The 230686-nt window shown below is 60.8% G+C and carries 192 protein-coding genes and 15 pseudogenes (2 of these 207 only partly in view); 92 read left to right on the forward strand and 115 right to left on the reverse strand.

Features of this window, described 5'->3' with window-relative positions:
- Positions 1-749, forward strand: partial view of a lyase family protein gene (locus P3T43_RS06670; protein WP_429280266.1) — the 3' portion only. 655 nt of this gene lie to the left of the window's left edge; only the last 749 of its 1404 coding nucleotides appear in the window; its start codon lies off the left edge, out of view; its stop codon occupies positions 747-749.
- Between the two features lie 112 nt (positions 750-861).
- On the opposite strand, the gene P3T43_RS06675 is transcribed toward P3T43_RS06670, so the two are convergent.
- Both P3T43_RS06675 and P3T43_RS06680 read right to left on the reverse strand, forming a co-directional pair.
- Positions 862-1110, reverse strand: a complete 249-nt coding sequence (locus tag P3T43_RS06675; protein ID WP_429280267.1) for a hypothetical protein — start codon at positions 1108-1110, stop codon at positions 862-864.
- A 69-nt stretch (positions 1111-1179) separates the two neighbouring features.
- Positions 1180-1710, reverse strand: coding sequence for a lecithin retinol acyltransferase family protein (locus P3T43_RS06680; protein WP_429280268.1), 531 nt, complete (start codon positions 1708-1710; stop codon positions 1180-1182).
- A 469-nt stretch (positions 1711-2179) separates the two neighbouring features.
- Here P3T43_RS06680 and P3T43_RS06685 point away from each other — a divergent pair, with 469 nt between their 5' ends.
- Positions 2180-2470 carry a hypothetical protein gene (locus P3T43_RS06685; RefSeq protein ID WP_429280269.1) on the forward strand — a complete coding sequence of 97 codons (291 nt, stop codon included), beginning with the start codon at positions 2180-2182 and terminating at the stop codon, positions 2468-2470.
- A gap of 5 nt (positions 2471-2475) precedes the next feature.
- Positions 2476-3246, forward strand: coding sequence for a PP2C family protein-serine/threonine phosphatase (locus P3T43_RS06690; protein WP_429280270.1), 771 nt, complete (start codon positions 2476-2478; stop codon positions 3244-3246).
- 15 nt (positions 3247-3261) lie between these two features.
- On the opposite strand, the gene P3T43_RS06695 is transcribed toward P3T43_RS06690, so the two are convergent.
- The 9 genes from P3T43_RS06695 to P3T43_RS06735 form a co-directional block, all read right to left on the reverse strand.
- Positions 3262-4554 carry a sigma-54 interaction domain-containing protein gene (locus P3T43_RS06695; RefSeq protein ID WP_429280271.1) on the reverse strand — a complete coding sequence of 431 codons (1293 nt, stop codon included), beginning with the start codon at positions 4552-4554 and terminating at the stop codon, positions 3262-3264.
- Positions 4551-7610: a peptidase domain-containing ABC transporter gene (locus P3T43_RS06700; protein WP_429280272.1), complete on the reverse strand. Its 3060-nt coding sequence runs from the start codon at positions 7608-7610 to the stop codon at positions 4551-4553. The genes P3T43_RS06695 and P3T43_RS06700 overlap by 4 nt, the downstream gene beginning before the upstream one ends.
- Positions 7611-7686: 76 nt before the next feature.
- Positions 7687-8439 carry a peptidylprolyl isomerase gene (locus P3T43_RS06705; protein ID WP_429280273.1) on the reverse strand — a complete coding sequence of 251 codons (753 nt, stop codon included), beginning with the start codon at positions 8437-8439 and terminating at the stop codon, positions 7687-7689.
- 80 nt (positions 8440-8519) lie between these two features.
- A complete protein-coding gene (locus P3T43_RS06710) occupies positions 8520-9893 on the reverse strand; it encodes an HlyD family efflux transporter periplasmic adaptor subunit (RefSeq protein ID WP_429280274.1) in 1374 nt (457 codons plus the stop codon).
- On the reverse strand, positions 9871-12375 hold the full coding sequence (locus P3T43_RS06715) for an FHA domain-containing protein (protein ID WP_429280275.1): 2505 nt from the start codon (positions 12373-12375) through the stop codon (positions 9871-9873). Before P3T43_RS06715 ends, P3T43_RS06710 begins: the two co-directional genes overlap by 23 nt.
- Positions 12376-12598: 223 nt before the next feature.
- Positions 12599-13978 (reverse strand): efflux transporter outer membrane subunit, encoded by a 1380-nt coding sequence (locus P3T43_RS06720; protein WP_429280504.1) that lies wholly within the window; start codon positions 13976-13978, stop codon positions 12599-12601.
- A 211-nt stretch (positions 13979-14189) separates the two neighbouring features.
- Positions 14190-14477 carry a hypothetical protein gene (locus tag P3T43_RS06725; protein WP_429280276.1) on the reverse strand — a complete coding sequence of 96 codons (288 nt, stop codon included), beginning with the start codon at positions 14475-14477 and terminating at the stop codon, positions 14190-14192.
- Between the two features lie 275 nt (positions 14478-14752).
- The gene (locus P3T43_RS06730) at positions 14753-15181 is read right to left on the reverse strand and encodes a DUF4399 domain-containing protein (protein WP_429280277.1); all 429 of its coding nucleotides are present in this window, start codon (positions 15179-15181) and stop codon (positions 14753-14755) included.
- 45 nt (positions 15182-15226) lie between these two features.
- Positions 15227-15652 (reverse strand): DUF4399 domain-containing protein, encoded by a 426-nt coding sequence (locus P3T43_RS06735; RefSeq protein WP_429280278.1) that lies wholly within the window; start codon positions 15650-15652, stop codon positions 15227-15229.
- Between the two features lie 353 nt (positions 15653-16005).
- Between P3T43_RS06735 and P3T43_RS06740 the strand changes: the two genes are divergently transcribed.
- Positions 16006-17952, forward strand: coding sequence for an SUMF1/EgtB/PvdO family nonheme iron enzyme (locus P3T43_RS06740; RefSeq protein WP_429280279.1), 1947 nt, complete (start codon positions 16006-16008; stop codon positions 17950-17952).
- 53 nt (positions 17953-18005) lie between these two features.
- Here P3T43_RS06740 and P3T43_RS06745 read toward each other — a convergent pair whose 3' ends face one another.
- The gene (locus tag P3T43_RS06745; RefSeq protein ID WP_429280280.1) at positions 18006-19985 is read right to left on the reverse strand and encodes a protein kinase domain-containing protein; all 1980 of its coding nucleotides are present in this window, start codon (positions 19983-19985) and stop codon (positions 18006-18008) included.
- 361 nt (positions 19986-20346) lie between these two features.
- Between P3T43_RS06745 and P3T43_RS06750 the strand changes: the two genes are divergently transcribed.
- Positions 20347-20565 carry a hypothetical protein gene (locus tag P3T43_RS06750; RefSeq protein ID WP_429280281.1) on the forward strand — a complete coding sequence of 73 codons (219 nt, stop codon included), beginning with the start codon at positions 20347-20349 and terminating at the stop codon, positions 20563-20565.
- Between the two features lie 11 nt (positions 20566-20576).
- Here P3T43_RS06750 and P3T43_RS06755 read toward each other — a convergent pair whose 3' ends face one another.
- The 7 genes from P3T43_RS06755 to P3T43_RS06785 all read right to left on the reverse strand — a co-directional run bounded on the left by P3T43_RS06755 (position 20577) and on the right by P3T43_RS06785 (position 26024).
- Positions 20577-21035, reverse strand: a complete 459-nt coding sequence (locus tag P3T43_RS06755; protein WP_429280282.1) for a (2Fe-2S)-binding protein — start codon at positions 21033-21035, stop codon at positions 20577-20579.
- Positions 21036-21050: 15 nt separating this feature from the next.
- Positions 21051-23339: a molybdopterin cofactor-binding domain-containing protein gene (locus P3T43_RS06760; RefSeq protein ID WP_429280283.1), complete on the reverse strand. Its 2289-nt coding sequence runs from the start codon at positions 23337-23339 to the stop codon at positions 21051-21053.
- A gap of 573 nt (positions 23340-23912) precedes the next feature.
- Entirely contained in the window at positions 23913-24173 is a 261-nt protein-coding gene (locus P3T43_RS06765; protein WP_429280284.1) for a hypothetical protein, read from the reverse strand.
- 59 nt (positions 24174-24232) lie between these two features.
- Positions 24233-24493, reverse strand: a complete 261-nt coding sequence (locus tag P3T43_RS06770) for a hypothetical protein (protein ID WP_429280285.1) — start codon at positions 24491-24493, stop codon at positions 24233-24235.
- Between the two features lie 63 nt (positions 24494-24556).
- Positions 24557-24814 (reverse strand): hypothetical protein, encoded by a 258-nt coding sequence (locus tag P3T43_RS06775; protein WP_429280286.1) that lies wholly within the window; start codon positions 24812-24814, stop codon positions 24557-24559.
- 61 nt (positions 24815-24875) lie between these two features.
- Positions 24876-25133, reverse strand: a complete 258-nt coding sequence (locus P3T43_RS06780) for a hypothetical protein (RefSeq protein WP_429280287.1) — start codon at positions 25131-25133, stop codon at positions 24876-24878.
- Positions 25134-25571: 438 nt separating this feature from the next.
- Positions 25572-26024: an Ohr family peroxiredoxin gene (locus tag P3T43_RS06785; protein ID WP_429280288.1), complete on the reverse strand. Its 453-nt coding sequence runs from the start codon at positions 26022-26024 to the stop codon at positions 25572-25574.
- A gap of 838 nt (positions 26025-26862) precedes the next feature.
- Here P3T43_RS06785 and P3T43_RS06790 point away from each other — a divergent pair.
- The 5 genes from P3T43_RS06790 (at position 26863) to P3T43_RS06810 (ending at position 31826) form a co-directional block, all read left to right on the forward strand.
- Positions 26863-27375 carry a DUF3331 domain-containing protein gene (locus P3T43_RS06790; RefSeq protein WP_429280289.1) on the forward strand — a complete coding sequence of 171 codons (513 nt, stop codon included), beginning with the start codon at positions 26863-26865 and terminating at the stop codon, positions 27373-27375.
- Positions 27376-27960: 585 nt separating this feature from the next.
- Entirely contained in the window at positions 27961-28434 is a 474-nt protein-coding gene (locus P3T43_RS06795; RefSeq protein ID WP_429280290.1) for a MarR family winged helix-turn-helix transcriptional regulator, read from the forward strand.
- A 336-nt stretch (positions 28435-28770) separates the two neighbouring features.
- Complete coding sequence (locus P3T43_RS06800) at positions 28771-29592, forward strand: IclR family transcriptional regulator (RefSeq protein ID WP_429280291.1); 822 nt, start codon at positions 28771-28773, stop codon at positions 29590-29592.
- A gap of 171 nt (positions 29593-29763) precedes the next feature.
- Entirely contained in the window at positions 29764-31128 is a 1365-nt protein-coding gene (locus tag P3T43_RS06805) for an MFS transporter (RefSeq protein ID WP_429280292.1), read from the forward strand.
- Between the two features lie 32 nt (positions 31129-31160).
- Entirely contained in the window at positions 31161-31826 is a 666-nt protein-coding gene (locus tag P3T43_RS06810; protein ID WP_429280293.1) for a hypothetical protein, read from the forward strand.
- A gap of 43 nt (positions 31827-31869) precedes the next feature.
- On the opposite strand, the gene P3T43_RS06815 is transcribed toward P3T43_RS06810, so the two are convergent.
- Complete coding sequence (locus tag P3T43_RS06815; protein WP_429280294.1) at positions 31870-32652, reverse strand: IclR family transcriptional regulator; 783 nt, start codon at positions 32650-32652, stop codon at positions 31870-31872.
- A gap of 225 nt (positions 32653-32877) precedes the next feature.
- Between P3T43_RS06815 and P3T43_RS06820 the strand changes: the two genes are divergently transcribed.
- The 3 genes from P3T43_RS06820 to P3T43_RS06830 all read left to right on the forward strand — a co-directional run bounded on the left by P3T43_RS06820 (position 32878) and on the right by P3T43_RS06830 (position 36101).
- Entirely contained in the window at positions 32878-34245 is a 1368-nt protein-coding gene (locus tag P3T43_RS06820) for an MFS transporter (protein WP_429280295.1), read from the forward strand.
- 22 nt (positions 34246-34267) lie between these two features.
- On the forward strand, positions 34268-34717 hold the full coding sequence (locus P3T43_RS06825; RefSeq protein WP_429280296.1) for a type II 3-dehydroquinate dehydratase: 450 nt from the start codon (positions 34268-34270) through the stop codon (positions 34715-34717).
- 178 nt (positions 34718-34895) lie between these two features.
- Positions 34896-36101: a porin gene (locus P3T43_RS06830; protein WP_429280297.1), complete on the forward strand. Its 1206-nt coding sequence runs from the start codon at positions 34896-34898 to the stop codon at positions 36099-36101.
- 89 nt (positions 36102-36190) lie between these two features.
- On the opposite strand, the gene P3T43_RS06835 is transcribed toward P3T43_RS06830, so the two are convergent.
- The 4 genes from P3T43_RS06835 to P3T43_RS06850 form a co-directional block, all read right to left on the reverse strand.
- On the reverse strand, positions 36191-36313 hold the full coding sequence (locus P3T43_RS06835) for a hypothetical protein (RefSeq protein ID WP_429280298.1): 123 nt from the start codon (positions 36311-36313) through the stop codon (positions 36191-36193).
- Between the two features lie 391 nt (positions 36314-36704).
- Positions 36705-37073 (reverse strand): hypothetical protein, encoded by a 369-nt coding sequence (locus tag P3T43_RS06840; RefSeq protein ID WP_429280299.1) that lies wholly within the window; start codon positions 37071-37073, stop codon positions 36705-36707.
- Positions 37074-37499: 426 nt separating this feature from the next.
- Entirely contained in the window at positions 37500-38699 is a 1200-nt protein-coding gene (locus P3T43_RS06845; RefSeq protein ID WP_429280300.1) for a porin, read from the reverse strand.
- A gap of 334 nt (positions 38700-39033) precedes the next feature.
- Positions 39034-44991 (reverse strand): AAA family ATPase, encoded by a 5958-nt coding sequence (locus P3T43_RS06850; RefSeq protein WP_429280301.1) that lies wholly within the window; start codon positions 44989-44991, stop codon positions 39034-39036.
- A 321-nt stretch (positions 44992-45312) separates the two neighbouring features.
- Here P3T43_RS06850 and P3T43_RS06855 point away from each other — a divergent pair, with 321 nt between their 5' ends.
- The 3 genes from P3T43_RS06855 to P3T43_RS06865 are packed head-to-tail and all read left to right on the forward strand — an operon-like array spanning position 45313 to position 47697.
- Positions 45313-45684, forward strand: a complete 372-nt coding sequence (locus P3T43_RS06855; protein ID WP_429280302.1) for a response regulator transcription factor — start codon at positions 45313-45315, stop codon at positions 45682-45684.
- Between the two features lie 17 nt (positions 45685-45701).
- Entirely contained in the window at positions 45702-47285 is a 1584-nt protein-coding gene (locus tag P3T43_RS06860) for a flavin monoamine oxidase family protein (RefSeq protein WP_429280303.1), read from the forward strand.
- The gene (locus P3T43_RS06865; RefSeq protein ID WP_429280304.1) at positions 47278-47697 is read left to right on the forward strand and encodes a c-type cytochrome; all 420 of its coding nucleotides are present in this window, start codon (positions 47278-47280) and stop codon (positions 47695-47697) included. The genes P3T43_RS06860 and P3T43_RS06865 overlap by 8 nt, the downstream gene beginning before the upstream one ends.
- Before the next feature lie 64 nt (positions 47698-47761).
- Here the strand turns inward: P3T43_RS06865 and P3T43_RS06870 are convergent, their stop codons facing one another.
- Complete coding sequence (locus P3T43_RS06870) at positions 47762-49183, reverse strand: aldehyde dehydrogenase family protein (protein ID WP_429280305.1); 1422 nt, start codon at positions 49181-49183, stop codon at positions 47762-47764.
- Between the two features lie 100 nt (positions 49184-49283).
- Between P3T43_RS06870 and P3T43_RS06875 the strand changes: the two genes are divergently transcribed.
- Complete coding sequence (locus P3T43_RS06875) at positions 49284-50240, forward strand: LysR family transcriptional regulator (RefSeq protein WP_429280306.1); 957 nt, start codon at positions 49284-49286, stop codon at positions 50238-50240.
- A gap of 72 nt (positions 50241-50312) precedes the next feature.
- On the opposite strand, the gene P3T43_RS06880 is transcribed toward P3T43_RS06875, so the two are convergent.
- Positions 50313-50696: a MarR family winged helix-turn-helix transcriptional regulator gene (locus tag P3T43_RS06880; RefSeq protein WP_429280307.1), complete on the reverse strand. Its 384-nt coding sequence runs from the start codon at positions 50694-50696 to the stop codon at positions 50313-50315.
- Between the two features lie 332 nt (positions 50697-51028).
- On the opposite strand from P3T43_RS06880, the gene P3T43_RS06885 reads away from it, so the two are divergent.
- The 4 genes from P3T43_RS06885 to P3T43_RS06900 are packed head-to-tail and all read left to right on the forward strand — an operon-like array spanning position 51029 to position 54873.
- Positions 51029-52732 carry an FAD-dependent oxidoreductase gene (locus P3T43_RS06885; RefSeq protein WP_429280308.1) on the forward strand — a complete coding sequence of 568 codons (1704 nt, stop codon included), beginning with the start codon at positions 51029-51031 and terminating at the stop codon, positions 52730-52732.
- Between the two features lie 14 nt (positions 52733-52746).
- Positions 52747-53805, forward strand: coding sequence for a maleylacetate reductase (locus tag P3T43_RS06890; RefSeq protein WP_429280309.1), 1059 nt, complete (start codon positions 52747-52749; stop codon positions 53803-53805).
- A 39-nt stretch (positions 53806-53844) separates the two neighbouring features.
- Positions 53845-54684 carry a dioxygenase gene (locus P3T43_RS06895; protein WP_429280310.1) on the forward strand — a complete coding sequence of 280 codons (840 nt, stop codon included), beginning with the start codon at positions 53845-53847 and terminating at the stop codon, positions 54682-54684.
- Between the two features lie 33 nt (positions 54685-54717).
- Positions 54718-54873 (forward strand): hypothetical protein, encoded by a 156-nt coding sequence (locus tag P3T43_RS06900; protein WP_429280311.1) that lies wholly within the window; start codon positions 54718-54720, stop codon positions 54871-54873.
- 66 nt (positions 54874-54939) lie between these two features.
- Here the strand turns inward: P3T43_RS06900 and P3T43_RS06905 are convergent, their stop codons facing one another.
- On the reverse strand, positions 54940-55842 hold the full coding sequence (locus P3T43_RS06905; protein WP_429280312.1) for a LysR family transcriptional regulator: 903 nt from the start codon (positions 55840-55842) through the stop codon (positions 54940-54942).
- Between the two features lie 189 nt (positions 55843-56031).
- On the opposite strand from P3T43_RS06905, the gene P3T43_RS06910 reads away from it, so the two are divergent.
- Positions 56032-56166, forward strand: coding sequence for a DUF3563 family protein (locus P3T43_RS06910; RefSeq protein ID WP_429280313.1), 135 nt, complete (start codon positions 56032-56034; stop codon positions 56164-56166).
- Between the two features lie 45 nt (positions 56167-56211).
- Here P3T43_RS06910 and P3T43_RS06915 read toward each other — a convergent pair whose 3' ends face one another.
- Positions 56212-57156: a LysR family transcriptional regulator gene (locus P3T43_RS06915; protein WP_429280314.1), complete on the reverse strand. Its 945-nt coding sequence runs from the start codon at positions 57154-57156 to the stop codon at positions 56212-56214.
- A gap of 249 nt (positions 57157-57405) precedes the next feature.
- Between P3T43_RS06915 and P3T43_RS06920 the strand changes: the two genes are divergently transcribed.
- The 3 genes from P3T43_RS06920 to P3T43_RS06930 are packed head-to-tail and all read left to right on the forward strand — an operon-like array spanning position 57406 to position 60174.
- On the forward strand, positions 57406-58842 hold the full coding sequence (locus P3T43_RS06920; protein ID WP_429280315.1) for an NAD-dependent succinate-semialdehyde dehydrogenase: 1437 nt from the start codon (positions 57406-57408) through the stop codon (positions 58840-58842).
- A 13-nt stretch (positions 58843-58855) separates the two neighbouring features.
- Positions 58856-59194, forward strand: a complete 339-nt coding sequence (locus P3T43_RS06925; protein ID WP_429280316.1) for a carboxymuconolactone decarboxylase family protein — start codon at positions 58856-58858, stop codon at positions 59192-59194.
- Positions 59191-60174 (forward strand): NAD(P)H-quinone oxidoreductase, encoded by a 984-nt coding sequence (locus tag P3T43_RS06930; protein WP_429280317.1) that lies wholly within the window; start codon positions 59191-59193, stop codon positions 60172-60174. Before P3T43_RS06925 ends, P3T43_RS06930 begins: the two co-directional genes overlap by 4 nt.
- 112 nt (positions 60175-60286) lie before the next feature.
- On the opposite strand, the gene P3T43_RS06935 is transcribed toward P3T43_RS06930, so the two are convergent.
- Positions 60287-61312 carry an AraC family transcriptional regulator gene (locus P3T43_RS06935; RefSeq protein ID WP_429280318.1) on the reverse strand — a complete coding sequence of 342 codons (1026 nt, stop codon included), beginning with the start codon at positions 61310-61312 and terminating at the stop codon, positions 60287-60289.
- A gap of 251 nt (positions 61313-61563) precedes the next feature.
- Between P3T43_RS06935 and P3T43_RS06940 the strand changes: the two genes are divergently transcribed.
- From P3T43_RS06940 to P3T43_RS06955, 4 genes are all read left to right on the forward strand, one after another.
- Positions 61564-62502 (forward strand): 3-keto-5-aminohexanoate cleavage protein, encoded by a 939-nt coding sequence (locus P3T43_RS06940; protein WP_429280319.1) that lies wholly within the window; start codon positions 61564-61566, stop codon positions 62500-62502.
- Between the two features lie 134 nt (positions 62503-62636).
- A complete protein-coding gene (locus tag P3T43_RS06945; protein WP_429280320.1) occupies positions 62637-63974 on the forward strand; it encodes an MFS transporter in 1338 nt (445 codons plus the stop codon).
- Positions 63975-64039: 65 nt separating this feature from the next.
- A complete protein-coding gene (locus P3T43_RS06950; protein ID WP_429280321.1) occupies positions 64040-64780 on the forward strand; it encodes a beta-ketoacyl-ACP reductase in 741 nt (246 codons plus the stop codon).
- Positions 64781-64864: 84 nt separating this feature from the next.
- A complete protein-coding gene (locus tag P3T43_RS06955; protein ID WP_429280322.1) occupies positions 64865-65656 on the forward strand; it encodes an SDR family oxidoreductase in 792 nt (263 codons plus the stop codon).
- A gap of 81 nt (positions 65657-65737) precedes the next feature.
- On the opposite strand, the gene pdeM is transcribed toward P3T43_RS06955, so the two are convergent.
- The gene (gene pdeM / locus P3T43_RS06960) at positions 65738-66406 is read right to left on the reverse strand and encodes a ligase-associated DNA damage response endonuclease PdeM (RefSeq protein WP_429280323.1); all 669 of its coding nucleotides are present in this window, start codon (positions 66404-66406) and stop codon (positions 65738-65740) included.
- Positions 66406-69009, reverse strand: a complete 2604-nt coding sequence (locus tag P3T43_RS06965; RefSeq protein WP_429280324.1) for a ligase-associated DNA damage response DEXH box helicase — start codon at positions 69007-69009, stop codon at positions 66406-66408. Before P3T43_RS06965 ends, pdeM begins: the two co-directional genes overlap by 1 nt.
- A gap of 433 nt (positions 69010-69442) precedes the next feature.
- On the opposite strand from P3T43_RS06965, the gene P3T43_RS06970 reads away from it, so the two are divergent.
- Positions 69443-70087 (forward strand): DUF4397 domain-containing protein, encoded by a 645-nt coding sequence (locus P3T43_RS06970; RefSeq protein WP_429280325.1) that lies wholly within the window; start codon positions 69443-69445, stop codon positions 70085-70087.
- A gap of 102 nt (positions 70088-70189) precedes the next feature.
- Here P3T43_RS06970 and P3T43_RS06975 read toward each other — a convergent pair whose 3' ends face one another.
- The 5 genes from P3T43_RS06975 to P3T43_RS06995 form a co-directional block, all read right to left on the reverse strand.
- A complete protein-coding gene (locus P3T43_RS06975; protein ID WP_429280326.1) occupies positions 70190-70771 on the reverse strand; it encodes a lipocalin family protein in 582 nt (193 codons plus the stop codon).
- Positions 70772-70779: 8 nt separating this feature from the next.
- Positions 70780-71760: a MerR family transcriptional regulator gene (locus P3T43_RS06980; RefSeq protein ID WP_429280327.1), complete on the reverse strand. Its 981-nt coding sequence runs from the start codon at positions 71758-71760 to the stop codon at positions 70780-70782.
- Positions 71761-71975: 215 nt separating this feature from the next.
- On the reverse strand, positions 71976-72620 hold the full coding sequence (locus P3T43_RS06985) for a hypothetical protein (protein ID WP_429280328.1): 645 nt from the start codon (positions 72618-72620) through the stop codon (positions 71976-71978).
- A gap of 283 nt (positions 72621-72903) precedes the next feature.
- Entirely contained in the window at positions 72904-73809 is a 906-nt protein-coding gene (locus P3T43_RS06990; protein ID WP_429280329.1) for a hypothetical protein, read from the reverse strand.
- Between the two features lie 41 nt (positions 73810-73850).
- On the reverse strand, positions 73851-74225 hold the full coding sequence (locus P3T43_RS06995) for a hypothetical protein (RefSeq protein ID WP_429280330.1): 375 nt from the start codon (positions 74223-74225) through the stop codon (positions 73851-73853).
- Positions 74226-74401: 176 nt separating this feature from the next.
- Here P3T43_RS06995 and P3T43_RS07000 point away from each other — a divergent pair, with 176 nt between their 5' ends.
- Complete coding sequence (locus P3T43_RS07000) at positions 74402-74893, forward strand: response regulator transcription factor (protein WP_429280331.1); 492 nt, start codon at positions 74402-74404, stop codon at positions 74891-74893.
- Between the two features lie 109 nt (positions 74894-75002).
- Entirely contained in the window at positions 75003-75218 is a 216-nt protein-coding gene (locus P3T43_RS07005) for an ATP-binding protein (RefSeq protein ID WP_429280519.1), read from the forward strand.
- 114 nt (positions 75219-75332) lie between these two features.
- Here the strand turns inward: P3T43_RS07005 and P3T43_RS07010 are convergent, their stop codons facing one another.
- The 4 genes from P3T43_RS07010 to P3T43_RS07025 form a co-directional block, all read right to left on the reverse strand.
- Complete coding sequence (locus tag P3T43_RS07010) at positions 75333-77537, reverse strand: OsmC domain/YcaO domain-containing protein (protein ID WP_429280332.1); 2205 nt, start codon at positions 77535-77537, stop codon at positions 75333-75335.
- A gap of 332 nt (positions 77538-77869) precedes the next feature.
- On the reverse strand, positions 77870-78190 hold the full coding sequence (locus P3T43_RS07015) for an EthD family reductase (RefSeq protein ID WP_429280333.1): 321 nt from the start codon (positions 78188-78190) through the stop codon (positions 77870-77872).
- Positions 78191-78428: 238 nt separating this feature from the next.
- Entirely contained in the window at positions 78429-83906 is a 5478-nt protein-coding gene (locus P3T43_RS07020) for a trifunctional serine/threonine-protein kinase/ATP-binding protein/sensor histidine kinase (RefSeq protein WP_429280334.1), read from the reverse strand.
- Between the two features lie 197 nt (positions 83907-84103).
- Positions 84104-85396 (reverse strand): MFS transporter, encoded by a 1293-nt coding sequence (locus P3T43_RS07025; RefSeq protein WP_429280335.1) that lies wholly within the window; start codon positions 85394-85396, stop codon positions 84104-84106.
- 234 nt (positions 85397-85630) lie between these two features.
- Between P3T43_RS07025 and P3T43_RS07030 the strand changes: the two genes are divergently transcribed.
- The gene (locus P3T43_RS07030) at positions 85631-86536 is read left to right on the forward strand and encodes a LysR family transcriptional regulator (protein ID WP_429280336.1); all 906 of its coding nucleotides are present in this window, start codon (positions 85631-85633) and stop codon (positions 86534-86536) included.
- A 3-nt stretch (positions 86537-86539) separates the two neighbouring features.
- Here the strand turns inward: P3T43_RS07030 and P3T43_RS07035 are convergent, their stop codons facing one another.
- The gene (locus P3T43_RS07035; protein ID WP_429280337.1) at positions 86540-87211 is read right to left on the reverse strand and encodes a peroxiredoxin-like family protein; all 672 of its coding nucleotides are present in this window, start codon (positions 87209-87211) and stop codon (positions 86540-86542) included.
- 292 nt (positions 87212-87503) lie between these two features.
- On the opposite strand from P3T43_RS07035, the gene P3T43_RS07040 reads away from it, so the two are divergent.
- Entirely contained in the window at positions 87504-88631 is a 1128-nt protein-coding gene (locus P3T43_RS07040; RefSeq protein ID WP_429280338.1) for an aminotransferase class V-fold PLP-dependent enzyme, read from the forward strand.
- 57 nt (positions 88632-88688) lie between these two features.
- On the opposite strand, the gene P3T43_RS07045 is transcribed toward P3T43_RS07040, so the two are convergent.
- The 3 genes from P3T43_RS07045 to P3T43_RS07055 form a co-directional block, all read right to left on the reverse strand.
- Positions 88689-88940, reverse strand: a complete 252-nt coding sequence (locus P3T43_RS07045; protein WP_429280339.1) for a hypothetical protein — start codon at positions 88938-88940, stop codon at positions 88689-88691.
- A gap of 270 nt (positions 88941-89210) precedes the next feature.
- Positions 89211-90128 (reverse strand): LysR substrate-binding domain-containing protein, encoded by a 918-nt coding sequence (locus P3T43_RS07050; protein ID WP_429280340.1) that lies wholly within the window; start codon positions 90126-90128, stop codon positions 89211-89213.
- Positions 90129-90284: 156 nt separating this feature from the next.
- Positions 90285-91229, reverse strand: coding sequence for a LysR family transcriptional regulator (locus tag P3T43_RS07055; RefSeq protein ID WP_429280341.1), 945 nt, complete (start codon positions 91227-91229; stop codon positions 90285-90287).
- A 183-nt stretch (positions 91230-91412) separates the two neighbouring features.
- On the opposite strand from P3T43_RS07055, the gene P3T43_RS07060 reads away from it, so the two are divergent.
- The gene (locus P3T43_RS07060; RefSeq protein ID WP_429280342.1) at positions 91413-92630 is read left to right on the forward strand and encodes an FAD-dependent monooxygenase; all 1218 of its coding nucleotides are present in this window, start codon (positions 91413-91415) and stop codon (positions 92628-92630) included.
- Positions 92631-92718: 88 nt separating this feature from the next.
- On the opposite strand, the gene P3T43_RS07065 is transcribed toward P3T43_RS07060, so the two are convergent.
- From P3T43_RS07065 to P3T43_RS07080, 4 genes are all read right to left on the reverse strand, one after another.
- Positions 92719-93450: a haloacid dehalogenase type II gene (locus P3T43_RS07065; protein ID WP_429280343.1), complete on the reverse strand. Its 732-nt coding sequence runs from the start codon at positions 93448-93450 to the stop codon at positions 92719-92721.
- 260 nt (positions 93451-93710) lie between these two features.
- The gene (locus tag P3T43_RS07070; protein ID WP_429280344.1) at positions 93711-94904 is read right to left on the reverse strand and encodes an MFS transporter; all 1194 of its coding nucleotides are present in this window, start codon (positions 94902-94904) and stop codon (positions 93711-93713) included.
- A 113-nt stretch (positions 94905-95017) separates the two neighbouring features.
- Positions 95018-95287 (reverse strand): F0F1 ATP synthase subunit C, encoded by a 270-nt coding sequence (atpE, locus tag P3T43_RS07075; protein ID WP_429280345.1) that lies wholly within the window; start codon positions 95285-95287, stop codon positions 95018-95020.
- A gap of 141 nt (positions 95288-95428) precedes the next feature.
- The gene (locus tag P3T43_RS07080; protein ID WP_429280346.1) at positions 95429-96160 is read right to left on the reverse strand and encodes an SDR family oxidoreductase; all 732 of its coding nucleotides are present in this window, start codon (positions 96158-96160) and stop codon (positions 95429-95431) included.
- A gap of 111 nt (positions 96161-96271) precedes the next feature.
- On the opposite strand from P3T43_RS07080, the gene P3T43_RS07085 reads away from it, so the two are divergent.
- Complete coding sequence (locus P3T43_RS07085) at positions 96272-97183, forward strand: LysR family transcriptional regulator (protein WP_429280347.1); 912 nt, start codon at positions 96272-96274, stop codon at positions 97181-97183.
- Between the two features lie 149 nt (positions 97184-97332).
- Here P3T43_RS07085 and P3T43_RS07090 read toward each other — a convergent pair whose 3' ends face one another.
- From P3T43_RS07090 to P3T43_RS07135, 10 genes and pseudogenes are all read right to left on the reverse strand, one after another.
- Positions 97333-98190 (reverse strand): oxidoreductase, encoded by an 858-nt coding sequence (locus P3T43_RS07090; protein ID WP_429280348.1) that lies wholly within the window; start codon positions 98188-98190, stop codon positions 97333-97335.
- Between the two features lie 176 nt (positions 98191-98366).
- Positions 98367-98552 carry a hypothetical protein gene (locus tag P3T43_RS07095; RefSeq protein ID WP_429280349.1) on the reverse strand — a complete coding sequence of 62 codons (186 nt, stop codon included), beginning with the start codon at positions 98550-98552 and terminating at the stop codon, positions 98367-98369.
- A 75-nt stretch (positions 98553-98627) separates the two neighbouring features.
- Positions 98628-99278 (reverse strand): EF-hand domain-containing protein, encoded by a 651-nt coding sequence (locus P3T43_RS07100; protein ID WP_429280350.1) that lies wholly within the window; start codon positions 99276-99278, stop codon positions 98628-98630.
- 342 nt (positions 99279-99620) lie between these two features.
- Positions 99621-100619 (reverse strand): CDF family Co(II)/Ni(II) efflux transporter DmeF, encoded by a 999-nt coding sequence (gene dmeF / locus P3T43_RS07105; protein ID WP_429280351.1) that lies wholly within the window; start codon positions 100617-100619, stop codon positions 99621-99623.
- A gap of 8 nt (positions 100620-100627) precedes the next feature.
- Positions 100628-100903, reverse strand: a complete 276-nt coding sequence (locus P3T43_RS07110; protein WP_429280352.1) for a metal/formaldehyde-sensitive transcriptional repressor — start codon at positions 100901-100903, stop codon at positions 100628-100630.
- A gap of 94 nt (positions 100904-100997) precedes the next feature.
- Entirely contained in the window at positions 100998-102527 is a 1530-nt protein-coding gene (locus tag P3T43_RS07115) for an FAD-dependent oxidoreductase (protein ID WP_429280353.1), read from the reverse strand.
- A 140-nt stretch (positions 102528-102667) separates the two neighbouring features.
- Positions 102668-103231 (reverse strand): VOC family protein, encoded by a 564-nt coding sequence (locus P3T43_RS07120; RefSeq protein ID WP_429280354.1) that lies wholly within the window; start codon positions 103229-103231, stop codon positions 102668-102670.
- Between the two features lie 230 nt (positions 103232-103461).
- Positions 103462-104720: pseudogene (locus P3T43_RS07125) on the reverse strand (DUF3734 domain-containing protein).
- Positions 104721-104730: 10 nt separating this feature from the next.
- Complete coding sequence (locus P3T43_RS07130) at positions 104731-105279, reverse strand: SDR family oxidoreductase (RefSeq protein WP_429280355.1); 549 nt, start codon at positions 105277-105279, stop codon at positions 104731-104733.
- A gap of 15 nt (positions 105280-105294) precedes the next feature.
- Positions 105295-106089, reverse strand: coding sequence for an acetoacetate decarboxylase (locus P3T43_RS07135; protein ID WP_429280356.1), 795 nt, complete (start codon positions 106087-106089; stop codon positions 105295-105297).
- A 597-nt stretch (positions 106090-106686) separates the two neighbouring features.
- Between P3T43_RS07135 and P3T43_RS07140 the strand changes: the two genes are divergently transcribed.
- The 6 genes from P3T43_RS07140 (at position 106687) to P3T43_RS07165 (ending at position 111934) form a co-directional block, all read left to right on the forward strand.
- Positions 106687-107403 (forward strand): c-type cytochrome, encoded by a 717-nt coding sequence (locus P3T43_RS07140; protein ID WP_429280357.1) that lies wholly within the window; start codon positions 106687-106689, stop codon positions 107401-107403.
- 87 nt (positions 107404-107490) lie between these two features.
- Positions 107491-108735, forward strand: a complete 1245-nt coding sequence (locus tag P3T43_RS07145; RefSeq protein WP_429280505.1) for a c-type cytochrome — start codon at positions 107491-107493, stop codon at positions 108733-108735.
- Positions 108736-108745: 10 nt separating this feature from the next.
- Positions 108746-108943: a hypothetical protein gene (locus P3T43_RS07150; protein WP_429280506.1), complete on the forward strand. Its 198-nt coding sequence runs from the start codon at positions 108746-108748 to the stop codon at positions 108941-108943.
- 18 nt (positions 108944-108961) lie between these two features.
- Complete coding sequence (locus P3T43_RS07155; RefSeq protein ID WP_429280358.1) at positions 108962-109531, forward strand: cytochrome C oxidase subunit II; 570 nt, start codon at positions 108962-108964, stop codon at positions 109529-109531.
- Positions 109521-111143, forward strand: coding sequence for a b(o/a)3-type cytochrome-c oxidase subunit 1 (locus P3T43_RS07160; RefSeq protein ID WP_429280359.1), 1623 nt, complete (start codon positions 109521-109523; stop codon positions 111141-111143). The genes P3T43_RS07155 and P3T43_RS07160 overlap by 11 nt, the downstream gene beginning before the upstream one ends.
- Positions 111140-111934: a c-type cytochrome gene (locus P3T43_RS07165; protein WP_429280360.1), complete on the forward strand. Its 795-nt coding sequence runs from the start codon at positions 111140-111142 to the stop codon at positions 111932-111934. Before P3T43_RS07160 ends, P3T43_RS07165 begins: the two co-directional genes overlap by 4 nt.
- A gap of 19 nt (positions 111935-111953) precedes the next feature.
- Here the strand turns inward: P3T43_RS07165 and P3T43_RS07170 are convergent, their stop codons facing one another.
- The gene (locus P3T43_RS07170; protein ID WP_429280361.1) at positions 111954-117455 is read right to left on the reverse strand and encodes a trifunctional serine/threonine-protein kinase/ATP-binding protein/sensor histidine kinase; all 5502 of its coding nucleotides are present in this window, start codon (positions 117453-117455) and stop codon (positions 111954-111956) included.
- A gap of 365 nt (positions 117456-117820) precedes the next feature.
- Complete coding sequence (locus tag P3T43_RS07175; protein ID WP_429280362.1) at positions 117821-118783, reverse strand: catalase family peroxidase; 963 nt, start codon at positions 118781-118783, stop codon at positions 117821-117823.
- Between the two features lie 442 nt (positions 118784-119225).
- On the opposite strand from P3T43_RS07175, the gene P3T43_RS07180 reads away from it, so the two are divergent.
- The 7 genes and pseudogenes from P3T43_RS07180 to P3T43_RS07210 all read left to right on the forward strand — a co-directional run bounded on the left by P3T43_RS07180 (position 119226) and on the right by P3T43_RS07210 (position 123617).
- Positions 119226-120071, forward strand: coding sequence for an enoyl-CoA hydratase/isomerase family protein (locus P3T43_RS07180; RefSeq protein ID WP_429280507.1), 846 nt, complete (start codon positions 119226-119228; stop codon positions 120069-120071).
- 135 nt (positions 120072-120206) lie between these two features.
- Complete coding sequence (locus tag P3T43_RS07185; RefSeq protein ID WP_429280363.1) at positions 120207-120395, forward strand: aldehyde dehydrogenase family protein; 189 nt, start codon at positions 120207-120209, stop codon at positions 120393-120395.
- Positions 120380-120990: pseudogene (locus P3T43_RS07190) on the forward strand (aldehyde dehydrogenase family protein); the annotation flags it as partial. The gene P3T43_RS07185 and the pseudogene P3T43_RS07190, both read left to right, overlap by 16 nt.
- Positions 120991-121048: 58 nt before the next feature.
- Positions 121049-121345: pseudogene (locus tag P3T43_RS07195) on the forward strand (hypothetical protein); the annotation flags it as partial.
- A 55-nt stretch (positions 121346-121400) separates the two neighbouring features.
- Positions 121401-121574, forward strand: a complete 174-nt coding sequence (locus P3T43_RS07200; protein ID WP_429280364.1) for an enolase C-terminal domain-like protein — start codon at positions 121401-121403, stop codon at positions 121572-121574.
- Between the two features lie 180 nt (positions 121575-121754).
- A complete protein-coding gene (locus P3T43_RS07205) occupies positions 121755-123206 on the forward strand; it encodes a DEAD/DEAH box helicase (RefSeq protein ID WP_429280365.1) in 1452 nt (483 codons plus the stop codon).
- 165 nt (positions 123207-123371) lie between these two features.
- Positions 123372-123617 carry a hypothetical protein gene (locus P3T43_RS07210; protein ID WP_429280366.1) on the forward strand — a complete coding sequence of 82 codons (246 nt, stop codon included), beginning with the start codon at positions 123372-123374 and terminating at the stop codon, positions 123615-123617.
- A 31-nt stretch (positions 123618-123648) separates the two neighbouring features.
- Here the strand turns inward: P3T43_RS07210 and P3T43_RS07215 are convergent.
- A pseudogene (locus P3T43_RS07215) lies at positions 123649-124230 on the reverse strand (branched-chain amino acid ABC transporter substrate-binding protein); the annotation flags it as partial.
- Here P3T43_RS07215 and P3T43_RS07220 point away from each other — a divergent pair.
- The 4 genes and pseudogenes from P3T43_RS07220 to P3T43_RS07235 form a co-directional block, all read left to right on the forward strand.
- A pseudogene (locus P3T43_RS07220) lies at positions 124227-124763 on the forward strand (FAD-dependent oxidoreductase); the annotation flags it as partial. The pseudogenes P3T43_RS07215 and P3T43_RS07220 overlap by 4 nt on opposite strands.
- A 16-nt stretch (positions 124764-124779) precedes the next feature.
- Positions 124780-125717 (forward strand): annotated as a pseudogene (locus tag P3T43_RS07225) (aldehyde dehydrogenase family protein); the annotation flags it as partial.
- Positions 125718-125774: 57 nt separating this feature from the next.
- Positions 125775-125984, forward strand: a complete 210-nt coding sequence (locus P3T43_RS07230) for a helix-turn-helix domain-containing protein (RefSeq protein ID WP_429280508.1) — start codon at positions 125775-125777, stop codon at positions 125982-125984.
- A 334-nt stretch (positions 125985-126318) separates the two neighbouring features.
- Positions 126319-127971, forward strand: coding sequence for an FAD-dependent oxidoreductase (locus P3T43_RS07235; protein WP_429280367.1), 1653 nt, complete (start codon positions 126319-126321; stop codon positions 127969-127971).
- A 22-nt stretch (positions 127972-127993) separates the two neighbouring features.
- Here P3T43_RS07235 and P3T43_RS07240 read toward each other — a convergent pair whose 3' ends face one another.
- The gene (locus P3T43_RS07240) at positions 127994-128548 is read right to left on the reverse strand and encodes a carboxymuconolactone decarboxylase family protein (protein WP_429280368.1); all 555 of its coding nucleotides are present in this window, start codon (positions 128546-128548) and stop codon (positions 127994-127996) included.
- 117 nt (positions 128549-128665) lie between these two features.
- Here P3T43_RS07240 and P3T43_RS07245 point away from each other — a divergent pair, with 117 nt between their 5' ends.
- Positions 128666-129565: a LysR family transcriptional regulator gene (locus P3T43_RS07245; protein WP_429280369.1), complete on the forward strand. Its 900-nt coding sequence runs from the start codon at positions 128666-128668 to the stop codon at positions 129563-129565.
- A 36-nt stretch (positions 129566-129601) separates the two neighbouring features.
- On the opposite strand, the gene P3T43_RS07250 is transcribed toward P3T43_RS07245, so the two are convergent.
- The 4 genes from P3T43_RS07250 to P3T43_RS07265 all read right to left on the reverse strand — a co-directional run bounded on the left by P3T43_RS07250 (position 129602) and on the right by P3T43_RS07265 (position 136723).
- Positions 129602-131026: an efflux transporter outer membrane subunit gene (locus P3T43_RS07250; protein ID WP_429280370.1), complete on the reverse strand. Its 1425-nt coding sequence runs from the start codon at positions 131024-131026 to the stop codon at positions 129602-129604.
- Positions 131019-132197, reverse strand: coding sequence for an efflux RND transporter periplasmic adaptor subunit (locus P3T43_RS07255; RefSeq protein ID WP_429280371.1), 1179 nt, complete (start codon positions 132195-132197; stop codon positions 131019-131021). The genes P3T43_RS07250 and P3T43_RS07255 overlap by 8 nt, the downstream gene beginning before the upstream one ends.
- The gene (locus tag P3T43_RS07260; protein ID WP_429280372.1) at positions 132187-135378 is read right to left on the reverse strand and encodes an efflux RND transporter permease subunit; all 3192 of its coding nucleotides are present in this window, start codon (positions 135376-135378) and stop codon (positions 132187-132189) included. The genes P3T43_RS07255 and P3T43_RS07260 overlap by 11 nt, the downstream gene beginning before the upstream one ends.
- Before the next feature lie 76 nt (positions 135379-135454).
- Positions 135455-136723 carry an MFS transporter gene (locus P3T43_RS07265; protein WP_429280373.1) on the reverse strand — a complete coding sequence of 423 codons (1269 nt, stop codon included), beginning with the start codon at positions 136721-136723 and terminating at the stop codon, positions 135455-135457.
- A gap of 143 nt (positions 136724-136866) precedes the next feature.
- Between P3T43_RS07265 and P3T43_RS07270 the strand changes: the two genes are divergently transcribed.
- A complete protein-coding gene (locus tag P3T43_RS07270) occupies positions 136867-137778 on the forward strand; it encodes a LysR family transcriptional regulator (protein WP_429280374.1) in 912 nt (303 codons plus the stop codon).
- Here the strand turns inward: P3T43_RS07270 and P3T43_RS07275 are convergent.
- The 4 genes from P3T43_RS07275 to P3T43_RS07290 form a co-directional block, all read right to left on the reverse strand.
- Positions 137765-138391 carry a LysE/ArgO family amino acid transporter gene (locus P3T43_RS07275; protein ID WP_429280375.1) on the reverse strand — a complete coding sequence of 209 codons (627 nt, stop codon included), beginning with the start codon at positions 138389-138391 and terminating at the stop codon, positions 137765-137767. The genes P3T43_RS07270 and P3T43_RS07275 overlap by 14 nt on opposite strands.
- Positions 138392-138415: 24 nt before the next feature.
- Entirely contained in the window at positions 138416-139261 is an 846-nt protein-coding gene (locus P3T43_RS07280) for a helix-turn-helix domain-containing protein (protein ID WP_429280376.1), read from the reverse strand.
- A 36-nt stretch (positions 139262-139297) separates the two neighbouring features.
- Complete coding sequence (locus tag P3T43_RS07285) at positions 139298-139855, reverse strand: carboxymuconolactone decarboxylase family protein (RefSeq protein ID WP_429280377.1); 558 nt, start codon at positions 139853-139855, stop codon at positions 139298-139300.
- A 142-nt stretch (positions 139856-139997) separates the two neighbouring features.
- Positions 139998-140969: a LysR family transcriptional regulator gene (locus tag P3T43_RS07290; RefSeq protein ID WP_429280378.1), complete on the reverse strand. Its 972-nt coding sequence runs from the start codon at positions 140967-140969 to the stop codon at positions 139998-140000.
- A 119-nt stretch (positions 140970-141088) separates the two neighbouring features.
- Here P3T43_RS07290 and P3T43_RS07295 point away from each other — a divergent pair, with 119 nt between their 5' ends.
- Positions 141089-141946, forward strand: coding sequence for an oxidoreductase (locus tag P3T43_RS07295; protein ID WP_429280379.1), 858 nt, complete (start codon positions 141089-141091; stop codon positions 141944-141946).
- 65 nt (positions 141947-142011) lie between these two features.
- On the opposite strand, the gene P3T43_RS07300 is transcribed toward P3T43_RS07295, so the two are convergent.
- Both P3T43_RS07300 and P3T43_RS07305 read right to left on the reverse strand, forming a co-directional pair.
- Complete coding sequence (locus tag P3T43_RS07300; protein WP_429280380.1) at positions 142012-143160, reverse strand: peptidyl-alpha-hydroxyglycine alpha-amidating lyase family protein; 1149 nt, start codon at positions 143158-143160, stop codon at positions 142012-142014.
- Between the two features lie 172 nt (positions 143161-143332).
- Entirely contained in the window at positions 143333-144049 is a 717-nt protein-coding gene (locus tag P3T43_RS07305) for a transposase (protein ID WP_429280381.1), read from the reverse strand.
- A gap of 233 nt (positions 144050-144282) precedes the next feature.
- Between P3T43_RS07305 and P3T43_RS07310 the strand changes: the two genes are divergently transcribed.
- Together P3T43_RS07310 and P3T43_RS07315 are read left to right on the forward strand one after the other, a co-directional pair.
- The gene (locus P3T43_RS07310; protein WP_429280382.1) at positions 144283-144945 is read left to right on the forward strand and encodes a sulfite exporter TauE/SafE family protein; all 663 of its coding nucleotides are present in this window, start codon (positions 144283-144285) and stop codon (positions 144943-144945) included.
- A 348-nt stretch (positions 144946-145293) separates the two neighbouring features.
- Positions 145294-145845 (forward strand): annotated as a pseudogene (locus tag P3T43_RS07315) (DMT family transporter); the annotation flags it as partial.
- A gap of 7 nt (positions 145846-145852) precedes the next feature.
- Here the strand turns inward: P3T43_RS07315 and P3T43_RS07320 are convergent.
- Positions 145853-147532: an ABC-F family ATP-binding cassette domain-containing protein gene (locus tag P3T43_RS07320; protein WP_429280383.1), complete on the reverse strand. Its 1680-nt coding sequence runs from the start codon at positions 147530-147532 to the stop codon at positions 145853-145855.
- Between the two features lie 461 nt (positions 147533-147993).
- Between P3T43_RS07320 and P3T43_RS07325 the strand changes: the two genes are divergently transcribed.
- Positions 147994-148683, forward strand: a complete 690-nt coding sequence (locus P3T43_RS07325) for an SDR family oxidoreductase (protein WP_429280509.1) — start codon at positions 147994-147996, stop codon at positions 148681-148683.
- A 210-nt stretch (positions 148684-148893) separates the two neighbouring features.
- Positions 148894-150207: an MFS transporter gene (locus P3T43_RS07330; RefSeq protein ID WP_429280384.1), complete on the forward strand. Its 1314-nt coding sequence runs from the start codon at positions 148894-148896 to the stop codon at positions 150205-150207.
- Between the two features lie 885 nt (positions 150208-151092).
- Here the strand turns inward: P3T43_RS07330 and P3T43_RS07335 are convergent.
- On the reverse strand, positions 151093-151263 hold the full coding sequence (locus P3T43_RS07335; RefSeq protein WP_429280385.1) for a hypothetical protein: 171 nt from the start codon (positions 151261-151263) through the stop codon (positions 151093-151095).
- A gap of 381 nt (positions 151264-151644) precedes the next feature.
- Positions 151645-152343 carry a FadR/GntR family transcriptional regulator gene (locus P3T43_RS07340; protein ID WP_429280386.1) on the reverse strand — a complete coding sequence of 233 codons (699 nt, stop codon included), beginning with the start codon at positions 152341-152343 and terminating at the stop codon, positions 151645-151647.
- 559 nt (positions 152344-152902) lie between these two features.
- Here P3T43_RS07340 and P3T43_RS07345 point away from each other — a divergent pair.
- The 6 genes from P3T43_RS07345 to P3T43_RS07370 all read left to right on the forward strand — a co-directional run bounded on the left by P3T43_RS07345 (position 152903) and on the right by P3T43_RS07370 (position 160538).
- Positions 152903-154414 carry a sugar ABC transporter ATP-binding protein gene (locus P3T43_RS07345; protein ID WP_429280510.1) on the forward strand — a complete coding sequence of 504 codons (1512 nt, stop codon included), beginning with the start codon at positions 152903-152905 and terminating at the stop codon, positions 154412-154414.
- The gene (locus P3T43_RS07350) at positions 154411-155427 is read left to right on the forward strand and encodes an ABC transporter permease (RefSeq protein ID WP_429280387.1); all 1017 of its coding nucleotides are present in this window, start codon (positions 154411-154413) and stop codon (positions 155425-155427) included. Before P3T43_RS07345 ends, P3T43_RS07350 begins: the two co-directional genes overlap by 4 nt.
- Positions 155428-155509: 82 nt before the next feature.
- Positions 155510-156454 (forward strand): ABC transporter substrate-binding protein, encoded by a 945-nt coding sequence (locus P3T43_RS07355; protein WP_429280388.1) that lies wholly within the window; start codon positions 155510-155512, stop codon positions 156452-156454.
- Positions 156455-156569: 115 nt separating this feature from the next.
- Positions 156570-157580, forward strand: a complete 1011-nt coding sequence (locus P3T43_RS07360; RefSeq protein WP_429280389.1) for a zinc-binding alcohol dehydrogenase family protein — start codon at positions 156570-156572, stop codon at positions 157578-157580.
- A gap of 44 nt (positions 157581-157624) precedes the next feature.
- The gene (locus P3T43_RS07365; protein ID WP_429280511.1) at positions 157625-158773 is read left to right on the forward strand and encodes a mannitol dehydrogenase family protein; all 1149 of its coding nucleotides are present in this window, start codon (positions 157625-157627) and stop codon (positions 158771-158773) included.
- A gap of 274 nt (positions 158774-159047) precedes the next feature.
- Positions 159048-160538: a CoA-acylating methylmalonate-semialdehyde dehydrogenase gene (locus P3T43_RS07370; protein WP_429280390.1), complete on the forward strand. Its 1491-nt coding sequence runs from the start codon at positions 159048-159050 to the stop codon at positions 160536-160538.
- A gap of 59 nt (positions 160539-160597) precedes the next feature.
- Here the strand turns inward: P3T43_RS07370 and P3T43_RS07375 are convergent, their stop codons facing one another.
- On the reverse strand, positions 160598-161272 hold the full coding sequence (locus P3T43_RS07375; RefSeq protein ID WP_429280391.1) for a LysR family transcriptional regulator: 675 nt from the start codon (positions 161270-161272) through the stop codon (positions 160598-160600).
- 144 nt (positions 161273-161416) lie between these two features.
- Here P3T43_RS07375 and P3T43_RS07380 point away from each other — a divergent pair.
- Both P3T43_RS07380 and P3T43_RS07385 read left to right on the forward strand, forming a co-directional pair.
- A pseudogene (locus P3T43_RS07380) lies at positions 161417-161572 on the forward strand (aldo/keto reductase); the annotation flags it as partial.
- A gap of 231 nt (positions 161573-161803) precedes the next feature.
- Entirely contained in the window at positions 161804-162373 is a 570-nt protein-coding gene (locus P3T43_RS07385; protein ID WP_429280392.1) for a thioredoxin family protein, read from the forward strand.
- Positions 162374-162388: 15 nt separating this feature from the next.
- Here P3T43_RS07385 and P3T43_RS07390 read toward each other — a convergent pair.
- The 6 genes and pseudogenes from P3T43_RS07390 to phaP form a co-directional block, all read right to left on the reverse strand.
- Positions 162389-162759 (reverse strand): annotated as a pseudogene (locus tag P3T43_RS07390) (MFS transporter); the annotation flags it as partial.
- A gap of 145 nt (positions 162760-162904) precedes the next feature.
- Positions 162905-163828: an NAD(P)H-binding protein gene (locus P3T43_RS07395; RefSeq protein WP_429280393.1), complete on the reverse strand. Its 924-nt coding sequence runs from the start codon at positions 163826-163828 to the stop codon at positions 162905-162907.
- A gap of 151 nt (positions 163829-163979) precedes the next feature.
- Positions 163980-164972: a carbon-nitrogen hydrolase family protein gene (locus tag P3T43_RS07400; RefSeq protein ID WP_429280394.1), complete on the reverse strand. Its 993-nt coding sequence runs from the start codon at positions 164970-164972 to the stop codon at positions 163980-163982.
- Positions 164973-165234: 262 nt separating this feature from the next.
- Entirely contained in the window at positions 165235-165759 is a 525-nt protein-coding gene (locus P3T43_RS07405; RefSeq protein WP_429280395.1) for a tautomerase family protein, read from the reverse strand.
- A gap of 309 nt (positions 165760-166068) precedes the next feature.
- Positions 166069-167091 carry a phosphate ABC transporter substrate-binding protein PstS gene (pstS, locus tag P3T43_RS07410; protein WP_429280396.1) on the reverse strand — a complete coding sequence of 341 codons (1023 nt, stop codon included), beginning with the start codon at positions 167089-167091 and terminating at the stop codon, positions 166069-166071.
- Positions 167092-167205: 114 nt separating this feature from the next.
- Entirely contained in the window at positions 167206-167778 is a 573-nt protein-coding gene (phaP, locus tag P3T43_RS07415) for a TIGR01841 family phasin (protein WP_429280397.1), read from the reverse strand.
- Positions 167779-167967: 189 nt separating this feature from the next.
- Between phaP and P3T43_RS07420 the strand changes: the two genes are divergently transcribed.
- Positions 167968-168531 (forward strand): hypothetical protein, encoded by a 564-nt coding sequence (locus tag P3T43_RS07420; protein ID WP_429280398.1) that lies wholly within the window; start codon positions 167968-167970, stop codon positions 168529-168531.
- 71 nt (positions 168532-168602) lie between these two features.
- Here the strand turns inward: P3T43_RS07420 and P3T43_RS07425 are convergent, their stop codons facing one another.
- A complete protein-coding gene (locus P3T43_RS07425) occupies positions 168603-171689 on the reverse strand; it encodes a sensor domain-containing protein (RefSeq protein WP_429280399.1) in 3087 nt (1028 codons plus the stop codon).
- A gap of 116 nt (positions 171690-171805) precedes the next feature.
- Positions 171806-173353, reverse strand: coding sequence for a methyl-accepting chemotaxis protein (locus tag P3T43_RS07430; protein WP_429280400.1), 1548 nt, complete (start codon positions 173351-173353; stop codon positions 171806-171808).
- A 326-nt stretch (positions 173354-173679) separates the two neighbouring features.
- On the opposite strand from P3T43_RS07430, the gene P3T43_RS07435 reads away from it, so the two are divergent.
- The 4 genes and pseudogenes from P3T43_RS07435 to P3T43_RS07450 all read left to right on the forward strand — a co-directional run.
- Positions 173680-174606, forward strand: coding sequence for a LysR family transcriptional regulator (locus P3T43_RS07435; RefSeq protein WP_429280401.1), 927 nt, complete (start codon positions 173680-173682; stop codon positions 174604-174606).
- 131 nt (positions 174607-174737) lie between these two features.
- Positions 174738-175448, forward strand: coding sequence for an SDR family NAD(P)-dependent oxidoreductase (locus P3T43_RS07440; protein WP_429280402.1), 711 nt, complete (start codon positions 174738-174740; stop codon positions 175446-175448).
- Between the two features lie 146 nt (positions 175449-175594).
- On the forward strand, positions 175595-176254 hold the full coding sequence (locus tag P3T43_RS07445; protein WP_429280403.1) for an MFS transporter: 660 nt from the start codon (positions 175595-175597) through the stop codon (positions 176252-176254).
- Positions 176235-177240 (forward strand): annotated as a pseudogene (locus tag P3T43_RS07450) (glutathione-independent formaldehyde dehydrogenase); the annotation flags it as partial. The gene P3T43_RS07445 and the pseudogene P3T43_RS07450, both read left to right, overlap by 20 nt.
- A gap of 486 nt (positions 177241-177726) precedes the next feature.
- Here P3T43_RS07450 and P3T43_RS07455 read toward each other — a convergent pair.
- Positions 177727-179523: pseudogene (locus tag P3T43_RS07455) on the reverse strand (thiamine pyrophosphate-requiring protein).
- A gap of 391 nt (positions 179524-179914) precedes the next feature.
- A complete protein-coding gene (locus tag P3T43_RS07460) occupies positions 179915-180046 on the reverse strand; it encodes a hypothetical protein (protein WP_429280404.1) in 132 nt (43 codons plus the stop codon).
- Positions 180047-180397: 351 nt separating this feature from the next.
- Between P3T43_RS07460 and P3T43_RS07465 the strand changes: the two genes are divergently transcribed.
- Positions 180398-181744 carry a PQQ-dependent sugar dehydrogenase gene (locus P3T43_RS07465; RefSeq protein ID WP_429280405.1) on the forward strand — a complete coding sequence of 449 codons (1347 nt, stop codon included), beginning with the start codon at positions 180398-180400 and terminating at the stop codon, positions 181742-181744.
- Positions 181745-182170: 426 nt separating this feature from the next.
- Here P3T43_RS07465 and P3T43_RS07470 read toward each other — a convergent pair whose 3' ends face one another.
- From P3T43_RS07470 to P3T43_RS07485, 4 genes are all read right to left on the reverse strand, one after another.
- Positions 182171-183391: a YeeE/YedE family protein gene (locus P3T43_RS07470; protein WP_429280406.1), complete on the reverse strand. Its 1221-nt coding sequence runs from the start codon at positions 183389-183391 to the stop codon at positions 182171-182173.
- Positions 183392-183784: 393 nt separating this feature from the next.
- Entirely contained in the window at positions 183785-185281 is a 1497-nt protein-coding gene (locus P3T43_RS07475; RefSeq protein WP_429280407.1) for an aldehyde dehydrogenase family protein, read from the reverse strand.
- Positions 185282-185294: 13 nt separating this feature from the next.
- Positions 185295-186245, reverse strand: a complete 951-nt coding sequence (speB, locus tag P3T43_RS07480; protein ID WP_429280408.1) for an agmatinase — start codon at positions 186243-186245, stop codon at positions 185295-185297.
- Positions 186246-186380: 135 nt separating this feature from the next.
- Entirely contained in the window at positions 186381-187280 is a 900-nt protein-coding gene (locus tag P3T43_RS07485; RefSeq protein WP_429280409.1) for a helix-turn-helix transcriptional regulator, read from the reverse strand.
- Positions 187281-187494: 214 nt separating this feature from the next.
- Here P3T43_RS07485 and P3T43_RS07490 point away from each other — a divergent pair, with 214 nt between their 5' ends.
- The 7 genes and pseudogenes from P3T43_RS07490 (at position 187495) to P3T43_RS07520 (ending at position 195068) form a co-directional block, all read left to right on the forward strand.
- Entirely contained in the window at positions 187495-187839 is a 345-nt protein-coding gene (locus P3T43_RS07490; protein ID WP_429280410.1) for a cupin domain-containing protein, read from the forward strand.
- A 252-nt stretch (positions 187840-188091) separates the two neighbouring features.
- Entirely contained in the window at positions 188092-189546 is a 1455-nt protein-coding gene (locus P3T43_RS07495; protein ID WP_429280411.1) for an NAD(P)/FAD-dependent oxidoreductase, read from the forward strand.
- 63 nt (positions 189547-189609) lie between these two features.
- Positions 189610-190506, forward strand: a pseudogene (locus tag P3T43_RS07500) (LysR family transcriptional regulator); the annotation flags it as partial.
- Positions 190507-190874: 368 nt separating this feature from the next.
- Positions 190875-191996, forward strand: a complete 1122-nt coding sequence (locus tag P3T43_RS07505; protein WP_429280412.1) for a polyamine ABC transporter substrate-binding protein — start codon at positions 190875-190877, stop codon at positions 191994-191996.
- Positions 191997-192026: 30 nt separating this feature from the next.
- Positions 192027-193175 (forward strand): ABC transporter ATP-binding protein, encoded by a 1149-nt coding sequence (locus P3T43_RS07510; protein ID WP_429280413.1) that lies wholly within the window; start codon positions 192027-192029, stop codon positions 193173-193175.
- 13 nt (positions 193176-193188) lie between these two features.
- On the forward strand, positions 193189-194157 hold the full coding sequence (locus P3T43_RS07515; RefSeq protein WP_429280414.1) for an ABC transporter permease subunit: 969 nt from the start codon (positions 193189-193191) through the stop codon (positions 194155-194157).
- Positions 194154-195068, forward strand: a complete 915-nt coding sequence (locus P3T43_RS07520; RefSeq protein WP_429280415.1) for an ABC transporter permease subunit — start codon at positions 194154-194156, stop codon at positions 195066-195068. Before P3T43_RS07515 ends, P3T43_RS07520 begins: the two co-directional genes overlap by 4 nt.
- Positions 195069-195135: 67 nt before the next feature.
- On the opposite strand, the gene P3T43_RS07525 is transcribed toward P3T43_RS07520, so the two are convergent.
- On the reverse strand, positions 195136-196095 hold the full coding sequence (locus tag P3T43_RS07525; RefSeq protein WP_429280416.1) for a LysR family transcriptional regulator: 960 nt from the start codon (positions 196093-196095) through the stop codon (positions 195136-195138).
- 190 nt (positions 196096-196285) lie between these two features.
- On the opposite strand from P3T43_RS07525, the gene P3T43_RS07530 reads away from it, so the two are divergent.
- Positions 196286-197581: an NAD(P)/FAD-dependent oxidoreductase gene (locus tag P3T43_RS07530; protein WP_429280417.1), complete on the forward strand. Its 1296-nt coding sequence runs from the start codon at positions 196286-196288 to the stop codon at positions 197579-197581.
- Positions 197581-197754 (forward strand): DUF6434 domain-containing protein, encoded by a 174-nt coding sequence (locus P3T43_RS07535; protein WP_429280418.1) that lies wholly within the window; start codon positions 197581-197583, stop codon positions 197752-197754. Before P3T43_RS07530 ends, P3T43_RS07535 begins: the two co-directional genes overlap by 1 nt.
- Before the next feature lie 450 nt (positions 197755-198204).
- Here the strand turns inward: P3T43_RS07535 and P3T43_RS07540 are convergent, their stop codons facing one another.
- Both P3T43_RS07540 and P3T43_RS07545 read right to left on the reverse strand, forming a co-directional pair.
- Positions 198205-198390, reverse strand: a complete 186-nt coding sequence (locus P3T43_RS07540; RefSeq protein ID WP_429280419.1) for a hypothetical protein — start codon at positions 198388-198390, stop codon at positions 198205-198207.
- Between the two features lie 158 nt (positions 198391-198548).
- Positions 198549-199055 (reverse strand): annotated as a pseudogene (locus P3T43_RS07545) (hypothetical protein); the annotation flags it as partial.
- A 238-nt stretch (positions 199056-199293) separates the two neighbouring features.
- On the opposite strand from P3T43_RS07545, the gene P3T43_RS07550 reads away from it, so the two are divergent.
- Positions 199294-200301 (forward strand): hypothetical protein, encoded by a 1008-nt coding sequence (locus P3T43_RS07550; protein ID WP_429280420.1) that lies wholly within the window; start codon positions 199294-199296, stop codon positions 200299-200301.
- Positions 200302-200423: 122 nt separating this feature from the next.
- On the opposite strand, the gene dctA is transcribed toward P3T43_RS07550, so the two are convergent.
- Positions 200424-201779: a C4-dicarboxylate transporter DctA gene (gene dctA, locus P3T43_RS07555; RefSeq protein ID WP_429280421.1), complete on the reverse strand. Its 1356-nt coding sequence runs from the start codon at positions 201777-201779 to the stop codon at positions 200424-200426.
- Positions 201780-201953: 174 nt separating this feature from the next.
- Entirely contained in the window at positions 201954-203120 is a 1167-nt protein-coding gene (locus tag P3T43_RS07560; RefSeq protein ID WP_429280422.1) for a mandelate racemase/muconate lactonizing enzyme family protein, read from the reverse strand.
- Positions 203121-203250: 130 nt separating this feature from the next.
- Here P3T43_RS07560 and P3T43_RS07565 point away from each other — a divergent pair, with 130 nt between their 5' ends.
- From P3T43_RS07565 to P3T43_RS07580, 4 genes are all read left to right on the forward strand, one after another.
- Positions 203251-204210 carry a LysR family transcriptional regulator gene (locus P3T43_RS07565; protein ID WP_429280423.1) on the forward strand — a complete coding sequence of 320 codons (960 nt, stop codon included), beginning with the start codon at positions 203251-203253 and terminating at the stop codon, positions 204208-204210.
- A gap of 317 nt (positions 204211-204527) precedes the next feature.
- Positions 204528-205295, forward strand: coding sequence for an SDR family NAD(P)-dependent oxidoreductase (locus P3T43_RS07570; protein WP_429280424.1), 768 nt, complete (start codon positions 204528-204530; stop codon positions 205293-205295).
- A gap of 132 nt (positions 205296-205427) precedes the next feature.
- A complete protein-coding gene (locus P3T43_RS07575; protein WP_429280425.1) occupies positions 205428-205736 on the forward strand; it encodes an ArsR/SmtB family transcription factor in 309 nt (102 codons plus the stop codon).
- Positions 205737-205899: 163 nt separating this feature from the next.
- The gene (locus P3T43_RS07580; RefSeq protein ID WP_429280426.1) at positions 205900-206478 is read left to right on the forward strand and encodes a dihydrofolate reductase family protein; all 579 of its coding nucleotides are present in this window, start codon (positions 205900-205902) and stop codon (positions 206476-206478) included.
- 67 nt (positions 206479-206545) lie between these two features.
- Here the strand turns inward: P3T43_RS07580 and P3T43_RS07585 are convergent, their stop codons facing one another.
- Both P3T43_RS07585 and P3T43_RS07590 read right to left on the reverse strand, forming a co-directional pair.
- The gene (locus P3T43_RS07585; RefSeq protein WP_429280512.1) at positions 206546-206911 is read right to left on the reverse strand and encodes a RidA family protein; all 366 of its coding nucleotides are present in this window, start codon (positions 206909-206911) and stop codon (positions 206546-206548) included.
- A gap of 290 nt (positions 206912-207201) precedes the next feature.
- Positions 207202-207663: a GNAT family N-acetyltransferase gene (locus P3T43_RS07590; RefSeq protein ID WP_429280427.1), complete on the reverse strand. Its 462-nt coding sequence runs from the start codon at positions 207661-207663 to the stop codon at positions 207202-207204.
- Between the two features lie 310 nt (positions 207664-207973).
- Here P3T43_RS07590 and P3T43_RS07595 point away from each other — a divergent pair, with 310 nt between their 5' ends.
- A complete protein-coding gene (locus tag P3T43_RS07595; protein WP_429280428.1) occupies positions 207974-209026 on the forward strand; it encodes a sensor domain-containing diguanylate cyclase in 1053 nt (350 codons plus the stop codon).
- A 125-nt stretch (positions 209027-209151) separates the two neighbouring features.
- On the opposite strand, the gene P3T43_RS07600 is transcribed toward P3T43_RS07595, so the two are convergent.
- From P3T43_RS07600 to P3T43_RS07645, 10 genes are all read right to left on the reverse strand, one after another.
- The gene (locus P3T43_RS07600; RefSeq protein ID WP_429280429.1) at positions 209152-209889 is read right to left on the reverse strand and encodes a GntR family transcriptional regulator; all 738 of its coding nucleotides are present in this window, start codon (positions 209887-209889) and stop codon (positions 209152-209154) included.
- Positions 209890-209916: 27 nt separating this feature from the next.
- Positions 209917-210333, reverse strand: coding sequence for an oxalurate catabolism protein HpxZ (gene hpxZ / locus P3T43_RS07605; protein WP_429280430.1), 417 nt, complete (start codon positions 210331-210333; stop codon positions 209917-209919).
- 2 nt (positions 210334-210335) lie between these two features.
- A complete protein-coding gene (locus tag P3T43_RS07610; protein ID WP_429280431.1) occupies positions 210336-210998 on the reverse strand; it encodes a cysteine hydrolase family protein in 663 nt (220 codons plus the stop codon).
- Positions 210999-211038: 40 nt separating this feature from the next.
- The gene (locus P3T43_RS07615; RefSeq protein ID WP_429280432.1) at positions 211039-212670 is read right to left on the reverse strand and encodes an ABC transporter ATP-binding protein; all 1632 of its coding nucleotides are present in this window, start codon (positions 212668-212670) and stop codon (positions 211039-211041) included.
- A 6-nt stretch (positions 212671-212676) separates the two neighbouring features.
- Positions 212677-213369: a biuret amidohydrolase gene (biuH, locus tag P3T43_RS07620; RefSeq protein WP_429280513.1), complete on the reverse strand. Its 693-nt coding sequence runs from the start codon at positions 213367-213369 to the stop codon at positions 212677-212679.
- 40 nt (positions 213370-213409) lie between these two features.
- Entirely contained in the window at positions 213410-214336 is a 927-nt protein-coding gene (locus P3T43_RS07625; RefSeq protein WP_429280433.1) for an ABC transporter permease, read from the reverse strand.
- The gene (locus P3T43_RS07630) at positions 214329-215444 is read right to left on the reverse strand and encodes an ABC transporter permease (protein ID WP_429280434.1); all 1116 of its coding nucleotides are present in this window, start codon (positions 215442-215444) and stop codon (positions 214329-214331) included. The genes P3T43_RS07625 and P3T43_RS07630 overlap by 8 nt, the downstream gene beginning before the upstream one ends.
- Positions 215445-215480: 36 nt before the next feature.
- Positions 215481-216578, reverse strand: a complete 1098-nt coding sequence (locus P3T43_RS07635; protein ID WP_429280435.1) for a BMP family ABC transporter substrate-binding protein — start codon at positions 216576-216578, stop codon at positions 215481-215483.
- 28 nt (positions 216579-216606) lie between these two features.
- Positions 216607-218475 (reverse strand): allophanate hydrolase, encoded by a 1869-nt coding sequence (gene atzF / locus P3T43_RS07640; protein WP_429280436.1) that lies wholly within the window; start codon positions 218473-218475, stop codon positions 216607-216609.
- 719 nt (positions 218476-219194) lie between these two features.
- Positions 219195-219791 carry a DJ-1/PfpI family protein gene (locus P3T43_RS07645; RefSeq protein WP_429280437.1) on the reverse strand — a complete coding sequence of 199 codons (597 nt, stop codon included), beginning with the start codon at positions 219789-219791 and terminating at the stop codon, positions 219195-219197.
- Positions 219792-219879: 88 nt separating this feature from the next.
- On the opposite strand from P3T43_RS07645, the gene P3T43_RS07650 reads away from it, so the two are divergent.
- Complete coding sequence (locus P3T43_RS07650; protein WP_429280438.1) at positions 219880-221211, forward strand: PLP-dependent aminotransferase family protein; 1332 nt, start codon at positions 219880-219882, stop codon at positions 221209-221211.
- A gap of 35 nt (positions 221212-221246) precedes the next feature.
- On the opposite strand, the pseudogene P3T43_RS07655 reads toward P3T43_RS07650, so the two are convergent.
- The 5 genes and pseudogenes from P3T43_RS07655 to P3T43_RS07675 all read right to left on the reverse strand — a co-directional run bounded on the left by P3T43_RS07655 (position 221247) and on the right by P3T43_RS07675 (position 226890).
- Positions 221247-222302, reverse strand: a pseudogene (locus P3T43_RS07655) (alpha/beta fold hydrolase).
- 19 nt (positions 222303-222321) lie between these two features.
- Positions 222322-223673: pseudogene (locus P3T43_RS07660) on the reverse strand (epoxide hydrolase family protein).
- Between the two features lie 154 nt (positions 223674-223827).
- Complete coding sequence (locus P3T43_RS07665) at positions 223828-224877, reverse strand: alpha/beta fold hydrolase (RefSeq protein ID WP_429280439.1); 1050 nt, start codon at positions 224875-224877, stop codon at positions 223828-223830.
- Between the two features lie 149 nt (positions 224878-225026).
- On the reverse strand, positions 225027-225485 hold the full coding sequence (locus tag P3T43_RS07670) for a MarR family winged helix-turn-helix transcriptional regulator (RefSeq protein WP_429280440.1): 459 nt from the start codon (positions 225483-225485) through the stop codon (positions 225027-225029).
- Positions 225486-225879: 394 nt separating this feature from the next.
- Positions 225880-226890: a GlxA family transcriptional regulator gene (locus P3T43_RS07675; RefSeq protein WP_429280441.1), complete on the reverse strand. Its 1011-nt coding sequence runs from the start codon at positions 226888-226890 to the stop codon at positions 225880-225882.
- Positions 226891-227014: 124 nt separating this feature from the next.
- Between P3T43_RS07675 and P3T43_RS07680 the strand changes: the two genes are divergently transcribed.
- On the forward strand, positions 227015-227452 hold the full coding sequence (locus P3T43_RS07680; protein ID WP_429280442.1) for a hypothetical protein: 438 nt from the start codon (positions 227015-227017) through the stop codon (positions 227450-227452).
- A gap of 89 nt (positions 227453-227541) precedes the next feature.
- Positions 227542-228015 (forward strand): DUF6130 family protein, encoded by a 474-nt coding sequence (locus tag P3T43_RS07685; protein ID WP_429280443.1) that lies wholly within the window; start codon positions 227542-227544, stop codon positions 228013-228015.
- Between the two features lie 312 nt (positions 228016-228327).
- Here P3T43_RS07685 and P3T43_RS07690 read toward each other — a convergent pair whose 3' ends face one another.
- The 3 genes from P3T43_RS07690 to P3T43_RS07700 form a co-directional block, all read right to left on the reverse strand.
- Complete coding sequence (locus P3T43_RS07690; RefSeq protein ID WP_429280444.1) at positions 228328-228699, reverse strand: YciI family protein; 372 nt, start codon at positions 228697-228699, stop codon at positions 228328-228330.
- Between the two features lie 159 nt (positions 228700-228858).
- A complete protein-coding gene (locus P3T43_RS07695) occupies positions 228859-230175 on the reverse strand; it encodes a CheR family methyltransferase (protein ID WP_429280445.1) in 1317 nt (438 codons plus the stop codon).
- On the reverse strand, positions 230160-230686 hold the 3' portion of the coding sequence (locus P3T43_RS07700) for a chemotaxis protein CheB (protein WP_429280514.1). Its footprint extends 124 nt past the window's final position; 527 of the gene's 651 nt are visible here — the last part of the coding sequence; the start codon falls outside the window, past its right edge; its stop codon occupies positions 230160-230162. The genes P3T43_RS07695 and P3T43_RS07700 overlap by 16 nt, the downstream gene beginning before the upstream one ends.

Raw genomic sequence — 230686 nt, forward strand, 5'->3', positions numbered from 1 at the left:
ACGTGCCCGCGTTAAGTACGACCGCGCTTGGCGCCACGGCCGTGGGCACCGGACTCGGCACCTACCGCGGCTACCGGCAGACCGTAACCAGCGCGCTAGCCGATCTGGTGGGACGGCCACTCACACCTGCCGAGGATCTCTTCGACTCGGCCCAGAACATGGACGAATTCGCCGCCCTGTCGTCCACCGTGAAAACGACCATGCTTGCGCTCGCCAAAGTGGCGAACGATCTGGTATTGCTCAGTTCGGGTCCGCAAGATGGTATCGGCGAAGTTCGGCTGGCAGCACGGCAGGCGGGTTCTTCCATGATGCCGGGTAAGGTCAATCCGGTGCACGCAATGGGCCTGACGCAGAGCGCGTACTTCGTGGCCGGCGCGGACCAGAGCGTCATGCTTGCCGCAGCCCATGGGCAACTGGAGACCAACAACTATATGCCGCTCATTGCGGTGTCCCTGTTCAAGGCGTTTGGCACGGCCCGACGAAGCATCGCGATGTTCGATGAGCATTGCGTGCGGCCGATGATTGCCGAGCGGGAAGTCAACGAGCGCAATCTGCTCACCTCCACTGCGATCGCGCCTGCGCTAAAGGAAGCACTCGGCTATGAACGGACTGCGGCGCTCGTGACGAAAGCGGTCGAATCCGGCGGGCCGCTGATCGAGATTGTCGAAACCGAAGGTGTGATGAGCCGGGAGCATCTCCTTGGATTGTTGCATCGGAGCAGCCAGCATCCTGATACGCTTCCCAGTTAGACAGACAGCCTGTGCGTGAGTGACAATCCATACGCATTGCTGACGCATAGTGCCAGTGTTTGACCCGCGCGTTAAATGGCACCATGCTACTCGGCGCACGCGCCACACATTTTCACGCAGCTTGCAGACAAGCGTTCATCGCCGGACGGCCAATCGCTGGCGGAAACACATTCCACGAACCGTCGTCGTGACGGAAGAAGACGATTGAGAGCACGCCTTCGGGACGCGACGTCTCGACGCACACTCCGCGCACACGACGCGAACCTGCCCGGCGCATGCGGGTGACACGGGCAGGCGTCGCCAGGCTGGGTGCAAGCCACTTGTCGACGATCCAGTGCAAAGACTTGTCCGCGGTATACATGTCACTCTCCTTCAACGCTTCAGACTTTCGGGCTCGATCGTTCGTAGCCCTACTTTCCACGACCGGCGCTCAGGCGTTGCGAACGCCCACATACGCGCCTTTCAGTTCCGCTGCCACAACAGCCATGAACAGACTCGCCAAGACATGCAGTGCTGCACGCGGATGCGCGAGGCAAGTCTCGACCTGCTGGCTGCGACTCTCGCCGGAGAGGCACCACGCGCAGAAATGCTCGCAATTGTTCGTCAACAGGCGATAGTGGTTTTCGCCGAGGCGTGAACGCGCGCGCCGTACGGCTTCAGCGCCGATGTACTGCGCGCAGGGATGAACGCGGATTGCCACTGCGTTTCCCGCCGCAAAGCAGTCCAGGCTAACTTCAACGACAGGACCGCGGCAGTGCCCTGCGGCGAATCCCGCGTAGTTCACGACCTTGCCTGCTCCGGCATAGATGCCGTGGTGTTCGTAGCCGCCGCGGCTCGTCACGAGATGCGCGCCGAGCGGTATGTCGTGTTCGCCCGTGACCGGAATATCGTGGCGGGCGCCAGCTGCATCACGCATTGCGCGTTGCCGTTCGCTACCGACTTCCTGTTGTTTGCTATTCATGGCTCGCCTCTGGATTCCCGATTCACGCAAGCACCGCTTGCACTCATATCCAACACTGTTGCGAGCTGTACTGCATCAACCGGACCAGCTTATTCAAGCCATTGATTTTCCTTAAGAATTGGCTAAGCATCGGGGATAGCAGGCACAGGTATGTCAGCGCCCGGCCAACACTTTCCGCGCCGGACTGTTCGAGATCGTCCGCCACATCAGAACTCCGAAGCGCGCCATCGCTTCCGCCCAATGTGTTGGACACCGAACACACGCACCGCCCGCGGTGTTGGCCGAGGTCCCACATTTCGTCTCGCCAGGTTGTCCGCCGCGACCGGAGATCAACCAATAATTTCCAAGCAATCAGAGGCTTATGGGCAAGCAGGCAAAGCGCCGAAAAGCTAGCACGTTACTTGCAAGGTATCGATCACCTACCCCGCGACCCGCGGTTGCGACTCAGCCCCCGCACCGGAGACTCGACATGGCTTCCATTACTTTTCACGACCTTCCACATAGCTGCGCGCTTGACCACCAGGCAATGGCACTGATCCGCGGCGGCGACGGCGCCCCATGGATATACGGCTGGATCCAGCCGTTTACGCCCAGCACGCCGAGCGTCGGTCCGGTAGTCGCCAACCTGTACCAGATCACCAACAACTTCTATGCTGGACAGATGATCAACCAGTTCCAGTCGATCAATGTCAACAACACCGGAACGAACGCGAACATCACCGCTTCTCCCGACGAACGCAGTACGAACCATGCGGCGTAAATACCGTGACCTGTTCCAGACAATTCAGTTGGGTATCGTCGGCCCGCTCGGATGCGGGCCGGGTGCGCGACCACAATGAAGACGCCTGCCTCCAGCAGCCCGAGCGGGGCTGCTGGGCCATCGCCGATGGCATGGGCGGCCATGCCGTCGGCGATCTTGCGAGCGGCCTGATTGTCGACGCGCTCAGCCGCCTCGCTGCGCCCGAGGACCTCGCCGGTCGCCTCGCGGATGCCAGCGAATGTCTGCTGGGTGTCAACCAGCAGCTAAGGGAAGAGGCGGCAAGGCGGCAGGTCACCGTCATCGGCAGCACGATCGTTGCATTATTCGCATGCGACGATCACTGCGGCTATCTCTGGGCGGGCGACAGCCGCCTGTATCTGTACCGCCAGGGCCGCCTGCAGCAACTGACCCGGGATCACAGCCAGTTGGAGGAACTCAAGGCGCTTGGCCATCTGACCGAGGAAGAAGCGCTCAACCACCCAGCCCAGCACCTGATTACGCGTGCGGTGGGCGCCACCAGTCAGCTCGAACTCGACAGCAATACCATAACGGTGGTCGACGGCGACATGTTCCTGTTATGCAGCGACGGTTTGAGCAATGAACTCGACGCACACGAGTTGCAGGCCGCGTTGACCGTGGCCGATTGCGACGCCGCGTGCGAAACATTGGTGGAGGCGGCCCTCGCGCGTGGCGGCCGCGACAATATCACCGCTGTCGTGGTACGCGCCGAAGACACTTATGCCTCAGACAAAACCCTTCTGAATCCATCACCTTAGTGCCGCGACTCCAGGTCAATTACTTCCGGATTCCTTATCGCCTTGCTGGGTGTTGCGATGGCGGAAGTCTTTCGAATGCAGTCCGTGTTTCTTGAGCAGCATTTGCAGGTGGGAACGGTTCATGTCGACGCGCCGCGCCAGTTCGGCCACGGTGCCGCCCACCTCCTGAAGACCGCGTTCGAGGAATACCTTTTCGGCCTCGTCGCTGGCCGCGCGCTTGGCGTCGCCGAGCGACATCAGATTCGACACCACGCTCAGCGCAGGCGCGGCTGCTGACGCCGAACTGGGCCGCACATCCACCGGCAGGTGTTCGATATCCGCGGTGTCACCCGCGAGGCACGAAATCCGGTACATGACGTTGCGCAGTTCGCGGATGTTGCCGGGATACGTGTAGCACAGCATGAAATCACGCAAGCGCGGCGTCAGTCTGACCGGACGGCGCTTTAGCATGCCCGCCGCCTCGTCACTGAAGTAAGCCAGCAGCAGCGGAATCTCGTCACGCCGTTCGCGCAGAGGTGGCAAGGTGATGTGTATCACGCTGAGCCGGTAAAACAGGTCCTCGCGAAACTTTCCCTCTTCGCTCAGCCGCCGCAGGTTACGGTTAGTCGCCGCGACGATTCGCGTGTCGACGGCGATCGTCTCGTCCGAACCCACGCGTTGAATCTCATGCGCTTCCAGCACACGCAGCAGCTTGACCTGGCCCGCCAGCGGCAACTCGCCGATTTCGTCGAGAAAAATCGTGCCCGTGTGGGCACTTTCGAACTTGCCCTTGCGGTCGTTCGAGGCGCCGGTAAACGCCCCCTTCCTGTGACCGAACAGCTCGGATTCCAGCAGGTTCTCGGGAATGGCGCCGCAATTGACCGAAATAAACGGCTTGTCGGCGCGGCTACCGTTGGCGTGGATCACCTTCGCCATCAGTTCCTTGCCGGTGCCGCTTTCACCGTCGATCAGCACGGGCAAGTCGGTGGGAGCCGCTTTCTCGGCGATTTCGAGCGACTCCAGCAGTTGTGGATTGTCACCGAAGGTGCCTTCGAAAACGAAGCTGCGCGCAAGCAGTGCCTCGCGCCTCGCGCCGCGCGATTGCTCGACCCTTGCGGGCTCCGCCACCGCCTGCACGAAGCGCTCCTTGTGCGATAGTTGCATCACCTCGTCACGCAGGACGCTCGCCTGCCTGAGCACTTTCTCGATGTCTGCACGCTCGAGTTTCGACGCCCAGCGCAACATGGTGCGCAGGATCTCAATCTTCTCAATCAATCCAGCGTAAGAGATCGCAGGACCCGGTTCCTCGGTCTGATCAAGTATCTTCATCCGGCACCCAACTGTTTCTGGACAAGCTGGTAGTACATCCCCTTGCGCTGAACCAGTTCCTCGTGACGCCCCTGTTCGACGATGGCGCCTTCGTACAGCACGAGAATCTTGTCGGCGCGCATGATCGTACTCAGGCGATGCGCGATGATCACCGCGGTACGCCCTTTCAGAATGTCGTGCATATTGCCGAGAATATTGCTTTCGGACTGCGTATCGAGCGCCGAAGTGGCTTCGTCGAACACCAGCAGTTTCGGGTCGTGGTAAAGCGCGCGCGCGATACACAGGCGCTGGATCTGCCCACCCGAGAGTCCGATTCCGCGCTCGCCCACGACCTGCTCGTAGCCGAGCGGCATCTTGCTGATGAACGCGTGCGCGTCCGCCATCTTTGCCACCTCCTCGATGCGGCGTCGGTCCGGCGCATCGTCGCCGCTCGCGATGTTGTCGGCGATGGTGCCGGAAAAGAGCAGATTGGTTTGCATCACATAGCCGATCTGCGTGCGATAACACGCCTTGTCGATCACGTTGAGGTCGTAGCCGTCGACCGTCATCTTGCCCTCGTTGGGGCCATAGAAACCGACCAGCAGCTTGGCGAGGGTCGTCTTGCCCGAGCCGCTGCGACCGACGATCGCCACCAGTTCACCGGGCTTGATATCGAAGCTGATGTTCTCGAGCACATATTCGTTTTCACTGCCGCCGTAGCGGAAATACACACCGCTCAAGCTGATCTCGCCCTGCAGATCCGGCAGGATCACGCGTGCCGGAAGATCTTCCGGCTTCTGTTCGGGCTCGATGTCGAGCACATCGCCTAACCGCTCCATGGCGACGCCGGCGTCGTTGAGCATGCTCCACAGACCGACCAGCCCCATCAGCGGACCCAGCACGCTGCCCATGAACGCATTGAAGGCGATCAACTGGCCGATGGTCAATTCACGCGCGAGCACGAGATTCGCGCCCACCCACAAGATCGCGATGGTGGTGGCCGCATTCAGCAACTGACTGCCAAGGCCGACCAGAATGTTGAACGCCTGCGCCCGGTACTGTACTTCGAGCGCTTTCGCGTATTTCTTTTCCCACCTGAGGCGTACCGGACGCTCCATCCCCATGCCCTTGATCGTCTCGACTCCGGCCAGCGCTTCCATCAGGAATGCTTTGGAGTCCGTCGATGCAGCGAACACCTCGCGCGCATAACGCTTGATTTTCGGCGTGGCGAACGCGGTAACGGCAATGATCGGAATCACGAAGCCAATCAGAACCAGCGTCATCTTCACGTTGTAGACAAACATGATCGTGAAATAGATGAACACCATCAACAGATTCAGCGCCGTCGTCACCGTGGATTCGGTCAGGAACGCGCGAATGGTCTGGTTCTCCTGAAAGCGCGCGAAGATGTCGCCGGTCTTGCGACTGGCGAAGAAGGAAAACGGCAACGACATCGTATGCCTGAAGAACTGCGACATCATCGCGAAGTCCATGTTGCGGACCATGAAATTCGCCAGATAGGCCCGCACTGTCGACATCAATTGCGAAAACACATTGGCGACGATCAGGCCGACAATCAGCAGTTCGAGCAGACTGACGTTCTGGTGCACGATGACACCGTCGAGAATGTTCTGGATGATGAGCGGCGGTATCACGCCCAGCACCTGGATCACGAAGGTCGCGAGGAACAGATGCGCCAGAATCTTGCGATACGGCGTCAAATATCCAACAAAGCGGATCCATGGCGAGCGGGACGCGGCCATCTGCACCAGGTTCGGCCCCGACGCAAACAGCAGGCACGTGCCGCTCCAGCCACGTTCGAAGTCTTCCACGCTGAGCTTCCTGAAGCCGAGCGCCGGGTCGGCGATCCATACCCATTCCTTCGAGGTCCCGTACACGATGATGTAGTGGTACCCCTCCCAATGCACGATAAAGGGCAACTCGAAGCCACGCAGCGACTCATAGACGCATTGCACCCCGCGCGTCGTGAAGCCGAGCGATTCACCGGCGCGAGCCAGGCTGTCCAGCGTCGCGCCCATGGTCGTCACGTTGCACAAATCGCGCAACTTGCCTAGCGTCATCGAAATGCCGTTGTGCCGGCAGATCATCGCGAGACAGGCTGCGCCGCAATCCATCTCCTCGGCCTGCTCGACGAGTGGAAAACGCCGGATCACCTTTTCGCCGGACTCGGGCTTCGTATGCAGGTCGAGCACCACCGGCCGCTTACGTCTTTGCTCGATGCGCTTTTGCCGCTCCAGTTCACGTTCGGCAAAGCGGATCCGTTCTTCGAGCGCCTCGCGCAGTTTCGGGTTGCGCTCGAGAATGAAGTGCACCGTCTTCTCGGGGATCACGAGAAGCCGCGTCTCGGTGTTTGTAATGACCGACACCATCTGTTCCTGTCGCAGCAAACAGGCCTTCTCGCCGAAGATTTCACCTTGCCGCAAGGTCGCCAGCACGTATTCGCTGCCCTCCTCCTGCCGCACGATGCGCACCTCACCCTGACGCACCACATAGAGCCGGCGGTCGTCACGCGCGCCTTGCTTGAGGATCTCCTTCTCCGCACTCATCCGTTTCGCGCCGACGCTGCGCACGCACTCTTCGAGTTCGGCCTTGTTCAGCTTGCTGCGCAAATCGAACAGTTGGGTGACAAATCCGCCTGCCGAGCTGATTGCGACATAACTCGTCACGAACGCCAGCGCATCAGGGTTGGCGCTTATCACGGGTTCGATGGCGGTGCGCGGAATAAACAGCAACTCAGTCTTCGCCGATGCGCGCACGGACGACTCGTGCAGATAGTTGCGCAGCATCGCAATGTCGGCAAAGATCTCGCCCGTCTTGCGCACCCCCATGCTGATCTCTTTACCGCGCTCTTCGGTGAAGATGCGCACCGACCCGGACTTGATCACAAAAAGTCCGTCCGCGGGCTCGCCTGCATTGCATACGGTTTCGCCGAAGGCGAAATGCCGGGACTCGGCGAACACGGCCAGCCGTTCGAGTTCGTCCCGCGAAAACGGCGACAAAATCTCGACCGTCGACAGGAAGTCGACTGCGGGCGAAGCTGTCTGTGGTGCATCCATATACCGGCGTTCCTCGACCTGGACGTTGACAGTTGCCTTTATCTTTGCGTTTGCGTATGTCTGGACCACGAAGGGTCTAACGCACTTCGATCACATGTTCCTGCGCACGTGCCATCAGCCACTCTTCGCGCAACAGACGCTGGATCTCAGCCTCGACTTCTTCGTCGAGCCTGGCCGGATACTTCGCTGTGACCGCGAAAATCTCATAGCAGGAGCCGTCAGGCGATGCGAACGGCCCCAGCAGATCGCCTGCTTCGGCATTGAAAATTTTCGCCTCGATGTCGGGTTTGAGCGAGCCACGCAGCACCTTGCCAATCACCCCGCCCCGCTCGCGGGTCTCTGCGATCGAATGTTCGCGCGCCATCTCCGCGAAGCTGTCGGGATCGTCGCGCAGCACCGAGATCATTTCGCGCGCTTTGCCCTCGCTGTCCAGCACGACATGGCTGACCTCGATCGCGTCGAAGCGCGGTGCATTCAACGAAAAGTACTCCTCCACAGCGGCTCGGTCGCCGATGGTGGCGAGCATCTTTTCCTGGTACAGACCATCGGTAATGAAGCGCTCAAACTCGTCGAGACTCACCCCGAGCGCGTCGAGATAGTGATTCATATCAGCCGCGCGATGCAGGCCGCGCACCCGGCGAAACTGGTCGGCGCGCGCCTGTATCTCGTCCTCGGACAGATGAACGCCGTGTTTCCTGGCCGCGTGAACCGTAAGTTTTTCCCGCACGACCCCCTCGATCAGGCTCTCGAACTGTCCCGTCAGTTTCAGTAGACGTATGAATTCTGCGACGTCTACGACTTCGTCATCGATTCGCACTATCGCGGTCATCTCTTCCGCTCCTTGAATAAAGGCCTGCATCCGGCGTGCCGCCAAACCCTCAGGGCTGGCTGTACTACACCGGACATGCTTCAACCGGCCAGTTGCCTGAACGGGTCGAGGCCGAGATCGATCAGGCGTCGCTCGCGCACGACGATTTCGGCGTTGGCGGTCATGCCATAACGCAACGCGTAGCGGCTGCCCGCTACCTGGTAGTAGTTTCGTTCGAGCGCAACCCGTCCTTCGTAGACGGGCTGCTTATCCTGTGCCGAAGGTTTCGTCGCCGGCGAGATATATTCCAGCGTGCCATTGATCAACCCATAGCGCTGATATGGAAACGCATTGAACTTCAGCTTGACTGCCTGCCCTTCATGCAGAAAAGCCCGATCGCGCTCGGCAATCTCGATCTTCAGCACCGGCCTTGCATCTTTCGGCGCGATGGCGCCCAGCGGCGTGTTGGCCTGAACCTTGTCGCCCGGTTGCGTGGAGGTCACATCCGTGACGACGCCCGACACCGGCGCCACGATCAGCAGAAAGTTGTCCTTATCGATATTCTCGAAGCGAATCCGCGCGGCGGCGTCCGCCACGAGGCGGGCACTTTCCAGCTCCAGCCGCACCTTATCTTCAGCGGTGGCGATATCGCGCACGGCGGAATCGTATTGAAGCTGCAGGTTGGTGGCTTGTTCACCGCTGGTCGCGAGTTGTGCGTTGGCCTGCGCATATTCGTGACTCAGTTCGAAATCCAGTTCGGAGAGTTTGGATTGGGCCACACGGTAGGCGTTTTCCGCCTCCTGGTAGGCGTTTTTCTTCGCTTCGACCTGCAACTCCGCCACGCCCCCGCCACCCGGCTGCGCAAACAGGCGCACATATTTATCCTGTTCGTCGCGTGCCGCATCGCGTGCATGCCGCGCGTTGTCGAGATTGCTGCGCGCCTCCTCGAGCTGCGCGCGCTGTCCTTCGGCGAGTTTGGTGGTCCCCTCCGACATGCGATTCTGGTGCAGGCTCGATTCCACTTCCATCTGTTCCTTCAACGCCGCAGCCTTGCGTTCCATCAGCGCCTTTCTCTCAGGAAACTCTCGCCACTCGCGCTCAGCCTGTTCGAGCTTGAGTTGCGCCTGCAAGGCGTTGCTCGCCGCCTCGATCGCGCCGCGAGCGTTCAGGCGCGCGAGTACGTCCCCCTTCGAAACCGGCTGTCCTTCAGCGACGTACAGATCCGCGAGTTCACCGTCGATGGGCGCGTAAAAGCGCCGCACCTCCGATTCGGGCGCAAGCGCGCCTTGTGCGCTCACGATCACGTCCGCGCGGCCGAAAAACGACCATAGCAGACCCGCGATCACGAGCGCAACCATGAGGAGCACTAGCGCGCGCGCAAGCCGCACCGGCTCGGCAGTCAGGATCGCGATACCTTCGGCGCTGTGATCTTCCAGCGCTTCGGAGAGCGGTTTAAGGTGAATTTCCCGCTTCACTGCCAGCGCCTCCAATCAGCGTGAGTTTTGCCCGCAGGAGTTCCGGGTCCAGTACCATGCGCAATTCCTGCAACGAACGGCGCTGCAATTCGACCTCTGCGTTGATCGCGCTCAGGAGGCTGTCCCAGTCGCCGGAATGGTCTGCGTGTAACTGGGTATAGATGCGCATGCCTTGTTGAGCACCCGACTGCGCATCCGACAGCAGTCGCGCCTGGTTGCGAAAGGTTGGGGAGATGCCGGATTCGAGCCGCTGCGTGCCGCCGATCGCGCCGTTCTCACGATATTGACGCCACATGGCCTGCGCGCGCGTGAGCAAGTCCTGCGCGCGCCCCAGCGCCTTCTCGCGGATCGAGGACACGTCGGTCCCGATGGCCTGTACGAACCAGGCGTCATCGACGGGATCCAGCGCACCGTAGAACGTCAGCAACTGCTCGTCGTAAGTCTTCGTGCCGCGCGCCTTTTGCAAGGCCGCGAATTGATCGAGCACGGCTTGCTTGTGGGCCTTTTCCTGCGCAATCACGTCGGACCAGGGCGAACCGGGTATCGACTGCAAACCGGCGAGCGCCTGCTGCCCGTCGCCGCGCTGCCACGCAGCGGCGGCGAGATCGTGCTGCCGTATCACCGCATCGGAAGGCAGTTGCCCCGCGGCGAGCAGGCGATACTGCTGCTGGAATTGCGGGGTCGCAAAGCGAGCGGATTTCATTTGCGCCAGCAGAGGTCCGAGCTTTCTCGCATGCGCTTCGTCCGCAAGCGCCGTGTACTCCTGAAGATCGGCTCGCAGGCTGTCCAGACCCGCAAGACGGGGATATTTGTCGGCGTAGTCGCTCAACATCGCCCGCAGCGCATCGAAGTTGCCCCGCGGCACGTCGGTGGCGATCGCCGCATTCAGGCGTGTGATCGCCGGCACGTAGACGGAATTGTCGCTTTGCAGCGCGCGCAAATGGCTCATCGCCTGCGCGTAGGGTTCGGCGAACTCGGGCACGTATGACGAAATCCGGTCCAGCGCGTGTTGATGTGCCTGCGGATCCGCGTTCCAGCGCGCGAGCAGGCTGGCGATGCGACTCTCGTCCACACCCATCCGGATTGGCGCCTGCGGGCCGCCTCTGCCTACGACGAAGCTTTCCAGATCACTCACCCATGCCAGTTCTTCGACGAGCGGTCTGGCATCGGCATTGGGCTCGGCCAACGTCTGGGCACCCGCCAACGACGCCGCTGCACGATCGAAATTTCCGCGCCGCAGTGCCGCCAGCCATTCGGGTACCGTACCCTTGATCAGCGCTTCGCTCGCCAACGCCTGCATCTGACTATCCGCGGGGTGACGTTCGAGGTCCCGGTTCGCTACCGTCACTGCATTGGAATAGTTACCCTCCGCAAGCAACGCTTTGACCTCGCGTGGCGACGCGCCCTTCATATACAGCGTCACCGCGACCACCAGCACGAGCAGCACGCCTGCGATGCCCCACACTGCACCGCGCCGGATCGCCGCGCGGTCGCCGCCCGAAAACGTTCGCATCAACTCGCTAGCGAAGACGCGCCATTTCCGCTGGCCGTGCGTGGGCTGCGCGTCGCGCAGCGTCGAGTCCGCCGCGCGGGGGGAGACCGCCTCATTGACTTCGTCCTCGCGCTGCGTGACCTGATCGATGCAAAAGATCTCCAGAAAAGAATGTGCCGCGCCGACGAAGGTGGTTTTGTCGGTATCGAGCAGTTCGTATCGGGTAGGGTCGGAAACGGAAATCGCCGTCACGGTCGCCTCGAGGTCGGACGCATTGCGCAATTGCACCTTGTAGACGAAGTGGTCCCCGCCGAATGCAAGAACATCGCCTTCGTGCAGGGACACTGCCGATTCGTCGAGTCGCTTTCCAGAGACGAAAGTGCCATTCGTGCTGCCCAGATCCTCGATGCAGGGAACGCCCTCCTTCAGAAAGACGTGCGCGTGACGCCTGGAAATGTAGTTGACCTGATGCGGATAGCGCGTCTTGTAGCGCGCGAAGAGTTCGTCAGTCTTGCTGACCAGAAACGGAAAGCTGCGCACTTCGATGGGCTGAAGCTCAAGGTCGCCCCGCTCGGGGACGAGCGTCAGCGTCACAGGCTGCGAGGTACAGGCTTCGGCATGCGCACGCGGTTCAATGCCCACGCGATAGCATAAGGCGGCGCCGCCAAAACATAGTTCATCGCCGTCACGCAGGCGGTGCGCCGTTTGCCGCACGCTTGTGCCGTTGACCGAGGTGCCGTTCTTGCTGTCGAGATCGGCGATATAGGCCACCCCGTGCTCAATGAAGACTCTGGCATGCCTGCGCGACAACGCGGAGGTCAACTCGCCGGGATAGCCGGCAAAGGGAGACTCGCCGCGCCCCACGGCGAACAGGCTATCGCCGATACGGATCGCGCCCAGCTCCGGGTGTGAGACAGGCGAGAGCACCACATCGAACTGCCGTTCGTGGGTCACCCTCAACTCTGCAATTGGAGCCTCGCCGGGAGTCATTTGTCTTCTTCACGAAGCGTTGTTCCGCTGCCACGAATGGTTCAGCGAAGGGCCGGCGAAGCGCATGGCGCCGCTACTTTTGCGCGACGAACCGCCGGACGGGCGATGACACAGGAATTGTAAGACACGTATCGCGGGAGTCAATTAGCCGTTTACCTCTGTATTGCCGGTGCGTTAGCTGAGTTCTCCCTTAATTTTTCCTGAGTTTTCCTTTGGATTTCCTTTAGTTTTCCTTCACTTCGACCTGCACGTCGACCGGCGGCCAGCCGCCGCCCAACGCCTTATAGAGCAGAACGGTATCCGAGAGAATCTGCTGATGATTGGCCAGCAGCGCGAGTTGTGCTTCGAGCAGCGTGCGCTCGGTCTCGAACACCTCGAGTTGCGACACCACGCCTTCCTTCAACTGGGCTTCGATCTGATCGGCAACCAGCCGCAAGCGCGAGACTTCCTGCTGCAGTTCCACACGTTGCTTGCGATGCGAGTCGAGATTGACGAGCGCGTTCTCCACCTCTTCGAATGCGCCCATCACCGTGCGGCGATATTGCTGCTCGGCGACCTCGCCCTGTGCCTTGCTGGTCTTCACATGTGCACGCACGCTGGGATCGAAGATCGGAAAATCGATGCTGGGCATCAGGCCATACGTGAACGCTTTCAGCAGTGAGGACAACGCAAAGCTCGCGGTGCCGGCGTGTCCCGTCAGACTGATGGTGGGCAACTGGGCCAGCTTCGCCTGTCCGACCAGGTCATACGATTCGAGCACGCGGAATTCTGCCGCCACGACATCCGGCCGACGCGCCAGCAACTGCGCGGGCAGCCCCGCGGGGACCGGCGGCAACTGCACGCGTTGCTGCAAATGCCCGTCCGGCAGTTGAAATTCGCCGGCCGGCACGCCGACCAGCGTGGCAAGCGCATTGTTCGCGAGGTCGTGCGAGCGGTGCAACTCGAGCAACTCGTTCGTCAACCGGTTGATTTCCGCCTGCTGGCGGACAACCTGCGTTTGCGGGATCAGGCCATTGTGGCTTTGTCCTTCGTAGATCGCGAGAATCTGCCGGTTGGTAGCCAGCGTTTTCTCCTGCTGGGCGATCTGATCGTCGTACTGAAGAATCTGGAAATAGGTAATGGAGACGTTCGAAACAAGTTCCAGATACCCCGCCCGCCAATCCGCTTCCGTGGCGTGAAACTCGGCCTTCTGGGCCTGCACGCCCTTCTCGACCTTGCCCCAGATGTCGATGTCCCAGTTGACCTGAGTCCCCAACATGTATTGCTGCTGGAACGGCACGCCCGTGCTCTTCTGGAAGTTGCCGCCGGCGCCGGCATCCAGGGTGGGCAGCGCGCCCGCCTGCGCCTCGCCGATCTCGGCGCCCGCCACCTGAATGCGTGCAGCAAGGATCTTGATGTCGAAATTGCCTGCTGTCGCCTTCTCGATCAACGAGTTCAGGTACGGGTCCTGGAAGATTTTCCACCAGTCCGGTTCGATCGTATCGGCGGCCGATACGGTGACGTTCCCATTCGACCACGCATTCTTGGCCGGTGTGTCGGGACGCTGATAGGCGGGCATACTGACGTCGACACAACCGCATAGCGCGACTGAACACAGTGCCATGGCCCCCAGCACCCGCCGCGTGACGCTGCGCCGCCCGGCGCGCACATTGTTGGTCGCTATTTCTTTCTGCGTCGCTGCCGCAACCGGCGTGCGATGATCCCCTGCCATACAGAACAAGGCAGACACGATGTTCTCCAGTAAGCGCGAGCGTATGGACAGGACGATCAGTGCCAGACGCTTTTTGATTGCCCGAGCGGCCAGGAAGGGCCGGTCAGACGAACGTGATGCTGTTATTGGCGGACTGCTGCGGCGTGATGACCGACGCCACGCCCGTGTCGAAGGCGCTGTCCATGCCATTGAAATTTTCGATGCTCAGGCCTTGATGGATCACCTGCGAAGGGCTAATCGTTGCGCCATTGCCAAATTTGAACGGGCTTGACGAGATCAGAAGCGGCATCTCGGTAGCTGCACCTGGCGCTACGCCGCCGCGCACGGCGCGCATGGTGCTGCTGTCGAGTTCTGCGGTAATGGTGAGGTCTGAAATCTTGAGCGTGTTCATGGCGTTTCTCCTTGCTGTGCGGCGCCTGGCCGATGGTGCGAGCCTCTCGTGTCTGCTCGCACCCAGCTTATGCACAGGCCGTGCCAATCCCGTCCTCATGGGTTGAAAAAGCATCTGGACCCTTGAAATCAAGGGGTATTCAGGCATACATATCGTGCTGCAGGGAGCGTCACCGGGATACTAAAAGCAGGAGGTGATGGTCGCAATCCAACATCATGCGTTCGCAACGTTGGCATCGCGCCAACAGATCCCATTCTCGACCCTGAATGTCGTACCTACTTGACGTAGATCGTGATTTTCTTCGAGTAGACCGGCGGAACGTGCGGTACATGCATGTAGTCGCCCATCAATAACTGAAGCGTGTGCTTGCCGGGCGGTAAATCAAGCGTCGTTTCGGTTTCGCCCGCACCGAAATGCAGATGGTTACGATCGGAAGGAATCTCCTGATCGAGCGGCGGCAAAGCCGTATCGATCAGCAGGTGGTGGTGACCTGTGTTTGGGTAGTTAACGCCTTTGGGCGCCACACCCATGTTGCGCAAGCCGAACCAAACGCGAAACGGCTTGCCGGCCGGGAAGGTTTGCCCATCGTTCGGGTAACCGATATAGCAGAAGGCACTGGGCGGCGACGGCGTGCCCGCGGCAAAGGCTGGATTGATCAGCCAGACCATGGCGGCCAGTGCCGCGAGAGCCAATATCTTCTTCATGGTGGGTGCTCTCCGTCCTCGCAGACCGATACATACAAAGCGGTCCTAACGTACGTAAATGGTGATCTTCTTCGAATAGACCGGCGGAACCTGCGGCACGTGGTTCGCGTCCCCAAGCAGAAGCTGCAACGTATGGGTGCCGGGCGCAAGTTCGACGCGCGCGTCGGTTTCCCCAGCGCCGTAGTGCAGGTGGTTCCGGTCAGAAGGGATCTGCTGGTCGAGCGGCGGAAGATCGGTGTCGATCAATAGATGATGGTGTCCGGTGTTCGGCACGTTGACGCCCTTCGGGCAGATCCCCATGCCGCGCAAGCCCATCCGCACCCAGAGTTTGCCGCCGTGAATCACCGCGCCGTCGGGCGGCCAGATGATGTACTCCTCGGCGCCAGGCGCAGACGGCGACTGCTGCGTGGCAGGTGCTGCAGCAGTCAGCAATACCACGGCCAGAACACTGAGCGCTGTTCTTACTGGCATGTTGCGCCTCCTCAGGGAGAGTGGCTCTCTCGCCCCCTGCCGCCCCCACGGTCGACCACGCGGTCAACTGCAGGTTCGCCAGCGGCGTGCGCATCCGCGTACAGAGGCATCTGGCAACGCGCCCCGAACCGGACCTCGTATTTCGTCTTTTAGCTTAGGACGTAACTTCACAAAAAGATACGGACCATTCGTTAACCTTGTGACGTTGTTACTGCGTGCTATCGTTGTTTACGACTGTCGCGCTACTGCCAACACAATTCGCAAGTCAGCCGCTGTGCAGTGCGTGGTCGCGCCCGATGCCAGAGCGTTCGTCGTCGGATAGCGGATTCAGTACGGACAACCAGGATTTGAATATGTGGCGAAGATTCCTGCTCATGTGCATCGCCGGGGCCCTGCACGCATCGTGGACGGACGCCAACGCCGTCACGCAAGGTGGCCACAGCGCGATTCTTCACACGACTGCATCTCTCGACGTTGGCACAGGCGAACGGCGCATTGCGCTCGTAGTCGGCAACGGCGGCAACAATGGCAACAATGGCAACAACGGCAATCGCGGCAGTGACGCCATTCCGCCTGGCAATGCGACCAACGACGCCCGTAGCATGGGCGCGCTGCTGGCGTCGCTCGGCTTCGAAGTGAGCGTCCTGACGGATGGCACGCCCCAACAGATGCAGCGGGCGCTCGCCGCGTTTCATGCGCGTCTTGCGGGCGGCGGTGTCGGTCTCTTCTACTTTGCTGGACACGGCCTGCAGGTCGGCAACGAAACGATCCTGGTACCGGACGGCATCGACGGCCGCTCACCGGCGTCCCTCCTCGCCCATGGCATCGATCTGGATGCCGTACTCGCGGCGATGTCGGCCCCCCGTGCCGACAAGATCAATCTGGTCATACTCGACACCTGTCTGCAAAACCCATTCCGAGCCACCCGTACCGTGTTGCCCGGCGCGTCGTTGCCTGAGCAGACGTTGATTTCCTATGCCACGGCCCCTGGCGGATTTGCTGCGGACGGAAAGGATCACGGGGTTTACACGCGTGCGCTATTGCGGGCGCTCGCCGCTGCGCCGGAACGCGACATCGACGGGATCATGCGCGGTGTTGAACATACCGTACGCGCCGACACCGGCGATCAGCAGCGCCCCTGGACGGTGTCGTCACTGGCCGGCAGCTTTCGCTTCGCACGCTATCCGGGTACCCACGTGACAAGCCTTGCACTTGCCGACGCAACGGTCGTCTCCCTGCAGAGCCGCGGCATCATGCCTAAGGACAGCAGCGAACAATACGAACTGACCTTCTGGGATTCGATCAAGAACAGCAACTACGCGAGCGATTACGAGGCGTACCTGAAGGCATATCCTGACGGTCGTTTTGCGGGACTCGCGAAAGCACGGATCGCGCGCCTGCAGGCTGCCGCTTCCGCGCCGGCGCCAAGCGCCGCGCCCAATCCCGTCGCACCCGCGCCGCCCGCCGCATCCAAAGCGCAGGCGGGTGCGGTGCAACCCGCTCACCCGGTTGCTGCGAGTCCATCCGCGCCGGTCCCCACCGCTCCCAAGGCACCGGTCAAATCGGCCGCCAACGTTCCGGGCGCCGGCGAAAGCAAGGACTGCTCAGCGTGCCCAGTGATGGTTCCGTTGCCCCCCGGCTCGTTCACCATGGGCAGTAATTCGGGCGATATCTCGGAGCGGCCGCCGCATCATGTCACGATCGCCGCGCCGTTTGCGATCGGCAAGTACGACGTGACAGTCGAACAGTGGAACGCATGCGTGGCGGCCAACGCCTGCCCGAAGCTGTCGGGCGAAAACGGGGCCGCCGCGAATCTTCCCGCGCGCGATCTCAGTTGGGACGACGTTCAGCAGTACATCAAGTGGCTCGGCAAGGTGACCGGCAAACCCTACCGCCTGCCCACCGAAGCCGAATGGGAATACGCCGCACGCGGCGGCACGGCGACGCAATACTGGTGGGGCGAGCAGATGCGCAAAGGTAACGCGAACTGCAAGGGCTGCGGAGATCCCTGGCATGACGAAGGGCCCGAAAACGTGGGAACGTTCGCAGCGAACCCATATGGCCTCTACGACATGGGCGGCGGCGTCTGGCAATGGGTGAGCGACTGCTGGCACAGCACGTATAAGGACGCCCCGACGGACGGCCGTGCCTGGGACTCGTCAGGCTGTGATATGCGGGTCATTCGCGGCGGTTCGTGGCGCGAAGGCGCCGACTATATGCTCGCGTCGACGCGCTTCAAGTACAGCCAGAGTGTGCGCCAGTCGCAAAACGGCTTCCGGGTTGCCAAAGATCTGAAGTAACCGTCAGCACCGGCGACGAACGCGATACCGAAGTGAAGCGCGCAGCGCCGCCCTCAATGCTTGCGAGCCCGGCTGGTGATCTGGACCACATCCGCCAGGATGCGATCCGTCCCGTCCTTAGCCGCAATCTGTTGAAGACGTGCATCCAGCGCGCGCAGATAATCTGCGCGCGCTTCGCTAGCCGGCCGGAATGCATTGAACAGCGGGGCCGGCGTGATCAGCAGCACCACCAGTTCAGTCCCGAACGGCTTGGCAATTACCCAGTCCATCGCACTGCCAACGGTCGCCGAAAAATTCGGCGGCGCCTGGTTATCCGGTACCCGTGAACTGGGTACCATATGGACGACGCTGCCATCCAACTGATAGTAATCAATATTGACGTAGGCATCGTAGCCGGGCGTCTTCACGCCGACCACCAGCGGATCGTCCTCGACCAGTTGCGCGTCAGGTGCTTTTACCTGAAGCACGGCGGGGTGACCCGCCTGCCAGTTGCGAGTCCAGTATGGCGCGAAAAACTGGACGACATCGCATTTGTCCGCCGTAAGCGGGGTCACGTCGACGTTCATCGTGCTCACGCCTGGTAGCGTATTCAGGCGTTCCTTGAGCGTGGCGACACCATCGGGCTCGGGTACGAAGCCGTGCACCTTGACCGTGTGATCCAGCACTGAAGCAGCGAGCGCCGAACATGGCATCTGCGCAAGCAATGCATCGACCGATGCGAGCGTCAGCGCAGGAGGCGTCGCTATCGCATGCGGCGCGCTGCTGGGACTGCCCGGAGCGTGGAACCAGAGGAAGCCGAGACCGGCGACGGCTAGCCCCGCGAGCGCCGCCCCGCCGCCAATCAGCATGCGTTGCCTGGTGAAGCGCGGTTGCGCGGTGAATTCTTCGACGAACCGGGCCACCGCCGGCATACGCGTCTTGCGGTCGAAGGAAAGCGCCGCACGCAACGCGCGCCACTGACGGGTACCCAAGCCTTCGGGGCGCTGCGGCTTGAGATCGGCGCTGCGAGCCTGGGTGGCCGAGAGCCGGTTGAACGGGTGATGTCCCGTCAGCAATTCATAGACGATGCAGCCAAGCGCGTAAATGTCGTCGCGCGGATCGGGCTCGCGATGCTCGATCATTTCGGGGCTCGCGTAAGCGGGCGTCAACGCGCCGAGCGTTCCCGGATCGAACACGGTCGCATCGCTCTCTTCTTCGGGACGCTGAAAAACCCGGGCAATCCCGAAGTCGATCACCTTGACGTCGCCCTTGTCCGTCAGCAACACATTGCCCGGCTTGAAGTCGCAATGAACGAAGCCATGCTCGTGCGCATAGGCGAGCGCATTCGCCATGCCTTTGACGATCGGCAGCGCCTCGTCGTACGGCATGCCCTTGAAATTCTTGTTGCGTAACAGGTGGCTAAGCGGCTTGCCGGACAGATACTCCATCGTGAGATAAACGATGGCGCCGTCCCGGTCGAAGTCGTACACGGTGACGATATTCCGGTGCGCCAGCACCTGAGCTTTCCTGGCTTCGCGTTGCAGCGCGATCAGCGACTGCGGATTGCCGCGGAACTGCACGTTGAGGACCTTGATGGCGACGAAGGGCTTGCGGTCGGACGCCTCCATCTTGCGCAGATCGAGCGCCTTGTACACGGTGCCCATGCCGCCAATGCCGAGGCACTCCTCCAGCACGAAGCGGTTATTGAGCGTATCCCCAACGCCTTTGACCTGTTCGGCTCCAGCGAGGGACTGAGCGCCAGCAGGTGCTGCTGCGGGGAAGTCCGCAGAGGCATAGTGCGGCGTTGTCTGTACGCGGGTCTCGCCTCCGCTGGGAGTCAGGTTCGTACCACTCATCTGCTCGATCCGGCGCTGGACTTCCGCGTACACGTCCGGGGGCAGCGGCATGTGGGTGTGTGCCTCGCCCAATATCTCCAGCAGCCGCGCCGAACCAACACTGTCCTTCGTCAGCGTACTGTCGAGCTGTGCAATGAAATCATCTTGCGACAGCCCGCCACTCTGGAATTCGCTAATCGCGTGCGCAAGATTCGCCATGTGTATAAAGCCACGCAACTCCCGATTAACCGGGAAAAAACCTGTCATAAGAAGTTACATGCCCACGACCGATACTAGCCCGCACCCATGCCTTCCGCAATTCAGGATTGCCCAACAATGTGCGCGTCGTGCAACAGGTGTCGTGTCCCGCCTGACAGTGTCGCCCCATTGTGTTGGTTCCAACCCATCACCTTTCCAACCCCGCTCTGTGCGGATCCGCGCAGAACAAAACACCCGCGAACGATGCATTACCTATACTGCTTGCAAACAGTCCGTTATGGATTGCCTGGCAACCCGGCACGTGCGGGCGATCTCATCCGCTCATGCATCCCGCCATCGCGGTCACCCCTTAGGAGCTGTCATGCCCACCATCGCCATCAAGGATCTTCCGGACAGTGTCGAACTCGACAGGCAAGCCATGACCGCCATCGTAGGCGGCGCACGCAGCGGCGCACGTTACGGTTCGCTTCTGCAGCCTTCATCCGGCCCCACGCGTCTTGTCGAATATCCACAAGGTTTTCACTCCATGCCGCAACTGGCTTCCACCGCACCGGCACGGACCGGCACGCGTCGAAAATAAGCCTGGGCGCTTTAGCGGCTCTGCTTTTGGGCGGCCTCATGAATGGCCGCCCGGATGCGCGGATAAGTGCCGCAACGGCACACGACATTCGCCATCGCATCGTTGATATCCTGGTCGCTTGGCCTGGGCTTCTGCCTGAGCAGTGCATAGGCCGCCATGATCTGGGCGCTCTGGCAATAACCGCATTGCACCACGTCGATACTGCTCCAGGCTGCCTTGAGCGCGACGGCCTCGGCGCCTTCGAGCCCTTCGATGGTGGTGATCTCGTGGTTGCCAAGACTGGCGATCACCGCCTGACACGCCACCTGGGCTGCGCCATCTACATGCACCGTGCAGGCTCCGCATACGCCTATTCCGCAGCCAAACTTGGTTCCCGTCATACCCAGTTCGCAGCGCAACACCCAAAGCAGCGGCGTAGCCGGATCTGATTTCACGCGTACCTGTCTGCCGTTGATGTTCAGCGATAACATGTTTTCCCCCGCCGCTCACGCGAGTTTCAATGGCAGCGTACGCAAACGCTGGCCCGTCAGTGCAAAAACCGCATTGGCCACGGCCGCGGCAACCGGCGGCGTGGCAAGTTCTCCCACGCCTTGCGGCTCGGCCTCGCTCGGCATGATGTCGGTTTCGATGACCGGGCAGTCGTCCATGTGCACGACCGGGAAGTCGGGGTAGTACTGTTGCTGCACCTGACCGCGATCGATGTTGATCGCCTCGTACAATGCCGCCGACAAACCGAACACAATGCCGCCTTCCACCTGCTGGCGGATCAGATTCGGGTTCACCGGCGTACCGCAATCGACCACGCAGACCACCCGCTGCACGCGCACACTCTTGTCCGCACCCACCGAAACCTCCGCCACTTGCGCGACGATGCTGCCAAACGCCTCGTGAAGCGCCACGCCACGTGCGCGAGCCGCACCATCGGTGCCCCGCGCAAGCGGGCGTCCCCAGTCCGCAAGCGCCGCGACACGCCGCAATACCGCAAGATGCCGGGGATGATGCGCGAGCAGACTCGCACGGAAGGCCACGGGATCCTTATGCGCGGTCGCGGCCAGTTCATCCATGAAGCTCTCGACAAAGAACGCCTGATGCGAGTGCCCCACCGAACGCCAGAATCCGACCGGAACCGGTAGCTCGACCGTGGTCTGCGCGACCCGCAGGTTGGACCATTCGTAGGCCTGATCGAATGCGCCCTCCGCCGTGGTCTTGTCGACCAGCGGATCGGGAAAACCGTAGTTGCGCTTGAGGAAAGCGTCCACCACCGACTGGCTCGCCGAGGTATTGCGCCACGCCACCACCTCGCCTGCGCTATTCAATCCCGCCTTGAAACGCGACACACAGGCTGGCCTGTAGAAATCGTGCATCATGTCCTGCGGCCGGCTCCAGACCGTCTGTACCGGCCTGCCATCGGCTTCGAGTGCGATGACGGCAGCCTGCGCCACATAGTCCACTTCAAGGCGCCTGCCGAACGCGCCGCCAAGCAGTTGCGCCTGCACATCGACCTTGCCGGCGTCCATGCGCAACACCTTGGCCACATGATGCCGCGCGAGCGCCGGGACCTGGGTGGAGACCCAAACCGTGGCGCCGTCGTCATTGACCTGGACTGTGCAGTTGACCGGCTCGAGGGCCGCATGCGCGAGATACGGTGCGCGGTACTCCGCACTCACGACCTGTGCAGCGGTGTTCAGCGCACCATCGACATCACCGCAACTGTAGTACACATGACCTTCCGAATGGTCCAGCGCATTCGAGAGGCGACGCATCATGTCCGCATCCGAGACATCTGCCGCTGCCCCGTGATGCCAGTCAATCCCCAGGGCGGCTATCGCATCGAGCGCGTACATCGCAATGAAGACGTTCTCTGCAATCACGGCTATGCCGCCGGTGCCGCCGTTATAGGCGTCCACCTTGAACGTCTTCACCACGCCGGGTAAAGCGCGGGCCACCGAGTCGTCAAAATGACTGACGGTTCCGCCGAGCGTCGGACACATCAGCACGCTTGCGTACAACAGCTCCTCCGGCAACGCATCGATTCCGAAGCGCGCGCTCCCGTTGAGCTTCGCGGGCGCGTCGATACGCTTGAGCGGCTTGCCGATCATCCTGAACTCGGCCGGGCTCTTGAGCACGACCCGTGTACGCAGCGGTTGCTGGCCGGCGAGTTCGGCCAGTTCGCCGAAACTCGCCGAGCGTCCCGAAGGATGCAGTACGCGACCGCTTTCGGCGCGGCATTCGCTTACGGGCACGCGCCACTTATCCGCTGCCGCGCCGCACAACATGGCGCGTGCGCCTGCGCCGGCCTCGCGCATTGGCACCCACAGGTCGTTGATGCTGGTTGAACCGCCGGTGAGCATCGTGCCGAAATCGCGCGAGAACTTGCGTGTCAACCAGACCGCTAACTCTTCGAAGACGCCGTGTTCATCCGGACGAAACGGCAAATCGGCGGCGATGTTATCCAGATTGTTGTAGATGCCGTCGACGGGCGACTGCTCGACTTTCACCTGCGCCCAATCGGCATCCATCTCTTCCGCCAGCAACATGGCCGCCCCCGTATGGATGCCTTGGCCCATCTCCGCTTTGCTCATCATCACTGTCACGCTGTTGTCCGATGAAACCTTGACCCACCCGTTGAGCGGCACCTGGGTGCCGTGTACCGGCAATGGCGCGGCGCCCACCAGACGCTGACCCGGCGGCAGAACCGACCATCCGACGACCAGTGCGCCGGCAGCGCCGGCCACGCCAAGACCGCCGATCAGGAAGGTTCTGCGCGTTAGCATGAGAGATTTCAGAGCCGATAGGCCATCGTCGATCAGTCCTGTTGCGGCGTTAGCCCGTGTGTACCGGCCATCAATAGAAGAACGCACACACCTCTGTGCGATTGAAATACGGGAGTCCCAATCGTTTTTAAGGAACAACGCGCCCCGCGAATAGCGACGCCAACGGTACGACGAAGGCATCCGCCGGTACCGCGAGCGTCGGAATCCCTATATTAGTCTGGGCAATGGCACACCGAAACCGGCATTCTCACCAGGCATGACGGCTTCAACGTGCCGCATGCTCGCAGTGAAGTTTGCACGGCAATGCAGTGCAAAGGGGCCATGCCCGATCAGCTCGTAGGCGGTCTGTTCTATCGCGTCGCCCCGGCTCCCCGTATCGTGGCGACCCGGCAATGCCGAATATACCCAGATTCATCGTTCGGATTACGTGTCGAATCCGCTTGCAATACCCGTCAGAGCGGCGCTTGCAGAATACGACACGAGCGCCAATACTCTGAGCGGGATAAAGCACGTGTGGTCTCCACGCTTGCAGCTTGCGGTATCCCCCTCCCCGTAGGGCGACACCGCACGCCGTTACAGCGCGCCCAACTGATAGCCGCCGAAGTTCTGGATCGTCGGCACACTGACGTTCACGTGCTGACTGGCATCGGTGGTCGTCACGATCGGCCCGATCTGGATACCGATGGTGGGGCTGGCAAAACCGCCACCGCCGAATACGTTGCCGTAATTTCCGCCGACGCCGGCGAGTGCGCTGCCACCACGGATAGCGGACATGTCCTTGCGGTCGATGGGTGCGCTAATGGGCAGGTCTTTGATCATAAGGGTCGATTGCATGACTGGCTCCTGAAGATAAACGGGCAGTGCCCCCCGAAGAAGGGCGGCACGCGCATGAGTTACAGCAATACGCCTTGCATGCCGCCAAAGTTCTGGACCGTGGGGATGCTCAGGTTCAGATGCGAACTCGCGTCGGTCGTGTTGACGGCCGGCCCGACCTGCATGCCCATGGTCGGGCTGGCAAAGCCGCCGCCGCCCACGACATTCTGTGTATTGCCGCCCACTACAGCGATGGCGCTGCCGCCGCGCACAGCGGACATGGCTTTGCGGTCCAGTTCTTCGGTGATGGACAGATCCTTGATCATGAGATTCGAGTGCATGATTAACTCCTGAAAGAAAAGATTTGATGTGGCCACCGCGTCGTGAGGTGGCACGCACATTGTTTAGACGGCCAGTTGGGTGCCGCCGAAGTTCTGGAACGTGGGGATGCTCAGGTTCAGATGCGAGCTTGCGTCGGTCGTGTTGACGGCCGGTCCGACCTGCAGGCCGGTGGTCGGGCTGGCAAAGCCGCCGCCGCCCACTACGTTCTGTGAATTGCCGCCCACTACAGCGATGGCGCTGCCGCCGCGCACAGCGGACATGGCATTGCGGTCCAGTTCTTCGGTGATGGACAGATCCTTGATCATGAGGTTCGAGTGCATGATTGATTCCTTTGAGAGTAGTTTGATGTGGCCACCCGCCGTCGGGTGGCAGGCACATTGTTCAGATGGCGAGCTGGTTGCCGCCGAAGTTTTGGATCGTGGGGATGCTCAGGTTCAGATGCGAGCTTGCGTCGATCGTGTTGACGGCCGGCCCGACTTGCAGACCCGTGGTCGGGCTGGCGAAGCCACCACCGCCAACCACGTTCTGGGCGTTGCCGCCGACGAGGGAGATCGCGCTGCCGCCACGTACGGCGGACATCGCCTTGCGGTCGAGTTCTTCGGCGATCGGAAGGTCTTTGATCATCAGAGTCGATTTCATGATAAATACTCCTAAAGTGTTTTGCGGATTTTGCTAAGTGAGCATCGTGTCGCGCTCACACCATCTAATGCATAGGGTGTGCCAGGCGATCGTCTGGTGCGGTCCAATGGGCTCGGGAGCCTTGCGACATAAGGGGACGGCGGTATTGCGCCGGTCCCGGGACCGGCGCTTTGAGTTGAGCTGGGTGTTGTATAAGGTCAAACAGATGGCGTGACAGTAGTGCGCTGAGACCAGACACCCTCGGCGGATTGCCTGCGTCAGGCGAAAAAGACGGTCAGTGAGTCAATGCAGGGAGCGGAAGAGTCGCAGACACTCGTGACGATGATCAGCGATTCTTGCCGGGCGGCGAAGTGGCCACCGCACGGCTCTCGCTAATTCGTCACACCATCTTGTCCCGTAGCGAAGGATTGCTCGTAGAGACGCGTGTCCGTAGCTGGATCACGACGTTGTGACATTCATCGCCACGTCGATATTGCCGTGGACTGCCTTCGAATAAGGACAGACCCCATGGGCCTCGTGCGCGATAGCTTCGGCAATCTCGGCTGCGATACCCGGCATGCGGACGTCGAACCGGGCCTGAATGAAAAACGCGTCGCCGGTCATGCCCAGGTCGACTTCGATATCAACCGCCAGATCCGGCGGCAGCACAACCTTCTTCGCTTTGGCCACGAGCCCAAGCGCACCGGTATAGCAGGCCGACCATGCCCCCGCAAAAAGCTGCTCCGCAGTCGGATGCATCAGTACCGCTGACAAGGTGATCTCGCTGCCCGCGTTGCCGGGCGACGAGAGTTGAATGTCGACGCGTTCGTCGCCGCCGTGCGCGCCTTCACGACGGCTGCCCGTCGTATGAGTCCTACCTGTGAGAAGCACCTTCTGAATCCGGGTAGTCATCGTTAAATCTCCATCAGTTAGCCCAGTGATCGGGGCGCCGGCAGTCATTGCGCCGCGTACCCTCGCCAGCGCGACAGGGCATCAGTCTCGCGCCGGAATCTGCTTGCATGCGACCGGGTGTCTTGCACCCCGCACCTCTCAAAGATAGGCACCAGCCGTGGTGACTGCCAAGCTCGGAACACGGTGTCATTCAGGAGGATTCACGAACGAGAGGACGAGTGAAACCGGCCGTCCGAAATGCCCGAAGTGCGACTCGCACCAAATGGCTTCAAACACACCAGCAGATGACGAACCGCACGCGATTGGCCATACGCTATTGACATTATTTAGCTCATCCAGCATCATGCGACGCACGCGACTCCATCGCATGCGATTTATAAATGAAAAAAACACGTCCACAACTTGTTGAGGAGATCCCATTCTGAAGGCCCCATTCATCGCGGCACCGGTTGTCACAGTCTACCAGGCGCCGCGGAGCTGGTCAGAGCGGGCGTATCCTAACCTCATGTACTACAACAAGCTCGAAAAGGGCGGGCACTTCGCGGCCTGGGAGGAGCCGCAACTCTTTACGCAAGAGGTTCGAGCTGGATTCAGAACGCTACGCTCATTGACGCCAGCGCAATCCTGATGCTTGCGCGTTCGGGGCTACGGAAGCCGGTGAATTACCGCGATGCCTGAAATCCGCTAACCGGCCTGGCTGCATACCAGAAGCCCGCAGACGCAATCTGCGGGCTTCGCTATTCGAAAAGCCATTGTCTCTAGCAAGACGAGTCACCCGCTTCACGGCCCGGACGCCGTTCGCTTCGCCGCAACGATCTGTTCCAAAACGAGTCCCAAAATGACATTTCCCCATAGCCTACTTTCGGATGACAAAGAATTTCGTCGAGTACCCAAACGTCGCGAACCGCACTGTCATGCAGGCGGCGACGCCTGGACGCAGGTTGTGTCCCTGCTAGAGAAACGCTGCTCGCGTCCATCGCTTGAAGACGACTCCCTACTCCAGGCGTCGGCGCCTGCCCGCTTAGACGCAGCCGCTGGCGAGGAAAACGGCGCTGAGCCGTACATGCACGGACCGAACATAAAGACGACGCGCGCCTCGATCACCGTTATTGAACATCTTTCCCAAACAGCCGTTACGCTGCGCTGGAGTTCGGGCTTTTGTCACTACGGCGACCAGGTCTGGAGTCGCCAGATCGCGCGCCGCGCAGGCATTTGTGCTGCCACCGGCATGTCCATCAAACGTGGCGACCCTGCATTCCGTCCGAGAAATCGCGGACGTCACGCTCCCGCGAATGTCGATGTGATGATTCACCCCTCCGCAATTCGAATGATGTCGCAAGACATCTCGTGACTTTTCCGAACCTGGGGGTCACGAGAATGAACTGCCGGCCGCGCCCCGCAGCAACAAGGCTTCAACGCCGGGGGCGAGCAGGCGCTATCGGGCCTGAGGAACGCCCAAACTATCCATCGCTCGCAAACGATTGCTTCGTCAGCTATTGACATTGATTCAGCCCTCCCGCATCATTCGACGCATGCGAGTGCATCGCATGCGATATATATTCAGCCCTTATTTTAAAAGGAAACATGATGACCAGGATTGAGACTGTTCTGCTCACCGGGAACACCCATATCACATTGAAAGGCCGCGAGGCGTGCTTCGCAGCGCAGCCTTAGTTCCCAGGGCTTTTCGTCCAACTACGGCAATGCGCAACCGGCATATGGCGGCGTCTCCGGCCATGCCCCATCGGGCGCCGATGCCACACTGACGTCGGGCGACACGCTTTCCACGCATGGCTAGAGGGCCTGCCTCCGTCACTGTGACACGATCAATCAATGGGTCGCGTGCCCGATCAATGCGATTCGCCCACGACCGCAATCAATCCATGTGTTCAATCCAACGATTCGATGGAGGGCGAAGTAATTAAAGAGGATACAGATGAAATCTATCGACCAGCCACCCACTGAGGAGCCCGCACTCTCCGAATTCCTGTGCTTCAACATCTATTCGGCGAACCTGGTGTTCGGCAAGGCCTACAGGCCAATTCTCGATGAGTTGGGGCTGACCTATTCGCAATACATCGCGGTCATCGCGCTCTGGGAGGAATCCCCCCAGACCGTCGGGGGCTTGAGCGCCAGGCTGTTTCTCGAGTCCAACACGCTCACACCAATATTGAAAAGACTCGAATCGATGGGCTATCTGGCGAGACAGCGCGATCCCGAAGACGAGCGACAGGTTCTGGTCAGCATCACGGAAGACGGTCGACAGTTGCGCGAAAAAGGGCTCGGCATGAGTCTCATCGAAGCAACGGGCCTCGCGCCGAGCGAGTTCGCGATGTTACAGAAGGCAATCGCGACACTACGCGACAATCTCGCCCTCACCCGCCACCTGTCAAAGGACGCACGCGGCTAAATCCCGCGCCTTTTTTCAATTTTCATTTATATATATCGCACGCGATGTATTCGTGGGCGATATATATCCCGTTTACCTATGGCAAGGAAAACACCATGGCAAGGATTGAAGCCGTTCCAACCATTGGGATTCCCATACAACGTTGAGTGGTCGCAGTGGTCTTCTCGATCTACTTGCCCCTCACACCTACGATGTTACTCCGGCGCCTATGGGACATGCCTTCGACCTGACAGATGGAAAACATTGCAAACTGGAAAACATTTCCATAATATGCCATCACAGGCAGCGAGCTTCACTGCGCGCGTGCATCACCTTGATAGAAGGACCTCTTCCGCCATGACAGCAGTGCTACAACGCAGCTTCCGCATCCTTGAAGAGCTGTCTACAGCCCCGGAGGGCAAGACGCTGACCGAACTGGTTGGCGAGCTTGGCTTGCCGCTGAGCGCGACACATCGATTGCTCGCTGACCTGATCGAACTGGGTCTCGTGCGCAAGGACGAGCGCCGTGGTGAATTCTCGCTCACGATGAAGATGCCCTCACTCGGCCTGCGCTTCCTGAGCGCGGGGGGCGTAGTGGACATTGGTCAACCCATTCTGGAGCGACTCGCCGCGGCGTCGGGAGAACTGGTGCGGCTGGCCATCGTCGAGGACGACCAGCTCATTTATGTGGCGAAGGCTCAAGGGGCAAAACAGGGCCTCCGGTACGATCCGGAAATGGGCCGACCTGTCACGCTCTCTTGCAGCGCCGCAGGCATGATCTGGCTCGCTGGAAAGTCCGATGAAGAAGCGATGCGTCTGGTCTCCCAGCAGGGTTTCGGCACGCCCGCCGAGTTCGGGCCGCGTGCGCCCACCACATTCAAGGCACTGATCCCGTTGCTCAAGACCGCGAGACGCAACGGCTACGCCACGACCCAAGACATGTTTCTTCCGGCTATGAGTTCGATGGCCACGCCGGTTCTCGGCGAAGACGGACGCGTGCGGGCCATTTTGATCATCGCCGGCCCCATGTCCCGCCTCACGGAAGAGCGCATGCTTGCGCTGGCGCCCGCGCTCAAGGCAACCGCCGAGGAATTGTCCGAAGCTAGCGGCGTTTCGCCCATGTTCAAACGACCGCTGACGATCGGCAATTCGCCTCAGAACTCGCGCGTACCCACGTAAATGCCCCCGCGTGACGCGCCGGCATGGTGACGCGGCGCCGATCATGGTTCGCATTCTGAAAATAATATTTAGTATGCCAAATCATACATGGATGACCTGAGCGACGTTCCCCGTCGCCTATGACCGGCAGTCAGTCCGCAGCCAAACATTATTAGAGACGAGGAGACATCAATGCAACATTCACAGCCCGAGCGAACGTCGCTTGCAATGGCAAACCGCGCCGTGAGTGCGGCCACGCTAGGTACCGCACTTGAGTGGTTCGATTTCACGCTGTATGGCGCCGTAGCCGCCACGATCTTGCCCAAGCTGTTTTTCCCCGCACTTGACCCAACCTCTGCTGTATTGGCGTCCCTCGCAACATTCAGCGTAGGTTTGGCTGCGCGGCCTCTCGGCGCCATTATCTGTGGACACTTCGGCGACAAGATTGGCCGGCGCAATCTGATGCTCGGAACGGTGTCCGTGATGGGCATCGTCTCGGCACTGATGGGCCTGCTGCCGACGTACGCCCAGATCGGCGTCTACGCACCCGTGCTGCTCGTGGCACTGCGCATCATCCAGGGATTTGCCCTCGGCGGCGAGTCGACCGGAGGGCAACTCATGGCGCTGGAACACGCCCCGGCGGATCGCCGCGGCAAGTATTCCGGGTTGATCGGCATGTGCGCGCCGCTTAGCCAGATCGTCGCCAACGCTGTACTGCTGCTACTGGCCGCGACAATGAATCCGGCTGCCTTCGAGGCATATGGGTGGCGAATTCCATTTGTGGCAAGTGTGCTGCTGGTGCTGGTCGGCCTCTATATCCGCATGCGTGTCAGCGAAACGCCCGCCTTCGTCGAAATGAAGCGCTCAGCCATTGCCGGCAAAAGCCGCCCGCTACTCGACTCGTTTCGTCTGCACTACAAAACCATCCTGCGAATGATGCTGTTTTTCTGTGGCCCGACCGCGCTCTTCTATCTCGCAGTGATTTTCACGCTCAGCTATCTGACCAACACGCTCGGCGTGCCGAAGCAGACCAGTTTTATCCTGTTGATGATCGCGAACACCTGCGCGATAGCGGGCTCGATTGTCGGCGGAAGGGTGAGCGACCGCGTTGGCAGAAAGCGCACATTGATGTTCGCGTCAGCCGTGACCTTCGCGATCATGCTGTGTTATTTCCCGATGCTGGGCACCAAGAACTTTGCGGTCATGGCGCTCGCCATGGGACTGTTCATGGGATTTACCCAGGTGCAAACGGGCATCCAGCCGGTGGCCTTCGCAGAGGCATTCCCAACGAACGTGCGCTATTCGGGCTCGGCGCTCGCTTTTACCGGCGCGAGCCTGTTCGCAGGCGGTCCGATTCCGGTCGTTGCGACGTGGCTGCTCAAGCAATGCAACGGCTCGCCATGGGGTTTGGTCGCCTTGTGCGGAGCACTGAATATTTTGTCTTTCGTGATGGTGGCCATCGGCCCCGAGACTGCTGGCAACGACATGAACCGACTGGACCGTGTCGAAGATGTGAGCGGGGAGAGCGATTCACTCGCGCACGGTGCGTCGACGTAAGCGTAAAAGCTTGAGATAGGGAGAACGGCAATATGAACGAACCCGGCCCGGGACTGCTCGCGATCTGGAGCACGGTCACCCGTGATTTTGAAACCGACTATCTGCATTGGTTGACGCGCGAGCACGTATTCGAGCGCGTCGGCGTACCAGGATTCCGCTCGGGACGCGTGTTCCGACGCCCCATGGCAGGCGCCTCCGAGTACGTGATCCTGTATGAACTCGATAACGCGAACGTCATGTCAAGCGAAGGCTATCGCGCACGTCTGGACAGTCCAACGCCATGGACACAACGGATCATGCCTCGGCTCGCAGGCTTTCGACGTGGCGGAGGGACGGTACTTGCGTCAACCGGCAACGCGGACGCATCAGGCTCGCGTGTGAGCATTGCGCGGTTTCTCCACGAAATGCCTGAACACTGCACTTCAGATACGACACCTCGAAGGCTCGACGCTATCGTGTCCGTCGATCGCGCAACAGACGCCTCCGTGATGCAGGTGGCGACCGACGCGACCGGCATTGCGACTCGTGAGAAGTCTATGCGCAGAGGCGACGAGGGATCGTTTGTGGGCGCGATCCTGATCGAGTCTCTCGATGATCTCTCGGCCGCGGCGGCTATCGAGGTCGCAAGTGGCCAGCTTGCCATAGCTGTTGAAGACTTCGAGGTCTACGAACTCGTATTCACGTTTCATCGACCGTAAGCGCGCGCCTCAAGCGACTTAGCGTTGGATTCGACGATTCTGTCTAGCGACCGCGTCCAAGCAACGGAGAGGCCAGACTGGCTGCGGCAAGTTCAGTGGCAGCCGCAACCAGCGTCGAGCCGAGCGACGCCATGCGCTTTTCCGTAAGGCGAACCGCGGGGCCTGCAAGGCTGATCACACCAATAGCCGGATATCCACGCCTTTGTACGGGCGCGGCCATGGCCGTCATGCCGGGTGCAAAGACTTCGTAGATGGTGGCGTAACCGCGTGTGCGCGCTGCATGCACAAACTCAAGCAGGCCATTGACGGTCGTCGGCGCACGCGGCCCATATTGCGCCGGCTGTCCGAAGCCTTGTCGAGTCACCAGTTCGAGGGCTCGCTCGTCGCTCATGGTCATCATCCACGCGTGACCCGTTGCGCTACAGGAGAGGACGGTATCCATGCCCATGTCGGGATCGTATCGAAGGCCCTTGAGCGCGCCTTGTGATTTCGCCACCCACGTGAGACGGTCGCCGTCCACGATCGCCAGGCGTGCCAGTTCCCCTGAGGTTTCCGCGAGTCTGTCGAGGATGCTTTGCGCGACGTCGACGATGCCGGAGGTTGCCAGATACCCCAGTCCTATTCCGACCAGCTTGGTCGTCAGCAGGTAGTCACCGTGTTCACGCACCTGTCGCACATAGCCACATTGCTTGAGATCGACGAGCAGACGATGACACGCGCTGCGCGGAATTTCGAGCTGATCCGCAATCAGTGCGAGAGGTGTTGCCTCCATTTGCGTAGCGAGAAATTCAAGCACGGCCATGGTCCTTTCGGTAACGCCAGGCATATCGGTCTCCGAACGAATTTCATTTATTGCGTGCCAGTTTTGCACAATATGAAATGAAATTCCACCCTGGAATGGTGTCCCGGATGCGCTGCTAATCTGTGCGCCAATGACGCAGGCCAGAAGCGCAATCTGGTCAGCGACAGAGATCCGACGGCAAGACACGCCGCTTATTAGAAATGGGTCACGACGAGTGAAACTCACATCAGGCCTGCAACAGGAGACAACATGATCGAACAGACTCACGAGGATGGCCTTCAGGGCATGCGCACCCGCGCGGTCACCGGAGCGGCCGTCGGTACCGCGCTTGAATGGCTGGACTTCACACTCTATGGCGCATTGGCAGCCACGGTGCTGCCGAAACTGTTCTTTCCTGCAATGGATTCGACCTCCGCGTTGCTCGCCTCGCTGGCAACATTCGGTGTCGGCCTCGCCGCACGCCCGTTGGGTGCCATCATTTGCGGACACCTTGGCGACAAGCTCGGGCGCCGCAATCTGATGCTCGCTACCGTGACCGTCATGGGGCTCTCGTCCATGTTGATGGGCCTGTTGCCCACCTACGCCAACATCGGCGTCTGGGCGCCGATCCTGCTGGTAGCGCTGCGTATCCTGCAAGGCTTTGCGCTGGGTGGCGAATCCACCGGTGCGCAGCTCATGGCAATCGAGCACGCGAGCCCCGATCGACGCGGCAAGTACTCTGGCCTGCTAGGGTTATGTTCACCGCTCAGCCAGATCATGGCCAATGGCGTGCTGCTAGCGCTTTCGTCATCGATGTCGGCCACCGCATTCGAGTCGTGGGGTTGGCGCATCCCCTTTATTCTCAGCTTTGTGCTCGTCGCTGTCGGCGTTTACATCCGCTTGCGTGTAAGCGAGACGCCTGCATTCGTCGCACTTCGCAAAACGGAAGTCGTTGAAGTCGGCAGCCCCTTGCGGGATGCGCTGCGCCTGCACTGGCGCACAGTCCTCCGCTGGATGTTGTTCTTCTGCGGTCCCGCTGCAATTTTCTACCTCATCGTCGTCTTTTCGCTGAGCTACGTGACGAAGACGCTCGGCATGCCTCGCCAAACGGGCTTCATGCTGTTGATGGGCGCGAATGTTTGCGCGATCTTCGGCGCATTGGCAGGCGGCATGCTGAGCGACCGGATTGGTCGTCGAAAAGCACTGGCAATCGGTTCAATTGCCACACTTCTGATGCTTTGCGTCTACTTCCAGATTCTCGACACAAAGAGCTTCGTGCCGATGCTCGCGGCGATGGGCTTCTTCCTCGGCTTCACGCAGTTCCAGAGCGGCATTCAGCCGGTCGCTTTCGCCGAGGCCTTTCCCACCAATGTGCGTTACTCGGGCTCGGCGCTCGCCTACACCGGGGCCAATCTGATTGCAGGCGGCCCGATGCCGGTGCTTGCCGTGTGGCTGTTCGCGTTGTGCAACGGATCGCCCTGGGGCGTGGTGGCCGTCTGCCTGGTATTGAACGCAATCTCGCTCGTCATGATTCTTACCGCACCAGAGACGCTTGGCATCGACATGAATCGTGCTGACTCGTCCGCCAAGGTGCTGGGCTCGTCTGGTAATGCACCTCTGCATTCACGGTCCCATTGAAAACCTAAACCGGCAAATAAAGATGAAACCCCTTGTCTATGTCCTGAATGGATCGAATCTCAACATGCTCGGCAAGCGCGAGCCGCATCTCTATGGCACGACTACGCTGGTCCAGGTGGAGGAACGCACGCTTGCGCTTGCCGAGGAGTTGGGCTTGCAATGCGAATTCAGGCAGACCAATCACGAAGGCGTGATGGTCGACTGGCTGCAGGAAGCGTTTGAGCGGGATGCAGCCGTTGTCATCAATCCGGCGGGATTCTCTTTCGCTTCCATTCCTGTGCTCGATGCGGCAAAGCTCATCCGTCAGCCGCTTGTTGAGGTTCACATCACGAATATCCATCAGCGCGATGAGCAATACAGGCATTCGCTGATATCGCTGGTTGCCCGAGGAGTGATTTGCGGGCTGGGCGTTGAAGGCTACCAGCTTGCGTTACGCGCCGTGGCGGTCTTGCTTGGGGAACACCGGACTTAACGTCGTGCGTTGCAGACCGATCCGGAGAGTCGCTCTCTGGATATCTATTAAGTTAGTTGTACTTTTGAAAGAACCGTCTCTTCGGGAACCCATATTTGCTTGTTATGGATGCCAAAGCATACGGAAATTGCTGTCAACAATGACTCAAAAACCAATTGACATATCAGGAGATCACGCAATGAAGCAAACGAAAACAAAGTCGCTCTTGACACTCGCCGTATTGGGTTCATTCGCTGGCGTCGCTCACGCACAGAGCAGCGTTACGCTGTACGGCATCATCGACGAGGGCTTTAACATCAATACGAACGCAGGCGGCCAGCATTTGTATAACCTGTCCAGCGGGGTTCTGCAGGCGAGCCGGTGGGGACTGCGTGGCACCGAGGATTTGGGCGGCGGCCTCAGGGCGCTCTTCGTTCTCGAGAATGGTTTCGACATCAACACGGGCGCGCTGGGCCAAGGCGGATTGATGTTTGGTCGCCAGGCATTCGTCGGCCTGAAGTCGGACAGTCTCGGCACCGTGACACTGGGGCGCCAATACGATGCAGTGGTCGACAATGTCGGACCGCTCGAAGTGGGCACGCAATGGGCCGGATATATCGCCGCCCATCCTGGTGACCTCGACAACCTGAACAATACCTATCGCACGAACAATACTGTGAAGTACACGAGCGCGAACCACGCGGGCTTGACGTTCGACGGCACCTATAGCTTCGGGGGTGCCGCGGGTGATTTTTCGCACAACCAGATCTGGTCGCTGGGTGCGAATTACAGCAACGGTCCGCTCGTGGTCGGTGCCGGCTACCTGAACGCTCGCACGCCTTCGGCTTCCGGTGGCATGCTTAACAATGCCGGGACAATCGCCACACCGGCGATCAGCGCAGCCAAATATCCCGTGTACTACGGTTACCAGTCGGCGAATACGTACCAGGTGATCACCGCCGGTGGCGCTTATGTCTTCGGCGCGGCGACGCTTGGTGTGACCTATGCGAATGTGAGCTTCCGTAACCTCGGCGCGGTTGCGCAGTCGGGATTCACGAACATCTATCGCAAGGGAGAGAACGCGACCTTCAATAACGTTGAAGCGAACTTCAAGTATCAGATTACGCCGACGCTTCTGGCCGGCGTTGCATTCGACTATACGGACGGCGGCAGCGTCGATTACGCCTCGAGTGGGAGCAACCCGGGCGCAAAGTACTACCTGTATTCGTTGGGTGCGGACTATTTCCTGTCGAAGCGGACCGACGTCTACATCACGGGTGTGTACGAACACGCATCGGGTACGGATTCAACCGGAAAGGATGCTGTCGCATCCATCAATCTCCTGAGCGCGTCGAACAACAGCAATCAGTTCACTGCGCGCATCGGTATCCGTCATAAGTTCTGACGAATCGCAGGGATCTGGTTCCTGCCTATAAAAAAGGCGCCCACGGGCGCCTTGTCTGGCTGCGATGCGATGCGTTTCGCCATTCGTTCCTAGACACAGTCAAACACAATTGTCACCTTGTCGCTCGACAACCGCATCATGCCATCGGTAGAAGCATCGATCGGCCGGATCTGCTTGCCTTGCGCACTGCAATAGGCGGTTGCGCGATCCATGGCCGTCTTCTTGACGCTTGCCCATGAAACGAATTCCGAGTTCAGATTACCGCGCGCCGACACGGCCCAATGCCCACCCTGTGTCGAAGTGACATCTGAGGAGGTCGCACATCCCACAAGCGCCGCGGAACAGAGAATCGCCAGTATTAACCGCATTTTTTTAAATCGAAGTTTAAACGGTGGTTGGATCAGGTCCGCCGAAGCGGCCTTATCGATGCCGCATCCAGTTGCCCATTGAACGTCCCCGATCAGTCCCTGTGATGAAAGTGACCCGAGGTCCTCCCAGTGTATTTTTGCTGACCGTTAAAGAGAATTCCCAAACGGGAAACAGACTGTTTTACGCATAGCAAAAATCCGCAATGATGGGGAGGTTACCCTCGCCCTGCCCTTATCAAAGCCACTCATCGGCGTCGATCGGTCCGACAAGAGCGGCCCAATACCCTTGCTGCTTGAGGAAGTCGGTGCGAGCACGATCGACACGCCGTTGCTCTTCGACGGCGTCGACCAGTGAGTTGAGCGAAGCATTCCGATTCGACAGTTTCTGGACAAGCGTCCGCATTTCATCGGGCGCAAGCGATTCGACGATCTCATAGCGCCGGGCATTTCTTCGCCACTCGCGAAGTTGCCGTCTGGCGGCTCCGATTTCGATTGCGACCAACTGGGTGGTTGCCAGATCGCACAGCGCCTTGTCGAGCAGCGTCAAAACCCGATCGTCGAGCGGCGCAATCCTCGTGTCCTTCGTTGCGTCCTGTGTGTGCATGTTTTATCCCGCTGTCTCATAGTTGCCACCTGTCGTGCCGGGCAAAGCCAGACGATCGTTCGCGACACGAAATGCGCAAGCAATCCGCAAGATTCGAAGTGCAGAGGGTACTGACCGAAGACCGCCTAAGGTGGCGCGAGATTACCTGACTGACGCCTCAGCGTCCATCCGATATTCGTCACCCCTCGAATGCGCGACATCACGATGGAAGCCGTGCCTCGAAGCGGCGCAACGGAAGAAACTATAGCGGGCGGATAAACGGAGGAGCAGGCGGGCCAGTTTTCGTGGCTGGATTTTGCAACGACCGGTGCCGAAGATGCAGCCAATATTCGACGGCGATGGATGCCGTTCGCAGATGATCAGATCGACGCGGGCACATTGGTCCGGCGTCGAGGCGTGGGACGACCGCTACCCACGTATGTCCGGCTAGAAGCGGTGCTTGAGTCCCACCGCCACCACCACCTGCTGGTTGCCGGTAGCGGGAGTCAACGTATAGACACCGGCGTCGAATGCCGCAATGCCGTTGCCGCCGCCAACCCGTTGATAGACGCCTTCAAGGTAGACATCCGTGCGTTGCGAAAGCAGGTAGTCGACTTGCCCCATGACCTGGTTCCAGTGCGGATCGGCGCCGCCAGCCGACGAGTTGAACGAGGCCATCGTGTAGGTATAGGACGCACCGAGGCTCAGGTTCGATTCCAGGAAGTAACGGCCGTTGATTTCGAAATTGTCAAACTTGATGTAATTACCGGCGCCGTTCGACGGACCGGGTAGCGCGCCATTGCTCGTGCTGCCGCCAAACCATAAGCTCGTCGCGCTTTCGGTGGAGGTATGAGTCCAGAGGAGTCCAACGGACGACTTGCCGAACATATACTGCGCGCCCAATCCATACATCCGTTGCAGACCGCCGGTCGTCAACGCATCGCCGTCGCCCGTGCTAACGGCCCCACTCGCGTTGAGTGCGTTCGGGTCGCGGTTGATCTGCAAATACGACGCGGCGAGGTTGATCGGCCCGAACGTATAAGCGAGGCCTGCACTGAAGGCGTTGTTGTTGGAAACCTGACCCGCTGCGTTCGAAAACGCGTACATCGCGCCGACCTTCAGCCCGTCAAACGCGATACTGCTGAACTTCACCGAGTTGTTCAGGCGCATATCGTTGTTCAGGTTGTCATTGTCGTAGGGATGCTCGGCAATGTTGCCGCCGAAACCCGAACCCGTCGCGCTCAACGGTGCAAGGTAGCTGACCATGAAGTCATATTGGCGGCCCAATGTGAGGGTGCCGTACTGGCTCGCACTCAATCCAACCCACGCCTGGCGACCAAACAGATCGCCGCCGTTTTTGAGCGTGCCGTTGGTGGAGTTGAAGCCGTTCTCCAGCCAGAACACTGCACTGAGTCCGCCGCCGAGGTCTTCCGACCCGCGCAGACCCCAGCGTGGCGTGTAGACGCTTCCGGCAAACTCCTGCCATTGAGTACCGCCGCCCGCAGCAGGCTTCGCCGCATTGAAACGGGCGTTGCTGCTGTAGACAAGGCTCGTGTCGATCAAACCGAATAGCGTCACACTGCTTTGCGCATGCGCTGCGCCGGCGATCAGCATGGACGCTGCAAAGGCAATACGCGGGCTTTTCATGGCATCTCTCCGTGAGAGTTCCGATCACGCTTCAAGCGACGATTCGTCTGATTGAAACGCTTACAGTCGAGGGGCGAGGGAGAAAATCCAGAATACTTCAAAGCCCAAAAACGCGACTGTCTTAGGAGGGCGAAGAATCCGTCATAAAAAATTCACCGCCTGCGAGGCGTGTCCAGCGCGCCTCCGGTCGGAATAATTTTGTCTGGACCACGAAAATCGTTGCGCGCATATCAGAGAGTGTCGAGCCGTCGGCCCGGCACAACGAATCTGCTCGCGCCGAAGGCCTGGCTGCCGCGCGTTCGGTCCACGGCGGGTACTGAGCCGCAACGATTCCTTAGCGACCTGCATCCGCATGCGGCAGATAAAAGGAGAAACGCGCACCGCCGTGCGAGGATTGGTTGTCGCCTGCAATGCGGCCACCGTGAGCATCGATTATCGAATGGCAGATCGGCAGCCCCATACCCATACCGCCCTGCTTGGTCGTGAAGAAGCTATCGAAAATGCGGTTAAGGTTCTCGGGGGCGATACCGGGGCCGCTGTCCTCGACCGAGCAGCAGAGAGTCGCTGCGTCAGATAGAGCCGTCCGGATAGTAATCCTGCGCTCTGCGCTTCCCGTTTCCGCCATGGCTTGCATGGCGTTGACCGCGAGGTTCACGATCACTTGCTGTACCTGCACGCGATCCGCCACTATCTTCGGCGCTCCCGGCGCGAGATCGTGCAGTACCGTGACGCCGCGTGACTCAACCTCGTGGCGCAAAAAAACCAGCGCTTCGAGGATCAGTTCATCAATCGACACCAGGCTACGCTCGGACCCGCGGCGCAGCGCCATCCCCCGGATACGGGCAACGATCTCCGCGGCGCGCACTGCGTCCGCTATGATCCGCGTCGTCCCTTCACGCAACATCGCGAGGTTGGGCACGGGCCGTTCGAGCCAGCGCAGGCCGGCTTGACCATTCGTGGCGATAGCAGTCAGTGGCTGCGTCAACTCGTGCGCGATCGAGGCGGTCAGTTCTCCCAGCATCGAGATTCGTGCAGCATGCGCAAAGTCCGCCTGTACCTTCTGAAGCATTTCCTGCGAGTGAACGCGTTCGGTGATGTCGACCAGACCGAGAAGTGAAATCCCCATGTCGTCGGCCATGCGAGGCCGACCGATCGTACAAAGCACATCGATGACCCGCCCATCGCGGGTCCGGAATTTCGTGGTTTCTTCAAAGAACGTCTCGCCGCGATATCGGCTTTCCATTCCACGTTGCAGCGTAGCCAGCGCCTCCTCGCGCCACATCCATTCCATGGAACCCAGCATCTCCGCCCTGTCACGCGCACCGAACATGCGCACCGCCTGGTTGTTCACCTCTTCGATCGCAAGCATCTCCGCAGCACGTTGCAACAACTCAGGATGTTGATCGATGTAGGCAGACAGGTCTTCCACACCTTGCGCACGGACCTCCTTCAATAGTTCTATTAACGATTGGGTTTCGATCTGCAGCAGCGAGACGGGCATGTCACGGAACAGCGTACGGTAGCGATGCTCGCTGGTCTCCAGTTCCGCGTGGGCCTGCTTGCGCGCGGTCACATCCATCAGGGCACCCGCGAAGCGCAACTCGCCGCGCTCTTCGGTTATCGCTCTCGACACGACATGCAGATGCTTGACGGCTCCATCGGGCATCAGCAGCCGATGCTCGAACTCGAAGCCTTGCTTGTCTCGCGCCGCCCGCTCGACGACCTGCTGAACGTGCGAAAGATCATCCGGATGGACCCGGCCAAGCGAAAGCTCCAGTGTGGGTTTGGTTTGCGGATCGAAGCCGAAGATTCTAAAACTCTCTTCGGACCAGAATAGTTCTCCGCTCCCGACGTGCCAGTGAAAGCTGCCCGTGTGGCTCAGGCGTTGAGCATCGGCCAGAAAAGCCTGGGCATGTTGCAGTTCGGCGAAGAGGCTCGCGTTCTCCCACGAAATCGCAGCTTGTGACGCGAGCAATCGCAGCACGGCAAAGCGGGCCGGCGTAAAAACGTGTGGGCTCAGCCGGTTCTCAAGGTAGAGGACACCTATCAGCTTCGTCTGCTTGATCAGTGGCAGGCACAGGATCGAACGGCAACCGTTGCGGAGGATGTACGGGTCTCCCGAGAACTGGGTCTGCTCCAGAGCGTCGTCGAGCAGCACGCTCTCTCTCGTGCGGACGACATAGCGCAGAACCGATTCCGGCAGGTCGGTCGAGGCGACAGACGCTTCGCGAGAATGAACCTCGACCGCATTGCCAACGGTGGTGGCTTCCGCCTCGATGCGCAAGCCGTCGTCATGCGGAACGATCAGCAAGCCCCGGTCGCCGCCCGCGTGTTCCAGTGCAAGAACCATCAGGGTATCGATCAATTCATCCAGTGCAATCTCGGAGGAAATGACCTGTGAGACCTTGAGCACCGTCGCGAGATCCAGTTGCTCGACTGAAGTGGTAATCGTGCTGTCCTGGCGCGAGCGCTCCTGCCGCAGGTTCGGGTAGCTGTGATCGAGCTGGCGGACCTTGCCGTCTGCGCCCCACCGCACGAAGCAGGCTCGCGCGCTCTGAATATAGGTCTCGGCGAACTTGTCGAAGCCATCGTCCGCATAGAACCGGGCGGCGAGTTCGTAAGCGAGCCCCTCGTTCTGTACGAAGCCATGTTCACGCGCGGCACGGATGGCGTCCTCGTAAAGATGCATGGCCTCATGTTTGCGCCCTTCCACACGCGCGATCTCGGCGCAAACGAGCGCATGACGATTGCCGAAGTTCTCCGGGCAATGCTCGGCCCAATGCTGCAACTTCCTTAGATTTGTATCGATCGTCAGCTTGTATTCCTGCTGTTTTGCTGAGGATACCGATGGATAAAGCGCGGTCAACGTGAGCGAATAATAGAAATAGTAAGTCGCCTCGATCGGCATTGCCATGGCGGCCCCGATCAATGGCGCCGCCTGCAGCGAGTAATCCAGCGCTTCTTCATACCGCCCGTACAGGAAGGCCAGCACCTGCTTCATGATGTAATAGAACACCACGCCCGTGCCAAAGGTCGCGCTGACGACGGCGTTAAGGCTCGCCGCCTCATCGAACGTATCGTCGTCGAACACCAAAGGATTTTTCGTGCGGCCCTGCAGACTGGCCACGAATTGCTGTTCAAGCCGGATCGTGTGATAAACGGCATCGTTATGGCTTTGCAGCGTAAATGCTTCGTACTTTTTCGACTGCGTCAGTACATCCGTAAGAACATCGCCTTTCTCGACGAGCTGCCAGATCGTCTCGAAGGCGAGATAGCCCGCGTACACCAGGTCGCCCACTTCGAGGCAGGCCGTGAAGGCGCGTTCCAGGATCGGAATGCAGGTTGAGAAATGACGGCGCCAGAATTTGACGTGATCGCCGTGCAAATGGAGCAATGTCCCTCGTAAGGGAGCATTGTCGAACTTGTCGTTCAGCAGGAGCGACATTTCGGAAAACTCGAACGCGGATTCGATGTCGCCAAAGAACGAAACCAGCGTCAGCGCAAACACGCCGTATGCGAAACTCGACTGGCTGGTGTTTCCATGGCGCATGGAGAGGCTGACTGCCCTGAGCGTGACCAAAGGAAACAGCGTCGGGCGTGCAATATAAACACAGGCTCCGACGTCGACCAGCAGGTCGATGATGATGCGGTACTTGCCGGTGGCGGCAACGGGCGAGTCGACCAGGTCGCGAATCGCCCGTTGTCCAAGGCTGATCCACATCTCCCGAAACTCGACGTCCACAGTTTTTTTGATGTCTTCCTCTGACTCGGGGAATGTCACGTCGAAATAGCGGAGCGCATCGAGCGCGACGGCGACGCCGGCGTCATACTTGCCTGCGACCTGGTAGAGTTTGATGCGAAGACTATAGACTTTCGCGCGGTCAATATCCGAGCGTGAGCGTACCAGGATCTCGTCGAACAGCGCGTCGGCCTCCGCAAAGTGCCCCACCAGATATTCACACTCGGAGAACGTCAGATAGAGGTCGAAGGTATGTTCGTAGCGACGCGCCCAGCTCTCCTGCGTCAGCAACGAGACGGCCTGCGCGAGGTAATTGCGCGCCGACGCATAGGCGGTCGAACTCTTGGCGCGCTTCCCTGCAATGAGATTCACTTCCGCGACCCGCTCGAGTTCCTCGCGCCCGGTGATTAACGCCGCGCCGCGATTGAGGTGGTTCGCAATGTCGAAGATCACCTCCTCGAACTCCTCAGGCGCTGTACGCGACACGAGCAGGCGTCCAATCCGCAGGTGCGCCTCGGCGCGCTCCGATTCGGGAATCAACGCGTACGCTGCCTCCTGGACACGATCGTGAACGAAGGCATAGGCATCGTCGATACGCACGATGAGACCCGCCCGTACGGCTTGCCACAGGTTCTCGTGGATCGCATCCTCCGATCCGCCCTGCACCAGAGCGAGCGTGACGACCTGTGCAGTGTTGCCGAGACAGGCGAGCTGCCCCAGCGCATCCCGCACGGACCCAGGCAACCGGTAAAGCTTTGTGGTCATCAGATCGACCACATTCTCGGTAAATCCCTTGGCGCGAATGCGTGGCATATCGCATGTCCAGCTCAAGGTGCCATGGTCGAAGGCAAGCAGCGCCTCGTCGGTGAGCGCCGTGAGGAACTGGATCGCGAAGAACGGATTGCCCGCCGTCTTTTCATGGACGAGTTCGGCAAGCGGCGCAGCCATTTCATGGCCGCAGTGCAGCGAATCGGCCACCAGTTGCATCACGTCCGCAGGCGTGAGCGGTGCGAGGGTGATCTCCAGAATCTTGCCCCCTGCCCCCCGGATCGCGCCCAACGTCCGCATCAATGGGTGGGACAGACTGACTTCGTTGTCCCGGTAAGCGCCCACCAGCAAAAGGTGGCGCACCTCCGGATGCGTGATGAGATGTTCGATCAGATCGAGCGTGGCGGTGTCCAGCCATTGCAGATCGTCCACGAACAGCGCGAGCGGATGCTCGGGCGTGGCGAACACATTCAGGAAGCGGCGGAAAACGATCTGGAAGCGATTCTTTGCGTCCTGCGGCTGCAAACCTGGCACCGGCGGTTGATCACCGATGATCAGCGCGAGTTCCGGAATCAGATCCACCATCAGCCGGCCATTTGGACCCACGGCTTCCAGCAAGGCGCGGCGCCACTGGTTCACCTCTGCGTCGCTCTTGCTCAGCAATTCCCGCACGAGCGACTGGAATGCCTGTGCGAGCGTCGCATAAGGAATGTCGCGCTTGTACTGGTCCGCCTTGCCGGCCGCGAACAGGCCGCGCGGTGGCACCAGAACCTTGTGCAGTTCATTGACGACCGACGTTTTACCGATACCGGAATAGCCGGAGATGAGCGCGAGCTCGCTCGTGCCGTGAGCCACGACGTGATCAAAAGCTTCGTTGAGCGATCTGATCTGGGCCTCGCGTCCATATAACGTTTCTGGAATCAGCATCCGGTCGGAGGCATCGCGGGTCCCCAACGGGAACGGATCAATACGGTGAAACGCCTGCCATGCGACGAGACACGAACGGAGGTCGGCTTCGACGCCTGCGGCAGTCTGATAGCGATCTTCGGCGGTCTTCGCGAGGAGCTTCAGCACGATTCCCTCAACCGGGCTGGGAATGCCGCTGATGCGATCACTCGGCGGTGTCGGTCGGCGGGCGATGTGGCAATGGATCCACTCCATGGCATCCGTGGCCGCGAACGGGAGTGATCCCGTGAGCATCTCGTAGAGCGTGATGCCAAGCGAGTAGAGATCGCTGCGGGCATCGATCGAGCGGTTCATGCGACCGGTCTGTTCGGGTGCCATGTACGGAAACGTCCCCGCAATGATCTCCGCTGGCGCGGGCTGCTGCCGTTCGTGTAGCAGCCGGGATGCGATACCGAAGCCGGTGAGCCGCACGTTGCCGCTCCCATCGACAAGCACATTCGCTGGTTTGATGTCCTTATGGATGAGACCGTGCCGATGAAGCTGTCCAATCGCTTTCGCCAGATTGACCGCGAGACTCAGGAAGTCCATCAGTTCGAGCGGTTGACCCAGCGCACGGTCCAGCGGCTCGCCGCCGTTGTCCTCCAGCACGAGTGCCGCAGACGTTTTGTGGTCATTGAGCGCTAACGGCCGAACCGCCCATCTGGGGTCGAGCACGCTCGCCAGGGTGTATTCGTGTTCGAGGCGTGCGATGCTTCGCGAGGCCGAACGTGCTGCGACAAGCGTGAGCACGGACACTGGATTGCCCGGCTGACGCGCGCGGTATAGCGAGAAGTCTCCGTCGTCATGCAGCGGTTCCAGCTCGTAACCGGTGAGATCCATAATTTGATGTTCTCTCGTCGAATAGACTCCAGCTCGAAGCGTATTTTGCTCGTTTTTCAACGCGTCAGTCATTCTTGGCACGTCCTCGGCCGATGGCGGGGTATCGGTACGGGCATGATATTTGCGGTGAGAGCGGTAGAAGCTGGGCGCCTACAGGGTCTGAAACTGCGTTACGTATGATGAACCGGCGATCTTCACGTCATGACGGTGCGGCGTCATTTTCACGTTACCGGCAATTTTCACGTAACCTGTAAGCGATAACGCAGAAGCTGCGGCGGCAAGCGCCGCGGTCCGGTTAAAGGCAAGGTTGGGGGCTGCACCTTGGAAACTACGCCCGTTGTATCGATCGTCGACGACGATGAAGCCGTTCGCTTCTCCTTGAGCAATCTCGTGCTGTCGCTGGGCTGGGAAACGCGCGTCTACGAGTCGGCCGAAAAGTTTCTGGCTTCCGGCGAAGTCGCCAGTACGGCCTGCCTGATTTCGGACATTCGCATGCCGGGGATGTCGGGCATCGAGATGCATGAAGCCCTCGTCGCTCAGGGCGATGTCCCGCCGACAATTTTCATCAGCGCTTATCCGACGCCATCCGTTCAGGCGAAGGTCGCCGGTAGCGGCGCGTTAGCGCTGGTGGAAAAACCTTATTCAGCAGAATTGATTAAACATTGGCTCTCGGTCGCGTTCGGCGAGGCATAGGCAACACCGGTTCGAGAATGACCACCCATGCGATGAGCCGCCGCCACCTGCTGGCACTGATCGGCAAGAATCTCGGCGCGGCCGCCATGATGCAAGGCATGAGCACGCTTGGCTTCGCCGCAACCTCCAGCTACGCAGGACCGGTCAAACTCGATGGTGCGCCCAGGGGCACACGAATTCTCGTGCTCGGCGCGGGCATGGCGGGCCTCGTCGCAGCCTTTGAATTGAGGAACGCGGGCTATCACGTGCAGGTGCTCGAGTACAACAACCGCGCCGGTGGTCGGGCCTGGACCGTCAGAGGCGGCGATCGTTATACAGAACTCGGCGGTGCCACCCAGGACTGTGAATTCGCTGACGGGCTTTATCTGAACCCGGGGCCGTGGCGCATTCCGTACCATCACCAAGGCGTGCTCGACTACGCAAAACGTCTGAAGGTACCGCTCGAGCCTTTCATCCAGGTCAATTACAACGCCTATCTGCATTCGACGGCGGCTTTCGATGGTAAGCCGCAACGATTCCGCGAGGTGCAGGCCGACTATCAAGGCTATATCGCCGAACTGCTTTCGAAGGCCATCCACAAGGATGCACTCGATGATGCGTTATCAGGCGAAGACGCGCATCGGCTACTCGAATCCCTGCGCGAATGGGGGGCGCTCGGTCGTGACGGCCTCTATCAGGCGGGCCGGCGAAGCAGCGAGCGGCGCGGATTCGCAACCCCGGTTGGCGGTGGGCTGATGCCCAGGGCGGTGCCGTCGGATCTGCTGCCGCGCGACCCCTTGCTTGCATCGCGTTTATGGCAATGGCTCGCGTCGGGAGACGAGCAGGATTTCCAGAGCACCCTTTTCCAGCCGGTTGGCGGCATGGACAGGATTGCCCAGGCGCTTTATTCGCAGGTCGCGAACGACGTGGTGTTCAACGCCAGAGTCACCGCCATCTCGCAGGACCAGCAAGGCGTGACAGTGCGCTACACCGATACGACCACCCGCACCGAACGGAACGCGCGTGCCGACTGGCTGGTGTGCACCATCCCGCTCTCGATTCTGAGTCAGATCGACCTGGCGGTCGGGCCGGACATGCGCGCGGCGATCGATGCGGTGCCCTACGAAACGTCGGTGAAAATTGGTTTGCAATTCGGCCGGCGCTTCTGGGAAGAAGACGAGCAGATCTACGGCGGTATCACCCATACTGACCAGCCGATCTCGACGATCGGCTATCCGGCAACCGGTTACGGATCGAGCGGCCCTGCGGTGCTGCTCGGCGCCTACATGTGGGGGCCCGCCGCCTATGAGGTGGGCGCGCTGTCACCTGCCGAGCGGATCGCGGTGGCATTGAGCCAGGGTAGCCAGATTCATCCGCAATACGCGAGCGAGTATCAGAACGGCTTCGCCATGAGCTGGAGCCGCTCGCCGTTCACGAATGGCTGTTTCGCTGCATGGACGGATGCGTTGCGAAAAACGCATTATGCGAACCTCTGCCAGATCGATGGACGGATCGTACTTGCCGGCGAGCATGCTTCGCATATCCCCGCATGGCAGGAAGGCGCCGTGTTGTCGTCACTGGATGCGATCACCCGGTTGCACCGGAGGATCGTCAATGGATAGGCCCGCGCGGATCCTGGGCCTGATGTTGATGGCCTGGCTGGCAGGCGTGGCGACGGCGTCGGCCCAGACCGCGGCTCAGGACGCCTCGCACTCTTTCACACTTTCGCCGGGCTACCGCTTCACCGAAACAGGCGGCGAAGCACTTTACAACGCGACCTGCGCGGGCTGCCATATGCCGGATGCCAAAGGTGCACAAGGTGCCGGCCACTACCCGGCGCTCGCCGGCAACCCCGCACTCGAAGCGGCACCCTACGTCATCCTCAATGTCCTGCACGGCCGAGATGGCATGCCATCGTTTGGCGATGCCATGAATGACGATCAGGTCGCTGCGGTGGTCAATTATGTGAGGAGCCATTTCGGCAATCGATTTGGCGAAAGTGTCACGGCGGGCGAGGTCAAAAGTCTGCGCTGAGCTGACGTGGCATGACTCTTGATGCGTGGCCCCGTTTCCGCATCCAGCCCGACATGTCCTTCGATCACGCGACCCCAAGCAACGCCTTGGGCTCGAGAAACGCCTCCAGTCCAAACGTGCCGTATTCGCGGCCGATTCCCGATTGCTTGAAGCCGCCAAACGGTGCAGCCGGTTCGTGGGCGAGTGTGTTGACCAGCACGCGTCCCGCTTCGATCTGCGCTGCCACTGCGCGTGCGCGCCCGGCGTCGGAAGAACAGACATAAGCTTGCAGACCGTAGGGCGTATCGTTGGCAATCCTGATGGCGTCCTCCGTATTGTGGTACGCGATGATCGAGAGCACTGGACCGAAAATCTCCTCGCGCGCGATGGTCATATCGCTCTTCACATGACTGAAGACGGTTGGCCGCACGAACCAGCCTGTGTCGACGCCCTGTGGACGCCCCTCGCCACCGGCGATCAGGCGCGCGCCTTCATCGATGCCGATGCGGATATAGCGTTGCACGCGGTCCCATTGTTTCTGACTCACCATCGGACCGATACTCGTGCGAGGGTCGCGCGGGTCGCCGGACTGAATCTCTGCGACCCGCTCCACGATTTTTGCCTCGAACTCTTCGAGCCGTGCCTGCGGCACCAGAATTCGCGTGCCGGCAATGCACGCCTGGCCGCTGTTCATGAAGCCCGCCTGAAGCGCGAGCGGCACGGCTTCGTCGAAGTTCGCGTCGTCGAGCACGATCATGGGGGACTTCCCGCCGAGTTCCAGCGTCACACGCTTGAGTGTCTCGGCGGCGGTACGCAGAATCGCTTTACCGACTGCGGTCGATCCGGTGAACGATAGCTTGGCCACATCGGGGTGCGAACTGATTTGCGCGCCTACCGTTTCGCCACGTCCCGTGACGATGTTGAACACCCCTGGCGGGAGCCCCGCTTCATGCAGCGCCGCCGTGACGATTCGCGTCTGCATGGCGCTCATCTCGCTCGGTTTGACCACGGCGGTGCAGCCTGCGGCCAGCGCCGCCGCGAGCTTGCCGCAGATAAAGCCCGCGTCGCTGTTCCACGGCGTAATCAGTCCAGCGACGCCAAGTGGCTGCATCACCACTTCGGCGGTCCCGGCGGAACGCACGAACGCGTAGTCGTCGAGCACCTTCGCCGCTTCGAGCAGCACGTTGCTCGCGTGCTGCGCCATCCAGCGGCCGCGCGACACGGGTGCGCCATATTCCTCGACGATGGCTTCGAACAGATCGTCCTCCTTCGCGACCATCGCCGCGTGCATGCGCCTGAGCATCGCGACGCGCTCGCGCTTATCGGTGCGCGAGAACGTCGGGAAGGCCCGCTTCGCCGCTGCGATTGCCTTGCGTGCGTCTTCGGCGTCGGCGAGGCGTACTCGGCCAATCACCTGCCCGGTCGCCGGATTGAAGAGGTCGAAGTACTCGTCGCCGTGCGGCGTGACGAATGCGCCGTCGATATAAATCTGCTCGATGATCTGCATGCTGAGTCCGGAAAGATGGGGTCGGCAGCACAAGATAACGCCCCAGCATTGAACTGACTAGCCGTACAATCGAAGATGTGCTGTTGAAGGATTTGGGACAATGAGAACATCTGGACTAGGCGAACTGGAAGCCGTGCTGGCCGTCGCGCGCTATCGGAGTTTCCGCGCGGCCGCCAACGAAATGAGCGTGTCGACGTCCGCGCTGAGTCACGCCGTCGCGGCGCTCGAAGCACGCATCGGGGTGCGCCTCTTCAATCGAACGACACGCAGCGTGTCGCTCTCGGAAGCCGGCGCGCAATTCGTGAGCAACGTCGCGCCCGCCCTGTCGACCATCCGCGCCGCGCTCGAGCAGGCCGGCAGCTTCCGCGACACGCCTTCCGGCACGTTGCGCATCAATACGTCGGTAGGCGCGGCGAATCAGGTGATGCCGGTCTTCATAGCATTCCTGCAGCGGTATCCCGAGATGAAGCTCGACATCGTCACCGAAGGGCGGCTGATCGACATCGTGGTCGAAGGCTTCGACGCGGGCATCCGTCTGCGTGAAAACGTGCCGCAGGACATGATCGCGGTGCCGTTTGGCGATCGGCAGCGGTTTGCAGTCGTTGGCAGCCCTGCGTATTTTGCGCAACACAAGCCGCCCCTCGCGCCGGTGGATCTCAGTGCGCACCGGTGTATCCGTAGCCGGATGCCGAGCGGGGCGATTTACCAGTGGGAATTCGAACGGCACGGTCAGACCGTGCGCATCGACGGTGACGGCGCACTGATGCTCGACGAGCCGGGTCTCATGCTGGCGGCTGCCCGCGCGGGCCTCGGTCTCGCGTACCTGACCGAATGGAATGTCGATGCGGACCTACAGGCCGGCACGCTGCTGCGCGTGCTGGAGGACTGGACGCCGCCGCTCGACGGGCTGTGCCTGTACTATCCGGGCGCGCGCCATGTGCCTGCGAGTCTGCGCGTATTGACCGAGATGATCCGCGAATATGCTGATCCGAAGCGCGAACGCGCGGCCGGGAAGCGGAAACGTCGCTCGCCGCCGGCACATGGCGCGCGGCGCTGACACGCCAGGTTCGCGCCCTGGTCCGCTGACATGACTACCGTTCGGGACGGACGGCCGGACTATTTGCAACGCTCACACTGAACCGTGAGCGTACTTCAAGAGCCCACGCTTCAATGCCTTGTAGAGGGTCGAGCCCAGTTCGGCTTCCATTTCCCTTTCCGTGTGCTCAAGCACAGCGTGGAAATGTTCGAGCCAATTTCTGCCGCGTTCGGTGAAGAGAACGACTTTGGCCCGGCCATCGGTTGGGTCCTGTTCGCGCTTCACGATCCCGAGCTCTTCGAGCTGTGCAACGAGCTCACCCAGTGACTGCTTCGTCATCGAAGCCCGACGGGCCAGCTCGGTAGCACGCGTCCCCTCGATGTCCAGGTTGCGGGTCACGTTGATATGGCTAAGCGTGCACTCCCCGTGACCGGCCAGCGCCATTTTCTCCAGCACGCTTGTTTCGAAGCGAAGCACGGCGTCGTTCAGGAGCCGGGCAACATTCGAGCTTCGCCACGCATCGTTCGATCCTGCAGGGAGGGCATCAACGGACGTTGCGATCTTCGCTTTCGTGCCCTTTCGCGTACCCGTTGTATCGCGTGTCACTGCCATGTTCGTTGCTGTTCAGGTTAGATGACGTTCGACTGACCGCCAAACCGCGGTCGCCGGCAAGTATATCGCCCGCAAACATCGTGCGGGATAACCCTTACTTGCCCGATATGGTAAGGTAGGCTTACTATAAATAAAGACAGGTCGCCTTACCATATGCACACACTTGCTCGCGGTCAGACATTTAAATGGGTACGGATATGAAACCAATTGCGGTCGATGTGACGATTTGCGGCGGAGGGCCGTGCGGCCTGATGCTGGCCAATGAACTGGGGCGGCGTGGGGTCTCCGTGTTTCTGGCGAATGAAAAAGCGAGTACGGCATTCAACCCGCAGGCCAACGCTACCCAGGCGAGAACCATGGAGCATTACCGGCGTCTCGGGTTCGTGGACGAAATCCGGGCGCAAGGTTTGCCTGCGGACTATCCTACCGACATCGCGTATTTCACCCGCTATGCCCAACATCAACTGGCGCGCTTCAAGTTGCCGTCGGCGCAAGAGGCGAAACTCAAGGCCAGAAAGCTCGCTGGTTCGTGGAGCGCGGCCGAACTGCCGCACCGGGTTTCGCAGAAATTCGTGGAAACTGTACTCAGACGGCAAGCCGAAGCTCTACCGGGCGTAACGGTTCGATATGGACACAAGGTGGTCGACTTCACAGAGCAAGAAGACGCGGTAGAAACCACGGTCAGGGATCGCGAGGGTGACGTATCGTTCGTCGTCAGGAGTCGCTACCTGGTCGGCGCGGACGGCCCGCGGAGCTTCATCCGCGAACGGCTGGGGATTCGATACACCGGTGAGACAGGCGTGACCCGCGACTTCATGGGAGGCCGCATGTTTGCCATCTATCTGCGATGCCCGGACTTCTACCGACGTATTCCGCACTCACCTGCGTGGATGAACGTGACTTTTAACCATGAACGTCGAGCCTTCATGGCAGCGGTAGACGGCAAGAGCGAGTTCGCTTTCCACACGCAGTTGCGCGACCACGAGAACGAGGACGCAATCACTGACGCGTACGCGCGAGAACTGTTCGCGGCGGCGACAGGCATCGATCTCGACGTTGAGATCCTCTCCAAAGGCGGCTGGACCGCCGGTCATTCCCTCGTTGCCGAACGGTTTCAGCGCGGACGTGTGTTCCTTGGCGGCGACGCCGTGCATCTTTTCACGCCCACCGGCGGGCTCGGCTACAACACCGCAGTGGAAGATGCCGTCAACCTCGGCTGGAAACTCGCCGCCGTGCTGAAGGGAAAAACAAGCCCTGCCTTGCTCGATACCTACGAACTCGAACGTCGTCCGCTGGCGCTTAGAAACACGGGCTATGCCCGCGCCTTTGCCGATTCACTGGGCCTGTTCACGCCTGTCGCGGAGATCGAGGAGGACAGCCCGCGAGGCGCAGCCGCGCGGGCCAAGGCCGGCGCATATCTCGATCAGCACGGCCGTCGCGAATTCGACATACCCGGGATCACGTTTGGTGGTCGCTACGACGGATCGCCCGCGATCGTCCCGGACGGTTCAACGCCGCCCGCCGATGCCGCGAATGTCTACACGCCAACAGCCTGCCCTGGAGGACGCCCGCCTCATGCATGGCTGGAGGATGGCTCGTCGCTGTTCGACTCGTTTGGCTTCGACTGGACGTTGTTGGTGCTGGGTCCGTCCGCGCCGGATACTTCGGCGTTTACTTCTGCAATGAACCGATGCAACGTAGACCTGACAATCGTGCGAAACGCAGATCCCGAGATATTTGCTTTGTACGAGGCCTCACTGGTTCTCATTCGCCCAGACCAGATCGTTGCGTGGCGGGGACACGACGGCGCGCACGCGCCCCTGATCGTGGATAAAGTTCTGGGGCGTCATCTCGAAGGGCAAAGCGCAGTAAACCTGCGCCAGGCGACAGCAACGTTATGAGTCCGGGAATCACCATGAATATGAACTTCACGTACAACATCAACCCCAGCCGCATCGTGTTCGGGGCGGGTGCGCTAGACACACTTGCCGACCAGATCCGGGAATTGGGCACGCATCGCGCGCTGATTCTGTCCACGCCCTTTCAGCGTGCGGATGCGCAAAAGCTGGCCGAACGTCTTGGTGTGCTGGCAGCAGGCGTGTTTAGCGAGGCCGCCATGCACACGCCGATCGCCGTGACACGCAACGCGCTTGCCACCTACAAGGCACTGCAAGCGGATTGCGTGGTCGCGCTCGGCGGAGGATCGACCATCGGACTGGGCAAGGCAATCGCGTTACGCACTCACGCGCCGCAGATCGTGGTCGCCACGACCTACGCGGGGTCGGAGGTCACGCCTATCCTTGGACAGACCGAGGACGGCGTCAAGACGACTATCCGGGATCGAAAGCTTTTGCCCGCCGTGGTCATCTACGATCCGACGCTGACCCTCGGGCTTCCTGTGTCGATGAGCGTCACGAGCGGCCTGAACGCCATGGCGCATGCAGTCGAGGGCGTGTATGCAAAAGATTGCAATCCGATTTCTTCGCTGATGGCGGTTGAAGGCGTTCGCGCCCTGCGCGATGCACTGCCGGCTATCGTAAGCAATCCTGCTGACCTCGCGGCCCGAACCCGTGCGCTTTACGGATCGTGGTTGTGCGGCTCGGTGCTGGGGACGGTTGGCATGGCGCTGCATCACAAGCTTTGCCACACACTGGGCGGCAGCTTCGATCTGCCCCATGCGGAAACCCACGCCATCATGTTGCCGCACACGATGGCTTACAACGCGCAGGCAGCCGCCGAAGCATTGCAGCCGATGGCCGATCTGTTCGGCGGATCGATCGGCAGTGGCCTTTACGAATTCGCTAGAAATCTCGGCGCTCCGATGGCGCTGAAGGATCTCGGACTCAAGGAAGAGCAACTCGACGCAGCCGCGCAGCTTGCTGTGAAGAACCCTTACTGGAATCCGCGTCCTGTAGAACGCGCTGCTATCCGCGAGCTGTTGCAGCGCGCGTGGAACGGCGCCCGCCCGGAATGACGAGCAGATCACGCGAACCCTTGTGCAAGGAAAACGGCCATGTTTCCGTACTTTAAAGAATCCAGTTCGGTTGACGCAGTCAATTCACGGATTGCCCCGGACGTCGACGCACGAATCAGAGAAGTCATGACCTCTCTGGTGACTCACCTTCACGCCTTCGTGAAGGACGTGCAACTCACGCCGCAAGAGTGGGACGTTGCAATCGACTATCTGACGCGGACGGGTCAGATCTGCACGACCGAACGCCAGGAGTTCATCCTGTTGAGCGACACGCTTGGGGTGTCGATGCTCGTCGATGCGATCAACAATCGTCGTCCGCCGGGCGCGACTGAAAACACGGTGTTAGGGCCGTTTCATGTGTCCGGTGCGCCAAGCCGTGAAATGGGCGCATGCATTTCGCTCGATGGCAAAGGCGAGAGCTGCCTGTTCGAGGGTACTGTCATTGATCTGCAGGGAAATCCCGTTGCCGCGGCATGCCTTGACGTTTGGTCCGATAATGCGGAGGGCTTCTACGACGTGCAACAGCCAGACATCCAGCCAAAGTGGAATAACCGCGGCGTTTTCACCACCGGGGCGGATGGGAAGTATCGCTTCGTCGGGATCAAGCCTGTGTCCTACCCTATTCCGCACGACGGCCCGGTTGGCAAGTTGCTGGCCGCGCTCGGGCGTGGCCCTCACCGTCCGGCGCACATGCATTTCATCGTGAAAGCCGACGGTTTCCAGAATCTCATCACCCACACCTTCGTCGGCGACGATACCTACATCAAGCGTGATGCCGTGTTTGGGGTGAAGGAGACACTGGTGGCCCCTTACGAACGGAACGACGACGGCGAGACCCTCTGGCGCTCTCAATTCGATTTCGTAATGACGCGGGTCTGATATCTGGACGAAACCGACGCGCTTGCGCATTTCGTGACCAATCCGGCCGGCTCGGCGATCGTCGATACCATCGGACAGATACGACAGATCGTCTCCCCCGAAAGCAGCCAGGCGGTCAAGCGCCGTTACCTGGTTATCGCGCCCGACGGCAACGCCAGCGCAAGCGTCGTGCAGATCCAGACACCGTAGGCTGGTTGCTGCGTAGTCCGACGTAATCTTGCGCCTGCAAGCGGCGTACGAGTGTCGCCGATCTGACTAACCGAGGACCCGCGAGGCCGTGCGCACGATTTCCTCGACGAACACTTTGATCGTCGGATGATCGCGCTCGCCCAGTCGATAAGCGACGAAGACCTTGCGGCGTACCTCGGGCCTCAGCTTGACCCATGTCACGCCGGCCGGCGGCCGCACCAGTCTGAGTCCGGGGACGATCGACACCGAGCAGCCGGAGGCCACCATGGCGCCTACCATTTCGAATCCACGGCATTTGGCGTTGATCCGAGGCTCGAAGCCGGCGCGCCGGCATAAATTGATGATGATGTCGCCGAAACCGCTCCACGTCGATTCAATGGCCCAGGTCTCATTCCGCAGATCCGCCAAGCTCACTGACGGCCTTCTGCTCACGGCATGATCGGCTGCGACTGCGACGTAGAGCGCATCCTCGGCGACCGGCACCAGTTCCACGCTTTTTTGACTATCGCTCACCGCGCCCGAAAGATCGTCGATCAGGGCAATATCCGTGCGCCACGATTTCAACGCGGTGAGCCCTTCAATCGGATCGAACTCCTCAACAACGATCTCGAGGCGTGGATAGGCCTGCTGCAACGCCTTGAACGTTTCGGGCAGCACCGCCGAGGCGATCGACGGAAACGCCGCGATGCGTAGCTCACCGGCGATCTCGCTGCGCAACTCCGCCAATTCCGAGCGGGCTTCATCCAGCACGACCATGACCCGCTCCGCGTGCCGCACCAATGCTTGCCCAGCGCTCGTCAGCCTCACGCCGCGGCCAATGCGCTCGGTGAGTTCGACACCCGCCTCCTCTTCCAGTTGCGAGATCTGCTGCGACACGGCCGACGGCGTCAAGAACAGGGCTTCGGCGGCTGCCGCCATCGTGCCGCACCGGGCTAGCTCCAGCAACGCCCGCAGACGCCCGACTTCCATGATGGTTTCCCCCGAAGAGACCTGCACATTCAACAGAATAGCTAATGTATTAGATAAAAAACAATAAATATACATAAGCATATCCATTGCCTACCATTGAGTTGCAGATCGGCGCCGCAGACCACCATCGAGGCGCCGCGCCGCGGTCGAACGGCGGCGTCCCCCACCAGCCACTTCATGGAGATTGTCATGCTGGTCATTCTTTTGGATCACATTAGCCACTGGCTCGAACACATCGAACAACACCGTAACGACGAGTACCTGCAGGGTGCACGAGACCTGGGGGACCTTGAACGCCGGCTACGCTCGCTGGAGAGAGACTGACGCTTCCTCGCCAACACTGACCGACGCGGCCGCCGTGATTCCACGCTAGGCCGCATCGGTCGTTTCTATGTTGAGTTCGCGCGCCAGCGCGCCAAGCTCACCACCCACATGGTTTCTTAGCGCGTCGACAAAGCGCTTGATCTTGGCATCCACGAACTGACGGGACGAATAGAGCGCAAAGACATTGCGCGAATGGGTGTGATAGTCGGGCAGTACACGCACGAGCGTGCCGTTGCGCAGATCTTCGATGGCCGAGAACCCCGCCAGCAGACCAATCCCCGCGCCTTCGCGCAACGCGAGGTTCATGGCCTCCATATCGTTCACGCAAAAATTCGGCCCCAGCGGCCGGAACGTCACATGGGCTGCCGTGCTCGCAAGCTGCCATTCGTCGGACGGATAATCCACCGTAGCCAGCAATACGCACGCATGGTCGGCAAGATCTTCCGGAATGGCGGGCGGCGGATGCCGTTCGAGGTAGGCAGGCGAAGCGGCCAGCACACAATGGCTGCTGCCGATCTTCTGGCTAACGTAAGCCGAGTCGGGCAGCGTCCTCGCAATCACCACCGAGACGTCGAGCTGGTCTTCCAGCAGGTTCGGCATGCGCTGGGAGAGCAGCAGATCGACCGCGACCTGCGGGTATTGCCTGCGAAAGTCCAGCACGGTCCGCGTCACAAGCTGGCGCCCGAGGCCCGGCACGGAGTGGACCCGCAATGCGCCGCGCGGTTCGAGAAGGGCGTCGCGCGCTTCGGCTTCGGCCTGTTCAAGATCCGCGAGGATTGTCGCGCAGCGCTCGTAGAAGCGCCGTCCCGCATCGGTCACCAGGAGGCGGCGCGTGGAGCGCTGCAACAGGCGGGTGTCCAACGCGTCTTCGAGCGCGGACACCGCGCGGGAGACATTTCCCACCGTCGAGTCGAGATGATTGGCCACCGCCGTAAAGCTGCCCATCTCGACGACTCTCGCAAACACCGACATGTTGTAGAACTTGTCCATTCAGGCCATCCCGATCGCTTTCCGTTGGTCTTTGCGTCCCTGGCTTGCATGATGAGTCTGGCACCTTTTTGGCGCAAGCCATCCCGGCCTGGCGATTTTGCTGCTGGCAACAAGAATGTTTCCCCCGTCCCGCTCTAAATCAACGCGCGCTGCGCTCCTAGACTCTGTTCCGAACCCCGCCACTCGGCTCCACCCAGCGAATCGAGAACAGTCTTTCGGGAAATCAGGAACATCAATTGGAGGTCAGTCATGAACGCATCGTACGACTCGCTTTATCTTTTCATCGACGGCGAATGGCTCGAAGCCGACGGCCGCGCCACCGCCGCCGTCGTCAATCCCGCCACGCAGCGTGAACTCGGCCGCGTGCCGCTCGCCACCGCAGCCGATCTGGACCACGCGCTCCACGTCGCGCAGCGTGCCTTCGAAGTCTGGCGCCATACCGTACCGGCCAAGCGCGCGCGCATTCTCAAACGCGCCGCCGACCTCATGCGCGAGCGCGCTGCCCACATCGCCACGCTCATGACGCTCGAGGAAGGCAAGCCGCTCGCTGAAAGCAACGACGAAGTGCTGCGGGCCGCCGACTACTTCGAATGGTTCGCCGAAGAAGCGCGTCGCATCGACGGTCGCGTCGTGCCGTCGAACCGTCCCGGCGTGCAGCAGCTCGTGAAGCGCCAGGCGATCGGACCGGTTGCCGCCTTCACACCCTGGAACTTTCCCGCCATCACGCCGGCTCGCAAGCTCTCCGCCGCGCTGGCGGCGGGCTGCAGCGTCGTCCTCAAGCCGGGCGAGGAAAGTCCCGCTACGGCGCTCGCCCTGGCGCGCGCTCTCGATGATGCAGGTCTGCCCAAGGGCGTATTACAGGTCGTGTTCGGCGTGCCGGATGACGTTTCGAGGCACCTGATCGCCTCGCCGATCATCCGCAAGGTGACCTTCACGGGCTCGGTTCCGATTGGGCGTCTGCTCTCGGCGCGCGCATCGGAAGGCGTCAAGCCCATCACGCTCGAACTCGGCGGTCACGGTCCCGTCCTCGTGTTCGACGACGCCGACGTGCAGAAGGCCGCCGTCGAAGGCGCCGCCAACCGGTTTCGCGGCACTGGCCAGGTCTGTATCTCGTCGACGCGTTTTCTGATCCAACGCGACGCCTATAAGGCATTCGTCCAGTATTTCGTGGACGCGGCGCGCGCGCTGAAGGTGGGTGACGGCATGCAGCCGGGCACGCAGGTCGGCCCGCTCGCCAACCCGCGCCAACTCGCGAAGATGGAAGAACTGGTGGCCGACGCGGTCGCGCGTGGAGCGCGCGTGCTTACGGGCGGCAAGCGCATCGAAGGCGACGGCTTCTTCTTCGAACCCACCGTGCTAGCCGACGTCCCGATGGACGCCCGCGTCATGCACGAAGAACCCTTCGGTCCGATCGCCGTGCTGATGCCGTTCGACACGCTCGCCGACGGGCTCGCCGAAGCGAACCGGCTCCCTTATGGTCTGTCGGCCTACGCTTTCACGAGCAATGCGCGCACGGCGATCGATGTGGCGGACGGACTCGAAGCCGGCATGATCGGCATCAACCAGTACCGCATTGTCTCGACGGAGCTGCCGTTCGGCGGCATGAAGGAAAGCGGTCATGGTTCGGAAGGCGGGACCGAAGGTATCGGGTTCTATCTCACCAACAAGTTCATCAGCCAGATCTGAAACGGAGAGGATCATGTCCCACGCAAACTTCAGCAGCCCGCGCGAAGCCGCCCGCGCATTCACCCCGAAGCTCGCCGCATTCGTCGACGACACGCTGTATCCGCAGATCTGGAGCGACCCGGCGCTGGCACCACGCGAGCGCAGCCTGATCACCGTGGCCGCGCTGATCGCGGGCGGCCATCTCGACGAGTTGCCTTCGCACCTGCGCCGCGCGCTCGCCAACGGTGTCACGCGCGACGAACTCGCGGCGGCGATCACGCATCTCGCGTTCTATGCCGGCTTTCCGGCCGCCATCTCGGCTTCGGCGGTCGCTCAAGCTACGTTTAACGAAACAAAGGAAGCACAAGCATGAAAGCCATCACATTCGACGATTTCGGCGCAGCCGACGTCCTTCAGCTCACCGAATCACCCGCGCCCGAACTGCGCCCGACGGATCTTCTGGTACGCGTGTACGCAGCCGGCGTGAATCGCGCCGATCTCACGCATCGCCGCGGTGGTTATGGCCGGCCCAACTTCGGCGACTCGACCATCATGGGCCTCGAAATCGCCGGCGAAGTCATCGAAACCGGCAGTGAAACCCGCGGATTCAAGGCAGGCGACCGCGTGATGGGCGTGGTAGGCGGCGGCGCGTATGCGGAGATCGCGCGTATCGACTATCGCATGGCGATGCCCGTTCCCGCGGCACTCGATTACGTGCACGCCGCAGCGATTCCCGAAGTGTTCGTCACGGCTCACGAGGCCATGCTGCATCTGGGTCGCCTCACACACGGCAATTCGGTGCTGATTCACGCGGCGGCAGGCGGAGTGGGTTCGGCTGCCGTGCAGCTAGCCAAAGCGACCGGCGCAGCGGTTTTCGCCACCGCCGAAGCCACCAAGCTCGCACGCGTGTCGCAACTCGGCGCGGATGTGACGATCGACTATCGCACCCAGGATTTCGCCGAGATCGTAGCGAAGGAGACGAATGGGCGCGGCGTCGACGTCGTGATCGATTTCGTCGGCGCACCGTATTTCGCGCGCAATATCGCTTCGCTCGCCCACGGCGGACGGCTTGTCCAGGTCGGCATCCTCGGCGGCGGCGGCAATGTCAGCGTGGAACTGGAGCAGATCCTTTATCGCCATCTGCAGATCATGGGAACCGTGATGAAATCGCGTCCCCAGGAGGACAAGCACGCCATGGTGCGCCGTTTCCGCGAACATTGGCTCGACCGGTTTGCAAGCGGGGCCCGTCTCGAACCGGTGGTCGACACCACCTTCGAGCTGGCGCGCGCCGCCGACGCACATCGGCGCATGGAATCGTCTGCCAATGTCGGGAAGATCATTTTGACGATGTAGAGGGGAGGCTTCGCAGGAAGCGCCGGGCAGTGTCGCGGCTACGCTGCCGATACGCGATTGGCGGTCGCGAAATGTCGACGCGGGTGACGCGGGTGACGCGGGTGACGCGGCCTCAGTGACGAAAATCGCCCGGGCCCTTACCTGTCCATCGCTTCAGCGCCCGGCGGAAATTCGCGGCGTCGCTGAATCCGAGCAGCATGGCGATGTCTTCCGTGCTCATCTTCGTGGTTCGCAGATACTCGGTGGCGAGCGAACACCGCACGTCGTCGACGATCGCAACAAACGACGTACCCTCGGCCTCGAGACGGCGCCGCAGGGTACGGCTCGTCATCTTCAGGACCTCGGCTACCACCTCCATGCTCGGGAACTCGCCGGGTTTTCGCATCAGTACCTGATACACCTCGCCGGATGCGCCCGTCGACGTCTTTGCCTGACCGATGAGCCGGTCGCACATCTCCTGAATCATCGCCGCCGAATGTCGGTGCGCCAGTTGGGGTTCCTGCTCGAGGATCACGCTGTCGTAGACGAGTTCGCACTGTTCCTGATCGAAGTAGCAGGGGCAGCCGAGAAACTTCGGATAAAGGCCGGCGTAGGACGGAGCCGCATACGAAAAACAGGCCTTTACCGGCGGACAGCTATGTCCCGCGACATCCTGAAGATGCGTAACGTGCTGGGTGAATTGCTGCTCGATCAAAAATTGCCCCAGCTCGCGCGATGGACTGGAGATAAATGCATCCGGAAAGGTCCAGACGGCCCGGTCAGGATACTCGGTCCACACGATGGTGAGCGTGGGCGTCGCCAGCTGGTGATATTTCACGCCAAGCCGGAAGTAATCCCGAAGCGAGAGACACGACATCAGTGCATAGCCGTACATGCCGTAGGCCGCGAGATGCAGACGTGACCCGACCTTGAACGGCGTGGCGGGGTCACGGCTCAGTGCCATCGCGTTCTTGCACACAGTCGCGTACTGCCGTACCGAGGTCAGAACCGAGGCGCTGTATAGCTCGTCAACGTCGATGCCGCTGCCTTTCAGGCTGGCGACGGGCGGAATCCCCTCCTCCGCCAGCACCTCGACCAAGGCGGCGATTTTGTACGGAGCATGAATGCGCTCGTTGAGCAGCGGATATCTGGACAACACGGCGTCTCCTCAGATTGTCCCGGATGGACACTCAACTGTCCGAAATTGACCTTACGGCAGCGATCGTATCCGACTAGTATCGATATCACAAGAGAGGGGCTGGCACTGGCCGCCCAGCAAGACGTCGGAGACACCGTGACCCGCATTCCCTTCCGTGCTGCTTTGCATGCGCAAGCCACCAGGTGGATGACGCCGGAGGAATCGCGCCTGTCGCCGTCGCGGGTTTCGTCGAGCAATAAAGGAAGCATCCAATGAGTAGTCAGAGCCGTAAAGTCATCATCTCCTGCGCCGTCACGGGTTCCGCGCACGTGCCCTCGATGTCGGAATACCTGCCCATTACGCCGGCGGATATCCAGGCTCAAGCAATTGAAGCGGCAGAAGCCGGCGCGGCTATCCTGCATCTGCATGCGCGCAATCCGGAAGACGGTCGGCCGACGCCCAGTCCCGAGATCTTCAAACAGTTCGTTCCCGCTATCGCCGAACAAACCGACGCCGTCATCAATATCTCGACGGGCGGCAGTACCCGCATGACGCTCGACGAGCGGCTCGCCTATGCGCGTCTTGTACGGCCGGAGATGTGTTCGTTGAACATGGGCTCCATGAATTTTTCCCTTCACCCGCTCGCCGCGAAGATTCCGTCGTGGAGATATGAGTGGGAAAAAGCGTATCTCGAAGGGATGGAAGACATGGTCTTCAAGAACACCTTTAAAGACATCCGCAACATTCTTACCGAGTTCCACGACTACGGAACGCGGTTTGAATTCGAATGCTACGACGTGGGGCATCTGTATAGCCTTGCCCATTTCGTCGATCAGCATCTCGTCAAACCGCCGTTCTTTATTCAGTCCGTGTTCGGCATACTCGGCGGCCTCGGGGCGGATCCAGAAAACATGTCCGTCATGCGCTCGACCGCTGACCGCCTGTTTGGCCGCGAAAACTATCACTTTTCCGTGCTCGGCGCCGGCCGCCATCAGATGCCGCTCGTGACGATGGGCGCAATCATGGGTGGCAATGTCCGCGTCGGACTGGAAGACAGCGTCTATCTATCCAAGGGCAAGAAGGCGCAAACCAACGCGGAGCAGGTTCGAAAGATTCGCCGGATTCTCGAAGAGCTCTCGTTCGACATTGCGTCTCCCGCTGATGCTCGAGCCATGCTCGGGCTCAAGGGCGCCGACAACATCTCCCTGTGAAACGTGCACGGCACCGTCGTTCAGGCATATCCCGTTCGTTGCGGAAAAAACGGCTCATAGGCGACGCGCGCCTGCAATGGATTTGCCGGCGCGCGTTGCCATAACAGAGACATCACCTACAGGCAGGAGACACCATGGCAACCATCCCCGCTGATATCAACCTGGGAGAGACCCACCGCCTTGCGACACGCAAGGCGATATTACGGCTCATCCCGTTGATGTGCGCAATCTATTTCCTGTCGTTCATCGATCGTACCAACGTGGCACTGGCCAAGGCCCAGTTAGCGGTGGATCTCGGTATCAGCGCCGCCTCCTATGGACTCGGCGCCGGGATTTTCTTCATTGGCTATGCGTTGCTCGAAGTGCCGAGCAACCTTGCAGCCCATCGATTCGGGCCGCGTATCTGGATAGCACGCATTGCCGTGACGTGGGGGGTGCTGTCCGCCGCCATGATGTTCGTGCAAGGGCCATGGTCGTTCTATCTGCTTCGCGTGCTTCTCGGCACGGCCGAAGCGGGGCTATTCCCGGCGCTCATGTATATGGTCACGCTCTGGTTTGCGCCCAAGGACAAACCCGTCGCAGTCGGCTGGATTTATACGGCACCGGCCGTGGCGCTCATCATCGGCAATCCGCTCGGGGCTGGCCTGATGCAACTGAATGGTGCGGCAACGCTGCATGGCTGGCAGTGGATGTTTCTGCTCGAAGGCATTCCCACCATCCTCATGGGGATCGTTCTGTATTTCAAACTGCCCGAGCGTCCGCGCAACGCCAGGTGGCTGTCAGCGCAGGAAATCCAGGCACTCGAAACCCATGCCGTCATCGACACGCATGGTCAATCTGAGCTGTCTTCCGCCAACTGGGTGGCCGCGCTCAAGCGTCCGACCACCGTGCTGATCAGTCTTATCTACTTCCTGAATCAGGTTGCTTTCGTCGGTCTCTACTTTTTCACGCCTGCGATTGTCCGGCAAATGCATGTGAGCTCACCCGTGGTCGTTGGGTTTCTCTCCAGCAGCGTCGGTATTGGCTTCCTGATTGGTGTGCTGGTGCTGCCGCGCATCCATCGTCGCATCGACCGCGACTGCGCCTATCTGGGGGCGTTGACCTTGGGGCTAGTGATCTGTGCGTGCCTCTTCATCTCCACGCACGATCAGGTGTTTCAACTCATTCTGCTGGTCGTCACCGGTTTTTTCGCCGGCGGTGTGCTGCCCTCCTACTGGGCGGTCGCCATGAAGCGACTGCAGGGCGTTCAGGCGGCCGCCGGTCTCGCCTTCATCAATACGATTGGATTGCTGGGCGGGTTCGTGGGTCCGTATCTGTTCGGCTTGATGGAAAGCGTTTCAGGCCGCAGCGATTCCGGATTCAACGTCGTTGTGGGCGCGGCGATTCTGGGCCTGCTCCTCGTCCCGCTGCTGGCTAAAGCCATTCGTGCGGAAAATCGTCACATCGCCTCCAACGGCCTCGAGCCGGCGTGATCCGGAAAACAGGCATCACACGACCTGCGTCGTGATCTCATCATCTCAATGTGGAAAACAGACTCATGCGTTTGAAAGACAAGGTGGCCATCGTCACGGGGGCGGGTCAAGGTATCGGCGAGGCCACGGCATTGAAATTCGCGCGCGAAGGTGCCGTGCTGGCTGTGTGTGACCTGAACCCGGATGCTGTTGCGCGTGTCGTGGATGCATGCCGCAAGACGGGCGCGACTGCCGAGGGTTTCGTCACTGACGTCGCCAACCGCGAATCGGTCACCGAGATGGTGTTGACCGTACTCAGGAAATTCCAGCGAATCGATATCCTGGTGAACAATGCCGGTATCACGAAGGATGCCCGCCTCCAGAAAATGACGTTGAAACAGTTCGACGACGTGATCGACGTCAATCTTCGCGGCGTCTTTCACGTCGCCCAGGCAGTCGTGGACATCATGGTGGAGCAAGGCGCCGGCGTGATACTCAATGCGAGTTCGGTCGTGGGACTCTACGGCAATTATGGACAGACGAACTATGCTGCCGCGAAGTTCGGTGTGATCGGATTCACCAAGACGTGGAGTCGCGAACTGGGTCCGAAAGGTATCCGCGTGAACGCGGTCGCGCCGGGCTTCATCGAGACTCCGATCCTGTCGACCGTTCCCGAAGAGGTTTTAACGAAAATGCGCGATCAGGTGCCGCTGCGCCGGCTCGGCAAGCCCGAGGAGATAGCCAATATTTACGCCTTTCTCGCCAGCGACGAGGCCAGCTACATCAATGGTGCGGTGATCGAGGCATCCGGCGGCATGACGCTTTGAGCGGGACCCGCCTGCGGCTGGCACACTGTGTTCCAGGCCAATCGTCCTTGCAGGCGGCACTCTCTAACTTGATGGAAACCCACTGTGAACACTTTTGAACTTCTGAAACCCCGACCCGGCCTGCGCGTCCTGGTGTCCGGCGCAGCAACAGGGATTGGCGCCGCGATTGCTGAAGCGTTTCTTCAGGTCGACGCCAAGGTCTACGTCTGCGACGTCAATCCCTCCGCTGTCGAGAGCATCAAGTCCAGACACGCCCATCTTCACGCTACCGTGGCGGATGTCGCCGATCGCGACCAGGTCGACAGGGTCATTGATGACGCGCGCGCGAAACTCGGTGGACTCGACATTCTGGTCAACAACGCGGGCATCGCCGGTCCCACAGGGCCGGTGGAAGATCTCGATCCTGCCCAGTGGGAGCAAACCGTCTCCACCAACCTGAATAGTCAGTTCTACTTCCTGAGGAAGGCGATACCGGTACTCAAGGAGACGTCCGATAGTCCCAGCATCATCGCCATGTCATCCGTTGCAGGACGTCTCGGCTACGCCTTCCGTACGCCTTACGCGGCGACCAAGTGGGCTATCGTCGGGCTGGTTAAATCTTTGGCTGTCGAACTGGGACCGAGCAACATCCGTGTCAATGCCATCCTGCCCGGAACAGTCGAAGGGGAACGTATGACCCGTGTGATTGCGGCCCGTGCCGAGTCCCTCGGCGTTTCGTTTGAGACGATGAAGGATGAATACCTCAAGAAAATCTCGCTGCGCCGCATGGTGACCATGGATGACGTCGCAGCCATGGCCTTGTTTCTGGCTTCGCCCGCAGGTCAGAACATTTCTGGTCAGGCCATGAGCGTCGACGGCAATCTCGAGTATCTGTAACTTCATGGCATCCGCCCTTCCGTGGCGGATCAATCTGCTCTACGAAACAGGTAGAACACGTTAGATCCGCATTGGGCAGCGTTATTTCACACTCAGCACGCTGCCCTCGGCCACGACGAACACTGCGTCGTCGCTTGCGCCTTCATTGACAACGTGACCACCGGTAAAACTTCCGAACGCCGGCAATACCCCCGCGCAATTGCCAAACCGGAAGCATGGCAAGCGTACCGAGTCGATCCGCGTTGCGAGTCGATACACCGGGTGTTCGTGACCGGCAAGCGCATAGGCGCCCGCCACAGTCTGCGGATAGTGGCACAGTGCCCACGGACCGATCCGCCACGGCTCATAGACGACGTCGTAATCGAGCGAGACGGGTGGCAAGCCGGCGTGACGGTCGTGATTGCCTTCGACGATCGTGATCCGCATCTTGCGATGCCGCGCCCGCCACGCATGCAAGGCTTGCAGGACCTCGGGCGCGTGAGACTGCGCGCCATGCAGCACGTCCCCGAGAAACACCAGTCGCTGCGGTTCGTGAGCCGCGATCAACGCGTCGAGCCGCGCCAGGTCGTCGGACGTGGAACCGATCGGCACTGGAATGCCGTGCGAGCGAAACACGGCGTCCTTGCCGAAATGCGCGTCGGCAACCAGCAGCAGCTTCAACGCCGGATCGACCGCGGCACGATGCGCGGACAGCACGAGCGGGTGGCCGTCGAGGTCTACGGTCAAGGTCGGCCCGCTGGCGTTCGCCATCATCGCGCGGCCTTTTCGAGTTCAGCCAGCATCCGTCCGACGCGATCGGCAATCTTTTCGGTGCTCAGCTTCTCGCGCATTCTTCCGACGATCAACGGAAATGCGAAGGGTGTCGGTTTTTTCGGGTGCGTCAAGACGATGCGGCTCGCGGCCATGCGCTGCAAGGCCGCGCCAATGCGCGCGACTTCGAGTTCCTGCAGCATCACTTCAGTATCGGCTTGTGCGAGCAGCAGGTTACCGCTGTCATGCCGACGCAATACTTCGTAGAACAAACCGCTCGACGCCTGCAATTGACGTGCGCTTTTATGCTGGCCCGGGTTCCCCTCGTAAACGAGTCCGGCGATGCGTGCAATCTCGCGAAAGCGCCGCATGGCGAGTTCAGAGGCGTTCAGGCTGGCGTACAGATCCTGCTCGAGCCCATCCGGCGACAGGATGGCGCTTTCGAACAGCGCCGGCCAATCGAATGGCTGCGCGGACAGCAACTCGAAGCCGTAGTCGTTGATGGCAATCGAGAACGTCCCGGGGCGATCACGCGCCGCGCGCCAGGCGAGCAACGCGCCGAGACCGATATGGACGGTGCGTCCCGCAAACGCGTAGCAGAACAGATGATGGCCCTCGCGCGTGCGCAACATTTCGACTACCAGCGTGCCGGGCTCAGGCAAGGCCGACCACTTGCGCTGCAATTCGAGCAGCGGGCGCACCGCTTGCATTTCAGGCTCCATGTAGGTGTCGTGTCCGGCTTCGGCCAGCATCGCAAGCATCGCGTCCGCCAGTTCCGTCGACAAGGGCATGCGGCTGCCCGCCCAGCGGGGCATCGCACCACGCGTCGAGACGGCACGTTTGACGTATGCGGTCATTTCGCGCACACGCACCAGTTCGAGTGCGCGTCCGCCAAACGTGAATATGTCGCCCGGTTTCAGCCGCGAAATAAACGCCTCTTCCATCATGCCGATCCGAGAACCGTGCACGAAGGCCACCTGCATCGTCCCGTTGGCGACGATCGTGCCAATGTTGTTCCGATGACGCCGCACGAGGTCCGCACGTGGCACGCGGTACACGCCGTCGTCATCGCGCACCACGCGGTGAAAATCCGGGTAGGCGGTCAGCGACATGCCGCCACGTTCGACGAACGCAATGGCCCAGTCGAATTCCGCACGTGTCAGCTCGCGATACGCATACGCGCTGCAGACCTCCTGGAACATGTCATCTCCCGTAAAGCCGCCCCCGATCGCGATCGTCACCAGATGCTGAACCAGTACGTCCACGGGCTTGCGGGGAACCTCGCGGCTTTCGATCTGCCGCGCCTGAACCGCGCGGCGCGCGGCGGCGGCTTCGACCAGTTCGAGTGCGTGAGTCGGCACGATCGTCACGCGCGACACGCGACCCGGTGCGTGGCCGGAACGCCCCGCGCGCTGCATCAGCCGTGCGATGCCCTTCGGCGAGCCGATCTGGAACACCCGTTCGACCGGCAGGAAATCGACGCCGAGATCGAGGCTCGACGTACACACGACCACTTTCAGCGTGCCATTCTTCAGCCAGTTTTCGACCCATTCGCGCACATCGTGGTCAAGCGACCCATGATGCAACGCAATTAGCCCGGCCCATTGCGGACGCGCTTCGAGCAATGCGCGATACCAGATTTCGGACTGCGAACGCGTGTTGGTAAACACCAGCGAAGTGCCCGCAGTATCGATTTCCCCGGCGACGCGTTCCACTTGACGCGTGCCCAGATGACCGGCCCATGGAAAGCGTTCGATGGTGTCTGGAATCAACGTATCGACGACTAGCGTTTTCGGTTGTGCGCCCTGTAGCAAGGTACGCGGCGTTCTGGCGGACGCGAGCAATACCTCGGCCGCGAACGCGGTATTGCCGAGTGTTGCCGACAAACCCCATATTTGCAGATCGTTCCGCCAGTGTGCGAGCCGCGCCAGCGCGAGTTGGGTTTGTGTGCCGCGCTTGTTGCCGACCAGTTCATGCCACTCATCTACGACGACGAGACGCACATGCGCAAGTTCATCGCGCGCGTGCGTTCGCGTCAGCATTAGCGACAGGCTTTCGGGCGTGGTCACGAGCGCCGACGGCATGCGCCTGTTCTGGCGGGCGCGTTCGGTGGATCCGGTATCGCCGGTGCGAAGGCCGACCGTCCACGGTACGGCGAGATCGATAGCGGACGATTGCAACGCGCGGGCGGTATCGGCGGCCAGCGCCCGCATCGGCGTGAGCCACAGCACCGTCAACGGATCGGGCTGAGGAACATCGCTCTTCACAGGATGGTCAGCGAAGGCGTCTAGCACACCGAACCAGAGCGCCCACGTCTTGCCCGAGCCGGTCGTCGCGTGCAACAGACCGCTGTCGCCTCGCGCAATGCCCTGCCACGTGTTGCGCTGGAAATCGAAGGGTTGCCAGCCGCGGGTGTCGAACCAGTGTTGAAGGCGTGTCGCGAACGGTTCGCTCGACGTTGCCAGGTCAGAGCGCAACGGTGCCGAATGGAAAGCCTCGGCCGCACGTGCCTCGACCCGCGCCTGCTGCTCCCGGGTCTTCGGCACACGACGTGGGCGCGGCGCCCGGGCGGGCGCCGCATTCGTACGAGTTGATGAGTTCAATCGCCCTCCGGGAGCCGTTGTCCGTCTGAATGCCGCATTCTGGATGGACTCGCTAGCCGTCACTGTAGTTCAAATCCACAGCTCCGTTATAAACAATGGCGACAAACGCGTTTCACTTCGCTCTGTATCTAACGCGGCACGATGAACAACGCGGTATTTCCTTCGCCCACTTTTCCGTCATCATCGCGAAGCGGTATCTTCGACACTTAGCCCACGACATCGCACACAAAAATCCAATTCATTCGGACAGCGAAATTTAAAAACGTCTCCTATAATCCGTATTTAAACGAACCAACATATTCATGTTCTTGCAAGACATGCATCGGTTTTGAAACGGAATTACGCCTTTTCTATAAGCATAAAATCCATTGGGGGTATTGACACGTCCACATTCTGGACACAGGAGACAAACATGATCCGAACCCTGAGAGGCGTGCTCGCCTCGCTCTGCATTTTACTGATTGCTGCGTGCGGCGGCGGCGATAACGTCACGGTTCAAACTGCCCAGTTGAGAGTGCTGCATGCGTCGCCGGATGCGCCCAACGTCGATGTCTATGTCGATTCAGTGAAAGTTCTCTCGAACGTGCCCTACCCGACGCTTTCGTCCTACCTCTCCCTCTCGCCGGGAACGCATCAGATCAAGGTCAATGTTGCGGGCACCACTACGACGGTCATCAACGTATCGCCGACGCTGGCGGTCGGCGGCGCCTATACAGCGATCGCGGCTAACTTCGTCGCCAATATTGAAGCGCTTCTCGCCACCGACGCCTCCTCGGCGCCGCCCAATGGAGAAGTGGGATTGAGGGTCATTCACGCCTCACCGGACGCAGGGCCCGTCGACATTCTCGCCAATGGCCAGGTCGTGCTATCGAATGTACCGTTCGGCACCATCAGCAATTATCTGACCGTGCCCGCCGGTACCTATGCCATTCAGGTGAACGTTGCGGGTACAACCACCACCGCGATCGCGGCAACCGTCAACCTGACCGCCGGCACGAACTATACGGCGGCCGCGATTGGCGCGATCAAAACTGCGGCAACCAATCCGCTAGCGCTGAAACTGCTTACCGATGATTGAGGCAGTCACACGCGAACGTCTATTTCAACCTGAACCCGGCAGCATAAACCTCGTTGCCGGGCAGAGGTTTATTACACGCACCAAACTCACATGCGTGTCACTCTAATGCTGCGTTTTCCTTAGCATCGATATATCGTAGCCGAGCGCCGCAACGCGGTTGATCAATTGGTCTCGCAATGCAGAGGCGGGCTGCTCGACACGCGTGAGAATCCAGAGATAGCGTCCACTGGGCTCCCCTACGATCGACCAGCTATAGTCGTCCGCGTGATCTAGCACCCAGTAATTACCCAGATAAAATGGACCGAAGAACGAGACCTTGAGTTTGGCGTTTGCCGACTCGGGTACGATCTTCGCGCGCCCCTCTGAAACGCGTGGTGGCCCGTCTACACCGCCGTCGTGGCAACGGTTCGTTACGGAGATCAGTCCGTCGCTGCGTTTCGCGTACTCGGCGGTAACGCTCTCGCAGCCCTTTTCGAAGCTGTTTTCATAGCGCGCAAACTCATACCAGCGGCCTGCGTAGCGATCCAGATCAACGGGTCTCGCCGGCTGCGGCACATTCGCATTGCCGCTCTTGCCGCCAGCGAGCGATGCGCACGCCGCCAACAGACCGAGCGTGCAGATCCCCAGGACCGTTGCGGTAATCGCCAAAGTACGGCGCTGCTTCCGTGCAATCAGGTCAGCCATCGTCTCTCCTATAGAAGCCCCTCTTCTTGTGCGATACACGCAAGGGCGGACTCGAACATCGCGAGCGCGCGGTTCGCCACGTCGCCCAGGTTCCGGTGCAGCAAGGCGTCTTCCACTGAGCGTGATCCACACTCGTCGCTGTACTTCTCGAATGTGGAAAGCTTCATGATAAGTTCAGCAAGGTGCCGCGGGCACTCGCACGCGATGGTCGACGAGCGCGCGACCATTTCGTTCAGCGTCCGGTCGTCGAAGCGGCGCGCCGCACGCAACCATAGACCGTCCTGCGACGCTACGCCCCAATCCTGCGCAGTCCGAACCAGTTCTTCGAGTACGTGCCGCAACTCGATACGGCTGTCGGGCTCGCGATACAGCCGTGCGCCTGACAGTCGCAGCATCTCGATGGCCCGACCGGTGCCGAACCCATAAATCACCGCGATTGCCTTCGCCTGACACGTTTCGCCCAGACTCAGGATTTGCGAGGCCACGTCTTCGTGCAGCGACGTGGCAGTGATCAAAAGAAGATCCGCCGGCTCGATGGCGATATGCGAGGTGGCTTCGTCCAGACTTGCAAAGCGCGTTACATTGACCAGACCGGCTTTAGCGGGGTCCACGTCTTCCTCGTCGAGGCGCAGCACCAGCGGCTCACCGACAACCGCGAGCGTGAGGCCCACGGTTAGCGGCGCCGAGCCGGAGGCCAGGCGCGCAAATTCCCGATCAGACCGACCCTGCGCGAGTTGTTCGAGCTGGGCTCGATCCAGTTTTGCGATCGTGCCGATTGGCCGACCGCGTTGCACGAGACCCTTCAGCAGCGACAGCCTGCGCACGTCGTCTTCCGAATAGAGGCGCTGCCCCGATTCGGTTTTCGGCGGCGCCACTACGCCATACCGGCGCTCCCAGATACGCAGGGTGGTAACGGGCATCTTTGCCAGCCGCGCCGCCTCGCCGCTCCGGTAACGATTCTGCGTCAGATCATCTCTCACTGAAGACACGGCCGCCCCTTTTCTGGCATTTGTCTCAGAATAGTAGTCCATATTTGGGACGATAGGTATCAAAATAGCGATATTTTATGAGTCATTGAAACGCTATTTCAGATGCCAGATGATTCAAACAGGGGTCAAAGCGTGCAAGAGAGGATGCAAGGTATGGACGACGTGGTTCGCTCCGGCGCCCTGAAGCTCCCGGGTGCATGCGAACGTGCCGGCAGTCAGGGAAGTCGAGCAATCAACTGGTGATGCGCATCAACGCCTAAATTTCCTCGTTTGTCACCATGCGCAATCCCATCAGAGTGCAACACCACCAGCACGGCGTTTTCATGCGTCAGGACCGCCGGAGCGACCACATGAATGTTTGCTGCCCCTTGGGAGTCAGCTCTGAAAGAATTCCCCTTGCCTGATCCATCCAGCGGGGTAAACCGGACCGAATTTTTTTCAAAGTGATTTTCGAACAGGCTATAAAGCGCACCAGGTTTTAGTCTGCTTAAAGAAACATCGATCTTCTCGGTGCCGTTGGATTGAGGGGACAACATCACCGTGCCTGTTGCGCCGAGCCATTGGCTCAGTGTCATGTGCAGAGGTTCTCCATGCGCGTCGAACAAGTCCCGATTGTCCGATTCATCCACGAACGCATTGCGCATTCCCGCTGCATGGGTGATCCCCTGCGGTCCTATGCCAGCGGGCGCGCCATCGTCTGCAACGAACACTTGCGGATCCAGTGCGCGAGTCAGCCCGACTTCTCGTGAGTAAAACCCCGCGTGAGTTTCCAGAGGCAACGTGGTGCTCGCTTGAGCATGAGCCTGCGCCGCACAGGTCGTCAAAATGATGGAAAACAGAAGTTTCAGGCGGGTCGACAAGATAGACACTCAATAAATAGAAACGCCATTCAGCCTTTATTCATCGCCTGAATCGCAAAAGAGGGGATCGTGAGAAACAATGGATGCTTCGACAGGATCGGACGTGGAGCAGACCACAGTCTAGACAGCGAATTGTCGGCAACCAATGCTCGAACAGATCATAGATATGCTCGATCGCCTCAAGCGTGGCGCTGACTGTGAAGTGGGCAATGGTCCGTGCGAATGAGGTGCCGATAACGACTGTCGGCACCCGTTCAGCTAGCTTGTTCGCAATCGACGGATGCTATTTTTTCTGTGCAACCAGTACCTCGAAGGTACCCGGCAGCACCCGGGGGCGAGGATGGGGGTTGTCGGCCGTTGCCGCATCAGCGGGGGCGAATTGCGACGAAACCAGATACACCCGGTGTGTCTTGGCGTCGAGCGCCATCGTCTTCGCTCCTTCGGCGGTATGCACGTTTTGCACAACCGTATAGTGATCGGCATCGTCCTCATGAACGATGGTGAGCGTGCCGTCCGCGCCATTCGAGCTAAACGCCAGCTTCAAGGCAGGATCGAACGCCGCGGTATCCGGGTGACCACCAATCGGCAACACCGTCACCTGACGGCCTGAAGTCGAATCGATCACCATCATGCGCTGGTTGGCGCAAACGGTGAACAGACGCTCGTGCGCAATATCGATGCTCAGACCACTCGGCTCCTCACACGGCGCAATCGACCAATGCGCGAGTACCGTACCCGCGTTGCCGTCCATCTCGACGATCTCACCCTTGTCCTCCACATTGACGAAGACGTGCCCGTGGCTATCGGCAGCGAGCGCTTCCGGCTTGCCGCCGACCGGCATGGTCGAGACAAGCTTGCGGCTTACCACGTCGATGGCGCTCACGCTGTTATCGTGTCCATTGCTGACGAGCACCCGCTGCAACGCCGGCACATACAGAATGCCGTCCGGGTCGGGACCTGCCGCCTTGATCGTGTCGATGACCTTCAACGTGTCAAGGTCGATGACCGTGATGGTGTTCGCGCGACCGTTGGTAATGAAGCCGAGCTTGCGATCCTGCACGAATGCGAAGCCGTGCACCCCATCTGTGTTTTCGACCTCTCCAAACAGTTTTCCGGTGCGTGTATCGACCACCTGAACATGCATATCGCGGCTGATGAACAGATGATGACGGACCGCGTCGAACGCCACGTAATCCCAATGATCCGTTCCGCTCAGACCGTAGTGTTGGGTTATTTCGAACTCCGAGCGATTATTTTCCGCGGCGGCGCGGTGTCCCGGATGTAGCGCTGGCTGATCACCGATTTCGGCTCGCTGGCTGTGAGCGAACCCTGTGAGGGTGCCTGCGCGGGGGCCGACTGCGTGTTCTTCGCGGCAGGCGCGCTGTTATCGGATGACGACACGGCCGTGCTTTGCACCGAGCCGAGATCGCCCGTGGTCTGCCCATGCGAGATCTGTGTTCCGGCGGCGCAGAGCGTAGCAAGGACGAACTGTGTTAGCGGCTTCTTTCCAGGCGTTGAACGCACCCGTTGCATGGTGCATGCATCCTTGTTTTTGAATGCGACGGTGGGGCAATGAATCAAACAAGGCGCGATGGTATAGACCACGCATTAATGCCCGGTGATAAGTAACTTACGAAGTTAAAGTTCTTATTACGGATAGCCGACGCACGTTCGATTCACCCGGCGAGCGAAGACGCGAGGTGGCTTGCGAAGGTTGAAGTGCGCGCGGCCCTGGCGCTCGACCAAGGTCGCATCGAGCCGTGGGGCGCCCCGATCGCGTCATGAAACAGCCAGATGTTCATGGCACGCTACGCGGCCAGACGTTGCGGCCGACGAACCCGCGCCCGACGCCTCGCATCCTGGTCGTAGAAGACGACGGCCACACCCGGCTCGAAGTCACGGCTGCGCTCGAAGACTACGGTTTTGCCGCCGAAAGCGCAGCGCGTGGTCACTCCGGCTTACTGCGCGCGCTCGAAGGCGACTTCGACGCGGTGGTGCTGGACCGCATGCTGCCCGACGTCGACGGTTTGTCGATCCTGTCTACCTTGCGCAATGTCGGCAAACAAACCCCCGTGTTGATCCTGAGCGCGCTTTCGGCGGTGGATGAGCGAGTGTGCGGTCTGCGTGCCGGCGGCGACGACTATCTGACCAAGCCGTTCGACGGGCTCGAGCTCACCGCCCGCCTGAATGCACTGCTGCGCCGCCGCTCGTCGCCCGTCGAACCGTCCGCGCGGAGCGTAGGCGACTTCTCGATACGGGCAATCATCAAGTGAAACGTGCGGGCGAGGTCATCGAACTGAAGCCGCGCGACTATCAGTTGCTCGAATACATAATGCGTTACGCGGGCCAACCGGTCACGCGGGCGATGCTGTTCGAAGCGGTATGGAACTACCATTTCAACGCGCAAACCAACGCGAGGCGGTCTTGCGTCCGTTTTATCGCAGCCAGAGCCAGCAATCTCACGCAACGACGGGACATGGCCTTGGTTTGAGTCTGGTTGCCGCCATTGCGCGCGTGCACGACGCTGAACTGGAAATACGCGACAACCAGCCAGGCTGCCAGATGGTGCTGCGCTTCAAGGGCGCCCTACTGGCCTAATCATTGAGCCACGTCGTCGCGGCAGCATGCGAGACCTGTAGTCACTCGTCTTCCGAAAATGCACTAATGCTGTGAGATCAACAGCATCAGCGCATTCAGCCACAATTCGTCGCCCTAACTGACGGTAGCCGCCGCATTGGCCCGCGCCGTATGCAGTTTCCTGTAACTGTCGATCAAACGATGGTGCCGGTCGAGCCCCTCCAGCTTCATGCTCGTTGGCGTGAGCCCATAGAAACGCACGCTGCCGTCCACTGATCCCATCACCGCGTCCATCCGCGCGTCGCCGAACATCCGACGGAAATTGACCGCGTAGTCGTCCATTTCCAGGTCGTCATCGAGCAGCACCTCCAGTACCACATTCAAGGCCTGGTAGAACAACCCGCGCTCGACCGTATTGTCGTTGTACTGCAGGAACGCGCCCACCAGCTCCTGCGCCTCCTCGAACTGCTGCAAGGCGACATGAATCAGCAGCTTCAACTCGAGAACGGTTAGCTGCCCCCAGTCCGTATTCTCGTCAAATTCGATGCCGATCAACGTGGCAATATCGGAGTGCTCATCCAGTTCGCTGTTTTCCAGTCGGTCCAGCAGTGCTGCGAGGCTGGCATCGTCCAGGCGATGCAGGTTCAAGATATCGGCGCGGAACAACAGTGACTTGTTGGTGTTGTCCCAGATCAAATCTTCCACTGGGTAAACTTCCGAATATCCCGGCACCAGGATCCGGCAGGCGACGGCACCCAACTGCTCATACACCGCCGTGTACACTTCTTTGTCCATGGCCTTGAGAATGCCGAACAAGGTTGCGGCTTCCTCGGTATTGGAGTTTTCACCCTCGCCGGAAAAGTCCCATTCAACGAATTCGAAATCCGCCCTGGAACTGAAAAAGCGCCACGACACCACACCGCTGGAATCAATGAAGTGTTCGACAAAGTTATTAGGCTCAGTCACGGCATTACTGACAAAGGTCGGCTGAGGCAAATCGTTCAGGCCTTCAAAGCTGCGCCCCTGCAGCAATTCCGTCAGACTCCGTTCCAGCGCCACCTCGAAGCTGGGGTGCGCGCCGAACGAGGCAAACACGCCGCCGGTCCGCGGGTTCATCAATGTGACGCACATGACCGGATAGGTTCCGCCCAGCGACGCATCCTTGACCAGCACCGGAAAGCCCTGCTCTTCCAGGCCCTGAATCCCGGCCAGAATGCCGGGGTATTTCGCCAGCACTTCTTGCGGCACATCCGGCAACGCGATCTCACCTTCCAGAATTTCGCGCTTGACGGCCCGTTCAAAAATTTCGGACAGACATTGCACCTGTGCTTCGGCCAGCGTATTACCGGCACTCATGCCATTGGTGACGTACAGGTTTTCGATCAGGTTGGACGGAAAATAGACCACTTCGCCGTCCGACTGCCGCACAAAGGGCAGCGAGCAGATACCGCGCTCCACATTGCCGGAGTTGGTGTCGTACAGGTGCGAGCCGCGCAACTCGCCGTCCGGATTATAAATTTCCAGGCAGTACGCATCCAGAATGCCCGCCGGCAGCGCATCCTTGCGACCCGGCTTGAACCAGCGCTCGTTCGGGTAATGGACAAACTCCGCATTGGCAATATCCTCACCCCAGAACGCACCGCCATAGAAATGGTTGCAATTCAGACGCTCGATAAACTCGCCCAGCGCCGACGCCAACGCGCTTTCCTTGGTCGCACCTTTGCCATTGGTAAAGCACATGGGCGAATGCGCGTCGCGGATATGCAGCGACCACACATTGGGAACGATATTGCGCCACGAAGCGATTTCAATCTTCATGCCGAGGCCCGCCAAAATGGCCGACATATTGGCAATGGTTTGCTCCAGCGGCAGATCCTTGCCCGTAATATAAGTGCTCGCATCCGAAGCCGGTTTCAGCGTCAATAATGCCTGCGCATCGGCATCCAGATTTTCTACTTCTTCGATTACAAACTCGGGGCCTGCTTGCACCACCTTTTTTACCGTGCAACGGTCAATAAAACGCAAAATACCCCGACGATCTGTCTCCGAGATATCCGCCGGCAATTCGACCTGAATTTTGAAAATCTGCTGGTAGCGGTTTTCCGGATCGACAATATTATTCTGCGACAGACGGATATTCTCGGTAGGAATATTGCGATTTACGCAGTACAACTTCACGAAATAAGCCGCACACAAGGCCGACGAGGCCAGAAAATAATCGAAAGGACCCGGCGCCGAGCCGTCGCCCTTATAGCGGATAGGCTGGTCGGCCACGACCGTGAAGTCATCGAATTTGGCTTCAAGACGTAGTTTGTCGAGAAAGTTGACTTTAATTTCCATGACAGAATCCTAAAAATAATGCTCAAAATGACGTTGTCGCCATTATCCGCCGTCAGGTTCAGTGGCACTCAACTGAAACCCCGCGCGCTTCTCCAACATTCTCCCGAATGCGAGAATCACCAGGCGACAATCCAGAATATTGACCTCTATAAAAACAGGGTCTTAATAGTCGATCCACCAGCAAATAATGTTTCCCGGCGGGGATTCTACCCCCGTCGATGCTCGATCGGGGGGCGGGATTCCTTGTGGAGAGTGAGCGACGCGTTTCGTAAAGGCCGCCAAACCGTCCTCCAGCGAGCACGGTTCCGTCACGGCCTGCGCGGCCATTCGCGTCAGGCGCGCTCGACGACCACTTCGCTGATCTGAAGGGTCGGCGTCAGGTCGGTGTAGTTGGTGATGTCGCCGAGGATCTCTTTCGCGTGCGGCCCGAAAGCGGCCTGAAACGACTCGACCGAGTCACAGAAAATGTGACACATGGCAATGTATGTCGGCGGCTCGCCGGGCGCGCCGCCTGCAAGTCCTTTGTCAACGGTGTAGTACAAACACGCCGCACCCATGCGATTCTTGACCAGGGACATATGCTTGTCGCGATAGTACTCGTGGTCGAAACGGGCACCGGGGGTGTTCGTGTACATGACACTAACCTTAATCATCATCGGTCTCCAGGTGGTAGCCAGCCTGTCCCCAAAACGGCCGGCCTGACGCATGAACGATTCACAACTGTCGTACAGCATACATGGCGAAGCGCGGCGGCAAAAGATGGCAAACCCTTCCATCTCGCGGCGCGATCGCATACGCAACTGGGACTCAACTGAACGGGGTTATTCAGAGCGGGAAGTGAAACCTGCGACCGCGCGCTTCCGGGCCCAATCTGACAGTTTGACGGTTTGATCATTCACCCAGGTCCGCAGCGGCAACAGGCAGCGTGAACTGAAACAGTGCGCCACGCCCCGGGGCGCCGACGGCCCATAAACGCCCGCCGTGCGACTCGACGATTGAACGGCTGATGCGAAGTCCCATGCCCGTGCCGTGCGGTTTAGTCGTAAAGAATGGATCGAAAATCTGTTCCGCGAATTGCGATTGAATCCCTCTACCGGTGTCGCTGACTGACACGAGAATCTGTCCGTCTTGCGTCGTGCGCAACTGGATAACCATCGCCCGGATGCCGTCGATGTCTTTCATCGCCTCGATCCCGTTGATGATCAGATTCATCGCGACCTGCTGTAATTGCACACGGTCTCCGACGATCTGCGGAATATCGTCTGCCAGTTCTGTCTCGACGGATACGTTGTAACGCACTGCCTCGCTGCGCAGGAGGCCAACGGTGTCGCGAATGATCGCGCCCACATCCACAGCCTCCCGAATCAGAGCACCCTTTTCGAATTGCGCGCGCAGGCGGCCAATAATGTGGGCGGCGCGCTCGCCATCTTTCACCATTCTGGCGGCCGCCGCGCGCGCTTCCTCGAGGTTCGGCACGTCACGCGCAAGCCATCGCAAGCAGGCGTTTGCGTAGGTGATAGCGCCCGTAATGGGTTGATTGATTTCATGCGCGAGCGATGCCGTGAGTTCGCCCATGGTGGTGACCCGGTTGATGCGTGCAAGGTCGGTCAGTGCCTCGCGCAACGCCTCCTCCGCGAGCTTGCGTTCCGTGATGTCACGAACGGCGCCGACAAACTCAAGGTTGCCGATATTCACCGCCCGGCCCGTGGTGTGAACGTGTTTGATCTTCCCGTCCGGCATGAGCAGACGATGTTCACTATCGAAATCCTTTTTTTCCCGGTTCGCTTCGTCGAGCAGCCGTCGAACCGATTCGCGATCGTCGGGATGGATTCGTTGCAAGGCAAGTTCTGCGGAGGCCTTGATACCCCTGTCGTATTCGAGCATGTTGTAGCCTTCCTCCGACCAGTAATACTCGCCGCTGGCCACGCTCCAGCCGAAGGTGCCGGTATGGCTGATTCTTTGCCCCTGGGAAAGGAAGGCTTCACTGCGTTGCAAGTCGGTATAGAGGGCTGCATTCTCCAGCGAAATCGCAGCTTGCGAAGCCAATAATTGCAGGAGTGCGACGCGATTCGAGGTGAAAGCCCCCGACGTCAGGTCATTCTCCAGATAGAGCGCGCCGCCAAACTTCGCATGTTTGAGAATGGGCAGACAGAGGACGGACCGCGAACGCTTGCGCCGCACATAGTCGTCCCTTGAGTACACGATGTCGGCCGACGCATCGTCGATCAGCACATGTTCCTGGGTGCGAATGACGTACTGCAGCACGCTTTGCGGAAGATCGAAGATTCCGATGGCGGTCTGTCGCGTCGAAACCTCGATCCTGCCCGAGCTACTGATCGCCTCCGCTTCAATACGCGGCTCCCCATCCGACAGGATCAGCAGACCCCGTTCGGCGCCGGCCTGTTCGATTGCCGTGCGCATCACCATCTCGATCAGCTTTGCCAGGTGAATCTCGCCTGAAACCGCCTGCAAAACCTTGATGACGGTCGCCAGTTCGATATGCTCGATCGGCGCGGCCATCGTATTCGTGGGTCCGGGCGCCATCTCCTGGGCCCGCAGGTACGGGCACTCTTCCTCGAGTTGACGGACCTTCCGGTTGGCGCCCCAACGCAGGTAGTTATAGTGGGCGTCCTGCATATAGGTGCGCGCAATGCTCGCAAGACCGCGGGCGCCATAAAAGCGGGACGCCAGTTCGTTCGACAGGGCTTCGACATGCGCGAAGCCGCTTTGCTGCGCTGCGCGAATAGCCTGTTCGTACAGCATCTCGGCATCGACCACGCGGCCCTCGATGCGGGCCATCTCCGCACCGACGAGCGCCGTATGGCCCGCGAAGTTCTCCGGGCAAAGTTCCGCCCAGACGCGCAACTGGTTGTGGTGGGCAGTCAGTGCCTGCAGGTGCTGCGGGAGCGGGTCGGCCGGATGGGATTTGCACCAGCCCGCCCTCGCCAGCGCGGCAAAGAAGTGATATTCGGCCTCCTCAATGAACGAGTGCAAGATCCACAGAAGTCTTTCGGCCTCCCAGGCAGCGGCCATCGCCGCCTCGTGGTCTCCGGCGAGATAGCGCGCCTGGAGCTTCCGGACCCAGTAATAGCATGCGGCGAGCGACAGCGACGGTTTGGACAGCACGCGTTCGGTGTGCGCTTCGCTGAACTGTCCGTCGTCGAAACAGCCGAACACGGGCGTCATGCCACGCAGCGTGCGGATCAGCGCAATCTGCCCTTCGATAAAGTGAATGACCTGACCGAATCGCACTTTCCTGGCGTACGCAAGACCGGCTTCGGCCTCCCGTTGCACCTCCGCCAGCGGCTCGCCGATCAGAAGCAGAGTCGAGACGAGGTGGGCGCGCGCGTACGCGCCGAACTGCAGGTCGCCGGTCCGGTTCGCGAGGTCGAAAATGCGCCGCAGTTCGGCAGCGCATGCGCGGACAGGCCGTATCCAGCGCGCGACAAAATTGGCGAGGGAATGGTACGTGCGGGCTTCGTAGCGGACGAGGCCGCGCCGTTCGACGAGCTTGCAGCCGAGCTGACCGAATTGAGATCCGACGTGGTAGTCGCCGAAGCGCCGCCCGGCGACCTTCGGTAGATACGAGTAGGCCACGCATGACGCATCGCCGTTGCCATGCTCCAGGCTGAGACTAACCGCCTTGCAGATCGTCAGGCACCCAAGCTTTCCATCCATGAGCAAGGCGGGCGGGATCAGCTTCACCAGCACATCGACGGTTGCCACGGCATGTGCGTTTTCCATTGCCGGCAGATCGATGAGCGCCTTGATGCTCCGGTTGCCCAGCAGTGTCCCGATACGCTCGTATTCGCGTCGCACCTCCGCCTCGTCAGGATGCGGGGTCCACTCGATGTCCACGTGACGAAGGAAAGCGAGGCCAACCGCCACCGCGTTGTCGCTCTGGTCGAGCACCACGTAGACATCCATCTGCCAGCATGCCACCAGGGCACGCTCGCGCGTGGTCGCGGTGCACCTCGACAGCGCCGCCAGTCGCGCTTCGGCGGCCAGCGGCTGGCCCGTCAGGAATTCGCATTCGGCCCGGTTCAACTCAAGCGTAAAGATCAGATCATGCCGCCGTTGCCAGCAATCGTCGCTCAATAGCCCGGCGCCCATGATGAAATAGGCGAGCGCCGACGTATACGCAGTGGACGCCTTCGCTCGCTGGCCGGCGAGCAGATTGAACGCCGCCAGTTGCTCGCGTTCGTCGCGCTCGGTCATCAGCACGACGCCGCGATTGAGTTGCCCCACGATCTCGAAGATCGCTTCCTCACGCTTTTCTTCGGGGGTTTGGCCGACGAGCAGCCGGCCGATCCGCAGATGGGCCTCGGCGCGCGCGGCCTGCGGGATCAGCGAATAGGCAGCTTCGTGGATCCGGTCGTGCACGAACGCGTACGCGTCGTCCAGCCGCACGGCCACTTCCTGACGAACGGCCTCCCACAACACGGCGTGAACCTGCGCCTCTGGCACGTCGAGCACGGCCGACAGCGTCGCGATGTCGACGACATTTCCAAGGCAGGCAAGCTGCTGCAGCGCGCGCTGGGTGGCGGGCGGCAGGCGGATCAGCTTGCCGGCCATCAGGTCAACGACGTTGTCGGTGTAGTCGCTGGCACGGATGCGTTCCGTGTCCCAGCGCCACTGCCGTGCGTCGCGCTCGAACGTCAGAAGATTGCCTTCGGCCAACGCCCGCAGGAACTGGATCACGAAGAATGGATTGCCGCCCGTCCTGTCGCGCATGAGGTGCGCCAGAGACTCGATCGATTCGGGCGCACAGTTGAGTGCATCCGCAATCAGATTCCCGACGTGCGTACGGGTCAGCGGAGCAAGACGGATTTCCCCGACCTTCGCGCCCGCGTCGCGCACCGCCTGAAGTCTGGCAGTCAGCGGATGGGTGGCGTCCACCTCGTTGTCCCGATACGCGCCAATCAGCATCAGATAGCGCATGTCCGGGTGTGTGGTCAGATCCGCGAGCAGATCCAGGGTCGCGGCATCGAGCCATTGCAGGTCGTCGAGAAACAGCGCGAGCGGATGGTCAGCCTGGGCGAATACGCCAATGAAGCGCCGGAACACCTGCAAAAAGCGCTGTTTCGCCTGCTGCGGCTCGAGTTCCGGAACGGGCGGCAGTTCGCCGATGACGAGCTTCAGTTCCGGAATCAGGTCGCTCATGAGCGCGGCATTGGGCGAGAGCGCCTCCATCAGGGCGGCGCGCCAGCTTGCCAGCTCCGTGTCGGACTTGCCGAGCAGCATGCGCACCAGCCCCTGGAACGCCTGGATCAGCGTGGAATACGGGACGTCGCGCTTGTACTGGTCGAACTTGCCCGACGCGAACAATCCGCGTGGCGGCACGAGGATTCTATGCAGTTCATTGACGACCGAGGACTTGCCGATGCCGGAATATCCGGACACGAGCACGAGCTCCGGCGTACCGCTCTCCAGAATCCGCGCAAACGTGGCGACCAGCGTCTCGACTTCGCGCTCCCGTCCATAGAGTCGTTCGGGAATCATCAGACGGCCACGCGTGCCGTATTCGTCCAGCGCGAAATCGTCGATGCGGCCTTTGCGCTGCCAGTCCGCCAGGCAGCGCCGCAGATCCTGCTCGACACCGGCGGCGGTCTGATAGCGCTCCTCGGCGGTCTTGGCGAGCAGCTTCATGACGATGCGGCAGAACACGATAGGCACGCTGTCGACCCGCACGCCAGGTGGCAACGGCATTCTGGCGATATGGCAGTGCACCCATTCCATGGCGTCCGTCGCGTCGAACGGTAGGACGCCCGTCAGCATCTGGTAGAACGTGACGCCGAGCGCGTAGAGATCGCTACGCGAATCGACCGAGCGATTCATCCGGCCAGTCTGCTCCGGCGCCATGTAGGCGAGCGTGCCGGCGATGGTTTCCAGCGGTTTGGGTGCCTGTCTCTCGCGCGGCAAGCGCGAGGTCAGGCCAAAGCCGGTCAGTCGCGTCTGTCCGTCGGGACAGTTCACCAGCACATGGTTCGGTTTGAGATCCTTATGGACGAGACCGCGCTGATGCAGCAGGTCCAGCGCGGTTGCCATACCCACGGCAAGCGACAGGCAACGCCCGATCTCCAGAGGTGCACCGAGAAACTGATCGAGCGGTTCGCCGCCGGGATCTTCGAGCACCAGCAGAGGGCGCCCTCTCGCCTGCAACAGCTCCAGCGGCCGCGCCGCCCACTGGCTGTCGAGGTCGTTCTTCAGGCCAAATTCGTGGGAAATGCGGTCGAGGCTGGCGGGCAGCGGATGATTCGCGGCGGGCTGCGCGAACAGGACGTAGTAGTCGCCGCCCTCGCCCGAGCGCCGTACGCGAGACAGGATGCGCTCGCCATCGTTCGACAAAACCTGGACTCTGCTATTCATCGCCCCGGAAGTGCTATGGAGTGGTTCTGCCGCGAGGGTGTTGGATGGCTAGGTAGCCGTGACTACTTCAACAAGTGCGTCCGCTACCGTGATAGCAGCGGTGTACGTTACAAACATACAACATAGTATCTATGCTTTCAGCGTCTTACGCAAAGCGCAAGAGCGGCGCCTGCCGGCATGTGTCACCCACCGCGCGCTTACGCGTTTCGCGTAGTGCAAACATCGCCGGCTGGCTGGGTTGCCGTGATGGGACGACGCGTTAGCAGCAGCGTTCCAGCCACCGCCGTTAGCGCCAGAATTCCCGTGATGACGAAACCCGCCTGATAGCTATGCGTCATCGATACGACGTAGCCCGTCGCGATGGGCGCCATCAGGCCGAAGCCGTTGCCGCCCACACTGATCATGGCGATTGCGGTGCCCGAATCCTTCTTCGACGGCAGCATGTCGTTGATGAGCGAGAGGTTCGACGCGACCGCCGCAGTGCAGCCGGTCAGGGACAGCGTCAGCAGAAGTATCACGAGCCAAAGCTCATTGGCGCCGGGAACCAGCAGAATGAGTGCGGACATCAGCAGGCAGACGGCAACGACTGCCCTGCGACTTCCACCCGCGATGTCCTTACCGCGCAGATAGCGGTCGCTGCAAGTGCCGATCAGCACGCCAAGGATGGCAGCACCGGCGTACGGAACCGCCGTGAACAGCCCGCTGCGCGTGATGCTCATGCCCTTTTCCGCTTGCAGATAGTTAGGCATCCATGTCAGGAAGAGATAGGTCGCATAGACCGCGCAGCCCTGGGTGAAGGCGATGGCCCAGATGGTTCGTGAACGGACCAGTCCCGCGAGACCGAGCCGCTTCGGTTCGAGCGAATTCGAGGTTCCGACGGTGTTCCGAGCGGCCACGATGTACGTGCGCTCGGATTCGCTCAGCCAGTTGGCGTCTTCCGGCTGCTTGAACCATATCAGCCATGCGGCCAGCCAGATGAAACCCAGCGAGGCCGCCACCAGAAACCCGGCGCGCCACCCGTAGGCCGTCACGACGTAGCCGAGGCCAATCGCACCAACCGCTGGTCCCAGAAGACTCCCGGCCTGAAAGATGGAGGTGGCGATGCCCCGCTCCGCGGCGGGCGCCCATTCGCGAATCACGCGGCCGCCTGCGGGATAGGTCGTCGACTCACCGAGCCCCATCAGGAGACGGGTGATCAGCAGAGAAATGAACCCACCGGTGAACGCGGTCAACGCGGTGGCCAGCGACCAGAAGCCGATGCCCCATGCGTTGAGGCGTTTAGTGCCAAAACGGTCGACCAGCAAACCCATCGGAATCAACGCCACGGCGAACAGCCACAGGAACGAGGAAAACAGGTAACCGAGCTTGACTGGCGACAGCAGGAATTCCTTGCTGATCTGGGTGGATGCAATGGACAACGCCACGCGGTCGACGTAGTTCACGACCGTCAGCAAGAACAGGAACAGGTATACCCAGTAGCGGCGTTTCATTGCATCGTCTCCAAAGCGATAGCTTTCGAAATTCGAAGCGGATGACGCGAACCTCTCGTCCTTTACCTTGCTTGCCGGCAGCGCCTGGCGCGTTGGTGGGCGTTGGCGGGCGTTGGCGGGCCTCGGCGAAGCGAGGATACCATTCCACCGTGTCTTGAGCGCGGCTACGCCGTGATGCTTCTGGCGCGTTAGACTTCGGCCTTGATGACAACCCATTGAAGGAGCAACGCCCGCATGGACCGGATGGCAGCAATGGAAACGTATATCAGCGTCGTCGAAGCGGGCTCGTTCTCAGCAGCGGCAAAACGGCTCAAACTGGGTCAGCCCGCCGTCTCGAAGTCGATTGCGCAGCTCGAAGAGCGCCTGGGCGTCCGCTTGCTGCTGCGCTCAACACGCGGCCTGACGCCGACCGATGCGGGTCAACGCTTTTACGAACATGCGCGGCGCGCGATCGAAGAGACCGAGCTTGCCGAGCAGGTCGCACGTGATTCGTCCACCGGACTATCAGGCATCCTTCGCGTCAGCGCCGCCGTGACCTTCGCGCGCCTGCACATTCTGCCGGTGCTAAAGACGTTCATGAACCGGCACCCGAACCTGCAACTCGATATCGTGCTGGACGACCGCACCATCGACCTGCTCGAAAAAGGCATCGATGTTTCGTTACGGATGGGCTCGCTCGACGACTCCGCGATGACCGCACGCCGCATCGCGCAGAGCCGCCGACTCGTTGTCGGCACACCCGCCTACTTCGCCGAACACGGTATCCCGCACACGCCCGCCGATCTGAGCCAGCATCAGGCGGTGGTGTATTCGTTGCGTGGCGGCGGTGAAACGTGGGCGTTCAGTCAGGACGGCAAGGCGGTTGCGGTCGTGGTCTCCGGACGCGTCAGTGTCAGTGCCGCCGAGGGCATGCGCACGGCGGTACTCGCGGATATGGGCCTTGCGGTTGCGTCAGAGTGGATGTTCTCGCCCGAACTCGCCAACGGCACGGTCCAGTCGGTCCTCACCGACTGGGAGTTGCCGGTTATCGACCTGTGGGCCGTATTTCCGGCCGGCCGGATGGTGAGTGCCAAGGCGCGTGCCTTCGTCGAGTTCGTCGAAGAAGTGTTGGGTACGCCATCCGGCGACGCCAGGCCGTAGCGTTCAGGCCCTGGCTGTCGCTTTCTCCAGCACCGGGAACATCTCCGACGGGTCGGCACGGCGCGTGTAGTCCGGGTTGACTTCGGAGTACAACACGATGCCATCCTGACCCACGACGTAACGCGCGGGCATCGGCAACGTCCAGCTCGGATCGTTGTTGAAGCTCGGCAAATCGTTCTTCAGATTCTGGTACAACTCGACGAGATAGTCGGGTAATCCGAAACGCAAACCAAAATCCGCAGCCGTTTGACCGTTGACGTCGCTCAGCACCGGGAAGCCCAGTTCATTGGTGCGAACCGACTTCCGGCTATTGACCTGCGTCTGGGGCGAGAGTGCGACCACATTCGCGCCGTAGCGCTGGATCTCGGGTAGCACCTCGTTGATCGCCTGCAGTTCGATGTTGCAATACGGGCACCATACGCCGCGATAAAAAGTAATCACCAATGGCCCCTTCTTCAGCAACGCCGCCGAAGCGACCTCGTTGCCGTCCTGATCGTTCAGGGTGAATTGCGGTGCGCGGTCGCCGGCCTTGATGGCGCGGCTCGCCTGACCACTCGCGATCAGTTCCGCGGTGGCGCGCTCCATAACGGGGTGGATTTCCGGCGGTGCCTTATAGGGCGGTTTGCCTGCCTTGAAGTCGGCCCGGAATGCGTCGAGTTTGTCTTGCAGTGACATGAGTGTTCTCCTTGCTGGTTGACGATGAGCGAATGATGAAGCTCAGCGGCATGACCAGGAAGGCAGGCACCGTCGATAATACTCATTCCTGCCGGGCATAAAGCGCCGGACGTTACGTCCGCTCGCCCGGTGATCGATGCCTCGCGGGATTGTTCAATCTTTATGGCACACTCCCACCAGAGACATGAGCGTGCCGGTCGGCTAACGGGCGCGTCCCAGCCAATGGCGTTGCAGCCAGCTTTCGTTAGAATCAGTTTGCGGGTCTTTTCTTCGTCCATTACCGGAGGCGAACGTGCCAGGCTTACTTCCCGATGTCGACCGCGAGGGACTCCTCGAATATTCAGTCGTATACACCGACCGATCAATCAATCACATGTCGCAGCGCTTTCAAGGCGTCATGCGCGATATTTCCAGCTCCCTGAAAAGCGTCTACAACGCGAAGGCGGTCGTTATCGTCCCCGGCAGCGGAACGTTCGGCATGGAAGCCGTTGCGCGGCAGTTTGCGACGAGCAGGAAGTGTCTGGTCATCCGCAATGGCTGGTTCAGTTTCCGCTGGTCGCAGATTTTCGACATGGGCGGTATTCCATCTGAATCGACCGTGCTGAAAGCGCGTCCGGAAGAACAAGGGCGGCAGGCCGCTTACGCACCGGCTCCAATTGAGGAGGTGGTCGCGGCGATCAAGGCAAACAAGCCCGATCTGGTCTTTGCGCCGCATGTCGAAACCGCATCCGGGATGATGCTGCCCGATGCCTATCTGCGCGCGGTGTCCGATGCGGTTCATGACGTCGGCGGCATGTTCGTGCTGGATTGCATCGCCTCCGGTACGATCTGGGTGGACATGCAGGCCAGCGGTGTCGACATCCTGATCAGCGCACCGCAAAAAGGATGGAGCGCGTCGCCCTGCTGCGCACTCGTCATGCTCAGCCCGCTTGCCCGCGAAAGAATCGACCAAACCACCAGCACCAGTTTTGCTTGCGATCTGCGCAAATGGCTGCAGATCATGGAAGCCTACGAGAACGGCGGGTTCGCGTACCACGCCACGCTGCCCACGGACAGTCTCACCACGCTGCGTGACGTCATAAAGGAAACCGAAGCATATGGTTTCGATAAAGTGAAAGCGGAGCAGTTCGAACTCGGCAAGCGCATTCGCGCACTCCTGACCAGCAAAGGTTTCAGGAGCGTCGCGGCGGAAGGTTTTCAGGCTCCGGGCGTCGTGGTCAGCTACACGGACGATGACGGTATTCGAAGCGGCGCGAAATTCGTCGATGCCGGCTTGCAGATCGCAGCCGGCGTACCGCTTCAATGCGACGAGCCTGCTGATTTCAAGACCTTCCGCATCGGACTATTCGGCCTCGACAAACTGCATGACGTCGAAGGCGCGGTTGCCAGGTTCTCCAAAGCATTGGACAGTATTCTTTAGAAGGCGTCATGGGTCATGTCTCATGCGTTGCGCAGAACGATCCATTCCGCCTATCCATCAGAATCGCCGGCTGATTGCCCGCAAAACGGCATCACCACGCGGCGTGACGCGGGCAAAGGAGTACCCGGCTACGGCGCGTTCCACCGTCAAAAGCTTGAGGTCTAATAGCGCATTCAGATCGCCCAGGCCGGATTCGATCCGGCCGGGTGCATTCTTGACCACCATTAGCGTGGCGATTTCGTGTGGACTCAGCATTACATTCTCCAGGTTTCGCTCGAACAGGCGTCCGGACGCGAGACGCACCGGCAATTCAGGTTGTTCCGGTTAGCCTCAGGCATTGATTGAAGCGGGACGAATCACGGGCATTCATCCGGGAAAACGCATACTCATTGGTATGGGTCTCTTCGGGATCCGTGAAAACACGCTTGCCGCAGACAGATAGTCGCGCCTGCGCGACGCGCCGACAAACGATCGTTGTTCAATGAAACGTGATTCTGATTCACCTGTCGGTGGGTCGTGCCGCGCGAAAGTGCCCGCAACGCGCTTTATTGCGGGTTGATCGAGCTTCGCAGCAGCCTCCTAATCGTGTGTCTGGTCAAGCACCCACTGACGAAAGGCCGCCAGCTTGGGCTGATTGAGTTCGGTCGTCCGGCATGACAGGAAGTGAGTCTCCCGCTCGAATCTGACGAAACGGTCGCGGCCGATCTCCACCAGTTCTCCCCGAGCGAGTTCGCGCTCGGCTAAGCGGATACTCTCGAGGACCAACCCAAAGCCGTCGACTGCAGCCGCGATTGCAAGCGCCGAGCGGTCGAATGACGGCCGCGGCCGTGCGGGCATGGGTATCGAATTGGCGTCGAACCAGTCGCGCCAGGTCAGGCGGCTGAGCGAACTCTCGATCAGCGACGCTTCCTGAACGAGCTGCTCCAAGGTTGCCGCTCGTTCGAGCAGTGGCGGAGCGCACATTGGAACCACGGGCTCGCACCCCAGCGACACCGTCACGACTCCCGGACGATCCAGCGCGCTGCCGTAATAGATGGCGACGTCGATTTCCTTGGCGCGTGTCAGGTCCAGAAGCTCCGGCCCCGTTGACAGGCGCAGCGTAATGTCCGGATGGTGCCGGCCGAAGTCCGGCAGGCGAGGCGCAAGCCATTTCACCGCGAAACTGGGCGTGGAATGGACGGCGAGAACCTGTGCTTGAGGTGCGAGCGACACCTCGGTGCAAGCGGATTCGATCACGTCGAATACCCGGCTCAGGCTGTCGAGCAACCGCAGTGCCTCGGGGGTGGGCTCAATGCCCCGATGTTGTCTGATGAACAACCGTCGCCCGAAATATTCTTCGAGTTCCTTGACCTGATGGCTGATTGCCGAAGGCGTGAGGCAGAGTTCGTGCGCGGCAAGGGCAAAGCTTTGCAAGCGCGCCGCGGCTTCGAAGGCACGCAGCAAGACGAAATTGGGCAGTTTGCGCACCTGTGCCCCCGATAGGTGAATCGCGCTCATGCTTTCATGAACGTCTACCGCTTGTCAACGCGCATGCGGCTCGCACGGCGAGCGGCATGGGTCGAGTCCAGACACCGAAACCCGCCCCACTCCGGCCGCCCTACACGTATTCAGAGGCCGAAGGTTGCGCCCGCCAGGCAATGATCGAATGGCGTGTTATTTCTTTTGCTGCCCGCCTGTCTTGCGGACGTGCGCTGCGGTGTCCGCAAACAGATCGATTACCACCCCACGCAGCCAGCGGTTGTCTTCGTCCTGCTGGACTCGCGAGTGCCACAGCAGATGGATCGGCGCGGCGGGCAGCGTCATAGGCAATGCGCGCAGGCTGAGCGAGAAAGGCGTTGCCAGTTGCTGCGCCAGTCGCTCCGGCACCGTGGCGATCAGATCGGTGCGTTGCAGGATGTAGCCCACGCTCATGAAGTGCGGCACCGTCAGTCGCACCTGACGCCGCACGCCACGCCGTTTCAGCCATTCGTCCACCTGCCCGTGGCCGGTGCCGGCCGCCACCACGACGAGATGCTCCGCCTCGCGCCACGCGGCTAGCGAGAGCGGCGCGTCCTCGAGCGGATGGCCGCGCCTGAACAGACAGACATAGTGCTGATCGAACAGGCGGCGCTGATAGAAACCGCCTTTGAGCTGCGGCAGCAGGCCAATCGCCAGATCGACCCGGCCGTCGGCCATCTCGTTGCTCAGATTGACGCTCGTATCGCGGACGGTATTGAGCGCGACCCCCGGCGCGACGCGCGACAGCCGTTCGAGCAGCGCGGGCAGAAAAACGACTTCGCCGATATCGGTCATGCCGATCGTCATGGTGCGCATCGCGCGCAGCGGGTCGAAACCCGTCACCGGATTGAATGCGGCGTGCAGCGTGGCGAGGGCCTGTGAGACCGGTTCCGCCAGACGCAACGCGTAGGGGGTGGGCACCACGCCGCCCGGCCTGCGCACGAACAGCGGATCGCCAAGCCGGCGACGCAGTTTGGCGAGCGCGTTGCTGACGCCGGGCTGGCTCATGTTCATCTGCTCGGCGACGGTCGCCACGCGCCGTTCCTGCATCAACCGCTGGAAAAGCAGCAGCAGATTGAGGTCGATTTCGCTCAGTTCCATCTCAGTTCCATGTTTCACGCATCGCAGAGTCTCATTCAATCCAGTGATGAAGCAGATTCATTTCATCTTATTGAAGAATGAAGGTCTAGTGCTGAAAATACTGACATGGCACGCACATTCGGCAACGCGGTGAGAAATGTCATGGCGGCCCAAACCCATCAATCTGAAGATTGGAGACACAGCATGAAGCAGACGGACCTGAGGATTGCCATCATCGGTGCCGGCATCGGCGGCCTTACGCTTGCGCTTGCACTACGCGAGCACGGCATCGATGCGCAACTGTACGAGCAGACCGACGAGCTGCGCGAAGTGGGCGCGGCCGTTGCGCTCTCGGCCAACGCGACACGCTTCTATGAACGCATGGGTCTGCGTCCGGAGTTCGAGAAGGTGTGCGCGGAGGTGCCGGGGCTCGTCTATCGCGACGGACGCAGCGGCGCTGTCATCGGCCATCATCGCGGCACGCCCAGCTATCGCGAACAGTTTGGCGGCTCGTACTGGGGCATTCATCGCGCCGATCTGCAGGCCGTGCTGTCCAAGGCGGTCGGCCTCGAACACATCAAGCTCAGCCATAGGCTGGTCGATCTCACACAGCATCCCGATCGCGTCAGTCTGGCCTTCGATAACGGCGTGCACGTCGATGCCGATCTGGTGATCGGCGCCGATGGAGCGCGCTCGATCACCCGGCGCTGGATGCTCGGCTATGACGACGCCCTGTATTCCGGTTGCTCGGGCTTTCGCGGCGTGGTGCCGGCCGGGCGCATGGATCTGTTGCCCGACCCCGAGACCATCCAGTTCTGGATCGGGCCGAGCGGCCATCTGCTGCACTATCCGATTGGCGACAAAGGCGACCAGAATTTCCTCCTGGTCGAGCGTCATCCGTCACCGTGGCCGTCGCGCGACTGGGTGATGCCCGCCAGCGAGGGCGAGCAATTGCGCCTGTTCAAGAACTGGCATCCGGCCGTCGTGCAGATGATCACCGCGGTGCCGATCAGTCAGCGCTGGGGCCTGTTCCATCGCCCGCCGCTCGGCCGTTGGAGCAAGGGCCGCGTGACGCTGATCGGCGATGCCGCGCATGCGCTCGTGCCGCATCACGGCCAGGGCGCCAACCAGTCGATCGAAGATGCCGTCGTGCTGGCCGCGCAGTTGGCCGCGGCGGGTCCGGGCAATTGGCGCGAGGCGCAAGAAGCCTACGAGCGCCTGCGCCGCGGCCGCACACGCAAGGTGCAATACGCGTCGATCACCACCGCGGACGTGCTGCATCTGCCCGACGGTCCGGCCGCCGAGGCGCGCAACGCCCGCCTCGGCGCGCACGACAGCGTGATGCATCACCTCGGGTGGATTCACGATTTCGACGCCCTCACGGAGGAGCCGAGCGAACGGCAGGGCGGCACGTGGCTTTGAGCGGGACTCGCGGGTCTGATTGCTGTGCGTGTATGGGTGTCTCGTGCGGCAAATCGAGGGTTGTGGCCGGTGGTCCGATGGCTCCGGTTTAGCCTCGACCCAGAATAGACGCGAGATGCGGCAAATCGAACGCAGTCACGTCGATGTAGGGCTCAGACGAGATATCTACCCGGGTTGCGGGACCGTTTTCATCAGGCCGCGGGATGAACGCGGTTCGCAACCCACTGTGCTTCGCCGCCATCAGGTCCCACTTGTGAGCAGACACCATCAGAATCTCACCAGGAGCAAAGCCGAGAAAGTCCGACGCCAGTTGGTACACGCGCGGATCGGGTTTGAACGCGTGTACCAACTCCCCCGTCAAGATGGCATCGAACGGAAGCTTCTCTCGTTTGACCATTGCGACCATCGCAGCCATAGAGGCATTCGTCAGCGTCGCGAGCACGAACTCTTCACGCAATGACGTGAGTCCTGGCACCGAATCGTTCCAGGGTTGCATCTTTCCCCATGTGCCGAGCAATCGCGTTTTGTCGTCGTCGGAAAGGGCATTTCCGCCAGGGTAGCGCGAAAGCAACGGTGATAACACGTTCGCATAGACCGCGCCGTTGGGTTGCCACGCCGTTCGACCCGCACAAATCTCAACGATAGCGTCGTGCGCCGCCGCACTCCATCGACCAGCGAAGGTCGACCAATCCTCAAGATGCGACGCGACGGCCGGGATCTGGGCCAATTCGCGCATCATCGGGTCGTAGAAATCGAGGACCGTGCCCTGCATGTCGAACACGAGGGCTTTTGGCCGAGCAGGACGCTGTGCAGTCGTCATTGCCGCTCCTGACAATTGAGGTGACGTTGTCTGATCGAGTGCCATACCTGGAACGAAAGGCAGTGAAGCGAGCAACTGCACGAAACGTCGCCTGCCGGGCATGGGAATAGGAGGATGTAAATCGTTCATGGTGTATCTCTTCGGACGTTCCTGGTCGCTGCCGCACGGCGTGTCGATCGGGTCGGCGACATGGTTGAGCCTTCCGGGCCCGGATGGAATGCGCTTACAAACGCGCGATGAAACGAGGCATATACCTATGGTCAGAGCTTCCTCAGAGCATGACGGGGCGTCACGGCCGAAAGACGATCCGACCATCGATACATTGCGACGACAACCAGCCCGATGATCGACAAAGCGACACCGACGTAGACCGTCGCCAGCACGCTCTCGCCTGTCAAAGCCCGTCCGCCAAGAAAGGAGCCGCCAGCGATTCCCAGATTGAACGCAGCGACATTGAGGCCGGCAGCCGTACCGACGGCCCGGGGTGCCACTCGTTGCGCGACCCGCACAACGGTTGCCTGCAAGATGGGGGGAATGGCAAAGGCGAACGTCCCCCACACAAACAGGTTGACCATGACCAGAGCAGGTTGATGCGCGCTGACCAACAGGGCCGCCATGGACATGGCGAGGCCCGTCAATGCGATATTCATGCTGAACTTCGGACCATAACGATCGGAAAGACGCCCGCCACCGATCGTCCCGACGACCGAACCCAAACCGAAAGTCATCAGGCCCAGGGTCACACCTTCACTGCTGAGACCCGTGATACGTGTCAGTAAAGGCGACAGAAAGGTAAACACAGCAAACGTGGCGCCCAAACCCACCGCGGCCATCAGGTAAAGCGGCATTAATGCGTTGCTCTTGAGCAGCGCGAGTTGCGAGAGGATGTTGCCGGAGCCATGCTGCGATGGAAGCGAGGTCAACAGCCGCCAGAGTCCCGCCGTCGCAAGAGCGCCCATTGCGGCCACGACGAAGAAGGGAACGCGCCAACTCATCAGTTCCCCTATCCAGGTACCGCCAGGGACCCCGGTTACCATCGCAACAGTGAGACCGCTGACCATGATGGCAACCGCCCTGCCCGATTTCTCCGTCGAAACGAGCGACATCGCGACGGTTGTCCCCAAGCCAAAGAAAACACCGTGGGCCACGGCCATCACGATCCGGACTGCCAGCAACGTAGCGAACGAACCGGAGAGACCTGCGGCGAAGTTGCATAACGTGAAGAGCGTCATGAGGGAAAGCAGCAACGCCCTGCGAGGCAACCGTGCGGTCACAGCGGAAACCAGAGGCGTCCCGACGGTGATAGCCAAAGCATAGAAGCTCACCAGTAATCCGGCCGTCGGTACAGAGATTCCGAAGGTCTTTGCAATGTCGGGAAACAGGCCGACGATGACGAATTCCGTTGTTCCGATCGCGAAGGCCGCGATCGCCAGAGAAAATACTGCAGCGGGCATGATGATGTCCTCGATATAGATGAGTTGAATTCGCAGTTACGAATTCAGAAGCGGTCGAGTGACCCGGCTTTCATCCCTGAACGTCATTCGACTCGAATCAGCAACGTCGAACCTCAGCCTGTGAGTTTCGATAGCAGCGGGTTTGCAAACGCAAACAGCATGGCTACACCCACGCCAATCAGAAACGACGCGTCGATCAGACCCGCAAGCAGAAACATCTTGGTTTGCAGTGGGTTCATCAATTGCGGCTGCCGTCCGGCGGCTTCGATGTATTTGCCGCCCATCAGTCCAATACCGATACAGGCGCCGATAGCGCCGAGACCGATGATGATGCCGATACCAATGGCAGTCGAACCCTGGATGTTGGCGATTAAAGCTTGCATGACGACTCCTTGAGATAAATTGACCTGAAACCGGAATTCAAAAGCAACACCGCCCCCACACACCCCGAAGGCGCGCTTGCGTGCGCTTCGGAGTCGTTTCAGCAGTTGTGGGGCAAGGTGCTTTCCTGCACGCCGCGATCGTTAGAAATCCTGCACAGTTGGCCGGATCACGATTTCATTGACGTCGACCGAACGGGGCTGTTCGATTGCATAAGCAATGGCCTGCGCGATCGCGTCCGCCGGAATGGCCATCTTGTAGAAGTCGACGACGAAGTTTCGGCTGTCGTCGTGGCCCGAACCAAACTTGAGCTCGGTGTCGATCGCGCCCGGTGAAATCACCGTGGTGCGGATGTTGCCGCCCACTTCGTGACGCAGACCTTCGGAAATGGCCCGAACCGCGAACTTTGTGCCCGAGTACACCGTCCCGCCCGGGCTGAAGACCTTCAAACCGACGACCGACGCGATGTTGACGAAGTGGCCCGACTGCTGCGCTTCGAAGACCGGTAACGCCGCTGCGACGCCGTAAAGAAGGCCTTTGATATTGATGTCGATCATGCAGTCCCATTCGTCTGTCTTGCGCAGCGACAGGGGTGCGATAGCCATCAGGCCCGCGTTGTTGACCATCACATCGAGGCGGCCATGTTGCGAGACGACTTCGTTGATCAGACGATTGACCTGCGCCTGATCCGTGACGTCGACCTGGTGAACGGATGCCTTGCCGCCCTTGGCCTCGATTTCGGCGGCAATGCGTTGGAGGTGGTCGACCCGGCGAGCGGCCAGCGCGACAGTGGCGCCGTTCGAGGCAAGGAGTTTGGCGGTGGCTGCTCCAATGCCGCTGGAAGCACCGGTAATGACGACGACTTTGTCAGACATGATATTTCTCCGAGGAGGTTGAAGTGGGTGGAGAGAAGTGTCGTCCTCGGAGACATTTTTGATTAGACTGGAATATGTGTAATCTCTTTTCCATCCAAGCAAAGGTTGAACATGTCTGAACTGGCCGACCTGAACGACATCGCTGTGTTTGTGCGGGTGGCGCAATTCGAAAGCTTTAGCCGTGCTGCACGGGCACTGGGCATGCCCGTCTCGACCGTGAGTCGCAAGGTGACTGTGCTCGAGGAACGTCTTGGCGTGACGCTGCTCCAGCGCACGACCCGCAAGCTCAGCCTGACCGTACAGGGACGGGCCTATTTCGATCAGTGCAGTGAGCCGCTGAGCCATCTCTACGACGCGGAACGCGTGATCACGCAGACGCAAAAGCGGCCCGAAGGTCTCCTGCGTATCTCCGGTCCCGTGATGCTGGAACACGAGGCGTTTTACGCGTTCGTCTCGTCGTTTCTAAAGAATTATCCGGGTATCCAGGTGGATCTTCACTTCACCAATCTTTTCCTGGATCTGATCGCCGACAATATCGACGTCGCGATTCGCTTTGGCGACCTGCAGGACTCGAGCCTCGTTGCGCAACGCGTGGGAAGAAGTGTCCGACACCTCGTTGCTACGCCCGAATTTGTCCGCAGTCACGATCTGCCCTCGCGGCCCGAAGACATTGGTCACCTGCCCTGCGTGCTGATCAATGCGCGAAACAACGAGACGGAATGGCATCTGGTCAATGGCCGGAAGTCGGTCAAGGTTCACGTGACGGGCCCCGTAGCCGCGCGCGATTTTCACATCGTCAGCGCGTTTGCGCTCCGCGGGCACGGTATCGCATTGCTTCCGTCCAGCTATTGCGAAGCGCATATCGCCAGCGGCGAACTGGTGCGTATCTTGCCGGAATGGTCGTCACCGGAAATATTGGTGCATGCCGTCTATCCGACACGCCGCTTCATGCCGTCGAAGTTAAAAGCGTTTCTCGATGAACTCAAGGCCTGGGAAGGCCCGCTTTGGCTTGCCCTGCAATGAAGCGTTGTGCGGCACAAGAGGCACCGGTTGCCCGATGGCATTCGGCCGCACGTTTTAGTTTTCACGAGGCAATAGCCGGCACGCCCCACCGCCGGCAACGCGATGCGGCACGCGCGCGACGCCTCCGGCCGTCCGGCAGGCTGTCGCCTTTAAACCGGAAAATCCGTGGATTGCGATAGCGCGCTCCACGTTTGCGTTTCCGTCGTCACGTAAGCATTCTTTTCTGCAATCGCCTTTAGCGTGTCGGTACCGAGCGGCAGGCGCAGCGGCGGCGTTTGAGTATCGACCAGCGTAACGACCGCCGTTGCCAGCCTCTGCGGATCGCCAGGCTGGTTGTGATTGATGTCGACCGCAAGGCGGCGCAGCGTGCCCGACGTCCCTTCGTAATCGTCGATGATTTCCTTGCCGACGACGAGCGACGACGCATCCAGGAAGTCAGTGCGGAAGAAGCCGGGCTCGATGAGCGTCGCGTGAATTCCAAGCGGCTTCAACTCAGCGTGAAGCGCCTCCGTGATGCCTTCGACGGCGAACTTCGTCGAACTGTACACGCCAACCCCTGCCGCCGCCTGATAACCGACGATCGACGAAATGTTGATCACGTGACCCGAGCGCTGCTCACGCATCACGGGCAGCACGGCGCGCGTCACGTTCAGCAAACCAAAGACGTTGGTGTCGTAAATCCGGCGTACATCCGCGTCGCTCGACTCTTCGACGGCGGCGAGCAGCCCAAAGCCGGCGTTGTTGATCAGGACATCGATGCGCCCGAACCGCTCCACAGCGGCTTTGACGGCCGCTTTGGCTTGTGCCTCGTCGGTCACATCCAGTGCGATCGACAGCACGGCCGGCGACTCTCCGAGCCGCTCGGCAATCCCGGCGGCGTTGCGACCGGTGGCGACCACGGCATTGCCATCGGCGATGGCTGCTTTGGCCATCAGCACGCCCAGACCACGCGAAGCACCTGTGATGAACCAGACACGCTTGAACTCTTGCTTCGTAACGTTGCTCATGTTCCTGCTCCTACATTCGTAGTGAAAGTGAAAACGAATTGCGCGGAGAGGAGTGTCTTACTGAACGAGACCTTTGATTAGCGTGGAATGTATGGAATGTCTTTTCCATGGATGAAAAAATCTGCGCCAAGGTGGCCGGCGGACTGACGCTTTACGCGCTCGACATAGCCTGACCGTTAGCCCGAGCCGGCTTCTTCCAGCAACCACGCCTTGAACGCCTGCACCGGGGCATGCTGCTCAAATGGATTGACGAGACGCCCCTCCGCCAGATCGCGCGACGAGCGTAGTCTTGCCTGGCGCGACGCCGTGGCCGGAGATGGCCGTCTGAATCGCCATTGTCGAGTCGTTCGACTGCCGGCCACGATCCGTTTCTATCGAATCACGGTAGCCGGCGTGCAGTGGCCGCGAGCGCCATGTTGGGAGGACACCGAAGCGGCTCAGGACCCGGGTTTCTCCGCTGCGATCAGAGCGGTTTCGAGACTCGTGAATTCAACGCCGCTCACCGTGCCGTCGCCGTTGGTGTCCGCCAGTTTCATCAGCGTTTGCGACGTCGCACTATTTGGCGTGCTAGCCGTGCCCGCCATTGCGCTCAGTAACTCAGCATGCGACACCGGACTACCGTCGCCGCCGTCGAGCGCGGTGAAAAGCGGGTCGGCTTCGGCTTTGCTGCCGCCGAACTGCGTCACGACGGACTCGAGGGTCGACTGCGAAATAAAGCCGTCAGCCTTCCCATTCGCCCCCGTCGGGGGAGTGATCGGGGCAAAGCCCTTTAGCGCCTGGGTAATCTGCTGACCGTAATCGGTAGCAGACTCGCCGGACGAGAACGACGGCAGCTTCAGTCCCGCGAGGCTGCTTTCTGTCACGGTTATGCCCGCGGCGTTGAACTTGGCTATCACCTGCGCTTCGTTGCTGAGTATGACCTGCGTCGATGACACATACGGAGACGCTGGCGAGGTCGCCGACGCGCTGGATGCCCCTGCACCGGCACCGCCGTTCGATTGCGAAGCATCTGACGAGGACGATTGTGCCTGCGATTGCGATTGCGGCAGAGTTGCCGCGTAATGGTTCATGAGCGTTGGAATCGACATATTAGTTATCCATAGAGGTCCGGATGTCCTGCACCCGGGAGTCAGCGAAATTACCAAGCAGATTTACGACCGCAGGAGATAAAAATGAAGGTCACCCATACCAATGTATGAGTCGCTGGATCGACGCTTGCCGAGACTCTACGGAATTCGCTTGATGTCTTACGAGGTGTGGAGAGGCAGTCTTGTGTTCAACGCTTCAGATTCCGGAGCATGGGCCTTGCATTCACGACGGGTATCGAAGTCGAGCGACTCCGAGGCGTGCATGAAGCTCAGCGTCGTGACGAAGTGCCGAACCTATACGAACGTATATAAAACGATGCAAGGCGACTTGACTGCCATGGGTCACGCCGCCGTCTGCAGCGGCTGAACCTCGACGGTGACATGAGACAGTCCCTCGAAGCGCGCGAGCACAGCATGATAGAAGCGCGAGTCTCGCTGCGTTTCGTCTGTTGCCACCGATAACACCGCACTCATGTGGCCGGGCCCCACCCGCCACACGTGCAGATCGATAACCTTGTCGCCGCGATCCTCGATAGCGTGACGCACATTCGCCGCCATACGCTGGTCGGGGTTCACGTCGAGCAGGATCGCACCCGTGTCGCGCATCAGGCCGTAAGACCAGTTTGCAATCACCAGAGCGCCGATGACGCCGGCAAGCGGGTCCATCCACACCCAGCCAAATGCGCGTGCCAGTACAAGGCCGACGATCGCCAGGACCGATACGGCCGCATCCGCCATCACGTGGATGTAGGCCGCTCTGATGTTGTGGTCGCGCGTCGCCGCTTCATGCGCGTCGTCGTGATGTTCATGTTCGTCGAATTCGACTTCGTGGGCATGCTCGTCATGACCATGGCCATGATCGTGACTATGCCCGTGATCGCCGCCGCCCAGCAGCCACACGCTCGCCAGATTGACAAGCAAACCAACAATCGCGATGGGAATGGCTTCACCAAAATGAATGGGTACCGGTGACAGAAAGCGCGACACCGCTTCGTAGCCAATCAGCACGGCGATCATCGCGAGCACGATGGCACTCGTGAATCCTGCAAGGTCACCCAGTTTGCCGGTACCGAACACGAAGCGGGAGTCGCTGGCGTGTTTGCGCGCGTAGGTGTACGCGAGCGCGGCAATCAGCATTGCGCCGGCATGCGTCGACATATGCAGCCCATCTGCGACGAGCGCCAACGAACCGAACATGCTGCCCCCGGCGATTTCAACAAGCATCATCGCGCTGCATAGTGCAATCACGGCCCATGTCTTGCGTTCGTTCTGTTCGTGACCCACACCCAGAAAGATGTGGTCATGTCCTGCGCCGAACGCGGCGTCCTTGAAATCGCTCATCTTGATCTTTACTTGAAATAACTGTGTACAACTTCGATGAGTTGCTCCGTCGCGCTGGCGTCACTCCCTTCGCCCGTTTCCGCGTCGACAAGGTGGTTCCTGATGTGATCTTCCAGCACGACCGCAAGCAGACCGTTCATCGCTCCGCGACAACTTGTGATCCGTTGCAGCACGTCCGAGCAGCCGTGCTCTTCTTCGAGCGCCCGCTCGATGGCTTCGACCTGCCCCTTGATGCGGCGGACCCTGTTGAGGAGCTTCTGTTTTTCGTGGATCGTGTGACTCAATGTGCGCCTCCAAAATACCCCAGTGGGGTATGTAACAGACGCGAGTATAGCATAGGGGGTGGGGGTATACATCGTGGCCGCAAACTTTACCCCTCTATGGAACCAAAGCGCGCTCCATCTCGACTTCCGCCCGTAGATTATCGATATCGCGATAGATCGACGCTACCGCGAGTACACGGCCGTCCCGCTTGTATCGAAGCACGCAATCGCGTCCTTCGATACTGCCGTCAACCGAGATTTCGTCCCAACTCTCCGCATGCCCGACATAGTTGATCGGCACATCGTAGTGTTGGCTCCAGAAGAACGGCACGGCGTCGAATCGCTCACGTCCGCCAAGCAGGTTGACTGCTGCCGTTTGTCCCTGGCGTTGCGCGACCACCCAATGTTCCACGCGAATATCCGTGCCGCTAAGCGGATCAGGCCAGCGAGCGATGTCGCCGGCAGCGAAAACATCTGGCGCGCTTGTCTGCAGGTAAGCATCCACCTTCACGCCGCGGTCCATCGCAAGGCCGGCTTGCTCGGCCAGTGCCAGCCGTGGTCGCACACCGGCGCCCACCACCACCAGATCGGCCTCCACGTTGCCGCCTTCTATCAGCGACACCCGTTGCGCGTCGATCGCAGTGACGGTGCGCTCCAGATGAAAAACCACGCCGTTTTCCTCGTGCAAGCGCTGCAAGAACTCGCCCATCTCCGGCCCCAGCAAACGTTCCATCGGACGCCGCTCCGGTCCCACGACATGAACTTCCAGTCCGCGCGTACGCAATGACGCCGCCACTTCCAGTCCAATGAAGCTCGCCCCGACCACGACAACCCGCCGCGCGGTTGCGGCGCGGGCGACGATTGCGCGACAGTCGGCCAGCGTGCGAAGCGTATGCACATGAGGTAAATCCATGCCTGGAATCGGCAAACGAACAGCGTCGGCTCCAGTGGCCAGCAGTAAGCGATCGTAGGGCAACCGGTTCCCATCCGCGAGTTCTACTTCGCGCGAGGCGATGTGAAGGCGCGCAACGCGGGTTTTCACCCGCAAATCAATGTGTTGATCGGGGTAGAAATCGTTATCGCGAAGCCACAGCCACTCCTCAGGCGCAGATCCGGCCAGGAAATCTTTCGAGAGGTTTGGCCGGTCTACGGGCGCGGCCTCATCGTCGCTGAGCATCGTGAGACTGCCTGTATATCCGAGCCGCCGTAGCCGCTCAGCCGCCGCCACGCCCGCGGCCCCCGCGCCGACGATGACAATCGTCTGCGGCTCGCCGACCGGTGCACTCGTGCGATGGGCGGGTGGAGACAGTTTCTTTAGTACGACGATCCTGTCGCCCTGGATCTCCGTGGACCAGCACGCAACAGGACTCAGCGCCGGGGCGCGTAACGCCTCCCCCGTGCGTAAGCTGAAGCAGGCGTGATGCCATGGGCACCGAACCGAGTCGCCAACGATCAACCCGTCAGCGAGCGGCGCGTGATAGTGAGGACAGGCCGCGTCAATGGCAAAGAATTCATTCCCTACCCGCGCAACCAGCACCGCATCATCACCGACATGACCGGCCAGCATACCGGCCTCCCCGAGCGACTCGATGGGCACACCACGGGTCAGATCGGGACCCTTCTCAATGAGTGAACCACTGCTCATGCCAGCCTCCACGCATGCGCGTCCCACGTTGCAATGGTCAAATGACCGCCCGGCTCAATTATCTGATTCTAGATCTGGCTAGCCGTACTAGCGACTTTTCAACGAATCGAGCGGCTGACTGGCTGGGCGACCCGTCAAAGCTAGTCTGGCGTCGTGGCGTGAATTGCCTTTATCACCTCGTCGGTAAACCTGGGATCCCCCACCTGCAAATCCGCCGACAATCTTACGGTGACCTCCTGGAGCACCCAGCCGTTGCCGTCGGGATCGCTGAACGACGCATACGACGCGTAACTTTTTCGCTGTGGATTGAGACCGGCGACGACGCCCGTCCCATCAGCATGGTGGAACACACCGCCCGGGTCATGAAACGGCGCGCTGATTTCGATGCCACGCCTCAACAGCTCGTTGCGGGCCGCATCCAGGTCGGAGACCACCAGATGAAGTCCTTGAGTCGAGCCGCGCGCGGCCGCAGTCATGTTCGTCCCGAACATGATCGAGCATCCGGACCCGGGCGGCGTGAACTGGACCACGCGGTAGCCCTCGCCCTTGAAGTCGATGTCGAGACGCCAACCCAACGTCTGATAAAAGCGCTTTGCACGATCCACGTCCGAGACAGGGATGATGACTATCTCAAGCGGCATGTCGAACGTCAGAGGGCCGAAATTCTTCACCGCCTGATCATGTTGCTTCGCAAGGCTGTCCATATGTGATTTCCCAGATGTATTGTCGACCCATTTCCCGTTTCACTACTTCGTAAAGCTGGATGTAAGCTAGGCAATTTCATGGGAAAAAAACAGACCATCTGACGACACAATTTGATGCATTAATTCCTGACGAAGACCCACTTGCTCGGTATTGCCTTACGGGGACGCCATGTCGAATGCCGAATATCGAATGGCAACCCCGTTCCGTACGCAGTGAGCAAAGCATCCATTCAAACGGCAATCTTGCGTTTGGCGCCAATGGGCAATTCAGGCGCATCACGATCGGACTGCGGCGAAGCCCCAGGCCGGCGATGCACATCGTGCGTCACGAAACCCAGCTCGCGGCTCGGCACCTCGAACCATTCCCGATGCGCGAATGAATCGCGGATGTCTTCAAGTCCGCTTTCCCAATGCTCGTGCATCGTGTCGACGCTGAATTCGTAGTCCTTGTAATGCCCTTCATACGGCTTGTTCTTGTAGATCAGATGCACCACATTGACAGCGCCGCCATCGGCTGCTTCGTCAGCGAGCCGGAACAGCGGGTCGCTCTCGCGCAGATCGCAAGGCACACGTGCGAGTAATTCCTTGATCAGTCGTGCGCCTTTCTGACGATCCGCCAGCATGCTGGTGACGGCCCGCGTACGGCTCGAATACTGAATGTCCTTGGCACGCGCGGACACCTCCAGAAAATCTCCCGGCGCATGCCCCCTGCGCTCCAGAGATCGACCTGGAACACTAGCGCGTCCCTCTGATCGGCGTCGCGCAGCACTTCGGTCAGCGGCGTATTGGACACGAGACCACCGTCCCAGTAGTACTCGCCGTCGATCTCGACCGCCGGAAACCCGGGCGGCAACGCGCCCGAGGCCATGAAATGCTCCGGCCGCAGACGCATCTTCGTGTTATCGAAGTAGACGAGGTTGCCGCTCTGCACGTTCACCGCTCCCACCGACACGCGGATGTCTCCATCGTTGATGCGATCGAAATCGGCAAACTGCAGCAGCGTTTCCTTCAGCACGGCCGTGTCGTAGTAGCTGACCACGTCGGGGCTTTGCTTGCCGAATCCTGCCATCGGCAAGGGCAACGGCCTACGCGGCGAGAAGAAGCCCGGCTGACCCTCGGTCAGCGCGAGGCCCGCTGCCCACAGGCTGGCCCACTTGCGCGACGCTTCCTGCATGCCGAGTGCAGGAAGCATCCACGCACCCATTCCGCCAATCAGGTCGCGCGGACGGCAGATCGTGTTCCAGAAGCCGCGTAACGCTGCCACGCGATTTTCCGGTGCATTCCCGGCGATGATGGCGGTGTTCAATGCGCCGATCGAGACGCCCGCAATCCAGTTCGGTTGCACGCCCGCCTCGACGAGCCCTTCATAGACGCCGGCCTGATAAGAACCCAGCGCGCCGCCGCCCTGAAGCACGAGGGCAATTTCGTCGTAGCGTGGCAGCACGAACGCATCCGGCTGCCGGTTAGCTCTGCTTGTGCTGCTGCTCATACCTGCCCCCTTATTGCATGGCCCAGCCGTGGCTGACGATGATCGACTGCCCCGTGAGCGCATTCGATTCAAAGCCCGCAAGGAACGCCACCGTATTGGCGACGTCCTCGACCGTGGTGAATTCACCGTCCACGGTTTCCTTGAGCATCACGTTTTTGACGACGTCCTGTTCAGAGAGACCGAGTGCCGCGGCCTGCTCGGGAATCTGCTTGTCGACGAGCGGCGTACGCACGTATCCCGGGCAGACGACGTTCGCAAGCACGCCGCGCGGACCGCCTTCTTTCGCCACCACGCGCGCCAGCCCGAGCAAACCGTGCTTGGCGGTCACATAGGCGGACTTCAGCTTCGACGCCTCGTGCGAATGCACCGAGCCCATGTAAATGATCGAGCCACCGTTGCCGCCCGCCGCGACGATGCTGTCCGCCACCTTCTGTGCGTTCTCGAGATTCAGATCGGCGATCACCACTGCCGCGCCGAGGCTCGCAAGTTTGCGTGCGCACTGCTCGCCAATACCGCTGGCTGCGCCCGTCACGAGCGCGACTTTGTTCTGCAAAGACATGTTGTTCTCCTTGCCTCATCGATTGATCAGGCTCCTGGCATTGCCAGTTGCGGCCACTTCAGTGCTAGCGAGATAGTCGAACGCGACTTCGCCGATATCCAGCGTGAGGTTGGCAATCACATGCCGCGCGCCGACCACACGCTTCACCGGCAGATCGGCGACGGGCGCCAACGCATGCGGATGCAGTTCGAGCGCGGCAGGACCCGACCACGCGCCCAGCACACTCACGTCGCGCAAGTAGAAGCGTACGAGTTCGCACACGCGCGCCGACCCGTCGACGTGCGGAATGACCTTCAACAGATAGTTCGGTGTGTCCGCCAGCTTCTTGCGTTCGGCCTCGATATCGATCGGCACATGCTTGAATCCCATCGTGCCGGTGGCGATGCGTTGCGTGCCGTAGTCGAGCGTGCCGAGCAGCGTGTCATTGCCGTCGACGCTCAAGGTCGGTCTGGCGAGTTTCTTCGGAAAGCCCCAGAGTTCGCGGCCACCGGCGATGGGGCCTTCGTCGTCGAGATACATCGAATGCGTATAGCTACCCAGGCGGCCTTGCGGGTCGCGCACTGCAATGACCTGACCGCTTTCGGTGTACTCACCAAAGCCCGACGAGTCCGGCATACGAATGAATTCGTAGTGCACAAGATTGTTTTCTGGAAGCAGCGGCTCGGGCACGATCGCACGCAGCGCATCACAATCGGTTTCATACGAAATAATGAAGTATTCCCGATTGATGAAACGGTACGGCGGCCGCGGATAAGCGGGGTTATGAACGGGCATCGCAAAGGCATTCTTGCGGATCGAATCGAGGTTCATGTTGAGTCCTTTACAGGTGATCACGCTTGTCGCGTTGAGACAATGCTAGAGGCAATAGGCGCGCGGCAGCAGGCGTAATGTCTCAACACACTGTTAGCAAATTCCAGTTCAATCGACCCATTTATTCCCGGCGGACACAACAGTTTTTCGACCACAACCGTTTACCCCAATGGTTTGTTTGCACACAATCGCTTTAATCATCGCGGTCTTCGTGTCGCGGACGATCAATGCGTAAGCGATGCGAAATACTCGTTGCCAGCAGGAGCTTTTATGCCGAACAAAATTAATCCCCAGGCGTCCCGACGTGGACGATTCCTGAGCATGGCAGCGGCCGCCGCCGCGGTGGTCTCGTTAAGCCGGCTCGCTTTCGCCGATGCCGATGCCGCTGTTACGGACGTCGCCCGCTCGGCTGACAGTCATGCACCACACACAGGTGGTCCGGCTCGTTCATCGAGTCGTTGAAGGGTACCCATCCGACTGCACGCGTTGAAACGACGCCAGATGCTTTCGAGGTTGTAATGCCGTCGGGACCGGACGAGGCCATCCGGTGCTTTTGCATTAGCCATTAAGTGTTGGTGAAACACGAGGACGCCTCTGATGCATCGCATCGCAATGTTCACCGTCGTGCTACTGGTGCTCTCCGTGCGGGCAAGCGTTAGCGCACTCGCGGCAGCCCCCGCACTGGAACAGGCGCCCGACACGATGCAGGCCCGCGTGCAGGGCTGTGCTGCCTGCCACGGTCAACATGGCGAAGGCACGGACAATGACTACTTCCCGCGGCTTGCCGGTAAGCCCAGCGGCTATCTCTACAACCAGCTGATCGCGTTTCGTGACGGACGACGCAAATATCCGCCGATGAATTACCTGCTGGCGTATCTGCCCGATGCGTACCTGCACCAGATCGCCGACTATTTCGCCAGCCAGAATCCGCCTTATCCGCAACCGGGCGTGCCCACGGTGGACGCTGCCATGCTCGAGCACGGCAAAGCGCTGGCGACCGGCGGCGAAGCGGCGCGCGGAGTGCCCGCCTGCGCGAGTTGTCATGGCGCGTCGCTGACCGGCAGGAGCCCGGCGATACCCGGCTTGCTCGGCCTGCACGGCGACTACATCAGCGCGCAACTGGGGGCCTTCCGTTACGGCACACGACACGCGGCGAGCCCCGATTGCATGCACGAGATCGCCACGCGCCTGTCCGACCGCGACATTACCGCGATCTCCGCGTGGCTTGCCTCGCTCCCCGCGCCCACCATCCCGACGCCCGCCGCTGCGGGCTCCTCGACGCTACCGCTTGCCTGCGGCAGCGTCCCCAACTGAGCGAGGCCGTCCATGCACCTCGCGCCCTGTCTACGCATCGAGTCTCGTCGCCTGAAGGTGTTCGGCACGATGGCCGCGCTTGCCACCATGACGTTCAGTGTTCTGATGGGGTCCGGCGTGCCGCGCGTGCAGGCCCAAACCTCGGCAACGCCAGGCAACCACGCCGAGGTGATTGCGCGCGGCGAGTATCTGGCGCGCGCTGGCGACTGCGTCGCCTGCCATACGATTCCCGGCGCCAGCCTCTTCGGAGGCGGCCGCCCGATGGTCACGCCCTTCGGCACGCTCTATACGCCCAACGTTTCCTCCGACAAGGAAACGGGCATCGGCGAATGGAGCGCCGATGAGTTCTACCGGATGCTGCACGAGGGCAAGTCGCGCGACGGCTCGGTGCTCTACCCTGCGATGCCTTACGCGTCATACACGAAAGTCACCCGTGCCGATTCGGATGCGATCTACGCCTACCTGCAATCGACGCCGCCGATTCATCAACCGAATCGCCCGCACGAAATGCGCTTCCCGTATAACCAGCGCAAGCTGCTGCTGGGCTGGCGCACCCTGTTCTTCAGGCAAGGTGAATACAAGCCCGACCCCGCGCAATCCGTCGAATGGAATCGTGGCGCGTATCTGGTCGAAGGGCTGGGGCACTGCACGATGTGCCACACGGCAATCAACGCACTGGGCGGTAATTCGAAGTCCAAAGAATTTCAGGGTGGTCTGATACCGGTGCAGGACTGGTACGCGCCGTCCTTGACGTCGAACAAGGAAGCGGGTCTCGGCGACTGGAGCATTGACGACATCGTCGGTCTGTTGCACGCGGGCGTGTCCAACCGCGGCGCGGTATATGGACCGATGGCCGAGGTCGTCTACGACAGCTTTCAGTACCTCAGCGAGGACGATGTGCGCGCAGTGGCCGTCTACCTCAAGGCGCTGCCGGCTCATTCGGGTGAAGTCGTGACGTCGACGCCGGATGCGGCCGCCACCGAAGCGAAAAACAACCTCTCTCCGCTCGGCCAGAAGATCTACGACGCACAATGCGCGCTGTGCCACGCGAACAGCGGGCAAGGCAAGCCGCCGAACTTCCCGCCACTGGCGAACAATCAGTCGATCCAGATGACCTCCTCCGTCAATCCGATCCGCATGGTGCTCAACGGCGGCTACGCGCCGGGCACGATAAAGAACCCGACACCTTACGGAATGCCGCCGTTCGCACAGTTGCTCTCGGACGTCGAGATCGCCGCCGTCGTCACCTATATCCGTACCGCCTGGGGCAATCACGGCACGCCTGTCTCCGTGCAGGAAGTCAACATGCTGCGCTCGGCGCCGATCTTCTGAGGCCGCCATGATGAATTCCCCCGTCCCTGAAGACCCGAACGATTCGAACGACCCGGCGCGGCATGCGCAAGCCGAGCGCGTGGATGAAATCGTGCGGCGCGGTCCGCGCGGCGCGATCACTGTCGCCGGCATTGCGACCGCTATCGTGATCGCACTCTGGTACGCGTTCTACTTCCTTGTGTTCCTACCGCGCGGCGTCATCCAATAACCCAGGAAAACGCGTCCCATGTCGAACTCCACCGTCCCCGATCCGCATGGCTCGGAAGTCGTCGCCGCCCGCATCGAGCAGCGCTGGGCGTTGCTAGCGGTGCTGCTGATGGCGAGCACGATTGCGGTCGTGATTTACACCGGGCTGCACTGGTCGATGATGCCGCCTTCGCGCGTCGAGACGATTAGGCCCGAGACGCTCAACATTTCGGGCGAGTTCGTCGAAAGCAACCTGGGCAGCCAGCTGGAATCCGACGGCTCGGTCACGGTGCGCGTGCTCGCCCAGCAGTATTCGTTCACCCCGCAATGTCTCCTCGTGCCGGCTGGGGTGCCCATCACGTTTCGCGCAACGAGCGCCGACGTCGTGCATGGATTTCTTATTACACGGACCAACATCAACACGATGGTCGAGCCTGGCTATATCTCCACGTTCCGCACCACCTTCGCGTCGCCCGGGGATCACCTGATGCCGTGCCACGAATATTGCGGCACCGGCCACCAGGGGATGTGGGCGCACGTGAAGGTCATTGACCGGGCCGCGTTCACGCAACTGGCCGCCACCTCGCGGAGGCTCAGTTGTGTTAAATAACCGGCGACTCGTTCTCTCGCATTTCTGGCTGGCATTCGGCGTGTTCGGGCTCGCCCTGTTGCTCGGCGCCTGGCAGATGTATGTGCGAAGTCCGCTGCACCCGTGGCTGCGGGACCCCGAGATCTATTACCGTTCCGTGACCGAGCATGGCACTGTGATGGGTTACGTGTTTCCGACGCTCGTGGCGATGGGCTTCGGTTATGCCGTGGCCGAACTCTCGCTCAAGCGCGCGCTGGTGGGTGTGAACTGGGCCTGGCTCGGCTTCGCACTGGTGGCGGTGGGCGCGGTGATGGCGTCGATCACGGTGGCGCTGGGGCTCGCCTCGGTGCTCTATTCGTTCTATCCGCCGATGGTCGGCAATGTGTTCTATTACCTCGGCCTCGTGCTGGTGGTGGTGGGTTCGTGGATCTGGGTGGCGTTGATGTCCGTGAACCTCGCCGTCTGGAAGCGCGAAAATCCCGGCAAACCCGTGCCGCTGCCGATGTTCGCAAGCGTCGCAGGAGCCTACCTGTGGGGCTGGACCGCCGTCGGCGCGGCGATCGAAATCATCTTCCAGATTCTGCCCGCGGCGTTCGGCTGGCGCACCACGATCGATGCGGGGTTGGCCCGGGTGTTTTTCTCGTGGACGCTGCACGCGATCGTCTACTTCTGGCTCATGCCGGCCTACATCGCGTATTACACGATCGTGCCGCGTGCGATTGGCGGAAGGCTCTATAGCGACGTCATGGCCCGCATTTCGTTCATCCTCTTCCTCGTCGTGGCGATGCCGATCGGGATGCACCACCTGTTTGCCGATCCGCACGTGGGTTCGGGATTCAAAGTCGTGCAGTCGGTATTCACGGCGCTCGTCGCGGTACCGACACTGCTTACCGTGTTCACGATCTGCGCGTCGGTGGAAATTGCCGCGCGCCTGCGCGGCGGCAAAGGCGCATTCGGCTGGCTCGGTGCACTGCCCTGGGACAATCCGCAGATGCTGGCGCTCGTCCTCTCGTTTGTCATGCTGGGTTTCGGCGGCGCAGGCGGGCTCATCAACATGAGCTATCAGCTCGACGAGACGATTCACAACACGCAGTGGATTACCGGCCACTTCCACCTGATCTACGCCGGCGCGATCGTCATCATGTACTTCGCGATTGCCTACGATCTGTGGCCGCAGATCACGGGCCGCGTCATGAACAACTGGAAGCTGATGCGTCTGCAACTGTGGCTGTGGTTCATCGGCATGATCCTGCTGACGTTCCCATGGCATTGGGTTGGCATCCTCGGCATGCCACGGCGCATGGCCTACTACGACTACACGGACCCGGAGCTTGCGGGGATGGCGCTGCCGGTCGTGTTATCGGCGATCGGCGGTTTTATCCTCGTGGCGTCGGCGATCGTGTTCTTCGTCGTGCTGTTCCGGGCGCATTTCAGTGATGCCTGCGCGCCCGAGGAGTACCGCTTCAGCACGGCGGTGCACGAGCCGCGCACGCTGCCCGTGGCGCTGAACGGGTTCGCGCTATGGCTCACGCTGATGGTCGCGCTGACGGTGATGAATTACGGTTACCCCATCGCGCAGCTGATCGCGAGCAACAACACGGTGCCCGTGATCCCGATAGGAGTCCGGCCATGAGCGAGGAACGCCTGTTTACGTGGCGCAATCCATGGTTCCGCGCGAGCGTTGGAGGCACCGTCGTGGTGTTCGTGTTCTCCGTGGCGGTCGGGTTCATCTGGCTCCCTTCGGCGCAAGGCGACGCGCAGTTCAAGGGCCTCTGGAACGCCATCTGCAGCGCTGCCGGCGTGCCGCAACACTGGCTCGCCAATGACGCGCCTGTCGCGCCTCAGGTGCAGTTGAGCAAAGTGGCGCTTACCCCGCAACTGCTGGACGGTGCGACGTCGCTCTCGATCGGACGCGGTGCAACGCTCGCTTTGCGCTGCACGATGTGTCACGGCGAACGCGGTTTCAGCGGTGCGAACTCGCCAAACCTTGCTGGACAGCACGCGCTCGTGATCTACAAGCAATTGCAGGACTTCCAGAGCGGAGCACGCCAGAACGCGGTGATGTCGCCGATGGCGGCGAACCTGAGCGAGCAGGACATGCGCGATCTCGCCGCGTATTACGCGTCGCTGCCGGCGCGGCGGCCGCAAGGGCTCGATCTGGCCAACACGCCCGCCATCGTCGTGCACGGCGCGCCGCTACGCAACATTCCGGCGTGCGCGGTGTGCCACGGCGGAATCGACACCAAGGCGGGCAGTCCGTGGCTCGATGGCTTGCCGGCGGCGTATACGCAGGCTCAGTTGCGCGCGTTCGCCTCCGGTACGCGGCATAACGATATCTCCGGACAGATGCGCAACATCGCGCAGAACATGACCCCTACGGAAATGGCCGAAGCGGCATCCTGGTACGCCAGTCTCGCGCGTTGATGCGATGGCGGGCGCCGCATCACATCGAAACGGTCAGATGCGCGGGCACGGTGAATTGAACGACCGCGCCGCGCGGCAGGTTCGCACTCGCCCATAGCCGGCCGCCGTGCGCGTCGATGATCGAATGGCAGATCGACAGCCCCATCCCCAGACCCGTGGGCTTGGTGGTGTAGAACGGCGTGAAAACCTGCTCGACGGTCTGCGGCGCAAAGCCCGGCCCCGAATCGCGCACGCTGACGAGCACGTGACCGGAGTCGGTGGTCCCGGTACTGATGAGCAGTTCCCGTACGCCATCGCTCACGCTGCTCATCGCCTCGAGCGCGTTGATGACGAGATTGAGGAGAACCTGTTGCATTTCGACCCGGTCTCCTTCGATGAACGGCAATCCTTCCGCCAGGTGCGTCTGCACCGAGGCGCCGCTCTTCATCGCTTCGCCTTGCGTGAGCACGAGCACCTCGCGGATCGCCGCGCCCATGTCCACCGGTTCCTTCTGGCGTGGCGCCTTCCTGATGAGCTCGCGAATCCGGCCGATCACGTTGCCGGCCCGATTGCCGTCGTAGACGATCCGGTCGAGTATCTGCCGCACCTCCGTCATCTCCGGAGGTCGGGCGTTCAGCCAGCGCAACGCCGCATGCGCGTTCGCGACCGTGGCGGTGATCGGCTGGTTGATCTCATGAGCGATCGAGGCGGCGAGCTGGCCCATTGTCGAGACGCGGTTGGCGTGCGCCAGTTCCGCCTGCACTTCGCGGTAGCGCAATTCACTCTGACGGGCTTGCTTCTCGGCCCGCTTGCGCTCGCTCAGATCGAGCACGAACGCGACACCTTCCTTACGGCTGGCTTCGGCAGTCGCGAGGCCCATGATGACGGGCACGCGGCTGCCATCCTTTCTGAAGTACTCCTTTTCGTAGGCTTGAGCCTGTCCCGTCTGCAACGTCATCGCCAAAGCCTGTTCGCTGACGTGACGCCATTCCGGTGGCGTCAGATCGGTCCACCGTACACCACCTGAGACAAGATCCTTGCGCTCGTAACCCACCATGCGAAGAAAGGCGTCATTGGCCTCGAGAATGACGCCTGTGGCATTCCAGACCAGAATGCCGATGATATTGGCGTCCACCAGACGCCGCACCTTCGCTTCGCGTTCCGCAAGATCGCGGTAGAGCCGCGCATTCTCCAGCGAGATCGCCGCCTGCGACGCCACCAGCTTCAGCACGGCGATTCGGGTCGGACTGAACACGCGGGCAGTCAGACTGTTTTCGAGGTAGAGCGCGCCGGTGAGCTTTGCGTGATTCATCAGCGGCAGGCACAGGATCGAGCGGGCCCGCTGCTGACTGATGTACGGATCGGCGGCAAACGCGGAGTCGGCTGCGGCATCGTCGAGAATGACGCTCTCGCGGGTACGCATGACGTGGTAGAGAATCGACTCCGGCAGCATCGCCGCGCTCACCGGCACATCGCGCAACTGCAACCGGGTCGTGTCGGCGCCGGTTGTCGCTTCCGCTGCGATCCGCGGCTCGGCATCGTCCGACAGAATCAGCAGGCCGCGTTCAGCGCCGGCCTGTTCGATGGCGGTGAGCATGACCATATCGACCAGCTTGTCCAGCACGATCTCGCCTGAAGCGGCCTGCGACACCTTGAGCACGGTCGCGAGGTCGAGGTGTTCAACCGGTGTGGCGATCGTGGCGGTGGGCAGAGGCGCGGGCTCCTCCGTCCTCAGGTACGGATAGCGCTCCTCGAGTTGGCGCACCTTGCCGTCGGCGCGCCAACGCAGGTAGCCGTAGCGGGCATCCTTCAGATAGACACGGGCAATTTTCTCGAGGCCGCGCGCCGCGTAAAAGCGCGATGCGAGTTCGTTGGCAAGCGCCTCGTTATGCACAAAGCCGTTTTCCTGTGCCGCGCGGATCGCCTGCTCGTAAAGCAGCTCGGCATCGACGGCACGGCCTTCCATACGGGCGATCTCGGCGCCGACCAACGCGGTGCGGTCCGCGAAATTCTCCGGGCAGTTGCCTGCCCAGATCTGCAGTTGCCGGTGATGCACAGTCACGGCGGCGAGGTGCTGCGCGCGCTCGCCGGCTGGCATGGAGGCGTAGCATGCGGCCAGGGTCAATGCGCCAAAAAAATGGTATTCGGCTTCCTCGTAGAACGAAGATGAGGTCCAGAGCAGTTGACGTGCCTTCGCTGCGGCGTCCACGGCGGCGGCATAGTCGCCAGCCAGATAGCGCGCCTGCAATTTGCGGATCCAGTAGCAGCACATCGGCACCGCCAGGGCCCCATTACCAGACAAATGGGATTCGATGCGCTGCTCGCTAAATTGCCCGTCATCGAAGCAGCCGAAGATCGGCGTCAGGCCTCGCAGCATCCGGATGAAAGCGAGTTGCGTGACGATGAAGTCAATGACCAGACCGAACCCCACTTTTTCGACGTAGGCGAGGCCGTATTCGGCTTCGGCTTGTACCTCGGGCAGCGCCTCACCGGCGAACAGCAGGTCAGAGTTGAGGCTATTACGCGCATAAGCCCCGTACGGTATGTCGCCAAGCCGATTCGCTGCTGCAAACGCGCGGCGCAGCAGATCGCGGCAGGTCCGTACGTGTTTCGACCAGCGCACGACGAAGATCGAGAAGCACACCAGCGTCTTTGCCTCGAAGCGGTTGCCCCTGCGTCGTTCCACGAGATCGTAACCGAGCTGCCCGAAGCGAAATCCTGGCGGGTAGTCGCCGAAACGCGGTCCGGCGACCCGGCTGAGCAGGACGTAGGCGAAACACGATGCATCGCAGTTGCCGCGTTCGAGACTCAGATTGACCGCCTTGCAACTCATCAGCGAAACCAGGTTTCCATCCGTCTGCAGGGCTGGCGCAAAGAGCTTGCTCAGCACCTCGGCGGTTGCAAGTGACGCCTCGTCCTCCATGGGCGGCAAATTGATCAGCGTTTCGATGCTCCTGCCCGCCAGTTGCGAGCCAATCCGTTCGTATTCGCTTCGCACCGCCTCGTCGTGCGGATGGGGTGACCATTCAATCCCGACATGCCGCAGATAGTCGAGACACACCGCGACCGCGCGATCGCTGTGATCGAGGGTCGTGCAGACATCCGTGTGCAGGCACGCGACGCTGGCCTGCTCGACCGTTGTCATGGCGCACTTCGACAGGGACACGAGGCGCGCGTCGGCGACCGCGAGTCGGCCAGTCAAAAATTCGCAGGCGGCCCGATTCAGTTCCAGCGCGAAGCTCAGCTCATGCTGGCGTTCCCAGCAAGCGTCGTCCAATAGTTCGGCACCGGCGACGAGATAGGTCAACGCGGAGGCATGCGCCGACGACGCCCTGGCACGCTGACCGGCAAGTAGGTTGAACGCGGCCAGTTGCTCGCGCTCATCTCCTGACGCGATCAAGGCCGCGCCGCGGTTCAACTGACCGACGATTTCGAATATTGCCTCCTCGCGCTTTTCCGGGGGCGTCTCTTCGGCGAGCAGCCGCCCAATGCGCAGATGGGCCGCGCTGCGCGAGGCGAGCGGGATCAGCGAATAGGCGGCTTCATGAACCCGGTCGTGAGCAAACCTATAAGAGCCATCCAGACGTTCGACCAGTTCGTGGCGAACCGCCTCCCACAACACCGCGTGGGCCTGTGCCTGCGGAATGCCAAGGACCGTCGACAATGTCGTGAGTGCAGCGACGTTGCCAAGACACGCAAGCTGCTGCAACGCCTGCTGCGTCTCTTCCGGCAAGCGGCTCAGCTTGCCGATCATCAGATCCACGACGTTGTCGGTGTAACCCTTGGCGTGGATCCGATGGATATCCCAGCACCACTGTCCCGCGTCATGATCGAAGGGTATGAGTCCTTCTTCGACGAGCGCGTGCAAAAACTGGATCACGAAGAACGGATTGCCGGCGGTCTTGTCATGCACCAGTTGAGCCAACGGCTCGGTGCGTAGCGGCTCGCAGTGAAGCGCTTCCGCGATCAACTGCGCGACATGCGTCCCGGCGAGCGGCGCGAGGGTGATCTCGTTGATCGTGACGCCCGCGCTTTTAATGGCCTGGAGCTTGCCTGTCAGCGGATGCGTGGCGTCGACCTCGTTGTCGCGATAGGCGCCGACCAGCATCAGATACTGCAGGTCCGCGCGGCACAGCAGATCTTCGAGCAGGTCGAGCGTCGCAGCGTCGAGCCACTGCAGATCGTCCAGAAAGAGCGCCAGCGGATGTTCCGCGCGGGCAAATACGCCGATGAAGCGTCGGAATACCTGCAAGAACCGGCGTTGCGCCAGTTGCGGCTCGAGTTCCGGCGCCGGCGCCGGCTCGCCGATGATGAGCTTCAGTTCGGGGATGAGATCGGTCATCAGCCCTGCGTTGCTGTCGAGCGCCTCCAGCAAGGCGTCGCGCCAGCTGGCCAGTTCCGTGTCGCGCTTGCCGAGCAGTGGCCGCACGAGGCTTTGAAAGGCCTGCACCAACGTCGCATAGGGGATATCGCGCTTGTACTGGTCAAACTTGCCGGATGCGAAGAGCCCGCGCTGCGTCACCAGCAACTTCTGCACTTCATTGACGACCGAGGATTTACCGATGCCGGCGTAGCCTGCGACCAGCACCAGTTCCGGCACACCGCTTTCCACGATCCGACCGAATGTGGCGGCCAGTGTGTCGACCTCACGCTCGCGACCATACAACTTCTCGGGAATGAGGAGTCGGTCGGGCGTGTCGTGTTCGCCCAGTGGGAATGGGTCAACGCTGCGCTGGCACCACCAGTCGACGAGGCAATGCACCAGATCGTGCTCGACGCCGGCCGCCGTCTGGTAGCGCTCTTCGGCCGTCTTGGCGAGCAGCTTCATGACGATATCGGAGATCGCAGCAGGCACGCTCTCCACCCGCGTGTTCGGGGGCACCGGCTTTCTCGCGATATGGCAGTGCGCCCATTCCATCGGGACGGTGGCTGTGAACGGCAACGTGCCGGTCAGCATCTGGTAGAGCGTGACGCCGAACGCGTAGAGGTCGCTGCGCGAATCGATCGAGCGATTCATCCGGCCAGTCTGCTCGGGCGCCATGTAGGCGAGCGTGCCGGCGATGGCCTCGGGTGGCTCGGGCGCCTGATGCTCGCGCGGCAGCCGCGAAGCGAGGCCGAATCCGGTGAGCCGTGCCTGGCCGTCGGAGCAGTTCACGAGGATATGCGAGGGCTTGAGATCCTTGTGGACCAGACCGCGCTGATGCAGATGACCCAGCACCGCGGCGACGCCGACGGCGAGCCGCAAAAAATCCTCGATCTCGATGGGCGCCCCGAGCAGACACGCGAGGGGTTCGCCGCCGGGGTCCTCGAGAACCAGCGTGGTGCGGCCGCCTTCGTGGATCAGTTCGAGCGGCTGCACCGCCCACCCACCGACGAGTTCGTCCTTCAGCGCAAACTCGTGAGCGAGCCGGTCAAGACTCGCGGGCAGTGGATGCTCGGCGGCGGGCCGCACGAGCAGGACGTGGTCACCCTCCTCCGCGCGCGACCCTCGACTGAGGATGCGCTCGCCATCGTCCCACAGTATCTCGAGTCTGCTATCCATCAGCGCCGGAACCCCAGGTAGACGATCATCCGCCGTACGCTTTCATCAGGCGGGTGCGCGCCATGGGCTGGACGCGAATTTCGTCCGCACGATGCGGGCACCCTGTGCTCGTTAAAGCGCCTTACAGCACGCCAACGTTGCGCTTGCCAACGCTACAGCCGCGGGCATGGCCTAGCATACACCTCGGTCGCCGGGATGGAGTCCGGCGTCACCGTTAGCTTGGAGATGAAGAGGAAACCCGCATGAGGTCTGATGAAAAGATGAGGATTACGACCCAACGTGGCGCCTCTGCGACGTGTGGCAACTGCGGCGAGACAGCCGTCACGTTTTGTGGTCCGACCTAAGGACTGCCAGGAGGCACGCGATCATCCGGTGCGCCGCGCGAATGCTTCCCCATACACCTTGGACCTGACCACGGGAAACCTGTCATCTGAAAGCTCGATTCCATCAGGCAGATTAATTGGCAGGAACAACAAATTCTTCTGCACCTGCAAGGTGTCGGGAACGGGTGTGTCGAGCGTCAGCACGCCGAGGTCCACCAGCGGACGATCGTCGGGCCAAGGCTGGCTTGGATCGTTGGTCTGGTCGCCAGGGGCAGCCAGTTGGGCCTTCAGATGGAACTCCACTGGCGTCTTCGCGACGCGCTGCGGCAGGTCGTCTATCAGATAGTCGGGATGTTTTCCGGCGGCCTCGTCACCCGTCAGATACACGACCTCTTCCGGCGTCATGACGTAGCGCACCGCCTGCCTGTTCCCCGCCTTGTCGACGAAGATGAACGCATTGAGGCCGCGGTACACCTCGTGCGCAAAACTGTCCGGCGTACCGGCGCTGGCGAAAGCCGCAGGGACCGTCGGATGGCTGGCGGCGAACTGGTCCAGTTTGTTCGGCTTGGGTGCATCCTCTGGACTTTCGCTAATGGCAACCAGCAAATCGCGGAAGCTTTCTGGCGTCGACACCGGGAAGAACTTCACCGCCAGTATCACCATGACGGCCTCGGATCCGTCCGGCAGATGGAACTTGATGGCCATGCCTTTGGGGTTGGCGGGAGCGCCGTCCGGAATAGTCGGAATGCCGCCGTCGTTGGAAAAACGCACGGTGATGGGAATGCGGCTGCCGTCAAAGAGCGGCGCGCGGCTCAATGCCGCCGCTGCGGGCGTCGCCACGAAGCTGCCTTTCACCACCACGCCTTTGGCGTGGTTGACCCGGTAGCCCGGATGGGCACCGTAGATCTTGTAGAAGGTGTCCACGATCTCCGTGACAAGCGACGCGTCGTCATCGCCGCCGGCCGTAGCCGAGGTCGACAGGCTTTCCGCCGGTAAATCACCCATTTGAAACCTCCGATTCCATAGAGAGGGGGCTGTTGCCGATCGACAACTCGCTTCAATCTAAGGGCTTTCACGTCGAATTCGAACAGCCGCTGCGGACAAACACACTTGAGTCGAAGGAAACGATCCTGCGCGCCGTGCGCCGCTGTTTGGTTCTCAAGCGCCGCAGGCCTAAGCATTGCGCCACGCGCAAGCGTTCAAGGGGAATGCGGCCGTCGACACCTCTTTTTCAACTCCGCTTGCCTGCTGAGCATCGAGTCGCGTGTCGATCCTTTCTGCGCGGGCAAGGCTGTTTATCCCTGACCGGGGGTTGGCTCGGCTTGCCGATAATCCTACATTTCTGTTCTGGGGCCCGTTCAAAACTGCGACTGAAAATTCTTTCCGTGCAGTTGGCAATTACGAGGGCGTAATTCATTACGGGAATTTGTCATTCGGAGAACGTACGATGAAGTCAGACGAGAAGCAAGAATTCAACATCACACGCATCAATTCAGGTTACTGGCGCGTCACCATTGACCACCCGCCGTTCAACATCTTCGGCCCGCAATCGATTCCGATGCTCAACAGCGTCGTCACCGAAATAGAAAACGATCCGAACGTGAAGGTCGTCGTATTCGACAGTGCGGTACCGGGATTTTTCCAGACTCATTTCGACTTTATTCCGCCGCTCGAGACCACCACCGGCATGGCGCCCGGCGCGGCGACGGGCTTGCCGCCGCTGCCCGATATTTTCGTCCGCCTGACCCGCTCGTCCGTGGTGACGATCGCGGCGATCCGTGGGCGAGCCAGTGGGGTTGGCAGTGAACTTGCACTCGCGTGCGACATGCGCTTTGCCAGCCGCGAAAAAGCCGTGCTGTCGCAATTCGAAATTGGCGGCGGCTTTACACCGGGAGGCGGGCCGATGGTACGCCTGCCGCGTCTGATCGGCCGGGGGCGTGCCCTGGAAGTGATGCTGAGTGGCAACGACTTTCCCGGTGACATCGCCGAACGTTACGGCTATGTCAATCGCGCCCTGCCCGATGCCGAACTGGACGAGTTCGTCGACACGCTGGCGCGCCGGATTGCAAGCTTCGACAAAGAGACCCTTGGTGATATCAAGCACATGGTCAATGCGTCCACCCTGCCTGCCAACGAGGAAGTCGCCGCGGAGTGGGCTTCGTTCATCACTTCGGTTCAACGCCCCGCAGCGCAGCGCGCGGTCACGAAACTGATGGAATTGGGGCTGCAGAAGAATCCCGACGTGGAAATCAATCTGCCCAAGTACACCGGCCAGGCCAATCAGCCTGACTAGCAAAAGCAGACACGCACGCCGGCCGTCATCCGGGCGGTTGACCGGTCGGCATGTGCCCAGATGTGACAAGGGAAGATCGACGTCAATCCGCAGGTGGCTCCCTTCCGAGGGAGCCACCGCATGGAGAGGTTTTGCATGAACGGTTATCTCAATCACTATATCGACGGCTCGTGGATCAAGGGTACAAGCGGGCGCAATCACAGTGTGATCAATCCGGCCACCGAAGAGCCCGTGAGCGAGGTGGTACTCGGCACCACCAGCGAAGTCGAAGTGGCTGTGAAGGCCGCCCGCACCGCCTTTGAGAAGATCCGGGCATCGACATGATCTCCTTTACTGGATCAACGCGTGCCGGAATCCTCGTCGCCAAGAACGCAGCGGACACGGTCAAGCGGGTTCATCAGGAGCTGGGCGGCAAGTGTCCGGACATCATCCTCGAAGGCACTCCGCTCGACGCGCCGCTGCGCGCCGTCGCGAGTGCGATCTTGATCAATTCTGGCCAGAGTTGCCACGCACCGACCGCGTCGCAGGCGGGCTCGGTCTGCCGGCGGGAATGTCCAAGGGATATTTCGTACGCCCAACTGTGTTCGGCGGCGTCTCTAACGACATGGTCATCGCCCGCGAAGAAATCTTTGGCCCGGTACTGGTCGTGATCCCCTTTGAGGACGAGGCGGACGCGATCCGCATTGCCAACGATACCCCTTACGGTTTGGCCGCCTATATCGCCGGCGACCCCGCCAAGGCAAAGACGATCGCGCCATTACTGCGCGCGGGCGGCATATACATCAACGTCGCGGGACTGACAGTCGACTTCGACGCGCCTTTTGGCGGTTATAAGCAATCGGACAACGGCCGCGAGTGCGGCAGGTTCGGCATCGTCGATTTTCTCGAGTCGAAATCGGTCGTCGGCGAACTGGTCTGAGTTTGGTCTGAGTCTGGCCTGACTCTGGCTTTGCTGTCGCCACCTTCTGGAGAATTACATGCTATCCCCAACCGGAGTCCATCCGGCTTTGCATATCTCGGCAATACGCACACGTTTCGTCAAGGTTCCCAAGCGCTTTCCGCCAGGAACCAGCGCCACCACCGTGAATTCCGCACCGCTGCTGTTGGTGGATCTGGAAACCCGGGAAGGGGTTGTGGGCCACTCCTATCTGTTCTGCTATCGGGAGAGCGGCGCAAAGGCCATCGCAGACATCGTGCAGGAAGCGGCAGGGCTGATTGACGGAATGGCCGTGACGCCAATGAAACTGATGGATTTTCTGGCGAAGCAATATACATTGCTCGGCGTCGCGGGCGTCGCGCGGATGGCATTGGTCTGTTTTCAGAAATTACGTGCATCTGCTCGCGGCAACGCCAACCGCGCATTGGCTTGGATACGTCAGTTGGGCCGACAATATCCTGCAGGAACCGTTGGTCGTCTCGGATGGCTACATTGCGCCGCCAAATAGACCCGGTCTCGGGTTGGCGTGGTCCGAGGAGAATGTGCGGCGCTTTCGCGTCGATTAAGTGGGTGCGTGTGGCGGCCCTGCTCTGAGCCGCAGGGCTTCGTCGTATCGCTTGCCGGCGTGGCGTCCGGCATCACTACGCTTTTCAGCGGCGACCAGCATCGATCCGTCCGAGCATCGATCTGCGCGCTGCAATCCGGCGCTAACCGCTAGAATTGCGGTTTTAGCCCGGAACACGCCCATGTCTTTCGCCACGCTTGGCCTGATCGATCCCTTGCTGCGTAATGTGCAGGACCTCAATTACCAGACACCTACGCCGGTGCAGGCCAAGGCGATTCCCGCTGTGCTCACCGGCAAGGATGTCATGGCCGAGGCGCAGACCGGCACCGGCAAGACAGCCGGTTTTGCACTGCCGCTGTTGCAACGGCTGGTGCAACACGGCCCGGCGGTGTCGAGCAACCGGGCGCGTGTTCTGGTGCTGGTGCCCACGCGTGAGCTGGCTGAACAAGTGCTGCAAAGCTTTATCGAATACGGTAAAGGCCTCGACTTACGCTTTCTTGTCGCCTACGGCGGCGTGAGCATCAACCCGCAGATGATGAAGTTGCGCAAAGGCGTGGATGTGCTCGTTGCCACGCCCGGTCGCTTGCTAGATCTCCATCGCCAGAACGCCGTGCAGTTTGATCAGATACAGACGCTCGTGCTGGATGAAGCCGATCGCATGCTGGATCTGGGCTTTGCGCGCGAACTCAACGCCGTCTTTGCCGCGTTGCCCACTCAGCGCCAGACCCTGCTGTTCTCCGCCACGTTTACCGAAGATATCCGCGCGATGGCGGCGAGCATTCTGCGCGACCCGGTCAATATCAGCGTCAGCCCGCCCAACGCCACGGCCAGCAAGATCAAGCAGTGGGTGGTGCCGGTGGATAAGAAGAACAAGCCTGACCTCTTCATGCACCTTGTGGCTGAGAACAACTGGGAACACGCGCTGGTGTTCGTCAAGACCCGCAATGGCGTGGAATACCTGGCGGCCATGCTGCACGAAGCGGGCTATGCGGTCGACACCATCCATGGCGACAAACCGCAACCCGCGCGCCTGCGTGCGCTGGAGCGCTTCAAGACGCGGGAAGTACAGATGCTGGTCGCCACCGATGTGGCTGCGCGCGGGCTGGATATCGACGATCTGCCGCTGGTGATCAACGTCGATCTGCCGATCGTCGCACAGGACTATGTGCACCGGATTGGCCGTACCGGCCGAGCGGGCGCCAGCGGCGTGGCGGTGTCCCTTGTGTGTGCCGATGAAGCGCCGCAACTGGCCGCGATTGAAGCGCTGATCCGGCAAACACTGCGCCGTGAAGAAGAGCCGGGGTTCGAGGCGGAGCACCGCGTGCCGCAAACCAGCGCGACGGGCGAGATCATCAAGAAACCCAAAAAGCCCAAGAAACCGAAGGTGGCACAAGCTGCGCCCCGCGCCGTGCAGGTGCAGGCGCTGAGCAAAAAGCTGCGCCCGCAAAGTGGCGCAAACAAACCCAAACCGGCGGCGCAGCGCGCTGTAGACGCGGGCAAAGGAACAAATTTTTCCAGCGGTAGCCCGTTCAGCGCGCAAAAGCCGCGTGGCAAACCTGCCAGCAAGCCGGCTGCGGGTTCACCTAAGCCGGCCGGCAAACCCGCTGGTGGCCGCGGCAAACGTCAACCCTGATCCGTTGTGATGAGTTGTGCGGGCACCTGCCGGTCACTTGCCTTCCTTTCGTGAACGCACCCTGGTTGCATCGTGAAACACGCCAGGGAGATGGGACGCGCACCACGCCCGCAAGGCTGTCGCGCGACCGTAGTTCGTGTGATATCCAAGTGCAACGACGGCGCGGTGACTGAGCAGCAGGCCGCGCCCTCCCGCTCCTCTGAGCTCGCTAACGGCGTCAATCTCGCCTGTCGTTCGCACCTGCCGCAGGAGCTGCGCGGTCTGCGCGCGTTTCAGGCCGAACAGGTGGGTGACCTGATCCATCTCCATCCACAGCGTATGTTCGTCTACCCGTGCTGCGACTGCTTGTTGCTCGTTGCGCAAACATATACGATAGGTTTCATAGCGATTCGCCTGGTGATCATCCGGTAGCGCTCGCGCTCCCGAAGATTGCCGTTTCCGGTTATTCCGCGCTGATGGTCGTGACGGGCACCCACTTCGCGTCTTTTACCTGATAAAGCGTCGAGGTCGGGTGCTTCAGGTCGCCGTATGAATCGAACGTAATGCTCCCCGTGACGCCGTCGTACCGGGTCGTTCTCAGCGCAGACATAAACACTTCCGGCTTTGCCGAATTCGCCTGCTTCATCGCGTTGATAGCGACCCAGGCGCAGTCATACGCAAACGGCGCAAAGGTCAACGTGTCGGCGCCAAATCGCTTCTTGAACTTTTCCGCGAATGCTTTTCCCTGAGGAAGCGACTCGACGGGTCGTCCGTACTCCCACGCCATTGCACCTTCGGCCGCACTGCCTGCAGAGCCCGTGAAGGTACTGTCGGCAATCCCACCGCTTCCCACGAACTGCGTCTTCATGCCGAGCTGTTTCATCCGTTCGGTCAGGAGTCCAGCCTGATTATCAAGCCCGACGAAGAACAGAAGATCGGCGTTGGCCGCCTTGATATTCGTCAGTTGTGCGTTGAATTCGACGGCCTTGTCGGTCGTGTATTCAGACGCGACGATGTGGCCGCCGGCCGCCGCGACCGCCTTCTTCATTGAGCCGTGTGATGACCGCGGCCGAGGTCAAGGCGCTCGGAGGCACGAATTTGTGGGCGCTGATACCCGCGGACCCGATGGGCACCACCGTCCGGCGTCTCGCGACCGACCGTATCTGCGTTCGCAATCATTTTGCGTTCAGACCGGACCTGGAGGTTTCGCCGGGGGATCTGCGCAAGGCACGACATCTGCATCAGCGTTCCTTCGACCGGCGCTTTCCCATGCTCAAGGACGTCGAACTGGAATATACGTGGGGTGGCGCGCTGTGTCTGTCTGCCAACAGCGGCGCGCTGTTCGGCAAAAGAGACGACGGCCTGTATCAGGCGATCGGTTGCAACGGCCTGGGTCTCAGCCGGGGCTCGGCATCGGGAAAGGTCATCGCCGAATACGCATTGGGTATGACCAACGACCTGACCCAGCAGCTTCTGGGTCAACCCAAACCACGTCCGCTGCCCATACGCCCGATTGCCGATCAGGCGGTGTCCACTGCGATATGGGTCAAGGAATTCTCGGCGGGAGCCAAACTTTAATCGAGTGAGGATAAAAATGGCGACATTTGAAGAGTGGAAAAAGCGCGCGGACGCACTGTCGCTGGATGGTCGCGCCTTCATAGACGGCGTGCGCTGTACAGCGGTTTCGTCGGAGACATTCCCGACGCTGAATCCGGCCAATGGCAAAGTGCTTGCGGAGATCGCTCGTTGTGAAAGCAGAGATGTCGATCGCGCGGTGCGCGCCGCGAAGGAGTCCTTCGAATCAGGCATCTGGTCGAAAGCCACACCGGCGCACCGGAAGTCTGTGCTGCTGCGCCTTGCGCAACTGATTGAGGAAAACACCGACGAACTGGCCATGCTCGAAGCGCTCGAAGCGGGCAAGCCCGTCTCGGAGTGTCTGGGCTTGGACATTCCAGAATCGGCTGCCTGTATCCGCTGGCACGCCGAGGTGACCGACAAGCGCTACGACGCACTCTCGACGCGTAGCTCGAAAAAATTCAGGACATCCTGGCAAGCTGGAAGACAAGTCATCCTTTGGACCCGGACGTCAAACTTGGCGCCCTGATCGAGCAAAAGCACCATGCCAAGGTTCTGGGTCATATCGAACAGGCCAGCGCCGAAGGCGCGCGACTCGTGTGCGGCGGGAAAGCTACGCTCGCTGACACTGGTGGCTGGTACGTCGAGCCGGCCATCTTCGATAACGTCACGCCCGACATGAGCATAGCGAGAGATGAGGTATTCGGCCCGGTTCTCTGCGTTATCGCCTACCAGGACGTGGACGAAGCCGTACGGATTGCCAACGATACCTGTTACGGACTGGCTGCGTCGTTATGGACAGACAATGTCAACCACGCGCACAAGGTAGCGGCAAAAATTCGCGCCGGGACTGTCACGGTCAACTGTTTCGGCGAGGGCGACCTGTCGACACCCTTTGGCGGCTTCAAGCAGTCAGGGTTTGGCGGGCGCGACAAATCGGTCTACGCGCACGATCAACTGGCCCACCGGCTCGAGACGTCGGTGCGCCAGCTCGAACGATTGTTCAACACTGAAGTGGGCGATACGCCGCTGTCTTATGGGCGACAACTGCGTATTCGTACCGCCGCCTGGCTGCTAACCAGTTCGGACCGGACCGTGACCGATATCGCGTCCTCTTGCGGATTCTCCGATGCATCGCATCTGGGGCGCGAATTCCGTAAATCGTTTGGGGAATCTCCCATTGCCTACAGACTGCAAGGCGCGCATGCGGGAGCGGCGAAATGAGCCACTTTTGAGCGACATGCGTCGGCTTGAGTCTATCTGCGAAATTCCCGCCTGTGATCGCAACCGGGACGGGCTCCCACGAATCAACATTCGCATCCGAAAGTCATATACTGGCTTGATTCCCCGGCTGTTTCTAACGCAGGGGTGATTAGCGTGCGCCTACTCATTCGAGCTGGTTGAATGCGCTTGCTGCAGGACAGCTAACGGAATTGTGCCTGCCTCGGATCAGACGCCAGAGGCTGCGTCGTCGGTTTGCGCAGCTTCTATTGCGCCCACTGGACGGCCTCACATCACGTGGACCGAGCTTCCCCGCAACTGCCTGTTGGACGAAGCCATGCTGACAATCGACGACATCCGGGCAATTCCACTGTTTTCAACACTCTCTGACGCCGAACTGGAGCATCTCGCGCACACGTGCGCAGACCTGCATCTGTGCGCGGGTGAGTTCGCAGTTCACGAAGGTGGCGAGCGCGCGCTGTACGCGGTTCTGACCGGCAAGATGGAAGTCATCAAGACCTTCGACGGTATCGAGCGCAGGTTGGGCTGGCGCCTGCCCGGCACCATCTTTGGCGAAGTGCCGCTCGCGCTGAGTTCGCCGTTTCCAGGCGCCTATCGGGCGGCAGAGCCGTCACGTGTCATGCGCGTCGACGCGCAGCGCTACTACACACTGGCTGCCGCCTCGCCGGACATTGCGCTCAAGATGGGTGCCCTTGCGCGCGAGCGCATTGGCGGGCTGCAGGGCCTGTCCGCCGAATCGCCCAAGGCGCGCGTGACCATGATTGGAGCTCGCTGGGACACCGCTTGCGCGGCGTTACGCCAGTTCCTCGCCCGCAATCAGATCAGCTACGACTGGATGACACCGGACGCCCCCGAACTCACGTCACGCTGGTCTGGAACCTGTCCGCCCGAACAGGATTGTCCGGTGTTGAAACTGGTCGACGGCACGGTGCTGAGCCGACCGGCCACACGCGCGCTTGCCGAGTTGCTGGGTCTGCAGACACAGCCTCGCCTCGCCCGCTACGACACGATGATCATCGGTGGCGGCCCGGCGGGTCTTGCTGCGGCGGTCTACGGTGCGTCGGAAGGCTTGAGTACCGTGGTGCTGGAGCGCGAAGCACCCGGTGGGCAGGCCGGGACCTCCTCGCGTATCGAGAATTACCTTGGCTTCCCCAACGGTGTGTCGGGCGACGAACTGGCGAGCCGTGCCCTGCAGCAGGCCAGGCGGCTTGGGGCTGAGATTCTGGTGACACGGTCGGTCGCCCGAATCGATGTCGCCGGGCGTCGCGTTCACCTCGACGGCGGCGACGTGATCCAGGCACGAACGATCATTCTCGCGACCGGCGTCACGTGGCGTCGCCTCGCAATCGACGGCTTCGACCGGTTTATCGGCAAAGGCATTTATTACGGTGCCTCACGCAGCGAAGCGAATGCCACCCAGGGACTCGACGTCTATCTGATCGGCGGCGGAAACTCGGCCGGCCAGGCCGCGTTGTACTTTGCCAATCATGCGCGCAGGGTGACGCTTCTGATGCGTGGGGATTCGCTGCAGAAGAGCATGTCGCGCTACCTTGTCGAGCAGCTTCGTGGGAAGGCCAACGTCGAGGTGCAATTGCGCTCGGAAGTTGTCGGCGCGTACGGCGAGACCCATTTGACAGCGATCGACGTACGCGATGCGCCAAGCGCCGAGGTGCGTCGACACGACTGTGGCGGCTTGTTCGTCTTCATTGGCGCGGATGCAGAGACTGACTGGTTGCCGCCGGAGATTGCACGCGATGCGCGCGGCTACGTTCTCACCGGGGACGACGTCGTCAAGGCGGGACGGTGGTCCCACAGCCGGGATCCCTATCTCCTCGAGTCCAGCGTTCCCGGCGTGTTTGCCTGTGGGGATGTCAGGTTGAGCCCCGTCAAGCGGGTCGCCTCAGCGGTTGGAGAAGGCAGCATGGCGATCGCGTTTGCTCACAAGTATCTGCAGCACGACGCAAGCTAGCACCGCCGAAAACGATTCCGCCCTACAGGCTAGCCTTCTTGGTGTGGACGACAGGAAAGTCGATCACGGTCGAGGCCACCGCATTGATATAGTTCGTCCACACATTAAACGCCACATTCAACACGATCTCGACCACCGCCGCTTCGCTATAGCCCGCTGCCTTGACCGCGCTGAGATCGGCGTCCGATACGCGACCGCGCGCTTCGGCGACCTTCTTTGCAAACAGCACGCCGGCGGCGGCCGTCGGATCGTTGGAGCCGCCGTTCCGGTTCGCGGTGATTTCAGTATCGTCGAGCTTCGCGACGTTTCTTGCGAAATAAATGTGAGCGGACAAGCTGTAGTCGCAGCCGTTCACTTCGGCAACGGCGAGCGCGATGCGCTCACGCATCTGCGCCGAGAGCTCGCCCTTGTCCAGTGCGCTCTTCAGATTCAGATAACCCTCCAGGGCCGCCGGGCTGTTGCCCACCATGCGGAACTGGTTGGGCACGGCACCCAGTTGCCGGTTGACCATTTCGAGCAGCGGTTGAGATGCGGCCGGGGCTTCCGCGACGGTGGCTGGGGTAGCAATACGGGTCATGAGTCTCCCCTTGGAGAATGAGTTGCACGGGTGCAATTGAGGCACATACGATCCCCTCCCGCAGCGGGAGAGAATCCGTTAACATCGAACATCTTTCCTGCTGTTGCCGAGAGGATCATGGACCGTCTCGAAGCGATGTCCCTGCTGATCGCAGTCGTCGACGCAGGCAGTCTCTCGGCGGCGTCCCGGCAGCTCGCCATCCCGCTGGCAACCGTCAGCCGCAAGGTCAGCGAACTCGAAGCACATCTGAAGACCCGCCTGCTCCAACGCACCACGCGCCAGCTTTCGCTGACCGAGGCGGGCGAATCCTATGTCGCATCCTGCCGGCGCCTCCTCGAGGAAATCGAGGAAGTCGAGCGGGCCGCAACCGGCGAATACGCGGTCCCGAAAGGCTATCTGGTGGCCACGGCACCCGTGGTCCTCGGGCGCTTGCATATCGTCCCCGTCATGGCATCTTTCCTCGAGCATTATCCCGACATTACCGCGCGCCTCTTTCTGATCGATCGCAACGTCCATTTTCTCGAGGAACATGTCGACGTCGCGGTACGCATCGGTGAATTGCCGGACAGCGCACTCGTTGCCATACGCGTCGGCGAAACGCGTTCTATCGTGTGCGCAAGCCCCGCTTATCTGGCCGCTCACGGCACCCCCGGAACGCCCGCTGAACTCGCCAACCATGCCTGCATCAGCTTCAATGGACTCACCTCGTCGCGGGCATGGACCTTCTCCGACGGGAAATCGCAACAGACCGTGCCGATCCACTCGCGGCTGGTGACGAACACTGCGGATTCGGCCATGAATGCCGCCATGCTCGGCGCGGGGCTCACTCGCCTTCTGTCCTATCACGTGGTCGACGCCGTACGCGAAGGCCGCCTGCAAATCGTACTGGAGCCATTCGAGTTGGCGCCTTTGCCGATCCATCTCGTTCATGCCGGGCAAGCGCCGCTGCCGCTCAAGTTGCGAGCCTTTCTGGACTTCATGTCACCACGCCTCAAGGCTCGCATCTCCACCGCCTGATCGGAATCGTTACGGATAACTGATTGACCGCGTGCGTCAGCGGCTTGCCAGGTCATCTTTAGTCCAGCCGCCACCCACCGCGCGAATCAGGTCGACATTCGCATCCAGCTGCTGCGTTCGAAGCGCAATAACGCTGCGTTCCGATTGAAGCGCGGCGGACTGCGCCTCCACCACGTCGAGATAGCTGACCGCGCCGCGCCGATAACGCGAGAGCGACAGGTTAACCGACGTATCCGCTGCCGTGGCCGCGTCTTGCTGCTGATTCGTTGCGGTACCCAGATCGTCGAGCAAGGTGAGGTCGTCTTCCACCTGCCTGAATGAGGCCAATACCACGCTTCGGTAGCGGTCGCCCTCCTCCGAGGTTGCCGCTTTCGCGGAGTTGAGCTGGGCCCGCCGCTTACCGCCGTCCAGCAGGTACACCCCAAGCGTGGGTCCGATCGTCCAGAAGGAACTGGGCGCGCTGAGCAGATCCGCGAGCACCGAGCTTTGCGCGCCGCCCGCCGCACTGAGCGTCAGTGACGGGAAGTACGCGGCACGTGCCACGCCGATTCGCTTGTTTGCCTCCGCTACGCGGCGCTCGGCTGCGGCGATATCCGGCCGCCGTTGCAGCAACGCCGATGGCACGCCAACGGGAATGACGGGCAATGGGATGGGCTGGGTGCTCGCCGCAATCCGGAAGTCCGACGGCGACGCGCCAACCAGCACGGCAATCGCGTGTTCCAGTAGCGCTCGCCTGGCTCTGACCTGGGTGAGGTCCGACTCCGCCGACGACAACTGGGTGGTCGCACGCGCCACGTCCAGACCGGACACGATCCCCGCGGCATGCCGGCTACTGGTCAGATCGAGTGCCTTCTGATACGCCGCGTCCGTTCCCTCGATCAACTGGATCTGCTGATCGAGGCCGCGCAGGTCGATGTAGCTTCGCGCCAGCTCGATTTCGAGGCTCAACTGCGTCGACGCCAGATCGGCTTTCGATGCCTCGCCCTCATCCCGGCTTGCCGCAACGGAATCGCGCACGCGCCCCCACAGATCGACTTCGTAGTCGACCTGGACGCCCAGCGTGGCCGAGTTGTAGTCGGTCGGTCCAGTGGGGCTGCGCAACGGCCTCGTGTCCGACTCGCGGTCACGCTGGATATTGCCGGCGGTGGATACCTGTGGATACAGCTCCGATTTGACCTGCTTGATGTATTCGTCAGCCTGCACGTAGTGGAAATACGCGGCGCGCAGGTCGGGGTTACTCGCGATCAGGCGTTGCTCGAGGTCGTCGAGTTCGGGCTCCTGGTAAAGTTTCCACCAGCCGGCGCGGTCGAGCTGGTCAGCCGGACTGGCCGTGGTCCACGGTCCTTGAGACTGATACTGCGCGGCGACGGGTACATCCGGCACCTGATAGTGCGGCGCGAGCGAGCACGCGGCGAGCAGCGCGGCACTCGCGACTGACGCCAGGGTCCGATAGTTAGCCATGGCTCGTCACCTTGGCCGCGGGGTTGCTCACCTGGACATGATCGCCGTCGACCAGACCGTCGGGCGGCGTGTCGATCACGCGGTCAGTGGCAGCCAGTCCTGAGCCGATATCAACCGCGTTGCCCAGATCCTGCAGAATCGCCACGGACTTGAAACGCACCGCGTTATGCTCGTCGACCGTCGCGAGACGCAGGCCCTGGTTGTCGAAGATCAGCGCGCTGGCGGGCACGCGCAACGCACCGGCGCGCGCCGGCAACGCAAAGTGCAGATTCACGAAGCCGCCGGGCAGCAGCAGATGACCAGGATTGTCGACCAGCAACTGCACGAGCGTGGTTCCCGACGCCGCGTTGACCGAGTCGGCCAGACCCACGACCGTCGCCGTGAAGCTCTTGCCTGGATACTCGGGGACGGTGAAGGTGGCGGTGCCACCGGGTTTGATCTGCGGCGAGTTTTCTTGCGGCACCCGGACGTACAGGCGCAGCTTGTCCACGCTCGATACGGAAAACAGCTGCGGCCCGGTGCCTCCGCCGGCATTGATCAATGCGCCGACGTCGGTGTCGCGCGCGGTGATCACCCCGTCGAACGGTGCGACGATTCTCGCGAAACTCTTGGTCGCGGCCAAGCGGTCGACGTTTGCCTGAGCCGCTTCCACGCGGGCCTGTTTCGCCACATAGTCCTGCGTGCGGTCGTCGACTTCCTGGCGCGACACGGAATCGGAACTCAGCAGTCCCTGCCAGCGGTCGGCCGTCGTCTTGGCAAGCGCGGCATCGGCTTTCGCGCTGGCCAGGTCGGCCTTCGCCTGATTCAACTGCTGGTCGAGTTCAGGTGTGTCGATGACGGCGAGTTCCTCGCCTGCCTTGACCTGGCTGCCGATATCCACGCGCCACGACTTCAGGTATCCGCTGACACGCGCATAGATCGGCGCGCTCTCGAAGGCCTCCAGCCGGCCGGGCAGATCCAGCGAGCCGCCCGGTGCTTCCTTGGCGGGTATCACGACATTCACGGACGGCACCGCCTGAGTTTCAGTCCATGCTTCGAGCTGATGCTCGTGTTTCAGGCGATGGGTAATGCCGCCCACCACGATGATGACAGCGAGCGCACCACCAATGATGCCTGCAAGCGAAAGCTGGCGTTGCGGCAGCGCCGCACGCGGTGTAGGTTCATACGACATGAGAGTGATCTCCGGAAATCGGTGCGGGCGAGGTGCGACCCTGACGCGAATGGAACATGCAAAAGACGGCAGGCACGAGGAACAGCGTGGCGGCGGTGGCGAACAGCAATCCGCCAATCACCGCGCGGCCGAGCGGCGCGTTCTGCTCGCCGCCTTCGCCGAGTGCCAGTGCCATGGGCGCCATGCCGATGATCATCGAGAGCGCCGTCATCAGGACGGGACGAAACCGGGTCGAACCCGCCTCGAGTGCAGCCTTGAACGCGTCGCCGTGTTCGGCCAGACGTTCGCGGCAGAAGCTCACCACCAGGATGGCATTGGCGGTGGCCACGCCCATACACATGATGGCGCCCGTGAGTGCGGGAACCGACAGGGTCGTGTTGGTGGCGAACAGCATCCACACGATGCCGGCCAATGCGCCGGGTAAAGCAGAAACAATCACCAGCGGATCGGTCCACGACTGGAAGTTGATCACGATCAGCAGGTAAATCAGCACGACCGCGCCGAGCAACCCGAAGATCAGGCCGCTGAATGCGTTGTTCATGGTCTGGACCTGGCCGAGCAGCACCACCTTCGCACCCTTCGGCACGCCCTTCGCATTGGCCGCAACGATGCGGTTGATATCAGCGGAAACCGCACCCAGGTCACGACCTTGGGTGGTGGCGAAGATTTCCACCATCGGCTGGACGTTGTAGTCGCTGACCACCTCGTTGCTGGCGGTGCGATGGATACTGGCCACGCCGCCGAGAACCTGTCCTTCGTTGGCCGCACTGCTGCCGGTCAGCGGCAGATTCATCAGGGACGGCAGCGAATCGAGACCGTATTGCGGCGTCTGCACGACGATCGGATATTCCACGCCATTGGCCGGATTGAGCCAGTACGTCGGCGCAATCTGACCCGATCCCGCCAGGTGCACCACCAGGCTGTTGGTGACATCGCGTTCGGTGATGCCCTGCAGCTGCGCATGGGTACGGTCGACGTCGATATTGAGCTGCGGATTGGCCTGCGACTGCTCGATGCGCGCATCGACCACACCGGGAACATGGCGGATCTGACGCAGCATCAGGTTGGCGTAGGCAAAGTCGGCGGGCAGATTCTTGCCGCGAATCTGCAGGTCGATCGGTGCCGGCGAGCCGAAGTTCAGGATCTGACCGACGATGTCCGCCGGCGGGAACGAGAACGTGACGCCCGGGAATTCGCGCGGCAATTCCTCGCGCAACTTGCGAACGTAGGCGGCGGTAGGATGGTGGCCCTCGTTGAGTGCGATCTGAATATCGCCGTCCTGCGAGCCGATCGTTCCGGTGTTGTTGTAAGCCGTATTGATGGAACTGGTCGACAGCCCCATGTTGTCGACGACCGTGCCGAGTTCAGAGGGCGGAATCGTCGCCCGCACGCGGTTTTCCACATCCGCGAAGATCTCAGCGGTCGCCTCGATACGCGTACCGACTGGCGCACGCACATGCAACAGAATCTGGCCGGCGTCGACATCCGGGAAGAAGTTGCGCCCGAGAAACGGCACCAGCGCGAACGACAGCACAACGAATCCGAAGAACGCGACGACAAAACCACGCCGGCGGTTCAACAGCAGCTCAAGGATTCCACTGTAGCTCGAACGGATCCGTTCGAAACTGCGTTCGAAGCCGCGTTGAAACCGCACCAGCGGGTTCGAAGAAACCTGATGCACGACTTCCGCGCCTTGTACGTGAGGCTTGAGCATGTACTTGGCCATCGTCGGCACGAGCGTGCGCGACAGGATGAACGACGAGATCATCGCGAAGATCACCGCTTCTGCCATCGGCACGAACAGAAAGCCCGCTACGCCGCCGAGGAAGAACATCGGCACGAACACGATACAGATACACAGCAGCGAAACGAACGCCGGCGTGACGATCTGCGCGGCGCCGTCGAGAATCGCGGGCTCGACTTCCTTGCCTTGCTCCAGGTGCCAGTTGATGTTCTCGATGGTCACCGTCGCGTCGTCGACGAGAATCCCCACGGCGAGCGCGAGCCCGCCGAGCGTCATGATGTTCAGCGTCTCTCCGAGCGCCGTCAGGATCGAGATCGACCCGAGAATCGCGAGCGGAATGGAGGTTGCGATGATGACGGTCGAGCGCCAGCTACCCAGAAACAGCAGGATCATGACGCTCGTGAGCAGCGCGGCAATCACGCCTTCGCGGGCAACGCCGGTAATGGCAGAACGAACGAATATCGACTGGTCGCCGATCGGATCGATCCGCAGGTTGTCGGGCAAGGAGGCTTTGGCATCGAGCGCCTTCTGGCGGATGCCGGCGATGATGGACAAGGTGGAGGCCGAACCGTTCTTGAACACGGTAAGCAGAACTGAGCGCTTTCCTGCCACGTGAACAATGTTCGGTTGCGGCGGCGCGCCATCGGTCACATCGGCGACGTCGCGCATATACACGGTGGTGCCGTTGGCCGATTTGACCGGCATGTCAGCAATCGCAGCAATCGTCGACGGAGCGTCGTTCAACAGCAGCGTGTACTCGGTCTTGCCGATCTTTTCCGTGCCCACCGGTGTAATCAGATTCTGTGCCGCCAATGCAGCCTGCACGTCCGCGGCAGACAGGCCGCGAGCCTCGAGTTCAGACGGCTTGACGTTGATCTGAACCTGCCGCGTTTTACCGCCGAATGGAAACGGGATGGCTGCGCCGGCTACCGACGTCAACATCGGCCGCAACTGGTTCAGGCCCAGGTCCGCCAGATTCTGCTCGGAGAGACCCTTGCCGGACAGCGCGAGCTGGATGACAGGCACCGTGGAGGCGTTGTAATTGAGCACAAAAGGCGGCGTCTCGCCAGGCGGCAACTGTTTCAGGATTTCCTGCGAGATCGACGTGACCTGCGCATTCGCCGTCGCGATGTTGGTACCGGGCTGGAAGAAAATCTTCACGACGCCATAGCCGTTGAGCGAGGTACCTTCAATGTGTTCGACGCTGTTGACCGTCGTGGTCAACACCCGCTGGAACGGCGCCATGATGCGCCCTTCCATCTGGTCCGGCGAAAGTCCCGTGTACTGCCACACCACGCTGACAACCGGGATGTTGATGCTGGGGAAGATATCCGTAGGAGCACGAAGCGCAGACAGACAGCCAACGATAAGAATAAAGATGGCCATCACAACGAACGTGTAAGGCCTTTTGAGCGCAATGCGCACGATGCCAATCATAAAAATCCCACGATTCAAAGCCAGCGGACACCCGACTCACGGTGCCCTCCGGCTGCCAGATTCCTTGCGGCCTGTTTCAATCTGGGTTGGAAGAGATCCGGCCCGCCTTGATCGGCGCGTCGGGATGCGGAGTGTGCGGTGTCTTTGTGCCGGTCGGCGCGGCGATCCAGTGGATGCCGGCAGCCACCAGCCCGAGCACGATGCCGAAGGCGACGATGCCGTTCCAGCCGAAGCGGCTCATCAACCAGCCGCTGACCACCGTACCGACGGCGCCGCCGAAGAACGTGGCCGTCATATACAGGCTGTTGATGCGGCCTTGCGCTTTCGGATCGACGGCGAAGGCACGTGTCTGGTTCGATACCAGACCGGCTTGCACACCGATATCGAGCACGATGACGCCGATCACGAGCAAGGTCAGCGACGAACTTGCGCCGGACAGAAGCAGGTAGGCCAGCGTGACGACGCCGATACTGAGTCCGACGACATGGCGGGCACCGCGCCGGTCGGAGACATGGCCGCCCAGTGAAGCCGCAAACGCGCCGGCTGCACCGATGATGCCGAAGCCGCCTGCCCACGCGCTGCCCAGGTGCCACGGCCCGGTGGCCAGCAACGCAGCAAGATTGACCCAAAAGGCGTTGAAACAGGCCCACAACAGGGCTTGCACCATCATCGATTCACGAACAGGACGATGGTCCCGCGCCAATGGCCAGAGCGAAGCGAGCAGGCGTCCGTAGGAGAGATCCGTGGACGGTACGCCCCGCGGCAGAAGCGTTGCCGCGGCAATAAAGACCGGCACCATGAATGCCGCTTCCAGCCCGTAGACCGCGCGCCAGCCGTACGTCGCGCCGACTACGCCGGCCACCGTGCGGCCGAGCAGAATGCCCACCATGATGCCGCTGACGACCGTGCCGACCGAACGCCCGCGCTGGTGCGGATGCGACATGACGGCTGCGAAAGGCACGAGTTGCTGGGGTACGCAACTGACGATACCCAGACCGAAGGAGGCTGCGATCAGCGTCCAGATGCTCGGTGAGACCGCCGCGGCGACGCCAAAGACGAACGCGAGAGCGATCTGACCGAGCACCAGTTTGCGGCGGTCGAAGCGGTCGCCAAGCGGCAACAGCAAGGCCAGCCCGGCCGAAAAGCCGAGCAGCGCCGCGGCCGCGACGAGATCGACCGTCGTCAGGTCGACCCCGAAGCCTGCTTTGATCAGCGGCAGGATCGGCTGGGTGCAATAGATGTTGGTGATCACCGCGCCGGCAATGATCGCCATCATGACGATCTTGGCGCGCGAGGCTACCGCGGGCGCAGGGGGACTAACGGGTGTGGTGGACTGGCCGCTCACGGCGTTCTCCTTGGGTTTCGATCTGTCGGCTGTCTACGGCGCCATGCCGCAATCCAGGATTCAGGTGCGAAAGTTACCCGCTTGCATTTACAAAGAGAATCCCTCACGATCAAGAATCATCCTTCCACTATTTGATAGGTTCCATGAATCGTCTTGAATCCATGTCCATCCTCGTCGCTGTCGTCGACTCGGGCAGCCTGTCGGCGGCCGCACGGCGGCTCGACATGCCGCTGGCGACGGTCAGCCGTAAGGTGGGGGAACTGGAGTCGCATCTGAAGACGCGTCTGCTTCATCGCACTACGCGCCAGCTCTCGTTGACGGAAGCGGGAAGCTCATACGTGGCGGCCTGCCGGCGCATTCTCGAAGAAATCGGCGAGGCGGAGCGAGCCGCGACCGGGGAATATGCCGCGCCTAGAGGCGAGTTGGTGGTTACCGCGCCGGTCGTGTTCGGTCGCTTGCATGTCGTGCCGGTGGTGGCGGATTTTCTCGCGCACTATCCGGAGATCGACGTGAACCTCGTGTTGACGGACCGCGTCGTGCACCTGATGGACGAGCACGCCGACGTCGCGATCCGGATTGGCGAATTGCCCGATAGCTCGCTGATGGCGACGCGCGTCGGAACGGTGCGCCGGGTCATCTGTGGCAGTCCCGCCTACCTGGAAAAGCATGGCGTGCCGGGCAGTCCGCACGACCTGTCCCGGCATGAGTGCATTACGTTCGAAGTTCTTGCGTCCCTGCGCGCCTGGGTTTTCGGGTCCGGCAAGTCAGAGTTGTCGGTGCCGGTTCGATCGCGGCTTGCGGTGAATACGGCGGAGGCAGCGATCGAAGCCGCGACGCTCGGAGTCGGCCTGACACGTGTGCTGTCCTACCAGGTGGCAGAGGCAGTACGTGACAACGCGCTTTGCGTCGTGCTGAACGCTTTCGAGTCGGCACCGTTGCCCGTCAATCTCGTGCAAAAAGGACAAACGCCCCTGCCGTTGAAGTTGCGTGCTTTCCTCGACTTCGTGACGCCGCGGCTACGCACGCGGACCTCGCACGATCTCACCGACCGATGATGAGGTGGCCAAGCTGCCACAAACCCAGTCCAGCTAGCAGCGCGGCCGAGCACAGGTTGACGGCGCGTTGCCAGCGTTGGTCGAAACGGTCGCGCAGCCAGCCCACACCGGTGGACAGGATCAACCACCACAACGCCGAACCCGCCAGCACGCCGGCCACCATCACCCAGGGCGACGCCGACGGCGCGCGGCCTGCCAGCGCGCCGAACACCGCCATGAAAGACAGGATGGTGGTCGGGTTCGACAGGGTCAGCACGAAGGTGCCGGCCACGTAGCGCAGTAGCGTGCTGGTTGGCGAAGGGCCATCCGCGCTGCGCACCGCCGGCTTGGTGGCGATTCGCCAGGCCAGCCATAGCAGGAACCCGCCGCCGAACAGGCCCAGCCACAGCCTCAGGCTCAACAACCAGGCAATCAGTCCGTTGACGCCAAACGCGCCGATTGCACCGTACACGGCGTCGGCGAATGCCGCCCCCAGCCCCGTGGCCAGGCCCGCACGGCGACCATGGTCCAAGGTGCGCTGGATGGCCAGCAAGCCAATCTGCCCGACAGGTGCGGCGATCGATAGCCCGATCAGTAGCGATTGGCCGAACAGCACGGGCACGGGCGATGACAAGTTGGGTTCCATAGCGGGAAGGACTCAGCGTTCCGTGGAATGCGCTGCGAATAGTTGCAGGTGACGTGCTTCCGTTTCGTCGTCGGCGGGGAACATGCATTCCAGGCGCAGCTCCTGCGCGGCGACAGTTTGTGGTGTCCCGACGCTCGTCACCATGGAAAAATATCTCAGCACCCCACCCTCGCTGACGAAGCCCATCGGAATGACGGGCATCGTAGGTGTGGCGGTCGGCGCATGATGCGCCTTCCAGTCGCTCGGCACGTCGGGATACGCAAGGAGCTCGTCAAGCAGACGCTGCGTGTTGCCGTCGATCACGTGGCCGACCGATTCGCGATGCACCCGTTGCAGCAAGCTTCGCGCGACGCCGTCCCAATCGGCCACGAACGGACGCATACCCTGCGGATCGAAGATCAGATGCAGCATGTTGCGCGGTCCTTCGCGCGCAGCCATGTCGATGAAGTGGTTGAAAAAGCGTGGCGCTGCGTCGTTGGTCATCAGCACGTTCCAGTGACGGTCCATCACGATCGCCGGAAACGGTTCGTGCTGGCGAATGACCCGCTCGAGCGCGCGGATGACACCGTGCATCTCCTGCGCGTTCCACGCTGCCTCCGAATATACGGGCGCGTAGCCGGCGGCGAGCAGCAGCGCATTGCGCTCGCGCAGCGGCACGTCGAGCGTCTGCGCGAGGGTCAGGAGGGTGTGCCGGCCCGGCACGCTGCGCCCGCTTTCGATGAAGCTGATCTGGCGCTGCGAGACACCGGCCTCGAGCGACAGATCGAGCTGACTCACGCCCCGCACGTCTCGCCAATAGCGCAACAAATCGCCCAGTTCGCCAGGCGGAGCTTTCGGATCGGGACGGGTGACGTTCATCGGGTTTCCTAAGCAAGACGGATGACTATAACGGACTCAGGGCGCAGGCACCTGCCAGGCGAATTCGTCGAACGGCGTTTCGAGCGCCGGCTGGGTCACGCTGCCGGTGTAGTTCGTGATAGTCGAGGCGGCAACCACGGCAATGACTTCGAGTAACTGCTCGGGACTGAACCCCGCCTCAAAGAAGCGTCTCTGGTCCAATTCAGCCAGCCGGCCGCGCTTTTCGATCAGCGTACGCGCCAGCATCGACAGCGCGGCCAGGCTGGCGTCATCAGGCAGGCCGCTGTGACGCATTGCGTCGACATCGGCGGGATGCACGCCCTGCTGCAAGGCGAGCGCGGTGTGAAACGCGACCGCCCACTCGCTGGCGTTCGTGACCGCGTTGGTCAGCAGCAAGGTCTGGATCTGCGGCTCGGTCAGACTGCTCGCATGCACGCGCTCGAACAGGCCGATGAAGCCATTGATCAGCACCGGTGAAGCGGCCATCGCGCCCGCAATGTTCGGGATCAGGCCGAACGCCTGTTGCAGTTGCTGGAGTACGGGCTTCGATTGTGCGGGCGCGGACTCGATCGTGTGAACGGGATAAGTAGACATCGCATTTCCTCGACGGTGAGCGCCACCGGATTGGTGGCGCGACAGCCAAAGAGTAGAGGCGCTGGTGCTGCACGCCAATTACATCGGATGTAATCGTCGCGCTCGTCAATCGTGTTCTGCGCGCCTTCCGTCGAAGCCGCAACTATGCGCGCCGCCTCGCTGCACGTTTCTGCTGCGGTGGCTGCATGGCGCGAAGCTCGGACGCATCGAGGAAAAAGTTCCGGTTACCCGCCATGCGTTCAACCATGAAGTCGATGAACGTCTTCACGCGCAGCGATTGTTCCGTTCGATGCTTATAGTAGATGTAGATCGCGCCGTACTCCACGACATGTTGTGTCAGCAACGGAACAAGCCTGCCGCTTCTGATATGAGTCGCGGCACTGAAACTGCCCAACTGCCCGACGCCGAGACCCGACAGCACAGCCTGCGTTTCCATTTCCGTATCGTTCACACAGATGGCAGCGGGCAAGTCGACGTAGACCATTTCATCCCCGCTCCGGAACTGCCACTGCGCGAGCTTGCCCGTGTTTGCGCGCCGATATCCCGTGCAGCGATGTTGAGCCAGTTCTTCGATGGTCCGCGGCGCGCCGTTGCGCTCGATATAGTCCGGCGATGCGCACACGATCAGCTGAATCAGTACCAGCCGACGCGCGATCGAGCCGCCCGAAGGCGGCGGTCCGCCGCGGAATCCCACGTCGGAGCGGTCGGTCACGAGATCGGTGAATTGGTCGTCGAATTGCAGTTCGAGTTGCACGCTCGGATAGCGCTGCTGGAATTCTTCGAAGTACGGCCAAAGGACCGCGAGCCCGAATGCGCGCGGCGCGCTCACGCGCAGCATGCCGGCCACGTCTTCCTTGGAGCGCCGGGCCTCGTCGAGCGCAGACGACAGACTGGCAAGCGCCGGCTCCACGCTGTCGAGAAGCCGTTGACCTTCCTCGGTCAGGCTCAGCTTGCGGGTAGTCCGATGAAAGAGCCGCACGCCCAGTTCCTTTTCCAGTTGCATCACCGCATGGCTCGCGGCCTGCGGCGAGATGCCCTGATCGACCGCTGCGCCCCGCAGACTCCCGAGCGTTGCGGCACGCACGAAGGTGGTGATCGCACGAATTTCGTTCATTTTCGGGGCCCCTGATTCGCAAATAAACGTTGATTATCACTCCACTAATATACGGCTAGTTTATGTCAATCGTCACGCCTACCATGACATCACTTCATCACACACGTAGGAGAGACATCATGGCTAACGCTCAACAAGGTGGCTTCAAGCGGGTCTGGTTCATCACCGGTGCGTCGCGTGGTATTGGCGCGCTGATTGCCGAGGCTGCGCTCGCGGACGGCAACGCGGTCGTGGCCGCCGGACGCAACGTTCGGGCAATCGTCGAGCGCCTCGGCGAGGCGGCGAGGTTGTTGCCTGTCGCGCTGGACGTGACCAATGAGGACCAGGCAAAAGAAGCCGTGAAGCTGGCGATCGAAAAATTCGGCCGCGTCGATGTGCTCGTCAACAACGCAGGCTTCGGTTTGCTGGGTGCGGTGGAAGAGTCCGCCGACAAGGACGTTCGGCGCATGTACGACACGAATGTATTCGGCCTGCTGAACGTCACACGTGCCGTGTTGCCGACAATGCGCTCAAACCGCGCTGGCCACGTGATCAATATTTCATCGATTGGCGGTTATCGGGCCGCGGCGGGATTTGGCGCGTATTCGTCGACGAAGTTCGCTGTCGAAGGCATTACGGAAGCGTTGCACGCCGAGTTGAAACCGCTAGGCATCCACGCGACTGTTGTCGAGCCGGGGTATTTCCGCACGGACTTTCTGGATGCGTCCTCGCTGCTCGTTGCTCCCGATGTGATCGACGATTATGCCGAAACCTCGGGCGCAGTCCGCCGCAAAGCCATGCAAATGAATCACAACCAGCCCGGCGACCCGACGAAGCTCGCGGCCGCGCTGATCACGCTCGTCGATGCAGCGAATCCACCGTTGCGACTTCCCCTTGGCACCGACACGCTAGCTGCCATCGCTGCGAAAAACGCTTATGTAACGGAGGAAACGGACACGTGGAAGGACCTGTCGGCATCGACCGACTTCGCGGTCTGAATGACAAATGCGGCGGCTCAGCTTTGCCTGGGCCGCCGCTAGCCTGAACGGTAGTTGTGATCCGATCAAGCGTGCAGAACCAGCTTCTGTACGCGCCAGTTCAGCAGTTCGGCGACGAACAGTACGTTCTCCGACGGACACGCCATCTGATGTATCCAGCCGAATTGCTTCGGCTGTTTGCCTGATTTACCCAATACGCCGAGCACCTTGCCGTCGAGCGTCATCTTGTAGATACGGCCCGGAAAGGCATCGGCGCTATAGAGCACCTGGTTCGGTCCGGGCGAAATGCAGATGGCCCATGGCGAGCCCGGCGCAAACGTGCCGGCCGCGATTGCCGCTTCGTCCGGCATGTTGCCGATTGCCGGACGTGCATCCGGCGGCACCGGAACGCCGATCGTGAACTGCCGCTGGAAATTGCCTTCGGTGTCGAACACCTGAATGCGCCGGTTGCTGCGATCCGCGACATAGATGTTTTCGTGCGCATCGAGCGCGATGCTATGCGGCGTATGGAATTGCCCCGGCCCGGTGCCGCGCTCGCCCCACGACTTGATCCAGTTGCCGTCGCGATCGACTTTGGCGACGCGCGAGTTGATATAACCGTCGCTGATGTACGTGTTGCCCGCCACGTCCCACGCGACGTCCGTCACCTGACGGAAGCGGCCAGGCTCGGCGGGCAGCGGCGGGTTCGGGTGCTTGAGCGGACCGGTCTCTTCGTCGGCGGCTTCCTGCTTGCGACCGAACACCATGTTGACGCGTCCATCGGGTGTGAACTTGATCACCATGTCGGAGCCTTTGTCCGTCACCCATATGTTGTCCTGACGGTCTACCTTGACGGTATGCGCGAACGACCACGCATACAGGTTGTGTCCTATCTCGCGGATGAAGCGTCCGTCAGGGGCGAACTCCAGAAGCTGCGCCGCCGCCGCGCCGTAAGCCGGCCCGTTCGAGTTGCCGCGTGACAGCACGAAGATGTGCCCTTGCGAGTTGAGTGCGACACCGGAGCATTCGCCGAAATAAATGTCTTTAGGTAAGCGAACGGGATCGGCAATCGAGTCGTAAGCAATCGACGGCACCGGTTCTGCGTCGGCGAAAGCGGATGGCATCACGAGTCCAGCGGCACTGCCGGCGACAAGGCTCATGAACGTACGGCGACTCATCGCCCGATGCTCCGCACTGCCGCAGCACGGGCAAAACGACCCATATTGTTCGCTCATCCGATGTCTCCTGTGTGATATCTCACGTACCGTCCGGTCGCGATGTATTCAACTTACCGGACGTGCAGAGGCAATCGTAGTGCAGAAAACACTTAATTTAAATGCTTTCGGCCTGACGTCGCATACCGAACTAAGCAAACAAGCAAGGTTTCCTCACTTGTTTCCTGCTTCATTAGTCCACGTGTGCGAGGCTTCGTGTCGTGCAAACCTTGGGCGGCCGATCGCGCAACAACAGCGGCATGCAACGCCGGGTCGCTGTCTGTGCCGCCCATTCGCAATACTGGGCGCTGCCGAGCACCCAGCCCTTGAGCGTCGACTGCATCAGGTTATTGACCTCGAGTTCGTCAAGCGGCTGCGCACCCAGATCGCGGTAGGCCTGATGGCGCTCGACGGGCGTATTGCCGAGCGTCCGGTAGAGCGGATGGTCCTTGATGAACCTGTCGACGCGCAGCCCGACGTGATGCGTGAAACTCGACCACGGGTAGCTTCCCGGCTCGGCGACAAGGCGATTGCGCACCGGCGCGTGATCAATGACCTGACTCGCGAACAGGAAATACCTATCCGGCTCGATCACGGTTGCGCAGTAGCCGCCCCGCCACACGGAACCGCGGCGTCCATGCCGGCGGTTGAAAGTCTCGACGTAGCGACGGCCGACCGCCTGCATCGCCATGGCCACGCTCGACTCATATGAAGGGGTAACGAGAAACTGTATCGAGTCCGGCATCAGTACCCATGCGTGGACTGCCAGATCGGCGACGCGCGCTGCGTCTGCCAGGCAGCCGAGGAAGTACAGATAGTCTCCTTCATCCAGGAATGCGGGCCCTGTGAGCCCCTGCAACATAACGTGCTGCGGTTGTTCTGGGACGTAGTGCCGTGAAAGCCGTGTCATGCTGAAGTAACCGGAAATCCGATGTGAGAAAGAGATCCGACAGGTATCGGATCCGTGAGGTGCGCAACAAAATTCTATCGGTGAGGTGCGTGCGGTTTCGTCGCGAAAAGGCCTTTTAAATGGCCTCATTTCGTTGATTTGGCGATCACAGGCGGCCATTTTTTTAGGTCGACGCTGAATAGCAGCGCCGCGATACGTTTTGCGATGTTCAGCCGCTGGAAACCTCAACCTGGATGCCGCTTGCGCTTAAAAGTGCCGGATCAAATGCAACCAACCGCTTGCCTGTTCTCGCAGGCGCCGTGGCTGCCACGGTCGGACTTGCGCGGCGCGGGGCGATTCCATGGAAGCGCACGCTGGAGACCGCTGGCCCGATCACACTCGGTGCGGCAGCGGGGGCGCTGCTAAGCGAACGGATTCCTGGCCACGATCTTCGGATCGTGATCGTGGCTGCCGTGACCGTCGCGCTCGTTCTCATCCTCACCAACCTCAAGAAATTGTTGAACTCGGCCGCCAAGGGCGACGCGAAGGTCGACTGGAAGGTGATGCTTCTGCTTTTCTGTGTGGGTGTCTGGACAGGCTTCATCGTGCTCGATGCTGGCACGTACATGTTGCTCGTTCTCGTCCTGGTGGCGGACTTTGCGCTGCCCGAAGCGAACGCCCTCAGAAATGTCGCGACCGCTACTGCCACTGCAGTGGCGATCTTTGCTGGACATGAGAGCGTCGACTGGACAACCGGCGGCGTCATGGCGCTCGGCAGCGTCGCCGGCGGTTTGCTGGGTGCACGACTGGCCATCTCCGATCAGGCACGTCGCTGGATTGTCGGACTGCTCGTCGTCGTGATCGTTGGCGAACTGGCCAACCTGTCAATACGATACTTCGCGCATTTACTCTATTGAAGGAAGGACACAGCCAGGCGACATGCAGGCGATGCTTAACACCTCTAAGAATGCGGCCATACCCGGCTGTACAGCAGCATGTCATGCAGCGCCTGTTCGACGGAGGCAGGAGCGACGCTAGTCTCGCCGTAATTCCGGACTAAGTGACCGGCGACACTATTTAGGTAACCGAAGTGCAGACCTTCGGGACAGCCTGCCGGCACATCGTCGCCCTATGAGAAATGCATTGGGTTGTGCCCTGCCCCCGCAATCCGATTCAAGGAGAAACGCCATGCGAACAGATTTCCTGTCCAACGGAAACGTTGCCGCCCCTATCGACATCCCCGCCATCGGGCTTCATATTCAAGCACACGCCATGAGCAAATCACCCCACGCAAATTGTTCGGTGTCATCGCGGGGCTTGCCGGGATATGTCTGGTGGTGGGTGTCAGCGCATTCCAGGGGCTTGGGCGGCAACTGGTTCCACCATTGGCGATCGTCATGGCGACGGTTTGCTATGCAACCGCGGCTATCTACGGACGGTCCTTCAAAGGACTCCCGCCCATTGCGCCTGCTGCCGGGTCGCTCGTGGTCGGCGTGATCCTGCTCGTGCCTGTCAGTCTGGTAGTCGACCGCCCCTGGACTATCCATCCTTCGTGGCAGTCGCTCATGGCGCTTACGGCGCTGGCGGTCTTTTCGACCGCGCTAGCGTTCGTGATTTACTTTCGGCTTGTACAGACGCTCGGGTCGGTTGGTACCACGGCGCAAGCCTATCTGCGGGTTCCCATTGGCGTCGCGATAAGCATCGTGTTTCTCGGCGAATCGATGTCGACGTCAGCCTGGCTGGGACTAGGATGCGTCGTCGCTGGAGTCGCCGCGATGACCATTCCGTCACGGAAACGCCAGAAACAGAACGCCTGACGGTATCTCAGCCGCTAACCTTCTGCTCCGCGGCCGCCTGCTCGCGCAGGTTACGGGCCTCGTCGCGCAGGAACTGCTGGTAATCGTCCAGATCGCCGTCGAAGGGTTCGACGCCGCCCTTGGTGACCAGCCAGAACTCATCGCAGACGGCGCGCAACAGGGCCCGGTCGTGACTGACCAGCATCACCGTGCCTTCGAATTCGTTGAGCGCCATGGCTAGCGCTTCGCGAGTGGCCAGGTCGAGGTGGTTGGTCGGCTCGTCGAGCAGCAGCAGGTTCGGACGCTGCCACACGATCATGCACAACACGAGCCGCGCCTTTTCGCCGCCGCTCATCGTGCTGACCGCCTGATGGACCATGTCGCCGCTGAAGTTGAAGGTGCCGAGGAAAGTGCGAAGCGATTGCTCAGTGCCGCTCTGGCCGGGCGCGCGCATGTGCGGCGGCGTGTCCTTGGCGAGGCGGATCATGTGTTCCATCGGCGTGTCGTGCGGACGCAGCACGTCGAGTTCCTGCTGGGCGAAGTAGCCGATGTTCAGGCCCTTGCCTTCGCTGATTTCGCCGGCAATCGGCGCCAGGGCATGCGCCACCGTCTTCACCAGCGTGGACTTGCCCTGGCCGTTGGCACCGAGGATGCCGATGCGCTGCCCGGCCAGCACGGAGCGGTTGATGCCCCGCACGATGACCGTGGGCGGCGTGCCCGGCAGTGCGTCGGCCGGCGCCGGATAGCCGAAACTCGCATCCAGCATCGACAACAACGGGTTCGGAACGTTGAGCGGCTCCTTGAACTCGAAGGTGAACTCGGCGTCGGCAAGCACGGGGGCGATCTTCTCCATGCGTTCGAGCGCCTTGACCCGGCTCTGTGCCTGCTTGGCCTTCGAGGCCTTGGCCTTGAACCGGTCGATGAATTTCTGCAGGTGAGCGATCTTGTCCGCCTGCTTGGCCATTGCGGCCTGCTGCAAAACGAGTTGCTCAGCGCGCATCTCTTCGAACTTGCTGTAGTTGCCGCCGTAACGCACGAGCTTGGCGTGGTCGACGTGCACCGTCACCTGCGTCACCGCGTCGAGGAATTCGCGATCGTGGCTGATCACGACCAGGGTGCCCTGATAGCGCTTGAGCCAGGCTTCCAGCCAGACCAGTGCGTCGAGGTCCAGGTGATTGGTCGGCTCGTCGAGCAGCAGCAGGTCGGACGGGCACATCAGCGCGCGCGCCAGTTGCAGCCGCATGCGCCAGCCGCCGGAGAAACTGTTGACCGGCTGGCTAAGCTCCCCATCGCTGAAGCCAAGGCCCAGGATCAGCGCCTGAGCGCGTGCGGGGGCATCGTGTGCACCAGCGTCGTGCAGGTCCATGTAGGCGTGCGCCATGCGCATGCCGTCGTCACTGGCCTCAGCGGCGGCTACCTCGGCCTGCGCGGCCAGCAGCACGGTGTCACCCTCGACGACGAAATTGGTCGCGCTCTGCTCGGTCTCCGGCATCTCCTGCGCAACCTGCCCCATTTTCCACGCAGCGGGAATCGAGAACTCACCGCCATCTTCGTGCAGCGTGCCGTTGAGAAGGCCGAAGAAAGACGACTTGCCGGCGCCATTGCGGCCGACAAGGCCAATCTTTTCGCCGGGAGTGAAGGTGATGGAGGTGCTGTCGAGTACGACATTGACGCCACGGCGCAGCGTGAGATTACGGACGGAAATCATAAGGAGCTACTTCAGAGAGGATTGGCATGATAGCCGACCGGACGTGCTGGGCGGTCGGTTTTCTGAGCCGCGGGCGTTTTGCGACGCAAATTATCCCGGTAAATCGCGTCGTTTTCGATTGGCGACGACTTGCGAAGGGTAACGTGACGCCTGAAAACCTGCTGGTTTCGCGTCTTTATTGTGAACCCGGCGGCTGGAGCCTTGTGGGGACTGCGTTCTGACCCCTTCCGTCCAGTGACGATACCGCGTTAGCCCTTCATCCATCCTCTGCGCCGCCTGGTGCAAACCCGATATTGAATCCGGCTCATACCCAACATCAAAAAAGATCGACTCTTGCCTATCCACAACGAATGACACAATCCCGACGTTCGTTCTCTCGTGAACAGGCGCGGGCTGTTGATCTTCGAAACGCTCCGCTATGTTCCTTCGAACGACACTCAGACTGGAGAGCCTTGATCAAAGTGTCAAAAACTATTTTTATTACCGGCGGTACCAGTGGCATTGGCGCCGCGACTGCCCGGCACGCGGTGGCAGCAGGGCATCGTGTCTTCGTGACAGGGCGAAGTCAGGAACGACTTCGGGCTTTGCTCGACTCGTTTGACACCACACAGCAGGACCAAGTCGACGGCCGCATCGTGGACGCCTCATCGTGGGACGAAACCGATCGTGCAGTACGCGGCTGCATCGAGCGCTTTGGCGGCCTGGATGTGGCTTTTGCCAATGCGGGTTTCTCGGCCCGCGGAGATCTCGGCAGCGGTGACCCTGAAAAATGGCGCGAGATGCTATTGACGAACGTCCTCGGTGCCGCGCTCCTCATCAAGGCAACGCTCCCTGCCCTTACTGCTGTTCGTGGACACTTTCTGTTCACTGGCAGCACTGCGGGCCGCAAGGTTTATCCAGGCAACCTCTACACCGCAACGAAATGGGCGGTCACGGGCCTTGCGGAGAGTCTGCGGCAACAGGTGGTCGGAACAGGCGTGCGGGTGTCCAATATCTCTCCCGGCCATGTGGATACGCCGTTATGGGCGGAACGGCCCGATGCGATGATGGAACCAGATGACGTCGCACGCACGGTGATGTGGATACTTGAGCAGCCTCGGAACGTGGATATCAGTGAGATTATTCTCCGGGCGACGGGGCAGGCGTTTTGAGGTGTGGGGTTGGTGGGTGATGCTTGCCGAAGAGCATCGCCCCAAGCTGATCATTGCCGGATGATCAGCCTTCGAGTCGCCCGTGTCGTCGTCCTCGCACAGATCGTCGATCATTTGACCTGGAAAACGTCGGCCTCCGGCGACATGCATCTAAAAGGCGAGAAAAACGTTGGATAGCTGTAGCATCAGCGAACTCAACGGGGGAAGACGGTGTTTCGGGAAATCAAAGCTCGCACAAACTCAATCGGCGTCCCGCTTGCCAGTTTGCTTCTCAGCGATCTGACCCGGATCCTGGCGGAAATGGTTGGCTATATCACGCTCCCCTGGTGGATCGTTCATCGGGGCGGCGCGCATGACCTGGCGATCTACAGCGTCAGCATCGCCATCACCACGATTTTCGCAATGCCGCTGCTTTCGCCACTCGGGGATCGCTACGCAAAGCGACCACAGATTGCATGGGGTCTATGCACCTTGATGCTCGTCGCCTTCACCCTCGCCTCGCTCGCTTCGCGGTCCGACTACCGACTGACGTTCATCATCTGCATAGGCATGGTCACCGTCATAGCGAAAGCTTTCGTTGATCCAGCCAGCTCCACCATTTCGACCGAGCTTCTTCCGGCGAATCGTTTGGCCGAAGCGCTTCGTTTACGGAAGTCGACGCAAGCGGTTGGCCGCGCCTTAGGTCCAGCATTGGCTGGCGCGACATTGGCCTTGGGTGGGATTGCCGCGACCTTCTGGATCAATGGCATTCTGCTCGGCATTGCTGCTTACGTGACTTTGCGGCTGCCGTCACACACTCAACATCGCGGACACCGGCGCGGATTAGCCGGTTGGTGGAAAGACCTGCGCGCCGGACTGCATGCTAAATGGATCGTGCCGTTGGAGCGCGGCTGGACGCTTGTCAACTTCCTCGTTTGGATATTTCAGGGCCCCGCGGTCGGCATGCTGATCCCCATCAAAGTTCAATCGCTCGGGCTGTCGGGTTTTTGGCTAGGTGTTTGCGAAACGGCCTTATCTCTGGGGTTACTACTCGGAAGCTTTCGTGGTTCCGATGCACTCGTCAATCGCTTCGGTCGATTCAACGTCCGGGTGGGGGCCGCTATGTGCGAAGGGCTGGCACTGGCTGCTTCGGGCTGGGCCCATTCGCCCATCGTTCTCGTTTTGGCGCTCACGTGTGTGGGATTCGCCAATGCATCGATGGGACTCGTTGGAGCGACGCACCGCTCATTGGCCATCCCGCAGAATTTCCGCGTGCGCATTCTCGCTGCCAGCATGATGACCACGCAGATCGCGGGCATTCTTGGACCGATGATCGCAGGCGCGGCGCTCACGCATTGGGCGGTGAGCGAGGTCTATACATGCTTCGGCCTCGCTACTTGTCTGCTCGCTTTTGGGTTTGTCCTGATTCCGCGCTCGCGCGAATTCTTTGCGCTTAATCACGATCAGGTGAAGGACTGGTTTCGTCACGAGTATCCCCATGCGTTCGACTCATCCACGGTGCCTGAATCGAAGCAGACTACGTAGATTGTGACGCTGCAAGGGGGCGCGGGTCGTCGCTTGAAGTGCTTGAGGTACGCGTTGCATATGGGCATCGCTCGAGGTTGCGTTCGGTCGCGTAGGGGCGCTGGGCGCAAGAGCCAAACTCGTCAACAATCCGGCGCTTCGCAACTGCGTCATCGAATAACGAATATCGTTTGAACGCCGTCATCGCTAACGTCGAATCGAACGTACGCCGCGTCGTCGAGAACGTATATCAACGATTGCTGACCAGGCGGCGCGAACGGCGGCTTCTTTACTGGCTTACCGAGCGTTGATGTTATTTTTTCGAGGCTAGCTATCCGGTTGCCGAAGAGAACCGCCCCAGCCGGCGTATCGCCGAATCGTTAGGCGGCGTAATCGTAGAAAGCCGCATGACGCCAAAGTACAAATCCGTCGTTATCGAATTCCTTGCCGGCCAGTCACGAGCGAAGTGTAATCGGTTCGGCGTTCAAATTGACTTCCGTCGGCCATGTTCGGACGCACGACCTGAACCTCCAGATTGTTGACAACGTGGCATCCGAAGACGCCGCGATTGGAGATCTGCCTGATTGGTGAGCTACCATGTCCGGTCAATACGGGACTGTCAGTTCAATCTGTGACCGTAAGGGAGACAGTGATCGACGAGCCTGAGTTATGGCCTGTTATCGTCGCAGATACCACGTATTTCCCGACGGGATCGTTGTTGGCAAGACCTACCGTCAGGCGTGCGTCTCCTAACTGCACAATGCCTGGTTTTGGCGCGGCGCGTTGCCATAGGTTGTACGAACCGACGTCCTGAACGGTTCCATCAGGTCCGGTAAGTCGATACGTGACGCTAACGTTGCATTTGCCCGCTGAGTTTGGCTTGCATCCAGAGATGCAAAAGCATAGTTAGTCTTCCTTGCGAAACTGAATGTACTGCCACGCAGGAAGATCGCGCCACAGGCCGCCGATACGCTCACGACGCTCCAGCAACACGGTCTTGAGCCCAGCGTCTTTGGCGTATTTCAGACAGATGCCACCGCCTACGACAACCAGATCGAGATCCGAGCCTGTGGTCATGGACGTGGAATATGCACAATGCCCCTCACTCTCGATCCCCGCCCCACGCCCTCCTCACCTTACAACGGTAAGCTCAGGCGTTGACCAGCCCGTGGGCAGACTCATGTGGTGCGGTGATCATCTCAGTTCGCTCAGGAAACTCCCGGCAATCAATCTACTTGCGGGTAGCGATGTGTTCCTCAAACGAAATGCGGGACCGAATTGGCTCGCACGAGACGCTTCTGAAAAGTATAGGCGGCCAATGCTGAATGGGAGGCAGCGCAGCGATATTCACGAAACTCTCTCTAAGTGAACTCCCCGCCCGACGGCCAGACGCCTTCAATGGCCGGAACGTTCGGCAGCGTACAACCGCCACCGGAAGCTCGAACCAGCGCGACGACATCACCCCGTCTCAATCCAGCGTATCTCCGATGCTTTCAAATGAGTACGCATCGCCGACTGGGCGGCAAGCGGGTCGTGCTCTTCGAGCGCACGATAAATCGCCTCGTGCTCCGCAAGCGCGGCCGCCCAGGTCTGACTTGACTCTGCATGGCCGCTAAGACGCGTCGAAATTGGGCTATGCCGCTCATCGAATAGCTCGGTCACCATCCGCACCAGCACAAGGTTGCCGCTCATCTCGGCGATACGGACGTGAAATGCACGATCGTGATCGAGCGGAGAATGGCCTGCCTCGACCTGCGCACGCATCGCATCGAGCGTTTCGCGCAAGCGAGCCAATCGTTCGGGGGTAATCAGCGCTGCGGCCAGCACAATCACTGATCCCTCGAGGACTGCCCGCGCCTGCATCAACTCAGACGGGCTTTCTCCCAATCCGCTGATGGCTTTCGGTGAGCGTTCCGGCAGTCGGCATACATAGACCCCGGAGCCTTGGCGAATCTCAACGGAGCCGGCGATCTCCAGCGCAATCAACGCTTCGCGTAACGACGGCCGCGACACGCCAAGCTGTTGCGCCAGATCGCGCTCAGGCGGCAGACGCGTGCCCGGCGCAAAGCCGCCCGACTGAATCAGTGCACGGATCTGATCGGCGATGTGCTGATAGAGACGCTTGGTCTCAACCTGCTTGAGTTGCGTGCTTGTCAAATGTCCTCCCCGCAAGCGGATGCCCTACCGAGCGCCAGAATGATTCGCCCGACTAAATTGGTTGGGCCAATTTACCCAGCAAGGGCCTTTCAGAAAGTATAGCCGACGCTGGCGTGCCGCCGCCAATCTTCTATATCCCACGGTCGATTGCGCCGCAATTTTTATTTCCGGCAACCCCTTCCATCAACCAACACGATCCGTTTGCACGATGAATTGTGTAAAGTGGCTTGACCAATTAGAGCGGTGTACCTATCCTGAGTCAACCCCCCGAGCGTTCGCCGACACGTCAGTTACGGGCTGGAAACGCGAGGAGCAGAACGACGGACTTGCCACCGTGCGAAGTCACGAATGGGAGACAGACTTGCTGGAATTCTCAAGCCAGCCCGCGCCGCGCCGCTGTTTGTCGGCTTGCCCGGACGCCGGTCATTCTGGTCGTGTGGAACTGGAAGTTGCAGCGGGCGAGCGCCTTGCGTCTTCCCATGCGTCAGCGCCTTGGCCCGCAAAAACGTCCACCGTCGACGCTCCGCGCGGCGCCGCGCAGCGCGACGAGAACGCCGAATTGCTGCGCCTCACCAACGTGACCAAGCGCTTTCCCGGCGTAGTGGCGCTCGACAGCGTCAGCTTCGACCTGAAGCGTGGCGAGGTCCACGCCGTCTGCGGCGAGAACGGTGCCGGCAAATCGACACTGATGAAGATCATCAGCGGCCAGTACCCGCCCGACGAAGGCTCGCTCCTCTACAAGGGCAAGGAATGCCGCTTCGCGTCGTCTCTCGAAGCACAGGCTGTGGGCATTGCCATCGTTCACCAGGAACTGAACCTGGTCCCTCACCTGTCGGTGGCCGAGAACATATTTCTTGCCCGCGAACCGCGGCGCGGAATCTTCGTGGACCGGGCGCGACTGCGCACGGATGCACAGCGCTGCCTCGACCGGCTTGGTGTGGACATCGCGCCCACGACCCTGGTGCGCACACTTTCCGTCGCGCAACGGCAAATGGTGGAAATTGCCAAGGCGCTCTCACTGGAAGCGGAAGTGCTGATCATGGACGAGCCGACTTCGTCGCTCACGGAGGCGGAAACCGGCCAGCTTTTCAGGATCATCCACGAACTGAAGCGCGCCGGCGTCGGCATCATTTATATCTCCCACCGCCTCGATGAAATGACCGAGATCGTCGACCGCGTCACCGTCATGCGCGACGGACGCTATGTCTCGACCGACGTATTTCGCGAGACCACCATCGACAAGGTGGTGGCGCGCATGGTGGGTCGGTCGCTGGAGGACAAATTTCCGCCGCGCACCTCCGTGCCGATTGAAGAGGTCCTGCTGTCTGTCGACCGGCTCACGCGCACGAATGTCTTCGGCCCCGTCAGCTTCGAGTTGCGACGCGGCGAGATCCTTGGATTCGCCGGCCTCATGGGCGCGGGCCGCACTGAAGTCGCGCGCGCTATCTTCGGTGCGGATCTGCCCGATAACGGCACGGTCAAGCTAGGCAATGAGATTCTCGCCATCCACTCGCCGATCGACGCAATCCGGCACGGCATTGCGTATCTCTCGGAAGACCGCAAGGCCAACGGTCTTGCGGTCAACATGCCTGTGGCCAGCAATATCACGCTGGCTCACATGGATGCGGTATCGAACCGCTTCGGCTTCATCCGCTTCGCAGCGGAAGCCGCCGTCGCACAGCGTTATATCGACGCGCTAGGCATCCGCACGCCAGGCGTCAGGCAGATCGCCCGCAACCTCTCCGGCGGCAACCAGCAGAAGGTCGTCATCAGCAAGTGGCTGTTCCGCGACTCGCGCGTGCTGTTCTTCGACGAGCCCACGCGCGGCATCGACGTCGGCGCCAAATTCGCCATCTACGAATTGCTCGACAAGCTTGCGGCGCAGGGCATCGGCGTTGTCATGATCAGTTCGGAACTGCCCGAGATCCTCGGCATGACGGATCGCGTGGCCGTTTTTCATGAGGGTGAACTGGTGACTATCCTCGAAACCCGTCAAACCAGCCAGGAAGAAATCATGCACTACGCCTCCGGCCGCATGCTCTCCGCGCACGCATCAGGAGACTCGCAATGAGCACGGTCACTCGCCCGAGCCCAGCCCTCGCGAACGAACGGCGCAAGGATCTGATCCAGAAGTTTGCCGCGTTCGCCAGCCTGATTGTGATGATCCTCGTGTTCTCCTCCACGAGCGAGGCTTTCCACACCGTCGACAACGCGATGACGGTCGCCTTGCAGGTGACCTCGATTGCCTACCTTGGCGTCGCCGCGACCTGCGTGATCATCACCGGCGGCATCGACCTTTCGGTCGGCTCAGTGCTCGCGCTCTCCGGCGTTGTGGCAGCGCTCGCAGTGAGAGCCGGTATGCCGGTTACTGTCGGAATGCTGCTTGGCATTGTCGTCGGCGCGTTGTGCGGCGCGGTGAACGGGCTGTGCGTGACGCGTATGCGTCTGCCGCCGTTTATCGCCACGCTCGGCATGATGCTGGTGGCGCGCGGCCTGGCACTGCAGATCACGGGCGCGCGGCCCGTGTCGGGACTCGGTGAATCCTTCGGCATCCTTGGCAACGGTTCGCTCTTCAGGATCGAGACGATCGGTGCCGATGGCTTTCCGGACGTGACGTTTCCCGGCATCCCCTACCCCGTCCTGCTGATGATCGTCATAGCCGTTGCGGTGTCGATCATGTTGAGCCGCACGACGCTTGGCCGCCATATCTACGCAGTCGGCTCGAACGCTGAGGCGGCCCGGCTCTCGGGCGTCAACGTGGCGCGCGTGACGATGTTCACCTACGTGCTGTCCGGTGCGCTTGCCGGTGTCACCGGCTGCGTGCTGATGTCACGCCTGCTCACCGCGCAGCCCAATGAAGGCGTGATGTACGAACTCGACGCCATTGCCAGCGCCGTCATTGGCGGCACCTCGCTGATGGGCGGCGTCGGCACGATCTCCGGCACGGCCATCGGCGCTTTCGTGATCGGCATTCTGCGCAATGGCTTGAATATGAATGGAGTGTCCAGCTTCATTCAGCAAATCATCATCGGCCTGGTGATTCTAGGCACGGTCTGGATCGACCAGCTTCGCAATCGCCGGTGAAATCCATCGGCGCCTCGGACCGGTATGGTCTGCAGCGCCGAGAAGTCCACGTACGACGACCAATCCTCACAGGAGTAGAGACATGCGCACTTTCCAAATGGGCCTGGTGGCCGCCACCCTGATGCTGGCAACCGGACTCGCCAACGCAGCCGGCGGCGAAATCGCCGTCATCGTCAAGACCTCGAGTTCGAATTATTGGCAGAACGTACAGAAGGGCGCGAACGCCGCGATGGGCCAGCTTCAGGGCTATACGATGACGTTTCAGGGGCCCGCCGCCGAAACGGCGATTGCCGATGAAGTCAACATGGTCGAAAACGCGGTGAACCGAAAGGTGGCCGGCATCGTGCTCGCGCCGTCCGATCCGGATGCGCTCGTGCCTGCCGTCAAGAAGGCATGGGAGGCCCATATTCCGGTTGTCATTATCGATTCCGCGCTCTCCGATTCCGGCAAGCAGTACTATCAATCCTTCCTGTCCACCGATAACAAGAAGGCCGGCGAGCTATGCGCCAAGGCGCTGATCGATCGCGTCGGGCCGACCGGAAAAATCGCCATCATGTCGTACGTCGCCGGTGCGGGTTCGGAGATCGGCCGGGTCGGCGGGTTCCGCGACTATCTGAAGGCGCACTCGCAATTGCAGGTAGTCGGTCCGTTCTATTCGAACTCGCAGATGGCGACCGCGTTGAACCAGACCACCGACACCCTCACCGCCAATCCCGACCTCAAGGGCATCTTCGGTGCGAATGAGCCGACTGCCGTAGGCATGGGCCGTGCACTCGAACAATCGGGCAAAGCGGGTAAGGTGGTGGCGATCGGGTTCGACGGTAACCAGGACCTGCAAGGTTTCATCAAGGACGGCACCCTCACTGCCACCGCCGTTCAGGGCTCCTACCAGATGGGCGAGCTCGGCGTAAAAACCGTGGTCAGCCTGATCGAAAAGAAACCCGTTCCTAAAGACCTCGACACGGGCGTGGTGATGGTGAACAAGGAGAACATCGATAAGCCCGAGGCGAAAAACGTGCTGTATTGATTGAATCATTCTGGCGGGTCCTCGTGCTCCGATACACGCCTACGCGAAGACCCGCTGCAAGGAATACTCATACTACTCTCGCGCCGTCCAGAGCGGCGACCAAACAGGGATTGCCATGCTGACGGTGATATGCGAGACGCCAGGCGAGCTGCGCGCACAGGAACGGATCAAACCCGAAGGCGGTGAAAGCGACGTGCTGTTGCGCGTCAAACGTGTCGGCGTGTGCGGAACGGATCTGCATATTTTTACGGGGAATCAGCCGTATCTGAGCTATCCGCGCGTGATGGGCCACGAACTGTCCGGCGTCGTCGAACAAGCCCCCGCGAACAGCGGCTTGATGCCCGGCGACCCGGTCTACGTCATGCCCTACCTCTCGTGCGGCCAATGCATTGCATGCCGGCGCGGCAAGACCAACTGCTGCGTGAATATCCAGGTGTTAGGCGTTCATCGTGACGGCGCATTCACCGAGTACCTGAGTGTCCCCGCGCAATTCGTTCACAAAGCCGAAGGGATTACCCTCGACCAGGCGGCCATGGTCGAATTCCTTGCGATCGGCGCGCACGCAGTCCGGCGTGGCGACGTAAAGCAGGGAGAACGGGTGCTCGTAGTGGGCGCCGGTCCGATTGGGATGGCCGTCCTGACGTTTTCCAGGCTGCGGGGCGCAACGGTTACTGCCCTGGACACGCGCGCAGAGCGGCTCGCCTTCTGCGCGAAGGAACTGGGCGTTGCGGCAACCGTTCAGGTCGGCGAGGACGATACGGCACAGCTGTCTGCGCTCACGGACGGCGATTTCTTCGATGTCGTGTTCGACGCAACGGGCAACCCCAAGGCGATGGAGCGAGGTTTCCAGTACATTGCGCATGGCGGGCGCTACGTGCTGGTGTCAATCGTAGCCGACACCATCAGCTTCTCCGACCCCGAGTTCCACAAGCGCGAAGCCACCCTGCTCGGCAGCCGCAACGCAACCGCTGAAGACTTTGAGACGGTCGTCAAGGCAATGCGAGCCGGCCAGATTCCGGATCGTGCGCTCAATACGCATCGGCTAGCGCTCTCTGATGTTCCCGCTCAATTTGCAACACTGCTCGATCCAGCCGCTGGTGTCGTAAAAGCGATCGTAGAATGTTAGACATGCGAACTTTGCATGACGGCCGCGACGCCCTCGCCGCGCCGCTGCAGCAACCCATTCTGCAGTTTGGCACGAGCCGCTTCCTGCAGGCGCATGTCGATTTCTTCGTGTCGCAGGCACTCGATTCGCACGAATCAGACGCGGCGATCGGCGGCATTGCGGTCGTTCAAACCACCGAAAATGCCGCCAGTGTGGTGCGCATCGCCGCGCTTGCGAACGGCCGCGGCTACCCGGTGCGCATACGGGGACTTCAGGCAGGACACGTCGTCGATGAGACGCTGACCGGTCACGCGATCCGCCAGACCGCGCACATCCGCGACGATTGGGCCCGCGTGCGCGAGGCCATCTCCGGTCCGGTGCAGATCGTAGTTTCTAACACCGGTGACAGTGGCTACCAGCTCGATGAACGGGACAATGCCCATGATTTCGTCGACCCCGCTCACGTACCGCAAAGTTTCCCCGCCAGACTGGTCGCGCTGTTGCATGCACGCTGGCGACGTCAGCCCGAGGCTCCGCTCTCGCTGTTTCCTTGCGAACTCGTGGCCAGAAATGGCGAGGTGCTACGTGGGATCGTCGTGAACCTCGCGTCTCAATGGGGCCTACCCGGCGACTTCATTCACTATCTCGCCGTGCATTGCGTGTGGGCCAATTCGCTGGTCGACCGCATCGTTTCAGAATCGATCATGCCCGTGGGAGCCGTCGCCGAGCCCTACGCTTTGTGGGCGATCGAACGGCAGCCGCGATTGCAGGTGCCGTGCGTCCATCCTTCAGTCATCCTCACCGACGATCTGCAACGCTTCGAGCGCCTGAAGCTGTTTCTGCTGAACCTCGGACATACGTTCCTCGCCGAGCGCTGGTTGCGCGACGCGCGCGCAGCCGACGAAACCGTGTATCAAGCGATGAACGATCCGGTTTTGCGCGCCCAGCTCGAAACAGTCTGGCGTGACGAAGTACTACCCCTATTTGAAGCATGGGGAGCACGTGACGATGCGCTCGCCTATGTGGCGCAACTTCGGGAGCGGCTCCTCAACCCGTTCCTGGAGCATCGACTCGCCGATATCGCGCAGAATCACACCCAGAAAAAACAGCGCAGGATCGCCCCATTGCTGGAGTTGGCAGCCTCTTTGGCGCAAGCGAAGGGGATCAGGATCGCCCAACCACGCCTGACGGAAATGATGGCGCACCCGGTCTGACGAGACGGACAGCACGCGCCACGCATTAAACGTCGAACGCTGCAGTTTTGCACGCGACAACGCCCGGACCTGTTGGCCAAAAACGAACGGGAAATGTCCCGAAACCATCGCAACTGAAGCGGCAGGCGAAAACCATAGAATGTAGACTGTTTTCAACAGTTACACGGACTGGATCGCACTGAGGAGTCACACCGGCTGCGTGTGGCGCAGTGTGGGTCGTCGGCACGCCAATCGCAAAAGCGTGGGCCGCCAATCTATTTCATTAGAGGAACGTATGAACCAGGTCAATCAACGCGCCGCAGGTGTGCGCGAGCTGAGTCATTTTATCGACGGTCAACGCGCGCCCGGCGCAAGCGGGCAATTCGACGACGTCTTCGATCCCGCGCAAGGCAACGTCTCCGCCCGCGTGCCACTCGCCGACGAGGCTGACGTCGCCAGCGCTGTCGCTGCTGCGACCGCAGCATTTCCCGCCTGGAGCGAAACGCCGCCCATCAAACGCGCCCGCCTGATGTTCAGGTTCAAGCAACTGCTCGAGGAACATCAGGACGAACTCGCCGAACTCATTACGCGCGATCATGGCAAGTTGCTTTCGGATTCGAAGGGCGAAGTACAGCGCGGTATCGAGGTGGTCGAATTCGCCTGTGGCATTCCTAATCTGCTCAAGACCGATTTCAGCGATCAGATCGGCGCCGACATGGACAGCTGGAATCTGCGTCAACCGCTTGGCGTGGTCGCAGGCGTCACGCCGTTCAACTTCCCCGCAATGATCCCGCTGTGGATGAGCGTGATGGCCGCCGCAACCGGTAACACGTTCATCCTCAAACCCTCGTCGCGCACCCCCTCGGCGTCGATCCGGCTCGCCGAACTGTTCATGGAAGCCGGTTTTCCGAAAGGGGTGTTCAACGTCGTACAAGGCCACAAGGAAGCGGTGGATGCGCTGATCCAGCATCCCGATGTGGCCGCGCTCACTGTCGTCTCGTCTAGCGAGACTGCCGAATACATCTACGGCGAAAGCGCAAAGCGCGGTAAGCGCGTGCAGGCCCTGGGGAGTGCGAAGAATCATCTGGTCGTCACGCCCGACGCCAATCTGGATCAGGCCGTCGACGCGATCATCAACTCGGCATATGGCTCAGCCGGCGAGCGTTGCATGGCGACCTCCGTCGTGGTTGCGGTTGGGAGCATTGCCGACGAACTGGTGGAGCGCCTCACCTCGCGCGTGCGCTCGCTCAGGATCGGCGGCGGCATGGAACCCAATCTGGACATGGGGCCGCTCGTTACCGCCGCGCATCGCGCCAAAGTGTCGGGCTATATCGATGCTGGCGTCGCCGCAGGGGCCACGCTCGTCGTCGATGGCCGCGGCTATCGCGCGCCCGGCCTCGAATCGGGCTTCTTTCTCGGCGGCTCGCTGTTCGACCATGTGACGCCTGAGATGAGCATCTGGCGAGAAGAGATCTTCGGGCCGGTTCTGTCGGTGGTCCGTGTGCCCGATCTCAAGGGTGCCATTTCGCTAGTGAATTCGCACGAACTGGCGAACTGCGTCACGCTCTTCACCTCCGACGGTGGTGCGGCGCGTGCATTCACCCGGCAGATTCAGGTGGGCATGGTAGGGATCAACGTGCCGAGTCCTGTGCCGGCGGCGTGGCATTCGTTCGGAGGCTGGAAGCGCTCGCTCTTTGGCGACCATCATCAGTACGGCGAAGAAGCCGTGCGCTTTCTCACGCGCTATAAGAGCGTCATGCAGCGCTGGCCCGACAGCATTGCCTGAGGCGCGGCACGTTTCGTGGACGGTTAAGTGATTCGTCCCTTCCGTCCATACCTTACCTCTTACGCTGCCGACGTTCGCTTCGGAGGCTCACCTGATGGCGCGCAACGCATGGTTTCCACATCCGACACCAGAAAGCGCCCCTCTGCGGGGATCTCCGTGACCTTCTTGGCCCGATGGAATTCCCATTCGAAGGGCCTCGCCGTCACCGGGTTATAAAACATGTTCCGGTGATGTTGCCTCACCCGCTCCGGATTGCCTGGCGTCCCGTGCTCAGACAGATACCCTGGAGACGCGACCGTGATGATGCGCGTCTCGAGCAGCTTGCGTGCAACCAGGGTTCCCATCGGCGGTGGCCCAAAGCGCACCGCAAGGTCAAATCCATCGGCGACGAGGTCGCCGACGTCATCGCGCATGATGAGTTCGAGCGAAAGGTCAGGGTGGCGCCCCAGAAATTCCGGCAAGCGCGACGCCAGCACCGTCCTTGAAAAGAACGGATCGACGTTCACGCGAAGCTTTCCCTGCACCACGTTCGCTGAACCTGACGCTGCCGAAGCCGCCTCCTCAATGCCGCTCAGGTGAGGTCCAACCGCGTCATACGGACGCCGCCCTTCGTCAGTGAGTGTCTGCGAGCGAGTCGTACGGTCAAGCAGCCGCACCCCGACGCGCTTTTCGAGGCGTGAAATAGCGCGGCTGACGCCCGATGGCGACAAGCCGAGCGCATCTGCGGCGCGCACAAAACTGCCGCTCTCCGCGACTGCGGCGAGTACGGTAATGCCGAAAACAGTCGACCATCAAACGTCATGCGCACTCCCATGCTCATTTCATTCCGAGATTTTAATTACGAGTGATATGAGCAGCATGTACTTTATTCATGGCACGAGAACCTCAAGCCGGAGTCGATTCGCCGCGCACTGGACGCCAGTCTCATCAAGCTGGGGGTCGACTATGTCGACCTCTACATGGTGCATTGGCCGTCGCGCGACATGGACCTCGGCGCAGTCATGGAGACCATGCAAGGATTTCTTGTGAAATAGACACCTCGTTTGGTGTGCGCGTTGGGTAACAGATCGTGCGCATCGCGCCATGACCTTGCGAGCGTGACCTTAAGCGGTCGGCAAGCGCGCAGCGCAGCACCCGGTTTTGTATCTCAATGTACCTGAGCGCCGTGTAGACACATGAGCTTGCATATCCGCCAGTGGTGGACACATCCGAGATACGTTCAGGCGCTCCAATCGCTCAAGTGATGAACGATTGGAGAAACCGTCATGTTCGACCGTCTGAAGATTGCCACCGTGATCGGCGCGTTCGCCGGTGCGGCTTTACTGGCCGGCGTCGTCTACGCCGGAGGCGAAACCGGCCAGTCCGCCTCAAACTCCTTGCAGACCGGCGCGCCGGCGCCAGATTTCACGGGAATCACCAACTGGATCAACAGCCCGCCGCTCGATATGAAGCAGTTGCGTGGCAAGGTGGTACTCGTCGACTTCTGGACCTTCGATTGCATCAACTGCGCGCACACCATTCCGTACGTCAAGGACTGGTATGGGCGATATCACGACAAGGGGCTGGTGGTTGTCGGCGTGCATACACCCGAATATTCTTTCGAGCACAAAACCGAAAATCTGCAGAGCGCAATCAAGCGATTCGGCATCGAGTATCCGATTGCGCAGGACAACCAATATGCAACCTGGAATGCGTACGGCAATCAGTATTGGCCCGCGCTCTATCTGTTCGACCAGCAAGGGCGGCTGGCCTATTCCCATCTCGGCGAAGGGAACTACACAGAGACGGAAAAGACGATCCGCGGTCTGCTGGGTCTCGGCGACAAGCAAAGCTGAAGTCGCGGTTTGCGCCTAGGCCTCCAGGGCGACACCGCCCTGCCTGTCTCGCGCGATGGCGAGCATGAGAGCGGCAATCCCGCATGCGGCGATGAGCGCGACCAACGTGCCTCGCCCCAGGTGGACGAGTACCCAGCCGCCGACTGCCGGGAAGCCGAACGTGCCAATGAAGTACGACACCACAAACCAGGTCAGCGCGGCCAGGCGATGCATCCTCGCGGAATCGTTGACGGCCTGCGCCTCGATAGTCGGATAGAGATGAGCAACACTGTCGTGATGCCCTCGCGATGAAGTGCGATCACCAACCGCCCCAGCAACCAGCGCGCCAACACGACTGCGATCGCATAGAAGCTGAAAAAGGTGCCGGCTTGCGCATGAGTGCCTCGTTCGGTCACGGATAAGCGTGAATCCGTTCGACGCGAGGTGTACTACCCTCCTGCTCTCAAAGCATTCGCGATGCTAACCAAATCCTTCCGAAGTGTCCACGCAGCGATTCAATGGAAATGCGTCGCATAGCCGTGCCACCGCGGCTCAACCTCGAGTGAATTCGGCGGCGTGTTCCTTCACGAACTCGCCCATGCTCAAGGGATTTTGGCCCGTGAGCCTGAAAACGTCGTCCGTCACGCGGTCGAAGCGGCCTTCTCCGTGAAGTTCGGCCAACACGGCAAGATGGCGAATCAGGTAGTCCGGCACGCCCAGTTCACGAAGCTTCTGCGACCACGCCTCGACCGGCACGTTGCGGTAACGGATCGTGCGGCCGAGCGCTTGCGAGAAGACCCATGCGTAGTGGTCCAGATCAGCCGATTCGGGACCGGTCAGGTTGTAGATCTGGCCGATGTGCGAAGCCGGGTCATCGAAGATCACGGCCACGATGCGGGCTACATCAATGGCCGCAATGGGCGAGGTTCTGGAATTGCCCAACGGCAGCACCAGCTCGTCGGTTTCGCGCACACCGTTGGCGACGAGGCGCAGGAAGAAGCCTTCCATGAACGCAGTGGGCCGCACGGTAACGACCGGCAGACCCGACCAGGACAACGCCTGTTCCGCGAGCCAATGCAGTTTGTGTTGTGGACTGTTGGTGGTTTCGGTGATGCTCATCCCCGTTACCGTCATCTGCGACATGTTCACGATGACCTCGACACCATGATGACGCGCTACCGCCGCAAAGTTCACCGTGGCTTCCAGGTAGGCCGCCGACACCGACATGCCGAAGTAAATGCGCTTGCAATCCTCAATGGCACGGTGCACCGACTGCAGATCGGTCAGGTCGCCGACCACGACCTCGGCGCCGAGCTGGCGCAAGCTTTCGGCACGTTCGTCCTCGCGACGCACCATGGCGCGTACCGTGTGCCCCTTGGCCAGCAGCATCGCCGTCAGATGGCGGCCAATGGAGCCGATATCTCCGGCTGCGCCGGTGACGAGAATCGGGCTTTCATGCGTAGATTTCAGAGTCATATGAGTACCTTGTTGGTTGCGTTCAGATAGCTTGAGATTAGACGGCCAGCGCGGCGTCGTTTGCTCCGCACCGGCTTATTTCATCTCAGTGCTTTCACGTGTATGTATATGCACATATTGGTGCAGAGTTTGTTGGCTGTCAGCCGCTCGCTCAGGCGACTGTTACGCCTTGATCATGCGCATCCTGTTGGCTGTTCGTAATGCGATGTGTGGTGCGTTCATGGACATGCGCGGTCGGTGTACGGTCGATCAGAAGTCCTAGCAATTCCGGACGGTTGTAGTGGCCAGCGGAATCCATCAGCATCTTGCGCCGGTCGATCGCCGTGAAATCGAGGTCGGCGATGACCTCGCCCTCACCTGTACGCAGAGGCTCGCCAATCAGCATGCCGTCGGGTGTCACGATGGTGGTGAAGCAACCGCCTGAAATCGCGCCAATCGGACAACCTGTGTCCTTCATGATTTGCGCCTGCTGATCCGCGTCCAGCCACGCCGTAGCGTTCACGACGAAGGCGCCAGACTCCAGGGCGTGCTGACGGATATTGATTTCCATCCGCTGGGCAAAACCATCACCGAAAGCGGAACCCGGGTACATGGCCGAATGAATGTGCTCGCCGTCGGCAATCATTGCGTAGCGGGCCAGCGGGTTGTTGTGTTCGAAGCATGCAAGCTGACCGATGCGACCGACCTTGCTGTCGACTGCGCGCAGCCCCGAGCCATCGCCCTGCCCCCAGATCATGCGTTCGAAATGCGTCGGTGTGATCTTGCGGCGGCGCTGGATCAGGGTGCCGTCAGCGTCGAACAGCAACTGCGTGTTGTAGATCGTTCCGCCATCACGCTCGTTGACGCCGATCGACACCACCATCCCCGCCTTGCGCGCAGCCTCGCCGATCGCGTCGGTTGCGGGAGACGGTACCGTCACGGATTGCTCGAGCAGTCTGAGATGCTCGATTCCGGACAGAAGCTGAATGCCCGTTTGCACCGCGGCAAAATACGGGTAGTAAGGCACGACGGTTTCCGGGAACGTCGCGAATTGCACGCCCTTCTCACCGAGTTCGAGGATCTTCTGCACCACCTTTTCGACGGTGGCCTCACGGTTGTAGAGTACCGGACTGATCTGAACTGCAGCGGCTTTGACGACTTTCATTACAAACTCCTTGACTGATAAGGACGGGCACGAAGCCCTCTAGTGGTATTGCATATGCAAGTACGGCACCGGCATTTCGATCAGACGAACGTTGCAGTACCGGTCCAACTTTCGATGGACGTATTTGAGCGGATGAACGTATCTGGCATGTGTCGGGACGGACGGCTCTCGTATGCGCACATGTCAGCGCAATTCGCAGATACGTTCAGATACGAAGTCGAGGCGAGCGAGGCGTGGCGCATGTCCCGCGCAGCTACCGGCTTCAGGCGCGGTCGGAGACAGCGTCAGCAGCACCGACCAGCATGGCACGTGCTTTCTCGCGACGTCGCCGTGCCAGCCGCGCCTCTCCCGTCTTGCGATTCTGCTCGCCGGCAATCATGGCGTGAATGTCGGGAAGCCTGCGGATCCCGCCTGCGGCACCCCATTGGCCATCGGGAATCTCGGTTGGGAAGACCCACACCCGTGGCGCTATCTCTTCAAACGTTACGCCTTCAGCGCGAGCAATTGCAGCGGTAATCTGCTGGACAAGGCCTTCACGTGCAGCGTCGGTGTATTGCCCTTCGGGTACTGAAGGAATGATCCGGTAGCGGGGCGACGGTGACGGAGCGCCCCCTACAAAGATGGCAGCGGGCCGGTGAAGAAAAAGGAAAGATACGCGCTGTGCGTTCGCGTTATCGGGTTCGTATCCTTCGGCCCGAATCAGGATGTCGGTCATCTCCTTGAGCAAGCGTGTTTCGGCTTCAGGAGTCAGCGCGTTTTCAGGAATGAGGGCGTCGATCATTGGCATGGCGATACTCGTATGGCTGTGGTTTGACAGTGGTCATCATCAGTCTTGTCAAACGTTTACACCAGTGGCAGGATCGCCATTTTTAGAGGCAATTCAGACACCATTCCCGGCGATTCAAATGCGCTCGGACTGGCGTACCCGAGCGCATCCGCAACCGTCGCGACCGGCTCCCCCTTCTCCAGCCTGTTCAGTGCCTCGGCCAGGCGAACCTGCTGATCATCCCGCCCGGTGAATGGTTCGCTTTTAGAACATGACTGACAAGCTCGCTTTGCAAACCGGCCACGACCACGCAAACCGCTATAGACCTGACTAGTTGCCCACTGGCTTCCCGGCAGTGTCCTTGACCCGTGTCTGCCATTGCGAACGAATTTCTGTGACGACCGAATCTGGCAATGAAATGTAATCCAGGGTGTCCGCGGCCTGACTCCCATTCTTGAATGCCCAATCGAAAAACTTTAAGGTTTCCTTACCGTGGTCAGGCTTGTCCTGTGCCGTATGTAGCAGTACGAACGTCGCGCCAACGACCGGCCATGCATCCTTTCCCGGTTCGTTGGTCAGGATTTGATAAAACGACGTCTTCCAGTCGGCCCCGACCGCGGCCGCCTTGAATGTTTCGGGGCTGGGCTGTACTACCGCGCCCGACGCATTTTTCATGGCGGCGTAGGTCATATGGTTTTGCTTGGTATAAGCCCATTCGACGTAACCAATGGCGCCAGGCAAACGTTGAACGAAGGCGGCCACGCCATCGTTGCCCTTGCCCCCAATCCCCGTCGGCCAGTTGACGGTGGTGCCCTCGCCAACCTTTGTCTTCCACCCGGGACTCACCTGGGTCAGGTAATGCGTCCAGATGAAGCTCGTGCCCGAACCGTCCGCACGCCTAACCGCAGCAATGGCGGTATCCGGAAGCTTGAGTTTGGTATTCAGTGCGACGATGACGGGGTCATTCCACTTCTTGATCTTGCCGAGATAAATGTCACCGAGGACTTCACCGGAAAGCGTCAGATCGCCAGGCTTGATACCGGGAAGGTTGACGACGGGCACCACGCCGCCGACGACCGTCGGAAACTGGAACAGTCCATCCTTCGCCAGTTCGTCGTCCTTGAGCGGAGCATCGGACCCCGCAAAATCCACCGTCTTTGCGATGATCTGCTTGATGCCGCCCGCGGAGCCGATTCCCTGGTAGTTCACCCTGCCGCCACCACTCTTCTGGTACGCGTCGGCCCACTTCGTGTAGATCGGCGCGGCGAACGTGCTGCCGGCGCCGGTGATGTCGGTTGAGTGCGCTGCGACTGAGACCAGCGCGGCCGCCAGACCGCACGTCAAGGTGAGCACGAATCTCATGGGTTTCTCCTGAGAAGCTCTTCCAGTTGTCCTTTTGAACGTAGACCTGCTCGATGTCAGATTGGTGACAGATAGGGACAAAGCGCAGCGAGGACACGCATGCACTCAATGTCCGCCCGCTTTCGATACCTCTTCGACGACCTCGTCACCCGATTCATTCATCGTCGATTTCGTTTCCGCCACCGCGCGTTCGCTGATCTGCGCCATGCTCGCTGTCTGCTTCGCGGCGTTATGCATGCTGTTGTGCGCGGTGTCGGCAAGCTCGTAAATCTGCTTCAGCAATGCAACTGCGGCTTCGGCGTGAGCCGGCGCGTATTGTGCGATTTCCTCGATAAACCATTGAGCCTGACGGCTGCTCTGCTGGTAGTGGGCATCGACAATCTCCGCCAGTTGCGTCTGGGTGGTCGACGCAATCTCTGCAATCTGACGCTCGTACGTCGTCACTTTCTCCGCTGGTGGCAAGGACAAGGCATTTTTTAGAATTGAAGCCTCTGCTTCATCGGATTTCGTAAGAGCATCATGCATACCTTCATACCAATCAGAGAAGGTGGCTTTGACCGCTTCGAGGTTCAGTCTGACCAGCTTTTCCCCACATTCGAGCATCTTGCTGGCGACGCCGAAGCAGAGGGCCACATGGGCCTGTTGAGATACGACAGCCTGTCCCTGAATATCGCTCACGTGTGTCTCCTGAAGAGGTTTCCCGCGTTTCAGCATGTCCCGCAACGGTGACGAATTGATGAAGCGCTGTCGCCTTAGATCGGAAGGATTGCTGCGCTGGCGGGTATGGTGAACAATACCAAATCGCGGATCCTTCAGACGTTGAGTCAATGAATGGAGCCTACGAGAATTGAGGAAAGGGAGGAGTAGATGACGGATGCATACGAGCGGCGCGCCTTGCTGCTTCATCTCGGGGCCGTTCTGGAGGCAGCGAGTTGTGTCATGGCCTGCGGTGACGGCGAGCAAACCGTGCATCAGTTAGTGGCCGAGCATGAACTGCTGGAGGCTTTTCCCCTGATCACGCATGTGTCGGTCGGGATGCGCGCGAGGGACTTTGCGCAACGCACGATGAGCGCGTTCTGTTCATGGCCGCAGGAGCTGCTCGAAGCCGAATTGAATCACGACCTGCTGGCCGGCACCGTCCAGAGGCATCTGTTTGTGGGTAACCCAACAGGCTGGCACGCTTATCTTACGACTCTCCAGCGCGAGGTTCCCTGGTTCGGCAGAGGCATACGGGTGGCCGAAATCATCGAGGATAGCGCTCAGGCGACGGCAGAGCTTCAGGTCGGCGACGCTGAAACAGCGCCGCTTGATGAGCCCTCGAGCGGCGCGGATATCGAGCGCGAAGACGAGGCGGGCGACACGGGGCGCCGCGAGAGCGTCGAGAGCGTAACGGGCCTTTACCCGGCGTGGCCGTGGAAGCCGGATGTCTAGGCAAACAGCGTGGCATAAATCAGACGAGACTAAAGCTCGCTTGCTGTCCGCAGCGCTCACCTGGCGGTGGCTCACGCGTCAGCAAAATGAACGTCCTGCATTTTTCCGCCCTCGCCCAGCATTTTGGCGAACTGATCGCCAGGAATCGCTGGGCTATACAAAAAGCCCTGACCCTCGGTACACCCGTGTTGCACCAGGAAATGCCGGTGGGCATCGAGTTCGACTCCCTCGGCGAGCACGTCGAATTTTAGCGCCTTGGCAATGCCGATGACAGCGAGCGTTAGCGCTTCGAACTCCTCATCACGTCCAATCTCCCGAACAAACGCCCGGTCGATCTTGATACGGTCGACGCTGAAGCGCTTCAGATAACTCAGACTGGAGTAGCCGGTGCCAAAGTCGTCAATGGCGATCTTTACGCCCAGACTACGCAATTCCCGCAGCGTCCTGGCCACATCTTCGGCATTGCGCATCAGTGCGCCTTCTGTGACCTCTAGCTCGAAGCACTCTGGAGGCAACTGCGCTTCGGTGAGTGCCGCGTTCACGACTGTCACCAGATCTGAGCGCTCTAACTGTAGCGGCGAAACGTTCACCGAAACCCGGATGGGAGGCAGGCCCTGATCGAGCCACGATCTCGCCTGCTGGCAGGCGGTTCGCAGCACCCACTCGCCGATGATCTGAATCATCCCACTCTCTTCCGCAACAGGAATGAATACAGCGGGTGAAACGGTGCCTAACTCCGGATCGTTCCAGCGAAGCAACGCCTCTGCACCGAATATGCGCCCCGTCACCATGTCGATCTGCGGTTGATAGGCGAGCTGCAGTGCCTGCGCCTTGACCGCACGCCTCAGTCGCGTCGAGAGCTGCAGCCGCTCGGCAGCCGCAACATTCAGCTCCGCGCGGTAAAACTTGTACCCGTTACGTCCGTGCGATTTGGCGAGATACATGGCCGCGTCAGCGTTCCGGATCAACGTATCCGCATCGGCGCCATCCTGAGGATAGGTGCTGACGCCGATACTTGCCTCTACATACAGTTCCTGAATCCCCATGTTGAAGGGCTCGGACATGGCGGCAACCAGCCGGTCGAGCATGGGTATCAATTGCTCTGCGTCCGAACGCTCGGCGACAATAATGAACTCGTCACCGCCGTATCGGGCCACAAGGTCGGTCGCACGCACCAGGCGTTGCAGACGTTTGGCAACCTTGGCTAGAAGGGCATCACCCACACGGTGCCCCAATGAATCATTGACCTCCTTGAAGCGGTCGAGGTCAAGGAACAGGACCGATACCTGCCCCTCAGACTCGGACGCTCTCACGATCGCTTGCGCAAGCCGTTCATCCAGCAGGGTTCGATTGGGCAACTCGGTCAATGAGTCATAGCGTGCCTGGTGTTCGAGGCGTTGCTGGTACTCGACCAGCGTCGACACATCGCTCATCACGCCAATGTGGTGTGTCACCTGCCCATCCTCATCCCGGACGGGAGCGACCAGAATGTTGTTCCAGAATCGTTGTTTATCTTTCTTCGCGCACAGCAGCGTGATATTGGCTTCCGAATTGGCGGTCAACGCGCGTCGGACGGGCTCCCATTTTTCGGGCTCATCGTTCAAGGAAAAGAGGTCCTCGCAGTCGGCGTTCAAAACATCGCTTTGCTGATATCCGGAGATCCGCTCGAATGCCGCGTTGGCGAATATGATGATATGCCGGCCAGCGCGTACCTCCGCGATGATGATGCCGTTGATGCTTGCCTCCAGCGCCCGGCTCTGCAGGCGCAATGCGACCTCCGCGCGGCGGCGGCTGGTGATGTTTTCGTAGGCTCTGAGCACGCCGATCACGGCGCCGCTCTGGTCCTCCAACGGCAGTTTGGTTTCTGAAATCCAGACTTCCGACCCGTCCGCGGCAATCGCTGCACGCTCAAGATGCTTGCGCGTGATTTCGCCTGCCATGACCCGTCCATCTTCCGCCCTGACAACCTCCGGGTCATCGCCCCATTTGAGGTCGTCGTCGCTCAGGCCGATTAGCGAGCGCCGCGACGGGAGTCCGGCGTCTCGCGCGTAGATTTCGTTGCCGCCCACATAGCGATGGTTCGCGTCCTTCCACGCGATCCCCTGAGGAACGTGGTCGAGAACGTACTCGAGTGTCTGCTTCGATTTGAAGAGTTCGGCTTGCGTGTCCATCCTGAGCGTGACGTCCACCATCACCGAAAGCGTCACGCGATGGCCCTTGTCGGCAAGGCTCAGATGGTGCACATCCATCGACAGACGCTTCCCCGTTTTGCTCCGGTGCAGCCAGGTGCCGAGTGAACGCGTCGTCTCGTCGTCGCCATCCCGGCGCAGCGCCATCGCTTCCTCGAATTGAAGATGCTCCTCTTCAGGCCGTACGTCGCGCAACGACATGCGAAGCAATTCGGCTTCGGAGTAGCCGAATGTCCGTTGTGCCGTGCGGTTGGCGGCGACGATGGACAATGACGCATCGTCGAATACACATATCGGCAGAGGATGTTCGTCGAAGAAACGCTGATATTTTTCCCGTGCACGGTCGGCTTGTCGAAGCGCCACTCGCAGCCGCTGTGCAATTCGCGAGTTACGATAAATCAGTGCGAGCAGAATTGCGGCCGCAGTCAGGCCGCAAAAGAGCGACGCGGTGGAAACCGATTTCGCGTCCCTTGATGATTTGCTGATGGTCGTATCGACAGCCGCGTCCGCCTGCATCCGGACCTCGACGACGTGCTCAAGCACACTATAAAAATAGGCATCGATTTCACTCAATTGCGTGTCACCCAGTCCCACGCTCCCGGGATGCTCGGTCGCCCGCTTGAACAACGCGTCACTGCGTCCGCCCAGAAGTCGAACCATCCCGTCGAGGTCGTCGAGTTGCGACAGGCAAGATGTCTTTCGCCCGCATGCATGGCGGGCATCATTGGTCAGCTCAGACAAAGCCTGCAGCGGAAATACGTACGGGGAACGCCGGTAGAAGGACTTTGTGCTGATGAGCGTATAGAGTTCACCGTGCTCATCCAGCATCTTCTGCTGAAGCTGGTCGAGGTCCTGCTTCAGCCGGCTGGACGACTGCAGCGCCTGTACTGCGCTGTTTTGCTCGACGGTCTGGCGAACCGCAAGAACGGTATTTCCGGCGATGGCGACGAGAATGACAAAGACCGCCAATACGGAGAGGGCTGTCCTTCGCACAGTCCCAAGCAGATTGCTCCCGTCTTTGGTCGAGTCTTTTCCCGAGCGTGAGTGCCGTTCGAGAGATCGCTTAAATTTGATCATACGTCCTGTCAGAGTTGAAATGCTTGAACGGCTGCGCGAAGGGATTGCGCCTGAGCTTCGAGGGCACTCGCGGCCTGCACGCCGTCCTTGGCAAACGAGGCGTTCTTCTGCGTTGTATGGTCCATCGTGGTGACCGCCGCGTTGACCTGGTTGATGCCAACGCTCTGCTCGCTGGAAGCCGTAGCAATCGATTCGACCAGTTTCGACACGCCCGTCACGGTTTCAATCAGGTCGACGATGGTCGTCCCGGCTCGATTGACCGCGAGGCCGCTCAGGTCGACTTCGGACGTCATGCCCTTGATCAAGCCATCAATTTCCCTCGCAGCGTGTGAACTGCGTTCTGCGAGCGCACGAACTTCCTGTGCAACCACTGCAAAGCCCCGGCCATGCGAGCCTGCACGCGCTGCTTCCACGGCTGCGTTCAGGGCCAACAGGTTAGTCTGAAACGAAATGCCTTCAATCACCGACGTGATCTCGCGTACGCGTCCCGAACGTTGCGCCAGTTCGTTCATCCGCGCCATGGCATCTTTGGTTGCGCGATTCCCGTCCTCGGCCTTTGCAGACGCCACGCGCACGAGCGCGTGAGCCTGTTCTGCGCGCCCGGCGTTCGCCTTGACCGTGGATGCCAGCTGCTCCATCGTCGCAGAGGTCTGCTCGATGCCGGCCGCCTGCTCTTCTGTTCTACCCGCTAGCAAAGTGTTTCCCGCAGCGATGCCGGCTGACGCCCCGGTTATATTTTCGGTTGACGAGCGGATGTCTCCAATCATTGACGCAAGCCGCTCCCGCATTGCAGCCATGGCGAAAAGCACGCTGCGTTCATCGCCCGGCTTGATGGGAACGTGAACTGAAAGGTCTCCGTCAGCCACGCGTCTGGCGACCTCCGCAGCCACATAGGGCTCGCCGCCAAGCTCCCGGAACAGGCTTCGTGCCATCGCGGCACACAGCAGCGCAACGGCGCCAAGGCCGCCTGCCACGAAGACAGCGACGACCACCTGGGCCACGTGACCGGATGTGCGTGCGTCGTCGTACTCCTGCTGGGCGACCACCAGTTCGAGCTTACGCAACGCGGTTCCCTGTTCACGGACGGACCGGGTCGTCGGTTCAATGGTTTGAGTTTCGACCCACTGAGCTTCGGAGAGATTATTCGCCGTAAGCAGTTGCACCGCCGGACGAAGCCCCTTGTCGCGCAGGATGGTCCAGTTCGCAGAAAATTGGGCGGCAAGCCGGCTCTCATCACCTGGGGGTGTATTCGCGAGGTATTGCGCCATCAACGCATCCACCTGCAGTATGTGACTGGAGGTGGCTTCTATGACAAGCCTGATTTTCTGCTCGGATGGGTCCAGGATCGCGTCACTGACGGAGAAGCGCGTATCCGCCACCAGCTCGTCGATTGTCGAAATGAGCTGCACATCTCTCGCGCGTCCTTCGAACATGCGTTGCAACGCGTCGGTCGCCCGGGTGACACCTATAAAAGCAGTCGCGCCAATCGCAAGCAGGACGAACGCCACCGCTGCGGTGACAAAGACAAGGCGGCTTCTAACCGTAAAGTTGCTCATCGAGGACTTACCCAAACCGAGCCGACGCTACAACCAAATGCTTGCAGAATGGCATCTATCAAGAACGAAAGCGCCGCGCACATCGCAGCAAGGCGACTGGATAACGGCCTGCACGCAGAATTATTTAGTGAATTTTTTGTGACCACGCGCGCGACCTGGCCCAGACGCTCATCGCCGGGTACGACGGTCGATGAGCCGCGTCGTTGCCGGTAATGCGTTGAGTGGAAGCACGAAAAAGCTATTGGGACCACAATGTCGCATGGCGTCCAGCGCCGCGAGTCCGCGCCGGCAACGCAGTTTCCCCCTCTCATCAGGCAGAGCCACAGATGGATCGAATCGACGCGATGAAGGTGTTTGTCGCCACCCTTGACGAAGGCGGACTCGCGGCCGCTGGCCGCCGGCTTGGCCGGTCGCCCGCCGCGGTCAGTCGCGCCATTGCATTTCTCGAAGAGCACGCCGGCACGACCCTGCTGCATCGCACGACCCGTGCAATCAAGCTCAGCGACGCTGGCGAACGCTACGCCGCCGCATGCCGGCGCATCCTCACGGACCTGGAGGAAGCCGATCTGCTGGTGGCCAGCGAGCGCTCCGCCCCGCGCGGCACGCTGACCTTGACAGGGCCCGTCGCCGCCGGCCAGGAATTCTTGCGGCCGCTTCTCGACGAGTTCGTCGACGCCTACCCGGCCGTCACCGCACGACTGCATCTGCTCGATCGACCGGCCAATCTGATCGAAGAAGGCATCGATGTCGCCCTGCGGTTTGCGCATCTGGCCGATTCGACGCTCGTCGCGCTGCCGGTCGGCGAAGTGCGGCGCGTGATTGTCGCGTCACCGCGCTACCTCGCGAAACATCCGCCGATCACGGAGCCCGCCGATCTCGCGCAGCATCGGATCATCTCGATGACGCATTTCGGCGTCGACTCCTGGAGCTTTCCGCCGGCGCACCAGTCCGCTGTGCCTCGTGTGGTGCAGTTCACGCCACGGTTGATCGTCAACAGCATCGACGGCGCGGTGGCCTCGGCCGTCGAAGGGCACGGCGTCACGCGCGTCTTCTGCTATCACATCGCGAGGCAAGTCAGAGAGGGCTCGTTGCGCATCCTGCTAGCCGGATACGAACACGCACCGCTTCCCGTCCATCTGCTCACACCGCATGGCCGTCTGGCAGTGCCGAAGGTGCGCTCGTTTGTCGATTTCGCCCTGCCGCGTCTGCGCGCGCGCTTTGAAGAATTAGAACGGGCGATCGCCGTCGATTAAATCGCTTCGCGGAAGAATATTTGCCTTAACGCGACGATTCTATCGGCTGACAGTTGTATTTACACTGCTTCCATCAGTAGCGGATGGCCGCCCTCCACAGCGGCCCCACCCCGATACGATTGGAGCAGACCATGGGCAGAGAACAGAAAGTCGTCATCATAACCGGCGCGTCGCAAGGCATCGGCGCGGGTCTCGTCAAGGCGTATCGCGACCGTGATTACCGGGTCGTCGCGAACTCGCGCACGATCAAGCCCTCGCTCGACCCTGACGTGCTCGCAGTGGCGGGCGACATCGCTCAGCCGGACACCGTGCAGCGGGTCATCGAGGCCGCGCTGGAGCGTTTTGGGCGCGTCGACTCATTGATCAACAACGCGGGTATCTTCGTCGCGAAGCCGTTCACCGACTATGACGAAGCGGACTATGCGGACGTGCTCGGCACCAACCTCGCAGGCTTTTTCGATATCGCCCAGCGAGCCATCACCGTCATGGCGAAAGAGCGCTCTGGCCACGTCGTCGACATCACCGCGAGTCTCGTCGATCAGCCCATGTCCGCACGCCCCGCCGCGCTTGCGGCTCTGAGCAAGGGCGGTCTGAATGCAGTGACACGCTCCCTCGCCATCGAATATGCCTCGCGTGGGATTCGCGTCAATGCGGTGGCACCCGGCGTGATTCGCACGCCGCTACACGCGCCGTACACTCATGAAGCGCTCGCAAAGATGAATCCCCTCGGGCGTCTCGGCGAAGTCGATGATATTGCCGACGCAGTGTTGTACCTCGAATCGGCCAGCTTCGTGACCGGTGTCGTTCTTCCTGTGGACGGCGGCCGAAGCGTCGGCATCTGACGCGAGGTTCGCGAGCGGGTGCGTGAGCGGGTATGTGAGCGGAACACTGCGCTTGCGATGCCGCGATCGGCACGCCACCTGTTCGCGTGCCTAGTTCACCGCGCGCAATTTCCTGCTCCATCACACTCACCGCATTGCGAATTGCGATGAATCAACCCAGCAATATTTTTACCGCCACCGGGATAGCCCACGACCGGAGCAGTTACGCCGAGCGCAACGCCCTTTACTGGCGGCGCAATCTCGTGATCTGCGTATTCGGCTCGTTCACCACGCTGGTCAGTCTGAGCATGCTGTTGCCGTTTCTGCCGCTGTACGTCCAGCAACTGGGTGTGAGTTCGCAGGGCGCCGTCGTGCAGTGGTCGGGTGTCGCCTTTGGTACCACCTTTCTCGGCACCGCCGCTACCGCGCCGCTCTGGGGACGCCTTGCGGATCGCTACGGCCGCAAGCCGATGCTGGTGCGCGCGGCGATCGGCATGGCAATTGTGATGTCGCTGATCGGCCTCGCACAGAACGTGGTCGAACTGGTGGCGCTGCGACTGGTGGCAGGCCTGGTGGCTGGATACGCATCGGCAGCCATCGTGATGATCGGCACTCAGGCTCCACGCGAGCGCAGCAGGTCGATTCTTATCGTATTCATCAGCGAGTTCCAACTTACAGCACGGGAGAAAGCGACGTCGCTTCGCGTGACCTACGACCGTCATCTGGATCTCCGGCATATGCATGCAGCAAGCATGAAGCTAAGTCGTCCCAAGCACGACGCCGCCAATCCTGTCCGGAGAGATGTCAATGAAAGCGCTCGTTTATGAAGGTCCTCGCAAAGTCGTAGCGAAGGAAATGCCAGACGCGAAAATTGAAAGGCCGCACCGACATGGAAGCGGGTCGCATTCTCGGACACGAAAATCTTGGTGTCGTCGTTGAGACCGGGAAAGGCGTGGAACGCATCAAGGTCGGCGACCGTGTCTGCCTTCCTTTCAACATCGGCTGCGGATTTTGCAAGAACTGCGAGAAGGGTCTAACCGGATTTTGCCTGACGACCAACCCCGGAGTCGCTGGAGCCGCATACGGTTTCGCCGGCATGGGTCCGTACAGCGGTGGTCAGGCGGAATATCTGCGGGTGCCCTTCGGCGATTTCAATTGCATGGTCTTGCCACCCGACGCCGAGGAAAAAGAGAACGACTACGTGATGCTGTCTGATATTTTTCCAACGGGCTATCACGCGACCGTGCTGGCTGGCGTGGAGCCGGGCGACAGCGTGGTGATATACGGCGCGGGGCCAGTCGGACTGATGGCAGCACTTTCGGCGTCGCTAAAAGGCGCAAGCAAAGTGATGGTCGTCGATACGCATGCGGATCGGCTCGCACTCGCGGAGAAGCTTGGCGCCATCCCGATCGACGACAGCGATGGTTCGTCCACGGATCAGGTATTGGAGCAAACCGGCGGCGAAGGTGCGGACCGAGGTTGTGAATGTGTTGGGTACCAATGCAGTTGCAAGGGACACGAAGTCCCCAACGCGACGATCAACAACCTTATCAAGGCGGTTAGACCAACTGGCGGTATCGGTGTGGTAGGCGTTTTTGTCGCCGAGGATCCGAGAGCCAAGGACGACCTGGCCAAAAAAGGCCAGCTTGCCGTCGATTTTGGTCAGTTGTGGATGAAAGGACAGCACATTGCGACCGGTCAGGCCAACGTAAAGGCTTATAACCGCAAGCTTCGCGATCTGATTGCTGCGGGAAGAGCAAAACCTTCCGACATCATCTCTCACGAACTTCCGCTCGCAGAAGGCGTGAATCACGTCTGCGCTTTTGAGCCGGATTCTGACCGGCACGCCCACCGGGATAGGGATTTCGTTAGCAGTCACAACATGCCGCGTCGCAGCGGAGTCGTCGTAATCGATCTTCCACCACCAGTCGTACGCGGTAACGGTAATCGTCATGGCCGGTACGGAAGAAGGTTGTGCGACCGCCTGCAGTGTGACGAGGGTGTAGAAGAGCGCAACCAGCAACGCGAGCGTCGACACGCCGGCGCCGATGTAGATCCACGCCATGCCCCCTTCCTCCTTGCCTAGCGCCTCTGGGGCGGCCATCGGACGACGCCGCGCGAGTGCGACCGCCAGCAGGATCCCAATGAGGATGACGACTGCGACACACAGTGCAGTCAGCCCCCAGCCGAGCCGCATGGTCGGCGTTGCTGCGGGACCCGCGGCATGCATGAAATATTCGAACGGTGCGTCGGCGTGTTCCTGAGGCGCGAGGGCGGACAGGGCCATGAGCGGCGCCCCTCACCTGTCCTTGTGACCCGGCAACACTGCATCGAGCACCTGTTTGGCCGTTTCGACGATCACATTGCCTTCGTTCGGATCGCCTTTCATCAGCGCCGACGCGAATGCCTTCGCTTGCGCGAGCGTGATATGCGGCGGCAACGGCGCGATATTCGGATCGGCCTTGACCTCGATCACCACCGGCCGGTCCGATGCCAACGCTTCGTCCCAGGCGGCGCCCATGCGCTCGGCGTCATCGACGTAAATGCCCTTGAGGCCGATCAATTCCGCAAACTTGTGGTACGGCACCGACGGAATATCCTGCGACGCTTCGAATTTCGGGTCACCTTCCATTGCGCGCTGCTCCCACGTCACCTGGTTCAGATCGCTGTTGTTGAGCACCATGCAGATCCAGCGCGGGTCGCTCCATTTTTTCCAGTACTTCGATACGGTGATCAGCTCGGCCATGTTATTCATCTGCATGGCGCCGTCGCCGACCAGAGCAATGACCGGGCGCTCGGGAAACGCGAACTTCGCGGCAATCGCGTAGGGCACCGCGGCACCCATCGACGCGAGGCCGCCCGATAATGAGCACATCATGCCGCGCTAGACCTTGAGGTCGCGCGCATACCAGTTCGCGCACGAACCCGAGTCGCTCGTCACGATTGCGTTGGCGGGAACCTGCGACGATAGCTCCCAGACGGTGCGCTGCGGATTGACTGCGTCCTTGCCCGGTTGATGCGCACGCTTTTCGAGCGTCTCCCACCAGTCCGCGGTCCAACCTTCGATCTTCTTGCGCCACGCCCCGTCGGTTTTCTGTTCGAGCAGCGGCAGCAGCGCGCGCAGCGTCTCTGCGCTATCGCCGACCAGGTTCACCTCCATCGGATAGCGCAGGCTCAGCATGTCGGCTTTCAGATCGACCTGCACGCCGCGTGCGGCATCCTCTTTCGGCAGAAATTCGGCGTACGGAAAGCCCGAGCCGATCATCAGCAAGGTGTCGCATCCGCTCATCAGTTCGTAGCTCGGCTTGGTGCCGAGCAGGCCGATCGCGCCTGTCACGTAGGGCAGATCGTCAGGCAGGACGGCTTTACCGAGCAACGCTTTGGCTACGCCTGCCCCGAGTTTTCCCGCGACGGCGATGACTTCGTCGGTTGCGCCCAGCGCGCCGGCTCCGACCAGAATCGCGACTTTCTTGCCGGCGTTCAGGACGTCTGCGGCCTGCTGCAGATCTGCCGCGTACGGCACGAGTTTGGGCGCGCGATAACCGACACCAGAATGCAGCGTGCCGTGTTTTCGCCCAGGTGCTTCAATCGGTAAGTCCTGCAGATCGTTCGGCAGCACGATCGCAGTGACCTTGCGTTCGGCCAGCGCAATCCGGATTGCACGGTCGACGAGATGACGCACTTGCGCAGGTACGGTTGCCTGTTGAACGAACGCGCCTGCGACGTCCTTGAACATCGAGACCAGATCGAGTTCCTGCTGGTAATGGCCGCCCAATGCCGCACGAGCCTGCTGCCCGCTAATCGCGAGTACTGGCATGTGATCCATACGTGCGTCGTAGAGACCCGTGATCAGATGCGATGCGCCCGGCCCGGAGGTCGCGATGCATACGCCCAGTTCGCCCGTAAATTTCGCATGGGCGGATGCCATGAACGCGGCCATTTCCTCGTGTCGCACCTGGATAAATTCGATCTTTCCTTCGGCACGATTGAGGGCTCCAAATACACCGTTGATGCCGTCGCCCGGATAGCCGTAGATACGGCGGACGCCCCATGCATAGAGTCGTTCAACGATGAAGTCACCGACAGTTTGGCTCATTGTGTTCTCCAGAAAACGGACGGTGGACTCTGTTCCAGCGCGGCGGCAGCAGTGCCCGGAATCGCGCCAGACATGGATCTGGGAGTAAACCTTTGGCGTGGCCGAGAGCGCGCCATGTTCGCCAGATAGAAGAGCAATCTGTGCTCCCGCGTTTTTCCTTTGAGTTTTTAGGGTTCACGGACGTAAGCACCGCTGACAGGTCACACGGGTAGCGGTTGTTCTCTTTCGTTGTCCGAGGCAATCATCGCCACAGCGTCGGCTTCTTTCGGTCCTTTGCGGGGGTTGGCCTGCGTCGCGTGTAGTTCGACCGTCTTTGTAAGACCTATCATTCCGTGACATTTGCTCGTGTTCATACCAGCCAGCGCGGCACGCTGGTGATCCGGCAATGAAACTAGTCGTGATCGTGGTCGTGATCGTGATAATGGTCGTGGTCGTGATAACCGCCGTCTGGCACGACAATGCAGCCGTTCAAGGCAGTTCCAAGACAAATAGCCATCAGCATCAGCGTAAATATTTTTTTCATAACGTGCCTCCCTTGTCAGTTGTGAGCGGACTGGATTCAGATCGCACACTCCGGTGTCTTTGTGCGTGACCGGACGTGTGATTTGAAATACCTACCGTCTCCAGCGCTTTTGGATATGCTGAAATGCGCTTGCAGCGCATAGCAGCAAGATGTGTTCCGCGGCGGCGGCCGCACATGCGTTCCAAGGCTCCGCAGCAAATCGGGAGGCGGGCGCATGACATCCACCGGGCCCGCTCTGGAAACAGCGATCTCCTGTAGATCACGAGCCCGATGCTTCGCAAGCACTGACACAGGCCAGTTTCTTGCTGTGCTTCCTGAGAAGACAACCAACGCCAAGCGCCGGAAATCTCAATGCGCCTCTTGAATCGTCTCGCTGTTGCATGGGTATTACCGCTTGCCGCCTGCGCGATCGGATCATCAGGCCCGGGTGATACAGGCTTTGGCGCGTCGCCTACCATTCCGGCTCCGCAATCGGCGTTGCTTCCAATGGTCAACGTCGCGCCCGTGCAGGCGCGTCCCGCCAATTTCCTTCCCACCGCACCTGCTGGCTTCGCCGTCACTGAGTTTGCCCGCGGTCTTACACATCCACGCTGGCTTTACACGCTGCCCAATGGCGACGTACTGGTCGCGGAAAGCGACGCGCCCGCAGTGCACGATAGCGGCAGCGGCCTATTCGGCTGGATCAGGCGTCAGGTCATGAAGCGCGCTGGAGCGGGCGTACCGAGTCCCGATCGGATCATGCTGTTGCGCGACGAAAACAACAGTGGAGTCGCCCAGACGCCAACCGTGTTTCTCGACGGCCTGCATTCGCCATTCGGCATGGCGCTGATCGGCAACGAGTTGTACGTGGCGGACACGGATGCGCTGCTGCGTTTTGACTATGTATCCGGAGCACGCAGGATTACACGCCCCGGCGTCAAGGTTGCCGACTTACCGGCTGGCCCGATCGACCATCACTGGACAAAAAATATTCTGGCCGACACGTCCGGCAAACATTTGTATATCACCGTGGGATCGAACAGCAATGCGGGGGAAAACGGCATCGAGGCCGAAGAAGGCCGAGCGCGAATTCTTGAATTCGAAGTGGCAAGCGGTCGCTTGCGGCCCTACGCGACTGGATTGCGCAACCCCAACGGTCTCTCCTGGCAACCCGATAGCGGCACGTTGTGGACGGCCGTGAACGAGCGCGACGACCTCGGCAATAACCTTGTGCCCGACTACATGACGGCAGTGAAGGATGGCGCGTTCTATGGCTTTCCCTACAGCTATTACGGGCAGCACGTCGATACGCGCGTCAAACCTCAACGTCCTGACAAGGTTGCAGAGGCCATTGCGCCTGACTATGCCCTTGGTAATCACACCGCCTCGCTAGGACTCGTCTTTTACAACCAGACGGTATTCCCGGCTCATTACGTTGGCGGTGCATTCGTGGGTCAGCACGAATCATGGAACCGCAAGCCGCGCAGCGGCTACAAGGTGGTGTTCGTGCCATTTGTCGACGGAAAACCCGCTGGCGCGCCGGAGGACTTCCTGACCGGCTTTCTGACGCCGGACGGCTCCGCCGTGGGCCGGCCGGTTGGCGTCGCGCTGGACGCGCATGGAGCATTGCTCGTGGCAGACGATGTGGGAAACGCTGTCTGGCGAGTGGCGTGGCGTAACGACGTGAGTTCGGCGAATCTTGCGCCGGTGGGCAAATGATTCCGGGCTCGTGCGCGTCGCAGAACGACAATCACCTTTGTGATTCGGTTTCCACCCTGAACCGTCGTACGTCGCGCCGCAAGGATGGCCCAGTTCGTGCGCCGGGCAATGTGCGGATCAAGGAGACAATGTCATGAAATCGCGCATCTTTACTTACGTGGCCTGCGAATGCGGACACCTCGGGGCCATTATTGAAACCTTCAATGAAAGAAAGGTCGACCGGCGCTACCGGGTTTGGCGGCGAAACCTCTCTAATGTGGGCATTTACGAAGGGGACGACCCGCTATTCGCGGCAACGAAGCCGGCATGTCCGGAGTGCGGCCGCAATCTCGGGCCCGAACATATCGTCGCGCAAAGCGAACTTCACGGTACCGACGAACTTCTGCTTCCAAACGACCGGCTTGAACGCGAGGTTAGCCCGTCCGATCAACATCCCGTCTGTTTCACACGTTCGACCGCGAGCCCGAACACCGGGCGAAGCTTCGTCCCGACGACGTTGCCGAAAAATGCCGAAACGAGCCAGAGCCAGCCGTGCAGGCTGCCCGACACGATGCCGCTGAAGTACGCGCCGATATTGCAGCCGTACGCAAGGCGCGCACCGTAGCCGAGCAGCAGGCCGCCGACGACTGCCGCGACCAGCGAGCGCAGTGGCAGGCGCCACACCGGCGCGTAGCGGCCGGCAAGCGAAGCCGCAATCATCGCGCCGATCACGATGCCGATATCCATCACCGACTTGACGTCGTGGCTGATGGGAGCCGCGAGTGCAGCCGCGTTCGGGCCAGTGCTCCACACCTGCCAGCTCGCGACGCCGATGCCCATCGCGGAAGACGCCTTGGCGCCCCACAGCGCGAACGCCGACGTAATGCCCCAGGGATGACCCGACAGCGCCAGCGTCGCAAAGTTGAGAATCGCGAGCACGGCGCCACCGGCGAATAGCGGCCACGGGCCATGTAACCATGGCGCCGCGGTGGCTACGCGATCGCTCACGAGACGGCCGTGGCGGCGCTTTTCAATCAGCACGGTCACCCCGGCAATCGCCGCGAATACCACGAGGTTCAGCGTGATCGCCGGGCCAACACCGAGCGTCTTCACGAGCGAGATCGGCGGCAGATGCGGCAGCCCGGCCCAGAATGGCAGGTGCGCGGTACCGATCACCGAACCGGCGATGAACGCAATCAGCGTGACCACCATGCGCGTGCTGCCGCCGCCGACCGTATACAGCGTGCCGGAGGCGCAGCCGCCGCCTAGTTGCATGCCGATGCCGAAAATAAACGCACCCACCACGACCGACGTGCCGACCGGTGATACTTCGCCAACTACCGGATGACCGAACAACGTGCCGGCCGAAAGCGCCGGAAAGAACAGCAACACGCCAATCGCGAGCATCAGCATCTGCGCGCGCAGCCCTTCGCCGCGGCCGTCGGCGATGAACACACGCCATGCGGAAGTGAAGCCGAACGCAGCGTGATAGAGCGTGATCCCAAGTAGCGCGCCGAGGACGTACAGCGCGGCCTGCTTCGCGCTAACGGTCTGCGCGAGATAGATCGCCCCGAACATGACAAACGCGAGCGCAACGGCGAGCGGCTTCGGATTGATGTTGACGGAGCCGCGAGGCGTGCCGCCGAACGACGTGGATAGATCGGACATGGTGAACGGGACGGGCGCGCTCGTCGCACAAGGGCAGCACGCCGGTGGAAACCGGCGGTCGCTGCACGGGCGAAAGGCCGCGAAAGATCGTTTAGGAGAAGACCGCAAGTATAACGAAATGTCGCATTGTGACGGCTATCGGCAAGGGCTCGCGTCTTTCGATGGCGAGACCCGGAGCGCATCGTGCCGTGAGCTCGGCATGCCTGTCGTACGGGGCCTGGCAAGCCCCGACACCGGTTAGAACCTGCCGCTTAATAACCCGTTCGTATATCGATATTTCTAGATTGAATTGACAGGACACCCAAAGAACGGAGAGTGTCACCCGGTACTCGCACTACTACCGCACTCAGCGTAGCGAGCCGGGTGACTTCACGTTGTGCCGCCCCCCGGACTTCAGGGCGTCGTATTGCGCATCGTATGGCGCAACTCCTGGTAACTGCGTAAGCCTGCCAGACCGAGCTCCCTGCCCAGCCCGCTTAGCCCGAATCCGCCCCACGACACATGCGGATAGATGAGTTGAGGCGTATTCACCCACACCAGTCCGGCCCGCACGGCGCACTGATAGTGTTGCGCCATTTGCTTGTTGCGCGTGACCACCGTCGCGACCAGACCATAGCGCGTATCGTTCGCGAGGGCAATGGCCTCATCGTCGGTGCGAAACGACTTGACGCACGCGACCGGGCCAAAGATCTCATCGGTCCATAAAATGTTGTCGGCAGACGGCTCGGCGATCACCACTGGAGCCATGAAAAAGCCCCCGTCTGTATCCTGCGCGCTTTGCCCCTGGAACGCGACCTGCGCGCCGGCCTGAACGCCAGCTTCGACGAGCGCCTGGACGCGCGTGCGCTGCCCCTCTGAAATCAGCGGCCCCATTGCGACATCCCGGGTTCCGGGCGCTGCCACGACGAGCGCGCTCACCGCCGTTTCAAAAGCCGTCATGAACTTCCGGTACAGGCTGTCGTGGACGAGAATGCGCGCGGTAGCCGAGCACATCTGCCCGGCATTCGTGAATGCACCACCTACCGCGAGAGAAACAGCCAGCTCGACGTCGGCATCCTCGCGCACGATCAGCGCGGACTTGCCGCCGAGTTCCAGCGTCAGCCGTTTCATGTCCTCAGCGGCGGCGCGCATCACATGCTTGCCAGCGGCCGTGCTACCAGTGAACGAAATCTTGTCGACCAGCGGATGCCGCGTGAGCAACGCGCCAACTTCAGCCCCACCATTGACCACATTGACAACGCCCTCGGGAACGCCGGCCTCGGCGAGCAGATCGACGAGCGCGCACTCAACTGGTGACGTCAGTTCCGAGGGCTTCAGAACCACGGTACAACCCGCCGCAAGCGCGGGCGCGATCTTCCAGGCAGTCGTGACCATCGGGAAATTCCACGGCACGATCAAGGCTGCCACGCCAACCGGGACGTGGAATCGCTCTGCCGCCACACCATCACCTGGGAGTACGATGGATTCGATCTCGAACGCAGTGCCTTGCGTGCAAAGATCGGCGTAGTAGTTGAACGTCGCAATGACATCGCTCACGTCGGTCCATGCCTCCACGGGAGGCTTTCCGCTCACGCGCATCTGCAGCACAGTCAGCTGGTCGCGCCGAGCCTCGACAAGCTCGGCCACCTTGCGCAGGATTTCGCCGCGTTGGGCCGCCGTGAACGCTCGCCAGGAGGCGAACGCCTCGCTCGCGACGCGCACCGCTTCGTCGATCTGCGCGGCGCTGGCGCTTTCCTGCCAGCCGATCGCCTCACCCGTCGACGCGTTGAAGATCGCCGAGCGGCTTTCAGGTACCTCTGCGCGCAAGGCACGTCCCGCGATGCGCGCGGCGGGCAGCACGGGCAAATCGTTGCCAACGGCCGCGAAGAACGGCGTGTCTATCGTATTCATCGCCTGTGGCCTCTCAACGGTAGTGAACACCCGGCATCACGCACAGCATCTCGTACGCGAGGTTCGCGCCGACGAGCGCAGTCGTGCCCGCCTGGTCATAAGGCGGCGACACTTCGACCAGATCCGCGCCGACGACATTGAGCCCTTTCATGCCGCGCACGATTTCCAGACCCTGTTGCACGCTCAGGCCACCTATTTCGGGGGTGCCGGTGCCGGGCGCGAATGACGGATCGAGTCCGTCGATATCGAAACTCAGGTACACGGGTGCGTCCCCCACGCGCTCGCGCACCTCTTCCATCAACGGCGCGAGCGAACGGTTCCAGCATGCCTCCGCCTGCACCACCGTGAAGCCCTGCTGACGGCACCAGTCGAAGTCGTCGGCGTGATAGCCCGTACCGCGCAGGCCGATTTGCGTGACCTTGTCACATTGCAGCAGGCGGTCTTCGACCGCGCGCCGGAACGGTGTGCCATGTGCGATCTTTTCGCCGAACATTGTGTCGTTGACGTCGGCATGCGCATCCACGTGAACGACTGCCACCTTGCCGTACTTCTTGTGCAGCGCGCGCAGGATGGGCCATGCGATCGTGTGGTCGCCGCCAAGCGTGATGGGTCGGCAACCGTTTTCGACGATACGGTCGTAAGCGGTCTCGATCAGACGGATCGAGTCCTTGAGGTCATACGGATTCGTGGCGACGTCGCCAATATCGGCGACCTGCAGCGAATCGAACGGCGCCGCGCGCGTTGCCATGTTGTACGGACGAAGCAGTACGGACTCCGAGCGAATCTGCCGCGGCCCAAAGCGCGCGCCCGATCGATTCGACGTACCCAGGTCGAGCGGAACGCCGACAAAACAGGCATCCAGCCCCTCGGTGGTGGCCGCGTAAGGCAGCCGCATCATCGTAGCGATGCCGCCAAAGCGCGGCATGTCGTTGCCGCCCAGCGGCTGATTCAATTCGTGCGTCATCGCGCCTGTCTCCGTGTAGATAAAAACAATGGGGGCGATGATAGAGAAGAACATCCGCACAAACATATCGAAGATGCAGCGTTTGCATCGAGGTTTATCGATGCAAACTTGCGCGCGTCCGCCATAAGCGCGCGATTACCCGGAGAGCGTGCCGGCTTGCCCGGTGGCCGCGGTCGCGGTCGCGGTCGCGCGAACTGCGCCCTGCTCTTCGCTGCCACTCACCAATGCGACGAGTTCGCGCTTGGTGGTCACGCCGAGCTTGGCGAACGCGCGTTTCGCGTAGGACGTCACCGTCGCCTGGCCCACATCGAGGATCTCCGCGGTTTCAGGCAACGTCTTGCCGGAGATAAAGTGCTTGCAAGCCTCGTATTCGCGTTTCGACAGCCGGATGCCGCCCGCCGCGACCAGTGTGTCGAAGCGCGTCAGCGGAAGGTCGGCCGATTTTCTTTGTGCGACCAGCCTGGCGGCCGTGGTCGATGCATGCAGTTCCAGCACCGGAAAGAGAAAATCGCTGACGTCGCGGAACTGCCGCATTTCCGCGAGCGAAAACGGCGGCCGGTCAAGCGATCGTTCGAGCGCAATGGAAACCTGCTTGTAGCTCGAGCCGCGGGCCAGCACGCATTCGTGCGCGATGGCGACATCATCGTAGATGCGCTTACGGAATTCGCCGGGAGGAATGGCCTCGATATCGCGCACCACGAGCAAGGTCCCGGTTTTGCCGCGGATGCCTGCAAACAGCGGATCGTTGGCCTGAAAGCGCTCGTAATAGAGCGTCATGACCTCGGAAATCTGCGTGTCCGCCACGTCGATACCGCTGCTGCCGATCCATTCGCAGCGATATCCCGACGGCATCGTTTCGTCGACGCGCGAGCGCTCCACGTGTGCAACATCAATGGGAATTACGCCATTCAGAAACCTTGCTAATTGGGGCACGAAGTCAGGTGTACCGACGACCTCCACCAGGTCGCCCAGCGACTTGAACCTGACGGGAAGTGGATCAGTGTCTCGAATGAAATGGGATGTATTCAGTAGCATGCCGTTCTGCCTGTGGCAATTTCGCGAGTATAGCAGTGCCCCCTGGCACGGTGTCCTGCCTTGGCGTAGACAGTGGACAAACCTGGTGAAAGCCCCAGGCAAACGGGGTCCCCGACAATAAAACTGGTTTTGCCCCCCCCGGAACAGGGGCATACCGGTGCTTTCGAAATCGATAGTCTTTCACTCACTTTTCAACGGTTAAGTGAGACAAAAAATGAGCAAGCTGATTCAAGACATCGTGTTGCTGGGTTCCGGCGAAGGCGAATTCACCAAGCTGGAATTCGGCATGGATGAAATCGACTGGCGGGGTGCGGCTGGCCACAGCAGCAAATACGTCGCGGGTTGGTGGGAGGGCAAGGTCGGCGCTGTCGATTTCCCCGAAACCGCCGCAGACGAAGCCGTCTGGTTGACCGAAGGCCGTGTCGCGCTGATCGACGTTGCCGGCAACCGCAAGGAATTCAGCGCCGGCCAGGGCTACCTGCTGCCCGCAGGATTCGCCGGTCGCTGGGAAACACTCGAGGATGCCAAGAAGTTCTACGTCGTGCTCGAGCGCGCCTAAGACCTCGCTTCGGTGCAGGCAATGCACTGCGGGCGTGGCGTACGGGTCACTGTGCCTCGCGCGTCGCGAGGCGTAATCCACGGCACGCCCTCTTCCCAGGCAGGTCTTCGTACATTGCGCGGCAGTCGGCCAGCGGTCGCATGAGCCGGGTCGGCCCATGTCGCTGCGCCATGGAACCGGGCAATCCATTTCAGAAGCATGGCCGCCATGGCTCATTCGCGTAGCGGCGGGCACATTTCAGACGGACGCATCATGAGTGAAATCCTCGAGAGGGGAACGGCAGCGAAGAAGTCCGCAGGCGCCCGGCATGCGCCGGCCGCGCTGGGCATCTCCGAAGCGCTGGCGAATACCTCGCTCTTCCCCTATTGGCTCGACAATCCCGCAGCGCCTCCCGCCGAAACGGAACTCGTTGGTGCAACGAACGCGGACCTGCTCGTGATCGGCGGCGGGTTCACCGGGTTGTGGGCCGCGCTGCAGGCCAAGGAGCAGATGCCGGAACTGGACGTCGTGGTGATCGAAGCACACCTCGTCGCTCACGGCGCGTCGGGACGCGCGGGTGGCATCATCTCGACCTCGGTCATGCACGGTCTGCCGAATGCGGTACGCGTCTTCCCGAACGATATCGAGCAGCTCGAACAGTTCGGACAGCTTAACCTCGACGGCTTCGAAGAGACGCTGCGGCGCTATGACATCGACGCGGAAATCGAATGGAACGGCGAAATGACCGTTGCCGTCGATCCAGCTCATCTGGATCACTTACGCGCCGACTATGAACTTCACCAGCGCCACGGGCACAACGTGCAACTGCTCGATCGCGAGGAAACCCGCGAGCAGCTCGATTCGCCGCTCTTCGCCGGCGCGTTGTGGTCGCGCAATCGCAGTGGCATCGTTCATCCCGCGAAGCTCGCCTGGGGCCTCAAACGGGCGGCCCTTTCGCTCGGTGTGCGGCTCTACGAACACACGCCGCTCGTGACCATCAAGGACGAAGGCAAGACCATCTATGTGACGACGCCCAAGGGCTCCGTGCGCGCACCTCGCGTGCTGTTCGGCAGCGGCACGGCGAAGGTGGGCGTGCCTGACATCAACCGCCGGGTGATGCAGGTCCGCGACCATGTGCTGGCGACAGAACCGCTCACGGACGAGCAGCTTGCGCGGATTGGCTGGAAGAATCGTCAGGGCGTCTATGACACGCGTACCCAGCTCAATTATTTCCGCCTGACCCGGAACAACACCATCATTTTCGGCGGACTCGTGAGCTATCACTTCGACGGCCATCCCGATCCGCATCAGGACCGCAATCGCGAAACCTACCACCGTCTCGCACAGGCGTTCTACACGACGTTCCCGCGGTTGTCCGACGTGAGGTTCTCGCATGCGTGGGGCGGCCCGATCGATTACTGCTCGCGCGGCTCCGTATTCGCGAAGCGCTACTTCGGCGACAAGGCGGTATTCGTGGCCGGGTACACGGGCTTTGGCGTCGCCGCGAGCCGGTTCGGTGCGTTCATGGGACTGAATATCCTGTTCGATCGAAACAGTCCCGAGCGTCGACTCGACATTGCCAACCAGAGTCCCACGTATATCGTCCCTGAGCCGTTCCGTTGGCTCGGCGCAAAGATCACGTTTCACGCGTTCGACGGCGCGGATGCAGAAGGCGGCTGGAAGCGCGCGTGGATTAACGGGCTCAAGGCGATGGGCTTCCCGATGTAAGCGTGGTCTCCATGTGCGTCGGTTGCATGGCGCAAGGTTGTTTCGACTAGCAGGATGCGCAGTATGTTTTCGAATACCACTGACCTCGATTTAAAGCTCATCCGCGTTTTTCTTGCGGTGGCCGATGCCCGCGGAATCGGCGCGGCAGAAGCGTCGCTCGGCGTACGCCAACCGACGATCAGCACGCAGCTCTCGGCGCTCGAAGCGCGGATTGGCTTCAGGCTGTGCGAGCGGGGACGCGGCGGCTTCCGGCTGACGTCGAAGGGTGAGCGATTCGCGGCGACGGCTCGCACACTGATCGGCGCAACGAGTCATTTCGTTGCGCGGGTGCGCGAGATCGATCGAAAGCTGGCGGGTACGCTTTCGATCGGCTTGATCGGACATGCATCGCACGTCGAGAACACGCGCGTAGCCGAAGCAATCAGCGCATTCCAGCGGCGCGATCAGGCGGTGAACATTTCGATGAAAGTGAAATCGCCGCAGGAGCTCGAGGAAGGACTCGTCAATAACCAGCTGGATCTCGCGATCGGCTATTTCTGGCACCGCGTGCCCGGACTCGTCTACCAGCAGCTGTTTGCCGAAAGACAGGTCATCTATTGCGGCCGTGGGCACCCGCTTTTTCAGGAACCTGCTCCCGTCACGGCCGAACATTTACAGAGCGGAAACTGGGTATGGCGTAGCTATCCGATACCGGAAGCACCGTCGACGATAGCCGAACGCCGCGTCACGGCGCTCGCAGACAGCATCGAAGCGGCGACGATCCTGATCATGTCGGGTAATTACCTCGGCTATCTCCCGGCGCACCACGCAGCACCGTTTGTACAGAGAGGGTTTCTCAAGGCATTAGGCGACACCACATTCAGTTTTGAGGTCCCACAGCATCTGGTCACGAAGCGCAGCGCAACGGCCAAACCGAATGTCGCCGCGTTTCGCGAGGACCTGTTCGGTGTCTATGGGATAGATCCTGACAGCGCTAACGGAGCCGACCGAGAAAAGCCGAATGCTGATGTAGACAAGAATCCGACGCCGTGCCGCTTCGACATCCAGGCACAGCGTTCCATAAGAGAAGGAGACAGCGAATGACAGTAGCTTTGCGCAAGTCGAGACAGTCGGCTTTGAGCGTATTCCCGACAAGTCGCGATACGCGAGATCTAGCGATCTTTCCACCCCCATGCCTGGCGTCCTCACCCCATTTTCTGCGCCAGTGAGCGGCGCCCTTGCGGCACCGGTCGATCTCTCGTAACGCCATTGACTCAATGGGCGGCGGCATCCAGCAAGGAGCAATCCCCGATGCCTTCGCCTCGCCACTACTTTTAGGGAAAACCAACATGCGTCATAGCCATCTTCATCGCGCGGCCGCTGCCGCCGCCGTAGCGCTCTTTGCCGGCGTCGCCGCCACCTCGAGCCAGCCGGCCCAGGCAGCCGACGACGTCCTGAACGTCTACAACTGGTCCGACTACATTGCCAAGGACACGATCCCGAATTTCCAGAAGGAAACGGGCACGCGCGTCAAGTACGACAACTACGACAGCGACGACACGCTGCAAGCCAAGCTGCTCGCCGGTAGCTCGGGCTACGACATCGTCGTGCCCTCGTCGAACTACATGGCCAAGCAGGTTCAGGCGGGCGTCTACCAGAAGCTCGACAAGTCACATATCCCGAATCTGAAGAACCTCAACCCGACGCTCATGAAGATGATCGCGGACACCGATCCGGGCAACCAGTACGGCGTGCCGTGGGCCTACGGTATCGACGGCATCGCCTATAACGAGCAGGCGGTCAAGAAAGCGCTCGGTGACAACGCACCGGTCGATAGCTGGGCGCTCGTGCTCGATCCGCAGTACCTCTCGAAACTGAAGGGTTGCGGTGTCTCGTTCCTCGATCAGCCTGCCGACGTATTTGCGGCGACGCTGCAGTATCTGCACAAGGACCCGAACAGCACGAACCCGGCCGACTATCAGGCCGCGTTCGAGGTGCTGAAGAAAGTCCGCCCGTACATCACGCAATTCAACTCGTCGGGCTATATCAACGACCTCGCGAACAACGACGTCTGCGTGGCCGTGGCGTATTCGGGCGACGTGGGTATCGCACGCCGCCGTGCTCAGGAGGCCAAACAGTCCTACACCATCAAATTCTCGAACGTGAAGGAAGGCGGCGTGTTGTGGTTCGACATGATGGCCGTGCCGAAAGATGCACCGCATCCCGAAGCCGCGATGAAGTGGATCAATTACATCGAGGATCCCAAGGTCAATGCGCAGATCACGAATGAAGTGTTCTATCCGACGGCTAATGAGGCGGCTCATCAGTATGTGACGCCCGCAGTCGCCCAGGACGCGAGCGTCTATCCGCCCGAAGATGTCCTCAAGAAGATGACGTTGCTGAAATCGCTGCCGGTCGAGATCCTGCGTCTCGAGAACCGCCTGTGGTCCCAGTTGAAGACCGGACGCTGATTGTCTAAAAAACGCTCCTCGAAGGACATCATGAAATCGACGCATTCCGCTCACGCAAAAGAAGCCGCGCGCTCGCCGGCAACGCATTCTGGGGACGAGTTCGTCCGCATCGAAAATGTCGTCAAGAAATTCGGCGACAGTACTGCGGTCGATAACGTCAGTCTGACGATCGCAAAGAACGAATTGTTTGCACTACTGGGCAGTTCAGGCTGCGGTAAATCCACCCTGCTGCGCATGCTTGCGGGTCTGGAGACCGCAACCTCGGGCCGGATCTACGTCGACGGCGAAGACCTCGCTTCGCTGCCGCCCTACCGCCGGCCTGTGAACATGATGTTCCAGTCGTACGCGCTCTTTCCGCATATGAGCGTGGAAGGCAATGTGGCGTTCGGCCTCAAGCAGGAAGGCGTGCCAAAGAGCGAAATCAGGGAACGCGTTGCCGATGCCCTCAATCTCGTGCAGATGAGCAAGTACGCGCAGCGCAAACCGCATCAGCTTTCAGGTGGTCAGCAGCAGCGGGTGGCGCTCGCCCGTTCGCTGGTCAAACGTCCCAAGCTTCTGCTGCTTGACGAGCCCATGTCCGCGCTCGACAAGAAGATCCGCCAGAAGACCCAGCTCGAACTCTGCAACATCATCGACAAGGTGGACGTGACCTGTGTGATGGTCACCCACGACCAGGAAGAAGCGATGACCATGGCGAGCCGTCTGGCCGTCATGAGCGAAGGACGCATCGTGCAGATCGGCTCGCCCAGTCAGGTCTACGAGTACCCGAACAGCCGCTTTTCGGCCGAGTTCATCGGCTCGACCAATCTGTTCGAAGGGACGGTGGTCGCGGACGAACCGGATCACATTTTCGTCGCAAGCGAAGACCTCGAAACGCCCATTTACGTGAGCCACGGTATTACCGGTCCACTCGGCATGCCGGTTGGCATCTCGGTGCGTCCGGAGAGAATCCATGTTTCGCGCGACAAGCCCACCGCAGCCAACAACTGGGCGCGCGGTATGGTCTCCGATGTCGCCTACATGGGCAGTTATTCGCTCTATCACGTGCGCCTTCCCGGCGGCAAGGTGGTCGTGTCGCATCTTTCGAGTCATGAACTGCTCGGCGAGAATGCGCCGGCGTGGAACGACGATGTCTACATCTCCTGGTCATCCGCCAGCGGTGTAGTCGTCACGCAATAAGGAAGCCAAGCACATGAGCACTTCCCTGCCCTCCACTCACGCGCCGTCCACTGGAGGCGGTGCGCAACGCGCCGCCCTCGCGCGCGCGTTCTATCGCTTCGTGCCCTCGGGACGCTCCACCGTCATCGGCATTCCGTTCTTGTGGCTCACGGTATTCTTCGCGCTGCCGTTCGTGCTCGTGCTCAAGATCAGCTTCGCCGAATTGAAGATGGGCATTCCGCCTTACACGAACCTCCTCGAGATAGAGGACGGCGTCATCCACTTCGCCCTGCAACTGGGGCACTACGCGTTCCTGCTGCAGGACGATCTGTACATTGCCACGTATATCAGCTCGTTGAAAATGGCCGCCGTGTCGACCTTCTTTTGCCTGCTGATTGGTTATCCGATTGCGTATTACATTGCCCGCTCGGAACCGTCGCGACGCAACATGCTCATGATGGGCGTGATGCTGCCGTTCTGGACCTCGTTCCTGATTCGCGTGTATGCGTGGGTTGGCATCCTCAAGGACGACGGTTTGCTGAATCACACGCTGATGTCGATCGGCCTGATCCACTCGCCGCTGCGCCTCTATCACAGCGACGCGGGTGTCTATATCGGCATGGTCTATTCGTACTTGCCGTTCATGGTGATGCCGCTGTATGCGCACCTCGTCAAGATGGACCTGACCTTGCTCGAAGCCGCGTACGACCTCGGTTGCAAGCCCTGGACGGCATTCACGCGCATTACTTTGCCGCTGTCGAAGAACGGCATCATCGCCGGCAGTTTGCTGGTGTTCATTCCGGCCGTCGGTGAATACGTCATTCCAGAACTGCTCGGCGGCGCCGACACGCTGATGATAGGCCGCGTGATGTGGGATGAGTTCTTCAACAACATGGACTGGCCGATGGCCTCCGCTGTCACCGTCGCGATGGTTCTGCTGCTGCTCGTGCCGATGGCCGTGTTCCAGTACTACCAGGTCAAGGATCTGGAGGCAAGCAAATGATCAAGCCAAATAGAACGCTCTCCAATACCGTGTTGAGTTTCGGGTTTCTGTTTCTCTATATCCCGATCATCAGCCTCGTGGTGTACTCGTTCAACGAGTCCAAGCTCGTCACCGTCTGGTCGGGTTTCTCGCTGAAATGGTATGCCGCACTTCTGCAGGATGACGAACTACTTACGGCCGCGTGGCTGTCGCTGAAGATCGGCCTCATGACGGCATTCGCGTCAGTCGCCATCGGTACATGGGCCGGCTACGTGCTTGCGCGTATGGGGCGATTCAAGGGCTTCACGCTCTACACCGGCATGCTGAATGCGCCGCTCGTGATTCCCGAAGTGATCCAGGGCATCTCGCTGCTGCTGCTGTTCGTCGCCCTCGAGCAGTTTATCGGCTGGCCCAAGGGCCGCGGCGTGGTGACAATGTGGATCGGCCATGTGATGCTGTGCGTCTCGTACGTAGCAATCATTGTGCAGTCGCGTGTGAAAGAGATGAACAAATCGCTCGAAGAGGCCGCACTCGATCTCGGCGCCACACCTCTCAAGGTGTTCTTCGTGATCACGTTGCCGCTCATTTCGCAAGCACTCGTCTCGGGCTGGCTGCTTTCGTTCACCTTGTCGATCGACGACCTCGTGCTGTCCGCGTTCCTCTCGGGCCCAGGCTCAACCACGCTGCCCCTCGTCGTATTCTCGCGTGTGCGGCTCGGTCTCAATCCTGAGATGAACGCACTGGCCACACTCTTCATCTGCGCGGTGACGATCGGCGTGATCGCAGCCAACCAGATCATGATGGCCCGTGAGCGCAAGCGAGCACGCGACATGCAGATCGCCCTGACGCTGCCTGATCCTGCCGACACGCCCGCACGCGCGGTCGCGCACGGTGCGGTTCGCCGTCCGGTCGGTCAGAGCGCCGCCACCTGAACCCGACCCGCGGTCTTCGACGTTCGCAGCGACGTGCCAGCGTGTTCACGAATGCGCTAGCACGTCGCTATATTTTTTCCGCTTCCCTCCCGCGTCGCGGCGTTGCGGAAGTGAGAGGGCCAGCCTCTAACGAAGTGGACGCTGAGTCGATCAGGAAGTCGCGAAATGCTGTCGCCACATGCGGCAGGCGCCTGTCCGACACATGGACGACATGCCACGCACGCTCTATCGGTGTAGCTGGGACAGGCAACAACGCAAGCAGGCCGGCCTGAAATTCCAGTGCGCAAGCATGCAACGACAAAAAGGCGACGCCGAGCCCCGCTTCGACGAGTTGCTTGATCGCCTCGTTGCTGGAAAGCTCAGAGGCGGCATGAAGCTTCAAGCCCTGCTCCTTGAAAAGAGCCTCGACAGCCACCCGGGTGCCGGAACCCCGCTCCCTGACAAGCAGATTGGCGGCGCCAAGGTCGACTAACTGCACCTGTCTTGCACTCATCAGCGGATGCGACGGCGCGGCAACGAATGCCATTGGATGCCGCGCGAATGCCGTGGCATGCGTGCGCAATTCGCGTGGTTGGCGTCCCATGATGGCGAGATCGATTTCATGGGTTGCCAGCATACGTACGATATCGTCCCGATTGCCGATGCGGAATTGCAGTTTCACGCCGGGCCTCGCCTTCGTGAACTGAACAAGCAGCGGCGGCACAAGATATTCCGCCGTGGTGATGGCGCCGATCCGCAGCGTTCCGCCCAGTTCCCCACGCAGCGCCGCAACCTCTTCTCCCGCTTCATTCCAGAGACTGAGAATTTCGTTTGCATAGCGAACCATCACCTCGCCGGCGGCGGTGAGCTTCACTTCGCGGCCAGCCCTGCGCAGCAGTGGCGTGCCGGCAGCCTCCCCTAGTTGCGAGATCTGCAGCGATACCGCCGGCTGCGTCAGATGCAGTTCCTCTGCTGCGCCGGAGACACTTCCCACACGCGCCACCGTATGCAGCGTTTTCAACTGACGAAAGGTGGTGGTTTTTAACATTAGCAAAACCTTATGGTTTGACTGCAATTATTCAATAGTGGAAATAATACGGGCACCTTATATTTCTATCCGGCAGGTCGTCAATAGGAAGTTCACTGCATCCCTTAGCGCACGGTCAAACCCAGAGAGACATAGCATGGCTCACCATCGCAATAGGCACACCGTTGAAGCGCCTCACCGCATTGTCATTGTGGGAGCTGGCGCGGCTGGACTCGAACTTGCCACGAGACTCGGCAATGGCGTCGGCAGGGACCGCCTCGCCGACGTGGTGCTGGTCGACCGGAATTCCGCTCACTTCTGGAAGCCGCTGTTGCATGAAGTTGCAGCGGGCCAGATCGACGCATCGAGTCATCAGATCGAATACGCAGCGCATGCCAAGTGGAATCACTATCGCTTCGAACGTGGTGGATTGCAAGGCATCGACCGCGAACGACGCGAGATCATCGTCGACGAAACCAACGACACGGACGGCAATACCCTGCTTCAGCGCCGGTCGATTTCCTACGATACGCTTGTACTGGCGCTGGGTAGCGTCACGAACTTTTTCTCTGTGCCGGGCGCTGAGGACTACGCACTGACACTCGAGACCGTAGAACAGGCGGAGTCCTTCCGCAGACGGCTTCTGTCGCGCCTTCTGCGTGCCGGACATGCACAGCAGGCGGTTCCTCGATCCGGTAAGACGCCCGTCTGTGTGACCGTGATTGGTGCGGGTGCGACCGGCGTCGAATTGGCCGCTTCGCTACGCAGTCTGGCGGAGATGCTGCGCGACTACCACCTGCCCTCGCTCAATCCGCTCACGGACATTCGCATCCGCTTGCTGGAAGGCGCGAATCGCGTACTACCGGCGCTGCCGCAGGAGATTTCGTCGCGCGCTCACGACGTCCTGAAGCGTCTTGGTGTCGAGGTGCTGACCGACACGCAGGTCCGCTCCGTTCATGCGGAATCGGTTGTCGTCGGCGATGATCGCGCGTTGAGCAGCGACCTCACGATATGGGCTGCTGGCGTCGAAGGACCGGCCGTGTTGAAAACGCTGGGAGGATTGAGCTTGAACCGCCTTGGGCAGGTGGCCGTCGATCGCATGTTGCAGGTCGATCCGTCATCGGGAATCTACGCGATGGGCGATTGTGCCGCCTGCTCCGCACGCGGAGACGATGCCCTCGTGCCACCACGGGCTCAAGCGGCCTGGCAACAGGCGGTGTATCTGAACGACGCGATCGCCAGGCGCCTGAAACACTGTCCCGTGCCGCTCTTTTCGTATCGGGATCAAGGGACACTCATTTCGTTCGGCCATGCGGGGGCAGCGGGAGCGCTGATGAGTGAACTGTTGCGCCGCCCATTGATTATCGACGGGTGGTTTGCAGCGTCGTGCTACAAACACCTGTACCGTCGACACATCCTGGGCCTCACGGGTATCCGGCGCACGGTCATGTATGCGGCGAGCCAGTGGCTGCGCGAACGGGTGCGACCGACGGTTAAGCTGAACTAGTGGGCGGGGGGCGTCTGTCCCCACCCGGAGGTGCCGGTCGGTGCCGGAACACGCAGAACGTTCGCCGGTTTCTGACGCGTGAATGTGGTGAGACGTTCAGGTTCAATCGGTCCTTCATGGCATGGATCAAAAGCGGAGCCCCCAGGAACATGGGAGAGGTCGCAGATGAATAGATCAGGTTACACAAGGCCGACATCAAAGCCTAGCCGCCTTATGCCGTACGCATCAGACGGCATGCGGGCAGGACGTGACAATCGAACGTCGACCCCACATCGTTGACAATACTGCGTTTGATTTGCTGCAATCCGTCGAAGCAAGGATTGATCGAATGCGCAGCACCTCCACTGCGTTTCAACAAGAGTCAGCGTTGTATCTATGTATCAGCCTATTCGCAATCCACGTGGTCCAAATCTATTTCGCAAGACGGTACGTCGAGTAGCGAGGAGCATGTCTCGCGGGGTGAATGGAACATTTTTTCGTGGTCCTGAACGGCTGCGACGCAGCGGCTCGACTGCAGTGAAAGGGACGAACTCGGCCGGACGTGACCCTGCGCGAGCCGAAACGTTGATTTAATAAGGCCCCTCGTTGAAGGGGCCTTGCACTACGAAATCACCGTGTTTCTGTTAGTACGTCACAGAAGTCCCGCTGCCGGTAAAGCTGTGCTGGACAGGAGAGTCATTTGCATAGTCGTTCACGGCCTGGATAATGTTCGAGATCTGCTGCGGCAACATGCCGCCGCTGACAGCGGTCATTTCGGTACGAGCCATCTCAACGACTACGGGGAGGTCTTTGATCGCGAGCGTGTTCATTTCGATTCTCCAAGGGCATATTGGTCAGTCAGGGAACGTCGGAGCTTTGTTTTGAGGGTGTCGCCACGCCTCGATAATGATTAGGCAAAGTGCGTGCCAGACTGTGGCGCCGTGCTATGACCTCGCGCAATCACTTGAAAATACTGGCTTTTAAATGGTCAACCGTGCGAATTAATAAACCGACGTGCGCGCTGAACCGGTGGGTCGAATCCAACTTTCTGTCTGCCGCTGTGGGTTAGATCGCGACACATGCGCTGCGCCGGCTGAATTGAATACCTCGGAAAACGATGTTTCCAATGCCCGCTGGGGCCACAATCATGGCCGGTGTGACCATGACATTGATGTGCCGAGAAGTCGCTACTTGTTGCGTCATTCCAAGTTGCCATCGTTGGATGTGCCATCGCGCTGATTTCGGCGGCTATCGAGGCGATCTCCGCGCGCACGCTGCTGTAGTCGTTGATCCATCCTCGCCGCGTACGGGCAAGCTCGTATTCGTCCTCGCTGACGAACATCGCCACGGCATAGCATTCGAAGCGAGTGCTTAAACGATGCCGATTCAAGGTATCAATGATCTCCTCAGCCGTGTCGCGCTGTTCAGCGTCATTTGTCCCATGATCTTGTCTCAGGAGATAGAGAAGCTGGCGTAGAAAGCCCCTGATTGCTCTGCGACGAAAAAAAACCGGCGAACATCATTTCACCTCGAGCGATCATGAAGTATACAAACAGTAATGCACTTCCCGTCGCGTTGATATACGGGTGTGCGCTTTACTGATCGCGATTTGCGAATCGACCGATCACCCTCCCCCCAATCCGGAGTCGGGGGCTGATCTGGCAGGGCGGCTCAGAATCCGGGATCAGTCACAAGTGTCGCTAGAGAAAGATCACATTTTTACCGGAGGTTACATGCAATTTCTCGTTAAGTACGGCAGTTGCGATGTCTACGTCTCGGACAAGGCCTCGCAGGAGATGACGGCAAAACAGAACTCACACCCGATGTATAGGAGCAAGCCTTCGACCGAATTCTTGCGACTGGTCCACGACCTGGACGTCACGAAAGTACAGAAAGCACTGGAGTTCGCAGAGACAATGGCGAAGCAGGGCTCCCGGGCCATCCAGGGGCACCTGAAATCAATGTCCGCGTTTGACAAGGCCGCTCAGGCGAAATTCGCCGCCACCGGGCAGTGGCCCGTCAGCGCGCTGAACAGCCTGCCGAGTGACGGGCTGAATCCCCAACTGACCGTCGATCAGATCTTTGACTTCTCCCCGGTCGGCATGGGCCTGCAGAAGTACTTCCATCTGGGGTTCGCCGATCCTGCCTACCTTGAACGGGTCCAGCGGGTCGGAAATGTACTCGAAAAGATCGTGCAACACTTCACAACCGGCTTCAAGCTGGAGTTATTGACCTCGTCCGAGGTAAACGGCTGGAATGGGAGGGCGATGCCGGCCCGACTCGGTGACCGGAATGGCATCCGCGATTTCTTTGGCGATCCGCAGATGCAATATCACGAGCCGCGGAAGTATGTTGCCGAGTTCGACAGGATGCAGTTGCCGATCGACTACGTCGCATTCTGTGAGCGCGACGCGGTTGCGCGCACCATCGTTCACGAGATGTCGCACATCGCCGCGCTCACGGAGGACGTTCTTTACAAGCACGAATCTTTCAGCAAGAACGAGGCGGAGCGCACAACCTCGGCGGGGAAAATGATGCCTCAAGGCATTGCCGTGCCAGGCAGAGCCAAGCCGATGCAGCCACTGACCGGCGTGGCGCGCGATCGCAAGGCAAATGTTCGCAGCAGCGATCTGATCGACTCGGCGACCTACGTCCACAACGCGGACAGTTACGCCTGGTTCTCCCGACGAATGATGAAAGACCTCCAACCCGTGGATTTCCAGAAGTTCAAGCAGGCTTGAAGCGCGGATGCCTTGCAGGGATGTGCTTGTAACTGGCGTCTCTGTCGCTGCCGAACGGTTCCACTTCCTGGGGGCACGTGGGTCATGTGCTGTATTGCCTCGGAAAACGTTCGCTCTGCGACTCAATGCGTGTGCGGCTGAATGACGGCGTCTTTGCAGGGTGCTTGGCCTGACGTCGATTCGTCGTTCAGCTGCAGCGCATCAATGCCCGTGTTGCTGTGATTGAGCATCGAGCGGGCGCAATTCATATCGAGCGCGCCCTCCCATCGAGCGACCACGATGGTCGCGACGCCATTGCCGATCAGGTTCGTTACAGCGCGCGCCTCATTGAGAAAGCGGACAACGCCGACCAGCAGTACCAGCCCGGATACCGGTATTTTGTGCACGGTAGCCAGCGTGCCCGCCAGCGCGACGAACCCGGCTCCGGTAACGCCGGCTGATCCTTTGGATGTCAGCAGCATCACGCCGAGAAGCTGCAACTGGTCCCAGATGGAAAGATGAATGTTCATCGCCTGGGCAATGAACAACGAAGCCATCGTCAGATAGATCGCGGTGCCGTCGGCATTGAAGGTGTAGCCCGTCGGCAGCACCATCCCGACGACCGGTCGCGAACATCCCAACTCCTCCATCTTGATGAGCATCTGCGGGAGCACCGCTTCGGTGGAAGCCGTACCCAGGGTGATGAAGATTTCATCCCTGATGTATCGGAGGTATTTCCACAATGAAAGACCGCACATCCGCATGATGAGACCCAGCACCAGCGCCACGAAGAGAATCGAGGTCAGATAAAGGCAGAGCATCAGTTGGCCGTATGACGCCAGCGTGCCAATCCCATACTTCGCGATGGTGAATGCCATACCGCCGAAGGCTCCGATGGGTGCCACGTACATCACGATCCGGACCACACCGAACATGCCCTGCAGAAACATATCGAGCATGTCGACAAACGGCGTGGCACGCGGGCCGAGCCTTGCCAGAGAGATGGCAAGGAGAACTGAAAAGAAGATGATTGGCAGTATTTCTCCGTTCGCGAACGCCCCGACGATGCTGTTCGGAACGATGCTCATGAAGAATTCAAGCAGACCATGCTCCTGTGCGGCATGGGTATAGGTCGCGACGGTCGAACTGTCAATCTGCGCGGGGTCAATGTTCATGCCACTGCCCGGCCTGATGAGATTGACGATCACGAGACCCACCGCGAGTGCAATCGTCGATGCGACTTCGAAGTACAGGACCGCCTTGACGCCGACCCGCCCGGCCTCATGAAGGTCATTCATGCGGGCAATACCGACAACGACGGATGCGAAGATGATCGGGGCCAGCAGCATCCGGATCAGTTTGATAAACAGGTCGCCGAGTGGCTTGAGTTGCGAACCGATATCAGGGTAGAAGTGACCGACGAGAACACCAGCAATAATGCCAATCAGAACCTGGACGTAGAGCCTGGAAAGCGATTTTCCGATCTTTGAAACCCGCATGACTGTCTCCTATGCGTGGCATCTTTTAATGAAAGTCGGGGCGAACCCTCGCAGCGGGATGGACCGCTGCAATGAGCACGGACCGATTTCGCCTGCGTTCCTTCTATCTATATTTGTGAACGCCACGCCGACGCTGTCGCCGGCGCGTTTGCCGCGAGTGATCTGACTAGCGGCTTATGCAGACAGCTTTTGCATCTCGGCGAAGAGATCGGCTTTTCCTTCGAAGCCGATGCCGGGAATATCTGGCATGGTGATGTAGCCGGTTTCGACTTTCACGCCGTCTGGGAAGCCACCATAGGGCTGAAACAGATCCGGATAGGATTCGTTGCCGCCGAGGCCGAGGCCGGCCGCGATGTTCAACGACATCTGGTGTCCGCCGTGCGGGATGCAGCGACTCGGTGACCAGCCATGCTGCCGGAGCATGTCGAGCGTGCGCAGATATTCAACGAGGCCATAGCTCAACGCACAGTCGAACTGCAGCCAGTCGCGATCCGGGCGCATACCGCCGTAACGGATCAGATTGCGGGCGTCCTGCATCGAGAACAGGTCTTCGCCGGTGGCCATCGGCTTGTCGTAGTAGTTGCGCAGCGTCGCCTGCAGTTCGTAGTCGAGCGGGTCACCTGGTTCCTCGTACCAGAACAGGTCGTATTGCGACAGCGCTTTCGCGTACTGGATTGCAGTGTCGAGATCGAAGCGTCCGTTGGCATCGACGGCAAGCTTTTGTCCGTCACCGAGCACGCTCAAAATTGAGTCGATGCGGCGCAGATCTTCATCGAGCGAGGCGCCGCCAATCTTCTTCTTCACGACCGTATAGCCGCGGTCGATATAGCTGCGCATTTCGTCTTTCAGTTTCTGGTGATCCTGGCCGGGGTAATAGTAACCACCCGCGGCGTAGACGAAAATCTTGCGGTCGGGTTGACCGTTACCGTAGCGGTCGGCCAGCAACTGGAACAGCGGCTTACGTTCGATCTTCGCAACCGCATCCCAGATCGCCATGTCGATCGTGCCGATCGCGACCGAACGCTCGCCGTGGCCGCCTGGCTTTTCGTTTGTGAACATCGTGGCCCAGATCTTGTGCGGATCGAGGTTATCGCCTGTGTCGTCAACGAGGCTGGCAGGATCGGCTTCGAGAATGCGTGGAATGAAGCGCTCGCGCATCAGCTTGCCCTGGCCGTAGCGGCCATTGGAATTGAAGCCGTAACCGACAACCGGCTTTCCATCCCGGATGACGTCCGTCACCACGGCGACGAGACTCAGCGTCATCTTGCTGAAGTCAATGTAGGCATTGCGGATCGGGGAACTGATCGGAACGGTCTTTTCGCGGATTTCAACGATTCTCATGACGATGTCTCCTGAGTTTTGGGCACGAATTGCATGGATGGGGCGGCAATGGGACGTAGCTTATCCGCGAATGTGGGCGCTATACTTCACCGAAATTCATTTCATTTGTTACCTCAAGTGAATAACGGAAATGGCAACCGACATCGCCTCTGATTTCGATTTTTTTATCCTTCTCGCCAGGCTCAAAAGCATGTCCGGAGCCGCGCGGGCGCTGGATCTGACACCGCCCGCCGCGACCAAACGACTGGGCTTGATCGAACAGCGCCTGGGGGTGCGGCTCGTCAACCGGACAACCCGGAACATCAGCCTGACACCCGAAGGCGAGACTTACTTGCGATACGCGACGCAAATCGTCGGACAGGTTCAGCAGATGGAGGAAGAGATCTCCGGCACTCGAACCGATCCACACGGCCTCTTACGCATCAACGCCACGCTCGGCTTTGGGCGCACGACCATCGCGCCACTGGTGTCTGATTTCGCGAGGCGCTTTCCCAAGGTGGAAATCCAGTTCGAGGTGACCGACCGGCCTATCGATCTGGTCGCAGAAGGGTTCGATATGGCGATCCGTTTTGGCGAGCTTCCCGACAGCCGCCTCAGCGCGCGGCGCATCATGAGCAACCGTCGCTTCCTGTGTGCCTCTCCGAAGTATCTGGAGCGGTTCGGGACGCCCGAGCGCGTGGAGGATCTGGCTGAGCACCGTTGCATCATTCATCGTCAGAATGACGACGCTTACGGTGTGTGGCGATACATACGGGACGATCATCTGGAAGCGCTCAAAGTCAAAGGGGCGCTGTCGAGCAACGATGGCGACATCGTGTTGCGGTGGGCACTCGACGGACACGGCGTATTGATCCGTTCCGAATGGGATCTGGCGAAATACGTCCAGAGCGGCCGGTTGAAACTGGTTTTGCCGGATACCCCGCTGCCGGCGGCCGACCTCTTTGTCTACTACCCCAGTCAGCGAAACCAGACGGCACGCGCACGCGCATTCATCGATTTCCTGGTCGACCATTTTCACGCGCCGTTCGTCCCGGTTGAAACGGGCGCGTTGATCTACGAACAAAAAAAGCGAGCGGGACGGAAGACGTGAATTATCGAGGTCAGTGAAATCGAGGGTCGGCCGGCATGCATCAGATGAGGTCGCGGCGGCGTCCGGTCATCCAGGCATCTGCGCCCTTGCGGGGTGAAGCAACGGCGGTGCCTTGTATCTCGATGGGAAATCCGCATCAGGAAACCCACTGTGCCAGGAATAGGACCTATTCCTCGCCGACTACTACCGCATGTGCCGCCACGAGTGGACGATACGCCTCAACCAACGCACGACGGCATTGGCGCAGATGCAGCACTCCGCCAGAACCTGCATGGGGCATGTGAGCGGACCACTCAAAACACACTCTCAAGGGAATCATGACGCAAGCTCTGAAAGGCAAACTCGCACTCGTGACCGGCTCTTCTCGCGGCATCGGCGCCGCTATCGCCACCCGTCTCGCGCGGGACGGTGCATCGGTCATCGTCCACTACGCGTCGAGTTCGGAACGCGCGGATGCAGTGGTCAAGGCGATCCGCGATGCAGGTGGGGAGGCTGTAGCAGTCGGTGCCAATCTGTCGAAGCCCGAAGGCGTGACGGCGCTGATCGATACGTTGAACGGCGTCTTCGGCGGCAGGTTCGAAGGTCGGCTCGACATTCTCGTCAACAACGCCGGCACCGTGGAATACGGGCCGTTTCTCGAGTCGTCGGAGACGTCGTATGACACGCACTTCAATCTCAATGTGCGGGCTCCGATCGAACTGGCGAAGGACGCGGCAAAGCGCATGGTCACGACCGGCTGGGGACGCATCATCAATGTGGGCTCTGCATTCGGCGAAGCCGCACCGCTGCCTGGTGTCACGCTTTACATCGCGTCGAAATTCGCCATCCGGGGATTCACACGCGGCCTTTCGCGCGAACTCGGGCAGTTTGGCGTCACCGTCAATGCGGTTCAGCCCGGCCCGATCGACACCGAACTGGCTCCCCAGCCAGGCACCGAAGCCCACGCCACGATGACCCGGCTCGCGAGCGTGGGTCGCTTTGGCAAGCCCGAAGAAATCGCCGCGGCGGTGGCGTATCTGGCGAGCCCCGAAGCAGGCTACACGACCGGCGAAAGTTTGACGGTCGATGGTGGGTGGATTGCCTGAGGAAACCGGCGAGCGTTTCCGCTGACACGCTATCAGGCCTGATCCGCGGGCAGACGTGCGTGTCAGCCTGCAGCGCGTGCGCGCGCCAAAGCATTCGCACGCGCTGCAGGACGCCATTGCCAGTCGACACACATGGACGAAGACACTACGTTGCTTGCCTTGAGCGCTATAGCCCACCGCTCACGATTGGCTATCTTCCGGCTGCTCGTTGCCGTGGGGCCGCGCGGGTTGCCCGCAAAAGAGATCTCTGCGCAGCTAGGAATCGTCCCGTCCAGTCTGTCTTTCCATCTCAAGGACATGTCACGCGCGAACCTTGTGTCCCGCAGCCGGGAAGGAACCTTCATCTATTATTCGGCGGCCCTGGATGCCATTCATGGCGCTATCGACTTTTTGACTGAAAACTGCCTTGCTGGCGCAGCAGGGAATCCTTCTTCCCGGTAAGAAGCTGCACCGTTCGCGCTCTTTCCGACGTTGCCGGCGGCGCTTGGATCGTTGGTCATTTCCCGGTATCGTTGATCGCTGGGCAAGATGCGCCCGCTGGCCTGGAGCAGACGAAAGGCTCGTGCGGCTGCATGACGGACGTGACCACCAATCGGGAGACGTAATGAGAACGCTCAAAATCATGGAGCATATCTCGTTGGACGGTGTGATTCAGGCCTCGGCAGAAGACGGCTTTCCCTACACTGACTGGACCGTGCCCTATCGGACCCCCGCTGGCCGTGACTTGATCCTCGCCGAGCATGGGAAGCGCTTCGATCTGGTACTCGGCCGTCGCACCTACGATCTCTGGTCGGCCTTCTGGCCGACGGCGCCAGGCAGTCCGATGGCCGAAGGCTTAAACGCGGCAACCAAATATGTCGCGACGCATCGTCCGGAAAGTCTTGAATGGGGCCCGTTTGAGTGGCTTGGACCGGATGTTGTCGAAGGCGTTCGCCGTATCAGGTTGCAGGAGGGCCCTGCCCTGATTCTGTGGGGGAGTTCCACGCTGACGTCTACGCTGCTTGAACAGGGGCTGGCGGATGAAGTCCTGCTGGCCGTCTATCCAGTCCTGCTGGGTACCGGAAAGCGCTTCTTTGCAGAGGGAACCTCGCCGCGCGCCTTCGAACTCGTCCGCACCCAAGCAACGCCGTCCGGCGTCAATCTGTGCACTTACAAGGTCGCCGGTCCGCTGAAGACTGGGTAATCCGGCAAACCGAGTTGAGATGGGGTTCTGTCGCGATCTGCAGGCGCTTACTAATAGACCGCCTTGCTCAGCGGACTTCAAAGATGCCATCGACTTCCACCGTGGCGCCGGCCGGTAGCGTCGCCACGCCCACCGCAGTGCGCGCATGGCGGCCAGGCTCCCCGAACACCGCGAACATCAGGTCCGAAGCGCCGTTGATGACCTGGGGGACATCGGGATAGCCCGGGGTGCAATAAACGAAGCCGCCCAGCCGATGGCAACTCACCACGCGCTCGAGGTCGCCATCCAGTGCCAAATGAAGCGATGCCAGCAGATTCAGCGCGCATATCTGTGCCGCTTTTTGACCGGCTTCAAGATTGTGTTTCTCGCCGACAGGTCCAGCGTAGCGGACGTCCCCTTCCCACTCGCAAATCTGGCCCGCGAGGAAGATCAGCGAGCCAGTGCGAGATTACGGTTTGAAGGCGCCGCGCGGAACGGGGACTTTCGGAAGAACCAAACCCAGCGCTTCAAGACGTTTTGCCGGTGAATCGTTTGTGGTCATAGCCTTGTCTCCTCGTGAACGATACTGCGAATTCCGCAGAGCCTACACATCAGAAAGTGGCGCAAATCGCACTCCCGGTCAAGGTCCTTGCGGACCCGCGTGGTGCCACACTCGACTACCCTTGCGTTCCCTGACTCATGACGGCCCCACACCGGACAATCACGCTTTCCGGAAACGCTCACTCAACCCGGATGCCGTACGTAGTAGATGTCCCATTCCGTTTCGCCAGTCTGCACGAAGCCATGCTGCAGATAAAAGCGATTCGAATCACTGCCGCGCAGGGCACCCAGGCGGATGGGCATGCGTTGCGCGTCGGCACGCTCAAAGACATTCCGTAAGACGGCTGCGCCAATGCCTCGGCCCTGGCGTTCGGGCAGGATATAAAGATGATCAAGGAGCCAATGATCTTTCTGCGGACGAATCAGGATAAAGCCTGCCTGGGTACCATCGGCCTCAATGAATCGGCACAAAACAGGATCAAATGACGCGAGGAAGCGCTCGCGAGCGCGTTGTGGATCGAATCGGCCGATGCGCTCCAAACTTTCGCGCATAGCGGCAATACGAATGTCGACCAGGGTGTTAGCGTCGGATTCGGTTGTGGCAGTGAACGCTAAATTCACAGGAAGCGATTTGTCGATGGTCATTTTTTATATTGATACGCAGCTACACCCCATTTTCGGGGTGAATCGTGTTTGATCCAGGGCGAGTTTTGCAGCGTCGAAAACCGGGCTGTAGATCGTCAATTGCGCAGTCCGCTGGCACAGATTGTTGACGATCTAGCCAGCGACGTCGAGTGTCCGAGCCTGACCAAACTCGCTGATTGCTCCCAGTCAGTGAGCGCAGCGCAGAATCATGGGCTGCGCCATCGGCCAGCAGCGATCGATCTTCCGCCCCGCATTCAAGCAGCCGCTGCTATTGGCCGATAACGCACTTACGCATTTTTGGACGATCACGATGAACCCCGAAGACAAAGCTTTGCCCGGCAGTTCACTTCAGGCCGCATTCCTGCGCCACGAGGAAAGCCTTGCACCGCCCGGCCGCTGGCTCGGCGACGACAACCCCGCCGTTTATCGCACGCTGCTCGAATCCACCCAGGCTATCCCCTGGAAGATCGACTGGGCGACCATGCAGTTCGCCTATATCGGCCCGCAGATCGAAGCGCTGCTCGGCTACGCGCCGTCCACCTGGAAAACGGTCGAAGACTGGGCCGCGCGCATGCATCCGGACGACCGTGAGTCCGTGGTGAATTTTTGCGTCGCGCAGTCGCAAGCAGGCACCGATCATGAAGCGGACTATCGCGCACTCACCGCCGACGGCGGCTACGTATGGATTCGCGACGTCGTCCACGTCGTTCGTAAAGAGAACGGCGACGTTGACGCGCTGATCGGTTTCATGTTCGACATCAGCGAACGCAAGCGCACGGAGGAACGGCTTGCGGGGCTCCAGCGCGAACTGGAACGCCTGTCGCTGTCCGACAGCTTGACGGGCGTCGCCAACCGTCGCATGTTCGACACAGTGATCGCGCGCGAATGGGCGAGCGCGGCGGCATCGGGCAAGCCGCTTTCGCTCGTGATGGTCGACATCGATTTCTTCAAGTCGTACAACGATTATTACGGTCACCTGCAGGGCGACGAATGTCTGAAGCGCATCGCGCGCGTGCTCGGCGAGGCCGCCGGGCCGAATGCGTTCCTGGGCCGGTTTGGCGGCGAGGAATTCGTGCTCGTGCTCGCGGAAACCGACGCAGACGAAGCCGTGCGCGTCGCAGAGCGTTGCCGCACGCTGATCGCGGATGAAGCCATCGCGCATCTGCGCTCGCCGCACGGTCAGCGAGTCACCGCGAGCTTCGGGGTGGGCACCGTCGTGCCGAACGAAGGCATCGATGTCATGGCGTTCATCAATCTGACCGATGCGCAGCTCTATCAGGCCAAGGACCAGGGGCGCAACCGCATTTCGGCGGTGGACCGGGCAGGTATCGGCGGCGAGGGATTCAAGCTGCAGTCGCGCTGATCCTTTCTTCGATAGTGCGACGCACAACCGTTTCTGGCCGACCGGAACGCGGGTGAACGGACGGATGATGCTTGTCGCGCCTTCCGCCATCATCGTGCTGACTCATCCGTTATCTCAACAGCCAGCTAGGAAACGAAAGGCAGCTTCTGATCGCGCGCCGCAGCGAGCATCGACAGCGTAATCTTGCGTACCTCGAGCTTGCTCTGGGTGATGTGCGCGCGCAGCAGGATGCTGGCTTCCGTCAAGCGGTTACGCTCGACCAGGTGCAGCATGGTCGAATGTTCGTCATAGGTGGCACTGGTGCGGTGCGGCTTGAGGAAATCCAGCCGCCGCACAATGCGGATGCGCTCGGTGACCTCATTGTGTACCCGGAGCATTTCGCCATTGCCGGTCGCCCCCACCAGTTGCCGGTGGAAATTTTCGTCCATGCCGAACATGGTGACGGGGTCGCTCTCGCGCAGTTCGGGCTCGACGCACCAGATCGCCGTGAGCGGTGCGATCGCCTCGTGCGGCGCGTTTCCCGAGGTCAACCGCTCGAGCGAGGCCAGTTCGAGCACGATGCGTAAATCGTAGAGCTGGTCCAGTTGCTCGAAATTGATCTGCGCGACTTTCCAGCCGCGCCGGAAACCGACCTCCAGATAGCCCTCGCGTTGCAGCCGGAACAGGCCATCCCGCATTGGCGTGCGCGATACGCCGTAGTGTTGGGCGATGTCGCTTTCGGAAAAGCGGTCGCCCGGAAACAGCCGGAAACTGAAGATGTCGCTCTTCAGTTGCAGATACACCTGCTCGGCCAGCGGGTTGGGCCCGTTGACCGCGAACGGCGCACTTGCCAGCTTCACGTCGCTCGTTTCGTGTTCGCTCATCTCGCAGCCTCTCCTTGCGTTCCGTTCTTATGATGGGCGTCTGGCCTGGGACGTTGCGATCAGACTCACATGGGCCGCGACAATTTTCCAGCCGTCGTGCGCCTCTGAGGCTTCCCCAACGCGCGCCCAGGTCTGCATCTGCCGGCCGAGCAACGCGGTGGCGTCGCTGGTGAACTCCGTGCTGACCGTCGCGAAGTCGCTGCCGAAGGTGGTCACCACCGTGCGATGCAGCCGCCGCGACACAGGCACGGGTTCGGCCGACGCCCGCCACGCGCGAATCGCCGCGCCGCCGCGCTGCACTTCGGCGATTCCGTAACGCACCGTCTCGGGCGTATGCCAGAACAGCGCGTTCATCGTGTCGAGATCGTTGTCGACCAGCGCCCGTTCGTATTCGATAAACGCAGCCGTCACCTCGGCGACGATTTCCGGCTTGTTGACTTCCATCCTCACAGTCCCTGTTTCAATGCTGCCAATGGCGCGGTCCAGCCCACGATGCCGCCCTGCGAACGGATCATCTCCAGACTCGCCTGCCTGAACGCCGGAAAATAGCTGGCGGTGGCGTCTTCGATCAGCAGGCACTCGTAGCCGCGGTCGTTGGCCTCGCGCATGGAAGTCTGCACACAGACTTCGGTCGTGACGCCGGCGAACAGCAGATGCGTGATGCCGCGTACGTTCAACGCTTCGCTCAACTGCGTCGCATAGAACGCGCCTTTGCCGGGCTTGTCGATAACCAGTTCGCCTGCCACGGGCGCCAGCGCGTCGATAATCGCATTGCCCGGTTCGCCGCGCACGAGAATCCGTCCCATGGGTCCGGGGTCGCCAATGCGCATGTGCGGTGCGCCGCGCAGCCGCTTGGCCGGCGGGCAGTCGGACAGGTCCGGCGCGTGCGATTCGCGTGTGTGGACCACCAGCAAGCCCGCGCGACGCGCCATCGCAAGCAGCTCCACCACGGTCGGCACGATGCCCGCGAGCAACGAGACATCGTTGCCGAGCGATTCGCCGAAGCCACCCGGTTCGATGAAATCGCGCTGCATGTCGATGATGACGAGCGCCGTATGCCGCGGTTCGAATACGAATGCAGAGGGGAGTGCCTGAACTTCAATGCTCATGGTTTCAGCCTTGTTATCACGCGAGGTGAGGTGCAAGCACTCAATTGTGCGCCTCGTCCATGTGCCCTGCCATGTGTCGTCCGAGCACGGCGCGCTCCGCGCCTTCGGCCGGCGTTTCATACACCAGCCGGCCTTCCGCCATCACGGCGATGCGGTCGGCCAGTTCCAGCAATTCATCCAGGTCCTCGCTGACGAGCAGCACGGCCGCGCCGGCATCGCGCGCCGCGATCAGCCGCGCGTGAATATCGGCCACCGACGCGAAATCGAGCCCGAACACCGGATTCGCGACGATCAGCACATCCACGGGCTGGCCCAGCTCGCGCGCCAGCACCGCACGCTGCACATTTCCGCCGGAGAGTGTGCCTATCATCCGCTCGGGCACCGGAGGGCGCACGTTGAAATCGCGGATCCGTTGTATGGCACGCTCGCGCATCGCCTTGCGATCGAGACGCCAGCCGCCGCGGCACACCGGCGCGCGGTCGAAATCGCGCAACGCCAGATTCTCCGCCACGCTCATGCCGGCGACACAGGCGTTCTTCAGCGGCTCTTCAGGAATCGCGAAGACGCGCCGCGTGGTCATCTCCTCGCGCGTGGCGTGATACGGCGCGCCTGCAATCTGCATCTCGCCTTCCACGGGACGCCGCTGGCCTACCAGGGCCTCGACCAGTTCCTTCTGGCCGTTGCCCGACACGCCCGCGAGGCCGAGAATCTCCCCGGCGCGCACTGCCAGCGTCGCGTGGCGCACCGCAGTGTGGCCGCGGTCGTCCTGCACGGAGAGATCGCGTAGTTCGAGCCGGATCGCCGCCGCGGGATCAAGTGGCTTGCGCCTCGCACGTTCGACACGGATTTCCGCGTCAACCGGAGCGACGGACATGGCTTCGCGCGAGGCCTCCGCCTGCTGGACCGGGCTCGTGCCCATCATCCAGTTCGCGAGTTGCTCGCGGTCGGTCTGCGCGACCGCCGTCGTGCCGACCTGACGTCCCTTGCGCAGAACCGTGACGTCGTCGGCGTAGGCCATCACCTCGCGGAACTTGTGCGTAATCATCAGCACAGTGAGTTCGCCACGTGTCGTGAGATCGCGCATCAGGCCGAGCACTTCGTCCGCTTCCTGCGGCGTCAGCACCGAAGTCGGTTCATCGAGAATCAGAAAGCGCTGGCGCAGGTAAAGCTGCTTGAGAATTTCGAGCTTCTGCTTTTCCCCGGCTGCGAGTCCCGCTACCGGCGCGCCCAGCGGCAGACTGAACGGCATGCGCGTCATAAATTCGCTCAACGCAGCACGCTCGCGTTTCCAGTCGATCCGCCACGATAAACGTCCGCGCGCCAGCAGCAGGTTTTCTTCGACGGAGAGTCCCGTTGCCAGCGTGAAATGCTGATACACCATGCCGATGCCAAGCGCCTGGGCATCGCGCGGCGAAGCGATCTTCACTTCGCGTCCATCCGCGGTGATCTGTCCATCGTCGAGCAGCCCATAGCCGACCAGGCCCTTCACCAGCGTGCTCTTGCCCGCGCCGTTCTCGCCGAGCAGCGCATGAATGGTGCCGGGCGCGACCTTGATCGAGACCTTGTCGAGGGCGCGAAACGAGCCGAACGATTTCGTGGCGCCGAGCACTTCCACACCCAGTGCGTGCGTGACGGCATCCTGCGGCTGATTGTAGGGAGCGGGAGTCGACATGAGCGGTCAGCGTCCAAGCGTGGCGAGCAGCGCGTGCGAATCGGACACGGTGCCGAATACGCCGCCCTGCATCGTGATCATGTGCAGCGCGGCGTCGTGATTACCCTGGTGGGTCGCGCCGCAGCAATCCGCCAGCACCGTGCATTCGAAGCCGCGATCGTTGGCTTCGCGCATCGTCGTGTGGACACAGACATCCGTGGTGATGCCGGTCAGCACCAGGTTGACGATGCCGCGCGTGCGCAGGATCAGTTCGAGATCCGTCGCGCAGAACGAGCCTTTGCCCGGCTTGTCGATGATGATCTCGCCGGGAAACGGCGCGAGTTCGTCGATGATTTCCCAACCCACTTCGCCACGCACGAGAATCCTGCCGCACGGACCGTCGTCGCCGATACCCACGCCTTCGGTCCCCGCGCGGCGGCTACGCCAGCGTTTGTTGGCGGGCAGGTCGGACAGATCGGGCCGGTGCCCTTCACGCGTGTGAATGATGGTGAAGCCTTGTTCACGCATCCGTGCGAGTACGTTGCTGATCGGCTCGATGGGCGCACGCGTGAGCGACAGGTCGTAGCCCATCTTGTCCACATAACCGCCGTGGCCGCAAAAATCCGTCTGCATGTCGATGATGACGAGCGCCGTGTTGTCCGGCCGCAGATCGCCGTTATAGGGCCACGGGTAAGGCTTCGCTTCGATGAATCGGTGCATGGTGGTTAGCTCTTCATTCAGGTTGGCATTGACGTCCATCTCAGCGCGTGAGACTCAGCTCGCCCGGCGCACCGGCGAGCGTCCGGTCGGGACGGCAATTGATGATCATGATCACAAGCGTCAGCACGTAAGGCGCTGCGTTGTAGAGGTAGTAGCCGCTCGTCACGCCGATGCCCTGCAACGCGGGCCCGAGCGCGCCGGCCGCGCCGAACAGCAACGCGGCATACAGACAGCGCAAGGGCTGCCAGCGCGCGAAAATCACCAGCGCGACGGCCATCAGGCCCTGCCCGCTAGACAGGCCTTCGTTCCAGCTGCCCGGATAAACCAGCGACAGGTAAGCGCCGCCCACGCCCGCGAAAAAGCCGCCCACCGCAGTCGCGGCAATCCGGATACGCGTGAGCGGATAGCCCATCGCCCGCGCGGTTTCCGCGTGATCGCCGACGAGCCGCAACGTCATCCCCCAGCGTGTGCTGCGCAAGCCCCACTGCAGCAAAAACGCCAGCACGATGCCGATGATGAAAAGCGGGTTGATATGCAGCGCGTTATGCAATTGTGGCGACGCGGCCCAACTGCCGAGGTCGATCGACGGCAGCATCGTCGCCTGCGGCTGGATGAACGGCTTGCCGAGATAGAACGCGAGCCCTGTGCCGAGCAGCATCAACGCAATGCCGAAGGCGATATCGGAGACGCGCGGCAGCGAGCAGACGAGCCCGTGCAGACAGCCGAACAGCAAACCTACTACGCCGGCTGCGAGCACGCCGAGCCACGGCGAACCGGTCAGATACGAGCCGGCATAGCCGCTCATCGCACCGGAGACGAGAATGCCTTCCAGACCGAGATTCACGCGGCCGCCCTTCTCCGTCAGGCATTCGCCAAGACTCACGAACAGATACGGCGTGCTCACGCGGATTGCTCCGGCCAGCAACGAGAGCAACAGGATCACGACAGGCGAGTGCATATCAGGCATGCGTCTTCTCCAGTTGCACCGGCGCTTCGGTGACAGCCAGCGCCTGCAGTTTCACGCGCCACGCGACGATACGGCCGCCCAGCGCTTCCCACGCGAGCAGGTTGGCGAACAGCAGGCCTTGCAACACGAGCGTCGTTGCGTCAGGCAGATCGAGGCGCCGTTGCAGCAGACTGCCGCTCGCTTCGATACCACCAATCAGGACTGCGCACAAAACAATCGCCAGCGGATTTTGCCGCGCGGCAAAGGCCACCAGAATGCCGCTGTATCCATAGCCCGCCAGCAGCGAAGCATTCGCACTGCCCTGCACCGCGGCCACTTCGAACATCCCCGCGAGGCCCGCTGCGGCACCGCCCATCGAACAGGCCGCCAGCGCCAGCATCCCGACCGGCAGACCGACCAGACGCGCCGCCCGGTTACTGCCGCCTACCACCCGCATGGCGAAGCCTTGGGTGCTGTGCTTCACGAACACCCACGCGGCGACACACGCCAGCACGCCCCATAGCAGGCCCCAGTGCACTTCCAGGCCCGGCAACGAGCCGATCGTCATGGCGTCGGGCAGCGGCAGCGTGGATGGCTTGTTCAGGCTGGCCGGATCGCGCAGCGGCCCTTCCACCAGATGCTTGAACAACGCAATGGCGATATACGACATCAGCAGGCTGCTGATCGTCTCGTTGACGCCGCGCCATTGCCGCAAGGCACCGATCGCGCCGATCCAGACGCCGCCCGCGAGCATGCCCGCGAGCGCCATCAGTGGCGTCGCAATGAGCCACGGCGTGCCGGCCGGCAGGCACTGCGGCACCACCGCGGCCGCCAGGCCGCCGAGTGCCAGCGCGCCCTCGCCGCCAATCACGATTAGCCCAACCTGCGCCGGCAGCGCTACGCACAGCGCCGTCAACATCAGCGGCGAGGCGCGTAACAACGTGCTTTGCCACGCAAACGACGAACCGAACGCGCCCTGCACGATCAGCCCGATCGCATCGAGGGCCGGCGCGCCTTGCACCAGCAGGAACAGCCAGAACAGCAGCAGCGTGCCCGCCAGCGCACACACGGTCGGCAACGCCGGCAAGGCGCCGAGCATTAGCCGGGCAGAACTCGGATTAGGACGCATGGCTGCTCCCTGAAAAAACATCGGACTGCGAACGCATCAGATCTGACCCACCACACCCGAAACCAGGTAGTTCATGCTTTCGAGCGTGTAGTCGGTTTGCACGTGCGTGGTGCCGTCCGCCACCACCACGCCGCCCTTGTTGTCCTTGATCGGACCTTTGAAGATCACGAATTCGCCGGACATCATTTTTGCCTTCACGCTGTCCGTGTTCTGGCGCGCGTCGGGCGTCACTTTTGCGCCGTACGCCGACATCTTCACGAAGCCTTCCTTCAGGCCGCCGCGCAGCACGTTCGGTTGCGGCTTGCCGCTCTGCGCACCCGCCACCAGTGCCTTGTATGGCGTGGCCCAGTCCCATTCCGCGCCGGTCAGATAGCCCTTGGGCGCGAGCGCGGCCTGACTCGCGTGATAGCCACAGCTCATCACGCCGCGCTTTTCGGCGGTTTCGATCACGACCTTGGGGCCGTCGACATGGCAGGTCAGTACATCGCAGCCCTGATCGACCAGGCTGTTGGCGGATTCCGCTTCCTTGACCGGCATCGACCAGTCGCCCGTGAAAATCACATGCGTGGTGATCGACGGATCGACCGACTGCGCGCCCAGCGTGAACGCGTTGATATTGCGCAGCACCTGCGGGATCGGCTTGGCGGCGACGAAGCCGAGCTTCTTGCTCTTGCTCATATGGCCGGCCACGACACCGTTCAGATACTGGCATTCGTCGATATAGCCAAAATAGCTGGTGATATTCGGCGGGTTGCCCTGCTTCCAGAGGCCGCCGCAGTGCGCGAAGCGCACGTTCGGATATTTGGCGGCCATCTTCAGCACGTGCGGGTCGAAATAGCCGAACGAGGTGGCGAAAACCAGCGTGGCGCCGTCCTGCTCGATCATCGCTTCCATCGACTTCTGGACCGCGATGGTCTCCGGCACGTTCTCCTCTTCGACCACCTTGAGGTTCGGCAAGGTCTTGATGACGTTGGCGGCGGCCGCCTGGGCCTGGTTATAGCCGTAGTCGCCGCGTGCGCCGACGTAGATCACCCCGACGGTCAGTTTGCTGGCAGCGAATACCGATTCGAACGGCAGCACCGCACCGAGCGTCAGCAGGCTGGCATTCTTAAGAAAGTGGCGACGATTGCTCATGGCGTATCCGGTTGCGTTGGGTTGTCGGTCAGGAAGAAATAGCGGCTGGGTTGGGCGCGGCCAGGCTCGCGAGATAGGCCAGCCAGCCGCCGAAATGGGTGATGTCGAGTGCGCCCGAGCTCGCCGTGATGGCCGCCGGTTCGCAGATAAAACCTTTGACGTTGAGGCCGTTGGCCAGACGCACGGTGCCGATGCCAAGCGGCGCGGGCACCTGGGCGACCAGGGCTCCGAAGAGGCGCAGCGGCACTTGCCAAAGCTCGACGGCGATCGGCTTCGTTGTGCTCGGGGCGTCGCCTTGATGATCAGGCATCCTGACCAGTGCCGGTTTGGCTGGCATCGTGCCGGCCAGTGCAAACAGACGGTAGTCGGGCGCGGCCTGGGTGGCTTCGATAAAGCGTGCCCCCGCTTCGAGCAGTTGCCCGTTCAACGGTTGGCCGCGCAGATGCGCGCCCACTACGGCCAGCGTGAGCGTCGGCTCGTCGGCCGGCAGCGGACGTTGTGACAGATCGGGCGCGTGCACGTCGTCGAAGAACAACGCCTGGATCTGTGCGCCCAACACGGCGAGGCGATGATCCGCGCCCGCTGGGGCAATCAGCGTGACGCCGGCCGGCAGGCCGTCGCTGCGTCGCACGCCCGGCACCGCCAGCGCGCACAGATCGAGCAGATTGACGAAATTGGTGTAGTAGCCAAGCTGGCTGTTGAGCTCGACCGGATTGGCCTTGACCGCAGCGATGGTTGGATGGGTCGGCGTGGTGGGTACGATCAGGACATCGATCGTATCGAAGACCGCCTGCGCCTCGCGCGCGAGCGTGGCGAGCCGGTATTGCGCAGCGAAGGCGTCGACGGCGCTGTATTGGTCGGCTTTCGCGATCACGCCGGCCACCACGGGATCGATCGCGTCGCGATGTGTGTCGAAGAACTCGCCCACTGCGGCGCGGCGCTCCGCCACCCACGGGCCGTCGTAAAGCAGCGCCGAGACTTCGGTAAACGGCGTGAGGTCGATCGACGCCGGGGTCGGCGCGAGATGTTTGCGCAGCGTGTCGAGCGTCGTATGGAAAGCCTCGGCAGCGAGCGTGTCGCCGTAAAACTCGGCGCGCGCGGGCACGCCGATTCGCAATGGCCCAACGTTCAAACCAAGCGCTGGGACGTGGCGCGAGAAGCTGTCCAGCGGGTCGAAGGCGGCCAGTTGGCTCAGCACTTGCCAGGCGTCGGCGACATCGTGCGCGAAGATCGACACGCAATCGAGACTCTGACAAGCGGGCACCACGCCGCGCTTGCTGACCAGCCCGACTGACGGCTTCAGGCCGACGAGTTCATTGAAGCCCGCCGGAACACGACCGGAACCGGCCGTATCCGTGCCCAGCGAAAACGCCACACAGCCCGCCGCAACGGCGACCGCCGAGCCCGAACTCGAACCGCCCGAGACCCGTTCCGGAAACTCGACATGGCGCACGGCGCCGTACGGCGAACGTACGCCGACGAGGCCGGTGGCGAACTGATCCAGATTGGTCTTGCCGATCAGGATGGCGCCCGCATCCAGCAGACGTTGCACCACGAATGACGATTCCGCCGGCGTGTAGGCGAACGCGGGACAGGCGGCCGTGGTGGGCATGCCGGCGACGTCGATGTTGTCCTTCACCGCGAACGGCACGCCGAACAGCGGGAAGCGCTCGAACAGCGCCGCCCCTGCTTTGGTCTGCAAGGCTTCGAGTTGCGCGGCGCGGGCATAGAGGTCTGCGGCGGTGACGCGGTGAATCCAGACTTCGGGGCGGTCGACGGCGTCGATCCGCTGCAGCGTTTCATCGACGCATTGGGTAGGCGTAAGCGCGCCGGATGCGTAGCCTGCGGCTAGCTTGCGAATCGAAACGACGGGGCGGGTGGTACCAATGTTAGTCATGAGTTCAATCTTGAATACAAGTTTGAACTCATAAAGCAGGACCTATGCCAATTGCTCGATTGAGAATGTGATGGGAGGCGCAGAAGCTTATGCAACGGGCCTTTGCGGCACACGGCGGGGTTGTATGGCCGCATACGGCTGCGTACCTTGAGCGGCCAGACGCTGGTCTATGTTTGTGCGTCATTCCCCACAACAGGGCGGAGATGAACCGCGACGGTTCGTTGGCGGGAATGGATGCGCAACCAGTTAACTCCGGATCGCCCTGCTCACGCGGCAGTCGCTAGCATTTCGTCAACGGTCATGCCCCTGCGACGATCGCTGCGGCAAGGAGAGCCCAAACCGTACTATTTATTCTCGTCATGTAAGCGCCCGGTGCGTCATGGTTCGCCACCGTGAGGTTCTCTATAACAGCAATACCGAAACGGCAGCGCGTTCTGCGCTTCTGAGTCGACAACAGACGCACGCATCCCGTGGCCGTATGTCCCATCGCCCAACCCAGACTGATGTCGACTATCCCAGGTCGCCAGACAAGTCGGCCGCTGCACGAACGGGGAAAAGCAATAGCGACGTTGATCGCAACGCTCGTGCCGCGTGTTGACGCTATACGCGGCGGACCTTGTGCGTGAGCCAACCCGAGGAGCAACCGATACGGGTAGGACGAGACGGATGGCGTGATGAACAACTGCAGCCATGTAGTTTCGATTGCCACGCGCCCGTCCCTACAGATAGGGCGCAATGTTTGCCATCGCCCGTTCCATGTACGCGTCCTTCTCGCCCACCGGCGCCACGTAGCGAATCGCGTCGCGTGCCGCCTCGCTGCCTTCGAGCCGCGCGATCATCCACGCTGCCAGGTACTGCGACGCCAGACAGCCCCCCGCCGTTGCGACGTTCCGGCGAGCAACGAATGGCTGTTCGAGCACAGCGACGCCCGCCTCTTCGACCCACGGCTTCGTGGTGACGTCCGTGCATGCGGGTACCCCGTCGAGCAGACCCAGCCGTGCGAGTACCAGCGTGCCCGAACATTGCGCACCGAGCAGTTGACGCGTCGTGTCGAACTTGAGTTGTGCCATCAATGCAGTATCGGCGACGACTTCGCGCGTCCGGATTCCGCTACCGACCAGCACGGCATCCGCGTCGCAGGCATCCTGCAAGTGCGCCTGCGCGTCGATCTCCAACCCGTTCATGGAACGCACACGCGATGTGGGACTCGCAATCGAGACACGCCACCCAGGTTTCCTGATGCGATTCAGGATATTGAATGCGAGCAACGAATCGATTTCGTTGAAGCCGTCGAATGTCAGGATGGCGATTTTCATGGCGAACCTACCGGGCTGGAAAACTTGTGTTGCCTCATGGTAGGACCGATAATCAATACAATCAAATAATTGTCATGGATACATTGCCATGCACAGCCAACGCTACAAACCTCTTGTGGATCACCTGGCCGCCGAGATTCGGGCTGGACGGTTACGCCCAGGGACGCGTCTGCCGACGCACCGCCAGCTCGCAGCGCGCGAAGGTGTGGCACTCGTCACCGCAACCCGCGTTTATGCGGAGTTGCAAGCGATGGGACTGGTGAGCGGCGAAACAGGCCGCGGCACATTTGTGAAGGAGCCGCTGCTGCCAGCGGAAGGTGTCGACCTGCTCGCGTCGGGCGCCGATACGGTAGACATGACATTCAACTATCCGTCTTCACCGGGACAGGCCGACCTCTTTCGCGCGGCGCTGCGCCAGCTCGCAGCTTCGGGCGACCTCGAATCGCTGCTTCGCTATCAGCCGCATGGTGGGCGCGAGCGAGAGCGGGAAACTGTCGCGCAACACCTGAGTACGCGTGGCCTCCAGGCGACAAACGAGACCACCCTGCTCGTGAGCGGCGCGCAGCACGGACTGACGACCACCGCTATGGCGCTATTCGAACCCGGTGACGTAATAGCCGTAGACGCGCTGACGTATCCAGGTTTCAAGTTGACGGCCGAAGCCAGCCGACTCGAACTCGTGCCGATTCCAGCCGCCGGCAGCGGGCCCGATCTGGACGTGCTGGACGCCCTCTGCAGGCGACGCAAGGTGCGCGCCATCTATACGATGCCGACGCTACACAATCCGCTTGGTTGGGTCATGGGCGTGGGGCGACGCCGGCAACTCGTCGCTATCGCGCGCCGACACGGACTGGTCATCATCGAGGACGCTGCGTACGCGTTTCTCGCGCAAAACGCCCCACCACCGCTCGCCGCGCTGGCTCCTGAGATAACGGTCTATGTATCGAGCTTTTCGAAAAGCGTGGCGACGGGGCTGCGCGTGGGTTTCGTCCACGCGCAACATAAATGGATTCCGAAGATTGAGCGAAACATTCGCGCGACCACGTGGAATGCGCCCGCGACCCTGACAGCGATCGCATGCGGATGGATCGAGGACGGCACAGTCGCGCGGCTCGAAGCCGAAAAGCGCCACGACGCCATGCTGCGTCAAGCGATCGCCTCTCGCGTGCTGCGTCAGTTGAAACGAATCGGGCATCCTGCGTCGTACTTCCTGTGGCTTCCGCTGCCGCAGGAGGTTCGTGGCGACGCAATCGCGAAGGCGCTGAGGGACGAGCGGATTGCAGTGTCGACTGCGCACGCGTTTTCCGTGTCGTCCCAGGTGCCTCACGCAATCCGGCTCGCGCTAGGTTCCGTCAGCCTGTCGACGACGGAACACGCTCTCGAGCGGGTAGCGGCAGTCATTGCCGACCGCACCTACTAAGCGGTCCCCGGATATTTGCCAGAGCCGATTCTGACCTACGATCGGTCAACGTCAACGACAGCCTGAGCGAATGCCCCAGGCGCTTCTTGCGGAAGGTTATGCCCTATCCCGCCCGATAGCTGCCGATGTTCATAGCGGCCGACAAAATATCTGGCATAAGAAGCTGGCTCAGGATGCAACGCTCCATTCGCGTCCCCTTCGAGCGTGATGGTAGGCACGCTCACAGCGGGATGAGCCGCTAGCCTCTTCTCGAGCTCATCATATTTTGCTTCACCCTCAGCGAGTTTGAGCCTCCAGCGATAGCGATTAACCGAAACATCGACATGATCGGGGTTCATAAAAGCCGGCGCGGAACGCTCGAACGTGGCATCGTCGAAACGCCATTTCGGCGATGCCAATTCCCATGTCATGCGGACAAAGTCGTGCGTGTATTGACCGCATCCCAATCGGCCTCGCTCAGTGGCGAAGTAATACAGGTACCACCATTCGCGTTCTTTCTGAGGGGGTATTGGCTTCAATGCCGGGTCCTCCTGACTGGCAATCGTATACCCGCTTGCGACGACCAGGCCTTTGCAACGCTCAGGCCAGAGCGCCGCTAGCGCGCAAGCAGTTCGACCGCCCCAATCGAATCCGCCCAGAATCACCTTGTCGATCTTCAGCGCATCGAGAAAATTCAGGGCGTCCGTTACGAGTGCCGCTTACTGCCCGTTACGGGGGGGTAGATTCAGACAGGAATCGCGTTGTCCCATAGCCATGAAGATAGGGCACCAGCACGTGGTAACCAGCGGCAGCAAGCGCCGGTGCCACGTCCACGAAGCTGTGAATATCGTAGGGCCAGCCGTGCAGCAGCAGGACCGGCGTTCCAGTGACGGGACCCATATCCACGTAGCCCACGTTCAGCTCTCCGCGTCGATCTGCTTTAAAGCGCCAAACGTGGTGTGCGAGCCCGGGATGATTGCCGGGATTCGGTCGGACGTCGCTTCACTCGCTTGCGCGTAGCTCGGTCCGAACTGGGCAAGAGCGCCAGCCGCCAGGCTGAGCGCGGCGGATGTCACGAATTGACGGCGTTTGATTGCGATCTGTTCGGTCATCTCACTGTCTTCCTGTTCATTACGTGCGCAAGGAGCGCAAACCCGCGCGGACTTCCTCGGCAAATATTTGCGGCTGTTCCCACGCTGCAAAATGGCCGCCTTTTTCTGGCCTGTTGTAGTAAATGAGGTTGTGATAGGCCCGTTCCGTCCAGCTCCGCGGTGCCTGATAGTTCTCGCCAGGAAAGGCACTCACGGCGGCAGGGACGGACACGTCGGCGGCGGCATAAAAGTTGAAATGCGACTCCCAGTAAATGCGAGCCGAAGACACTCCGGTGTTGGTCAGCCAGTACAGCGTGATGTCGTCGAGCACATCGTCGCGCGTCAGCTCACCCGAGGAGAATCCGTTGACCGTATGCCCATGCACCGCCGAAGTCATCGCCGCCGCCGGCTGGCCGTTGCCGTCTGGGTGGTCCATCAGCCAGCTCGCTAGCGCGATCGGCGAGTCGGCCAATCCATAAAGCGTTTGCGGACGTGTGCCCTGTTCCAATGCGTAGGCGCGGCGCTTCTGCAAGACGACCAGTTGTTCGTAGGCGTGCCGCTCTTCGTTGTTGAGGTTGGCCGGGGTTGGCATATTGTCCTGGAGCGCTTTCACGATCTCGAGGGGAAGTGTCGCCGGGAGGTTGACGTGAATACCCAGCAATTCCGGCGGCGCCTGTTTGGCCATTACGTTGGACACGATCGCACCCAGGTCCCCACCTTGCGACGCGAACTTCTCGTATCCAAGCCGTTTCATCAACTGGACCCACGCACGTGCGGTACGTTCCGGGCCCCAGCCGGTCTCAGTGGGCTTGCCGGAAAATCCGTATCCTGGCAAAGACGGAATGACCAGATGGAATGCGTCTGATGCGCTCGCACCATGCGCCGTGGGATTCGTCAATGGATCGATGATCTTGAGCTGCTCGATAACCGAGCCAGGCCACCCGTGCGTGACGATCAGCGGCATCGCATTCTCATGTTTCGATCGAACGTGGATGAAGTGGATATCCAGCCCGTCGATCTCAGTCACGAAATTCGGATACGAATTCAGTTTCGCTTCGCACTTGCGCCAGTCGTAGTCGGTGGACCAATGGCGAGCGAGTTCCTGGATCATCGCGAGTGGCACGCCTTGTGTGTCGTCGGTGACCGTTCGCGTTCGGGCCATCGGGTTGCCTTGATGCGACGCCGCAAGTCGGCGAGTTGCGATTCAGGCACGTGGACGCGAAGCGGGCGAATCGCGCTCTTGTCGCCGCCCGTCGCGGGTGCAATGTCGGTGATCGCCTGATTCGTGTCTGCGAAGGCGAGTTGACTCAACGAGCCCGCAGCGACGGCGGCGGCCGCGACGCCGATAAACCGGCGACGCGACGGTAGCTGGGGAATGGTGCTGTCTGACATAAGCTCTCCTGATGGTAATGCGACTGGATTCAGATTCAATGACCCTGCGTTGCCATGATTCACAGATAGCGGTTCACGCTACGGCAGGTATCCTGCGCCGGCAGATGGGCAACCGGCAGGGTTCGTAACGGGTCGTTTCAAGCGGTGCTGGCGGTCACTGCGACTCACCTTGAAGGAAATCAGTCATTGTTCTGACGACAAATTCAGGTTGCTCCTCCTGAATGAAATGGCCACTGCTTTCCACCTTTACCGCAGTGAGATTCGCGGCTTTCTGCGAAACGACCTTTTTCATCCATCCATAGGCTGGACCGCCCATCGCGAGTACGGGCATCTGCAGCGTGCCGTAACTCCGGTTGTCGTTCACGTCCTGTGTAAGCGTCTGGTACCAAGCGTTACTTGCGCGGATCGCATCAGCACTGTTGTACGCCCGTTCATACACGGCGCGGTCTCGCGCATCCACGGCGCCCTCGTCCACGAGAAAGTACTTGAAAAGCCAGTCCTGTTCCACGCGGATGTGACCTGCCAGAAGCTTCTCCGGCAGCCCGTTCACCTGATTGAATGCGAACCACCACAGATAGGGACGGGACGTGCCCAGCTTGTCGCCAAAGGTGCCTTGAGCGGGCAGTAAGGGGAACGTCAGCAGGCTGTCGTCCGGGTGTGGCAATTCCATCATCACCAGCTTGTCGGTGGCTTCTGGATAATTCTCCGCATAGGCGAACGCCACGGCCGAGCCAATGTCATGTCCGGCGATGGTGGCCTTGTCATAGCCCAGCGACTGAACCAGCGCGTGGATGTCTCTCGCCATCGTTTTCTTGTCGTAACCGTCCGCGGGTCGCGACGAGGCACCCATGCCGCGCAGATCCACGGCGATGACAGTGTGATTTTCAGCGAGCGCCGGCATGATCTTGTGGAACGTCCACCACGTTTCGGGCCAGCCCGGTAACAGCACGAGCGGTTCGCCCTTGCCGCCCACGACATAGTGCAGCCTTACGCCGTCAACTTCGGCGTAGCGATTCCGGAATCCGGGCAGCGACGCCGCTAGCGCCGCATCCGATACGCTGGCAGGTTTTTCGTTCGCGATCCGATGCACACTTGCCGCATTAGCGCGCGGAAGTACGCTCGCCAGTGAGTAATCGAAGGAACAGGCCAACAGCAGCGCGGCGAAGGTGACGCTTGCTGCACCTTTCTTGATAACGGAATTCAAAGCAGATCTCCACAAATATAGTTGCTCATCCAGAGGGTTTCAATGTCATCCAGGTGGACGGGTTTCCCATGACCGGTTTTTTTGCTTAGGAAAGCAAAATACTCAACGCGCCCATGTCGTATTGCATATGCAACAATGATTGAAAAATATCAGGTCATACGGTGGGGCAAGTCGCCCGCGATCTCCATGAGCGCATGCACACCCACCTCTCCCAGGACCGCCTTGGCTCTGCTTTGCGCGACGGACCATGCCGATGCGGCGCTCTGAAGCAACGCTTTGCCGTCTTCGGTCATCGAGAGCGGGCGGCTGCGTCCGTCGTTTCCAACTAGGCCTTCTGAAACCCAACCCTGTGAAATGAGCGGCTGAAGATTCCTTGTCAATGTCGACCGGTCATGGTGATTTCTGCGGCCGAGGTCGGAGCGGCTCAGCGGTCCAAGTTCCATGATCAGGACGAGCAGCGTGAACTGGGACGAGTTGATGCCAAACGGCCGCATCGCTTCATCGTAGATCGCGGTGACAACTCTTGAAATCTGTCGGGTGCGTGTAAGCAGACAATTCCGCGCAATCTCGCGGCTTACCTTGCTTCCCGTATCCTGTTGAATGCTCACACTCATGCTCCCGCCTGTTTCGCTGATACCTGATCACGCCTGCCGACTCGCTGCGCGTTGGCTCCTCACACGATGGACGTATTGAAACGCCCGGATGTATCGCGTTTGTGTCTGGACAACGTGGTTTGTGTAAGCGTGGGTATCCATGTATCGAGCAGATACATAGGGATACAAAACAAAGCAAAGCACGAACCGCTTTGGGAATAGTCGCGACGAGGCATCAAGATCGTGCGCCTGCTTCGGACATGTCGAGCGCTTCGCAGTCGACAGGCGGATTTGCCTCGGCGAGTGATAGAGCAATAGCGCTGACTAGCGCTGAGGGAGCGAATGGTTCTGGAGTTTGCTAGAGATTCGTCGTTCGTCGACTAGCAGTCCGCTCACAATCGACGCAGATCTATTTCTGTTGTGAAGAAACGCGTGCAAATCGGCTTTGATATTCGCCCGGTGAAAGACCTGTCTTGCGCTTGAACAGTTGCCGGAACGTGCTGGGATCGGCATACCCCACGCGCTGGCTGACCACATCGAGTCCAATGGGCCTTGATTCCAGCAACCGTTTGGCTACTTCGATACGCAGGTTCTGGAGGTACGCCAGCGGCGCGAGACCGGTTGCCTGCTTGAAATGCCGGTTGAGCGTGCGCTCGCTGACAGCAAGCGAGGCAGCCAGTTCGTCGAGCCGGAAGCCTTCCTGAAGTGTCGCTTCCATGCGCTGCTGGGCGCGTGCGACGAGCGGGTCGTGATGCCCATGTTCGTCGAGAAGCGTTGCATAGGATGCCTGGGAAACCCGGTTCATGTCGATCAACATCGACTTGGCCGTTTTCACGGCAAGCTTTTCACCGGCGAACATCTCCACGAGACGCACCGCGATATTGAGGTACGACGTGACCGAACCGCCCAAAAGAATGCGATCGCTCCCGGTCAGGACTTCCCTCGCCTGAAGCTCGACGTGCGGATAGCGTCGCGCGAAATCGGTTGCCTTGGCCCAATGTGTCGTAGCCACCGCTCCATCGAGTAACCCTGCTTCGGCAAGCAGGTAATTGCCCGTGCAGTACGAAGCGAGTACGACGCCTGCCTTACGCTGGTGCCGTAATGCGGACGACAACGCGACGATCAGCGCACGACGGCTGATGAACTCGTCCATGTCGGCGAAGAAAGGGGCGGTTAGCAGAACGGCGTCCGCCCGTTTACGAGCGTCGATTTTGCCGTCCACGGTAATCGTCTGACCTGATGAAGCCGTGACGGGCTGCCCATCCAGCGATTCCACGCGCCACGTGAATCGGGCCGCCTCAGCGAGCGAAGGCGTGTCTCCCCGCCCTGCCAGATGATTGGCCGCACTGAAGACGTCAATGGGCCCTGAGACACCCGATGCGATGATTCCGTCGTAGACCCAGATGCGGATAGTGACCATGTCGGATTGCCTGCGTGTGTGTCTGGAATTCCTTGAACAATGTCAATACTGCCACTTCCACGTACGGGCGTAAAGGCCGATCATCGCTACAACTCAACATCTCGAGAAGTACGGAGAACTGCACATGAAATTCAATGATACGGCGCCGGTGCTCGTGCCCGAAGGCACGCCCCCACGCTGGCTAATCAGGCTGGCCGAAAACGCAACCCTTGAAGCCACGGTGCTTAAGCGCCCCGTAGAGGGACGCGCTGACATTCTGTCTGTAATCAAACATGCGGTCTCACTGTACGAGTTCCAGCATCACAGCTACAAGGGCGAAACAGGCAACGGCCTCTATATGGAGTCCTATCGTGCACAGATTCAGGGTGTTCCGATCGAAACCCTCCTCGTGGCGCACCTGAACGAAGCGGGCGAAGCGGATTCCGTGGTGATTAACCACCGTCCATTGAAGGCTGCGATGCTGTTCTCGAACTTGATGTGGGAGCGCGTCGATGAGCGGTTCCGAGACCTGTATCTGACAGGACCTGAGGCAACCGCCCTGGAAAACGTTTCTCGCGAGTGACGTCTGGTTTGGTCGGGTGTGTTCTTCGCCCCGCGCCGGCCAGGCCAGTCGAAACTCCTCCCCTTGTGAATCAAATAGTGAAAACGCAAATGAACATGCTGATCAGGACGCTTGCCGCAGTCGCGGCCGGCATTGTGCTCGCAACGAACGCCTTGGCCCAGAGTACGGGGGAGGTCGGCGTGGCCTCGCCGTACGTCGCCATCGCCAGCGAACTTCCACCCAGACTGATTGTGGATCCCACGCCGCTAGCTGCTGGACTGGCCCACGGCATCGTCTGGATCCAATATCGGGCAGAGAACGTGCACATCGTACCGGTGTTCGGGGCAGCCGCGCTCAACGTGTCTCCACGAATCGGGCATCTGCACGTACACATCGACGATCTGCCATGGGGGTGGGTAGAAGCGAATGACGTCAATACAATCAGTGTGGCGGGTCTACCGCCCGGTCAGCACAAGATGCTAGTCGAGCTGGTCGACGCTCAACACCATGTGTTCGCTGGCTGCACTGAGTGCAGGCAGACGGTGACGTTCACAGTCCCGGAGGGCATGCCTCACTCCCATTGAAGGTGGTGACAGGAGCCTCTCCCTTAATCCGCCGCGAATGAGCGTAGGCAGGAAGCAGGTCTGATTCTTCGCCGTCCGCTTCGTGTCGGCGAATCGCACCGCGCTTGATCGATTCACATGACGAGGACCTGCAGTCAGGGAGTCAACGTAACGAGTTCCCGCTCATCTGGCTCAAACCAGTCGGGATTTCGTTTAGGCATACTGCAACGCCCCACTCGGCCAGAAATCGAGCTCCACGATCATTCACCATCTCGTGAAGGCGTTTGAGGAGAATGGAGCGCCAACGGATACTCGAAACAGGCGTCCAGGCCGTCATCGTTCCAGGTAGAAATCCATGGGGATCAGCTCGACGGCCCATCCGCCTTCCTCGCCCAGCGTGGCGGCCGGGTGCATGGACGCGATGCGCAACGCCTCGTCACGGTTATCTGCCTCCATGATGAACAGACCGCCCACGACTTCCTTCGCCTCGGTGTAAGGCCCATCGGTGACTTGAGTCTTACCGCCGCGTGGGCGGAGCGTCTTCCAGCTTTCCAGATCGCCAAGCGACGCGGAAACGAGCACCTTACCGGTAGCCCGCATCTTCTCGTCCAACGCGGGGCATTGGCTCACCAATTCCTTGACGTCCTCCGGCGCCATCGCCGCGAATTTTTCAGGGGTGAAGTAGGCTAAGCCGAGGTATTTCATGGGAGCTCCTTTCGGTAGGGATACACTGACGACGAGACAGATGGCCGAAAATCGACAATTTTCCGGAGGAGTTTTCAGCGGGCCTCTTTGCTTTGCGTCGACATCTGCCCGATGCGGATCGATCTTTGGCGGAACGGCTCCCTGCAGGCGCAGATCGCTTCATTCAGGCCGTGCCGACAGGAGCACCTTGACAAGTGCATTCCCATCGACCGGCTTTTGAAGACATGGACAGGTCCGATAAGCACCCTCGATTCCGTCTTCCCCATAACCGGTGGCAAACACAAAGCGAACCCGTCTGGCCAAAAGCGCCTGTGCCACCGGATACGATTTCTCACCATGCAGATCGACATCCAGAATCGCGGCGTCGATCTCGCTGCCGTCTGCGATAAAAGACAACGCCTCTGCAACGGTGCTACATGGTCCAATCACATGCGCGCTCGCCGCCTGAAGCATCGCCGATAGCGCAGACGCGACCAGTTCCTTTGACGCCTCGAGCTCTTCGTTCGATGACTGAAGTTCCTCGTTGACCGAGACCAGTTCTTCGTTCGATGACTTCAGTTCCTCGAGCGCCGTTTCGTATTCCTCGATTGATGACTGCAGGCGCTCCCGGGTGTCGCGCAATTCCTTTTCCACATGAAGCGCGGTGCCGTCGTGCGCGGCCTGGGCACGAATGACAGCCTCCTCGCGGGTCAGCACCGGGCCCTGATCGGCAAAAACGACGAGGTACAGCCGTTCGCCCTGCGTGCCTTCGGGCAAGGGCTCGACGGTAAGACTGATGATCTGGACGCGGCCATCCTCACTTTCGACGGCCACGCCTTCACGTGTAATCGAACGTCCCGATTCAACCGATTCCCTGAACGCAGTGCGCAGTTCAAGCCCTAACCCCTTGCGCGTCATTGCGACCAGTTGTCGGGTCGGCGCACCAGAGGCAGCTTCCAGATATTTCCCCGTTCGCCCCGAGTAATACACCACGTCCCCCTCGCGCGTGACGAGCACATGGGGAGGAGCGAACCGATCGAGCACATGGCCATCTACCATGTGGCGCAAAGCCGCGCCGCTTGTCGAGGTTCGGTTTGGCGCCGTATTCATCCGACCTGTGTGAACGGGCGGAAGGTGTGCCGGCAGCCACACGGGCGGCGTTGCGTTCGCGCGACGCTGGAAAATCCGGTGCTTCTTGTCGACAGGGTCGAACAGGTTATCGAACTGGCTGACGTTCTCCGAGGTGCCGAGAAACAGATAACCGTCCGGGCGAAGCGCATAGTGAAACGTCGGAATGACCTGACCCTGGACCTCCGCTCCGAAATAGATGAGCAGATTGCGGCACGAAACCAGATCGATGCGCGAAAAAGGCGGGTCGCGGATAACGCTATGCGGGGAGAATACGCATAGCTCGCGAACTTCCTTTGCGATAACGAAGCTGGCCCCGTCGGCGACGAAGAACCGGTCACGGCGCTCCTGGCTCAAGCCGTCGAGCAACGTTGCGGGACCTCGGGAGCTTTCATCTGCAGAATCTGCATGCGCCGCTGAATGCGCCGCAAGAACGTTTTGGTCTCGTAGCCACTGAAGTCATGCCCGACCTGATTGCGCAGAATCGTGTAGATGGCCTCCCGTGCCTCGTCGACCTGCGCTTGCGAAATGCTTTTTTCGTGGTCCTCGGCGATGCCGTCCAGCGCATAAACGCCGCGTGCGAAGTCGGCCAGTCTCGCGGCCATCTGTTCGACCGGGATCGCGAAATCGACAAGTCCAGTGGCTATCGCGCTGTCCGGCATGTCGGCATGGTGCGGACCGAAGCTGTCCGGCACCTGGGCGAGCGTCAGCCCGCCACGTTCCTTGATCGCTTTTATGCCAAGCGTTCCGTCGGAGTCAGCGCCGGAGAGGACGACCCCCGCGGCAAGTTCGCCGATGTCTGCAGACAGCGCACCGAAAAACACGTCGATCGGCCTGCGCTCTCGCGTCGCGTGGACCTGGGGGTGAAAGTACAGCGTCC

Source organism: Paraburkholderia sp. GAS41, from assembly GCF_050436545.1.
Lineage (GTDB): Bacteria > Pseudomonadota > Gammaproteobacteria > Burkholderiales > Burkholderiaceae > Paraburkholderia.

Coding starts and splice junctions, on each gene's coding strand:
- P3T43_RS06675 (WP_429280267.1), bottom strand. CDS start 1,110: ATGTATACCGCGGACAAGTCTTTGCACTGGATCGTCGACAAGTGGCTT.
- P3T43_RS06680 (WP_429280268.1), bottom strand. CDS start 1,710: ATGAATAGCAAACAACAGGAAGTCGGTAGCGAACGGCAACGCGCAATG.
- P3T43_RS06685 (WP_429280269.1), top strand. CDS start 2,180: ATGGCTTCCATTACTTTTCACGACCTTCCACATAGCTGCGCGCTTGAC.
- P3T43_RS06695 (WP_429280271.1), bottom strand. CDS start 4,554: ATGAAGATACTTGATCAGACCGAGGAACCGGGTCCTGCGATCTCTTAC.
- P3T43_RS06700 (WP_429280272.1), bottom strand. CDS start 7,610: ATGGATGCACCACAGACAGCTTCGCCCGCAGTCGACTTCCTGTCGACG.
- P3T43_RS06705 (WP_429280273.1), bottom strand. CDS start 8,439: ATGACCGCGATAGTGCGAATCGATGACGAAGTCGTAGACGTCGCAGAA.
- P3T43_RS06715 (WP_429280275.1), bottom strand. CDS start 12,375: ATGACTCCCGGCGAGGCTCCAATTGCAGAGTTGAGGGTGACCCACGAA.
- P3T43_RS06720 (WP_429280504.1), bottom strand. CDS start 13,978: ATGGCACTGTGTTCAGTCGCGCTATGCGGTTGTGTCGACGTCAGTATG.
- P3T43_RS06725 (WP_429280276.1), bottom strand. CDS start 14,477: ATGAACACGCTCAAGATTTCAGACCTCACCATTACCGCAGAACTCGAC.
- P3T43_RS06730 (WP_429280277.1), bottom strand. CDS start 15,181: ATGAAGAAGATATTGGCTCTCGCGGCACTGGCCGCCATGGTCTGGCTG.
- P3T43_RS06735 (WP_429280278.1), bottom strand. CDS start 15,652: ATGCCAGTAAGAACAGCGCTCAGTGTTCTGGCCGTGGTATTGCTGACT.
- P3T43_RS06740 (WP_429280279.1), top strand. CDS start 16,006: ATGTGGCGAAGATTCCTGCTCATGTGCATCGCCGGGGCCCTGCACGCA.
- P3T43_RS06745 (WP_429280280.1), bottom strand. CDS start 19,985: ATGGCGAATCTTGCGCACGCGATTAGCGAATTCCAGAGTGGCGGGCTG.
- P3T43_RS06750 (WP_429280281.1), top strand. CDS start 20,347: ATGCCCACCATCGCCATCAAGGATCTTCCGGACAGTGTCGAACTCGAC.
- P3T43_RS06755 (WP_429280282.1), bottom strand. CDS start 21,035: ATGTTATCGCTGAACATCAACGGCAGACAGGTACGCGTGAAATCAGAT.
- P3T43_RS06760 (WP_429280283.1), bottom strand. CDS start 23,339: ATGCTAACGCGCAGAACCTTCCTGATCGGCGGTCTTGGCGTGGCCGGC.
- P3T43_RS06765 (WP_429280284.1), bottom strand. CDS start 24,173: ATGCAATCGACCCTTATGATCAAAGACCTGCCCATTAGCGCACCCATC.
- P3T43_RS06770 (WP_429280285.1), bottom strand. CDS start 24,493: ATGCACTCGAATCTCATGATCAAGGATCTGTCCATCACCGAAGAACTG.
- P3T43_RS06775 (WP_429280286.1), bottom strand. CDS start 24,814: ATGCACTCGAACCTCATGATCAAGGATCTGTCCATCACCGAAGAACTG.
- P3T43_RS06780 (WP_429280287.1), bottom strand. CDS start 25,133: ATGAAATCGACTCTGATGATCAAAGACCTTCCGATCGCCGAAGAACTC.
- P3T43_RS06785 (WP_429280288.1), bottom strand. CDS start 26,024: ATGACTACCCGGATTCAGAAGGTGCTTCTCACAGGTAGGACTCATACG.
- P3T43_RS06790 (WP_429280289.1), top strand. CDS start 26,863: ATGACATTTCCCCATAGCCTACTTTCGGATGACAAAGAATTTCGTCGA.
- P3T43_RS06795 (WP_429280290.1), top strand. CDS start 27,961: ATGAAATCTATCGACCAGCCACCCACTGAGGAGCCCGCACTCTCCGAA.
- P3T43_RS06800 (WP_429280291.1), top strand. CDS start 28,771: ATGACAGCAGTGCTACAACGCAGCTTCCGCATCCTTGAAGAGCTGTCT.
- P3T43_RS06805 (WP_429280292.1), top strand. CDS start 29,764: ATGCAACATTCACAGCCCGAGCGAACGTCGCTTGCAATGGCAAACCGC.
- P3T43_RS06810 (WP_429280293.1), top strand. CDS start 31,161: ATGAACGAACCCGGCCCGGGACTGCTCGCGATCTGGAGCACGGTCACC.
- P3T43_RS06815 (WP_429280294.1), bottom strand. CDS start 32,652: ATGCCTGGCGTTACCGAAAGGACCATGGCCGTGCTTGAATTTCTCGCT.
- P3T43_RS06820 (WP_429280295.1), top strand. CDS start 32,878: ATGATCGAACAGACTCACGAGGATGGCCTTCAGGGCATGCGCACCCGC.
- P3T43_RS06825 (WP_429280296.1), top strand. CDS start 34,268: ATGAAACCCCTTGTCTATGTCCTGAATGGATCGAATCTCAACATGCTC.
- P3T43_RS06830 (WP_429280297.1), top strand. CDS start 34,896: ATGAAGCAAACGAAAACAAAGTCGCTCTTGACACTCGCCGTATTGGGT.
- P3T43_RS06835 (WP_429280298.1), bottom strand. CDS start 36,313: ATGGATCGCGCAACCGCCTATTGCAGTGCGCAAGGCAAGCAGATCCGG.
- P3T43_RS06840 (WP_429280299.1), bottom strand. CDS start 37,073: ATGCACACACAGGACGCAACGAAGGACACGAGGATTGCGCCGCTCGAC.
- P3T43_RS06845 (WP_429280300.1), bottom strand. CDS start 38,699: ATGAAAAGCCCGCGTATTGCCTTTGCAGCGTCCATGCTGATCGCCGGC.
- P3T43_RS06850 (WP_429280301.1), bottom strand. CDS start 44,991: ATGGATCTCACCGGTTACGAGCTGGAACCGCTGCATGACGACGGAGAC.
- P3T43_RS06860 (WP_429280303.1), top strand. CDS start 45,702: ATGACCACCCATGCGATGAGCCGCCGCCACCTGCTGGCACTGATCGGC.
- P3T43_RS06865 (WP_429280304.1), top strand. CDS start 47,278: ATGGATAGGCCCGCGCGGATCCTGGGCCTGATGTTGATGGCCTGGCTG.
- P3T43_RS06870 (WP_429280305.1), bottom strand. CDS start 49,183: ATGCAGATCATCGAGCAGATTTATATCGACGGCGCATTCGTCACGCCG.
- P3T43_RS06875 (WP_429280306.1), top strand. CDS start 49,284: ATGAGAACATCTGGACTAGGCGAACTGGAAGCCGTGCTGGCCGTCGCG.
- P3T43_RS06885 (WP_429280308.1), top strand. CDS start 51,029: ATGAAACCAATTGCGGTCGATGTGACGATTTGCGGCGGAGGGCCGTGC.
- P3T43_RS06890 (WP_429280309.1), top strand. CDS start 52,747: ATGAATATGAACTTCACGTACAACATCAACCCCAGCCGCATCGTGTTC.
- P3T43_RS06895 (WP_429280310.1), top strand. CDS start 53,845: ATGTTTCCGTACTTTAAAGAATCCAGTTCGGTTGACGCAGTCAATTCA.
- P3T43_RS06905 (WP_429280312.1), bottom strand. CDS start 55,842: ATGGAAGTCGGGCGTCTGCGGGCGTTGCTGGAGCTAGCCCGGTGCGGC.
- P3T43_RS06910 (WP_429280313.1), top strand. CDS start 56,032: ATGCTGGTCATTCTTTTGGATCACATTAGCCACTGGCTCGAACACATC.
- P3T43_RS06915 (WP_429280314.1), bottom strand. CDS start 57,156: ATGGACAAGTTCTACAACATGTCGGTGTTTGCGAGAGTCGTCGAGATG.
- P3T43_RS06920 (WP_429280315.1), top strand. CDS start 57,406: ATGAACGCATCGTACGACTCGCTTTATCTTTTCATCGACGGCGAATGG.
- P3T43_RS06925 (WP_429280316.1), top strand. CDS start 58,856: ATGTCCCACGCAAACTTCAGCAGCCCGCGCGAAGCCGCCCGCGCATTC.
- P3T43_RS06930 (WP_429280317.1), top strand. CDS start 59,191: ATGAAAGCCATCACATTCGACGATTTCGGCGCAGCCGACGTCCTTCAG.
- P3T43_RS06940 (WP_429280319.1), top strand. CDS start 61,564: ATGAGTAGTCAGAGCCGTAAAGTCATCATCTCCTGCGCCGTCACGGGT.
- P3T43_RS06945 (WP_429280320.1), top strand. CDS start 62,637: ATGGCAACCATCCCCGCTGATATCAACCTGGGAGAGACCCACCGCCTT.
- P3T43_RS06950 (WP_429280321.1), top strand. CDS start 64,040: ATGCGTTTGAAAGACAAGGTGGCCATCGTCACGGGGGCGGGTCAAGGT.
- pdeM (WP_429280323.1), bottom strand. CDS start 66,406: ATGGCGAACGCCAGCGGGCCGACCTTGACCGTAGACCTCGACGGCCAC.
- P3T43_RS06975 (WP_429280326.1), bottom strand. CDS start 70,771: ATGGCTGACCTGATTGCACGGAAGCAGCGCCGTACTTTGGCGATTACC.
- P3T43_RS07000 (WP_429280331.1), top strand. CDS start 74,402: ATGAAACAGCCAGATGTTCATGGCACGCTACGCGGCCAGACGTTGCGG.
- P3T43_RS07005 (WP_429280519.1), top strand. CDS start 75,003: ATGGAACTACCATTTCAACGCGCAAACCAACGCGAGGCGGTCTTGCGT.
- P3T43_RS07010 (WP_429280332.1), bottom strand. CDS start 77,537: ATGGAAATTAAAGTCAACTTTCTCGACAAACTACGTCTTGAAGCCAAA.
- P3T43_RS07015 (WP_429280333.1), bottom strand. CDS start 78,190: ATGATTAAGGTTAGTGTCATGTACACGAACACCCCCGGTGCCCGTTTC.
- P3T43_RS07020 (WP_429280334.1), bottom strand. CDS start 83,906: ATGAATAGCAGAGTCCAGGTTTTGTCGAACGATGGCGAGCGCATCCTG.
- P3T43_RS07025 (WP_429280335.1), bottom strand. CDS start 85,396: ATGAAACGCCGCTACTGGGTATACCTGTTCCTGTTCTTGCTGACGGTC.
- P3T43_RS07030 (WP_429280336.1), top strand. CDS start 85,631: ATGGACCGGATGGCAGCAATGGAAACGTATATCAGCGTCGTCGAAGCG.
- P3T43_RS07035 (WP_429280337.1), bottom strand. CDS start 87,211: ATGTCACTGCAAGACAAACTCGACGCATTCCGGGCCGACTTCAAGGCA.
- P3T43_RS07050 (WP_429280340.1), bottom strand. CDS start 90,128: ATGAGCGCGATTCACCTATCGGGGGCACAGGTGCGCAAACTGCCCAAT.
- P3T43_RS07055 (WP_429280341.1), bottom strand. CDS start 91,229: ATGGAACTGAGCGAAATCGACCTCAATCTGCTGCTGCTTTTCCAGCGG.
- P3T43_RS07060 (WP_429280342.1), top strand. CDS start 91,413: ATGAAGCAGACGGACCTGAGGATTGCCATCATCGGTGCCGGCATCGGC.
- P3T43_RS07065 (WP_429280343.1), bottom strand. CDS start 93,450: ATGACGACTGCACAGCGTCCTGCTCGGCCAAAAGCCCTCGTGTTCGAC.
- P3T43_RS07070 (WP_429280344.1), bottom strand. CDS start 94,904: ATGCCCGCTGCAGTATTTTCTCTGGCGATCGCGGCCTTCGCGATCGGA.
- atpE (WP_429280345.1), bottom strand. CDS start 95,287: ATGCAAGCTTTAATCGCCAACATCCAGGGTTCGACTGCCATTGGTATC.
- P3T43_RS07080 (WP_429280346.1), bottom strand. CDS start 96,160: ATGTCTGACAAAGTCGTCGTCATTACCGGTGCTTCCAGCGGCATTGGA.
- P3T43_RS07085 (WP_429280347.1), top strand. CDS start 96,272: ATGTCTGAACTGGCCGACCTGAACGACATCGCTGTGTTTGTGCGGGTG.
- P3T43_RS07090 (WP_429280348.1), bottom strand. CDS start 98,190: ATGAGCAACGTTACGAAGCAAGAGTTCAAGCGTGTCTGGTTCATCACA.
- P3T43_RS07100 (WP_429280350.1), bottom strand. CDS start 99,278: ATGTCGATTCCAACGCTCATGAACCATTACGCGGCAACTCTGCCGCAA.
- dmeF (WP_429280351.1), bottom strand. CDS start 100,619: ATGAGCGATTTCAAGGACGCCGCGTTCGGCGCAGGACATGACCACATC.
- P3T43_RS07115 (WP_429280353.1), bottom strand. CDS start 102,527: ATGAGCAGTGGTTCACTCATTGAGAAGGGTCCCGATCTGACCCGTGGT.
- P3T43_RS07120 (WP_429280354.1), bottom strand. CDS start 103,231: ATGGACAGCCTTGCGAAGCAACATGATCAGGCGGTGAAGAATTTCGGC.
- P3T43_RS07130 (WP_429280355.1), bottom strand. CDS start 105,279: ATGTCTTTGCAGAACAAAGTCGCGCTCGTGACGGGCGCAGCCAGCGGT.
- P3T43_RS07135 (WP_429280356.1), bottom strand. CDS start 106,089: ATGAACCTCGATTCGATCCGCAAGAATGCCTTTGCGATGCCCGTTCAT.
- P3T43_RS07140 (WP_429280357.1), top strand. CDS start 106,687: ATGCATCGCATCGCAATGTTCACCGTCGTGCTACTGGTGCTCTCCGTG.
- P3T43_RS07145 (WP_429280505.1), top strand. CDS start 107,491: ATGACGTTCAGTGTTCTGATGGGGTCCGGCGTGCCGCGCGTGCAGGCC.
- P3T43_RS07150 (WP_429280506.1), top strand. CDS start 108,746: ATGAATTCCCCCGTCCCTGAAGACCCGAACGATTCGAACGACCCGGCG.
- P3T43_RS07155 (WP_429280358.1), top strand. CDS start 108,962: ATGTCGAACTCCACCGTCCCCGATCCGCATGGCTCGGAAGTCGTCGCC.
- P3T43_RS07165 (WP_429280360.1), top strand. CDS start 111,140: ATGAGCGAGGAACGCCTGTTTACGTGGCGCAATCCATGGTTCCGCGCG.
- P3T43_RS07170 (WP_429280361.1), bottom strand. CDS start 117,455: ATGGATAGCAGACTCGAGATACTGTGGGACGATGGCGAGCGCATCCTC.
- P3T43_RS07175 (WP_429280362.1), bottom strand. CDS start 118,783: ATGGGTGATTTACCGGCGGAAAGCCTGTCGACCTCGGCTACGGCCGGC.
- P3T43_RS07180 (WP_429280507.1), top strand. CDS start 119,226: ATGAAGTCAGACGAGAAGCAAGAATTCAACATCACACGCATCAATTCA.
- P3T43_RS07185 (WP_429280363.1), top strand. CDS start 120,207: ATGAACGGTTATCTCAATCACTATATCGACGGCTCGTGGATCAAGGGT.
- P3T43_RS07205 (WP_429280365.1), top strand. CDS start 121,755: ATGTCTTTCGCCACGCTTGGCCTGATCGATCCCTTGCTGCGTAATGTG.
- P3T43_RS07235 (WP_429280367.1), top strand. CDS start 126,319: ATGCTGACAATCGACGACATCCGGGCAATTCCACTGTTTTCAACACTC.
- P3T43_RS07240 (WP_429280368.1), bottom strand. CDS start 128,548: ATGACCCGTATTGCTACCCCAGCCACCGTCGCGGAAGCCCCGGCCGCA.
- P3T43_RS07245 (WP_429280369.1), top strand. CDS start 128,666: ATGGACCGTCTCGAAGCGATGTCCCTGCTGATCGCAGTCGTCGACGCA.
- P3T43_RS07250 (WP_429280370.1), bottom strand. CDS start 131,026: ATGGCTAACTATCGGACCCTGGCGTCAGTCGCGAGTGCCGCGCTGCTC.
- P3T43_RS07255 (WP_429280371.1), bottom strand. CDS start 132,197: ATGTCGTATGAACCTACACCGCGTGCGGCGCTGCCGCAACGCCAGCTT.
- P3T43_RS07260 (WP_429280372.1), bottom strand. CDS start 135,378: ATGATTGGCATCGTGCGCATTGCGCTCAAAAGGCCTTACACGTTCGTT.
- P3T43_RS07270 (WP_429280374.1), top strand. CDS start 136,867: ATGAATCGTCTTGAATCCATGTCCATCCTCGTCGCTGTCGTCGACTCG.
- P3T43_RS07280 (WP_429280376.1), bottom strand. CDS start 139,261: ATGAACGTCACCCGTCCCGATCCGAAAGCTCCGCCTGGCGAACTGGGC.
- P3T43_RS07285 (WP_429280377.1), bottom strand. CDS start 139,855: ATGTCTACTTATCCCGTTCACACGATCGAGTCCGCGCCCGCACAATCG.
- P3T43_RS07290 (WP_429280378.1), bottom strand. CDS start 140,969: ATGAACGAAATTCGTGCGATCACCACCTTCGTGCGTGCCGCAACGCTC.
- P3T43_RS07295 (WP_429280379.1), top strand. CDS start 141,089: ATGGCTAACGCTCAACAAGGTGGCTTCAAGCGGGTCTGGTTCATCACC.
- P3T43_RS07300 (WP_429280380.1), bottom strand. CDS start 143,160: ATGAGCGAACAATATGGGTCGTTTTGCCCGTGCTGCGGCAGTGCGGAG.
- P3T43_RS07305 (WP_429280381.1), bottom strand. CDS start 144,049: ATGACACGGCTTTCACGGCACTACGTCCCAGAACAACCGCAGCACGTT.
- P3T43_RS07310 (WP_429280382.1), top strand. CDS start 144,283: ATGCCGCTTGCGCTTAAAAGTGCCGGATCAAATGCAACCAACCGCTTG.
- P3T43_RS07320 (WP_429280383.1), bottom strand. CDS start 147,532: ATGATTTCCGTCCGTAATCTCACGCTGCGCCGTGGCGTCAATGTCGTA.
- P3T43_RS07335 (WP_429280385.1), bottom strand. CDS start 151,263: ATGACCACAGGCTCGGATCTCGATCTGGTTGTCGTAGGCGGTGGCATC.
- P3T43_RS07350 (WP_429280387.1), top strand. CDS start 154,411: ATGAGCACGGTCACTCGCCCGAGCCCAGCCCTCGCGAACGAACGGCGC.
- P3T43_RS07355 (WP_429280388.1), top strand. CDS start 155,510: ATGCGCACTTTCCAAATGGGCCTGGTGGCCGCCACCCTGATGCTGGCA.
- P3T43_RS07360 (WP_429280389.1), top strand. CDS start 156,570: ATGCTGACGGTGATATGCGAGACGCCAGGCGAGCTGCGCGCACAGGAA.
- P3T43_RS07370 (WP_429280390.1), top strand. CDS start 159,048: ATGAACCAGGTCAATCAACGCGCCGCAGGTGTGCGCGAGCTGAGTCAT.
- P3T43_RS07385 (WP_429280392.1), top strand. CDS start 161,804: ATGTTCGACCGTCTGAAGATTGCCACCGTGATCGGCGCGTTCGCCGGT.
- P3T43_RS07395 (WP_429280393.1), bottom strand. CDS start 163,828: ATGACTCTGAAATCTACGCATGAAAGCCCGATTCTCGTCACCGGCGCA.
- P3T43_RS07400 (WP_429280394.1), bottom strand. CDS start 164,972: ATGAAAGTCGTCAAAGCCGCTGCAGTTCAGATCAGTCCGGTACTCTAC.
- P3T43_RS07405 (WP_429280395.1), bottom strand. CDS start 165,759: ATGCCAATGATCGACGCCCTCATTCCTGAAAACGCGCTGACTCCTGAA.
- P3T43_RS07420 (WP_429280398.1), top strand. CDS start 167,968: ATGACGGATGCATACGAGCGGCGCGCCTTGCTGCTTCATCTCGGGGCC.
- P3T43_RS07430 (WP_429280400.1), bottom strand. CDS start 173,353: ATGAGCAACTTTACGGTTAGAAGCCGCCTTGTCTTTGTCACCGCAGCG.
- P3T43_RS07435 (WP_429280401.1), top strand. CDS start 173,680: ATGGATCGAATCGACGCGATGAAGGTGTTTGTCGCCACCCTTGACGAA.
- P3T43_RS07440 (WP_429280402.1), top strand. CDS start 174,738: ATGGGCAGAGAACAGAAAGTCGTCATCATAACCGGCGCGTCGCAAGGC.
- P3T43_RS07445 (WP_429280403.1), top strand. CDS start 175,595: ATGAATCAACCCAGCAATATTTTTACCGCCACCGGGATAGCCCACGAC.
- P3T43_RS07460 (WP_429280404.1), bottom strand. CDS start 180,046: ATGAAAAAAATATTTACGCTGATGCTGATGGCTATTTGTCTTGGAACT.
- P3T43_RS07465 (WP_429280405.1), top strand. CDS start 180,398: ATGCGCCTCTTGAATCGTCTCGCTGTTGCATGGGTATTACCGCTTGCC.
- P3T43_RS07470 (WP_429280406.1), bottom strand. CDS start 183,391: ATGTCCGATCTATCCACGTCGTTCGGCGGCACGCCTCGCGGCTCCGTC.
- P3T43_RS07475 (WP_429280407.1), bottom strand. CDS start 185,281: ATGAATACGATAGACACGCCGTTCTTCGCGGCCGTTGGCAACGATTTG.
- speB (WP_429280408.1), bottom strand. CDS start 186,245: ATGACGCACGAATTGAATCAGCCGCTGGGCGGCAACGACATGCCGCGC.
- P3T43_RS07485 (WP_429280409.1), bottom strand. CDS start 187,280: ATGCTACTGAATACATCCCATTTCATTCGAGACACTGATCCACTTCCC.
- P3T43_RS07490 (WP_429280410.1), top strand. CDS start 187,495: ATGAGCAAGCTGATTCAAGACATCGTGTTGCTGGGTTCCGGCGAAGGC.
- P3T43_RS07495 (WP_429280411.1), top strand. CDS start 188,092: ATGAGTGAAATCCTCGAGAGGGGAACGGCAGCGAAGAAGTCCGCAGGC.
- P3T43_RS07505 (WP_429280412.1), top strand. CDS start 190,875: ATGCGTCATAGCCATCTTCATCGCGCGGCCGCTGCCGCCGCCGTAGCG.
- P3T43_RS07510 (WP_429280413.1), top strand. CDS start 192,027: ATGAAATCGACGCATTCCGCTCACGCAAAAGAAGCCGCGCGCTCGCCG.
- P3T43_RS07515 (WP_429280414.1), top strand. CDS start 193,189: ATGAGCACTTCCCTGCCCTCCACTCACGCGCCGTCCACTGGAGGCGGT.
- P3T43_RS07520 (WP_429280415.1), top strand. CDS start 194,154: ATGATCAAGCCAAATAGAACGCTCTCCAATACCGTGTTGAGTTTCGGG.
- P3T43_RS07525 (WP_429280416.1), bottom strand. CDS start 196,095: ATGTTAAAAACCACCACCTTTCGTCAGTTGAAAACGCTGCATACGGTG.
- P3T43_RS07540 (WP_429280419.1), bottom strand. CDS start 198,390: ATGAACACGCTCGCGATCAAAGACCTCCCCGTAGTCGTTGAGATGGCT.
- P3T43_RS07550 (WP_429280420.1), top strand. CDS start 199,294: ATGCAATTTCTCGTTAAGTACGGCAGTTGCGATGTCTACGTCTCGGAC.
- dctA (WP_429280421.1), bottom strand. CDS start 201,779: ATGCGGGTTTCAAAGATCGGAAAATCGCTTTCCAGGCTCTACGTCCAG.
- P3T43_RS07560 (WP_429280422.1), bottom strand. CDS start 203,120: ATGAGAATCGTTGAAATCCGCGAAAAGACCGTTCCGATCAGTTCCCCG.
- P3T43_RS07565 (WP_429280423.1), top strand. CDS start 203,251: ATGGCAACCGACATCGCCTCTGATTTCGATTTTTTTATCCTTCTCGCC.
- P3T43_RS07570 (WP_429280424.1), top strand. CDS start 204,528: ATGACGCAAGCTCTGAAAGGCAAACTCGCACTCGTGACCGGCTCTTCT.
- P3T43_RS07575 (WP_429280425.1), top strand. CDS start 205,428: ATGGACGAAGACACTACGTTGCTTGCCTTGAGCGCTATAGCCCACCGC.
- P3T43_RS07580 (WP_429280426.1), top strand. CDS start 205,900: ATGAGAACGCTCAAAATCATGGAGCATATCTCGTTGGACGGTGTGATT.
- P3T43_RS07590 (WP_429280427.1), bottom strand. CDS start 207,663: ATGACCATCGACAAATCGCTTCCTGTGAATTTAGCGTTCACTGCCACA.
- P3T43_RS07595 (WP_429280428.1), top strand. CDS start 207,974: ATGAACCCCGAAGACAAAGCTTTGCCCGGCAGTTCACTTCAGGCCGCA.
- P3T43_RS07600 (WP_429280429.1), bottom strand. CDS start 209,889: ATGAGCGAACACGAAACGAGCGACGTGAAGCTGGCAAGTGCGCCGTTC.
- hpxZ (WP_429280430.1), bottom strand. CDS start 210,333: ATGGAAGTCAACAAGCCGGAAATCGTCGCCGAGGTGACGGCTGCGTTT.
- P3T43_RS07610 (WP_429280431.1), bottom strand. CDS start 210,998: ATGAGCATTGAAGTTCAGGCACTCCCCTCTGCATTCGTATTCGAACCG.
- P3T43_RS07615 (WP_429280432.1), bottom strand. CDS start 212,670: ATGTCGACTCCCGCTCCCTACAATCAGCCGCAGGATGCCGTCACGCAC.
- biuH (WP_429280513.1), bottom strand. CDS start 213,369: ATGCACCGATTCATCGAAGCGAAGCCTTACCCGTGGCCCTATAACGGC.
- P3T43_RS07625 (WP_429280433.1), bottom strand. CDS start 214,336: ATGCCTGATATGCACTCGCCTGTCGTGATCCTGTTGCTCTCGTTGCTG.
- P3T43_RS07630 (WP_429280434.1), bottom strand. CDS start 215,444: ATGCGTCCTAATCCGAGTTCTGCCCGGCTAATGCTCGGCGCCTTGCCG.
- P3T43_RS07635 (WP_429280435.1), bottom strand. CDS start 216,578: ATGAGCAATCGTCGCCACTTTCTTAAGAATGCCAGCCTGCTGACGCTC.
- atzF (WP_429280436.1), bottom strand. CDS start 218,475: ATGACTAACATTGGTACCACCCGCCCCGTCGTTTCGATTCGCAAGCTA.
- P3T43_RS07645 (WP_429280437.1), bottom strand. CDS start 219,791: ATGAAAATCGCCATCCTGACATTCGACGGCTTCAACGAAATCGATTCG.
- P3T43_RS07650 (WP_429280438.1), top strand. CDS start 219,880: ATGCACAGCCAACGCTACAAACCTCTTGTGGATCACCTGGCCGCCGAG.
- P3T43_RS07675 (WP_429280441.1), bottom strand. CDS start 226,890: ATGGTCACTATCCGCATCTGGGTCTACGACGGAATCATCGCATCGGGT.
- P3T43_RS07680 (WP_429280442.1), top strand. CDS start 227,015: ATGAAATTCAATGATACGGCGCCGGTGCTCGTGCCCGAAGGCACGCCC.
- P3T43_RS07685 (WP_429280443.1), top strand. CDS start 227,542: ATGAACATGCTGATCAGGACGCTTGCCGCAGTCGCGGCCGGCATTGTG.
- P3T43_RS07690 (WP_429280444.1), bottom strand. CDS start 228,699: ATGAAATACCTCGGCTTAGCCTACTTCACCCCTGAAAAATTCGCGGCG.